Genomic DNA, 230,686 nt, shown 5'->3' on the forward strand with positions numbered 1-230,686 from the left:
ATGAATATAAAAGATTTTTTACTTGAATTTAAAACTGAAATTAGCAATAACGAATATAATACTTATATTTCTCACTTACAATTTAGTGAAAAATTAAGTAAAAATAATATCTTAGTATTTATCGCACCAAATCATTTTTTGGCTAAATTTATACAAACAAAATACGCACAAAAACTAGCTTATTTTTATGAAGTAAAAACAGGAATTAATCCTCAAGTTAAAATCATTACAAATAATCAAAAGGTAGAAAAAAAGCATTTTTCTACAGATATTTCACAGATTAAATTTCAAAGCACTATTTTAAATCCTTCTTTTACTTTTGAAAGCTTTGTTGTAGGAGATTCTAATCAATTTGCCTATGCAACCTGCAAAGCCATTACTGATAAAAGCAAACTTGGAAAATTATATAATCCTATCTTTATCTATGGTCCTACAGGACTTGGAAAAACTCACTTGCTTCAAGCTGTAGGAAATGTGTGTTTAGATAATGGATATAAAGTTATTTATGCTACAAGTGATAATTTTATCAATGATTTTACCATGCATTTAAATAACAAAACTATGAGCAAATTCCATGAAAAATACAAAAATTGTGATGTTTTACTCATCGATGATGTGCAATTTTTAGGTAAAACAGACAAAATTCAAGAAGAATTTTTCTTTACTTTTAATGAAATCAAAGAAAAATTCGGACAAATCATTATGACAAGTGATAATCCTCCAAATATGTTAAAAGGTATAACAGAACGCTTAAAAAGTCGTTTTGCAAATGGAATCATCGCAGATATCACTCCACCTCAACTTGATACAAAAATTGCAATTATTAAGAAAAAATGTGAATTTAATGCCATTTATCTTAAACCTGAAGTCATAAGCTATATTGCTACTTCAATGGGAGATAATATCCGAGAAATAGAAGGAATGATTACAAATTTAAACGCTCAAGCAAGACTTTTTAATCAAGAAATAACTTTAGAAATCGTTAAAAGTTTTATGAAAGATCACATTAAAGAAACAAAAGAAAATATCAGTGTTGAAGACATACTTGCTGATGTTTCAAAAAGCTATAATCTTAAGCCAAATGATATAAAATCAAATAAAAAAACACAAAATATTGTTATGGCAAGAAGGGTTGTGATATTTTTAGCAAGAGAGCTTACTACTATGTCTATGCCTCAACTTGCTAGATTTTTTAATATGAAAGATCACACCGCCATTTCGCATAATATTAAAAAAATTCAAGAACTAATGAGCGAAAATGAAAATTTAAAAGCCATAGTAGAAGAATTAAGAAATAAAATTTTGACAAAAATAAAAAGCACCCTGTGAATAAAAGTGAAAAATAAAAAAATTTTATTCTATGAGTAAAATTTCTATAAAAAAAGACTTTTAAAAAGCATTTCACATTTTCACATTGCTTATTATTATGATAAAATAAATTTAAAAAATAAAGGAAGTAAAAATGAAAATTAGCATTAATAAAAACACTCTAGAATCTGCCATAGTTTTAACTAACTCTTATGTAGATAAAAAAGACTCAAGCAATATCGCTTCTCACTTACTTTTTGAAGTAGTTGAAGATAAATTAATCATAAGAGCAAGTGATTATGAAATAGGTATTAATTATAAAATAAAAAAAATCAAAGTTGAAAGTGCAGGTTTTGCAACTGCTAATGCTAAAAGTATTTTAGATATTATTAAAAGTTTAAATAATGAAGATGTAGTCTTAGAAACTATAGAAAATTTCCTTTTTATTAGACAAAAAGGAACTAAATATAAACTTCCTATGTTTAATTATGAAGATTTCCCAAATTTCCCAAGCACTGAAGGAAAAGATAAATTTGATATTGATTCAAGTGATTTAAGTAGATCTTTGAAAAAAATTCTACCTGCAGTTGATACAAATAATCCAAAGTATTCTTTAAATGGTGCTTTACTTGATATAAAAACTACTCACATTAGTTTCGTAGGAACAGATACTAAACGCTTAGCAGTTTTTACACTAAATAAAACAAATGAAAAAGAATTTAACCTTTGTATCCCTAAAAAAGCTATTTTAGAAATGCAAAAAATCTTTTTTGAAAAAATTGAAATTTATTATGATGAAAATATATTGATTGCAAAAAATGATAATTTTGAGTTTTTCACAAAACTTATTAATGATAAATTCCCTGATTATGAAAGAGTAATTCCAAAAAATATCACAAAAGAATTTATTTTTAAAACTGAAGAATTTATGGACGCATTGAAAAAAATCAATGTGATCACTGAAAAAATGAAATTAAATTTCCATAAAGATAAACTTGTATTTGAAGGTATTAGTTTAGATAATATGGAAGCAAAAACTGAACTCGAAATGGAACTTAATATAGATGAGGAATTTAATCTTTGCATTAAAAATAAATTCATCACTGACTTTTTAAATTCTATTGAAAGTGAAACATTTAAACTTAGCATAAATGAACCTCATATGGCCTTTTTAGTTTCAAGTGAAGAATTACAAACTGTGATTATGCCAGTTATTTTATAAGGAAAATAAATGCAAGAAAATCAAAATTATGGCGCAGGAAATATTAAAGTTTTAAAAGGCTTAGAAGCTGTTAGAAAACGCCCTGGTATGTATATAGGTGATACCAACATAAATGGACTCCATCATATGATTTATGAAGTAGTGGATAATTCTATCGATGAAGCTATGGCAGGTTTTTGTGATACGATCAATATAGAAATCACTACTGAGGGCTCTTGTATAGTGAGTGATAATGGTAGAGGAATTCCAGTTGGAATTCACCCTACTGAAAATATCCCTACTTTAACTGTAGTTTTAACTGTACTTCATGCAGGTGGAAAATTTGATAAAGATACTTATAAAGTTTCTGGTGGTTTGCATGGGGTTGGTGTGAGCGTTGTAAATGCTTTATCAAAAAAGTTAGTTGCTACAGTGCATAGAGATGGAGAAATTTATAGACAAGAATTTTCAGAAGGTAAAGTAACAAGCAATTTTGAAACTATAGGTAAAAGTAAAAAAACAGGAACAATCATAGAATTTTGGCCAGATGATCAAATTTTTGAAGTGACTGATTTTGATTATGAAATTTTAGCAAAAAGATTTCGTGAACTTGCATATTTAAATCCAAAAATTACTATTAATTTTAAAGATAACCGTGTAGGAAAAGCAGAAAGCTTTCATTTTGAAGGTGGTATAAGTCAGTTTGTTACAGATTTAAATAAAAAACAAGCTCTAACTAAGGCGATATTTTTCAATGTAGATGAAGAAGATGTAAATGTTGAAGTAGCATTGCTTTATAATGATAGTTATAGTGAAAATTTACTTTCTTTTGTAAATAATATCAAAACTCCAGATGGTGGTACACACGAAGCAGGTTTTAGAATGGGTTTAACTCGTGTTATAAGTAATTATATTGAAGCAAATGCTAGTGCTAGAGAGAAAGACTCTAAAATCACAGGTGATGATGTAAGAGAAGGTTTAATAGCAGTTGTAAGTGTAAAAGTACCTGAGCCACAATTTGAAGGACAAACTAAAGGAAAATTAGGTTCAAGCTATGTTAGACCTATAGTTTCTAAAGCTTCTTTTGAGTATTTGACAAAATATTTTGAAGAAAATCCTATCGAAGCAAAAGCTATCATGAATAAAGCTTTAATGGCTGCTCGTGGTAGAGAAGCAGCTAAAAAAGCTAGAGAATTAACAAGAAAAAAAGAAAGTTCAAGTGTAGGGACTTTACCAGGAAAATTAGCTGATTGTCAAAGTAAAGATCCAAGTGAAAGTGAAATTTATTTAGTTGAGGGTGATAGTGCTGGAGGTTCTGCAAAACAAGGTAGAGAAAGAACTTTCCAAGCGATTTTACCTTTAAGAGGTAAAATACTCAATGTTGAAAAAGCAAGACTAGATAAAATTTTAAAAAGTGAACAAATTCAAAATATGATTACAGCTTTTGGTTGTGGGATTGGTGATGAGTTTGATATAGAAAAATTAAGATATCATAAAATCATTATCATGACTGATGCTGATGTGGATGGTTCTCACATACAAACTTTGCTTTTAACATTTTTCTTCCGTTTTATGAATGATCTTGTAACAAATGGACATATTTATTTAGCTCAACCACCTTTATATCGCTATAAAAAAGGTCAGAAAAAAGAAATTTATCTAAAAGATGAAAAAGCTTTAAATGACTATTTAATTGAAACAGGTATAGAAAGTTCTACTTATGAAGGTATAGGATTAAATGATTTAAAAGATTTTCTAAAAATCGTTACAGCTTATAGAAGTGTTTTAAAAGAATTAGAAAAAAGATTTAATGTAATTTCAGTGATTAGATACTTGATAGAAAATCCTGATTTGATAAAAGCTTCTAATGAAGAATTATTTAAAGTTATAAAAGAATTTTTAGAAAAACAAAATCACAATATCTTAAATTCATACATCAATGAAAATGAAATTCGTGTTTATGTGCAAACTGAAAATGGTTTAGAAGAGCTTATCATCAATGATGATTTATTTGCTAATCCTTTATATGAAGAGGCAAATTATATTTATCAAAAAATCAAAGATAGAGATTTAAAATTTGATAAAGATATTTTAGAAATTTTAGATGAAGTTGAAAAAAATGCTAAAAAAGGTGCTTATATACAACGCTATAAAGGTCTTGGTGAAATGAATCCTGAGCAACTTTGGGAAACAACTATGGATCCAAGTAATCGTCGTTTGTTAAAGATCACCATAGAAGATGCTCAAAGAGCAAATGATACTTTTAACCTTTTCATGGGTGATGATGTAGAACCACGCCGTGAGTATATACAAGCACATGCTAAAGATGTTAAACATTTGGATGTTTAATCTTTAAATGATTTTTTAATTGGAGGGCAAGGTCATAGTGGAAAGACCTTGCTTGCTCAAAAACTTCTTGAAAAATTTTCTTATCCTTATTTGAGTTTAGATCATCTAAAAATGGGTTTGATTAAGGGTATGAAAGATTTTCCTTTTAAAGTAGATGAGGATGAAAAAATAGCTGAGTTTTTATTTCCTATTGTAGATGGTATAATTCAAACTTGTATAGAAAATAGACAAAATTTAATCATTGAAGGAATTTATCTTACTCCAAAAAAGCTACAAAAATTTCAAAATCATTCTAATATTAAAATACTTTATATCATTTTTTCAAAAGAATATATTTTGCAAAATTATGAATTAATTTATCAAAAAGAAAATGCTATAGAAAAGCGTTTATTTAGTGAAAAAGAAGAAATAGACATTCTTATTTTAAATCATCAAAAACTTAAAACTCAATGTAAAAATTTAAATCTTCCTTTCATAGAAATTCAAAAAGACTACGAAGTTGAATTAAAAAATGCAATAGAATTCTTTGCTTAAAAGCAAGTAAATAGTTATATAATATCTAAAAAATTATAAGGATTAAAATGCATTTTACTCAGCAGCAATTGCAACGATTAATGCTTCATTATGCAGGGAAAATCGCTAAAGATAGAAAAGAGCAAAAAATAAAATTAAATTATAATGAAGCTTTAGCTTATATATGTTATGAATTAATGGAACTTGCAAGAAAAAATTTAAGTGTAAGTGAATTGATGAGTATAGGGAAAACTTTACTTACAAGTGAAGATGTGATTGATGGTGTTGCAAGTATGCTTGATGAAATTCAAATAGAACTTCCTTTTGAAGATGGTACAAAATTAGTTACCATACACGAGCCTATAGCAAATGATGATAAAATAAAAGCTGGAGAGATGTTTTTATCATCAGAATTTATTGTGCTTAATGAAAATAAAACTTCTATAGAAATCAAAGTAAGCAATAAAGGTGATCGTCCTATACAAGTTGGCTCGCATTTTCATTTTTTTGAAGTTAATCGCTTTTTATCTTTTGATAGAGAGAAAGCTTATGGAAAAAGGTTAAATATCGCTTCAGGAACAAGTGTGAGATTTGAACCAGGTGAAGAAAAAACAGTAAGTTTAATAGAATTTGGTGGTTTAAAAAAGGTTTTAGGTTTTAATAATCTTTGTGATGATTTTATCAATGATAAAAATAAAACTAAAGCTTTATCAAAAGCAAAAGAGAAAGGATTTCTTTGATTAAGATTAGCAAAAAAGACTATGTAAATATGTATGGTCCAACAACTAATGATAGAGTAAGATTAGCAGATACAGATTTGATTTTAAGAGTAGAAAAAGATTATACTTTATATGGCGAAGAAGTTAAATTTGGTGGTGGTAAAAATATTAGAGATGGTATGGCTCAAAGTGTGAGTGAGGGAGATTTTCCAGATTTAGTTTTAACTAATGCTTTGATTGTTGATTATACTGGTATTTATAAAGCAGATATTGGTATAAAAAATGGCTATATAATAGGTATAGGAAAAGCAGGTAATCCTGATATACAAGATGGAGTTGATCCTAGCTTAGTTATAGGCACAAGTACAGATATTATCGGTGCAGAAGGTTTAATAGTAACTGCAGGTGGTATTGATACTCATATACATTTTATTTCCCCAACTCAAATTGAATGTGCCTTATATAGTGGTGTTACTACTATGATAGGAGGTGGCATAGGACCAAGTGAGGGAACAAATGCAACAACTTGTACAAGTGGAGCTTATCATATACATTCTATGTTAAAAGCTACGCAAAATTATCCTATGAATTTTGGCTTTTTAGGTAAAGGAAATTCAAGTAATAAAAATGCTTTGAAAGAGCAAATCATAGCCGGTGCATGTGGCTTAAAAATTCATGAAGATTGGGGTGCTACTTCTAGTGTGATTGATGCTAGTTTAAATATAGCTGATGAAATGGATATACAAGTAGCCATTCATACAGATACTTTAAATGAAGCAGGTTTTGTAGAAGATACGATTAAAGCTATTAATGGTAGAGTTATTCATACTTTTCATACTGAAGGTGCAGGTGGTGGCCATGCTCCTGATATTATTAAAATGGCGGGTTTTGAAAATGTTTTACCTGCAAGTACTAATCCTACTATGCCTTTTACTAAAAATACCATTGATGAGCATTTAGATATGCTTATGGTTTGTCATCATTTAGATAATAAAATCAAAGAAGATGTTGAATTTGCAGATAGTAGAATTCGTCCTGAAACTATAGCAGCAGAAGATAAACTTCATGATATGGGTGTTTTTAGCATTATGAGTAGTGATTCTCAAGCTATGGGACGTGTAGGTGAGGTGATTTTAAGAACATGGCAAAGTGCTGATAAATGCAAAAAAGAATTTGGTGCCTTGAAAGAAGATAATGATTTAGATGATAATTTTCGTATTAAACGCTATATAGCAAAATACACTATAAATCCTGCTATTGCACATGGGATTGATAGCTATGTTGGTTCTATTGAAGTAGGAAAATTTGCTGATTTAGTGCTTTGGCAACCTAAATTTTTTGGAGTAAAACCAAAGCTTATTTTAAAAGGTGGCTTGATAGTAGGTGCAAAAATAGGCGATGCTAATGCTTCTATCCCAACGCCTGAACCTATTATCTATGAAAAAATGTTTGGAGTAAATTTAAATGAAAATGCTTTACATTTTGTTTCTAAAGCTTCTTTAGAGGCTAATATGCCTGAAAAATTAAGCTTAAAAAGAAAATGTGTTGCAGTAAAAAATTGCAGAAATATTACTAAAAAAGACTTGAAATTTAATGATAAAGTTCAAGATATAGAAGTAAATCCACAAACTTATGAAGTAAAAATAAATGGTGAGCTTATTAGCTCTAAGAGTGTTGATTCTTTAGCTTTAGCTAGAAAATATTTTATGATTTAATGATTTTACTTCAAAATAAAATAACGCATTATGATTTAAACAAAGAATGCGATTTTTTAGAACTTAGTTGGTTTGATACTTTTAAAAAGATATTAAGAACAACAACTTTAAAAGGACTAGATGTCGCTATAAAAATGCCTGATAATAAAGGTTTAAATCATAATGATTGTTTATATGATGAGGATTTTTTGATTTTAGTGAAGATTAAACCTGAAAAGGTTTTAAAAATTCATATAGAAAATGAATACAACCTTGCTTTAATAAGTTATCAAGTGGGCAATATGCATTTAAATTTATTTTATAAAGATCATAAACTTCTTACTTTAGAACAAAACTCTATTATAAGGTTTTTAGAAAAATTTAATATAAAATACGAAAAATGTGAGGAAATTTTAGAGCCAAAATATATGCTTGATATGCCAAGTTTTATCCAAGTTGATCCAAATTTTAAACTTATTAAAGAATAAAGATGAATAAATTAAATTTTTTACTTTTACAAATTAGTGATTCTTCTTTTCCTATAGGAGCTTTTTCACATTCTTTTGGTTTAGAATCTTATGTGAATTTTGCTTATATAAAAAATATAGAAGATGCTAAAAAAGTTTTAAAAACTCAGCTTTATTCTAATATTTTGTATTTTGAACTTTTAGCTTTGAAAATAGCTTATGAAAATGCAAATGATGTAGAAAATTTACTAATTTATCAAAGAAAATTTTTATCAAGTATAGTTGCAAAAGAACAAAGTCAAGCTTATATTTTTTTAGCTAAACGCTTCGTAAAAAATGTCAGTCTTTATGGATTATCAAATCCTTTATTAAATCAATACATTAAAGAAAATCAAACTCCTATTTATCCTTTTGTGTATGCTTTATTTTGTAAAGATAATGAGCTTGATTTTATGTATGAAAGTTTTTTGTTTGCTTTAATGAGTAATTTTATTAATATTCTTGTGAAAATTGTGCCTTTATCACAAAATGAAGGGCAGATTTTACTTTTTCAACTACAGCAAGATTTTCAAAATGTTCTTTCTAAATTACAAAATTTAAGTTTAAAAGATTGGTGTGAAAATCACAATATCTTAAATGATTATTTGGGTATAAAACACCAAAATTTAGCATTTAAAATTTATATTTCTTAAAAGGGTTATAATGGTTAAAATAGGCATAGGTGGTCCTGTGGGTAGTGGTAAAACAGCTTTGGTATTAAATTTATGTCAGGCTTTAAAAGATAAGTTTTCTTTGGCTGTGATTACGAATGATATTTATACAAATGAAGATGCAAATTTTTTAATCAAACAAGGCGTTCTTGAAAAAGAAAGAATCATAGGAGTGCAAACTGGAGGTTGTCCTCATACAGCTATTAGAGAAGATGCTTCTTGTAATCTTGAAGCTGTTGAACTTTTACAAGAGCGTTTTAGTGATTTAGATCTTATTTTTATAGAAAGTGGTGGAGATAATTTATCGATGACTTTTTCACCTGAACTTGTGGATTTTTTTATTTTTGTTATAGATGTTGCTCAAGGAGAAAAAATTCCACGCAAAGGTGGTCCTGCTATTTGCAGGTCTGATTTAATGATTATCAACAAAATAGACTTAGCTCCTTATGTGAATGCTTCTTTGAAAATCATGCAAGAAGATACTTTAAAAATGCGTGGTAATAGACCTTTTATCATGAGTAATCTTCAAACTAAAGAAGGTTTAAAAGAAATTGTTACTTGGATTAAAAAATACACACTTTTAAAGGATTGATTTGTTTACTCAAAAGAGTGTTTTTAAACTTACATTAGATACTATCAATGAAAAAACTATTATAAAAAATTCTTTTTTTACTCCTCCCTTTAAGCTTATGAGAAATTTTTATGATAAAAAATTAACTAGTATATATGTTTTAAATTCTAGTGCTGGAATTTTCAAAGAAGATCATCTAAGTTTTAAAATTATGTGTAAGAAAAATACAAATACTGCTATACTTACACAAAGTTATGAAAAGGTATATGATACTAAAGATTCTTTTGCGAGTAAAAATATTGATTTTACTCTTGAAGAAAATGCAAGCTTTTTTTATATGCCAAAGCCACTTTTACTTCAAGAAAATGCAAATTTTTTACAAAATACAAAGATTAACCTAGCTTCTTTTTCAAAATTGGTTTATGTTGATTTTGTTATTTTTGGTAGAGTAGCTATGAATGAAAAATTTGCTTTTAAAAATTATGATAGTTTAACTCAAATTTATAGAAATGACACTTTGATTTTAAATGATAAAATTAAAATCAATCCTTCTTATATGAGAGAAAATGAATTAAATTTTTTTGCAAATTATACGCATTATTTGAGTATTTATCTTTTTGGATATGATGAGTTTTATGAAGAATTAAAAGTTTCATTTGATGATATAAATCAACTTTTTTATGAGGGTTTGTGTATAAAAATTCTTAGCAATGAAAGTGAAAAATTACTTTTACTTCAAGATAAGCTTTTTAAATTTTGTCAAAATAAAATATAAAATATTGTGGTATTATAAAATTTTTAAAAACAAACTAAGGATTGTAAATGCGATATGGTGAAAAAGAAATCAAAGAATTTAGCGTAGAAAATATGGAAGTTTGGCCAAATGATGCTAAAAACGATTATGTGATTAAAATTACTTTGCCTGAATTTATGTGTTGTTGTCCGCGTAGTGGATATCCTGATTTTGCTACTATTTATCTTGAATATATACCAAATAAATTAGTAGTTGAACTTAAAGCTATAAAACTTTATATTAATACCTTTATGTATAAAAATATTTCACACGAAGCGAGTATTAATGAAATTTATAACACTTTAAAAGAAAAACTTGATCCAAAATGGATAAAAGTAGTAGGTGATTTTAACCCTCGTGGTAATGTTCATACCGTGATTGAATGCAGATCTGATTTAGTAGTACCACAAAATTAAGTTTTTATTAAAAATAAAAGGATATATTAACTCTTATTTTAAGGAGGAAAATATGAAATTAAAATTATTTAGTTTAGTTGCAAGTGTGGCTTTGGTTTCAAATTTAGCTTTAGCTGATGAAAATTCAGGTTTGCTTTTAGGTATTGATGCAGGATGGTTTCATACTAAAGTAAGATCTGATCTTGATCATAGTAAAACAAAAAATGTTAAATATAATGGTGATTTAGAAGGTAACATCCCTGTTTTTGGTTTAAGAGTTGGTTATCGCTTCAATGAAAACCATAGACTTTATGGTGCTTATAATTATTCAAGTGAATTTAGTGATGTAATCAATACCACAAGATTTAAAATTGATGGAGAATTTACTACACATAAATTTTTACTTGGTTATGATTTTACTCCAAAAATCTTTGAAAAAACAAGAGCAGTTTTAGGTGTATATGGTGGTTATGCAAGAACAGACATTACTTTAAAAACAAACTTTTTATCTTTATCTCAAAACTTTGATGGCTATACTTATGGAGCAAAAATTGGTGCTTTATATGAGTTAAATCAAGCAAATGAAATTGAGTTTGGTTTTAAAGCTGAACAAACTCATTATAATACAAGAAATTTTTACCAAAATGTAGTAGGCTCGAACTTTTATGATCCTAAACAAACAAATTATGGTTTGTATCTAGGATATACTTATAAATTTTAAGGAGAATTTATGCCAAAAGATGCAAATGGAACTGAGCTTAATGCAGGTGATAGTGTAAGTGTTGTGAAAGATTTAAAGGTTAAAGGTGCAAGTACTACTTTAAAACGTGGTACAACTATAAAAAATATTAAACTTACAAATAAAGACACTGAAATTGAAGCTAAGGTGGATAAATTTGGTGTGATTGTTTTAAAAACTGAATTTCTTAAAAAAATATAGTAAAAATTCCCAATCAATCTTGGGAATTTTCTTCTTGATAAACACAATGTTTAAAAATAAATTGATGGTCTTGAGGTAAATTTTCAAATAAAGCATTTGCTAAATTTCTTATCTCCCAAAGGGCTGATTTTGAACTTCTTAGAGTGATAAAATTCTGTAAACTTCTTGCATTGATAGTTAAGGTTAATTCTGTTTTATAGCTTTCTGGTAAGCAGTATTTTGCTATGTCTAAACTAATGCTATTTTGCAAAATCAAACGCAAATTTTCTAAAGCTTTAATACTTGCATTATCCACCACTTCATTTCCGGTTAATACTAGGTACCTTTTAGCATTTTCAAAGTTATTTTCTTTAAATTCACTTTCATTTCTTAGTTCTTTCAAAGTATATCTTGTGCTTTTTACGCTAGGACTAGTGTGGCGGTGTCTTGCAACTTCTTGTAAGCATGCTCTTGAAATACCTTGTATATAAAAAGTATAGTTTAAATGCTCTAAGGTTGAAGCATGTTTGAATTTATTTCCTACTCGATCGATTAATTCTTTATCTTTTTCGCCACCACAATCGCCTTTGTCAAAACTTTGCCAACATGTTCTTGTCGCATGAGAGCATACAGAAAGTGGAGTATGATTTAATAATGTGATTTTCATCAAAAAATTCCTTCAAAAATAATTGAATTTTACACAAATGTTTATAAAAATAAAATTTTTTATTCGTTATAATTTTAAAAAAAGAAATTAAGGTTATTTTATGAAATTAAAACAAACTAAGTATATTTTTGTAACCGGTGGTGTTTTAAGCTCATTAGGAAAAGGTATAGCAGCAGCTTCTATAGCTACGATTTTAAAAAATTCAGGTCTAAAAGTAAGCATTTTAAAAGCTGATCCTTATATCAATGTAGATCCTGGTACGATGAGCCCTTTAGAGCATGGGGAAGTTTTTGTTACAGATGATGGAGCTGAGACAGATTTAGACTTAGGACATTATGAGAGATTTTTAAATGAGAGCTTATCTCAAGATAATAACTTCACTACAGGAAGAGTTTATCAAAGCGTTATAGAAAAAGAAAGAAGAGGAGATTATTTAGGAAAAACTATACAAGTTATCCCTCATATAGTTGATGAGATAAAAGATCGTATTAAAAAGGCCGGAGTTGATAAAGATATTTTAATTGTTGAAATAGGTGGTACAGTAGGAGATATAGAAGGTTTACCATTTTTAGAAGCCATTAGAGCTTTAAAACTTGAAGTGGGTAAATATAATGCTATTAATATTCACTTAACTTTGGTACCATTTATCAAAGCAGCAGGCGAACTTAAAACAAAACCAACTCAACATAGCGTGGGAGAATTACGCCGTATAGGTATAAGTCCTGATATGATTATTTGCAGAAGTGAAAAGTCTTTAGATAGAGAATTAAAAGATAAAATTGCAATTTCATGCGGAATTGAAAAAAATTGTGTTATAGAAAGTGTAGATGCAGCTAGTATTTACCAAATCCCACTAAATTTCTTAAAACAAGATATTTTAAATTCCATTGCAAGTTTATTAGATCTTCAAAATTTAAAACCAAATATGAATGAATGGGATTCTTTGGTAAAAAGAGTTATTGCTCCAAGTAATGAACTTAGTATAGCTTTTGTAGGAAAATATGTTGATTTAAAAGAAAGTTATAAAAGTTTAACAGAGGCTATAATACATGCTGGAGCAGCACTTGATGCAAGAGTAAATTTAAAATGGATTGATAGTGAAAAATTAGAAAATGCAAATGTCGAAGAAAGCTTTAAAGATGTAAGCGGAATCTTAGTAGCAGGCGGTTTTGGCTACCGTGGGGTAGAAGGAAAAATCAAAGCTATACAACATGCAAGAGAAAATAAAATTCCATTTTTAGGAATTTGTTTGGGTATGCAGCTTTCTTTAGTGGAATTTGCACGCAATGTTTTAAAACTTGAAGATGCAAATTCTCATGAATTTAATCCAAATTGTAAAAATCCTATTATCTTTTTGATTGATGAATTTATTGATACAAGTGGAGAAAAGCAAATTAGAACAAGTAAAACTCCACTTGGTGGAACTATGCGTCTTGGGGCTTATGAGTGTCATATCAAGCCAAATACACTTTTAAGTAAGGTTTATGATAATCAAAAAAGCATAAAAGAACGTCACCGTCACCGCTATGAAGCTAATCCAAAATACAAGGAAATGTTTGAGAAAAATGGACTTATTATAAGTGGAGAAAATGAAGGCTTGGTCGAGGCTATAGAGCTAAAAGATCATCCATTTTTCTTAGCAGTACAGTTTCACCCTGAATTTACTTCACGTTTAGTTAGGGTTAATCCTGCTATTTTATCTTTTATCAAGGCATCTTTAACAAATCATGCTAAATAAAGCCAAAATAAAAGAAATCTTACACCAACGTTTTATCAACGATACGCATGTAAAGCTTTGTGATTTACCTATGCCATCTTGTTTAAAAGATGTCTATAAGGGTGCTTTGCGTGTTAAAGAAGCAATTGAAAAAAACCAAAAGCTTGCTATTGTTGGAGATTATGATGTAGATGGAGTGATTTCTTGTGTGATTTTATCTGAATTTTTTGATGATATCGGATATGACTATGTGGTTAAAATTCCAAATCGTTTTAAAGATGGATATGGTCTAAATGAAGAAATCATCAATGAGCTTGATGGGGTAGATTTAATCATCACTGTAGATAATGGTATAGCAGCATTTGATGCAGCAGAGCTTTGTTTGCAAAAAGGAATTGACTTAATCATCACTGATCATCATATGCCCCCAGTTACTTTACCAAAAGCTTATGCTATTATCAATCCCAAACAACAAGATTGCGAATTTCCTGATATTGAAATTTGTGGTGCTCAAGTGGCTTGGTATTTAGTCGCTGCGATAAAAGAAGTATGTAAGATTAATTATAATATGTGTAAATTTATAGAGCTTTTATCTATTGCAATTATTGCAGATATGATGGAACTTAGAGATTTAAATAGGGCTTTAGTTAGAAAAGGTATAGAGTGTATCAATGATTCTAAGCGTGTAGCATTTAAAGCGATTAAGCAGTATTTTGGTAAAGATAAATTTGAACTAGACAATATTAGCTTTTTAATTGCACCTTTGATTAATAGTGCAGGTAGAATGGATGATGCGATTATTTCTTATAAATTTTTACACTCTAAAAATATTAATGAAGTTATGGGATATTTAGAACAAATTATTGCTTATAATAATAGCCGTAAAGATGAAGAACGCGAACTTTTTAGGCAATGTTTAGATCAAGTTGATGAAAATGATCCTGTGATTATTGTTAATGGTCAAAATTGGCATGAAGGTGTTTTAGGAATAGTTGCAAGTCGTTTGGCAAAACATTTTAACAAGCCTGCCTTTGTTTTTTCAGAATGTGAGCAAAAGGCTAAAGCTAGTGTTAGAAGCGTAGGTAGGATAGATATTTTAAATGTTATAGAACAAGCTAAAGAATTTGTTTTAAGTTATGGTGGACATAAAGGTGCTGCTGGGGTTTTAGTAGAGCTTGAAAAATTTAGCATTTTTAAAAATAAACTTTATGAAATTTGTCAAAATATTCCTAAAGATGATTTCTATAATGCTGATGAGATTCTAGGTAGTATTGATCCGAATGAAGTTGATTTTGAACTTTTGGAAATACTAGAATTTTTTGAACCTTTTGGGCATAAAAATCCAAGACCATATTTTAAATTTGATAAGCTTTTTGTAAAAAATAAAAAAAGACTAGGTAAAGAAGAAAATCATATAAAACTTATTTTAACACAAGGAAATAAGACTTTAGAAGCTTTATTTTTTAACTTTGATTATGAACCAGAAATTGGGGAAAATATTGATTTTATAGCTAGTATTTCCAAAAATAATTTTAGAGGTTTAATTACGCCACAACTTACCATCAAAGAAATTCTTAGATAATTTATTAACTTAATTATATATTTTTATTTATAAATTTTCTATAGCATAAGCATTATAAAGGAGTAAAATGTTAAAAAGAATTTTATTACTATTAGTATTTTTTAATTTTACTTTTGCCTTTGATACAAAAATTTTTATAGGCGATACTTATATACCTGAAAATTTCTATAAGTATGATAAAGACTTTAAAGCAGCGGCTAGAAAATATAATATACCTATGGCTTTACTTAAAGCCATAGCTTTAACGGAAAATGCTACATATAAGCATAATATCATCGGTAAAAATAAAAATCAAACAAGAGATTATGGTTTAATGCAAATTAATAGCATTCACTTAAAACGCTATGGAATTGATGAGAAAGAGATTGTAAAATCTAGTGTAAATATAGACACAGCTGCAAGATTGCTTCATGAGATTATACAAAAGTATGGTTTTAGTTGGAATGCTATTGGAAGATATCATTCAGCAAATGATAAATACAAAAACATCTGGCTTGATAAAGTAATGAAGAATTTAGTTGCTATAGTTTTAAAAGATAGTAAAGATCTCTTTGTAATGGAAAAATTTAGAGCCTTTAAACTTGCTTCTCTTTTGATGAATGTAGATAAAGAACAATACAGATTTTTATTAGCAAGTAATAATTAATAAAACAAGAAATTATAAATTTTCTTGTTTTAAGGCTTCTGCTTGATAATAAGCGATTAGCGGTTCAATAATCTCATCAAAAAGACCACTTTCTAAAATTGCATCAAGTCTATATAAAGTAAGATTTATTCTATGATCACTAATTCTATTTTGAGGGAAATTATAAGTGCGTATGCGTTCACTTCTATCGCCACTTCCAACTTGTGATTTTCTTGCTTGGCTTTCTTTTGCTAAGCGTTCTTGTTCTTGCATTTCAAAAAGTCTTGCTTTTAAGACTTTCATGGCACTTTCTTTGTTTTTATGTTGGCTTTTACCATCTTGATTTACTACAACTATACCTGTTGGAATGTGAGTGATTCTTACAGCACTATCTGTGGTATTTACGCTCTGTCCACCATGACCGCTACTACGCATTACATCGATTTTTAAATCATTTGGATTGATTTGAATTTCAACATCATCAACTTCAGGCATAATAGCCACTGTAATAGCTGAAGTATGAACTCTACCTTGAGATTCTGTCTCGGGCACTCTTTGAACTCTATGTGTTCCACCTTCATATTTTAGTCTTGAATAAGCACCATTTCCTTTGATGAGAATGATGATTTCTTTAAATCCCCCTACGCTACCTTCGCTTGAGCTCACGATTTCGTATTTATAGTCGCGATTTTCTGCATAGCGTATATAAGCTTTTACTAAGTCCCCAACAAATAAAGAAGCTTCATCGCCACCTGTGCCTGCACGAATTTCTAAAAAGATATTTTTATCATCATTTGGATCTTTAGGTAGTAAAAGAATTTTTAATTCTTCTTCAAGTTGTGGTTTCAAAATTTCAAGATTTTTAAGCTCTTCTTTTGCAAGTTCCCCTAATTCAGCATCGGATAAAAGAAGTTTATTTTCTTCTATATCATCTAAGGTTTTAATATATTCTTTTGCTTTTTCTACTATAGGTTCTAAATTTTTTTGCTCTTTAGATAGAGCTGTCATTTTAGAAATATCATTAGAGATATTAACATCGCTAAGAAGAGTATTTAACTCATCAAAGCGTGCTAAAAAAGGTTTGAGTTTATCAGCTAACATTAAATTATGCTAATTTATTTACCAATAATGCTAATCTGCTAACACGGCGTGATGCAGTTTGTTTTTTCAAAAATCCGCGACTTACCATAGCGTGAATACTTTTATTAGCTACTTTTAATGCATTTTGTGCAGCTTCTTTATCATTGTTTGCTGCTGCTTCACGAACAGCTTTTGTAATGTTTTTTAATCTTGTTCTATAAAATCTATTTCTTTCAGTTCTTTTGATAGTTTGTCTTGCTCTTTTTTCAGCAGATTTATGGTTTGCCATAATTTTCCTTTTTTATATAAATTAAATTGCTAATTATACAAAATTAAAATTAAATTTTAATTAATTTAAGTATTTTTAAAGTATTAATTTTAATATTTGACATCGTTTGTTTTTAGAAAATCTCGTAGTTTTTCATACTCACTATTTTCTAAGTAACGATACTTTCCAGCTTTTAACATGCCAAGATCTAATGCCCCAAATGCCACTCTTTTAAGATCCATCACTTCTAAATCAAAATACCCAAAAAAACGTCTTAGCTCTCTATTTTTACCTTCATTAATGATTACTTTTAGCTTCGTATAGCCTCCACTAGAACCAAAAATTTCAAAGCCTAAAAATGGAGCAAAACTCATTGAGGTTATTTTGGTTTTAGCGTGAGCTCCTTTTTTTTCATTTTGAATTTCTAAGCCATTTTGCATAGCTTCGATGACATTTTTATCTATGCTGCCTTTTACTTTTAAATAATATTCTCTTTCTAAATCACTATGCATAAGTGCATTTGCTATCACAGGTGAGTCAGTTAGTAAAAGTAAACCTTCACTTGCAAAGTCAAGCCTTCCTATGCTAAGCCAAGTACTAAATTGTTTTGGCAAAGTATGATAGATGGTTTTTCTACCTCTATCATCTTTTTTACTAACTATTTCACCTTTTTGTTTATGATAAATGATGACTGAAAATTGTGTTTTTTTATGGAGTTTTTTACCATTGATAAAAACTTTATCTTCGGAATTTACACTATCACTTAGCAAGGCTGTTTTTTTATTGATTTTTACTAAGCCTTGCTTGATTAGTTCATCAGCCTCACGGCGAGAATATTTGCTATTGTGTGAGATGAATTTATTAATTCTCATTTATTTTGCCTTAGTTTGTTTGAAAAATTAATTCGTGATTTTAACATTTTTATTATTTGCATTTGCTTTTTATAAGAAATTAAAAACATGAAAAGTATCAAAGAAACAATAAAATTGAAATATATTCCATTAGAAAAAATATTGATTATGGTATCGATATTTTTTATAGTATTTTGAGAAAAATAATATGGTAAATATATTAATGCATTTACCATAATGCTTATCAAAAATGTAAATTTAAAAAGTCCTAAAGCATAAAAAATACACTTTATACTATAACTTAAATGAAAAATAATATAAGCAAGATAAAGAGATTTTATAATGTTGGAAATTTGGTTATTTAAATTTAATCCTACTAAATTTGCTATGATATCAATATAAAAATAGCTTGTGATAAATAAAAATACAAAAATGTTATTTGTCAAAAATACAAAAATCAATTTGTTTTTAAAAGAAATTTTATCTTTTCCTGCAATAATTTTTTGAATAATATTGCCAAAACTTAAAATCAAAGCAAGTATAATTCCCCAAAAATAAGCCATAGCTGTAAAGTATTCACTATTTTTGTGCATTAGATTTAAACTTGTTAAAATTACAACTATATAAGATGTGTTGTCTAAGAGTTGTTCTATAGCTGGATACATATGTTCTTTTGAAAAGAATTGTTTTTTAATATACATATAGTAGATTTTGTAATTTTTTATTAAAGACTTATATATAAAAATTTTTGTTTGTACGCAATAATATATACTACTTACTATTAATACTAAATTAGAAAAAATAGAGCTTGTATTTACAGAATATACACCAAAATCTGTATAGTTTAAGAAAATAAGATCTATAAAAAAACTAATGGTAAATTTTAATGAAACAAATAAAACTAGTATGTTTCTTTTTTCTTTTATTAAAAACAAGGTGGTAAAAAACAATACAACAAATTCTAAGCAACCATTAAGCCATTGAAAATATAAAAATAGATAGTGTGAATTTATATCATAATTAACAATTTTTGCAATTAACCAAATACCTCCGCTCCATCCTATGCAAATAAATAAAAAGCAAAAAAGTAAAACAAAGTAAAATATTTTTAGTGGATTTTTTTTATTTTGCTCCAAAAGATAGAATAATGGTGCAATTAAAAAGGCTTGCAATATTTCTAATGTAGCTTGAAGCCAAGTTATTTGAGAAAGAATATCTAATTGGTTTATATCGCTTTGTATAAAATAAATTCTAAAAAATTCATTGATTTTTGGTAAAAAATATAGTAGTAAAAAAATGAAGAAATAGGATATATTATTTTTTAATAATTTTAAACAATCATTTTTTAAATTTCTCATTGTTTTTAACTCTAGAAAATTTAAAATTATCCAAAGTTTTATTGTAAAAAACTTTGGATGGTAATTACATCACAAAAATAGTTGGTACTATGGTTGGATATTTTTTGATTTTTCTAAAAATATGCTTTCTTAGTACTTGTCTAATTTGAGCTTCTAAAACTTTCGGATTATCTAAAATTTCATCTTTTACATTAGGGAAAAATTGACTTAAAACATCACTCATTTCTTTTGAGAATGCTCCATCTTGTTTATCAGCTACCAAGCCATAACTAAATACTCTTGGCTTATTAATAAGAGTTTTACTTGCTTTATCAAGCTGAGCGATGATGACAACTATACCGCTATCTGCTAGTTTTTGTCTATCAATTACCACATCATCTGCGATTTGTTTGTTGATTTGATTATCTACAAAGACTTTTCCTGTTTTAACTGTTTTTACACGTTTGATGTATTTTTGGCAAAGTTCTACTTGATCTCCATCACTCATTAAGTAGATATTTCTTTCAGGTATGCCACATTTTAGTGCGGTTTCTTTGTGCTTGTTGATATGATTGTACTCTCCATGTACTGGTAAGAAAAATTTAGGTTTTACTAAAGTTAGCATGAGCTTTTGTTCTTCTATACTAGCATGTCCACTTACATGAATTTCACTAAATTCTTGATAAGCTACTTTAGCTCCTGCTTTTAAAAGAAAATCAAGCACAGCAGAAACATTTGCTTCATTACCCGGTATTGCTTTAGCTGAAATGATAACTTGATCGCTAGGTTTGATTTTGATAAATTTATGCTCATCAGTTGCCATTCTATATAAAGCACTCATGGTCTCGCCTTGACTTCCTGTTGTGACAATTAGTACTTCATTATCTTTATATTTGCTTACTTCATCTGCGTCAATGAAAATTTTTCTGTCAAGCTTGATATAGCCAAGTTCCATAGTAGTATAGAGATTTCTTTCCATAGAACGCCCTATAACACATACTTTTCTACCATATTTTAAACCATAGCTAATAGCTTGATATACACGGTGGATGTTAGAACTAAAGGTACTCATGATTACCCTGCCTTTAGTTTTGGCAAAAATTTGATCAAAAGTAGGCCCTACGGAGCTTTCACTTTTTGTATAACCTTCTTTATATGAGTTTGTACTATCGCTTAAAAGACAAAGCACACCTTCTTCACCATATTGAGCTAAACGACTTAAATCCGTTGGATAACCATCGATTGGTGTTTGATCTATTTTAAAATCTCCTGTGTGAATGATGGTTCCTGCTTTAGTTTTAATAGCTAAAGCACAAGCATCGATGATAGAGTGGGTTATATGAATCCATTCTAAATTAAACTCACCTATTTCATAAATTTGTCTTTTTGTTATAGGTCTAAACCATTTACGCTCAGCTTTTAAACCATGCTCTTCAAATTTATTTGAAATCATACCTAGTGCTAAAGGTGTTGCATAGATAGGAAATTGAAATTCTTTGAAAAAATATGGCACAGCACCGATGTGATCTTCATGAGCGTGAGTGATGATGATAGCACGAATTTTGTTTTTAATCTTTCTTACATAGTCAAAATCAGGTATGATAATATCTACTCCATGCATGGTTCCATCTGGAAAACTCATACCTATATCAACAATAATTGCATCGTTGTTGGTTTCAAATATAGTAATATTTCCACCAATTTCTCCAAGCCCACCCAAAGGAGTAATACGAATTTTGTGTTCACTTGAGTTATTATATTTTAAAGGGTAAAGTCTTAGCTCATGCATGATTTTATTAGCTTCTATGCTTTTAGCAAGTTCTATTTGCCATTCTTCATTACCATTTAGTTTAGAAGGTAAATTTCTATTTTTTTTCTTTTTCTTTTTCTCTTCATTATTTTCAGCTTGAGTATTTTCTACTTTTGTTTCATTTTTAATTTCACTATTTTGTTCTTGATTTTGTGAGTCTTTTTTTCTTTTATTTCTAAATTTATTAAATTTTTTAGGTTTATTTTGCTCTTGATTTTTGTTTTCTTCGCTCATAGTCATCCTTTAAATAGTTATAAATTTTAAGGTATGAATCAACGCTAATTTCATGAGCTCTTGAGGTAGAAGAGATGTTTAGTGCTTCAAATGCTTTTAAAATTTTTTCTTTTTTATTTTTAAAATTAGATAAGAGTTGTTTTCTAGGATTTTGAAAACAAACTCTAAGAAAATCTTTAAAAGCTTTTATATTTTCACATTTTTGCTGATAATGAGTAGTTTTTATTAGCTTCATTACAGCTGAAGTAATTTTTGGTGGAGGGTTAAAGCTTTGTGGTTGTATATCAAAAAGCATTTGTCTTTGGCATATTAATGCACAAAGTACTCCTAAAGCCGAAAAATTACTCTCTTTTTCATTTGCACAAAATTTTTGTGCTACTTCTTTTTGCACCATTACTATAAGCCCAAGGCAATTTTGATCTTCTAGGGCTTTTAAAATCAAATTTGTAGCAATATAATATGGTAAATTTGCTACTAAAAAGTACTCTTTATCGCTTAAACTTCCTTGATTAAATGCATCACTTGCATCTTGATGGATAAGCTCAAAATTTCCACCTTCAATCTCATTTTGAAATTTTTTATTTAAAATAGGAATCAAATCTTTATCAATCTCATAAGCTCTAATGCGAGCTTGTGGGATTTTCAAAAGTTCTTGCGTTAAATCACCTAAGCCAGGCCCAATCTCAACTATATTTTTAGTATCTTTGGGTATGGCTTGGATGATTTTATCTACCACGCTTTTATCACATAAAAAATTCTGTCCAAAATGTTTTTTTGCTTTTATCATAAATTTATTTTATCTAAAAAATATTAATTATAGCATTATTTTAAGCACTAATTAGATAAAATTTGAATTATTTTTTATAAAGGCTAATTTTTGAAAAATCTTATAGTATGTGCAGGTGGAAATGAGGATTTTAAATTTGCACAAAGTATAGGCATAGGTTTGGTTAATTCTGCTTTTTCTCTAGGTAAAATTTTAAGTCAAGTAAAAGTAGATAGAGTGATATTTATAGGTACATGTGGAATTTATCAAGAAGGAAAAATTTTAGATATTTATGAAAGCTCTAACGCAGCGAATTTAGAATACGCAGATTTATTTGATAGTTTTTATACGCCTATAGCAAGTGAGATTAGATTAAATGTTTCACATGAAACTATGATTAATTCTTCAAATTATATTTGTAAAGATGAAAATATTGCCAAAGAATTTTTTAAAAAAGGTATGCATATAGAAAATATGGAGGCATATGCAGTGCTTTCTTGTGCAAAAATACAAGAGATAGAAGGAATTTGTTATTTATGCGCGACAAATTTTTGTAATAAATTTGCACATGAAGATTTTTTAAAAAACCATCAAAAAGCAAAAGAATTATTAAAAGATTTTTTGTTAGATAAAAAACTTATATAGGAAAAAAATTGAGTGAATTAAAAAATATATTAGATTTTACTAAAGAAGAATTAGAAAATTTAGTCCAACCAAAATTTAGAGCAAAGCAAATTTTTGAATGGGTGTATAAAAAATACGCAGATGATTTTTTACAAATGTCATCTTTACCAAAAGATTTTAGAGTATATTTACAAGAAAATTTTCATTTTTCACCTTTAAAATGTGTGAAAGATGAAAAAAGTAAAGATGGTAGTATAAAATATCTTTTTGAACTTTTAGATGGTAAAAAAATAGAAGCTGTTTTACTTCCTATGAAAGAAGAACTTGTAGATAAAAATGGAAAAATCATCAAACATGCAAGATATACCATTTGTGTTTCCTCTCAAGTGGGTTGTAAAAGTGGATGTAGTTTTTGTTTAACAGCAAAAGATGGTTTGAAAAGAAATTTGACCGCAGGGGAAATAGTAGGACAAATTTTATGGATTAAAAAACATAACAACATACCTTATGAAAGAAGGGTTAATATAGTCTATATGGGCATGGGTGAGCCTTTGGATAATCTTAAAAATGTTTCTAAGGCAGTTAAAATTTTAGCCGATAATGATGCCCTAGCAATAAGCCCTAGAAGACAAACTATAAGCACAAGTGGTTTGGCAAAGCAGATCAAAGAGCTTGGAGAAATGAATTTAGGTGTACTTTTAGCTATTTCGCTTCATGCTGTAAATGATGAGCTTAGAAGTGAATTAATGCCTATTAATAAAGCTTATAACATAGCAAGTATTATGGAAGCGGTGAGAAATTTTCCTATAGATCAGCGTAAAAGAGTTATGTTTGAATATCTTTTAATTGATGAGATAAATGACAAAATAGAACATGCAAAAGAACTAGTCAAACTTTTAAATGGTATAAAAGCTAAAGTGAATTTAATACTTTTTAATCCACACGAAGGAAGTTTATATAAGAGACCAAGTGTTGAAAATGCGGTTAAATTTCAAGATTATTTAAGTGCTAAGGGTGTTACTTGTACGATAAGAGAAAGCAAAGGACTTGATATTTCAGCTGCATGTGGGCAGCTTAAAGAAAGGCAGAGTAAACAATGACTTTTTTAGATATAGCCCAACTTATTTTTATAAGTATAGTGGTGATTATAGGATTTGGTGGGATTATTTATGTATTAAAAAGCGAAGGGAAAAATAATGATAAATAAAAAACAATTATTAGAAAATCAATTATTTCAAAATAGATATATAAAGCCAAATATTTCTTGGTATTTTTCTCATTTAAATGGTAAAAGAGGGATTGCTAGAATTTTTAAAGTTCCTTATGCTGCTTTGATGAAAAAATTTTACTTGAAAAAATACTTTGAAAAGAGAGTTTTGGAGGGTAAGGTGGATATTCCTTATTTAGAATTAGTTTTAACTACAAGATGTACTTTGCGCTGCGAATCTTGTAATAATTTGATGCAGTATTTTTCACCATCAAATCAATACACTTGTACCTTAGAGGGTATTATAGAATCACTAGAATTGTTACTATCTAAGGTAGATTCTATTGCAAGGGTTAGAATTATAGGTGGAGAACCTTTATTATTTAAAGATTTGCCACAATTGATTGACTATTTAGATACTCAGAAGAAAATATTAACTTTTGATATTCTAACTAATGCAACTATTGATTTTAAGGAAGATTTGATTTTGAAATTTAAAAAATCGAGAAAAGCACGAAAAATAAGTATTTCAGACTATAGAAAATCTCCAAATTTAAAAATACCTTTAAAACAAGAAAGTATTTTGAGTAAGCTTAAACAAAACAATATAGCATTTTCTTATAACACAATAGATTATTGGTATGACATAGATAAAATTTACAAGCGTGGTAGAAGTAAAGAAGATATAATCAAAAATTATTATAATTGTCAAATGTCATGTGTGAGCTTGATGACTTCTGAAGGCTTAGAAAATAAACAATTAGCACCTAAAGGAGCTGTTTTCGTTTGTCCTATATCAAGTTCTTTATCACGCTTAAAAGGACTTGAAGAATTTGATGGTGATTTTTTAAATTTAGAAGATTCTAAAGAAAGATTTTTTGAATTTTATTCACAAGATTTTTACAAATCTTGTGATTATTGTAGAGATTTTAGTCAGCCTATTAAAAAAATTCCAATTGCAATTCAAACTGATAAAGTTTTAAAATTAGAAAAATATTAAGGTAGATTTTTTAAAAATTTATCTTTTATATCTTTTTGAGATTGTATCAAAAAATTTTGATTTTTATATGTAAATTCTAAGCTAAAAGAATGCAAAAGCAGTCTTTTAGCACCTGTGATTCGAGCTCTTTCGATATCACTCATTTTTCCATCTAATATTTTCTCTATTTGTGTTTTTTCTAAACCATACAAAGGTTCACCTAAAATTTTATGTTTCACATGAAACAAATGCAGTCTTATTTGGTGTTGTCTTCCTGTTAGAGGTTTAGCTAAAACTAAACTAGCATTTAAATCTTCAAAATATTCTAAAGTGTAAAATTGTGTTAAAGCTTCTTTGCCATTTTCGCAAATATGCATTCTAGTTTTAACTATGTTATAGTCTTTAGCTAAATCCATGCTTTTATCTACTATAAATTCTTCTTTGGTTTTTCCTTTTACTAGTGCAAGATAGCTTTTTTGCACTAATCTTTTTTCAAACATAGTTTTTAACTCAATTTGTGCATTTTTATGTTTTGCTATGAGCAAAAGTCCACTTGTTTCTTTATCTAGTCTATGAGCCACACAAGCTTTTTCGCCCCATAAATGCCAAATTTCATCACAAAGACTATAAGTGCAATTACGTCCATTAGGATGAGTTAGCACTCCACTTGGTTTTTCCACGATGGCAAAATCTTCATTTTCATAAACTATTTCTAGCCCTTTAGGATTATTTTCATATATGATTAGTTCTACTAAACCATTTAAAAATTTATTTTTTTCTTCTACTAAATTTCCATCACAAAATAACCTTTTTTTATCAATGAGTTTTTGTGCTTCACGCATAGAAATTTTTAACTCATCCATAAGCAGTCTAAATGCCTTTTTTCCATTGCTTGATAGTTTCTTTTTAATATATGCCATTTAATAACTTTCTTAGGTAATTTATAATAGAATTTAAGCTATTTTTTCATAAAAAATTATACAAAAAAAGGTCTTGAAAATGGTTGAAAGATATAGTAGAGAAATCATGGCTAAAAAATGGGATATGCAAGCAAAATACGATGCATGGTTAAAAGTAGAATTAGCGGCTGTGAAAGCATGGAATAAACTCGGTCTTATTAAAGATGATGATTGTGAAAAGATTATAAAAAATGCAAAATTTGATATAGCAAGAATAGATGAGATAGAAAAGACTACCAAACACGATGTTATAGCTTTTTTAACTAGTGTTAGCGAGAGTTTGGGTGAAGAAAGTCGTTTTGTGCATTATGCGATGACAAGTTCAGATTGTATTGACACTGCGGTTGCTTTGCAGATTAAAGATAGTTTAGAATTAATCTTGCAAGATTTGGATCAAGTTTTAGCAGCGATTAAAACAAGAGCCTATGAGCATAAAAATACTTTGATGGTAGGAAGAAGTCATGGAATTCATGGAGAACCTATAACTTTTGGCTTGGTTTTGGCTATTTGGTATGATTCGCTAGTTCATGCAAAAGATTTAATCATTCATGCAAAAGAAGTTATTAGTTATGGAAAAATCAGCGGTGCTATGGGGAATTTTGCCCATGCTCCACTTGAATTTGAAGAAGAAGTTTGTAAAAACTTAGATCTTAAACCAGCGCCAGTTTCAAACCAAGTCATACAAAGAGATCGTTATGCACAAGTTATCTCAGCTTTAGCTATTTTAGCTTCAAGTTGTGAGCAAATTGCTGTTGCGATCCGACATTTTCAAAGAACAGAAGTATACGAAGCTGAAGAGTATTTTTCTCAAGGACAAAAAGGAAGTTCAGCTATGCCTCATAAAAGAAATCCTGTTTTAAGTGAGAATATCACAGGACTTTGTAGGATGATAAGAGCTTATGTAACACCTGCTTTAGAAAATGTAGCTTTATGGCATGAAAGAGATATATCGCATTCTAGCGTAGAAAGATTTGTGCTGCCAGATGCTTTTATCACGACTGATTTTATGCTTTCAAGATTATGCGGTGTGATAGAAAAACTTTTGGTATATCCAGAAAATATGATGAAAAATTTAAATTTAACTGGCGGGCTTGTATTTTCTCAAAGGGTATTGCTTGAGCTTCCATTTAAAGGTATAAGCAGAGAAGAAGCTTACAAGATCGTTCAAAGAAATGCTATGAAAGTTTGGGTTGATTTGCAAAATGGCAAGCCTGCTTTAAATGAAAAAGGCGAGAGTTTGTTTTTGCTAGCTTTATTATCAGATGAAGACTTGAAAAAATCTTTAAGTGAAGTAGATATTAGAAAATGCTTTGATTATAATTACTACACTAAAAATGTAGATAAAATTTTTGCAAGAACTTTTAAATAATAAATTATTAGGGGTTATGAGTGAAAGTATTAAAAAGAAATGGTAGAACTGAAGAGTTAGATGTTTCTAAGATTAAAAAATATACCACAGATGCAGTGGCAAATTTAGAAAATGTTAGCCAAAGCGAACTTGAAGTAGATGCAAAAATTCAATTTCGTGATGGTATAACAACAGAAGAAATTCAACAAACTCTTATAAAAACAGCAGTAGATAAAATAGATATTGATAGACCTAATTGGACCTTTGTTGCTGCAAGATTGTTTTTATATGATTTATATAAAAAAGTAAGTGGTTATAATGGATATAAACATTTAAGAGAATACCTTGAAAAAGGCGAAAAAGAAGGTAGGATTTTAATTGGTTTAAAAGAAAAATATGATTTAGATGATCTTAATGCTTATATAAAACCAGAGCGTGATTTACAATTTACTTACCTTGGTATAAAAACTTTATATGATAGATATTTGATCAAAGATTCTAAAGGTATGCCTATAGAATTACCACAGCAAATGTTTATGGCTATCGCAATGTTTTTAGCACAAAATGAATTAGATTCTCAAACTTGGGCTAAGAAATTTTATGATCTTATTTCTACGTTCGAAGTAATGCTTGCAACTCCAACTCTCTCAAATGCAAGAACTACAAGACACCAGCTAAGCTCATGCTATATAGGAAGCACACCTGATAATATAGAGGGGATTTTTGATTCTTATCAAGAAATGGCGCTTTTATCTAAATTTGGTGGTGGTATAGGTTGGGACTGGTCTAAAGTGCGAGCTATGGGTGGAAGCATAGATGGGCATAAAAATGCAGCAGGCGGGATTATACCATTTTTAAAAATCACCAACGACATCGCTGTTGCTGTTGATCAACTTGGTACTAGAAAAGGTGCAATTGCTGTTTATATTGAACCTTGGCATATGGATATCAATGACTTTTTAGATTTGCGTAAAAATTCAGGCGAAGAAAGAAGAAGAGCACATGAGCTTTTCCCTGCTTTATGGATTAATGATTTGTTTATGAAAAGAGTAAGGGCAAATGGCAAATGGACACTTTTTGATCCTGCTGATACAGCAAGTTTATGTGATTTATACGGTGAAGAATTTGAGAAAAAATATGAAGAATTTGAAAAAGATGAAAATATAGCTAAAGAAATTATAGATGCAAAGGAACTTTGGAAAAAGATATTGCTTTCTTATTTTGAAACAGGTATGCCATTTTTATGTTTTAAAGATAGTGCTAATAAGGCAAATCCAAATTCACATGTAGGGATTATAAGAAGTTCAAATTTATGTACAGAAATTTTTCAAAATACAGACCCAAATTATTATCAAGTCAAAATTGTATTTGATGACAAAACAGAGCTTCATTTAGATGAAGATGAAGAGCTTATGATAGATGGTGGTTATAAAAAGCTTGCTAAGAAAGTTTCTACTTTAGATGGTATTAATGGTAAAAAAGTTTATATAGTAGAAAAATATAAAAATGAAGGAAAAACCGCCGTTTGTAATTTAGCAAGTATAAACTTAAGTAAAATCAATACCAAAGAAGATATTCAAAGAGTAGTACCAACAGCAATAAGAATGCTTGATAATGTGATTGATTTAAATTTTTATCCTCATGTAAAAGTAAAAAATACCAACTTAAAATCTCGTGCTATAGGACTTGGTGTAATGGGTGAAGCACAAATGTTAGCCGAGACTCAAATTTATTGGGGTTCTAATGAGCATTTTGAAAAAATTGATCGTATTATGGAGATGATTAGCTATGAAGCTATTTTAGCAAGTTCAAATTTAGCTTTAGAAAAAGGAAGCTATCCTGACTTTGAAGGTTCAAAATGGAGTAAAGGTATAGTACCAATTGATGTGGCAAATGAAAATGCTAAAAAACTTACTGCAAGTGATGGCTTATTTGATCAAAGTGAGTGTGATTGGGAAAAATTAAGAGAAAAACTAAAAAGAGATGGTATAAGAAATGGTTATTTAATGGCTATAGCACCAACTTCTTCTATTTCTATTTTAGTGGGTACTACTCAAACAATTGAGCCTGTATATAAAAGAAAATGGTTTGAGCAAAACTTAAGCGGTATGATACCAACCGTTGTGCCAAATTTAAGTGCTAATACTTGGCAGTATTATACCCCTGCTTATGAGCTTGATCAAAAAATCTTAGTAAAAGCTGCAGCGATTCGTGGTAAATGGATTGATCAAGGTCAATCTTTAAATATCTTTGTTTCTTTAGATAAAGCAAGCGGTGGATATTTAAATGAAATTTATCAACTTGCTTGGGAATTAGGCGTTAAATCAACTTATTATCTTAGAAGTGAAAGTCCTGATAGTCAAAAAGTAAATGATGGTGTGGTTGATAGAACTATAGAGTGTGAAGGTTGTCAATAAAAATGGAGAAACAAAATGCATACAAAAAACTCACTACCGGAGCTCACGCTTAGGGGTATAATATTAGGAAGTATTTTAACGATTATATTTACTGCCTCAAATGTATATTTGGGGCTTAAAGTAGGTCTTACTTTTTCTACTTCTATTCCTGCTGTTGTGATTGCAATGGCTGTTTTAAAAATCTTTAAAGACTCTAATATTTTAGAAAATAATATGGTTCAAACTCAAGTTTCAGCCGCAGGAACTCTTTCGGCTGTGATTTTTGTCATACCTGGTCTTTTTATGTGTGGGTATTGGTTTGAATTTCCACTTTGGCTTACTTTTATGCTTTGTCTTTGTGGAGGCGGTTTAGGTGTGCTTTTTACTATACCTTTGCGTAGAGCTATGGTGGTAGAGAGTAAATTAGCCTATCCTGAAGGAAGAGCTGCTGCTGAAATTTTAAAAGTAGCCAATAAAGATCAAGCCGATAAAAAAGGAAAAGTTGGTTTGAAAGAAATTACACTTGGAGTGACATTTGCTTCTGTGATAAGTCTTTTTTCAAGTGGTTTTAAGTTGCTTTCAAGTGGAAGTAGTTTTGCTTTTATGTGGCAAAAAATGGCTTTTGGATTTTCTATGGGATATTCAGTGGCACTTTTGGGTGCTGGATATTTGGTAGGTATAGCTGGTGGGGTTGCTTTGCTTGTAGGTATGATGCTTGCTTGGATGGTTTTTGTGCCATATTTTTCTGCTAAAGAAAGTTTTGATGTGAGTTTAAGTACTCTTGATATAGTTAATCAAATTTGGGCTCAAAAAGTGCGTTTAATAGGAACGGGTGCCATAGCTATAGCAGCTTTATGGACTTTAATAGAGCTTGCAAATCCTGTGTATGATGGTATGAAAAATATGTTTAAAAAAACTTCGCTAAATCTTTCGCAAGATCCTAAAGATATGGATTTATCTTTAAAAGCTATGCTAGGATTATTTGTGCTTATGTGTATAGGTTTATTTATTTCATTTTACGCTTTTGTAGCTGATTCAAATTTAGCAAGTGGTTATCAAATTCTTTTTGCCTTAGTGGGAACTTTGGTGGCAATCTTTATAGGTTTTTTTGTAGCTTCAGCTTGTGGATATATGGCAGGTTTAGTGGGCTCATCATCTTCTCCTATCTCAGGCATAGGGCTTATAGGGATTATGATTTCTTCTTTGATTATTTTACTTTTGGGTTATCAAGTAGATTTATTTGGCGATCCTTTAATGTCTAAATTTGCCATTGCTTTTGCTATATTTACTACTAGTGTTATTTTGGCAACTGCTGCTATTTCTAATGATAATTTACAAGATCTAAAAACTGGTTATTTAGTTGGTGCAACTCCATGGAAACAACAGGTTTCTTTGATTATAGGTTGTGTATTTGGAGCTTTAGCTATAGCACCTGTTTTAAATTTATTATATCAAGCTTATGGCTTTGTAGGTGCTTTACCAAGAGAAGGAATGGATGAGGCAAATGCACTAGCTGCACCACAAGCAAATTTAATGAGCACTATAGCGCAAGGTATTTTTAATGCTAATATTGATTGGAGTTATATTATAGCAGGTGCTTTTGTAGGTGTTGGTATAATTATCATTGATCGCTTATTAAGAAAGAAAAATATGTCTTTACCACCTTTAGCTGTAGGTATAGGTATATATTTGCCACCTGCTGTAAATATGCCTTTGTTTATAGGTGGATTATTGGCGTATTTGATCAAAAAGCGTTTGGAGCAAAGATATGCCAAAAATGCTCATAAAAAAGAGCTTATTCAAGAACATGAGCAAAAAGGAACCTTGTTTGCCTCTGGTCTAATAGTAGGTGAGAGTATATTTGGAGTATTAATAGCTGGTTTAACCGTGCTTTCTATTAGTAGAGGTGGAGCTGAAGATCCACTTGCTATTGCAACTTCATTTAAAGATGATGGAATTATAGGTTTTGTAGTATTTATAGTGATTATGTTAATTTTTGCAAGAAGAGTGCTTAAAAAATGAATTTAGAATATTATTATGCTTTGATTTTAGGAATTATTGAAGGTTTGACCGAATTTTTACCTATTTCATCTACTGGACATATGATCTTAGGTGCTGAAATTTTGGGTTTAAATATAGATGATTTTTGGAGAAGTTTTTTCATTATCATTCAGCTTGGTTCTATACTAGCAGTGATTTTTATTTTCAAAGATAAACTAACTCAAAAACTTGATATTTGGTTAAAACTCGCTGTGGGCTTTTTGCCTGCAGGTGGGGTAGGATTTGTGGCGTATAAGTTTTTAAAGGAGATATTTAACGGCTATACCGTGGCTACTATGTTGATAATTGGTGGAATTATTTTTATCATCATAGAACTTAAGCATAGAAAAAAAGACTATACAATTCACTCTTTAGATGAGGTAAGTTATAAACAAGCTTTTTTGATAGGTTTAACTCAAGCCCTTGCTATTATACCAGGTACTTCAAGAAGTGGGGCAAGTATTATAGGCGGGTTGTTACTTGGACTTGATCGTAAAGTTGCTTCTGAATTTTCGTTTTTACTTGCTATACCAACTATGATTATCGCAACAGCTTATAGCATTTATAAAGAACCACAGGTTTTAAGTAATATGAATAATTTCATTCCTTTAGCCATAGGTTTTGTAACAGCTTTTATAGTGGCTTTTGTAGTAATAAAAATATTTTTAAAATTAATCAGTAAGATAAACTTCATACCTTTTGGAATTTATAGGATAATTTTAGGTTTTGTATTTTTATATCTTTTTATGAGTGGTGTATTAGATATATCAAGAACAGGTGTTTGAAATATAAAAATATCCTTTATTTAAAAAAAGTTTAAGTTTTTCATAGCTAAAATTAGCCTTATATTTTAATTTAAGCTCACAAGGTTAGTGAGTGTTAAGGGTAGAAATGACAAAAGATATAATTGCATATGCAAATAATGAAACTTTAATAGATACTCAAAGTTTTAACAATGATACAAATTTAACTCCTATTTATTTTGATAACTCTAGAGAAAGTTTAGAAGTTATCCGCCACTCTTGTGCGCATTTAATGGCTCAAGCGATTAAAAGTTTGTATCCAGAGGCTAAATTTTTCGTAGGACCAGTGATAGAAGATGGGTTTTACTATGATTTTAGAGTTGATAGTAAGATTTCAGAAGAAGATTTAAGTAAAATCGAAAAAAAAATGAAAGAACTAGCAGAAGCAAAGTTAGATATCACAAAATACGAACTCTCAAAAGCCGAAGTTAAAGAAAAATTTGCTAATGATGATTTAAAACAAGAAGTTTTACTAAGAATTCCTGATGGGAAAGTAAGTATTTATAAACAAGGTGAATTTGAAGATTTATGTCGTGGACCCCATGTGCCAAATACTAGATATTTAAGATTTTTCAAGCTTACTCGTGTGGCTGGAGCGTATTTGGGTGGTGATGAGAAAAGAGAAATGCTCACAAGAATTTATGGCACTGCTTTTGCAGATAAAGAAAGTTTAAATGAATACCTAAAAATCATAGAGGAAGCTAAAAAAAGAGACCATAGAAAACTTGGTAATGAAATGAAGCTTTTTGCTTTTGATGATGAGATAGGTGGTGGGCTTCCTATATGGCTTAGTAATGGTGCAAAATTAAGAAGTAAATTAGAGCATTTGTTATATAAAGCACATAGATTAAGAGGCTATGAGCCAGTGCGTGGGCCTGAACTTTTAAAAGCTGATGCGTGGAAAATTAGCGGGCATTATGCAAATTATAAAGAAAATATGTATTTTACACAAATTGATGAGCAAGAATATGGTATTAAGCCGATGAATTGTGTAGGGCATATTAAAATTTATCAAAGTGATGTTAGAAGTTATCGTGATTTACCTTTGAAATTTTTTGAATACGGCGTAGTCCACCGCCATGAAAAAAGCGGGGTTTTACATGGGCTTTTTAGGGTAAGAGAATTTACCCAAGATGATGCGCATATTTTTTGTATGCCAAGTCAGATAAAAGAGCAAGTTTTGGAAATTTTAAGCTTTGTTGATACTTTGATGAAGGCTTTTGAGTTTGATTATGAAATGGAAATTTCAACACGCCCAGCAAAAGCAATAGGCGATGATGAAATTTGGGATATAGCTACAAAGGCTTTAAAAGAAGCTTTAGATGAACAAGGTTTAAAATATGGCATTGATGAGGGCGGTGGAGCTTTCTATGGTCCAAAAATCGATATCAAAATCACTGATGCACTAAAAAGAAAATGGCAGTGTGGAACTATACAAGTAGATTTTAACTTACCAAGTCGTTTTAAACTTGAATACACAGATGCAGATAATGAGAAAAAACAACCTGTAATGCTTCACCGCGCTATTTTAGGTTCTTTTGAAAGATTTATAGGAATTTTAGTAGAGCATTGTGCGGGTGAGTTGCCATTTTTTATTGCACCAACTCAAGTAGCTATAGTGCCTATTTCACAAAATCATCACGATTATGCAAAAGAAATAGCAAGAAAACTTTTAGAACTTGGCATTGATAGTGAAGTGTATAATAAAAATGAAAGCTTAAATAAAAAAATTCGCACTGCCGAAAAAGCACATGTGCCTATGATACTTGTTTTAGGTGATGAAGAGGTAACAAATGAAAGTGTGGCTTTAAGAGATAGAAGAGCAAAAGAACAAAAAACAATGACTTTAGATGAATTTATAACCCTAACAAAGGAGAAATTAAGTGAGGTACGCTTTTGAGTAAAGAAAAAGAAGTATTGCTAAATGAAGAAATTCAAGCAGATGAGATCAGATGTATAGGTGATGATGGCAAGGTTTATGGCATTATTAGTAGTGATGAAGCACTAGATATAGCAAATAGACTAGGGCTTGATTTGGTAATGATAGCTCCTGAAGCCAAACCACCTGTATGTAAGATAATGGATTATGGAAAATTCCGTTATCAACAAGAAAAAAAGCAAAAAGAAGCAAAGAAAAAACAAAAAGTTATTGATATAAAAGAAATCAAACTTTCTGTGAAAATTGCTCAAAATGATATTAACTACAAAGTTAAGCATGCAAGTGAGTTTTTAGAGCAAGGTAAGCATGTTAAATTTAGAGTGTTTTTAAAAGGTCGTGAGATGGGCTCTCCTGAAGCAGGGGTAGCTTTGCTTGAAAAAATTTGGCAAATGGTTGAAGATATAGCAGATAGAGACAAAGAGCCTTTACTCGAAGGACGCTATGTGAATATGCTAGTAACTCCTAAAAAGAAAAAATAATTGCAAGCCTTTTTAAGGCTTGTATTTTAAACTTATGCTAGAAGAAAATCCACAATTTTTAAAAGAACAAATCATAACTTATCTTGGCAATAAAAGATCTTTGCTCGAGTTTTTAAATCAAGGCTTTAAATTCGCACAAAATGAGCTAAAAAAAGACAAATTTAGTTTTTGTGATGTATTTAGTGGCTCTGGGGTAGTTTCGCGTTTTGTGAGGCCTTATGCGAGTTTTATCATAGCAAATGATTTGGAAGATTATTCTAAAATCATTAATGAATGTTATTTAAGCAATCAAAATACACAATTTTTACAAGAATTACAAAAACATTATGCTTTTTTAATTTCTGGTTTAAAACTCAAAAAAGGCTTTATAAGCAAGCTTTATGCACCAAATGATGATGAACATATCCAAAAAGATGAAAGAGTTTTTTACACGCTTAAAAACGCTATGTATTTAGACTCTATGCGAGAAAAAATTTCAAGCCTGCCAAGTAATATACAAAAATACTTCATCGCACCGCTTATCTATGAAGCAAGCGTGCATGCAAATACAAGCGGGGTTTTTAAAGGTTTTTATAAAGATAAAAATGGAGTGGGAAAATTTGGAGGAAATGGTGCAAATGCATTAAGTCGTATAAAAGGTGATATAGCTTTGAAAATGCCTGTTTTTTCAAATTTTACTTGTGAGTATGAGGTTTTTCAAAAAGATGCAAATATTTTAGCTAAAGAGCTTGATATCTTTGATGTGGCGTATTTAGACCCACCTTATAATCAACACCCTTATGGATCAAATTATTTTATGTTAAATTTAATTGCTAATTATAAAAAGCCAAAGGAAATTTCAAAGGTTTCTGGCATACCAAAAGACTGGAACCGCAGTGCTTTTAATAAAGAAAAAAAAGCTGAAGATGCTTTATTTGATTTAATAAATGATTTAAAAGCTAAGATTGTATTGCTTTCTTATAATTGCGAAGGTTTTGTAAAAAAAGAAAATTTCATAAAAAGACTTCAAAGTCTTGGAGAATGTTTTGTACTTGAACAAAAATATAATACCTTTAGAGCTAGTAGAAATCTCTCTAAACGCTCTATGCATATACAAGAGCAACTTTATATTTTAAAAAAGAGAGATTGAATTTAATTTTTCTAAAGCATAGTTGTAGTAAAATGATAGCTTTCTTTTATGAAAAAATTTATCCAAAAGGATACACATGCCAAAAATGAAAAGCGTTAAAAGTGCTGTTAAACGCTTCAAAGTAGGTAAAAATAAAATCAAAAGAGGCTCAGCTTTTAGAAGCCACATTTTGACTAAAAAACCTGCTAAAAGAATGCGTGATCTTCGCACTTCTAAGTATGTTCACTCAACCAATGTTAAAGCGGTTGAAAAAATGTTAGGAATTTAAGCTCGCTTAAATTTAGTTTTTGACGAAAGTCATTCAAACTCCCCTTAATTAAAGGGCAAGATTCGTTTAACGAACGCCAATTTGTGAAAGGATAAATATGGCAAGAGTAAAAACAGGTGTTGTAAGACGCCGCAGACATAAAAAAGTTTTAAAACTTGCGCGTGGTTTTTATAGTGGTCGCCGCAAACACTTTAGAAAAGCTAAAGAGCAATTAGAAAGAAGTTTGGTTTATGCGTATCGTGATAGACGCCGCAAAAAACGTGATTTCCGTCGTCTTTGGATAGTACGTATCAATGCAGCTTGTAGACTAAATGATATTAGTTATTCAAGATTTATAAATGGTCTTAAAAAAGCAGGCATTGAGCTTGATAGAAAAATTTTAGCTGATTTAGCAATGAATGACGCAGCTGCTTTTGCTAAAATTGCAGATGCTGCTAAAAAAGCACTTTAATCTTACTGCAAGGCTTTTTATAAGCCTTGTTTTTCTTTCTGTTTTCTTTTTAAATTCTCTTTTTGCTAAAGATATTTTACTTTTTAAAGTTTATGATGAAAAAGTATTCAAAGATGTAAATTTAAGCCATTATCTCATGAGTGAAAAGCTTGATGGCATAAGAGGTCTTTGGGATGGTAAAGCTATGCAAACAAGAGCAGGAAATGCTATAAAACTTCCTTCGTTTTTCATAAAAAATTTTCCAAATTTCAAACTAGACGGAGAACTTTGGATAAAAAGAGCTTCTTTTGAAGAAATTTCATCTTTAATACGCCAAGAAAATCCTGATGAAAAACTTTGGCAAAAAGTAAGTTATAATGTCTTTGATGTACCAAATGCTTGTGAAGAATTTAAGCTTAGTCCTTGCACTTTAGAAGCAAGATTAGAAGTTTTAAAAAAGTATTTAGTTAAAAATTCAAATGATTTTATAAAAATCATCCCGCAAATTCCTATCAAAGATAAAAAGCATTTAGAACAATTTTATCAAGATATTATTTCACATAAAGGTGAAGGTGTGATCATAAGATTAAACAACACACCTTATGAAAAGAAAAGATCAAATAATGCTTATAAACTAAAACCTTTTGATGATACAGAATGCATAGTTAAAAAACATTTTGAAGGTAAGGGAAAATTTGAAGGTAAAATGGGATCTTTACTTTGTGAAGCTAATATCAAAGGTAAAAAAGTAAGTTTTAAGATAGGTTTAGGTTTTAAGGAAAGCGATCGCTTAAACCCTCCTCCAGTTGGTGCTATCATCACTTTTAAATACAATGGCTTAACCAAAAATGGCAAGCCAAAATTTGCTAGCTTTTTAAGAGTGTATGAAAATAGCGCTTTAAGATAAAATCAAATTTCAACTTTTCTTTAATAAAGCACTAAAACAAAGATAAAGCACAAAAGCCACACAAGCACTTGCTATAATGCAAGCTCCACTTGCAAGATTATAATAAAAACTCACAAAAAGCCCTATCACACAAAAACTTACGCTCAAAAGCGCAGATATGATCATCATTTGACCAAGTTTTCTAGAAAAACTCTCAGCGATAAATGCAGGTATACTAAGCAAAGCTATCACAAGTATAAGTCCTACTACTTTGATACTTATAACAATACAAAAAGCCATCATTGCGATTAAAAGATAATGAAAAAGATTAGTTTTAACTCCTCTTAAGCTTGCAAATTCTTTATCAAAGCTTAGAATTTCAAATTGGCGGTAAAAAAGCAATACTAAAGCAATAAAAATTACATCAATTATTGCAAATAAAACTATATCTTGTGTAGGTACAGACAAAATACTACCAAACAAATATCCCATTAAATCACCATTATACCCAGGGGTTAAATCTATAAGTATAATACCAACAGCCATTCCAAAAGCCCATATAACCCCAACTATATTATCACTTCTAAAAGGATATTTTTGCACTAAAAACGCTACAAGCAAGGCTAAAAAAAGCGTAAATAAACTCGTACTAACAAGTACTGGCAAACCAAAATAAAATGCTATGCCTATGCCCCCAAAAGCCCCATGCGTAATGCCTCCTGCCATAGAGCTTAAGCGGTTGATCATGATCAAAGTCCCCATAATCCCACAAGCAATGCTAGTTAAAAATGCAGCCAAAAAAGCATTTTGTATAAAAGAGCTAGATAAAAGTTCAAGCATGGTTTTTTCCTTCACAGCAACACTGCTCCAAGCTAAGCTCCACATCACAAAAATGCGTGTGATTTTGGCTTAAATGCGCTAGTAAATGTGCTTTTTTTTCAGGGGTGTTTTCATGTAAGAATAATTCTTTGTTTAAATATGCGATTTTATTCGCATAAGCTAAGCTTACATTTAAATCATGGCATATCACTATCACACCAACCCCACTTTCGTGTAATTTTTTCAAAAGCTCAAAAATCTGCACAGAGCCTTTGGTATCTATACTTGCAGTAGGCTCATCAAGAATTAAAAGCTTGCATTCACTTGCTAGGGCTCTTGCTATATAAACTCTTTGTCTTTGGCCCCCACTTAGTTCGTTGATTTTTTTATCCCAAAAATTTCTCATACCTACTTTTTCTAAGGCTAGCAAGGCTTGCTCTTGATCTTTTTTGGTATAAAAACCAAAGAATTTTTTATCCACCCTTCCCATCATCACCACTTCTAGCACGCGTACTGGAAAGTTTGGATTAGCTAAAGTATTTTGTGGGACATAACCTATATCTTTTAAACTTAAGTTTTCAAAGTTTATATTTTTATGGCTATTTAGTAAGCCTAGTATGAGTTTTAAAAGTGTAGATTTACCCCCGCCATTTGGCCCTACTATGGCTAAAAAGTCTTTGCTTTCATAGTTTAGGTTGATATTTTTTAAAACCTCATCTTGGTTATATGAAAAATTTAAATTTTTAATATTGATTTTTATCATTGTAAAACGCTTGCTATATTTTTTGCATCTTTTAAAAGCTCATTTTTATAATCACTTGGCAAATGATCAAGTTCTATGATTTTAAGATTATAATTACTCGCCATAGCTTTAATAGTATTGTTACTAGCTCCTTTTGGCACGAAAATAGCTTTGATTTGCTCTTTTTGTATGAGTTTTGTAAGCTTAGCTAAGTCTTTTGGTTTAGGTTCTTTTCCTTCTATTTCTATAGGAATTTGGCTTAGATGATATCTTTTTGCAAAATACCCCCAAGATGGATGATAAACTAAAAAATATTTATTTTTTGTATGTTTAAATAAGGCTTGTATTTGTAGGTTTAATTCATCAAGTTCTTTTAAAAAACTTTCTAAATTTTGCTCGTAAAATGCTTTATTTTGTGGATATTGTTCTATAAGTGCTAGGGTAATATTTTTAGCATGAGTTTTTGCTAAAAGTGGATCAAGCCATGTGTGTGGGTCATCTCCATGGTGATGGTGTTTTGAATGCTCTTGTAAAGATATTAAATCAATGCTATTTTGCGTAGAGATGATTTTGGTGTTTTTGAGATTATCTTTAAGTTTTAAAATCCAAATTTTTTCAAATTCTAAATTCGCTGTGAAGTAAATATCGCTTTTTTCAAGCTTTAAAATACCACTTGGTTTAAATTCGAAAGTATGTTCATTTGCATTAGGTGGTATGACTATGTTGATTTCTAGAGTGTCTTTAGCAATTTGCTTTACAAAATAAGCTTGCGGGGCTATGCTAACGCTTACTAAATTTTTAGCATAAATACTTAAAAATGAAATCAAACACAAAAACAATACACGCATAATTTTCCTTTATAAAAATAAATATTATACTATATTAGAAAAAATAAGGAGTGAAGATGAATTTGTGGAATAAAAAAGCAAAAAGTTATGTAAGGTATAGTCCTAGCTTAAACGAAATTCAAAAAACTACTTTTACAAAACTTGGATCTTTGCAGGGTAAAAGCATAGTAGATATAGGCTGTGGAAGTGGTGTTTGGACTTTGCATTTAGCACAAAAAGTAAAAAGTATTTTGGGTATAGATAGTTCTAGTGCTATGCTTGAAATTTTACAAGAAGATGCAAAAACTCATGCTATATCAAATGTAAAAACTTTAAATTTAGATTTTGAAAACTTTTATAAAAATAATAACGCAAAATTTGACTTAGCCTTTTTGAGTATGTCTCCTGCTTTACAAAATGAAAAAGACTATAAAGCTTTTTTAAGCTTGGCTTCTAAAAAGGTGTATTTAGGCTGGGCAAGTAGGCGTAAAAGTAGCTTTTTAGATCCTATATTTGAACATTTTAACACACATTTTAAAGGTTTTTATGAAAGTGATTTACAAAGCTTTTTAAATGCACAAAATATCCCTTATGAGTATGAAATTTTTAACGAAACTAGAATGGTAAAAAGAGACAAACAAAGTGCGATAGAAAATGCTTTGTGGCATTTAAGTATGAATGGTATTAATATAAATAAACAAGAATTAGAAAGCTTTGTGAAAGATGAAGTAGAAGAGATTATAGAAGCTAAGATAAAACTTTTAATCATTAGCTAGTATATACTAGCTAAGATTGATTTTTGAAATTTCATCTTGTATTTTTAAAGTCTCATTTAAAGTTTGTATGATTAAGGTAAAATGATTATGATCTATGTCTTCTTCTTTGTGGCTTTTTAAGTATTTATCTAGCACAGCATAGCCGCCTATTTTAAACTCATAAATTTCAAGACTTACTTTAGTAAAATACAAGCTTTCGTTTATGAAAAGTTCTTTTGTGTCTTTGTTGTATTTGATTTTTTGTATTTTGAAATTTTTATTTTTAATGTCTTTAAACAAGGCTTCGCCTATATTAAAATCCAACTCATCATTTTTTAATAAATGTAAATTTATAAGTTTTAAGCCTAGTTTGCTTAAATTTTTAAAAGTATTTTTATCTTTTGTAAAAGGAATTTTTGGAAAATCAATTTTTAAAAAATCAAGGTATTTTTCTCTATAAAATTTATGAAAAAGCACAGCATAAACATAGCCTAGTATGTCTTCAGGCGAGAATTTTTCTTTGTAAAGATCATCTATGAAAGTTCTAAAGCTTTCTTTGAAATTTTCTATTTTTGAGGTGAAATTTTCTTCATTGAAATTTGGATTTTCTTTTTTTAGGAATTTTTTACTTCTAGTTGTAGGGTAAAGATAAAGCGGGAAGATCTGTTCACCACCTCTTCGATAAAAATTTAAATCTGTAATTTTATCTGTGCAAAAAACTATATCAAAAATATCACTTCCAATGGCACTAAATTGTCTCCCAATCATTAATCCTATATTTTCATTTTCTAAAAAATGTTCCATTGTTTCAATCCTAGGTCTTTCCACTTTTCCTATATCATAATAAATTTTTTGCGTATCAAAAGGTCTGTATGCTATTTCTTTTATGTATTTCCTGTCAAATTCATTATAATAATCATAAATTTGCTGTTTTAATTTTTCAGTATTGGTTGATATTAATATAGGATCTTTAGCACTAACAATCCCTACGCTTGATAATATAAAAATATCTTTTACGCTTATGCCTTTGTTGTATTCTTCTAATAAATCATTATTTTGTGGCAAGAAAAGATAAAAAGGCTCGTTGTTTTTAATCAAAGTCCATTTTATAGAATTTAAGTCATTTTCATATAAAAATTCGTATTTATCTTTTCTTTTGCCGTATAAATCATGATAATAAATCTTTGTATTTTTGGCTTTTGAATTTTGTTTTATAAAGATATTTATGCTCACACCTTGCATGATATCAAAGACATTATCATCTTTGCTTCCATCTGGAGCTTTTTCTTTTTTTCTAGTATCGCCGTGTAAATTAAGTATATAAATTTTATCAAAGCTTTGCATTAAAGAATATCTCATACCTCTAAAGGTAGGATTATCTAAAAAGCTATTATTTGAAATAAAAGCAAAAATTCCACTCTCTTGAGAGTCGATTTTACTTTGTGCAAAGCGTATGAATTTTACATAATCATCTAAAAGCCATTTTGGATTTTTTTCATTTTCTAGTTTGTGTTTTTCATATATAGCTTTAAAAGTACTTGTGTTTTGTTTGGATTTTTCTTTAAGATACGAGCTTATCCACTTTTTTTGTTCATTGTTAAGATTTGCTTTGCTTGGTTCTAAGCCATAGCTTATTTTGATCTCATCTTCGTATAAGCCTTTGTTACTACTTGCTCCACTATAAGGTGGATTGCCTGTGATGATTAGAATTTGTTCTTCTTTTATCTTTTGTGCTTTTTTAAATTCGTTGGTTAAATCAGCAAGTGTAAAAAGTGTATTTTGTGAATTTTCTTCTTGGGTTGTGCTTTTTGAGTATAGGGTGTTTGTTAGTGCTATTTTAAGACTTTCATTATCATTTAACGGGGAATTAAATTCTTCTTTGAAGCTTTGAGAAAGTTTTAAATGTGCTATAGTGTAAGGTGCTATTAAAAATTCAAAACCACAAAATTTATCTATCAAGGCTTTTGGATTGTAATTAGCACTATTTTTGTTTATAGGCTCTAAAGCTTTTCTAAAGCTTTCAAGTAAAAATGTACCAGTGCCTGTGGCAAAATCAAGCAAGGTTATGTTTTTGTCTAAAGCTTCACTTAGTCCTTTTTTGTGATTGAAATCTTGTTTTAAAACTTCATCAATAGCATTTATGATGAAAATTACTACAGGCGCAGGAGTATAATACACTCCTCTTACTTCTCTAAGCTTTGGATCATAGCTTGCTAAAAATGTTTCATAAAAGTGCAAATAAGGATCTTTGTGAGTAGATAAAATAGCAGGACGATTAAATAAGTCTTTCTCGCCTGTTTTGTTTAATTCTTTGATAATGCTTGTAATGTCTATGTGATTTATAATGCTTATGATTTCTTCTAAAAGCCATTTTATGCTTTCTAAATTTTCAAAACTATCATCTAAAAATCCACTCATAGAACGGATTAATGGAAATGATTTTGGTATGAATTTTTTAGCATTGTTTAGATCTATTTCTTTTGCGGTATCGTTATTTAATTTGGCTAAGAATAAGCTATAAGTTAGAGTTTGCGCAAAAGAATCACAAAATTCTTCATAGCTTAACTCTTTATAAAGTGTTTCTTTGAAAGTATTAAATAAACTTATCAATGCTTCATTTTCATTAGAAAGTAAAAGCTCATCTTTTAAAATTCTTGTTCTTAGGCTTAGATGATTTGCAAAATCTAAAGCTGAATTTATGGGATTTGGGATTTTAGAAAAAAATATACTAAAAAGTTCGTTTAACTCTTGTGTTTTAGTATCTAGTAAAGATTGATTTTTAATAATGCTTTTAATCTCATCAAGAGAGCAAATTTTTACTTCTTTGCAAATGATAATTTCATTTTTCTCATTTAAGCTTAATAATATAAATCTTAAATAATCTGTGAGAATGATATTTGGGCTTAATTTTGTGTATTTTAAAATTTGATCGCTTTTTATGATGTTGTCAAGATTTGCATTTACTCTTTTATTTTCTATGTAGCCTAGTGTTAGAAAATCTTTTGTTATTAAAAAATCAGGTGCGCCTCTACCTTCTTTATCATTGTTTGGTTCTTGTTTGATAGAGATTTTATTTTGCTTGTCTTGACTTTCTTTTATAGCTTGTAATAAATTTTGCAAAGCTGTTCTATGTGTGTGTTCCTTATCATTAATAGAAATATCTTTTATGTTTTCTAGATAAGCTTTTAGCATTAATTTCCTTTTAATTTGCGACTTTGAAATTTAAAGTTTTTCCTGCCATAAATGGCACCACATCGCCGTATTTTTGTGGTACTTGCCATTCTTGTTTTTCTAAAGTGATGATTTTATCTTTTTCAAATTTAAGATTATGGATTTTACAAGCATTATCTGAAATAAATTTTTGTAAATTTGTTTCATTTGAATGTTTTTCAAAAAGTTCAGCTAGCACAGGTAAAATCACCGGTGCACTAAATACTCCAGCTGCGCAACCACAGCATTCTTTAGTATGCAAAGGATGAGGTGCGCTATCGCTTCCAAACATAGCCTTTTCATAGCCACTAAAAGCAAGCTCACATAAAGTATCTTTGTCTTCATAGCGTTTTGCAATAGGTTTGCAAAATAAATGCGGATCCATCTTGCCACCTACTACATCATCTAAGGTTATTATTAAATGGTGCAAAGTGATAGTTGCGTATAAATTTTCATAATCTTTTAATAAATCACACAAAACCTTAGTGGTGATATGCTCCATTATGATTTTTAATTTCGGAAAGTTTTTAGCTAGTTTTTCATAGATTTTAGCAAAATTTGCTTCTCTATCCATTACAAAATCATTTGTTTCTCCATGCACAAGTAAAGGCAGACCAAGCTCACTCATGGCATTTAAAGTAGGTTTTAACTTTTCTATATCAAAGCTTGAAATTCCATTATCTGAGTTGGTAGTTATACCTGCAGGATAAAGCTTGATAGCAAAAAGCTCATCTTTGGCTTTTTCTAAAAATTTCTCATCATAGTTTTTAAAAAATAAGGTCATCAAGGGTATAAAATCTTCATTTTTACAAGCTTTTAAGATGCGTTCTTTATAAGCTTTGAGTGCAGTTGTTTCAGTAAGTGGGGTGATTAAATTTGGCATTATAACACCAGCTTTAAATTCTTTTGCACTAAAAGGAGCTACAAGCTCAAGCATACTTTCATCGCGTAAATGTAAATGCATATCCAAAGGGTTTTTAAGTGTCATTTTATCTCCTATTTGAGTTTATATAAGCCGTTTTTGAGTTTTTCAAGTAAAGCTTTTTCTTCTAAAAATTTAAAAGTAGAAATGATGGTTGGTTTGCTGATGTTTAGTTGTTTAGAAAGCTTTTCGATATTTGCAAAGACAAAGCCATCATCATCAGCATGAAGTGCTAAAAATTCTAAAATTTCAAAGCGTTTTTTACCAAAGATTTTTACACATAGTGTTTTTACTTTATCATCCATTCTCTAACCAAATCAAAAAGAATAAAACTCCAAGTAATTATAGCTAAAACCACGCTAAAAAACACCCCAGCACTCGCACAATCTTTTGCTTTTTTAGCTAAGATGTGAAATTCGCTCGTGCAAAGATCCACACAAGCTTCTATGGCAGAATTTAGTGCTTCTACAATTAAAATTAGCACCAAAACAAATACAAGCACAAAATGTTCTAAAAAACTTACAGGCAAAAATAAGCTTACAAAAATCAAAGGTAAAATAATAGCAAATTCTATCCTAAAAGCCATTTCATCTTTGAGTAAAAATTTAATTCCATTTAATGCATAACTTGCATTTTTAAATAAAGAATACTTTGGTTTCATTGTGGGTTTTCCTTTAAATTTTTGCTAAATAAATCATAATTTTCTTCATATTCTTTGCTATTTACGCCAAAATATCCTAGCAAACTTGAAAAAAGATTATCTTGAGAAAGTTTGTAGTCTTTTTTACCTTGTAAGTCTTGACTTAATTTACTATCCTTGCTCCAAAATATCATTGGTATGTGTTTTTGATCTTTTGGTGCTATTAAATAAGGCATACCGTGTAGATAAATTCCATTTTCACCTAAACTTTCTCCATGATCTGATAAATAAAGCAAAGAAGCTTCTTGATTTGGATTTTCTTTGAGTAAATCTATGAGATTTTTTATAATAAAATCTGTATAAAGCAAAGTATTATCATAAGTGTTTATGATTTGTTCATAAGTGCAAGTATTTAGTTCGTTTGTATCACAAGTTGGTATGAATTTTTTAAACTCACTTGGGTAGCGTTTATAGTAGGTTGGACCGTGCGAGCCTTGCAAATGCACTATGATGATTTTATTTGAGTTAGTGTTTTTAAGTTCTTGTTTTACAAGTTCAAGCAAGCTCTCATCGTAATCTTTTGAAATTAACTTATGTTTTATACGGTCACAATTTCCTTTACAACCTCCTGAGTTATTGCCAAACCAAACACTTTGTACCCCAACTTTTTGCAAGATATCTAAAACATTTTCTTCATATATCCCGTTTTCAAAACTCGCTCTTTTATGTCTTGAAAACATACAAGGTAAGCTTTTTGCTGTGGCAGTTCCACATGAGCTTACATCGTTAAAATACACTAAATTTGGTTCATTTTTAGTATAAAAATTAGTATCATTTGTTTTATAATCACCTAAAGAATAATTACTTGCTCTAGCGGTTTCGCCAACAACTAAAATCATTATTTTAGAAATATTTGTATCTTTTAAGTTTGCATCATTTGATATGATGGTTAATTCTTTTTTACCCGCTAGTTTTTTCTTTGCAAATTCTATACTCGAATATATAGGATAAAAAGGTAGATTATACATTCTAATGATATTATGTGATCTTAGAAAAGGCAATAGTGTTTTGGAAGTAAAGGCAATTAAACCAAAACATATAATTAAAGCACTAAAAAACAATACGCTTTTTTTAAGTACATATCTTTGATAGTCAATCTTAGTAAGGAGTATAAGTATGCTAGGAAAAATTACAAAAGCTAAAATATACAATGCAAAAGAAAAATTAAAATAAGAAAAAAACTCTCTATTATCTGTCTCAACGACGTTTTGTATCATACTATCATCAATTAATACTCCATAATTACTTATAAAATAGCTACAAATAGCACAAGTGCTGAGTAAGAATATACTTAAAATTTTGGTGATATATGGAAAATATATTAAAGACAAAATACCCAATACTAAGAAAAAATAAATTCCAAAAAATACACTAAAAAGCATAAAATTTTGATTTATCTTTTCATATACAAATTCAAATAAGGGAAAGTTAAATGCCATAATAAAAATTGTATTAAGCAAGGTAAATTTAGTCCATGAAAGCTTTAGGCGCATTGATTTCCTTTAGATAAAATTAAAAAGCTTAGTCTATTTGAATATAATTAATAAATTACTTATAAAATAGCAAAAAATAAGATAAAAAAGGTTTTTTATGAGATTACTTTCTTGGAATGTGAATGGCCTAAGGGCAATTTGTGATAAAAATGCACTTGATTGGATTGAAAAAGAAAAAATCGATTTTATAGGTTTTCAAGAAATCAAAGCACACGAGGATAAATTTCCAAAAAGAATTTATGAATATCCTTTTAAACATATGTATTCAAATAGTGCTAAAAGAGCAGGATATTCAGGTGTAATGAGCTTGTGTAATTTTGATAGTGAAGTAAAAAAATGTGAGTTTTTTGATAATGATGAGGGTAGGGTTTTAGAGCATAGATTTAAAAATATAGTTTTGTTTAATATCTATTTTCCAAATGGTCAAAAAGATGAAGATCGCTTGAGCTTTAAAATGAAGTTTTATAATGATTTTTTAGTGTATTTAGATAAGCTTTTAAAAGAAGGTAAAGAAATCATTATCTGTGGTGATGTGAATACTGCACATCGCGAGATAGATTTAACACATCCAAAAGCAAATGAAAAAACTTCAGGTTTTTTACCTATTGAGCGCGCTTGGATAGATGATCTTTTAAAATCAGGTTTTGTAGATACTTTTAGATATATCAATGGTGATATTAAAGAAAAGTATTCGTGGTGGAGTTATAGAATGAAGGCAAGAGAAAGAAATGTGGGCTGGAGGATTGATTATTTCTTTGTTTCTAATGGTTTAAAAGATAAACTCAAAAATGCCTTCATAAGAGATGATATTTTTGGCTCAGATCACGCTCCTGTAGGAATAGAAATAGATATTTAAGATAAATGTTCAAATAAAATTTTAACTGCTAGGAAAATTAAAATAGCACCACCTAAAAATTCGGCTTTACTTTTGAGATAGGTGCCGAATTTACTACCTATTTTTAAAGCTAAAATGCACATTATGAAAGTGATCACACCTATGCATAGTAATGCTATAAACAAATCCACTTTTAGAAAAGCAAAACTCACTCCAACAGCAAGTGCGTCAATGCTAGTTGCAATAGCAAGAGCTATCATGGTTTTAAAATCAAATAAATTTGAATTTTCTTTACAACTATCATTTTTGAAAGATTCTTGTATCATTTTACTACCTATAGCGCCAAGAAGAATAAAAGCAATCCAATGATCGATTTTTTCTACAAAAGAACCAAAGGAGGCACCTAGAGTGTATCCAATAGCAGGCATTAAAGCCTGAAATCCACCAAAATATAATCCAACTATTAAATAATGTTTTAATTTTAATTCTTTAACGCTAAAACCTTTGCATAGTGAAACCGCAAAAGCATCTGCAGCTAAAGCAAAAGATAAAATTATTAGACTTGAAATATCCATTTTTTCCTTCTTATTTTTTAATGATTAAATAGAGTGGAATTATATATTTTTATATAAAATAGTAAATTAATTATTTATTAAGTAAAACATAGATATAATTTAAGTTTTAATACTACCAAAAAAGGCCCATTCGTCTAGCGGTTAGGACATCGCCCTTTCACGGCGGTAACACGAGTTCGAGTCTCGTATGGGTCACCACTTTTATTCTTTCATTTTTATTTGTTTTTAGAAAAAAGTTATATTGCTTTAATTGAATATTTTTTATTTGAGTTATTACTATTAAATTTTTTTGAAATTATCATTAATCATTTTTAAATTTACATTGACTTCACAATTGTTTTTTAAAATGTACAAAAAAAGGAGGGTAAAATGTATAGACCTAAAAATAAAAATGAGTTAATGAATTTGGTGCAAAATGAAAGAATTTCTTTAAGAGATATTGATGTGTCTTTGATTGATGACTTTTCTTATGTGTTTTATTATTCTAAAAGACTAGACTTTTTAGGTATTGAATATTGGGATGTTTCAAATGCTAAAGATATGTCATATATGTTTTATTGTTGTGAAAGCTTTAATGCAAACTTATCTCGTTGGGATGTTTCTAGGGTTGAAAATATGGCAAGTATGTTTTTTAACTGCAAAAATTTCAATCAAGATTTGTCAAAGTGGAATACTCAAAACTTAAAAGATATGTCTTATATGTTTTTTAATTGTATTAATTTTAATCATTCTTTATTGCATTGGAAAACTTCAAATATAATTAGAATGGCACATTGTTTTGAAAATTGTCACGCTTATGAACATAATATTGCAAATTGGGATGTGCAAAATGTAATTACAATGGCATATCTTTTCCATAATTGTAAAAATTTCCATTATGAGTTAGATGAGTGGAATATACAAAGTCATTGTAATACTCAAAAAATGTTTGGAAATCGTGATCTTGATAAAATATACACTGTAAAGGGTATTGAGTTATAATAAAAAATTCACACAAAAAATGTGTGAATTTTTCTTTTTCTTCTTTAAGTTTTTCATCAAGTTTTTGTACTAAACTTATCTTTTCGAAGTACTATTTTATAGTACTTAGAGATTATTTTTTAGGAAAAATTCTATGAAGATAAAATTTATTATAAAAAGAGATAAAAGTCAAGTTGTATTTGATATGTTTAAAATAAAAAATGCTATTTTTAAAGCTAATATAAATTCTACAGATGAAAAATTAAGTAATGATTTTTTAAACAAGCTTTGTGATGAGGTTGTAGCTTTACTTGATGAAAATCATACTCAAGTAGAGCAAATTCAAGATAAGGTTGAAGAAGTTTTAATCAAAAATGCCTTAGTCAATACCGCAAAATCTTATATTTTATATCGCCAAAAAAGATCACAAATTCGTAATAGCAGCTATGATTTGCTTAGTTTGTATGATGATTTAACCTTTAAAGACTCTAAAGAAGCAGATTTAAAAAGAGAAAATGCTAATATTAATTCAGATAGTGCTATGGGTATGATGCTTAAATATGGTTCAGAAGGAGCAAAGTATTATATAGATGAGTGTGTTTTACCAAAACATATTGCAAATGCACACAAAAATGGTGATATACACATACATGATAAAGATTTTTATATGCTAACGCAAACTTGTTGTCAGATTGATTTAGTAAAACTTTTTGAAAAAGGTTTTAGCACAGGACATGGGAGCTTGCGTGAGCCAAATGATATAAGATCTTATGCTTCTTTAGCATGTATTGCTTTGCAAGCTAATCAAAATGAAATGCATGGAGGTCAGTCTATACCCAATTTTGATTTTGCTATGGCAAAAGGTGTGGCAAAGACTTTTCAAAAAGAGTATATTAATGCCATAAAAGCTTTTTTTGAGATAAAGCTAGAACAAAGCTTAGATGAAAATTATTTTAAAAACTCAAAATTTCAAGCTTCAAGTGAAAAAGAATGCTTTAAAGAGCTTTTAAAACTTGGTTTAGATGATGAAAAATTTTTAGAAAAAGCTAATGCTTATGCTTATAAAAGAGCATTAAATCAAGCTCAAAATGCCACTTTTCAAGCTATGGAAGCTTTAGTGCATAATCTTAACACCATGAACTCAAGAGCAGGAGCCCAAGTGCCTTTTAGCACGCTAAATTATGGCACCGATACTTCTTTTGAAGGACAAATGGTAATAGAAAATTTACTAAAAGCCACGATGAGAGGTTTAGGAAATGGTGAAACGCCGATTTTCCCTGTGCAAATTTTTAAAGTAAAAGAAGGTGTTAATTATAATGAAAAAGATCCAAACTACAAGCTTTTTAAACTTGCCATAGAATGTGCTTCTAAAAGACTTTTTCCAAATTTTAGCTTTTTAGATGCAAGCTTTAATGCAAAATATTATAAAAAGGGTGATTACAATAGCGAAGTAGCATACATGGGTTGTAGAACTAGGGTTATGGCAAATATTTATGATGAGAGTAAAGAAATCACAAGCGGTAGGGGAAATTTAAGCTTTACAAGTATAAACCTTGTGCGCTTAGCTATAGAAGCTAAAGGAAATTTGGAGTTTTTTTATTCACTTTTAAAAGAAAAGCTAGAACTTGTGTATGAGCAGTTGCTTCATAGGTATAAAATTCAAAGTCTAAAAAAAGTTAAGAATTTCCCATTTTTAATGGGTGAGAGTGTTTGGATAGATTCTGATACTTTAAAAGAAAATGATAGTGTAGAAAAGGTTATTGCTCATGGGACTTTGGCTATAGGCTATATAGGACTTTGTGAGAGTTTGGTAGCTTTAGTAGGTTCTCATCATGGACAAAGTCAAAAAGCAAGAGATTTAGGTTTGCAAATCGTGCGTTTTATGCGTGAATTTGTTGATGAAAAAGCACTTAAGGATAAGCTTAATTTCTCACTTATAGCTACCCCGGCTGAGGGCTTAAGTGGAAGATTTTTAAAACTAGATCAAAAAAAATATGGAATTTTAAAAGGTATAACTGATAAAGATTTTTATACTAATTCTTTTCATATTCCTGTGGATTTTCCTATTAGCATATATGAAAAAATTCAAATAGAAGCTCCATATCATGAGCTAAATAATGGTGGGCATATTACCTATGTAGAGCTAAATGGCGATGTGAGTAAGAATTTAGAAAGTTTTGAGCGCATTATAAAATGTATGAAAGAAAGCAATATAGGCTATGGTTCGATCAATTTCCCACTAGATAGGGATCCCGTATGTGGTTATAGTGGTGTGATAGATGAGTTTTGTCCAAAATGCCACAGAAAAGAAGATGATATTAAATTCGAACGCATAAGAAGAATCACAGGTTATTTAGTTGGAACGCTTGATCGTTTTAATGATGCTAAAAAAGCTGAAGTCTATGCAAGAATTAAACACGATTTTTCTTAGGTTGGCCGGTGCCATAAAAGAATCCATAGTCGATGGCTATGGTTTGCGTTATGTGATTTTTACTCAAGGTTGTCCTCATCATTGTAAAGGTTGTCATAACCCACAAACACATGATTTTAATAAAGGCTATTTGCAAGATTTGGCAAGTTTGTATGATGAAATTTGTAAAAATCCTTTGCTTCAAGGTGTTACTTTTAGTGGCGGGGAGCCTTTTATGCAAGCAAAAAATTTAAGTATTTTAGCAAAATATATTAAAGAATTAGGACTTGATCTTGCTATATATACAGGTTTTACTTATGAAGAACTATTACAAGAGCAAGCTATGAAAGAATTGCTTTTCTTAACTGATATTTTAATAGATGGTAAGTTTATTTTAGAGCAAAAAGACTTATCTTTAAAATTTAAAGGTAGTAAAAACCAACGCGTTATCGATGTAGTAAAAAGCTTAGAGCAAGGCAAAGTAATACTTTTTGAAAAATAAAGACCCATTTAGTCTTTTTTAATTTAACTATGTTAGAATGTTATAAAATTTAAAAAAGGAGAACAATATGTTTGAATTAAGAAAACTACCTTATGAAGCAGACGCTTTTGGAGACTTTTTAAGCGCAGAAACTTTCGCATTTCATCATGGTAAACACCACCAAACTTATGTAAACAATCTAAACAATCTTATAAAAGATACTGAATTTGCAGGAAAAGATTTAGTTTATATCATACAAAATTCAAATGGTGGAGTTTTTAACAACGCTGCTCAAGTGTATAATCATGACTTTTATTTTGATTGTATTAAGCCAAAAACATGCTGTGGCTGTGGCTGTTCATTGAGTGCTGAGTTTAAAGCAGCAGTTGAAAAAGACTTTGGCTCTATGGAAAATTTAAAAGAAGAATTTATTAAAGGAGCTACAGGGGTATTTGGTTCTGGTTGGTTTTGGTTAGTTTATAACACTCAAAATCAAAAATTAGAACTAGTAGCTACAAGTAATGCTGCTACACCTATCACCGAAGGTAAAGTTCCGCTTTTAGTAGTTGATGTATGGGAGCATGCTTACTATGTAGATCACCGCAATGCACGCCCTGCGTATTTAGAAAAATTCTACGTGCACATTAACTGGGAATTTGTAGCAAAAGCTTATGAATGGGCTATTAAAGAAGGCATGAACTCAGTAAGCTTCTATGCAAACGAACTTCACCCTGTAAAATAATCAAGTTTTTTTAAGAAAAACCCCGTAAAATAGACTAAATACAAAAATTAGGAGGTTTTATGGAGGTTTTTCTTTCTGTCGTGGCTACTTTATTTTGTGTATTTTTAGTAGCCTATTTTATTCTTAAAAAATACAATCCTATCTTTACTTTTTTTCTCTCAGGTATTATTATCTTAATCATCATTTCTTTAGCAACTGGTGAGTCTGTGCTAAAACAAAGCTTGGGAAATCCTGTTTTTGATGTCTTTGGTTTTGTAACTCAAACTTTTAAGACAAATTTAGCTGGTGTGGGGCTTATTATAATGTCTGTTGCAGGTTTTGCAGCTTATATGAAGCACATTAATGCTTCGGCAAAGTTAGCTTTTGTAGCAAATAAACCACTAGGCAAGATTAAAAACAAATACTTAGTTTTAAGTGGAACATTTGTGGTAGGTATGGCTTTAAAAATAGTTATTTCAAGTTACACAGGACTTTTGCTTTTATTGCTTGCTTCGATTTATCCTGTTTTAATCGCTATTGGAATTCGTCCTATCACTGCTGTATCGGTTTTATCATTAATTGCACTTGATTATGGTCCTAAAGATGGAAATTCTATAAATTTAGCAGATATGGTAGGCATTGAAAATGTTGTTGCTATGTTTTTTGAATACCAAATTTATCCTGTTATAGCTTATGTTGTTGTGATAGCTTTGCTTATTCCGTTTTATTATAGTTATATGGATAAAAAAGATTTGGCAAAAGGTGTCGTGGATAATATCGAACAAATGGAAATTAAAAATCCAAGTTGTCCTTTGTTTTATATTTTCTTACCTTGGCTTCCTATAGTGTTTTTATTTGGTGCTTATTTTGCAAATTTATATGGATATAAAGTGAAACTAGATGTGGTGAGCGCCAATTTTTTAAGTATAAGTTTGGTTTTTATTTTAGAGTATGTTAGACATAAAGACGCAAAAAAACTTGCAGATGATTTGATGGTGATACTAAAAGCTATGGCAGAAATTTTTGTAAGTGTTGTTTGTATTATCATTGCAGCTTCTATTTTTGCAGAAGGTATTAAAGCGTTAAAGGGTATAGAACATTTAGCCTTAGCAGTTTCTTCTATGGGGGCTTCTGCTGTGTTGCTTACTATTATAGTTTTAAGCTTTATTGTGTATTTTGCAAGTGTGATTATGGGTAGTGGGATTGCTGCTTTTAATGCTTTTGGGAGACTTGCTCCAGATATTGCTCAAAAACTAGGGATTAATCCTATCTCACTAGCTTTGCCACTTGAGATTGCTTCTTGTTTAGGGCGTGCTGCCTCGCCAATATCGGGTGGAATTTTAGCCTTAGCAGGTTTTGCAAAATTAGATCCTATAGCCATTGTTAAAAGATCTACTCCTATGTTGCTTGTAGGAATGGCTTTAAATATCCTAATAGCTTGGTATTTTGCATAAGTGATAGCTTTTTAAGCTATCACTCTAAAATTTTACCTACATTAGTAAGTGGTGTTAAATTACTCTAAAAGCCATTTAAAATATTATTATATTTTTATTTAAATTTATAATTTAAAATTCCTTTAATACAAGCCATGTCAAAAAACCCTAAGTGTATTTATATATATGGGGGGGGGGATTGGATTTGGTATAGTATTTGCTATCAAATATATAAACCAAAAAAAAGGAAAAACAATGTTTAATAACTCATTCTACGGGGGGGGGGAATTATAATTCTAAACTCAAACTCTCTTTAGTATTAGCAACCCTACTTTTTACCTCAAACCCTTTAACAACAAATGAAATTTTTGCTCAAAATATAAATTTAGAAGCTGGAAAAGCTGGAAGCAATGCCAGTGGTGGTGGTGCTGGTTATCAAGGTCAAGATTATCCACGCTCTGATAGACCTGGTGGCCAAGGTGGCAATGGTAGCGGCGGACAAGGAAATAATTCTAATGGCACTAATGCAAATAACTATAATAACCAAAATTTAGCTATAAGTGATAATACTTTTACCATAAAAGGTGGCAATGGTGGCACAGGTGGCAATGGTGGCAATGGTGGTAATGGTGGCAATGGTGGAGCTGGTGGTGATGAAAAAATGATATGCATTTCCTCTCATTCTTGCTATGGTGGCACTGGTGGAGTAGGTGGTAATGGCTCTAGTGCTAAGGCTGGTGGCACAGGTTCTAGTATAGATTTAAGTGCTAATGTAAATTCTACCTCACTTACTCTAACTTCTACTGGTGGAACTGGTGGTAAAGGTGGCAATGGTGGTCATGGTGGCACTGGTGGAGCTGGTGGAGCTGGTGCTAATGGTTATTATGGTGGTGCATTTGTCAATGGTAAACATGGTAGTGCAGGTGGCACTGGTAATTGGGGTGGTCATGGAGCTAATGGTAGCACTGGTGGCATAGGCGGAGCTTCTAAATTAAATCTAAACTTTAGCCAGGCTAGTCTTAGTGATATTATTATTAATAATACTGGTGGTTCTGGTGGAAGTGGGGGCTGGGGTGGCTCTGGAGGCAATGGTGGAGCTGGTGGCCTTGGAGGTCATGGCGGTGCTGGAGCAGCGGCTTCTCGTCCTGGCAATGGTGCGGTTGGCGGTAATGGCGGTAATGGCGGTAATGGAGCTATTGGAGGCAGTGGAGCTAGCGGAGGCGAAGCTAAAATAAGCCTAAACTTTAGCCAAGCAAATACTACTATAAACACTCTAAATATAAAAAATAATGCAGGTCATGGAGGCTGGGGTTCTCAAGGCGGTAATGGCGGAGCTGGTGGCCAAGCAGGTGGTGCTGGCTGGGGTAATGGCGGTGGTGATAATAATCATGATTGGGGTAATGGTGGCCAAGGTGGCCATGGAGTAAATGGCGGTAATGGAGCTAATGGCGGTAATGGAGCTAATGGAGGAGCTTCTAATATAAGCTTAAATCTAGCCAATGTAAATAAAATCACTACTTTAAACTTAGAAGCTAATGCAGGAAATGGCGGTAATGGTGGCAAAGGCGGAAATGGTGGCCGTGGTGGCAATGGTGGTGCTGGACAAATTGGAGGCGATGGCTCTTTAAATGGAAATGGTGGCAATGGTGGCCGTGGTGGAAATGGTGGCCGTGGTGGCAATGGAGGTAATGGTGGTAGTGCTACTATAGAACTTGCTAATATACAACAAGATATAGATATACAAACACTTACTTTAAAAGCTAATGCAGGTAATGGTGGAGCTGGAGGTGGCGCTGGATCTGCAGGAGGTGGCGGTAGTGCTGGAGCTCCTGGTAGCGGAGGAAATAGTACCGGTGGTAGCTGGGGTAGTGGCGGTGCTGGTGGTAGCAATGGTGCTAATGGAAGTGGTGGTACTGATGGAAATGCTAATGTAAAATACACTCAAATTAATAATCAATCTAATCTAAACATAGGTATAAAAACAGCTAATATTAGTGCAAATGCTAGAAATAACTGGGCTGATGCACAGGGCTTGAAATTTAGTGGTGGTGAAAATAACACCCTAAAACTAGATAGCATGATGACCACAGCAACAAACACAAGTAACAATTTAAAAGCTAATGCTCTCACCTTAGAAAATACTAGCTTAAATTTAAAAAGCTATAGTGATAATGGCACTATAACTATAAACTCTTCTATAAATGGTGGAAATACAAGTGCAGAAAGTCAAGCTTATACTCTAAAAGCTACAAATTCTACTATTAATCTTTTAGATAATTTAGAACTTGCTTCATCTACAAGTGGAGCTAGTGCTAATTTAGATTCTAAGCAAAAAGGTGCACACTTTAGTAATAGTACTTTAAATATAGCAACAGGTAAAAAATTTACTAGTGATACTTTAACCACACAAGATAATAGCGTTATTACAATAAGCACTGATATTGCAAACAACACAGCAGGTTTTATACAAATAACTAAAAATGCAAATACTACTAAAGATGATCTTACTATAAATATAGAAGATCAGTTTGTAAAAGATATAAAAAGTGGAAAAAAATCTTTAGAAGAAGGCCAAACAGAAAAATTTACATACACAGATAAAAAATTATTAACTAATGGCATAAAAGAATACACATTAGGAATTGCTAGTAAAGGCTTTGACTTAGAAGATACTAGATATATGACAGCTTATGAAACTTCTCAAGAAGCAGATAATAATAATCTTAGTCTAGATTCTCTAACCATAAAACGCTCTAAAGAAGGTAAAAAAGGAGATGATGGACTTAGCTTTGATGAAGCAAATATTAATATACTAAGCCATGATAATAAGTCTGTAAGAGCTAGTACTATAGGAAGTGATGCTGGTGAGGGTAAAGATGGAACTAATGCTATCCTTTATGGTAATGGTGGTAATGGAGGTCATGGTGGTAAAGGAGAAAGTCTTTTCCAAGTAGCATATCGCCTTAGTGGTTCTAGTCTTTTAAGTATCTTTGATAAAAATGCTAACATTAATGCTATAGGTGGTAATGGTGGCCATGGAGCTAATGGGGGTATGGCTGATGGAATTGATCATTTTAATGGAGTAAAAGCTGGAGATGGTGGCAATGGCGGAGCCGGTGGTGATGTATATATAGCTGGAATATATGCTAATGGATTAAATGACAATCAAGCTTATAATCTTACCTTAAATGGTACATTAGATTTAAAAGCTACTGGTGGTAAAGGTGGCACAGGTGGTAAAAAAGGCGATAATACCAAAGCAGATACAGAAGATGGCAAATTTACTCTAATAGATGATAAGTTTGAAGGTGGCGTAGCTGGTGAGGGTAAAGATGGAGAAGATGCTAAAGATGGTGATGCTGTTATTTATGGAGTATATTTAGATAATGGCTCTAAATTAAATCTTATATCTAAAGATGGCTTTACAATGAATGCTAGTGCAAATTCAGGTACTGGTAAGGCTGAAGTATATGGAGTATATATAAACAATGGCTCTCATCTTACTTTTAAATCCGACAAAGATTTTATCATTAATGCTAATGCAAGCGGAGCTGATGGATCTAGGGCAAGTGCTTTTTATATTAAAGATTCTTTTTTAACTATAGATGGTAATGTAAATATACAAACTACTACCACTAATAAAGCTAATGATAATACCTCAGGAGCAATTTTTAATAATGCTCATATAGATTTTAATAAAAACTCTAGTGAAACTGATAAATTCCATAAATTCCAAACTAATGATTCTGTAGTATTAGAAAAAGATAATACTATGATTTTTAATATCAATCATACTACAGGCGGTGCAGATATTTTAAATGCAAATGAGTTTAAATCAGATGGTAAGGGTAAATTATATGTTTCTATAAGAGATCCTTATATCAATAAAAAATTAGAAGAAGAAAAACTGCAAAGTGGAAGCTTTGAATTTAATAATGGTGGTATTACCTTAATCGAAGGTAAAAATGGCACTCTTAAAGATGTAGAAATTGCTTCAAGTGGTAGTGGTGGATCTTATGATACTCAAAACAGACGCTATGGGGTAGAATTATTTTTTAATGATTATAAAAACGAAGGTGATTTAAAAGTAACTAAGGTAGAAATCGTTGAAAATCATCATGGCAAAGATGGCAAAGATGGCAAATCATATAATTATAAAACCCTTATGCATATAGGAGATGCTGGAGTATTTACTAAAACTGGCCAAAGTGGCACAAATGGCGCAGCAGGAACTGATGCTTATCTTTATGGTAATGGTGGCGATGGTGGCTTTGGAGGCCATGGAGAAGGCTTTAGAGTATTTGGCTTTAATAATGCTAATAATGCAAGTATAAGCAAAGATATGCAAATAAATATCATAGCAGGTAATGGTGGTAATGGTGCTGATGGTGGTTTAGGTGATGGGGCTGATCATAAATACAATCAAGGCTCTACTAATAAAATTACTTCAGGCGATGGTGGTGCTGGAGGAAGAGGTGGCGATGCTATAGCTATAGCAGCTTTTTCTAATAAAACAACTTCAAATCTTAATCTAGATGCTAATATAAACATAAAAACTAAATCAGGCAAAGGTGGTCAAGCAGGAGAAGTAGGAAATATCCACAATGCTACTATAATCAACAAAGATAGCAAATACACACAATCAGCTTGGGGAACTCAATACTTAGATGGCTTAGATGGAGCATCTTATGCTTTAGGTTTGGTTGCTATAAATGGAGGAGTTTTAAATATCACTAGCTCTAATGATAGTGTTAAAAATATACATGTTGAATCTAGCACTAATGCAGATGATAAAAGTAAGTTAGTAGCTTATAGTCTTTATGCTAGTAATAATTCTTTAATTAGTGTAGGAACTAGTTTAAATTTAAGTGCTAAAGTAGAACAAGGCATTGGAGATAATAATAGCTCTAAGGCTTATGGTGTTTATTTGGAAAATTCTAAATTATACTTTGGTGCCTTAGAAGAAAATAAACTTAAATCTATGCAAGATTATAGAAAAATCAGTACAGATAAATTTACTTTAAAAGGTGATGCTACTTTTGGTTTTTATACAGATTTAAAAAACAATAAAGGAGATAGCGTTGAAATTAATAAAGAATTAGATTTTAGTGATATTAAAAACTTTAAAATAGAAATACTAGATGATGCTGGAATTTTCTTCACTTATGAAAACCCTATTTCTCAAACTATTACAGGTGATCATACCTTAGTAGATCTTAGTCAAATCACTGATAAAAATAAATTTAAACTAGAAGGTTATTTACAAGCTTCTAATACAATGGTAACTAAAGATCAAGGTGCTATAAGATACTATATCACCCCTACTATTACCCAAGATGATAAAACAGGTAATATAGATTTAGAAAAAATAGAAGTTGTTAATAAAAACTATGGTGGCGGAGGTGGAGATAATGGCGTTATCCAAGATCCATCAGAAATCATAAGAGCCATAACAGATAGTGGATTTTTAGTTAATAGAATGCACTTGCTATCAAGAAATGATTTAAGTGAGAGATTTAGAATACTAAAAGACAATAATCAAAACTATGGTATGTGGGTTCAAGGTGCTAATAATCATCTAAATCTTCACAGCAGTGCTTATGGAGATAGAAAAATATCAAGCATTTATACTTCAAGCAAGTATGGATTTGATGAGAAAAAAAGCTTTAAAAACTTTGATATGATGAATGGGGTTTATGCAGGATATGCAAGATTAAGTTCTGACTTAAATAGTTTGGGTAGTTCTAAAATCAATAATTTTTCTACAGGATTTTATTCTGCTTTTATGTTCCATGATGATAGTTATATAGAAACAGGATTTAATCTAGATCATTACAAAGCAAAAACAAATGTTTCTACTGCTTTTATTAATGATCCTAGATACAATGGTGGAGATATAAATTCAAACTATAGTCAACTTGCTTATAGTGCATTTGTGGCTTTAGGTAAAAAACTTCATTTAAACAAAGGAGCTTTTTTAGACAGCTCTATAGGTACTGATTTTACTTACTATGCTAAGAGTAAATTTAAAACAACTAATAAAATTTCAATCTATAATGAAGATTATAGAAATTTAGGTCTTGTTGCTTCTGTGCTTTTAGGACAATATTACAATAATGAAAAAACATTAGTATATTTAAAAACAGACTTTGGTAAGTATTTTTCAGATGCTGAATATGGAAAACTTTCAGATCCTTTAATGGGGACTTGGCGTTATAAAAAAGGAGATTATGATTATAGTTTCTTAAATGCTGCTATAGGATTTAAAGTCCAAGCTAAAGATAATTTAGAATTAAGCTTTGAAACCAATCGTTACTTCTTAGATGATACAGATGCCAACTATGGATTTAAAGCAGAAGTTCGTTATAAGTTTTAACACTAACCCTAGCTTTAAGCTAGGGTTTTTTAAAGGTAAAGAATGAAGCAGAACATAAAAAGATTTATTATTACTATTGTAGTCATGATAATTTTTTTATCTTTGTATGCTAATATAAACTAAAGAAAATAATTTAATTTCCTAGAGTTTGCTTAAGTAAAATATAAGACAACAAAAAAACATTTAGAGTTTAACAAAGACAGCAAAAAACTCCTTTTTAAGCAAACTCGTTAAAGTAAATTCTAGGAAGTTAAATTACTCTAAAATAACTCCTTCATTTAGCACAACTTCGCCTATTACATAGGCATCTGAGCTTTCTAAAACTTTTCCTACATTAGATGGATCTACCACCATAACTAAGCCCACACCCATATTAAAACTTCTATACATTTCAGCCTCTTCTACACTTTGGCCTATTTGGTAAAAAATTTCAGGAGTTTTTAGATGATGTTTTCTAATGATTGCACCTATTCCTCTTGGGAAAACTCTTGGTAAATTTTCTACTAATCCACCACCTGTAATATGAGCTAGTGCGTTGATGAAAGGTTTTAATTTTAAAAAGTCTTTTACGTAAATTCTTGTAGGCTCAAGTAAGATATCGATTAAATTTTTACCATCTATTTTATCATCAAATTTAAGTTTTTGTGCTTCAAACAATACTTTTCTGGCTAAAGAATATCCATTAGAATGAAGTCCACTGCTAGGTAGAGCTAGTAAAATATCTCCATTTTTTACAAAATTTCTTCTATCTATCTCATCTTTTTCAGCCATACCCACTGAAAAACCTGCTAAGTCAAAATCATTGCTATGATACATGCCAGGCATTTCAGCAGTTTCTCCACCTATTAAGGCACAATTTGCTTTTTTACAACCATTAGCAATCCCTGCTACGACTTTTTTAGCTACTTCCACATCTAGCTTTGCAGTTGCATAATAGTCTAAAAAAAACAAAGGTGTAGCAAAATTGCAAATTAAATCATTCACACACATTGCTACCAAGTCCTCGCCTATGGTTTCAAATTTTTGACCATCAATAGCAAGACGCAACTTCGTACCCACCCCATCTGTAGCTGCTAGCATAACTGGGTTTTTAAAACCACTTGGCATAGCAAAAGCGCCAGAAAAAGAGCCTATACCGCCTAAAACATTTTCATTAAAAGTTTCTTTTACTAAAGGTTTTATTGCTTCTACAAAAGCATTACCATTATCTATGCTTACACCTGCATCTTCATAGCTTATACTCATTTATCTTCCTTTAAGAATTTAAAAGGTATTTTAACTAAAAATAATTAAGGCTAAATTATGCAAAATGCTTATTTTGTAACTTCAAGCATAGCAGGTGGAAAGTCAAGTTTTATAAAAATAGTTCAAAATTTGGGTTTTGCCACTTTAAGTGCAGATGTGATAGCTCATGAGCTTTTAAATGAAAATGCAAATTCTATAGTCAAGCTTTTTAACAGCGATGATTTACTCGTAGCAAGAAAAATAGATAGAAAAAAACTTGGCGCTATTGTATTCAATGATTTAAACGCCAAAAAAAAGTTAGAAAATTTTTTACATCCTAAAATCAAAGAAGTGATTTTGCAAAAAGCTCAAATTTTAGATCAAAAAAATAAAGCTTTTTTTATAGAATTGCCTTTATTTTTTGAAAATAATCATTATCAAAATTTAGGAAAAAGTATATTGATTTATACTCCAAAAGAAATTTTACTTCAAAGATTAATGCAAAGAGATAGTTTAGATGAAAGTGAGGCTTTAAAAAGACTCCATTTGCAACTTGATATAGAAGAAAAACTAAAAAAAGCAGATTTTGTGATAAAAAATATTTCAAGCTATAAAAATTTCGAAAAAAATGTGCTAAATTTTTTAAAACATACTTTAAAGGTTTAAAATGAAATTTTATAAATACTGTGCTAGTGGGAATGATTTTGTAGTGTTTGCAGATAATGAAAAAAAAGATCGCAATGAATTAGCTAAAATTCTCTGTAATCGTTATGAGGGCATAGGCGCTGATGGGCTTATAGTAGTTGTGCCTCATGATAGATATGATTTTGAATGGGAATTTTATAATTGTGATGGAAGTAAAGCAAATATGTGCGGTAATGGCTCACGCGCAGCAGCTCATTTTGCTCATCATTATTTAAAAAAATCTCAATATTTAAATTTCTTAACCGGCGCAGGACTTATAAAATCTTTTGTTGATGATGATATAGTTGAAATCAAACTTAGTGGGGTAAAGGATATTAAAGAAGCTTTTGAGTATAAAGGTAGAATTTGGCAAGGCTGTAATACTGGTGTTCCACATATAGTGACTTTTGTCGATGATTTGAATGAATTTGATGTAAATTTATGTAAAGAAATGCGCAAAAAATATAATGCAAATATAAATTTTGCTAAGATAGAAAATGAAGAATTTGTAAGAGTTAGAACTTACGAACGTGGAGTAGAAGATGAAACCTTAGCTTGCGGTACAGGTATGGGAGCTTGTTTTTATCTAGCGTATTTAAATCATAAAATTAAAGATGATATTTTGGTAAAACCAAAAAGTGAAGAAAATTTATATTTTAGATTAGAAGGTGATCAGATATTTTTTAGAGGAAAGGTAAAGTGCTGTTTTGAAGCTGATTATAATTTTACTTAGTAGTGTTTTATTTTTAAAAGCTGAATTTATTGCAGGTTTTGATGAATATTATTATACTTTAAGTATAAAAGAAAAGCGTGAGGTTTTTATCAAAAAGATTAGCGCCTTGTTAGATGTTTCTTTTAAAGAAATTGAAAATGAAAAAGAATTTGTAGAATCTTTTTTTAAAGAAGCTATGAAAAATAATTTTAGAAAATTAAATACTGTTGCTATGCAAAAATTATGGTTTTTAAAAGAAAAATATCGTGTGAAAAATTTATATGATTTACAAGAATACCGAGTTCGCATCCAAAAAGTACCAAAGTCTTTAGCAATAGCTCAAGCCATCATTGAAAGTGCAACTGGTACAAGTCGTTTTGCCAAAGAAGCAAATAATTTATTTGGAGAATGGACTTGGGGTGAAAAAGGTTTAATACCTAAAGAAAGAAGTGAAGGTAAAACTCACAAAATTCGTATTTTTAATACCTTGCAAGAGAGTGTGGATTCGTATTTATTAAATTTAAATCGCCATAATGCTTATAAAGAATTTAGAGCTTGGAGATGGAGTGCTATAAGTCAAAATAAAAAACTAGATGGCAAAGAGGCGGCAAGTCATTTAGAAAAATATTCAGAGATTAAAAGTAACTATACCAAACTTATTGTTTCTATTATAAATCAGCATAAACTTAATGAGCTAGACTAATTTCCTAAAGCCCACTCATCAAATGGCAAAATCATTACGCGAATACCATCTAAAAAAAACTCATCTCTTTGTGAAAGTGTGATAATAAATATGGTTGAAAGTGCTAGTTGGTTTTTACCAAGGATTTTTTTTATTTTCAAAGTAAGTAAATCTTTATCTTTAAAGGGTGAGCATAAAAATGCATTTTTAAGGTTTGGTAAGTAAAAATCAAAATACTTAGTGTAAAAAATTTCTTGCTTAAATTTAAATAGTTCACTTAAAACCAAATTTTCAAATAAAGCACTAAAATCTTTTTGTATGCTTAGAGAATTTTTGAGTGAAAAGTCCCAAAAATATACTTTTTTTAAATTCTTTTCAAGGTTTTTTACAAAATATAAAGTATAGTTTGATTCTAATTTTTCTATGCTTTTATATAAAGTGTCTTTGGAAATTTTTATAGTATTTTTTAAGGTTTTTAATAATTCATTAACACTAAATTCGCTTCCAAGTTCTAGGGCAATTTGCTTGAGTATGGTAAGTTCTAATGAAGTGTAAAAGCTTTTTAGATATGATGAGTTTGTGTTAGAGTTGTGATTTAAAATCACATTGCGCCCCGTGTGTAAAAAATAACTTACCATAGTTTTGGTATCGATGTGTTTTTTGTTTAAGCTTAGAAATTCTTCAAAGTCTAAGTAATCTAAATAAAGTTCTTCAAAATGATCCAAATGAAAACTACTATCATAAACACTTAATATGATTTGTAAATTAAGGTGTTTTAAACTTGTAAAGTCAAAATCATGAGCAAAATTACAAAGTGCTAGAAATTTAATTTGTGGGTTGTAAGTCAAAAACGAATTAAGATTTGTTAAAACACTTGCTTGAAATTTTAAGTCATCACAATCTATAAAAAGTATATTTTCACTTTTATATAAAGATAAAAAATTTAAAATCAAATTTTTTTTACCACTTGCAAAACCACCTTTTATAATAATGTTTTTATGGGTTTGAATTTGAATTTTTCTTTCGTCAAATTTTTGAAATTTTGGGTAATTATCGTAAAAAAAATGTAGTGATTTCATATATTTCTTTATATTAAATGGTGGAGCATAGCGGGTTCGAACCGCTGACCCCAACGCTGCCAGCGTTGTGCTCTCCCAGCTGAGCTAATGCCCCTTTAGATTTTGAAATCATACTATATTTTTTCTTAGATTTTCTTAATGCATAAAAAATCTTGTAAAATTTATAAAATTTAATTTTTATCCTTTTTAAAAGGAAAATAATTAAAAAAAATATATAAATTTCTTGACATAGCAAAGTATGTTTTTATATAATCTCAACATCATTTTATATGGTGGTTAGATTCTTATGGGTCTAACGAGTTCTTTACAAAGGAAAAAATATGGAAAGAATCAGGCTTAAGCTAAAAGCTTATGACCACAGAGTTCTAGATCGCACAGTTGCAGCAATTGTAGAAGCTGTTAAAAGAACAGGTGCTGACATCAGAGGTCCAGTGCCAATGCCTACAAAAATCAAAAGATACACAGTTTTGAAATCTCCACACATCAATAAAGATTCACGCGAACAATTTGAGATGAGAATTCATGCTCGTATGCTTGATATTGTAGCAGCTACTCCAGATACAGTAGATTCACTCACTAAGCTTGACTTGGCTCCTGAAGTCAATGTTGAAGTAAGAGCTATGGGTAAATAAGGATAGAATATGGAATACATTGTAGAAAAAATTGGTATGAGTAGAACAATCAGCACACCAAGCATTCCTGTAACCTTACTTAAACTTGTTCAAACTAAGGTATGTGAAGTAGAAAATGGAAAAGCTTTGGTTGCTTATGTAAAAGGCAAAGCAAATAATAAATGTATTGCAGGTCAGCAAAAAAAATACAATCTTTCAGCTGAATATAATAGATTTGCTTCTTTAGAAGTAGCAAATACAGAAGCAGGTGATATTGATTTTAACCCTTTAAAAGAAGCTTCTATCCTAAAAGTAAGCTTTAATTCTAAAGGTAGAGGTTATAGTGGTGTTGTTAAAAGACATGGCTTTGCTGGAGGTCCTGCAAGTCACGGTTCAAGATTCCACAGACGTCACGGATCAATCGGTAACCGCGAATGGCCAGGACGTGTTCAACCAGGCATGAAAATGGCAGGTCACTATGGCAATGTAAAAGTTACTGTTAAAAATGAAGTAGTTTCATTTGATGAAGAAAATGGCATCTTAGTAGTAAAAGGTGCGGTACCAGGATTTAATGGTGCTATGGGTAAAATAAGGATTGCAAAATGAGTAAAGTAACTGTTTTAAATGATAAATTTGAAAAAGCTAGTGAACTCGATCTTCCAGCAAAATATGCAGAAGTTAATCCTCACAACCTTTATTTATATGTAAAATCTTATCTTGCTAGTCTTAGAGCAAACACAGCTCATACTAAAGGCAGAAGCGATGTAAGTGGCGGTGGTAAAAAACCATGGAGACAGAAAGGTCGTGGTGGTGCAAGAGCAGGTTCAACAAGAACGAATGTTTGGGTTGGTGGTGCTGTGGCATTTGGTCCTACAAACAATCGTAACTATTTTCAAAAAGTTAATAAAAAACAAAAACGCTTAGCGCTTGAAAGAGCATTGGCTGATAAAGCACAAAACAATGCATTATTCTCAGTAGATAGTTTAAGCATTGAAAGCGGTAAAACAAAAGATGCAAATGCAGTTATTAAAAAGCTTGGTTTAAAAGATGCTTTAATTGTAAAAGATTTACTAGATGAAAAAACACTTCTTGCTTTTAGAAACTTAGCAAATTGCTATGTAGTGGATATTAGCGAAGTAAATGCTTATTTAGTATCTGTATTTAATGCTGTTATCATTGAAAAAGCAGCGCTTGAATCTATCGTAAAAGAGGGTTAAAATGGCAGATATTACTGATATAAAAACAATACTTTACACTGAAAAAAGCTTAAACCTTCAAGAGCAAGGTGTTGTAGTTATTCAAACTTCTCCTAAAATGACTAAAAATGGTCTAAAAGAAGTTTTAAGAGAATATTTTGGTGTAACTCCAGTAAGAATTAATTCTTTAAAAATGGATGGAAAAGTAAAGCGTTTTAGAGGTCGTGAAGGTCAAAGAAATAGCTTTAAAAAATTCTATGTTAAGCTACCAGAAGGTGTGAGCTTAGAAAGTTCGGAGGCATAAGATGGCAATTAAAACTTATAAACCATATACTCCAAGTAGAAGATACATCACAGGTGTAAGCTCTGATGATATCACAGCAAAAGCTAGTGTACGTTCATTACTTGTAAAACTTCCAGCTCATGCAGGTCGTAACAATAATGGTAGAATCACAAGTCGTCATAAAGAAGCAGGTGCTAAAAAACTTTACAGAATTATAGATTTTAAAAGAAGAAAATTTGGTATTGAAGGTAAAGTTGAAGCAATTGAGTATGATCCATACAGAAATTGTCGTATTGCATTAATCTCTTATAGAGATGGTGAAAAAAGATACATCTTACAACCAAAAGGTTTAAGCGTTGGTGATGTTATTTGTGCTGCTGAAAGCGGACTTGACATTAAACCAGGTAATGCAATGAAATTAAGAAATATCCCAGTGGGTACTATCGTACACAATATTGAGTTAAAACCAGGCAAAGGTGGTCAAATGATCCGTTCAGCAGGTGCTTATGCTCAATTAATGGGTAAAGAAGAAAAATACGTTATTTTAAGACTTGCAAGTGGTGAAATGAGACAAGTTTTAGCTGAATGTATGGCAAGTATCGGTGAAGTTGGTAACGAAGAATGGTCAAACGTGACTATTGGTAAAGCAGGGAGAAATCGTCACAGAGGTGTTCGTCCTCAAACAAGAGGTTCTGCGATGAACCCAGTTGATCACCCGCACGGTGGGGGTGAAGGTAAGAAAAATTCAGGCCGTCATCCAGTTACTCCATGGGGTAAACCAACTAAAGGTGCTAAAACTCGCCGTAAAAAAGCTAGCGATAAGCTAATAATTTCAAGAAGAAAAGGAAAGTAAGATGGCTAGGTCACTAAAAAAAGGTCCTTTTGTTGATGACCATGTAATGAAAAAAGTCATCGCTGCTAAAAAAGCTAACGATGGTAAGCCAATTAAAACTTGGTCAAGACGCAGCACTATTATACCTGATATGATAGGTTTAACTTTTAATGTTCATAATGGAAAAAGCTTTATCCCAGTATATGTTACTGAAAATCATATCGGTTACAAATTAGGTGAATTTGCACCTACTAGAACATTTAAGGGTCACAAAGGCTCTGTTCAGAAAAAAATAGGTAAGTAAGGGAGATTTATGAGTAGAGCGTTAATTAAATTCATAAGATTATCTCCAACTAAAGCGAGATTGATTGCTAGAGAAGTTCAAGGTATGAATGCAGAGCTTGCATTAGCTAGCTTGAAGTTTATGCCAAATAAAGGTGCTAAATTTATAGCAAATGCTATTTCAAGTGCTGTAGCAAATGGCGGATTTGAAGCAAATGAAGTTGTTGTTTCAAGTTGTCGTGTTGATGCTGGTGCGGTTTTAAAAAGATTTAGACCAAGAGCTAGAGGAAGTGCTAGTCGTATTAGAAAGCCAACTTCACACATTTTGGTAGAAGTTAGTAAAGTAGAAGCAAGTGCTGAAAAAACTACAAAAGCTAAAAAAGCATCAGTGAAAAAGGAAAGCTAATATGGGACAAAAAGTAAATCCGATTGGTTTAAGACTAGGAATTAACAGAAATTGGGAATCAAGATGGTTTCCTACAAAAGCTAATTTAGCAGAAAATATTGGTGAAGATTATAAAATCAGAACTTTCTTAAAAAGAAAGCTTTATTATGCAGGAATTAGCCAAATTCTTGTAGAAAGAACAGCGAAAAAACTAAGAGTAACTGTTGTAGCTGCAAGACCAGGGATTATTATTGGTAAAAAAGGTAGTGATGTTGATATTTTAAGAAAAGAACTTCAAGATTTAATCAAAAAAGAAGTTAATATCAACATTAAAGAAGAAAGAAAAGCAGGTGCTTCAGCTCAGCTTGCAGCTGAAAGTGTTGCTACTCAACTTGAAAAAAGAATTGCTTTTAGAAGAGCAATGAAAAAAGTAATTCAAGGAGCGCAAAAAGCAGGTGCTAAAGGGATTAAAGTTTCAGTTTCAGGCCGTTTAGGTGGTGCTGAAATGGCAAGAACTGAATGGTACTTAGAAGGTCGTGTTCCACTTCACACTTTAAGAGCAAAAATTGATTATGGTTTTGCAGAAGCACACACTACTTATGGAAACATAGGTATTAAAGTATGGATCTTTAAAGGTGAAGTTTTGCAAAAGGGTGTTCAACCTGAAAAAACCGAAGAAAACGCTCCAACTAAAAAAACTAGAAGAGCAAGAAGAGGTAAATAATCATGTTAATGCCAAAAAGAACAAAATATCGTAAAATGATGAAAGGGCGTAACAGGGGTTATGCCAACAGAGGGACTGAATTTACTTTTGGTGATTTTGCCCTAAAAGCAACTGAAGCTGGCCGTATCAATTCACGTCAAATTGAAGCAGCACGTATTGCTTTAACTCGTTTTGTAAAAAGACAAGGTAAAACTTGGATTAGAGTTTTCCCAGATAAACCTCTAACTAAAAAGCCTTTAGAAACTCGTATGGGTAAAGGTAAAGGTGCAGTTGAAGAATGGGTAATGAACATTAAACCAGGTCGTATTATTTATGAAATGGCAGGGGTTAATGAAGAAATGGCAAGACAAGCTTTAACTTTAGCAATGCACAAATTGCCATTTAAAACTAAGTTTGTTACAAGAGAGAGCCAAAATGAAATATACTGAGATTAAAGATAAAACAGCAGGTGAGCTTGCAACAATGCTAAAAGAAAAAAAGGTGCTTTTATTTACTTTAAGACAAAAGCTAAAAACAATGCAGCTAACTAATCCTAAAGAGATTAGCGAAGTTAAAAAAGACATCGCTAGAATCAATACTGCAATTAGCGCTTTAAAATAAGGATAGAAAATGGCATTTAAAAGAGAAATTCAAGGCGTTGTTGTTCAAATTGCTGGAGATAAAACAGCAACAATTTTGGTTGAAAGAAAAGTAGTTCACCCAAAATACAGAAAAATCGTAAAACGCTTTAAAAAATATTTAATTCATGATGAAAGAAATGAGCTTAAAGTGGGAAATACTGTAGTTGCTATTGAATGTAGACCACTTTCTAAGAGAAAATCATTTCGCTTAAAAACTATAGTATCAGCAGGAGTTGAGTAATGATTCAAAGTTTTACTAGGCTTGCAGTTGCTGATAATAGCGGTGCAAAAGAATTGATGTGTATTAAAGTTTTAGGTGGTAGTAAAAGAAGATATGCTACTGTTGGTGATGTAATTGTTGCATCTGTAAAAAAAGCTCTACCAAATGGTAAAGTTAAAAAAGGTCAAGTAGTAAAAGCGGTTATCGTTAGAACTAAAAAAGAAATTCATAGAGATAATGGTTCTTTAATTCGTTTTGATGAAAATGCAGCAGTTATTCTTGATGCTAAAAGAGAGCCTATCGGAACGCGTATTTTTGGACCAGTAGGTCGTGAAGTAAGATATGGTGGCTTTATGAAAATTGTTTCACTAGCACCGGAGGTGTTGTAATGAAATTAAAAATTAAAAAGAATGATATGGTAAAAGTTATCGCAGGTGATGACAAAGGCAAAACAGGTAAAGTTTTAGCAGTATTTCCTAAAACAAATAAAGTAATTGTTGAGGGTTGTAAAATCGCTAAAAAAGCTGTTAAGCCAAGTGATAAAAATCCAAATGGCGGTTTTATTAATAAAGAAATGCCAATGGATATTTCAAATGTAGCAAAGGCAGGAGAGTAAGATGATGAGATTAAAAGAAAAATATGATCAAAGCATCAAACCTGCTTTAGTAAAAGAATTTGATATCAAAAATCCTATGCTTATTCCTTTTATTGAAAAAATTGTAATTAGCGTAGGTGCTGGGGAATTAGCAAAAGATCAAAAAGTATTACAAAATGTTGCAGATACTATTTCATTGATTGCTGGGCAAAAAGCAGTTATTACAAAAGCTAAAAAATCAGTTGCTGGTTTTAAAGTAAGAGAAGGCTTCCCAGTAGGTGTAATGGTAACATTAAGAAAAGACAATATGTATGCTTTCTTAGATAAGCTTATTACTATAGCTCTTCCTCGTGTTAAAGACTTTAGGGGTCTTCCAAGAGATGGTTTTGATGGAAGAGGAAACTATAACTTTGGTTTAGATGAGCAGTTAATGTTCCCAGAAGTTGAATATGATAAAATCATAAGAACTCATGGTATGAACATTTCTATCGTTACAACAGCAAAATCAGATAAAGAGGCACAAAAATTATTAGAATTATTTGGCGTGCCATTTGCAAAAGGAAAGTAATATGGCTAAAAAATCAATGATTGCAAAAGCTGCCCGCAAGCCTAAATTTAGCGTTAGAGGGTATACTAGATGCCAAATTTGTGGAAGACCACATTCAGTTTATAGAGATTTTGGAATTTGCAGAGTTTGCTTAAGAAAAATGGCAAATGAAGGTTTAATTCCTGGTCTTAAAAAAGCAAGTTGGTAAGAGGAAAGAACCATGATAAATGATTTAATTTCAGATTCACTAACAAGAATTAGAAATGCAGGAATGAGAAGACTAGAAACTACTCAACTTTTGCATTCTAAAGTTATCGAAGCTTTACTTGGAATTTTCCAAGCTAAAGGCTATATTGAAAGCTTTAATGTTATTGAAAAGGATAAAAAGAAATTCATCAATGTAGTTTTAAAATATGATGAAAAAGGTAAAAGTGTAATTAACGAAGTTAAGCGTATTTCTAAGCCTGGTCGTCGTGTTTATAAAGGCAAAGATGAGATTAAAAGATTTAAAAACGGTTATGGTACTATCGTAGTAAGCACTTCAAAAGGTGTTTTAGCTAACGACGAAGCTTATAAAGCAGGCGTTGGTGGCGAAGTTTTATGTACTATTTGGTAAGAGTTTCTACTTTTTATGGTATTCGGTATCCATTCTTATAAAGTAGTCATATCGTAGACAAGTAAAAAGGAAAAATGAATGTCTCGTATAGGTAAACAACCAGTTGCTATTCCAAGTGGAGTAGAAGTAAAATTAGAAGGTAACTTGCTAAAATTCAAAAAAGGAAATTTAGCAAAAGAGCTTGATACAAAAGCAAATGTTAATGTTGAGATTAAAGAAGGGCAAATTTTTTTCTCTCCTAAAGGTGAAGATAGACAAAGTAGGGCTTATTGGGGAACTTACAGAGCTTTAGCACAAAACATTATCATCGGTTTAACTGATGGTTTTAGCAAAACTTTAGAAATCAATGGTGTTGGTTATAAAGCTGCACTAAAAGGTAAAGTTCTTGAACTTGCTTTAGGTTTTTCTCATCCTATCAACTATGCTATTCCAGAAGGCATAGAAATTACCGTTGATAAAAACAATGTGATTATCAAAGGTAGTGATAAACAAGTGGTAGGTCAAGTTGCTGCTCAAATTCGTGAATTTAGACCACCTGAGCCTTACAAAGGAAAAGGTGTTAAATATTCAGATGAGCGTATTATCCGCAAAGCTGGTAAAACATCTAAGAAGTAAGGATAGAATATGAGAGCAAATGTATTAAAAAGAAAAATATCTTTAAGAATCAAAAGAAAAAAAAGAATTAGAGCAAAAATTTCGGGAACACAAGCTCTTCCAAGAGTTTCTGTTTTTAAATCAAACAGAACTTTATATATCCAAGCTATCGATGATGTTAAAGCAGTAACTTTAGCAGCAGTAGATGGAAGAAAAATTGGCATTAAAGCAAATAAAGAAGGTGCTAAAAAAATAGCAGCTGAATTTGCAAAAGTTTTAAAAGCTAAAAATATAGAAGAAGCAGTGTTTGATAGAAATGGTTATTTATACCATGGTGTGATTGCGGCATTAGCTGAAGCACTAAGAGAAAACGGAATCAAACTATAACCCAAAAGGAAGATCGATGGAAAAATATAATAGAGAAGAATTTGAAGAAGTAATCGTCGATATCGGCAGGGTTACTAAGGTTGTTAAAGGTGGTAGAAGATTTAGATTTACTGCTTTAGTTATCGTTGGAAATAGAAAAGGCTTAGTTGGTGTAGGATATGGAAAAGCTAAAGAAGTTCCAGATGCTATAAGAAAAGCAGTTGATGATGCTTTTAAAAACATTGTTGAAGTTAAAACAAAAGGTTCAACTATCCCTCATGATGTAGAAGTAAAATACAATGCAAGTAGAATTTTACTTAAACCAGCAAGCGAAGGTACAGGAGTTATTGCAGGTGGTTCAACACGTCCTATCGTAGAACTTGCAGGTATTAAAGACATTTTAACTAAGTCTTTAGGTTCAAATAATTCAGCAAATGTTGTGCGTGCTACTATCAAAGCACTTACAATGCTTAAAGGATAATCAATGAATTTAACAAAAGCACCAGGTTCAACACATAAAACCAAAAGAATAGGCCGTGGTCAAGGTAGTGGTATGGGTAAAACTTCTACTAAAGGTGGAAAAGGCCAAACTGCTAGAAAAGGTTATAATGAAAAAAGAGGTTTTGAAGGGGGTCAACAACCACTTCAAAGACGCTTACCAAAAGTAGGTTTTACTTCTAAATTTGAAAAACCTTATGTGATTAATGTTGAAAAAATCACAGCAATCAAAGAGCTTAGTGAAATTACATTTGAAACAATCAACAGCATTCATAAGCTTTCAAAAAATGTAAATAAAGTCAAGCTTATTGGAGCAAGTGCTAAGGATCTTGCTAGCAAAATTAAAGATGAGAAGATTACTTTTAGCGGACAAAAATAATGAATAAAACATTGACAAATAAAATTCTCATAACATTAGCTTTTTTGTTCGCTTATAGAATACTAGCTTATGTTCCAGTTCCGGGGGTTAATGTCAGTGTTATCAAGGAATTTTTTGATTCTAATGCATCTAACGCATTAGGCTTGTTTAATATGTTTAGTGGAGGTGCTGCTGAAAGACTTAGCATCATCTCTCTAGGCATTATGCCTTATATTACTGCTTCGATTATTATGGAGCTTTTAGCGGCAACTTTTCCTAACATAGGAAAAATGAAAAAAGAACGTGATGGTATGCAAAAATATATGCAAATTATCCGTTATGCTACTATAGCTATCACCTTGATACAAAGTATAGGCGTTTCTATAGGCTTACAAAGTCTTCATGGAAAAGCAGGTCAGTCAGCTATTATGATTGATATGAATACTTTTATCGCACTTTCTGCTATTTCTATGCTCGCAGGCACCATGCTCTTGATGTGGATAGGTGAGCAAATCACTCAACGCGGTATAGGAAATGGTATTTCTTTAATCATCTTTGGTGGTATTGTTTCTACAATTCCAGGTGCAATTAGCGGAACAGTAAATTTGGTAAATACAGGTGAGATGAATTTCTTGACTATCATTGCCATTTTAGTTGTAATCTTACTTACTATTTGGGCTATTATAGTAGTAGAACTTGGAGAAAGAAGAATTCCTATTTCTTACTCAAGAAAAGTAATTATGCAAAATCAAAACAAACGCATTATGAATTATATACCTATTAAAATCAACTTAAGTGGGGTAATTCCTCCTATTTTTGCAAGTGCGATTTTGATGTTTCCAAGTACTATTTTGCAAACAAGTACAAATGAATATGTGTTAAAAATTTATGACTTTTTAAATCCAAACGGATTTTTCTTTCATTTTTTAACATTCTTGCTTGTTATTTTCTTTGCGTATTTTTATGCATCAATTGTGTTTAACGCAAAAGATATAGCTGAAAATCTTAAAAGACAAGGTGGTTTCATACCAGGTATTAGACCAGGTGAAGGAACTGCAAATTATCTTAATGAGGTAGCATCAAGACTTACACTATCAGGTTCTATTTATTTAGGGCTTGTAGCTACATTACCATGGCTTATTGTGAAGTTGTTTGGTGTGCCTTTTTATTTTGGTGGAACTTCTGTTTTGATTGTAGTTCAAGTAGCGCTTGATACAATGAGAAAAATTGAAGCTCAAATTTATATGAATAAATACCAAACTTTAAGTGCAGTAGGCTTATAAGAAAGTAGATTTTCTACTTTCTTCCTTTGTTTAAAGGATTTTGATGAGACTAGGTGTATTTGATAGCGGTGTAGGCGGTCTTAGCGTTTTAAAATCTTTACTTCAAGCAAAACTTTTTAAAGAATACATTTATTATGGGGATACTGCAAGGGTGCCTTATGGGGTTAAAGATAAAGAAACTATTATTAAATTTTCCCTAGAAGCTTTAGAATTTTTCAAAGAAAAAAAAGTCGATATGCTTATTATTGCGTGTAATACAGTTAGTGCACATGCTTTAGAAATTTTAAAGGCAAATGCACCATTTCCAGTTCTTGGAGTGATAGAAGCAGGAGTCTTAGCGGTTAAAAATTCCCTAGAAGATAAAAACTCTAATATATTAGTTATCGCAACTCAAGCTACGGTTAATTCTCATGCCTATAAAAAAGCTTTAATACAAGAAGGTTTTTTAAAAATAGAAGAAAAAGCAACAGGACTTTTTGTGCCTATGGTTGAAGAAGGAATTTTTCAAGGAGAGTTTTTAAAAGCCGCTTTTAAGTATTATTTTGACAAGCTTAAATTTCATCCTGATGCATTAATTTTAGCATGCACACATTTTCCTTTAATAGCTCATTCTTTAGCAGAATATTTTGGTAAAAATACAAGACTTATTCATTCAGGTGAGGCTATAGCTTTGCAATTACAGCACGAATTTGACTTAATATCAATACAAGAAGAAGCTAATATTAAATTTTATGCATCAAGTGATGTGGAAAAACTAAAAAAAATTGCAAATTTATGGCTTTAAATTAATATTTATTTACTAAAGTTATTTATATATTAATAATTTATTTTTATTTAAACATAGTTGCATTATAATCTTTATCATTTCCAACGAAAGGACTAACATGAAAAAAATGTTAATGTGTGCAGCTATGGCGCTAAGTTTAGGAGCAGGAATTTTGGAAGCAAAACCAAAAGTTGCGATCTTGGCTACAGGTGGAACTATTGCTGGTTCGATTGATAGCTCAGTAGCAACTACAGGCTATACAGCTGGAGTTTTAGGAGTTGATGCTTTGATTAAAGCAGTGCCTCAAATTCAAGATCTAGCAGTAATTAGTGGAGATCAGATCGCAAATATTGATAGCAAAGATATGACAAATGAAATTTGGTTAAAACTTGCTAAAGAAGTTAATAGGCTTTTAAAGTCTGATGTAGATGGAGTGGTAATCACCCATGGTACTGACACTATGGAGGAAACCGCATATTTCCTAAATTTAACAGTAAAAAGCGATAAGCCAGTTGTTTTGGTTGGTGCAATGCGTCCATCAACCGCAATTAGTGCAGATGGTCCTAAAAATCTTTACAATGCTGTTGCATTAGCAGCAAATCCGCAAGCGAAAAACAAAGGTGTAATGGTGGCTATGAATGATAGAATTCAAAGTGCTAGAGGTGTAGCAAAAACTCATAGTTTAAATGTAAATGCATTTAGTTCGCCTGATATGGGTGATATGGGTTATATAGTAGATGGAAAAGCATTTTTCTATAATACTAATACAAAATCACACACCAAAAAATCTCCATTTGATGTTAGCAAGCTAAAAGAATTACCGAAAGTAGATATTCTTTATAGTTATGCAAATGATGGTAGTGGTGTTGCAGCAAAAGCTTTATTTGAAAATGGAACTAAAGGTATAGTTGTAGCTGGAACAGGTGCTGGTAGTATTCATGATTATCAAAAAGATGTATTGAAAGAATTGCTTAAAAAAGGTCTTAATGTAGCTGTAAGCTCACGCGTGGTAGCTGGCAGAGTTGCAGTAAGTGATGCTGATGCAAAACTTGGCTTTATCGATACAGGTGATATGAGTCCTCAAAAAGCAAGAGTGTTATTAATGCTTGCTTTAACTAAAACAAGTGATCCTAAGAAAATTCAAGAATATTTCTTAAAATACTAAAATCTTTAACACCCAAATGCTAAAATAACATTTGGGTGGATTTCTTACAAAATCTTACTTACTATAATTACAAGGATATTAAATGAAACAATATGAAAGTTACAAATGCCAAAAATGTGGTAATGAAGTAGAAGTGCAAAATGTGGGTGGTGGAAAGCTTAGTTGTTGTGGTCAAGAAATGGAATGTATTACCAAAGATTTAACAGCTGTAAATTTAATGAAAGCTTTTGCAGGTGAGTCTATGGCAAGAAATAAATATGATTTATTTGCAGATATTGCCCAAGAAGAAGGTTGGCATGCTATTGCAAAACATTTTAGAGAAGCTGCAGAAAATGAAAAATGGCACGCAAGAGCTGAGTTTAAAGCTTATCATGAATTAGTAGATGGCAAAGCTTTGGAAGAAACTGCTAAAAATTTAATTTGTGCAGCAGAGGGTGAAAATTATGAGCATACTACTATGTATCCAAATTTTGCAAAAATTGCAGAAGATGAGGGAAAAAGAAATATAGCAAGGTTATTTACGGCTATAGGTAAAGTAGAAATTGAGCATGAAAGAGAGTATTTAGCACTTAAGAAAATGCTCGAAGAAGAAGATTTCTTTAACTCAGAAGTAGAAGAATTATGGGTTTGTGAAGTTTGTGGGCATATACACCGTGGTAAAAAAGCACCAAATGCTTGTCCTTTATGCAAAGCTCCAAAAGAATACTTCAAACGTGAATTTTTAGGATAATTTTAAAAACCTTGATAAAAATGATAAAATATTTTATTTTTTTCAAGGTTTAATATGCAAATTTTAACACATCCCTTTGAACCCTTTTTTGATGAAAATTCAAAAATTTTGATACTAGGTTCTTTTCCATCTATTAAATCAAGAGAAGAAAATTTTTATTATCAGCATAATAAGAATCGTTTTTGGTGTATTTTTGAAATTTTATTTGAATGTGAGTTGAAAACAGTGCAAGAGCAAAAAGTTTTTCTAAAAGAAAATCATATAGCACTTTGGGATATCATAGCAAGTTGTAAGATAAAAAATTCAGATGATAAAACTATTTCTTATGTCAAGGCAAATGATATAAACATTATTTTGCATAAAGCAAATATAGAAAAAATTTGTGTATTGGGTAAAGTAGCAAGCAAATATTTTGCCAAATTTTATCCAGAGCTAGAATTTTTTGAACTTCCCTCAAGTTCCCCTGCTAATATGAGTTATTCTTTAGAAAAATTAGTAGAAAAATATGCCTTTATAAAGGAATAATAGTGGCTTTGGTTGGAGTAGATGAGGCTGGTCGTGGGGCTTTAGCTGGAGATATGCATATGGGTGCTTGTAAGCTTTTTAAAAATATCGATGGTTTGGCTGATTCTAAAAAATTAAGCGCAAAAAAAAGAGAAGAGTTATACAGACAAATTCTTATGCATTCGGAATTTTTAATTCTCGCTTTTTCACCATTGCAAATTGATACCTTAGGACTTAGTCAATGTTTGCAACTAGGCTTAAAGATTATAAAAAAACATTTTGATCAAGATGAGATTTTATATGATGGAAATTTAAATTATGGTGTTTTGGGTATTAAAACAATGATAAAAGCTGATATGAAGATTCAAGAAGTTTCTGCTGCTAGTATATTAGCTAAGGTTAGTCGTGATCAAAAAATGTGTTATTTTTCTAAATTGTATAAAAATTATGATTTTGATAAACACAAAGGCTATGGGACAAAAATTCATATAGAAAAAATCAAAATTTTTGGCTATTCATCTTTACACCGTAAGAGTTTTATGTTAAAGTGTTTTGAGAAAAGTTTATTTGATTAAATTGCGCGTTTTTTGCACTTTTATTTTAAATTTTACTTTTTGTTGATGATAATAAAAATAATATTTTTAAGATAAAAAAATATAATCAAAAAATGTTTTTTTTAATAATTATTTATTAAAAATTATAATACTAGTTGAAATTACTATATATTTTAAGAAAAATTAATTTTTTTCTATTATAGTAATAGAAAATATTTTAAAAAGAATTATGTCTTACTTTATGAATAAATGTATGATTTGGTTTGTTATGATAGAAAACTACTTCAAAATTTAATGAAGTGGTGGTTGTTTTAAGTGAAAGTTAAAATACTCAATGGCATATTTGTGAAATAATACAAAAAGTTTTTTAGGAAAAAGCTTTTTTTATTATTTTTTCAAGGAGAAAATGTGGATAATCTTAAGTGGAATTCTTTTGATACGCGTTGGATGCTTTCTCTTTTTGGGACTGCAGTTGGTGCTGGAATTTTATTTTTACCTATTAAGGCAGGTGTTGGTGGTTTCTGGCCAGTTGTTGTAATGGCTTTGATTATTTTTCCAATGGTATATTTAAGTCATAGGGCTTTAAGTCGTTTTGTATGCCAAGCAAATGGTAATGATAAAGATATTACTCATGCAGCTGAGGAGTATTTTGGTAGAAAAGTAAGTATTTTTATTTCTATCCTTTATTTCTTTGCAATTTTCCCAATTTGTTTAGCATATTGTGTGGGTATAACTAATACTTTTGAAAGTTTTACTTATAATCAATTCTTACCGCTTTTAGATCCAAACGGTTCTTTTGCAAGTGCAATTAGCGCTATGTATCAAACAAGCGTAAATGAGCAAGGAAAAACTGTAGCTAATTTACTTCCTTTTTATAGAGCACTTTTTGCTTTTGTTTTAGTAAGTATTTTTATGCTTATTATGCTTTTTAGTGAAGAATTGATCACTAAAGTATGCGAATGGCTTGTGTATCCTTTGTGTGCTATTTTATTTTTATTTTCTTTATATCTTATCCCACAATGGTCATTTGAAAGTTTTAGCGCTATTCCTGGAACAAAAGAATTTATCACTATAGTATGGCTAACTTTGCCAGTTTTGGTGTTTTCATTTAATCACTCACCAGCTATTTCTACTTTTTCTTTAAGTGTAAAAAGACAATATCCTGAAAATTCAGTACAAAAAGCAAATCAAGTGTTATTTAGAACTTCAGTAATGTTGCTTGCTTTTGTTATGTTTTTTGTGGTATCTTGCGTGCTTTCTTTAACTCCTGCTGAACTTGCTGAAGCTAGGGCACAAAATATACCTGTACTTTCTTATTTTGCTAATAAACTTGATAATCCATTTATTTCTTATGGCGGTCCATTAATTGCATTTTTAGCAATTTCTAGTTCTTTCTTTGGGCATTATTTTGGTGCTAGAGAGGGTGCTTATGGTATAGTTAGAAAATGTTGCAAATTAGCAGGTAATGAAAATCCTGATTTGAAAAAAATCGCAGTTTATTCAACTTTGGTAATGTATATTATTATGTTAATTACTGCTTATGTAAATCCAAGTATTTTAGGTTTTATTGAAAGTTTAGGTGGCCCAATTATTGCTGCAATCTTATTCTTAATGCCTATGATTGCAATTTACACTGTATCTAAAATGAAAAAATTCCAAAATAAAGCTTTAGATGCTTTTGTGTTTATCACAGGTGTTTTGACAATTATCACTGTAATTTATACCTTTTAAGGTGCTGATGAATGAGTAGTAACTTAAGTATATTTAAAGTTGGTGTTGGTCCCTCATCTTCTCATACTTTAGGACCAATGCTAGCAGGGAATATGTTTTGTGAAAAGATTAAAGATAAAATCACACAGATTACAAAAATTCAAATCAGACTTTATGGCTCTTTATCGCTTACCGGTAAAGGCCATTTAAGTGATAAGGCTATTATATGGGGTTTGAGTGGCTTAAGAGCAAAAGAACTCAACGCTGCTTTGCAAGATCGTGTGTTTAATAAAATTTTACAAGATAAAATTTTGGTTTTAAATGCTCAAAAAGAATTAAATTTTGATTATGATAAAGATTTGATTTTTGAAAAAGACTTTTTACCTTTACATGAAAATGGGTTAAAAGTAAGCGCTTATGATGAAAATGGAGAAATCATTGCTGAAGAAATTTATTATTCAGTGGGTGGTGGTTTTGTTATGAGTGAAGCTGAGCTTCAAAAACACAAAGATGGGGCTTGTGAGCAAAAACATACTAAATTAGAACTTGATGTTAACAATGCAAGTGATGCTTTAAAAATTTGTGAAGAAAGATCATGGGATCTAGCAAAACTTTCTTATGAATATGAGCTTCAATTTCACACCAAAGAAGAAATTAGAGCTTATTGTTTAGAAATTTGGGAAGTAATGCAAGAGGTTTATTATAATGGTATTCATCCAAGTTCAGATTTTCTTCCAAGAAATTTACACTTAAAGCGCCGTGCTAAAGGACTTAATGAGCGTTTGGCTATGACAAGTGATCCTTTGGGGATTATTGATTTTATTTCTTTGTATGCTATTGCCATTGCAGAGGAAAATGCAAGTGGAGCTAGAGTAGTAACTGCTCCAACTAATGGCGCATGTGCTGTTGTGCCTGCTGTAATGCTTTATCTTAAAAATCATACGGTTGGTTTTAATGATGAAAAGGCTATTAATTTTTTACTAACTGCTATGTTAATAGGTTCTTTTTATAAGAAAAATGCAAGTATAAGTGGTGCTGAAGCCGGCTGTCAAGCTGAAATTGGCAGTGCAAGTTCTATGGCAGCAGGAGCTATGGCTACTGTAATGGGTTTTGATGCAAAAATAGCTTGCAATGCTGCAGAAATTGCAATGGAACATCATTTAGGCTTAACTTGTGATCCAGTAAGTGGTTTAGTACAAATTCCTTGCATAGAAAGAAATGCTTTTGGTGCGATTAAAGCAATTTCAGCTGCTAGAATGGCAATGAGTAGAAAATCAACTCCAAAAGTAAGTCTTGATGAGGTTATAAAAACCATGTATGAAACAGGCAAAGATATGAACTCAAAATACAAGGAAACTTCTTTAGGTGGCTTAGCTACTAATCTTACAAGTGTATGTTAAAACCTTAAGTTTTAAAACTTAAGGTTTTATCCTTAAAGCTTTTAAAAGCGCATAAATGCTAAATTTTTAAAAATTTTAAGGAAAATATAAATGATAGAAATCAAAAAACCAGTAGAAATAGAAAAACTACGCAAAGCAAATGAGCTTGTAGCTAGAACGCTTGATTATCTAGAGGGTATTATAGTTCCAGGTATGAGCTTAAAAGAAATTGATATTAAAGCAGAAGAATTTATACTTGATCATGGTGCAAAACCATCTTTTAAAGGTTTGTATGGTTTTCCAGGTAGTATTTGTATCTCACTTAATCAAGCTTGTATTCATGGTGTGGGTGATGAGCGTATTTTAAAAGAAGGTGATATTTTAGGGCTTGATGTAGGTACTTGTATAGATGGATATTATGGAGATGCAGCAAGGACAATTCCTATAGGTAAAATTTCAGCTACCGATGAAGCATTGATCGCTTGTGCTAAAGATGCTTTGTATTATGCTATAGATATTATTAAAGAGGGTATGCGTTTTAAAGAGCTTTCGTATGAGCTTGGTGAATTTATTACCAAAAGAGGTTTTGTGCCTTTGAAAGGTTATTGTGGACATGGTATAGGTAAAAAGCCACATGGTGAGCCTGAAATTCCAAACTATCTAGAACCAGGTGCTAGTGCAAAAAGTGGACCTAAAATCAAAAATGGTATGGTATTTTGCATAGAACCTATGGTATGTCAAAAAGATGGCACCCCGGTACATTTAAAAGGTAATTGGGAAGCAGGAAGCAAAGATGGTTTAAATGCAGCTCATTATGAGCATTGTGTTGCTATTATAAATGGCAAGGTAGATATTTTATCTAAGTAAGAAAGTTTGATCTTTCTTACTCAAATGTTTTTAATTTTTCTGAGAGTTTAGAAGCGTTTTCTAAGACATCTTGTGAAATTTGTGTTAGGTCAAGCGAGTAATTTTTAACACAATTTGCAAGTTCTGTTACTTTTTCTATGTTTTGTTCTAGCTCATTCATTTTAGCTTTTGACTCATCACTTTTTTCTTCCATAATTTTAGTAGAATGAATGCTTGTCTTTAGTTTTTCTATAGAAGTTCCAACTTCACCTTGTAAAATATTAGCTTTATTGGAAGTATCATTCATGGATTGATGAATTCCGTCCATCAGACTTTTATTGTCATTGATTTGTTGCACTATGGTTCTCACAGTAGTTTCTATAGCAACTAAAGATTTTGTAGTTTTATCAGCTAAATTTCTAACCTCATCAGCAACAACAGCAAAGCCACGTCCATGTTCACCTGCACGTGCAGCTTCAATAGCAGCATTTAATGCTAGTAAGTTAGTTTGATCCGCTATATCTTTAATAGTCGTAGTAACCTCTACAATGCTATCAGCACTTTGAACTAGCATATCCATGGCACTTAAAACACTCTGCTCTTTCTCTCCACTTAGTAATATAAGTTCAACTAATTCTTTTAAAGTGGTTTCAACTTCTCCCATAACTTCTTGCATATCATACATATCTTTTATGGTATCTTTGGCTAAATTTTGAGTTAAGTCTATATGGCTTTCTAAAACTGAACTTATTTCATGCACATTAGAAATTTGTTCGTGTTGCAAAAGAGAACTTTGCTGTAAAATTTCAGCATTTTGAGAAAGTTTTTGTGAACTTTTATGGCTTGAATTCGCAGTTTGTATAGCTTCTAAAACAGAATTTTGAACGATTTGTATAAAAGAGTTGATATAACCAGCACTTATAGCTAATTCGCTTTTTTTATCAATATCTAATCTTGCACTTAGATTTGCATGCTCTCCAGCCAAATTCGCACTTAATTTTTCTAGCAAAGATATAGGTATAATCACCTTTTTTAATGTTAGTAGTATAAAAAATACCAATACAGCTAAGATAAATAAGAAAATTCCTATAGCAGTATAAAGATTATATTTGTTATTAAGATTAATTTCTTGTGCAATTAAATTTTTATGAGAAACAATTTCTTTTTGTAATTCTTGCTCTAAAAAAGCTTGAGAATTTTCTTTTAAAATAGCTATTTGATTAATGATCATTTTACAGTGTGTGTTGAAAAGATCTAATAATTCATGTGGTAATTGTGAATCTTTCATATTAAGATTATTCACTAAATTTTGCAGTCTGTTTTGTGCTAATGGTTCTAAAATATCCATAGTTCCTATAATACTTAAAATATCTCCTGTATATTCTATTTGTTTAGCTTCTTGCGTATTTAAAGCTATTTTGTTGGTTTGTTTGATTATTTCTTGCTGAAGTTCATAAAGATAAAGTTTAGAGTTTATAGCAATAGAATTTGCAGATTTAAAATGTTGCAATTGTGTGTTTTTTTTCTGAAAAATCATTTCTATTTTTGATGTGTCAATATCATTGCTTTTTAAAATATTTAAAGTATTTTCAAAATCTTGCACTAAAGCAACACTAATATCATAATTTTGCAGATTAAGTTTATTTTTAAAAATTTCATCTAACTTTGTATCTAGAATTTCAAGTTTTTGAAAAGAACCCATAACAAGAGAATTTCTTTTTGTAGTATTATAAGTATTAAATATAAACAACGTTAAAGTTAAAAGTAATATCAAAACTACTGCAGATAGAGCAATAAATTGTTTTAAAAAAGAAAAAGTTTTTTTATTTGAGCAAGTCATGATATTCCCCTGTTAAAGAATTTAAAAATGCAACTATATCATCTACTACATTTTGTTCTAAAAATTTTCCAAGTTGATAGTAGGCCATAAATTGTACACAAGCATCTAGTGTTGGCATAGAACCATCATGAAAATAAGGAGCAGTTTTAGCTATATTTCTAAGACTTGGAACTTTAACTACAAATTTATCATTAGGATTTTTTGTTATCTCATAACGTCCTTGCCAATTTGTTCCATTGTCATAAGGTACAAAAACTCCCATTTTTTGATACATATTTCCACCTATATTTTGTCCTTGATGGCAAGCTATACAACCATTGGATAAAAAAGCATCATACCCTCTTTTTGCCTGTTCGCTTATGGCGCTTTTATCTCCTTTTAAATAACGATCAAAAGGTGAATTTGGAGTAAGCAGCGTTTTTTGAAATTCAGCTAAAGCATCAGCTATATTATCAAAAGTAACTTCACCATATAACTTTTTGAATTCTTTTTCATAGTTAGGATTATTTTTTATTATTTCAACGGCTTCATCTCCATCTTTTAGTCCCATTTCTTTAGGATTAATTATAGGGTGTTTAGCTTGTTCTTGTAGATCTCTTGCATTACCTCTCCAAAATTGTGAAAGATTAAAAACCGCATTAAAATTTGTAGATGTATGAAATGGTTCATCTAGTATTCCATTGACACCTGTAGAAAAAGTTTTATTGTCTACTCCAAATTTAGTAATATCATGACAAGTGTTACAAGATATTTTTTTATCTTTTGATAAGCTTGTATCCATGTAAAGTTTTTTTCCCAACAAAGCTTTTTCCTTATTGTAAGGTATGTTATCAGGTATAGGAGTAATCATTTCTAATGCTAGAAGAGGAAAAAAAGAACATATTAAAATGATAAAAAATTTCATAATTACTTTCCTTTGAATTATATTTAATTTTTAGTTTAATATTTTTTCTTTATTATAACACTAAAATCTTAATCTCTTATAAGCAACAATAGCTGTTATAAGCGTTGCTATAGATAAAATTAAAATATAAATAAATATTCCATATGTAAAAGGATTTTCAGGTTTTATAGCTAAAGAGTGCAAAATGAACACAAGTTGAGGAGTAAAGCCACCTGCTATAGCATAAGCTATATTATAAGAAAAAGAAATTCCACTAAAGCGAATGCTTGGCTTAAAAATTTTACACATTAGAATAGGTGCTAGAGCATTAATACCACCAAAAAAACTTGCAATAAAATAAAAATATATACTCAAATGCAAAATTTGTGCATAGAAAAAATAAAAATAAAAAAAGCAAGATAAGCTAAACCCTATTGTAAAAATTAAACTAGTGGTTAAAAAACCAAATTTATCTACCCAGATTCCAGCAAGCAATGTTCCACAGGATAAAATTACTATTGCGATCATCTGTATTAAAATAGCATCGGTTTTGTCAAGAGCTAAAACTTCAGGTATAAAATTTGGCATAAGTAAAATAAGTATGATTACACAAGCCGTAAGCATCCATGTTAAAAGCATAGAAGCGATGATATCGAAAAAAATATTTTTTTCTTTAAAAAGTGCTTTTAAAGGAAATTTTTCTAAACTATTTTCTTGATGCATTTTTTGAAAAACAGGTGTTTCTTCTAGAAATTTTCTAAGGTATATAGAAATAATACCAAAAAGACCACCTATAGCAAATGGAATACGCCAAGCATAATCATAAATTGATTCTTGATCAAAGCAATGATTAATTACTAGCGCAACAACACATCCTAAAAGAATTCCAAAAGCCATAGAAGCATTAATAGCACTAACGTAAAAACTATCTTTTCCATTAGGTGCGTGTTCTTTTACAAACACCCAAGCACCAGGTAATTCCCCGCCTATAGCTATACCTTGAGCTATTCTAACAAGTAATAAAAAAATAGGAGCAAAATATCCTATAGTTTCAAAAGTAGGTATAAAAGCCAAAGAAAAAGTTGGGAGTACCATAAGTAATATACTTAGCATAAACATTTTTTTACGGCCTAATTTATCCCCAAAATGTGCCATAATTATACCGCCAAGTGGTCTGGCTAAATATCCTGCTGCAAAAGCTCCATATGTATTTAAAAGTTTCCAAAAATCACTTAAATCACTTGGAAAAAAATTTCTTGAAATATAATTAGCAAAAAAAACAAAAATCACAAAATCATAAAATTCTAAAGCTCCGCCCAAAGAAGATAAAGAGAGAGTTTTATAATCATTTCTTTTTAAAGTTTTTGACATTTAAATACTTTCTTTTTGTAGTAATTTTATAATTATAGTAAAAAATATTAAAAATTTAAAAAGAAAAATTGTGTTAAAATAGTAGTTTTGTATTTTATAGAAAGGAGAAAAAATTGTCAAAAGATGATATTATCGAAATTGATGGTAATGTAATCGAAGCTTTACCTAACGCAACTTTTAAAGTTGAATTAGACAATAAGCACGTGATACTTTGCCATATTGCAGGTAAAATGCGTATGCATTATATTAGAATTATGCCTGGCGATAGAGTTAAAGTAGAACTAACACCTTATAGTCTTGATAAGGGTCGTATCACATTTAGATACAAATAAGTCTAAGTTGTTTAAAAGCAAAAGTAAAGTATAATTAGCACTTTTGCAGAAATTGCAATAAAACTGTATGAAGAAGTATTTTCAAAATCACCACTTATTTTGAAAATAGTTGGTTGCTCTAAAAACCTGGTGCAGTTGTAAAAAAGTGGAATTTACAATAACAGGAGTAAAGCATGAAAGTTAGACCATCTGTTAAAAAGATGTGTGACAAATGCAAAGTAGTTCGTCGTAAAGGCGTAGTTCGCATTATTTGCGAAAATCCAAAACACAAACAAAGACAAGGATAATTTATGGCTCGTATTGCAGGTGTGGATTTACCAAAGAAAAAAAGAATCGAGTATGGCTTGACTTATATTTATGGTATAGGTTTGCATACTTCAAGAAAAATCTTAGATAAAACTGGAATTTCTTATGATAAAAGAGTTCATGAGTTAAGCGAGGATGAAGCAGCAGCTATCCGTAAAGAAATTCAAGAAAACTACATGGTTGAGGGTGATCTTAGAAAACAAGTTGCTATGGATATCAAAGCATTAATGGATCTAGGAAGCTTTAGAGGCTTAAGACATAGAAAAGGCTTACCAGTTCGTGGTCAAAAAACTAAAACAAATGCCAGAACTAGAAAAGGTAAGAGAAAAACCGTTGGTGCAAAATCATAAGGATAAAAAATGGCAAAAAGAAAAGTAGTTAAGAAAAAAGTAGTTAAGAAAAATATAGCTAAAGGTATAGTTTATATCAGTGCAACATTTAATAATACTATGGTTACTGTAACTGATGAAATGGGAAATGCTATTGCGTGGAGTAGTGCAGGTGGCTTGGGATTTAAAGGCTCTAAAAAATCAACTCCTTATGCAGCACAACAAGCAGTAGAAGATGCTTTAAATAAAGCAAAAGAACACGGTATTAAAGAAGTAGGTATCAAAGTACAAGGACCAGGAAGTGGTCGTGAGACAGCGGTTAAGAGTGTAGGTGCTATGGAAGGTATCAAAGTAACTTTCTTAAAAGATATTACCCCATTAGCTCATAATGGTTGTAGACCACCAAAACGTCGTCGTGTCTAAGAATAAGATATAAGATTTAGGAGAATTATAATGGCAAGATATAGAGGACCAGTAGAGAAATTAGAAAGACGACTTGGCGTAAGCTTGGCAATGAAAGGTGAAAGAAGATTAGCAGGTAAAAGTGCTTTAGATAAACGCCCTTACGCACCAGGTCAGCATGGACAAAGAAAAGCAAAAATAAGTGAATATGGACTCCAATTAAGAGAAAAACAAAAAGCTAAATTTATGTATGGAGTTAGTGAAAAACAATTTAGAAGATTATTTAGCGAAGCTGCTAGAAAAGATGGTAATACCGGTGCACTTTTAATCCAACTTTTGGAGCAAAGATTAGATAATGTTGTTTATAGAATGGGTTTTGCTACAACACGTCGTTTTGCTAGACAGCTTGTAACTCATGGACATATTTTAGTAAATGGTAAAAGAGTGGATATTCCTAGTTATAGAGTAGAAGCAGGTCAAAAAATAGAAGTGATTGAAAAAAGTAAAAACAATCCTCAAATTTCAAGAGCGATTGAACTTACTGCTCAAACTGGTATAGTTGCTTGGGTTGATGTAGAAAAAGATAAAAGATTTGGAATTTTTACAAGAAAACCTGAAAGAGAAGAGGTTATCATTCCAGTTGAGGAAAGATATATCGTTGAGTTGTATTCTAAATAATAAAGGTTTTTGATATGAGACATATTACAACTTCTGCTTATACACCAACAGAGTTTAGTATTGAAAATATCAGTGATACAGTGGCAAAAGTAAGTGCATGGCCTTTTGAAATCGGCTATGCTATTACTTTGGCGCACCCTTTGCGTCGTTTGCTTTATTCAAGTACGGTAGGTTTTGCTCCAACTGGAGTTAAAATCAAAGGCGTAGCACACGAATTTGATAGTATGCGTGGTATGCTTGAAGATGTAGCATTGTTTATTATCAATCTAAAAAAATTAAGATTTAAACTAAAAACAGATTCTGAAAAAGAAATTGTGACTTTTAGTTTTAAAGGACCAAAAGAAATTTGCGGAATAGACTTGAACAATGAAGTTGTTGAAGTTGTGAATGCAGATAGTTATCTTGCAACGATTAATGAAGATGCAGATTTAGAATTTACTTTAATCATCGAAAAGGGTATAGGTTATGTACCTTCTGAAGAAATTCAAAATTTCTTAGATTCTGAATTTATAGCACTTGATGCATTTTTTACTCCAGTAAAACATGCAGTTTATGATATAGAAAAGGTACTTTTTGAGGATAATCCAGATTATGAAAAAGTTGTTTTTACAATCACAACAGATGGTCAAATTTCGCCAAGTGATGCTTTTAAAAATGCTTTAGAGGCAATGTATAAACAATTATCGGTGTTTGATAAAATCACTAATGCACAAAGTGCTATAAAAAACCAAGTACCAAGTAATGAAGTAGAGCATGTGAAATTACTTCAAAACATAACTGAGTTAAATTTAAGTGCAAGAAGTTTTAATTGCTTAGAAAAAGCAAATGTAATTTATATAGGTGAGCTTGCTTTAATGAGTGTAAGCGAACTTGCAGATTTGAAAAATCTAGGTAAAAAATCTTTAGATGAAATCAAAAACGTAATGGAAACCATAGGATTCCCTATAGGAAATTCAAAACTTAATGATAGTGCAAAAGAAACGCTAAAGAAAAAAATTACAGAATTAAAAGCACAAAATGAAGGATAATCAATGAGACATAGACATGGATATAGAAAGTTGGGTCGCACTTCTACTCACCGTGCGGCCTTATTAAAAAACCTTACCATTGCTATCATTAAAGCAGGTAAAATAGAAACAACATTACCTAAAGCAAAAGAATTAAGAGGTTATGTTGAAAGATTAATTACTCGTGCAAGAAAAGGTGATTTTAATGCTCATAGAGCGGTATTTGCCAGCTTGCAAGATAAAGAGGCTACAAATAAACTTGTAACTGAAATTGCACCTAAATTTGCAGATAGAAATGGTGGTTATACTAGAATTATCAAAACAAGAATTCGTCGCGGTGACGCTGCAGAAATGGCTTTTATAGAATTTGTAGCTTAATTTATCCTAGCGTTAGCTAGGATTCTTTTTGTTTGAATTTGGTTTATTGTTATTTTTCAAATATCTTTTAGAAAGTATTATAATACTCATCTAGATTGCTTATCGATTTTCATTTTTTAATATTTTTATTACTACATTTTTAACCTTACTTTATAAAAATATAAAAACAAAAACTCAATCAAATTATAAAAAATATGATTTTTAGCTAAAAAATCAACTACTTATGCTAATATAATCTTTTTTATCAATCAAGGATTAAAAATGCAAGAAAATTCAAGATTACGCATAGCTATACAAAAATCAGGTCGTTTAAGTAAAGATTCTATTGCCTTGCTTGAGTCTATAGGCGTAAAACTTCGCATACACGATCAAAGTTTGATTGCTTTTTCTACCAATTTACCTATTGATCTGCTTAGGGTAAGAGATGATGATATACCAGGATTAATTTTTGATGGAGTAGTAGATCTTGGCATAGTTGGAGAAAATGTTTTAGAAGAAAATGAACTAGAAAGAAAATCAAAAAACGAAAATGCAGATTTTATAATGCTTAAAAAGCTTGATTTTGGTGGGTGTCGTTTGTCTTTGGCATTACCAGAAAAGTGTGAATATAAAGGTATAGAAAGTTTTAAAAATTTACGTATAGCAACTTCTTATCCACAGCTTTTAAAACGTTTTATGGAAGAAAATAACATTCCCTATAAAACTTGTATGCTAACAGGTTCGGTTGAAGTGGCACCAAGTGCAAATTTAGCTGATGGAATTTGTGATTTAGTTTCAAGTGGAGCTACTTTAAAAGCAAATGGACTTAAAGAAGTTATGGTAATTTATAAATCTAAAGCTTGTATTATTCAAAGAAAAGAAAGTTTGGTTTTACATAAACAAGAATTAATTGATAAATTGCTCATTAGGATTAATGGAGTTATGCAAGCAAGAGAATCAAAATACATTATGCTACATGCTCCTATTGAAAAACTAGAAAAAATCACAGCTTTATTGCCAGGTGTTGAAAAACCTACGATTTTACCTTTAGAAAATGATAAAGCTAGAGTGGCACTCCATATGGTAAGTCAAGAAAATTTATTTTGGGAAACTATGGAAGCTTTGAAAAAAGAAGGTGCAAGTGCGATTTTAGTTTTGCCTATCGAAAAAATGCTATCTTAAGGATAAAAAATGCAAATACTTGATTTTGAAAAACTAAACAAAAACGAACAAGAACTAACACTAAAACGCCCTGCTATGAGTGCTAATACACAGGTTAAAACTATAGTAGAGCAAATCATTGAAGATGTTAAAATAAATGGCGATGAAGCCTTAAGACAAATGGCTGTAAAATTTGATAAAGTGGAGTTAGATTCTATTAAGCTAAGTGATGAAGAACTTCAAAATTTAGCAGAGCAAATTGATGATGAGTTAAAACAAGCTATCAAGATAGCGTATGAAAATATCTATAGATTTCATAAAGCCCAAGAGAGTGAAATTATAGAAGTACAAACATTTGAAGGAGTAACTTGTAAAGTACTAACAAGAGCTATTGAAAAAGTAGGACTTTATATACCAGGGGGATTGGCACCACTTTTTTCAACTGCACTAATGCTAGCTATCCCAGCTAAAATAGCAAAATGTAAATTTATAGCCTTAGCTTCTCCAGCTCCATTACACCCTGCTATTGCTTTTGTAGCAAAACTTTGTGAAGTCGATGCAGTGTATCAAATAGGTGGAGCAGGAGCCATAGCAGCACTAGCTTATGGAACACAAAGCGTGCAAAAAGTAGATAAAATTTTTGGCCCAGGAAATGCCTTTGTAACAGAAGCTAAAAAGCAAGTTAATAATCACGGGGTAGCTATTGATATGCAAGCAGGACCTTCAGAAGTACTTGTTTTAGCAGATGAGTTTGCTAATGCCAAATTTATAGCTTCAGACTTACTCTCGCAAGCTGAACATGGAGCAGATTCTCAAGCTATTTTAGTTTGTACAAGTGAAAAACTAGCCAAAGAAGTAGATAGAGAAGTTGCTTTACAGCTTGAAAAACTCTCGCGTAAAGAAATCGCTTCAAAATCCTTAGTGCATTCTAAAATTATTCTTGCAAAAGATATAAAACATGCTATAAGTATTTCAAATGACTATGCGCCAGAGCATTTGATCATTCATACACAAAATCCATCTAACTTGCTTGATGATATTATGCACGCAGGTTCAGTATTTTTAGGCGAGTATTCTCCAGAATCTATGGGAGATTATGCAAGCGGAACAAATCATGTATTGCCAACTTATGGTTTTACTAAGTCTTATTCTTCTTTGGGACTTGCTGATTTTATGAAAAGAATGACCGTACAAGAACTTAGTAAAGAAGGCTTTAAAAAACTCGGACCTGTGGTGGAAATTTTAGCAGCAGCTGAAGGGCTTGATGGACATAAAAATGCTGTAAGTTTGAGATTAGAAAGTCTAAAATGAGTACAAAAATTTTATTTATCGATAGAGATGGTACGCTTATTGATGAGCCAAAAGATGATTTTCAAATTGATTCTTTAGAAAAGCTCGAGTTTGAAAAAGGTGCTATCAATGCACTTTTAAAGTTAAAAAATTTTGGTTTTAAATTCGTTATGGTGAGTAATCAAGATGGTCTAGGTACAAATTCTTTCCCTAAGGAAAATTTTGACAAGGCTCATGAAAAAATGCTAAGTATTTTTCAAAGTTGTGGCATAGAATTTGAAGATATTTTTATTTGCCCACATTTTGAGTATGAAAATTGTGCTTGTAGAAAACCAAAAACCGCTATGCTTGAAAACTATATTAATAACAAACTTTATGATAAAAATAAAAGCTTTGTTATAGGCGATAGAGATAGTGATATGCTTTTGGCACAAAATCTTGAAATTCAAGGTTTAAAATATGATAAAAATGACTTTAACTGGGAGCAAATCGCTGATTTTATTTTGCAAAATTACCGCTGTGCTTTTATTGAACGCAATACCAAAGAAACTCAAATTCAAGTTAAAATAGCTTTTAATGAAAAAGCAAAAGCTGATATAAAAACAAATATTGCCTTTTTTGATCATATGTTAGAGCAAATTGCTACGCATGCAAATATATCTTTAGAAATTAAATGCAAAGGGGATTTAGAAGTCGATGAACATCACAGCGTAGAAGATGTAGCACTTGCTTTAGGCGAAGCTATCAAAACAGCACTAGATCAAAAAATAGGCATTGCAAGATATGGCTTTGTTTTGCCTATGGATGAGTGTTTGGCAAGCTGTGCGATTGACTTTTGCAATAGACCGCATTTAGTTTATAAGGCTAAATTTAAAAAAGAAAAGCTTGGAGAATTAAGCACAGAAATGATAGAGCATTTTTTTTACTCACTAAGCTATGCTATGGGGGCAAGTTTGCATTTAAAAGTTAAAGGTAAAAACGATCATCACAAAGCCGAAGGACTTTTTAAAGCCTTTGCAAGAGCTTTAAAGATGGCTATAAAAATAGAAAATGAAAACCTAGCAAGCTCTAAAGGAGTGATATGAAAAATGAACTTAGTTTTGAAAAATTTATAAATAGTTTGCAAGCCACAAATAGACATTTAGATTTTTATGTAGATTGGGAAAAATGCTTAAGAAATAAAAATAAAATTAGCATCTATCTTAATCATTTAAATTTTCTACTAGGAAAAAGCGAAAATGAATTAAGGCAATCTATAGAAGAACTTTTTGAAGAATATCCAAAAGCTTTTAATGTTTTAAATGTATTAATTGCGGTTAGAGATAAAGATAAAAAGGACATTGTTATAAATCAATTTTCAAATTTTGTATCTTTGGAAGGGTATTTTAAAAATTCAGATAGTGTTTATAATTTTATTTGCGAAACAGGCTTGTTAGAAATTTTTTCTACTCATGAGATTAAAAATTTAAATGATTATGTATTCGGAATAGAAGTGGGGCTTGATACTAATGCGAGAAAAAATCGTAGTGGTAAAATAATGGAAATGCAATTAAAAGAAATTTTTACTCCACATTGTTTAAAATTTGAAGAGCAGGTAAATATTAAAAAATTTCCTGAACTTCATAAAGCTTTTGGTGAAGATATAAAAAAATTTGATTTTGTAATTTTTGCTTCTAAAAAAACTTATTTTATAGAATGTAATTTTTATGCAGGTGCGGGAAGTAAATTAAATGAAGTTGCCAGAGCTTATCAAGAACTAGCTCCTAAATTTGATCGGTTTTCTCAATATGAATTTATATGGATAACAGATGGTCAAGGTTGGTTAAAAGCTAAAAATAAACTTGAAGAAGCTTATAAAAAAGTAGAAATTTATAATCTTTCTAATATTAATGATTTTATCTTAAAGGTAAAAAATGTCTAAGTCTATTTTTACAAGTAAAGATAAACTTTTTCAGCTTTATCAAGATGATTGTAATAAATTATTACCTCAATTTGAAAATCAAATTGATCTAATTTTTGCAGATCCCCCTTATTTTTTGTCTAATGATGGCTTGAGTATCCAAAGTGGTAAAATAGTAAGTGTAAATAAGGGGCAATGGGATAAAGGTGATGATATTGAAAAAATAGATGAATTTAACTTAAAATGGCTTTCAAATGCAAAAATAGCACTTAAAGATACTGGAAGTATTTTAATAAGCGGAACTTATCATAATATTTTTTCTCTTGGCAGAATTTTACAAAAACTTGATTTTAAAATTTTAAATATTATTACTTGGCAAAAAACTAATCCACCGCCTAATTTTTCCTGTAGATACTTAACTCATTCTACAGAACAAATTATATGGGCTAGAAAAAGTCTTAAACATAAACATATATTTAATTATGAGTTGATGAAAAAATTAAATGAAAATAAGCAAATGCGAGATGTGTGGCAATTTAGCGCTATAGCTCCGTGGGAAAAAAATAATGGCAAACACCCCACCCAAAAGCCACTACCTTTACTTGTTAGATTAATTTTAATGGCAAGTAATGAAAATTCGTTAATTTGCGATCCATTTAGTGGAAGTTCGACTACAGGGATTGCAGCTAATTTATTAAATAGAAAATTTATAGGTTTTGAAAAAGAAGATGATTTTATTAAAATTTCTGTAAATCGTAAAATAGAGTTAGAGAAAAATTTTCAAATGATTAAAAACAAGATTAACGACTTGAAAGTTTTAACAAAAGCAAATTTATTTCAAGAGAGAATGATATGAAACTAGCCATTATAGATACAGGTTGTGCAAATTTAGCTTCTTTGAAATTTGCCCTTGATCGTTTAGGACAAAAAAGCATTATCACGCACGATTTAAAAGAACTCTCACAAGCAGATAAGCTTTTACTCCCTGGAGTTGGTACAGCAGCTAAGGCAATGAGTAATTTAAGAGTGTTAAATTTAGAAAATTTTATCCAAACTACCACAAAACCACTTTTGGGTATTTGTCTTGGTATGCAAATTCTAGGTGAATTTTCAGAAGAATTACACCAAAAAACACTCGGTATTGTGTCTTTTGAAACTCAAAAATTTCAAGAAAAAGTAAATTTTACTTTCCCGCATATGGGGTGGAATCAAGTCTTTAGCTCACATGAACTTTTTAAGGGTTTAAACGGAGCTTATTTTTATTTTGTGCATAGTTATTGTGTGAGTTTAAATGAATACACTATCGCAGAGTGTGAATACTCTATTAAATTTAGTGCAAGCGTAAATAAAGACAATTTTTATGGCGTGCAGTTTCACCCTGAAAGAAGTGGCGAAGCAGGCGAAGTATTATTAAAAAATTTCATAAATATGTAGGTAAAAATGCAAACTCAAATCATTCCAGCATTAGACTTAATCGATGGCAAGGTGGTAAGACTTTTTAAAGGTGATTATGCTAAAAAGCAAGAATACAGCTTCGATCCTTTAGCTAAATTTCAAGAGTATGGGGCTCAAGGTGTAGCTTGGCTTCACTTGGTAGATTTAAGTGGTGCAAAAGATCCTAGTAAAAGACAACTTAAACTCATAGAAAAATTAGCTTCTAAAATCAAAGTAAATTTACAAGTAGGTGGAGGAATTCGAACTAAAGATGAGATTAAAGCTTTATTTGATAGTGGTGTTAAACGCGTAGTTATAGGCTCTTTAGCGGTTAAAAATAAAGCCTTTACACAAGAAATTTTAGATGATTTTGGTGTAGAAAATATAGTCTTAGCACTTGATAGTGTTTGCATTAAAGGCGAGTTTTTTGTAGCTATTGATGCATGGAGTAAAACAAGTGATGAAAGTTTGTTTGAACTTTTAAATTTTTATAAAGATATAAAGCATATTTTATGCACAGATATTTCTAAAGATGGTACGATGAGTGGAGCAAATATCACTTTATATAAAGTTTTACATGAAAAATTCCCACATTTGCAAACTCAAGCAAGTGGAGGCGTTGCAAGTTTAGAAGATTTTAAAAAGTTAAATGGCATAGTAAGTGGTATCATCGTGGGTAAAGCCTTGCTTGATGGAGAATTTAGCATAAAGGAAGCAGTAAAGTGTCTAGTAAAATAACTTATAAAGAATTGATTTTAGAAGTTTTAAAACATACTAAAAAACCTTTAGGAGTGAGTGAAATTTGGCAAGAAGCTTGCAAAAAGGGTTTAGATAAAAAACTCACTAGTATAGGACAAACACCCATAGCTACTTTAGGTGCTATAGTTTATATAGACATAAAAGAATTGCAAGATAGTTCTTTGTTTGTTAAAGTTTCTCAAAAACCTACTACATTTTGGCTAAGAGAAAGACAAAATGAGCTTTTAAATATTGATTTTTCAAATCAAACTGAAAAAGAGCTAGAAAAACAAGAAAAAAACAAATTTCATGAAAGGGATTTACATCCTTTACTTGTAAAATATTTATATGAAAATTCTGATTTTAGATTAAATTGCAAAACAATCTACCATGAAAAAAGCAAAAAAAGTGAAAGTGGCAAAGATAAATGGAATTATCCTGATGTAGTAGGGGTGTATTTTCCATATGATGATTATCAAAAAGAAACCTTAGGACTTTTGGAAAATCTTAAACAAAATAGCTATAAGATTTTTTCTTTTGAGCTTAAAATAGGTATTAATTTTTCAAATTTAAAAGAATATTATTTTCAAGCTGTTAGTAATTCTAGCTGGGCAAATGAAGGTTATTTGGTAGTATTAAAAGAAATCGATAGCGAGGTTTTAAGTGAACTTAGAAGGCTTAATCAAAGTTTTGGTATAGGCGTGATCAAGCTTGATAGCAAAGATATTTTAAACTCAAAAATTCTTCTTAGTGCAAGAGAAAGAGAGTTAGATATACAAACCATAGATATGCTTATAGATAAAAATGAAAATTTTAAAGAATTTATAGATGATATAAATAAACAAATAAAAGTAGGCGTAGAGGCTAAAATTCATGCAAAATTTGATGAGGTTAAGAGTGATGAACAAATGCAAAAACACCTTAAAGAAAAATGTATTTTGGAGAAATAAATGCTCGCAAAACGTATAATCGCATGTTTGGATGTAAAAGATGGTAGAGTAGTTAAAGGTGTGCAGTTTAAAAATCATGAAGATATGGGCGATATCGTAGAACTTGCTAAGTTTTACTCACAAAATGGCATTGACGAACTTGTATTTTATGATATATCAGCTTCAGCTAAAAATGAACGCATTGATAGAGCTTGGGTAAGTAAAGTAGCACAAAATATCTCTATACCATTTTGCGTTGCAGGGGGTATAAAAAGCGAAGATGATGCAAAAGAGCTTTTAGCAAATGGTGCTGATAAAATTTCTATTAATTCTCCTGCTTTAAATGACCCTGATTTAATCTCACGCCTTGCAAAAAGCTTTGGAGTGCAGTGTGTGGTAGTAGGCATAGATACTTTTAAAGATGAAAATAACGAGCTTTTAGTATATAAATACACTGGAGATGAGAGTAAATCTCATCATAGTGGCAAAAAAACGCTTGAGTGGGTAAAGCAAGTATGTGAACTAGGAGCTGGGGAAATAGTGCTAAATATGATGAATCAAGATGGCATGAGAAAGGGTTATGATCTTGATCAACTCGCTAAGGTTAGAAAGATTTGCCCAGTGCCTTTGGTAGCAAGTGGTGGAGCAGGGGCTAAAGAGCATTTTTTAGATGCTTTTAAACTCGGAGTTGATGGGGCTTTAGCAGCTTCAATTTTTCATAAAAAACTTATAGATATTAAAGAATTAAAACTATTTTTAAAAGATCAAGGCATACAAATTCGCATTTAAAAGGAAAGTTATGAATATAAATGAAGAAGAATTTATAAAAAGCATAAACTGGCAAAAGGTTAATAATCTTATTCCTGTTATCATTCAAGATTATCAAACCTGTGAAGTCTTAATGCAAGGTTTTATGAATGAAGAGGCATTAAGAGAAAGTTTTAAGCACCAAAAGGTTGTATTTTACTCACGCACAAAAGAGCGTTTATGGATGAAGGGTGAAGAAAGTAAGAATTTTTTACATATTATAGATATGGGGCTTGATTGTGATAAAGATTGTATTTTGATTTTAGTTAAACCAAGCGGAGCTACTTGTCATAGTGGTGATATTTCTTGTTTTGAACAAACTTCTAAAAGGGCTGATTTTGTGTTTTTATCAAGACTTGAAAAACTCATCTACTCAAGAAAAAATTCTACTCCAAATTCTTCTTATACAGCCGAACTTTTTTCAAAAGGCACTAAACGCATAGCACAAAAAGTAGGTGAAGAAGGTGTAGAAACTGCTTTAGCTGCTACGGTAAAAGACAAAGATGAACTAATTTGCGAAGCAGCTGATTTGCTTTATCATTTAGATGTTTTACTTGCTGATGCGAATTTGAGTTTAAACGATGTGATTGCAAAATTAAAAGAAAGAAATAAAAGTTAAGTGCAAGAAACCCTGCACTTAATTAAGCAATATTTTGAAAAGATTCACTAGCTATATCGAGTAATTTTAAAAAAACTTTACACTTTAAAGACTTAGTATGCATTTTAATAACAAATTGTTATGAAAATTACATACATTAATATTTGACTAAAAGATTGATTTTTCCATTATTTTACTTAAAAACTTACTTGTAATTGTGTATTCAAAAAGTTATATATTTTGTTATATTTTTGGAACACTTATTGCTTTGCTTTTGCTAAGCAATAGAAGATTGTGAAGTATTCACAAAGCAATATTTTTTAAAGGATTTAATTATGATGAGATCTCTTTGGGCTGGAGTTTCAGGACTTCAAGCACATCAATACGCAATGGATGTAGAAGGTAACAACATAGCCAATGTTAATACATTTGGTTTTAAGTATTCTCGTGCGGATTTCTCAACACTTATGAGCCAAACTTCTAAAATAGCTACTGCACCAGATGGTGATTTAGGTGGTAAAAACCCTATGCAAGTTGGGCTTGGTGCAGGTGTAAATTCTACCACAAGAATTCACTCACAAGGTAATATCCAAACCACAGATAAAAACACAGACTTAGCGATCAATGGTGATGGATTTTTCATCGTATCAAATGATGGTGGTGTAACACAATTTTACACTCGTGCAGGAGATTTTAAAACAGACGCGGTAGGAAATTTCGTAGATAATAATGGCTATACCGTTCAAGGTTGGAACTACAACCAAGAAACAGGTCAGATTGACTCATCTAAATCAGTAGAAGATATAGTTATACCACCAGGTATGAGTATGCCAGCTAGACCAAGCTCTATAGTAAAACTTACAGCAAATCTTGATAGTGGTAATACTCTAGGTTCAAATGCTTCAGCTAAAAGACCTATCTATGCTCTTGATTCTACTCATGGTAGAAGAGATGATACAGGAACAGCTATAGATGAAAATGATACAGGTCACACTGAATTTTACACTACTTCTAAAACCGGAGCTCAAGTAACCGAAAAAGGTGTAGATATGGGCGTAGTGTTTAACGCTAAGGGCGAAGGTTTAAATTTAAGAGAAGGTCAAGGTATATGGGTGAGTTATGCTGATGCAAAACATACTTCAAATATCGCTATGAGCCCAGATTTACCTACAGAACAGGCACAAATGCAAGATAATACTCAATATACTTTTTGGGGTTTCAAAGATGCAAATGGAGATTCACATCCAGCAAAATTAAATATTACTATCAATGGGGTGAATATACAAGCTGAAGGTGTAGGAAGGGATACTTTTTTAAATGCTATCAATGCAAAAACAGCTGAAACGGGTGTGGTAGCTTCTATAGTAGATGGTAAAATCACTTTTACTAATGATAATAGCACAGGAACAACTTCTAAATCAAAAAATTTAAATATACAAATTCATGCAGATACCACAGCAGGTGCTCAAGTTGAAACAAGAGCTAATGCAAGTACAGGTGATGTAGCCACTCCGCCTCTTTTAACAGCAAATGGAACAGCTGATAGGGCATGGCTTGGGACAGATGATGGGCAACCAAATGGTGCAGCTAAGATGAATGTTCAGGTTGTAACGGCCCATGAGTATATTTATAGTAAAAATGGTGTAGATATAGGGGCTAATCCAAATCCAACTAATAATCCACCTCAAAATATGCCAACTATGAATGGACAAAGAGTTTTTCATACTACTGAAGACTTAAGAGAGCTTTTGCAAAGAGATGCGAGATGGGGTGTAGATTATGATGGAGATGGAACTTTAGAAGGTGCACAAAATAATGGTGGTTTTGGTGATGATGCTAATCCTTTAGTAGAAGTAGTGGTTGAAAGTGATGGTAGATTTAAAATTACTAATCCTAAAGGAGATAATTCTAAAGATATGACCTTTAAAGTTACAGGTTATTCTAATGAAACTAATAAAATCGCCACTAATGATAAATTCACAGCGATGTTTAGTGCTTTAGATGGAAATTTCAATGCAGGAAATAATGAGAAGTATTCTCAAGATATGTATTTATCAGCTCATACTGCAAGTATAGAAATTTTTGACTCATTAGGAAGCAGACATGAGCTAACAGTGCAATTTACCAAACAAACTAAAACAGCAGATGGTGGTGCTGAATGGTCTATCATCATCTCAGTACCTGAGCCTGCAGAGATTAATTTTAGCGGAGATGGTGCACCAGGAAATATAGTAGTAGGAAATTTAAGATTTGGTAATGATGGTTCGCTTCAAAGTTATACGCCAAATGTATTAAATTTTACAGGAAATAATGGTTCAAAACCTGATCAAGTAGTAAAACTTGACTTTGGAACAACTGGAGCTTTTGATGGTTTAACAAGCTATGATAAAGATTCAGCTACTACTAAACAAGAAACAGATGGTTACACAGGGGGTAACTTAAAGCCAGATGCATTAAGAACTGATGAGAATGGTTATATTTATGGAGAATTTACTAATGGTAAAACTCTAGCTTTAGCTAAAGTTGCCCTAGCATCTTTCCCAAATAACATGGGTCTTGAAGAAATAGGAAATAATCTTTTCAAAGCCACTGCAAATTCAGGAAATGCAACCATAGGCCATGCTGGTGAAGGTGGTAGAGGGGGCTTGAAATCTTCGGCAATAGAAATGTCGAACGTGGATTTAAGTCGTGCTTTAACTGAACTTATCGTAATACAAAGGGGTTATCAAGCTAACTCAAAAACAATTACAACAAGCGATCAGCTTTTAAATACTTTACTTCAATTAAAACAATAATTCTAACCCAAGGCTTAAGCCTTGGGATCAAGCTTTACAAGGTTATCGAGGTAGCCTTGTAATACTTGATAGCCTTGAAGCCTTCAATCTATTGCTAACTCACTTCTTTTTTGCCTAAGGAGTGAGTAGCATGATTTGCATATCGACAAGTTAAAATAAAAATTTATAAACTCACTTTAAAATCATTACTAATTAGTTTTAATCTTTAAAATATTTAAGAAAAAATAACAAATGTCATCAAAGTATAAAGTTTTTCAAAAAAGGTGCGATATAGCCAGTGAATCTTTTCAAAAATATTGCTTAATTAAGTGCGAGAAATCGCACTTAACTTTCTTTTTATTTTTCCAAATTTTCTTTTATTGATTAAACTTAGATAAAAAACAGCTCCTAAAAAAGTACAAATACCTAAAATACTTGCTAAAAGTATAGGAGTGTTTGCATTTAAAAGACTAACTAAAAATGCCATGAAACCAGCCATTGCAAACTGAGCTGCACCTAAAAGTGCTGAAGCGCTACCTGCGTTTTGTTTTGATCTTGCCATAGCCAAAGTAGTGGTGTTTGGCAGAATAAAACCTAAACTTGCAATGATAAAAAACAAAGGAAGCTCAAAAGCTAAAAATCCAAGCTCAAAAGTTGCTCCAAGTATCAATAAACAAGCTAAAAAAGCCACGCTAATAAAAGCTCTAGGTAAAATATAATAAGGCGAATACCTAAGAGCTAATCTTGCATTAATATTTGCAAAAACTACAAAACCTAAAGCATTAATGCCAAAAAGCATAGCATATTGTTGTTCACTAAGCTCAAAAACGCGTGTAAAAACAAAAGATGAGCCTGTTAAATAAGCAAAAAACCCTGCAAATATTAAATTCCCACAAAATAAATACACTACAAAACGGCGATCTTTTAAAATCTTTTTGTAACTTTTTGCAACTTCTTTGTGATTAAATTTTTTACCTTCTGTGTTATGGTTACTTTCTTTTAAAGCAAAAATAACAAGTAAAAATAAAATAAAACCTAAGATAAATAATGTCAAAAATATACTACGCCACGAAAAAAATTCAAGTAAAATCCCTCCAAAGGTAGGCGAGAGCATAGGAGCTAAGGAGGTAAAAACCATCATTAATGCATAAATTCCTGCTGCTTCTTTAAGTTCAAAGACATCATTTACTATAGCTCTTGCTACTACAACACCCACACAACCTCCTAAGGCTTCAAAAAAACGCAAAGCTATAAAAGCATGTATAGAATCAACTAAAACACAAGCTATACTTGAAGAAACAAAAATAAAAATCCCAATATATAAAGGTTTTTTTCTACCATATACATCACTTAGTGGTCCATAAAAAAGCTGCCCTAAAGAAAAAGCTATAAAAAAGCTTGCAAGGGAAAGTTGAGTATAGAAAGAATTTGTTTGAAAACTTTTTTCTACTTCATTTAAAGCAGGTAAATACATATCAGTTGAAAGTGGTGCAATAGATGATAAAAATGCCAGTATGATAATGAGTTTTAATTTTTCAAAACCTTTAATTTGTGTGCGTTTTTGCATGAAAATTCCTAAAGTATTTTTGCTATTGTATAGCAAAATGTCTAAAATAAATAATAATTTACATTTTTTAAAGGCAAATAAGATAAAATTAAACTAAAAAATATTTAAGGAAAAAAGTTATGAATATGCCTTTTAGTGATGATGAGCTAATTGAACCCGTAAAGGCAAGTTTGGCTAAAACTATGCATATTTTAGAAAATGATGGCGGTGGGCTTGACTTTTTAGGAGTCAAAAATGGTGTTGTTTATGTAAAATTAACTGGAGCTTGTCATGGCTGTCCAGCAAGCGGAACAACTTTAAAATATGGTTTAGAAAAACAACTTAAAATTGATATACATCCAGATATTACCATAGTAAATTTAGCAGGTGGAGAAAGCGAATTTGCAAAATTATAAAAAAATAGCCATAGAGTGTTTTTATAACAAAGATTTTAAAAACGCTAAAATGTATTTTTCATTAGCGTATCAAAAGCGTAAAAATAAAAGATTATTAACTTTTATAAATATTTGTGATTTGGCATTAAAAAGCCCTGAAGAAGCTTTTGTATTTTTTGAATTTTTTCTTCAAAATTATAAAAATTCAAAAGTAGATGTAGATATCGAAAAACTCATCAATTTAAGTCAAAGCGTGCAGTTTGAAGAAGATAGTGAAGATTTTGATGGTTTGAGCTATCAAGATTTTTTACTAAGTGAAGCAAAAGTTGGTTTTAAACAAGCTTTAGAAAATGTTATAATATCTAATAAACTTATAATAAATGACAAAGAAGATTTTGTGGATTTTTTAGAAAAGCTTTTAGAGTATGGTTATAAAGATATGCTTGTAGCTTATATGGAAGATGTTTCAGCACATTTTTATTCTAATTATAGATTTATCAAGCTTAGTGAAAAAATCAAGGAATTAAAATATGATAGTAAAGATTAAAAATACTTTCATTAGTGATAATTCTAACGAATGCGAAAAAGGATGTTTTTTTCTAAAAACTACTCAAAATGAAAAATTTCTCAATCAAGCTTTAGAAAAAGAAGCAAAAGTCATAAGTGTAGATGAGTGTAAAAAGCTTTTAAATATAGATGAAAATATTAAAATCATAGGTATTACAGGTACAAATGGCAAGACAACTACTGCTGGGGCTATTTATTCTATCTTGCTTGATTTGGGTTATAAATGTGCCTTGATGGGAACTAGAGGTAGTTTTATAAATGATAAAAATATCACTCCAAAAGGTCTAACTACTGCACCTATTTTACAAACTTTAGAGTTTTTATCTTTGGCAAGCAAGGAAAAATGTGAATTTTTAATCATGGAAGTAAGTTCACATGCGTTGGTGCAAAATCGTATAGAAGGACTTGAATTTAAGGCCAAAATTTTTACCAATATTACTCAAGATCATTTAGATTTTCATCAAAATTTCCAAAATTATCAAGTTGCAAAAGAAAGCTTTTTTACTGATGAGTGTATGAAATTTATCAACAAAGATGCAAAAACTATAAATTTTAATGTCAAAGGTGCTTTTACTTATGGAGTAGAAAATCCAAGCTATTATCACACAAAGGCTTATGCTTTAAAAAATGGTATAGAAGCTGTGGTAAATTTTGGTAAAGAAACTTTTATGATTGATTCTTCTTTGGTAGGACTTTTTAATCTTTATAATCTTTTAGCAGCAAGTGCTTGTGTGAATGAGCTTGTTAAACCAAATTTAAAAGAACTCGAAAAAGCCATTAGTAATTTTGGTGGTATAGAGGGTAGAATGCAAGTAGTTGCAAAAGATGTGATTGTAGATTTTGCTCATACGCCAGATGGTATAGAAAAAGTTTTAGATGCTTTAAAATATCGTGATTTGATTGTGGTTTTTGGAGCAGGGGGAGATAGAGATAAAACTAAGCGTCCATTAATGGCTAAAATTGCCAAGCATTATGCTAAAAAACTTATCATAACAAGCGATAATCCTCGTTTTGAAGAGCCTATGGATATTATAGAAGATATTTTAAATGGTATAGAAAAAGATGAAAATGTTTTGGTAGAATGCGATAGAAAAGAAGCGATTAAAAAAGCATTAGAGCTTAAAACGAAAAATGATTTTGTGGTAATTTTAGGTAAAGGTGATGAAACTTATCAAGAGATTAAGGGTGTAAAATATCCTTTTAATGATAAAGAAGTAGTGTTAGAGATATTAAAAGAAGGAAAATAAATGTTTGAAAATATGGACTTTTCTAAAATGGGCGAGCTTTTAACCAAGGCTCAAGAAAAAGCAAATGAATTAGAGCAAGAAGCTTTAAAAAAAGAATTTAGTGCAAAAAGTGGTGGTGGTTTAGTAAAAGTTAGCGCTAATGGAAAAGGTGAAATTATCGATATAAACATTGATGATTCTTTGCTAGAAGATAAAGAATCTATGCAAATTTTATTAATAGCAGCAATGAATGATGTGATGAAAATGGTAGAACAAAATAAAAAATCAATGGCTAGTAATTTATTTAGCGGAATGGGAATGCTATGAGAATTTTACTTTGTATTTTGGGTATAGCTTGTGTGCTTTTTGCTGTGCCAAGACCGACTTTTAATGATTTTTTGGGTTGTTATGAAAAAAACAAAGCTAGTATGCTAATTTATGAGGGTTTGCCTGCTTTTGCTTTAAATGAAAATACTTTAGCGGTGGTAAAAACAAAAAACGCAAAATTAAATAGTTATACAAAATATGATCCGTTTTTAAATTTGTATTTAGTTAAGACAGATTTTAGTTTGATTCCTGCACCTATGGGTGATGAAGAAGAATTAACACGCAATAGTTGGGTAGGAATTTTAGATAATAATAAAAGCTATATAGGACATTTAAAGTATTTTGGACAAAGTTTAACAGAGCGTGATCAGCTTGATTTTACTTCTAAAATCGGAGAGCTTAACTCGCCATGTTGTAAAATGCTTGGTATAACCTTAGAAGATGGCAAGTTAATAGGAAATCGTTATTTAAAACACTTTGCAAAATATCCTGATGCATACTGGGGTGATATAGGTGTAGATTTTGATATGCGTGATGGTAAAATTTATGTAAAAAATGTGCGTAAAAATGGGCAGTTTTTGATAAATGATGAACTTGTAAGTGTAGATGGTCAAGTTTATGATGATATAAGAAAGCTAAATGAGAAAATTTTATTTGCCGATCGTGGAGCAACTTTATATTTTAATATGCTAAGAGATAATAAAGATGTAAATATTTCTACGGCAGTTTTTGATAAAGATTTAGGAGTGTTTGCTAAGCCAAAAAAAGTTACTCCGGTTAAACCGACATCTTTTTATAGTAATTTAGGTTTACGTGTAGATGCGAAAATGAATGTTACAGAAGTCACTCCAAATTCAAAAGCACAAATGGCAGGATTTTTAAAAGGAGATAAAATTTTAAGAATCAATAATCAAATAATCAATAATTTCAATGAACTTCAAGCCATATTGGCTCAAGCTAATACTTTTGATGTTTTAGTTTCAAGACAAGCAAGTAATATACCTTCGGCTAAAAATAATGATTTTGAGCGTTTTAATAAAGGATATTTTGACTTTTTCATAAGGCTTAATAAGTGATTTTAGAAAAATTTAAACAACATTTAGAGCAAAATTTCCCCAAAGTACAAAGTTTTCATCCATTTTTTAACGAGGCTTTAAAGTGGATGCTAGAAGCTGGTGGGAAACATTTTAGAGCACAACTTCTTTTGGGCATAGTTAATGCTAAGAACCCTGCTTTATTTGATAAAGCTTTAAATGTTGCTTTGGCTTTGGAATTTATCCATACTTATTCTTTAATACATGATGATTTACCTGCTATGGATAATGCTTCTTTACGTAGAGGAAAGCAAACATTGCATAAAAAATACGATGAGACTACGGCTATTTTGGTAGGAGATGCCCTAAATACACAAGCTTTCTTGTTACTTTCAAAACTTGATTTAAAAGACAATGTTAAATTAAAACTCATAGAAACTTTAGCTTTTAATGCTGGACTTAATGGTATGATTATTGGACAAGCTATTGATTGTTATTTTGAAGGAAAAACTTTAAATTTAGAACAAGTAGAGTTTTTGCATATTCACAAAACCGCAAGATTAATTGCAGCTAGTTTGAAAATGGGTTGTGAAATTTGTGAGTTAGACGAAAAAGAATGTGAACAAATTTATGAAATAGGGCTTTTAATGGGATTAATTTTTCAAATCAAAGATGATATTATCGATGCGACTTTAGACGCAAAAGAAGCAGGTAAGCCAACTCATAATGATACACATAAAAACTCTTTTGTAAAACTTTTGAGTTTAGAAGGTGCTAAAAAGGCAAAAAATGATAAAATTTCCCTGTGTGAGGAAAAAATGAAAAATTTAGATTCTAAGCTTGCTAATGAGCTTCAAATTTTGATTGATAAATATTTAAAAGGTTAAACAATGTTACAAAAACAAGCCAATACTATAAGATTTTTATGTGCTGATATGATACAAAAAGCAAATAGTGGTCATCCAGGTGCTCCTATGGGTTTAGCAGATATTATGAGTGTTTTAAGTACTCATTTAGTGCATAATCCAAAAGACCCTACATGGTTAAATCGTGATAGATTAGTTTTTTCAGGGGGTCATGCTAGTACTTTGCTTTATAGTTTTTTGCATTTGAGTGGTTATGATATAAGCTTAGAAGATCTAAAAAATTTCCGTCAATTACACTCTAAAACACCAGGTCACCCTGAAATTTTTACTCCAGGTGTTGAAATCGCTACAGGACCTTTAGGACAAGGCATTGCAAATGCAGTTGGTTTTGCTATGGCAGCTAAAAAAGCAAGTTTGCTTTTGGGTGAGGATATTATCAATCATAAAGTGTATTGTTTATGTGGTGATGGAGATTTGCAAGAAGGAATTTCTTATGAGGCTTGTTCTTTAGCAGGGCTTCATAAGCTTGATAATTTAATCATCATTTATGATAGCAATAATATTTCAATCGAAGGCGATGTGGCTATTGCTTTTAATGAAAATGTAAAAGAACGTTTTAGAGCACAAAATTTTGAAGTACTTGAGATAGATGGACATGATTTTGAACAAATTGACTTAGCATTAAAAACTGCAAAAGAAAGTAAAAAGCCTTGCTTGATTATAGCTCATACTACCATAGCTAAGGGAGCTTTGGAGCTTGAAGGAAGTCATCATTCTCACGGAGCACCTTTGGGTGAAGAGCTTATTAAGAAAGCAAAAGAAGCTTTGGGTTTTGATCCGCAAAAAACTTTTGAAATTCCAGAAGAAGTTAAAATTCGCTTTAGTGCCGCAATAGAACTTGGTGATTTAGCACAAGCCAAATGGCAAGATAAGGTTAATAAGCTAGATTTAGAAAAACAAGCTTTGTTAAAAGAGCTTTTAGAGCCTGATTTTTCAAAAATACAATTTCCTGATTTTAAAGGAAAAGATTTGGCTACTAGAGATAGTAATGGTATAATTTTAAATGCTATAGCTAAAGCTTTGCCAGGATTTTTAGGTGGTAGTGCAGATTTAGGTCCATCAAATAAAACAGAGCTTAAAGATATGGGTGATTTTCCAAATGGTAAAAATATCCACTATGGTATAAGAGAACATGCAATGGCTGCTATATCGAATGCTTTTGCAAGATATGGTTTATTTATGCCTTTTTGTGCTACATTTTTTATATTTAGCGAATATTTAAAACCTGCTGCAAGAATAGCAGCTTTGATGAAAATCAAACACTTTTTTATCTTTACTCATGATAGTATAGGCGTAGGTGAAGATGGTCCAACTCATCAACCTATAGAGCAACTTAGCACCTTTAGAGCTATGCCAAATTCATTAACATTTAGGCCTGCTGATGGGGTTGAAAATGTAAAAGCATGGCAAATAGCACTTAAAACTAATATGCCAAGTGTTTTTGTTTTATCGCGTCAAAAATTAAGTGCTTTAAATGAATCTGTTTTTGGAGATGTAGAAAATGGAGCTTATTTATTAGAAGAAAATGCTAATGCACAAATTACTCTTTTGGCAAGTGGTAGTGAAGTATCATTATGTTTAAAAGTAGCTAAAATTTTAAAAGAAAAAGGCGTAGTTGTTAATGTAGTTTCTATGCCTTGTTATGAATTATTTATCGCTCAAGAAAAGTCTTACAAAGAAAGAATTTTACAAGGTAAAGTTATAGGTGTGGAAGCTGCAAACTCAAACGAACTGTATAGAATTTGCGATGAGCTTTATGGTATAGAAAGTTTTGGTGAAAGTGGCAAAGATAAAGAAGTATTTGAGCATTTTGGATTTAGCGAGGAGAAATTAAGCTCATATGTTTTAAGTTTATGTAATGAAAAATAAAATCATCAAAGATATTAAAAACCAAGAATGTGTTTTTAGTGTCTTTGGTATATGGGATAAAACTAGTGTGGGAAAATTTGAAAAATTAGATTTTCCTACTCAAAAAAACATTATTTTTGATTTTGCAAATTTAGATTTCATAGATACTGCAGGAGTTAGATATTTTCTAGCTTTAGAAAATGAACTTAAACAAAAAGATTATAAATTTAGTAGGATAAATCTTAAAAGCGAGCATGCTAAGCTTTTTGAACTTTGTCAAAAACACTATAAAAGTTTTCATAATACTCAAGAAGATAAAAAAACAATTAAAGATTTTTTTGAAAATTTAGGCAAGAAAGTTGTAGTTTCTTTTACACTTTTAGTGCAGTTTTTAAATTTCATAGGGCTTATTATTTATACTTGTTTTAAAACACTTTTAAATCCTAAAAAACTTCGTTTTAAAGCATTTTTATACCATGTAGAAAATAGTGCTATTAATGCTTTGCCTATTATTATGCTAACTTCATTGCTTGTGGGTGTAGTTCTTGCTTATCAAGCTGCTTATCAACTTGCACAATTTGGAGCTAATATTTATATAGTAGATTTGATGGGGATTTCTGCTACTAGAGAACTTGCACCATTAATTAGTGCTATTGTTATTGCAGGTAGAAGTGCAAGTTCTTACACGGCTCAAATTGGAGTGATGAAGCTTACTGATGAAATAGATGCTATGAAAACAATGGGGTTTAAAGAAAGTGAATTTATCATTTTACCTAGAGTTTTGGCCTTGACTTTTGCTATGCCTTTAGTGGTTATAGTAGCTGATATTTTGAGTGTTTTGGGTGGAATTATAGTTGCTTGGTTTAGTTTAGAAATTAGTGCAAGTGAGTTTATGAGTCGTTTTAAAGAGGCAGTGGAGTTAAAGCACATCATCATAGGGCTTATAAAAGCACCTATTTTTGGATTTTTGATTGCTTCTATTGCTTGTTTTAGAGGGTTTTTTGTGCAAAAAACAACAGAAAGTATAGGTATTTACACAACAAAAAGTGTGGTAAATGCTATCTTTTGGGTGATAGCTTTTGATGCAATTTTTTCTGTATTTTTAACAAAGGCTGGATTTTGATTATAAAAGCTAAAAATATCAGTACTTATTTTGGAAGCAAATGTGTTCATGAAGATATTAGTTTTGAAGTACAGGATAATGAAATTTTTGGTATTTTAGGTGGTAGTGGTAGTGGTAAATCTGTGCTTTTAAGACAAATGTTAATGCTTGAGCATTTTGATAATGGTGAGTATGAAATTCTAGGAAAGAAATTAAAAAATATCAGTGATGAAAATGCTTTGTTCTTACAAAAACAATGGGGTGTTGTTTTTCAATATGGAGCGTTATTTAGTTTTTTTAATATACTTGAAAACATTAGTATACCTTTAGTTGAATACACAAAGCTTAGTAAAAATGACATTAAAGAAATAGCTATAATGAAGCTTAAAATGGTAGGGCTTGATGAAAGTGTGGCAAAGCTTTATCCAAGTGAGTTAAGCGGAGGTATGAAAAAAAGAGTTGCTATAGCTAGAGCTTTGGCGCTTGATAGTAAATTACTTTTTTTGGATGAGCCAACTTCAGGGCTTGATCCTTATAGTTCAAGAGAATTTGATGAGTTGCTTTTAAGTTTAAAACAAAGTTTTAGATTGTGTGTGATTTTAATTACTCATGATAAAGAAAGTATGAAAAATATACTAGATAGATTTTTAATTATAGAAGATAAAAAAGTAGGTTTTTTGGGAAATATTCAAACCTTACAAGAACAAAATTCAAGACTTTATGAGAGGTTTATGCAATAATGGAAAATAAAGCAAATTATATTTTAATAGGAATTTTTGTTAGTGTGTTGTTTTTTATCAGCTTGTTTTTTATAGTTTGGTACGGAAATTTAAAAGATGAAAAATCTTTCAAGTATTATGAAATTTATATAGAAGAATCTGTAGCAGGTCTTAGTGTAAAAGCACCAGTTAAATTTTTAGGCGTTGATGTAGGAAGTGTTGAAAATATCAGTATAGATAGCTCAAGCAAGCAACTAAGAGTAAAAATTTTAGTTAAGCTTGATTCGAATTTAGTGGTTAAGACAGATACTTATGCGAGCTTGCAAATTCAAGGTATAACAGGATTTAAATTTATTCAGTTGGCAGGTGGTAGCGAGGAAGCTAGTGTTTTAAAGGCAGATGGTGATATGTATCCTATTATAAAATCAAAAGAAAGTTTTTTTACAAGTATAGATAAGCAAGCAAATAATCTTTTAGAACTTATTAATATTTCAAAAGTAAAACTAGAAAGTCTTTTAAGTGATAAAAATTTAAAAAATATAGAACAAATTTTACAAAACTCATCAGATTTTTTTATGTATTTAAACGCTCAAACACCAGTATTTTTAACAAATTTAAATAAAACTAGTTCTAAGCTTGGTAAAAGCTCAGATGATTTTTCAAATTTTTTAAACAACGCTAATGAGCAGCTTAATGAGTTCAACAAAAGTAGAATGCTCTTAAATGAGAATTTAGACATTTTACGAATTTTATTTTTAGATTTTACTCAATTGTTGAAAAACTTGAAGCAAAATCCTTCAGATGTAATTTATAAAGATAAAACCATTCAATATGCTCCAGGAGAATAAAATGAAAATTTTATATATTAGTTTAATAGCTATTTTTTTTAGTGCCTGCTCTTTGATTAGTCCGAATCAAACTTTACCTGCAAATAAGTATTTTAGTATCAATTTAGAAAAATTAGAGCAAACTCAAAACAAGATAAAAAATTCTACCATCATGGTTTCTTTGCCTAAAGGTTTGGCTTATACTAATGAAATTTTTTATAAAAAAGATCATGTTGTTAATGCATATGCATATCATTTTTGGAAAGAAAATCCTGCTTTGATGATTAAAACTTTTTTAGAATTTCATCTTCAAGATTTAGGAGTATTTAAAGCGGTTTTAAATCAAGATAGCTTAGCTAGTGCTGATTATATCTTAGAAAGTAAAGTAGATATACTAGAGCAAGATTTTAGTGATGAGATACATTCTAAAATAAAATTGGGCATTAGTTTAAATTTAGTGCAAATAAATACAAGAAAACTTTTAGCAAGTAGGTATTTTTACTACGAAAAAAGACTAAATGACAATGATCCTGAGGTTTTAATCCAAAATTATAATGAACTTTTTTTGTTTCTTGCTAAAGATTTTAGAGCTTGGATAGATCAAAATTTGGAATAAAAAATGCTTTTCCTAGTTATAGCAATAACAAGGAAGGTGTATTATGAGAGATGAGTTAGAAATCTTACAAAAACATTTAGGACAAGTAAGTTCTAAAATAGATGGTGTAAATTTAAAACATCAAACACAAAAATTTAGTGAAGATATTACTGATGCAAATGATTTTGTTGGAGCTTTGCAAATTTTAGATTCTTCGTTGAAAAAAATCTTAAAACTTTTAGAAGATAAAAATTATGAAGATGTGCAAGATAAAGTATTAATTGCTAGCGAGAGTTTAAAAATAGTAGATAATTGCTCATTTTTAGGCAATGCTTTATTTGATAATAATTACAATGTAAATGTAGGTTCGAAAGCTTTTGCTTTTGAAATTTGCAATCCTTTAAAAATTTTAGAAACTAGTGATTATGAAGGTATGAAAGCTTATATAGAAGATAAAAGAGAAGAAATAGCTTCCATGCTTTCAGAGCTTGCAGTGGCTATTGCTACTTATACTCCTAGTCAAAGCTTTGGTGGATCAAATTTTGACTCTATGAATGACTTTGATTTTACTAAGCTTTTTAAATAATACTAAAGGCAAAAAGCCCTTAGTATTGGTTATTTAATCACTCCGCAAGCCATTCTAGCACCACCTCCGCCAAGCGCTGCAGGATGATCGCTGTGATTATCTCCTCCAAAATGTATCATTAATGAGTGGCTTTTAAGCTCATCAAGAGTTTTGATTTTTGGTGCAAGCACAGGATTGATTGCTTTACCATCTTTTTCTACATAAAGTGGTGGTAAATCACCTTTATGACCTTTATCATCCCATGGACTTGAATGTGCACCGGTTTTTTCAGGATCCCAATGTCCACCTGCTTTCATACCTAAACCTTTATCGGTTGCACCACAATCAGCATTTTCATGAACATGAAAACCATGAATTCCACTTTCTAAACCTTGTAGATTTGGATAAAATGCTACTCCATAAGGAGTTTGTACTGCCACTACTTCACCTGCCTCTTTATTGTTTTTTTTATCAAGAATTTCCATTTTGATAACTAAATGATCTTTTTGTGCTTTTGGATCAAAATTTTCCAAATTTGCTCCGATTAAAAAACTTGATACTAATAAAGAACCTAGTATAATTTTTTTCATTTTATCTCCTTATTATTAAAAATTATTCTATTGTAACATATATTATTAATAAAAAATTATTTTTTTAAAATATAATAATCAAAAAACTTATAAAAAGGTTCAAATGTTGGTTTTTCCAAAAGACTTTGAAAAAGTCAGTAAAAATTTCTTAAATAATTCTTTGTTGTCTATATGTCATTATCAAAAGAATTCTTTAAATGATAAAAATCAAGAAGTTGTATTCAAAGATTATGCCATGGTTTTTATATTAAAAGGCTCTAAAAGTATTTATACTATTGATAATCATTTTAGTATAAAAAAAGATGAACTTGCTTTTTTTACAAAAAATTCTTTTTCTATCAGAGATTATTTAAATAGCGAAAACATATATGAGTCTATTATTTTATGTTTTAAAGAGAGTATTTTGATAGAGTTTGTATTTAAATATCAAGAATTAATTTGTAAGTTAAATTCATTAAAATGCGCCAAAAGTTTATTTAGTTTAAAAATAGATTCTGTAACTAAAAGTATTTTTCAATCTTTTTTGCTTTATATAAATGCTTCTAGAAATAATGAATATTTGCTTAGATTAAAATTTGAAGAATTATTTTTATCTTTATTGTATAGTGAAGATAATGCAGAATTTTTGGCTTTTTTAAAAACTATTTTAAATAGTTTTAAATTAGATCTTTACAAGATGTTTTTATATTGCCAGAATGATTTTGAAAATGTGGCTTCTATGGCTAGATTTAGCAAAATGGATATGGCAAGTTTTAGTCGTAATTTTAAGCAAAGTTTTGGAATAAGTCCTAAAGAATGGCTTGATAATAAACGCTTTGAAAAAGCCAAATTTTTACTAGAATTTTCTACAAAAAATATTACTCAAATTTGTAGTGAACTTGGATTTAATTCTCCTGCTTGGTTTATAGCAAGATATAAAAAAAGATATGGTGTTACTCCAAAACAAGAGCAAAAATCAAAAAACTTATATTTTTTATCTTAAAAGTGATAGATTTTATTTTGAAATTGTATTAGAATTTATTGATAAAAATTAAGAAAGGTAACAATATGAAAAAAAGTATTTTGACTTTGGCTTTATTTGCATTTTGCAGTGCGAGTGCTTTAGAGGTTCAAGAATTTAAAGGTTTTGCTCATCCTGAGAGTATATATGTTGATGAAAGTGTAGTTTATGTGTCTAATGTAGGAAAAGAATTAACTCCACTAAACAAAGACAACGATGGTTTTATCTCAAAATTAGACAGTGATGGAAAAATTGTAGAATTAGAATTTATCAAAAATCTTAATGCACCAAAGGGTATGTCTAAAATAGGCGATATTTTATATGTAGTAGATATTGATATTGTTTATGGTTTTAATGTAAAAAACAAAAAAGAAATTTTTAAACTCCCTATAAAAAATGCAGTATTTTTAAATGATATAGTAGTGTTAAATAATAACACATTGCTAGTTAGTGATACAGGAACAGGATATATCCATAAGGTGTTTTTAAAAGATAAAAAATATGAAAACTTTATCCATTTAGATTCAAAATATGGTGGTCCAAATGGATTATTGATAGATAAGAATACTTTATTTGTAGCAGGTTATGATCCAAGTGATAAAACAGGTGGAAAAATCATTAGTATTGATTTAAATACAAAGAAAATTCAAGAATTAAGCAACAAAATAGAACAATTTGATGGTATAGTATTTGATCAAAGTAAAAATCTTTTAGTATCAAGCTGGGGTAAAGATCTGCAAGGATATATTTATTCTTTAAAAGATAATAAAGAGATAAAACTAGATTTAGATTCTATAAAAGGTCCTGCAGATATGTTTTTTGATGGCAAATATTTATGGGTGCCGAAAATGGCAGAAAACACTTTAATTAAAGTAAAATTATAAAAACTTTTAAGCCTTTTAGGGCTTAAAAGTCAAATAATTCTCCAAGCCAACTTTCTTTCTTTTTATACTTATAACCATTGTTGTGATGATAATTTGCTTGTTGGTTGTAGTTTTGATGACTATAATTTTGCTGAGTACTTTGAATGTTTTGAGTAGCATTTCTTTCTATAATTTTATCAAGTTCACCACGATCAAGCCAAACTCCACGACATTTTGGGCAATAATCAATTTCAACACCATTCCTTTCACTCATCATTAAAGCTGTGTTTTCACAAACTGGACAATTCATTTTTTTCCTTTTATTCAAAATTTTACAAAGTATATAGTTTTAAGGTAAATTATGAGTTTAAATTCCAATCAATAGATGTTTTGCCGAGTTTTAGTAAAATTTCATTACTTTTTGAAAAATGCTTACAGCCTAAAAAAGCATTTCTAGCTAAAGGAGAAGGATGTGCTGCTTCTAAAATGTAATGTTTTTGAGCATCGATTAAATTTTTTTTATTTCTAGCATAAGTTCCCCAAAGTAAAAATATCAAACCTTCTTTTTCTTGACTTAGTTTTGCAATAACTGCATCTGTGAAATTTTGCCATCCAAAATTTGCATGAGAAGTGGGTTTATTAGCTTCTACACTCAAAATAGAATTTAAGAGTAAAATTCCCTGTTTAGCCCATTTGCTAAGATCTCCATGCTTTGCTATAGGAATATTTAAATCATCTTGTATTTCTTTGTAGATATTAAGCAAAGATGGGGGGATTTTAATTCCTATTGGCACACTAAAGCTTAATCCCATAGCTTGATTTGGATTGTGATAGGGATCTTGACCTAAAATTATAATTTTTAAATCTTTTAAAGGAGTGAGATTAAAAGCATTAAATATTAGATTTGCTGGTGGATATATGGTTTTACCTTCATGTAGGGTTTTAATATATTTGACTTTTATGTCTAAAAAATATGATTTTAAAAATTCATCTTTTAAAAATTCTTTCCAATCTTCATTCATTTTTATTTTTTCTAAATTAATTTCCATATTTTATCCTTGCCAAGAAAGTATAAATTCGCTTCCTTTATTTTCTTCACTTAATATTTTAATGTCAATATTGTTTTTATCTGCTATTTGTTTGACTAAATTTAAACCTATGCCAAAACCACCTTGATCTTGATTAAATCGCTTATAGCGAGTAAAAATTTGTGCCATTTCTTTTTGGCTCATTCCTTGTCCTTCATCTTTAATGATTAACGTGTTTTGGCTTAGTAAAATATATATTTTTTTAAAAGAGTTGGTGTATTTTATAGCATTGCTTAAAAGATTGTCAAATAAAATTTGTATTTCTTCTTTATTTGCATAAAAAAATTGCTCTGAAAGATTTGTTTCTAAAATAAGATTTTTTTGTGTGATTAAAATTTCAAAATATTCTATTCTTTGTTCGATTAACTCTTTTAAATTGATGTTTTCTTTTGTATTATTTTTTTGTATAAAAAAATTTAAAGCTATAAGATTTTGGTAGATGTGATTTAGATTTTTACTAGCTAATTTAATGTGATTTAGTTTTTTTATGTTATTTTGATTTAAATTTGTATCATCAAATTTTTTTACACTAGCTAAAATTACACTTAATGGTGTATTAATTTCGTGAGTAGTATCTTTGATAAAATCATTTAAAGCGTTAAATTGTTCTTTTATATTTTTAAACACAAACAATATTAACACATAAGCAATAATTGCAAGCAATGTAATACAAATAAGTGTATAAAAAATAGTTTTTAATTTTAATTTCCATAACTCTTTGGAGAAATCATTGATATTGATATTATTATAATTATCTTTTCTATATTGTTCTTTTTGAAAACCAAGATCATTTGCTTCTATTATAATGTGAATATTTTTATGTCTTAAAAATTTAAAATAATGTCTAGGTTTTTTTGTATTATCGCTATCTATATAGGCATCAAGATTTCGAACTCTTAGAAAATCTATAAATAATTTTTGATTTTTAGTATAAATAAAATCATTTTTTTTAAGTTGGTTTAAAATTCCAAAAGCATCAAAAGAAAGATTGCTAAATATAATCTGATTATCTACGATAATAGCAAATGAAGTATTAAGTTTATTAGAAATATCAGTAAAGTTGATTTTTTCTAGCGGAATTTGATTATGTCTTGATTCTATGATATTTTGTAAAATATAATTATGATGAGTGTATATATGCGTGAGTTGATTTAAGCGAATATAACTTGCTTCTTTTTGATAAAAAGTAATGAAAAATATAGTGAGAAAAAATCCACTAGTGATGATATAAAGTGCTAGAATTTTAAAGATGGTATTATTGAAATTTTCACTTTTCATTTTCTAGCCTAACAGCATAACCTATGTTTCTTTGATTGATAATAATATCTTTTCCTAAAATTTTTCTTAGATTTTTTATATAAACTCTAAGGCTCATGATAGTTGGTTCTTCATCAAAAGTCCAAATTTCATCAAAAATTTTTTCAATACTTACAAAATGCGGACGTTTTTTTAAAAGTAATGCCAGAAGTTCTTTTTCTTTGTTTGTTAAATTGATAATTTCTTCATTTTGATAAAGAGTTTTATTGATAGGATCAAAAGAGATGTTTTTTGAAGAATTTAGTGAAATTAAATCTTCTTTTTGGTGATTAAAATTTCTTTTAATAATATTTTTTACACGAATAACTAGCTCATCTATATCAAATGGCTTTTTAATATAATCATCGCAACCTGCTAAAAATCCTTGTTTAACATCATCAAGCATCGAGAGGGAAGTTAAAAATATAGCTGGAGTGTTTTTAGAGCTCTCTCTAAGTTCTTTTAAAATTTCAAATCCATTGCCCTTTGGAACTTTTACATCAAAAATCCAAAGATCAAAATTTTTTTCATATGCTTTTTCTAGGGCTTCTTGTGCGTCATATGCACAAGAAACCGTAAAACCCTCATCTTCTAAAGCATCGGCGATAATTTCATTTAAACTTAAATCATCCTCTAAAAGTAAAATTTTAGCAGACATTTTATCTCATTGGGCAATCATATGGCTGTGCTTGGAAATGATAACCCCTATGATGCATACCTTTAGAATAACCTCTATGGTGTAGATTAAGTTCTCTTATTTCTTTGCCATTCATTTTGTCAGTTATATCTTGCATGTTTTGTTGTACAATAGCTCTTCTTTGAATTCTTTCTTCTGGATTTAACTTAGAAATATTTTGCCTTAAATTGTTTCTAAATTGATAGTGATATTCTTGCGCATCGTTATATTTCATTTCACTCATTCTTTTTCGCATTTCTATCATTAAATCTGCTTGATCTTGTGCTGTAACACTTTTTGCAAGATTTAAGATTTCATCATTGCTTTTTTTTGAAAAATCAGCACTTAAAGCTAAAGTAGCAACTAAAGAACTCACAATAAACAAACTTATAGTTTTTTTCATTTTTTTCTCCTTTAAATAAATGATAAGGAATTATAAAACCTCAAAATAAAGTAAAAATGAAATTTATTGACATTCAAAAACTACAACAGCACTGAGAGTTTGTTTTTCGTTTTTAATAATAGGTAAAACTATGCTATCAGCAGTTTTAGCTAGGCTTGAGCTAAAATTTCTTATATTATTTCCATCAAAATAAATATTTTTTATTTTACAAGATTTTGCTAAAGTTTTAGAATAATACTGAGTCTTTTCAAATGCTTTTGTTAGCGCAAGATCGTATAATTTTTCTTTATTTGTTTCTAAAATCGTTTTATCAAAACTAGCTTGTAAGGCTTTGGTGTTAAAAGAAATAAAGGTATTAGTAGTGCTAATATTTTCTATGTCTTTAACAAGTTGCTCGTATTCTTTATTTTTGTCTTGTGGAATTTGGCAGATAAAATCAGAGTATAATTTATATCCATTAAATGTCTTTTGTCCTTGATAGTAGTTATAACTTGGTTCTAGCGTGTAACTACCACCTTTACAAAAATTTTCTTTTGCTATGCGCTCTGAAAGTTCTTTGAAAGTTTTAGCTATATGATTTTTTTCTTCTTGTGAGATTGTGGTTTTATTACTAAGCTCCTCGCTAGCACTAAAATTTAACACAGCATTGTAGATATTTGGTGTAATTTCATTGGATACTTCTATATTTCTTGAAAATTCCAATCCTTGTTTTTGATTTTTTAAACCTAGAAATTCGGTATTAAAAACAACACCCAAGATAAATAATAACAAACATAACAATCCTAAACCTAATCCTTTAAAAAAACTTTTCATTAAGCACTTCCTTTTTTAAAATATTTTTTTAATTTTAGCACAAAGCTTTTAAGAATTGATTGTATAATTTTTTAAAAACAAAGAAAGTTTTATGGAAAAAATTCATCAAAGTATTTTACATTGGTATCATCAAAATGGTAGAAAGAATTTACCTTGGCGTGTTTTACATGATGAGTATAAAAAATACGCTAATAAAAATGATTTAAAAAAGTTACAAAATATTGACATTGCTTATGCAGTTTATATTAGTGAAATTATGTTGCAACAAACTCAGGTTAAGAGTGTTTTGCAAAATTATTATTTTCAATTTTTAGTTAAATTTCCTTCTTTAAAAATTCTTGCAAAAGCAAGTGAAGATGAGGTTTTAAAAGCTTGGCAAGGATTGGGATATTATACTAGAGCTAGAAATTTACACAAAAGTGCAAAAATTTGTGTGCAAAAATTTAATGCACAATTACCTTACGATAGGAGAGAGCTTCAAAAACTTCCTGGCATTGGAGAATATACAGCTGGTGCCATAGCTTGTTTTGGTTTTTTGCAAACTATGGCTTTTGTTGATGCAAATATTAAAAGAGTTTTAAGTAGGTTTTATAGTTTGCAAAATCCTAGTTTAAAGCTTTTGACACAAAAAGCAGAAGAATTTTTAAACTATGATAATGCATTTGATCATAATCAAGCTTTATTGGATATAGGGGCTTTGGTTTGTTTGCCTAAAAATGCAAAATGTGAATTTTGTCCTTTAGAAAGCTTTTGTAGTGGAAAAAACGAATATAAAAAATTTAATATCACCAAAAAAATTCGATATGAAAATATTATTTTAAAAATACTTATAGTTCAAAAAAATAATAAATTTTTGCTTATTAAAAGTAAAGAAAAATTATATTTTAATTTATATAATTTTTTAGAATATAAAAATCAAAAAAACGCAAAATTTATAGGTGAATTTAAACATTTTTATACTAAATATAAAATCAATGTCAAGGTGTATTTTTTAAAAGATGACAATTTCGAAGATATTAAAGCAAAAGCATTCACCTATAAAGATTTGGAGTATATTGCAATTTCAAAACTTGCTGTAAAAGCATTTGATGTTTTAAAAAAGAGTGCTTATGCGATTTGAAAAAATATATATAGAATTAAGTGATATTTGTGGTTTAAAGTGTGATTTTTGCCCCGCTCAAAAAGCTCAAAGAAAGCAAATGAGTCTTGTGAATTTTGAAAAAATTTGCAAAAGTGTATATAGGCAAGCTAGACTTTTTACTTTTCATGTTCTTGGGGATCCTTTAAAAATTACAAATTTGAAAGATTATTTAGATATTGCTATGAAATATAATATGCCAATAGAGCTTACTACAAGTGGATTTTATTTTGATGATGAAAAAATAAACTTGATTTTAAATTCTAAAAATATCCATCAAATTAATATTTCTTTAGGGGCTTTTTTATCACAAAGTAAAATAAAGTTGGAAGAATATTTTGACCCTATTTTAAAGTTAATTTCTTTACATTTACAAAGAGAAAAAAAATCTTTTGTTAATCTAAGACTTTGGAATTTAGATAAAAATTTTATACCACCTTTAGAAAATGATAAAATTTATGATTTTTTAGAGCAAATTTTTAAAGTAAAAATTCAAAAACAAAAAACAAAAAATCGTTTAGAAAGGCATATTATTTTACATCAAGCTAAACTTTTTAAATGGCCTTCTTTGAAAGATGAGGTTATTAGAGAGAAAGGATATTGTTATGCTTTAAATGGTCAAATTGCTATTTTAAGTGATGGAATTTTAGTGCCTTGTTGTCTAGATGTTAAAGCAGATATAAAACTTGGAAATTGTTTTGAGAAAGATTTTAGTGAGCTTTTAAAATCTCCTTTATATATAGAATTAAGGAAATGTTTTAAGCAAGGAATTTTAAAAGCTGAACTTTGTAAAAGGTGTGAATTTTTGAAAGTTAAAAACCTAAATTAATTCCACCTTCATTGTTGATTTGATAGTTCATATCAAGTCCCTGTTCCACTTCTTCTTTTTCTTCGCTATCCTTGGAGTGCTTAAAAATATCATCGGTGATTTTTGTGGCTATACCTCTAAGGGCTTTTTGTCTACTTGAGTTGCTTGTAGAACTCATTTTAAATTCCAAGGCATTAGAAGCTTTGATTTGGGTTGTTGCAAATTCTATTAAACGATAATCGATGTTAATATTATAAGCTTGAGTATTGATTTCATTTTGTATTTGTTCTATTTTAGGATTTAAAATGAGTAAAAAATCAGCCCCTAAAACATTATAAAGTTTAACAAGTTCATCATCACTTGCATTTTTAATAAGTAAGGATTTTTCTTGATTATAAAGATCAAGATTAACTCTATCTAAAATTCTAAATTTTTTACTTTGAAGTAAAACACTTAAAAGTTCTTGTTCAAATTTGGCGGAAAGTTCATCTTCAACTTTGTTAATGATGATTAAAGAGCTTTTGTCTTCAAGATTTTTTTCACTATAAATTTTTTTGTAAATTACAACTTTTGCATGAAATTCATTTTGATTTGTTTGAGTTAAAGATTTGATATCGTAACTATTAAAAACTCCATTGCTGACTAAATCAATTTCTTCATCATAGCCTATATTAAAATTTCCATTGAAACTAAATTTAAATTTTTCAAGTTTGACTTGTTTTAAACCTTCCATTTTTCCTAGAGCTTCATTAATAGCATTTTTTATTGCTTCATTCCTTGTGCTTCCAAAACCTTCGCCATAGCTTTCTTTATTTAAGACACTTTGTGCTTGACAAAGACAAATAAGAGTGAAAAAAAGTATTAGTAGTTTTTTTACCATGTTACGCTTTTACCTTTGCCTGTTTTATTAATAGTTTTTTCATCTTCCCAAAAAGCTAAGCCACTATTTAAATCAGTGAGAATTAAATGAAAAAAATACTCAGTTTGAATTTTACCATTGTATAGTTTTACTGTATCTTGTCTAATTTTACCTGAAAGTGAGAAATTAGGAGCTAAAAGTGTACCTTTTTTAGCTATGGAGTTTTGATTAAATTCTTCATTGTCTCTTAAATCTCTTACATCATGAGATAGGTTATCTTTTGCTCCACCTGCTGCTATGGCAGTTGTAAGTATAAATTTACCAGATTTTCTTAAAGCTATGGTTATTTTTGCAGTAAGTTTATCTGTATCTATTCTTTGCGGGGTATCATTAATGATTTTTCCTATAGCAACAACTTTTCTATTGGAGTTGTTTAAATTCGCAAAAGCAGGGTCATTAAGTAAGCTTTGTATCATATCTTCAGCGGTTTTTTCAAAGTCTTCTCTATCAAGCCCCAAAGTAAGTGCATCACCTTGAACTTTTTGCGAAGCTTTGCCATCGGTGTATTTTGGTTGTGAAGAACAAGCACTAAAAATCAAAAGTGCAAAAAACATAAAAAACAAACTTTTTTTCATTTTACCTCCTTATTGCTCTTTAATTTTATAAACAATATTTGAATTTGGCATGAAAGATCTTATCATTAAAATGTAATTTTTATCTTTTTCTAATTCATCTTCAAAGATTATTTTTTCTTTATTATCATAAATTTTAACTAGACCTTCATTTTTTAACATTAAAATACTAGCACTTTTTGGTAAAGCTTGCCACATTCTAAGATCTGCTTTGTTGATTAATATAGTGCTAACGGTGCTTATAAAAGATAAAAAACCAGTAGAATCGTTATTTGCTATAGCTAAATTGATAGAAGTTTTAAGAGCACTTGAAGCTAGGGTTTTCATCACCATAGAAGGCAAAAGAGTTTTAAATTCACTTGCTATAATATCATCAAAATAAATTAAATTTTGTGTTTTTTCACCTTGGCTTTGTAAGAATTTATAAGAAGCGTTTCTTGATTTTAAATAAGCAAAAGCTACACTAATGTTTGCAAGATTATCATTAAAAATAAATGGCAAAGTAAGATGAAATTCTTCTTTTGTAACACTAAAGCCATCTTCATAGACAATAAAAATATATTTTTGTTGAGGGAAATTTGTTTTTAAATGAGTAAATTTTTCAAACACTTGAAATTGTTTTTGAAGCTGTGTATTTTTTATATCACTTAAGGCTACTTCTTTTAAAAGATCATAGGCTTTAATATAGTCTTTATCGAAAAAGAAAAATAAGGCACTAAGATAAGTAGCATAGATATTAGTATAGTTTTTGTTTGCATTAAATGCGTCAAGAAGATTATCATATTGTTTATAGATAGGGGTTAAATTTTGTTGAAAGCTAGCATATATTTTTTTGTCTTTTTTAAGTTCTTTTTGATATTCTTCTTGTGCTTTTTGTATGTAATCGTAAAAATATTCTTTCATTCTATCTTGTCTATATAAAGCTCGGTTGAATTCCACTCTTGCATTTTTAAAATCTCCTAAGCTCATATAGTTTAAACCTTTATAGGTGTTTAACATGATCCGTTCATAAAAATAACCTTGATAGTTATTAATGGTATCATTGAGCAAAATTTCACTAAAATTTTTAGTGGTTTTTTGAATATCACTTTGCAAATCTACATCATATTTATAAGCTTCTTCTGCTTTATCAAAAAATGTATTGCTTTTTTCATAATCTTTACAAACTCTTGCTAAGGAAGCTAGATTTAATCCTGTGTATATTGTATCTTTTTCTGCTTTGTTTAAAGCTAGCATGCCTTCATTGCACTGCTTGTTTATAAAAGCTTTTTCATAAAAAAAATTAACATTGGCATGATTTGAACAAGCACTTAAAAAAAATAAAACAAAAAGGTAAAAACAAGAATAAAAAAGCTTCATAAAATCCCTTTTTTAGTGTAAATTTAAAAAAATAAGTTATAATTTTCATTTTTAGAGAGGTGTCCGAGTGGTCGAAGGAGCACGCCTGGAACGCGTGTGTGGGGCAACTCACCGAGGGTTCGAATCCCTTCCTCTCTGCCACTATGCACTTTTGTTGTATTGACTTCCTATATAATCTTGTGATGAGTTTTGAGTGTATGATTTTATGGCCTTGGAATTTGAATTTTCTTTCTCTTCATTTTCATTTTTACTTTTTTCGTTTTGTACTTTTAACTCTTCTGCTTTTAATTTAGCTTGTTCTGTGCGAGCATCATTTTGCATTTGCATGGCATTAGCTGCTACTTTGTAATCTTGAGGACTAGGATCAGCTGGTGCCATAGCTGCAGCAATTACTTGCATAGCATTGGCTATGGTTTCTTCAGGGGTGTTGCCTTTTTGCATTCTTATAGGAACTTCCCCTTCAACCGCATACATTTTATTATCAGGACCTCTTGTGTAGCCAAAACTTGCACCTCCTGCTAGGGCTCCGCCAGCGGCTTGGTGTGCTGCCTCATGAGCTCTTACTTCTCTATCAATTTTTTCAAGCTCTCTTACTTGTTTTATTTCTTCATTACTTAGATCTTTACCATTTACTTTTTGGGTTTTTTCATCTTTTTCTTGTTCTTTTTTGTTTTCTGTTGTTTGTTGCAGGTTTTCTTTTTCAGAAATATTTTCTTTAACTTCTTCTCTATTTTGATAAGGATTTTGTATATAAAAGGCATTGTTATAACTTGAGCTAATTTGCATTATAAAATCCTTTTTTAATATAGTTTTATATTTGTAGCACAAAAAAGTTAAAAAATATATAAAAATTTATAAAATAAGCATTTTATGAAATGTTAAGCAAAATAAAGTATAATTTTAACTTCTTTTAATTTATGTCAGGGTAGCTCAGCTGGCTAGAGCGCTGGTCTCATAAGCCGGAGGTCGGGAGTTCAAGTCTCCCCCTTGACACCATCAGTATTCATATTGATTTAATTCTTCTTGAGTTCCAAGTAGCATTAATATATCATTTAAATAAGCAGTGTTATCTAAATTTGGCATAATACTCCAAACATCATTTTGTTTATGTGCAATGACTTTTAAATTTTGTCCAATAGATTGCAAAGTTTTTCCTGCTAAATTTTCATCTATTAAAAGTTTTGCCACCTTAATAGTGTTAGCTGAAAGATCAATGATTTCAAAATTTGGATTAGTAATAAGAATTTTAGCCAAACGTTTTGCAGATTCTTTTTCAGGGTAGATGACTTTATTCACTCCAAGTTTTGAAAGAATTTGTCCGTGTGTAGAAGAATTTGCTTTAGCAATGATATTTTTTACCCCTATTTCTTTTAAAGCCATAAAAGTAAGAATACTTGATTCTAAATTTTCACCTATACTGAGTATTACAACATCAGCATTTGCATAGCCTGCTTCTTTTAAAGCTGTAGTGTGAGTAGAATCTAAAATATAGGCAAAATCTGCATAATCTTGAAGCTCTTTTACTGCTTCTTCATCAATATCTGAAATAATAACTCTCTTGCCCTGATCAATAAGTTCTTTTGCCAAAACTGAACCAAACCTCCCAAGTCCTATAACACCATAAGTTTCTTTTTTCATAGTATAATTTTTCCTTTTGGATAATTTAAATATTTTTCTTTTTCTTTAAAAAATATGCTGAATAAAAATGCAAGTACACCCACTCTACCACTAAGCATAAGCAAAATGATGATTAGCTTACTTTCAGAATTAAAAAGTGCACTAAGTGATAAAGTTCCACCATCTCCTACTGAAACTCCTACAGTGGCAAATGCTGAGCTTGTTTCAAAAAGTAAAGGTAAAAAGCTTTTATTGTCTTCTATCAAAGATAAAAGCAATACACAAGTGATGATATATACAATAGAGCTTACTGCTATAACAAAAGCTTTATTGATAGTTTCTGCAGGAATTTCAAAGTTGAAAATTCTTGTGCTAGCATCCTTGATGCTCCAATAAGCATAGATTAACAATACAGCAATAGTAGTTACTTTAATACCTCCAGCAGTTCCCCCAGGTGCTCCCCCTATAATCATAAATAAAGATCCAAAAAACAAACTTGCATCTTTAAAGGTGCTAAGATCAAGAGTGTTAAATCCTGCAGTTCGATAGTTTACAGCTGTAAAATATGCACTCATGATTTTATCAAATACTGAAAATTCTCCTATGCTTTTTGGATTGTGATATTCAAATAAAAAAACCACCAAGCTTGCAAAAATGATCAATATAACAGTAGAAATCAAGACAAGTTTTGTATGTAAACTTAAAGTTGCAAAACGCTTTTTGGAAAAAAAGTATAATTCTAATAATACAAAATAACCCAAGCCTCCAATGATGATCAAAGAGGTAATAATGAAATTAATCCAAAAGTCGCTTCTATAAGACATTAAACCGCTTTCAAATATACTAAAACCAGCATTATTAAAAGCAGAAATAGAATGAAAAACACTAGCCCATAAAGCCTCGCTTAAATTCATATCAAGTTTAAATCTTAAAAATAATAAAACAGCACCTATAAGCTCAATAGCAAATACAAAAAATAAAACCTTTTTTAAAAATCCTACAAGCCCATCAGCACTAGGATAAATCAAGGATTCTCTTAAGAGATTTTTTTCTCCAAAACTCATTTTTTTACGCACTAAAATATATAAAGCCATAGCTATGCTCATATAGCCTAAGCCGCCTATTTGGATAAGTAGTAAAACAACAAGTTGTCCATAAAAGCTAAAATCCAATGAAGTATTTAATACAATAAGTCCTGTCATGCTTACAGCTGAAGCACTGGTAAAAAATGCATCTAAAAAAGATATAGGTTTAGTGTGCATAATAGGAAGCATAAGGATAAAAGTACCAAAAAGCGCTATAAGTATATAGCCTATAAATAAAATTCTTATATTTTTTCTATCTAAAGATAATTTTGTCATGTTAATTCTTTTGAAATTAAAAATATTTTACTTAAGATTGGTTAATAAATAAAAGAAAGAAACTTTCCACTATAAAAGTGGAAAGTTAGAGTATTAAAGCATTCCTACTGCTAAGAAACCTAGAGCAACAGCTATAGCTATAGCTAATACACCAGGTATAAAGAATGCATGGTTAAATATAAATTTTCCAATTCTTGTTGTGCCTGTATCATCCATTTGAACCGCACCTAATAAAGTAGGATAAGTTGGAAGTACAAAAAGTGCTGAAACGGCAGCAAAACAAGCAACTAGCATATAAGAATCAGCTGGATTTGTAGCCGAAATTCCTAATGCAGCAATGATAACTGGAACGATAGCTTTTGCAGTAGCTGCTTGAGAATATAAAAGCATACTAGCAAAGAAGAAAGCAACTGCAAGCATTGCTGGAGTTTGTTTTACCCATTCACCTGCTACTTCTTTAATGCCGGCTTCGTGACCTGCAACGAAAGTATTTCCAAGCCAAGCAACACCAAATACACATACACAAGCTGTCATACCTGATTTAAATACACTTGTATCTAAAATTTTTGCAGGTTCAACTTTACATAAGAATGTAATTAAAGTCGCAGCAGTTAATAAGAAACTCATAATCGCAGCATCTCTTGGGATAACTACTGGATCAATCCATTTGATATTGTTAGAAATTGCTGTAGCATAAAGAACAACTGCTAATACTGTGAATAAGAAAATAGCAACTGAAAGTTTTGCGCCTGGTTTATCTTCACTTTGTAAAACATCAGAAGCACTTTTTACAAGACCAGCTTTTAAGCGTTCTTGATATACAGGGTCTTTACTAAGATCCATAGGAGTGATTAAGCTTACAATGAAAGCTGTAATCATACAAGCAGCAAAAGTAGTTACAATCCAAATACCAATTAATGCAGGATAGTTCCAACCAAGTGGTTCTAATACACCTGTCATATAAACAACAGCAGCACTAACAGGAGAAGCTGTAATACCAATTTGAGAAGCAACAACCATTAATGAAAGTGGAACTGATGGTTTGATGTTTTGTGATTTTGCAACATCAATAACAACAGGCATTAATGAAAATACAGCATTACCAGTACCTGCTAAAATAGTAAGTAACCAACCGCAAGCTGGTGCAAGGTAGTTAATAAATCTTGGATGTTTACGTAAAATTCTTTCGGTAACTTTTACCATATAATCCAAACCACCCGCTTGTTGCATTGCTGAAATTGCAGCAATTGCTGCAGCAATGATTAAGATAACATCCCAAGGAATATTACCTGGCTTCATACCTAAAACAAGACCTAAAATAACAACACCCAAACCTCCAGCATAGCCTATCGCTATGCCACCAAGGCGGATACCTATAAATATTGCCCCAAGGAAGACAACAAGTTGTAAAATAATCATAATATCCATGATTAAACTCCTAAGTTATTAAGCTTTTCTTTTTTCTGTCATATGAGGATTTAACATATTTTCTGGTGTTAAAATCTCATCAATTTTTTCTTTTGGTAAGTAACCTCTTTCAAGACAAATATCACCAACTGCTTTACCAGTTTCTAAAGCTTCTTTGGCAATGCTTGCAGATTTTTCATAACCTAAAACAGGGTTGAATGCAGTTACTATACCGATTGAATTTAGCACTAATTTTTTGCAATTTTCAGGATTTGCCTTTAATCCTTTAACAGCTTTTTCGGCTAAAGTTTTCATAGCATTTTCTAGTAATACTATAGAGTTGAACAATCCATAAGCAATACCTGGTTCAAATGCATTAAGTTCAAATTCTCCTCTTTCAGAGCAAAGCATGATGGTAACATCATTACCTATAACTTCATAGCAAGCTTCACCTACAGCTTCGCAAATTACAGGATTTACTTTACCTGGCATAATAGAACTACCTGGCTGCATAGCAGGCAAGCTAATTTCGGCCAAACCACATCTTGGACCTGAATTCATTAATCTTAGGTCATTTGCAATTTTAGAAAGTCTAACTGCTGCAGTTTTTAAAGCACCACTTACATGAACAAAATCAGCTGTATCTTGAGTAGCTGCAATAAAATCTTCAGCCGGTTTAAATTCAACACCAGTAATTTCTTTTAATTTTTTCTCAACCACAAATTTGTAATCAGGGTGACAGTTAATTCCTGTACCAATAGCTGTTGCACCAAGATTTAAATAAGTCATAGAATCACGAGCTGCTGTGATTTTTTCAATATCGCTTTTAATATAGCTAGCAAAAGCATTGAAGGTATTTCCTAAAGTTGTAGGAACCGCATCTTCAAGTTCTGTTCTACCCATTTTAATGATATCTTTATATTCTTTAGCTTTAACTTCTAATTCAGCTTTTAAATTTTCCATAGCTTTTAAAAGATCGCTAAGTTTTGCATAGGTTGCTACTTTGATTGAGCTTGGATAAGTATCATTTGTAGATTGACCTAAGTTTGTATGATCATTTGGATGAAGGTATTGATATTCACCTTTTTTATGTCCCATACTTTCAAGAGCAATGTTAGTGATAACTTCGTTGGTATTCATATTTGTACTAGTACCAGCACCACCTTGGATCATATCTACTACAAATTGATCTAAAAATTCACCAGCGATTAATCTATCACAAGCTTTAGCAATGGCATCAGCTTTGTCAGCATCAAGAACTCCAACTTCTTTGTTAGCAAGAGCAGCTGCTTTTTTAACTTGAGCAAAAGCTTTTACAAAATAAGGGTAATCTTGTAATTTTCTACCACTCATATGAAAATTCTCTAGTGCTCTAAAAGTTTGCACTCCATAATAAACTTCATCAGAAATCTCTAGTTCACCAATAAAGTCGTGTTCTTTTCTTGTTCCCATGATGTACTCCTTGTGGGTTTTATTTAAGTTTTATTTATAAACTTATCGGTATTATATAACAATTTCTTACAAAAGTATCAAAAAATTTCTAAATTTTATTAATTTTAATAAAAATATATAAAATAATATAGGGTAATTAATATCCATTTTATAAAATTCAAAAGTCTTAAAAAATTATTTACAATTATTTTTTATTTTATATTTATCTTTAAAAGCGGATTATTTTAATAAGTATTCTTTTTGATGTTGATAAAAATTGTAGCTATTGTGAAAATATTTTTATTAAAGTAAACATAAATTGTTATGCATAAAAATTAGACTAAATAAAATGCAGATCTTCCAACTAACTAAACTAAACCCTTAATGGGTTTAGTTAATTATTTAAAACTTCTTCTTCCTAGCATCTTCTAAGATATCATTAGCTATTTTATTTACATTATCAGATATTACTGCACTATCATTAGCTATTTTTAAGTTCTCTTGGGTTACATGATCAATTTGAGCTACAGCATCATTTATTTGAGTAATACCTGTAGTTTGTTCTTTGATACTTTCACCCATTTCATTAATAGATTGAACTAAGATATTAGTATTAGCTTCAATCTCACCTAAAGACTTTTGAGTTCTTTCTGCTAGATTTCTAACTTCATCAGCAACAACAGCAAAGCCACGTCCATGTTCACCTGCACGTGCTGCTTCAATAGCAGCATTTAATGCAAGCAAGTTAATTTGATCAGCAATATCTCCTATAATAGAAGTAACATTTTTAATCTCTTCACTTTGAGCAATTACTTCACTAGTTTTATGAGATACATTTTGCATAGAAGAAGTAATCTCTTCTAATGCTGCTGCTGTTTCTTCTAAAGAAGAAGCTTGAGAAGATGATGAATCTGTTAAGTTCTTAACAGCACTTTGTAATTTTCCACTTTCAGTAGCAAGTAAAGAAGCAAATTCAGATGATTGTCTTAACATTGCTACTATTTCTTTACCTAATACATTAGTAGTTACTTCAACTCCACCTTTAGCATTTTTAACTTCAGTAGTAAAGTCCAATGCTTTATAGCTATCAAATACTCTATTGATTTCACTCATATTAGAACCTACTTTTTGTTCTAATACATTAAGCATTTCATTTAATACATTTTTTAATTCTATTAATTGAGGATTAGCAGGAATAGCTGTTATTCTTGCTGTTAAATTACCAGCTTCTATTTCTTTAGCTGTTTCAACTGATTGTTCTACTGCTTTAGCATCTTGTTCTAAAGCATTTTTAGTTTTAGTGATGTTTTCATTGATAGCTTTAGCCATAGCACCTAGTTCATCATTTGTATTAACATTAATCATAGCTGAGTCTTTGGTTTTATGATTGATAAAATCAAAGAATGAGTTAAGGCCTGTTTGGATTTTTTCTAAAGGTGAAAGATAGCGTGAAACTATGAAATATAATACTGCTATACTTAAAACAATCATTATAATCACAACGATAGTTTGTGTAAAGGCAATTTGCATAATAGGCCTGTTGATTATTTCAGCACTTTCTGTGCTACAAACACGATAATCATAAATATTTGCACAAATTCCAAGTCTTTCTTGACCCTTTAAGCCATATTCAAAAAATTTATAATCTCCATTTTGTTTATGGGCATTGATTACAGGAGAGTGATCTACGGATGGATCTAAGAGTTGTTTGTTTTTAGCTACAAAAACTTTTTCATTTTGATTAAACAAAAAGCTGTTTCCTGGTTTATTTTCAAAGTCTTTTTGAAGATCGGCTATAGGTATATCAACACCGATTACACCTATAAATTTACCATCTTTTGAGATTGATTTTGTGTAAGTAATTACATATTGGTTGGTTGCTTTATCGATGTATGGAAATGTGATAAATACTTTGTTTGTTTTTCTTGCTTCTATATACCATTCTCTTGTTCTTGTGTCATAATTTATGGCTTTACCATATATTACTACATTAGTGTTTTTACTATCGCTACTGTTATCGCTAACTATATTTTCCCCATTGTCTAAACCTATAAATGTTGCCAAAACTCCAGAGGCTTTTCTGTAAGATTTTAGCATTTGGCCAAGATTTTCTATAAGATTTTCTTGAGAATTTAATTTTTCATAAGGAAGCTCTAAAACACTTTCCTCTAGGTGATTAATTAATTTAATATTATTTTCTCTGAAAGTTTCTAAAGAAATTCTTGATACTTGTAAAATATCATTTTGTCTTTTTAGTTCATTTTCATAAAGAAAATTTTTTGTAAAGATAAAACTTATAATTCCTAAAACAATAAGTGACAAAGCTGCAAAAATATTTGCTAGCAAAGATAATTTAATTTTCAAACTAGAAAACATAATACACTCCTACGATTTTTCTTAGATTATAGTGAGTGTATATAAATTATTTATCAATAGTTTTTATTGTTTATTAAATTCTTTGCCTTTTCCCATAGTCTCAGGCCGAGTTTTTTAGCATAGCTTGTATCTATATTTTTATACTTTTTACTAGTTATTTTTTCTAATTCTCCAAGCTCTTTGGCTAAAGAGTTTAACTTAGTTTGAGCTAGTCTAGTAAAGTCGTCGATTTTTGGATTTTGTTTAATTTCATTTATTTTAATAAGAATTTGTTCTCTATTTTCTTGTATAAGGCGTTTAAATTTGGCAAATAAAGTGTCAAATTTATTTTCTAATAAATCTTTGAGTATGTCTTTTGCGGGATTGTCAAGTTCTGATGATATTTTTTTAAGCATTTGAATAAATTCTTGTTCTATATCTATAAGCTCTTTTTCTTTATTTTTTAAATCATATTCTAAAGCACTATATGCAAAGCTTGCTTTAAATTTTTCAATTGCTAAAGAAATCCCTTCTTGCGCTCCATAAATACTTCCAATACATAAATCATAAGCAAAGGCTTGTGATTCATTAGCAAGTTCAAAAGCTGTATTTAAAACTACTTGGGAGATTTTTAAAATTCTTTCTTTTTCAAAACTTCCTTCGCAAATTGCATTAAAGACTAAATTTTTAGCAATCTCACAAGAAGTAAGTTCTATATTTTCTCCTTTTTCTAGGGTTGTTATAAAAGCACTTTCAGCGGTTTCTTTTAAAAGTCCTAATATTTCTATATCATAAAGCATGGCATCATTAATACTTATATTAAATTCATTTAAATTCAAATCTTTTAAGGTTTTTTCTAAGTCAAAAAAATTATCACAAATTTTATGCTTAATGGTGTTTTTTTGATCCTCGATTTTTACTTTTAATTTGCCATATTCATTAATATAGGCAAAAAACATTTTTTTATCTTCTTCTACCCTAGCTTTAACAATACTTTGGATTATTTTAGAAATATTTTCTTCATTTATAAGTTCAAGTTTTTCTAATACCTTAGAAAATATAGCAAAAAGCTCTTCATTGCTAGTGTTTTCAAAACTAATTTTTTTATAACTTAGATTAAAAACAAGCTCACCAATTAAGCTAGGAATTTCATTTTTTTCGCAAGCTAAGAGAGAATTTTCAAAAATAATGGCTAAATTTTTCATAGTTTTTCCTTTTTATAGTACAAATTTGGCTTTGTTTTTTAATTGGTTAAAAATATTCAAACGATCGTTTTTGCTATCAACATAAACACTTAAAAGATAGCTTTTATATGTACCTTGTTTGCTAGTATTTGAAATTTTGTATTTAAATTCTCTTTCATTGAGTATTTGGGTAAAAACTTCTAAAGCATCAACTCTAGCTTCAAAAACGACTTTATAATCCCAAAAAGTAGGATAATTTATAATAGGTTCTTTTTTAAGATCGCAGATATTTACCACTTTTTCCTCCTTCTTTGCTTTCTAAAACTATATCAGTAATTTGCATACTTTTATCAATGGCTTTAACCATATCATAAATAGTTAAAAGTCCAACGCTAACAGCTGTTAGACTTTCCATTTCTACTCCGGTTTTTCCTTCGCATTTAACATTAACAAAAAGCTTAAAAGAGTATTCTTCTTTGTTTTCTTCAATTTGAGTTTGCACTTTTGAAATCATTAAAGGATGACACATTGGAATGAGATTTGAGGTTTGTTTGGCTCCCATGATAGCTGCTATGATAGCAGTTTGTAGAACAGGTCCTTTTTTTGCTTTATTTTCGATAATAGCTTCAAAAGCTTTTTTGCTCATATATATTTTGCCACTAGCACAAGCTTCTCTTTGAGTGATGTCTTTTTGACTTACATCCACCATTTTAGGATGATTTTTTTCATCTAAATGCGTTAAATTCATATTTTTCCTTAAGTAAAGTTTGAAAAATTATACCAAAATGTATATTTTTATATTAAAATACTACTAAAAAATTTTAAAGGATATATAATGGCTTACAATGATGAAGAATTTGAAAATTACAATGATGAAGCGTATGATGATGTAGATGATGATACTTATACAAATAATCAAAGATCATATAATTATGATGATGATGATTATGAATACGATGATGATTATAATGATGATGATACTTATGAGATGGATTAAGAGTGAGTAAAAATCTTAGTAAAAAAGATATAAAAGTTTTAGGTCTTTCTTCGTTGGGAGGGACCTTGGAATTTTATGATTTTATCATTTTTGTATTTTTTGCAAGTTATATTTCTAAAAATTTCTTTCCTGAAAATTTAAGTCCATTTTGGCAAATGTTTAATACTTATGGAATTTTTGCTGCAGGATATTTAGCTAGACCGCTTGGTGGCATAGTAATGGCACATTTTGGCGATAAATTTGGCCGTAAGAAAATGTTTATGCTTAGTATTTTGCTGATGGTTATACCAACTTTTTTACTTGCTTTTATACCTACTTATGAAAGTATAGGATATTTATGTATAGTACTTTTGGTGTTTGTAAGAATTTGTCAAGGCATAGCTATAGGCGGGGAATTGCCTGGTGCTTGGGTTTTTGTATTTGAACATGCTCCAAAGGGTCAAAAACGCACTTATCTTGGAATTTTAACAGCTTCTGTGGTAGGTGGAATTTTACTTGGTAGTTTTGTATTTTTGATGATGAATAAATTTTTTACACAAGAAGAGCTTTATGAGTGGGCTTGGAGAATTCCATTTTTCTTGGGTGGAATTTTTGGGATTATTTCTGCTTATTTGCGTAAATTTTTAAGAGAAACTCCTGTTTTTGAGCAAATGAAAAAAGATAAAGCCTTAGAAAAATTCCCTTTAAAAGAAGTGTTTAAAAAAGCCAAGTTGGGCGTTGTGCTTTCAATGTTGATAACTTGGGTTTTAACTGCTTGTATTGTTGTGATGATTTTAATCATACCTTCTTTTATGGCAAAAATGCTAAATATCAATGCAAGTGTGCAAACTTACATACAAATGCTTGGTATAGTTGTACTTGTAATTGGTTGTATATTAAGTGGAATTTTGGCTGATAAAATAGGCATAGTGAAAGCTTGTGTGATTTTTTCATTAGGATTTTTCTTAACTTGCTTGTTTTATTTTAATGCTCTTTATACTAAAACACCTGATTTTAATACAGTGAGTGTGTATTATTTGAGTGCTTGTTTTTTTGCTGGAGTGATGAATTTTTGTCCTTTAATGATGAGTGAAGTATTTGACGCTAAGATTAAATTTTCAGGACTCAGTTTTTCATATAATATAGCTTATGCATTGGCTGGTGGCTTTACCCCACAACTTGCTTTATTTTTACATACTATCGCTTTAGAAAATTTAGGAAATATTGTGCGTTTTTCTTTGGGATTTTATATGCTTGCTATGGCTATAATCTCACTTTTAGCTGCTTTGATGTTTAAATATCTTAGTAATACCCAACGCACATACTCTCAGTGATTTTAATGCGTTTTTCTAAAGGAGTAGGGCTAAAAAAATGGCATTTTTCGATGTAAATATTATAATTATAATCTAGTTTTAAAAGATCGTAAAATGCCTTTAAATTTACAAATTTAACCCCACACACTTCTTTTATATCTAAGATTTTATAAATTTGAGAATTATTTTTTTCTACTAAATGAGATGGAGCTAAAGCGGTAAAGGAGCAAAAAGCACTTGCTAGTACAAAGCCATTTAAGCTTTCACATTTTTGTATAAGGTGTTGGTGTTTTTTTAAAATACTTTTTTTGTGTAAAAATACCACTCTTGTACCTTGATAACGTGCTACTTGAACGTCTTTCCAAAATTTATAAGCATTTTTGGAGATATTTGCTAATTGATGCAATTGGATATTTAAAACATAATCATCTAAGAATTGATTAGGCGGTAAAATAGTATAAGTCATAGTTTTTCTTTAGTTTTATTTTTAAAATTATACTAAAAATTGACTTTTGTTTATATTTTTAATCTGTAAATTTAATACAATAGATTAAAATTATTTTTTAAGGAAAAGTATGAAATTTGAAACTATTAATCATGATGGCATTAGAAAGCTTATGGATGTTTTTTATGCAAAAGTTAGAGTTGATAAGGATTTGGGGCCTATTTTTAATGAAAAAATCGGCACAGATGATGAGAGCTGGAAAAAACATAAAGAAAAAATAGCAAGTTTTTGGGCGGGGATGTTTTTAGGTGATCCAAGCTATAGTGGCTCGCCTTTAAGAGCTCATCACGAATTACCTCCATTTCCTAGAGAATTTTTTGATGTTTGGCTTAACTTATTTGATGAAAGTTTGCAAGAAGTTTTTGAAGATGAACCAAGGAGTATTATCATAGAAAGAGCTAGAATGATAGCTCAAAGATTTCAAATGATTATTTATGATCATAGATTTGCTTAAGAGTTTAAAAACTCTTAGCGATAGTTAAATGTATGCAAATTTTCACTATGTGAATATTTATAGCTGTATTTTCCATCAAGATATATTACTAAACGATAATACCCTTTATGCGACCCAAAGACAACTTTTCTAACTTTTGCTGTGTTTACTTGTAATGTTTTAGTATTGAAATTTTGTTTTTTAGCAAAATCTATAATAATTTTAGTTGGATCTCCTATAGATAAATGTCTTAACATTCTATCTTCAGTTTTAATATTGATTTTGTTATTATAAAAACCTATAGAAATAAAATTGTAGATATTTCCACTAAAAAGAGGTGTTTCTATATTTAAGGTTGTATTATTTTCTTCTATTTTTGTATTTTTAGTTGCTTGATTTTGTGGTACTGTTACAGATACATCAAGTATAGGTGTAGCATTTGGGCTTTTGGTTTTTATAAATGAGTAGGTATCGTGCCAATTGATCCCTTTGTATATATCTAATGTAGTTTGTTCTTCAGAACCATCAAGATTGATATAAGTAATAGTGATGTTTTTTAAAATTCTTGCATTAGAATTAAAATTAAAATCTTGTCTTTGAAAAGGACTAAGTTTTGCAAATTCAGTATTTTGCTGCTCTAAACTATTGTCAAAAGGATTATCTTTTGCATTTAAAAAAACACAAGATAATAAAAATAATATCAAAAAATTAATTCTCATGTGAATTTTCTCCTTTAAGTCTTAAAAGCTGTAAATATTCTTTTTGTGCCTGAGCATTCTTAGCTTTTAAAGTCATTATGTTTTTTTCTAGTTTTTTTTGCTCTTCTTTGAGTGTTAGTAAAACATCTAATGAAGATTTTCCAAAAAACATATTACCAAAATACATAGCAACGATAATGGCTACAAATGATAAAACAATAGTTTTTATTAGATGATGATGAGCTTCCTTTTTTTTAGAATGCTCATCATATTCTTTTAATAAATCACTCAGAGCTTATCTCCTAAATACTCATCATTATCAAGTTCAATTTCTAATAAACGATTGTATTTAGCTGTTCTTTCGCCTCTTGCTAGAGCGCCTGTTTTAATTTGACCTGTATTTAGTGCTACAGCAAAATCAGCTATAAAAGTATCCTCGCTCTCGCCACTTCTGTGACTCATAATACATCTATAATTGTTTCTGTGAGCTAGCCTGACTGTTCTCATGGTTTGTGTGATGGTTCCAATTTGATTAGGCTTAATCAATACAGCATTTGCCATATTTTTCATGATACCTTCTCTTAAAATATCTTCATTGGTTACAAATAAATCATCACCTACAAGTTGAACTTTATTGCCAAGTTTTTGGGTAAGTTTAACCCAGCCTTCATAATCATCTTCGGCTAAACCATCTTCGATACTAAAAATTGGATATTTAGTACATAATTCTTCATAACGGGCAATTAAATCTTCGCTTGAGAAAACTTTACCTTCTAAGTGGTATTTACCATCTTTGTAAAGCTCACTACTTGCTACATCTAATGCTAGTTTGATTTTATTTTCATAACCTGCTTTTTTTATGCAAGTCATTAAAAGATCAAGAGGTTCAGTGTTGTTTGCTAAATTTGGAGCAAAACCACCCTCATCGCCTAAAGCAGTAGAATGACCTAAGCTAGCTAATTCTTTTTTCAATGTAGCATAAATTTCACAAACTGATCTTAAACCTTCTTTGAAGCTTGAAAAACCAAAAGGCATAATCATAAATTCTTGAAAATCTACGCTATTGTTTGCATGTGCACCACCATTGATGATATTACACATTGGTACGGGTAATACGCTTGCATTTGCTCCACCTAAGTAGCGATATAAAGGCACGCCTAGTGCATTAGCAGCTGCACGTGCTGTGGCCATAGAAATTCCTAAAGTCGCATTTGCTCCTAAGTTGGAGTAGTTTTTTGTCCCATCAAGCTCTAAAAGAGTATTATCTAGCTGAGTTTGATTAAATGCATCAAGTCCTATGATATTTTCAGCTATGGTGCCATTGATGTTTTCAATGGCTTTTAAAACACCTTTTCCACCAAATCTTTCATCATTATCTCTTAATTCTAAAGCTTCTTTTTTTCCTGTGCTTGCTCCACTTGGAACGATAGCACTACCCACACTACCATCGCTTAGCATGATTTCAGCTTTAATGGTAGGATTTCCTCTACTATCTAAAACTTCAAAAGCTCTTAAATCTTCAATAATTAACATTATTCTTCTCCTTCATCGTCTTCTTTTGCACCTAAAATCATACTATCTATACCGATTGAGTTTTGTATGGCTTGTGTGATCTCATCTGCAATAGTTGGGTTTTCTTTTAAAAAGGCTTTCGCATTTTCTCTGCCTTGTCCGAGTTTAGAAGCTTTATAAGAAAACCATGCACCACTCTTATCGATAATATCAAGTTTTACACCATAGTCTATTAACTCACCCTCACGGCTTACACCTTCTCCAAACATTACATCAAATTCAGCCTGTTTAAAAGGTGGTGCAACTTTGTTTTTAGCTACTTTTACTTTAACACGGTTTCCAATAGGCTCATCATTTTGTTTTAAAGTAGCTGTTTTTCTTACATCTAAACGTACTGAAGCATAAAATTTTAAAGCATTTCCACCAGTAGTCGTTTCAGGAGTACCATAGCCCATCATACCTATTTTCATACGAATTTGGTTGATGAAAATTACAGTAGTATTCATTTTATGAACAATACCGGTTAATTTTCTTAAAGCTTGACTCATTAATCTTGCTTGAAGACCTACATGTTGATCTCCCATATCACCTTCAATCTCTGCTTTTGGAGTAAGTGCAGCAACACTATCTACTACTATTAGATCAATAGCTCCACTTCTCGCTATAGTTTCAACGATTTCTAAGGCTTGCTCGCCAAAGTCTGGCTGAGAGATGTAAAGATTTTCTGTATCAACACCTAAATTTTTTGCATATCTTACATCAAGAGCATGTTCAGCGTCGATAAATGCACAAACCCCGCCTTTTTTTTGACATTCTGCTATGATGTGTAGAGTGAGTGTGGTTTTACCTGAGCTTTCAGGCCCATAAATTTCTATAATTCTTCCTTTTGGAACTCCACCTATACCCAAAGCTAGATCAAGTCCAACTGAACCTGTAGGAATAGAATCAATTTTTTCAACTTCTTTATCACCAAGTCTTAAGATAGTACCTTTTCCAAAGGTTTTATCAAGACTTTTTAAAGCTGCATCAAGTGATTTTCTTTTGTTATCATCCATACTTGTTAATCCTTTTATAATATGTCTAAAATTGTATCAAAAAGAATTTTAATATAAGTTTTTATTTTGAATTTTGCTAAAATACTTTTTAAATTTTTCAAGGAAAAAAATGAATAAAAAAATTAGCGTAGCACACTCTCCTGATGCTGATGATATTTTTATGTATATGGCGATTAAATTTGGTTGGGTTGGAAATACTTATGAGTATGAAAATACAGCCTTAGATATACAAACTTTAAATGAACTTGCACTACAAAATATATATGATGTTAGTGCGATATCTTTTGCGCTTTATCCTTTGATAGCTAGTGAATATGCTTTGTTAAAAACTGCTGTAAGTTTTGGTGAGGGTTATGGGCCAAAGCTTATTAAGAAAAAAGATAAAAAATTAAAACCAAATTTTAAAGTTGCTTTGAGTGGAGCACACACTACTAATGCTTTGATTTTTCGTATAAAATATCCACAGGCTAGAATAATTTATAAGAATTTTTTAGAGATTGAAAAAGCTGTTTTAGAAGATGAGGTAGACGCAGGAGTGCTTATACATGAGAGTATTTTAGAATTTGACCCTAGCTTATGTGTAGAGACTGAACTTTGGGATATTTGGCAAGAATTAGCCAAAGATGATTTGCCTTTGCCTTTGGGTGGTATGGCACTTAGAAGATCTTTACCGCTTAATGATGCTATAGCAGTCGAAAAAGATTTGATTAAAGCGGTAGAAGTGGCTGATCATAATAGAAAAATCTTAGCTTCCATGCTTTTAGAGCGTGATTTAATACGCGTTGATGCACAAAAACTTGATGTGTATTTGAATTTATATGCGAATAAAAATTCTATTAATATGAATGATAAACAATACAATGCCGTAGATAAGCTTTTTGAACTTGGATTTAATTATGGATTTTATGATAAATTAATAAAGAGCAAAGATTATCTTATACCTAGTGAATATGAAGAATTTAGAAATTCTTGATAGAATTTAAATTTTTAAGGAGAAAATATGGAAAGTACTTTAGTAGCCTTGGGTGTACAAACTTTTAAAATCACACTTATGCTTTCTTTGCCTATGCTTTTAGCAGGGCTTATTGCAGGGCTTATAATAAGTATTTTTCAAGCTGTAACGCAAATTAATGAAGCTACACTTTCTTTTGTACCAAAAATTTTGCTTGTTGTTGTAGTGATAGTATTTTTAATGCCTTGGATGGTAAGCTCTATGATAGATTTTACAACTAATATATTAAATCAAATTCCAAGCTTTATTCGATGATTATTAATTTTTCTAAGTATTCTTCTGTGCGTATAGGTGAGAGCTTTGAAGTGCAAATACTTGAAGAATTTTGTGAATTTGATGGTTTTTTAATAGGTGGAGCAAATAATCTCTTAATCTCTCCAAAACCCAAAAAACTTGGAATTTTAGGGAAAAATTTTGATTATATTAAAATTTTAGAGCAAAATAAAAAAGGTGTGTATTTAGAGATAGGTTCTAGTGTAAAATCTTATAAATTGCATCATTTTGCCAAAGAAAATAATCTAAAAGGTTTTGAATTTTTAAGAAATATTCCAGGAACTTTGGGTGGAATTTTAAAAATGAATGCAGGATTAAAAGATGAAGATATTAGTAAAAACTTAATTAGTATTTGTACCTTTAATCAAGAAATTTTAAGACAAAATATCGCTTTTGCTTACAGGTTTAATCCTATTAAAGAAGTAATGTTTAGTGCGAAGTTTTTTTTGGAATATGGATTTGACTCAGCCAAAGATGAGCTTTTAAAAAATGCAAGAAAAAATCAACCCAAAGGCGCTAGCTTTGGCTCTATTTTTAAAAATCCCAAAAATGATCATGCAGGAAGATTGATAGAGGCGGTTGGACTTAAAGGTTTTAGTAAAAATGATGCGATGTTTAGTAACGAGCATGCAAATTTTTTGATCAATAAAAAACATGCTAGTTTTGATGATGCTTTGTTTTTGATAGAACTTGCTAAAAAAAGAGTTTTTGGAGAATTTGGAATTGTTTTAGAAGAAGAAGTAGTAATTATATAGTATTTTTAATATCTTCATAAAGAATTTTAGCTATTTCTTGAACTAGTTCTTGGTAAGATTTGTTTTTATCATTTGTGCTAAATTGAGTGTTGATAGTAAGAATTTTATAATCCTTTAGTTTTTTTGTTTTGGCATTAAAAAGTTTGTATTCTATATCAGCTTTGACTTCAAAATTTGAAAAAAATAAGAAATTTTGTTGGCTTGCTTGAATACTTTTTAAATCTAATAAAACAATAAAATCAGCCTTTTTAAAACGATTAAATTCCAAAAACTCACTTGCATTGATAAATTTCTTATCCACTTGTAAAATGTTTTGGCTATTGATATAGGTTTGATTCTCTTTTTGACTAAGCAAGGCAAAATTATTTTGCTCGTTTAAAATAATACTTAGTGCTTTTAGTGTGTCTTTTGCCATTGTTTTGGCATCAATTTTTAAATTTGAAAAATAAAAATTATATTCTTTTTCGTAGCTTGGTACTAAAGCTAAAGTACTAATATGTGAGAGTCTGTCATAATCTATACTTTGATCAAGATTTATGATATTAAAATCATCATTATTTTGTAGCTTGATGATTTTTTTATTTGCAAAAGAATTTGCATAAATAGTACTTAAAAAACATAAGAATATTAAAAAAAATTTCACTAAAAACCTTTTAATTTAAATTCGCTCTTAGCAAAAGCTATAAAACTTGGAAGTTTAAAATCAGGACTATTATAATCTAAAGCCTTTTTATTAAAATCATATAAAATTCCACCATTTTGTTTGATTAAAAAATCCCCTGCAGCTATATCCCAAGCTTTTGGACCACCAAAACGAGGATAAACTCCTGCTTTTGCTTCGAGCAAATATACAAATTTCAAAGCAGATGAAACTTTAACGCCTTCAAGATAATTTTGAATAAAAAAATCTTCATTATTATCATGGTTTTTAGAGTATAAAGCAATATTTCTAACTTTTTCATATTGCTCTAAACTAAGATTTAAAATTTCATTATTTTTATAAACTTTAGTATAAGTGTGTGCATAATAAAAAACATTATTTTCTACATCACCTATAAGTGAAAGCACTGGAGTATTTTTATGAATTAATGCGATTAAAACACAATATTCTTTATCTTTTTTAGCATAAGATTTGGTGCCATCAAGTGGGTCTATAAGCCAAAAATACTCTAAATTTTTTCTTTCTTCATAAGAAAGTATATTTTCCTCAGAGCATATAGCTATATCACTTGAAGCTAAAATTTCACTAATAGCTTCATTAGATTTTATATCGGCTAAACCTACCGGAGAATCATCATCTTTAAGCCATAAGGTGTTTTTGTCTTTATATTCAAGTAATACTTTAGAGGCTTCCTTGCCTGCTTTTAAGGCTAATTCTAAAAGTGTGTCTAAATTTTTCATAAAAAAAGTATAGCAATTTTATATAAATACTTAGTAGAATTATTTTCTACTAAGATTATTGATAAATTTAATCAAACTAATAGCCAAAATTGCCTCAAGTAAAGCAGTAAGCACTAGTCCTGAGTATATGTCTTGAGTGATAATATTAGTTTGATAAGAAAGAGTAGCTACTGCGATGAGTAAGGTAAGTGGCATAGAATGGCTTAGGCCAAATAAAAAGGTATTTTTTAAACCAAGTATTTTTACAAAAGTCATAGCACAAAGTATCCTTAGTCCTATCATAAAGGTAGTTAGTGAAAAAGCTATGATTAAAACTTGAGGATTTAAAAGCATTTGAAGCTTAAAACTTGATCCTATATAGATAAAAAATATAGGAATTAAAAAGCCATAGCCAAAACTAGAAAGCTTATGTTCTAAATCTTTCTTGTGATCAAAAAAAGTTGCTATAAATGAACCTGCTATAAAAGCTCCGAGTGCAACTTCAAGTTTAAAATAAATCATAATCGCAACAATAGCAATAAATATAGCCATGCAAAATCTTATATCTTTTTCATTTTGATCTTGCCACGGCATGAGTATAGTTTTAAGTTGTGGATACCACCAAAAAAGTACCTCTAAAAATTTAAAACCAAAGATACAAAGTGCTAAAAATCCTACTAAATATAATAAATTTTGAGTGAGTGAAAAAATATCAGCACCTTTTCCTAAAAATGCTGCGGTTATGGTAAGTAAAACTATGCTTACAACTTCAGCTAAAGTAGCCACTACCATGGATACATTAAGCCACTCGCAATTTTTACCAAAATCCCTATAAAGTGTTGAGAGTAAGCCTACACTCATTACAGGTATGATGATGACAAAAATATAAGAAATATCAATACTTTTAACCGCTAAAATACTAAAAGCATATAAAAGTATGATGTAAATAAAAGCTTTATTAAGCAAGCTTCTTTCAGTGTTTAAAAAGGTTTTAAGATTAATTTCCATACCTGCAATAAACATAAGATAATAAAACCCCGCATTAGCTAAAAGTTTAAAATTCTCACTCTCTCCTATAAAACCTAAAAATCCTATGAAAGAGCCAAGCATGATTTCAGTGGCTGAAAGTGGGAGTTTTAAAAATTTAGCAATATAAGGTGAAGTGAGCAAACACCCTGCTACTACAAATAAAATTTTTAAATCCGTAGCAACTTGAGCATCAATGGCATGAGTTAGCAAAGCTAAATCCCATTTGTTTTAGTTTTTGTATATCTTTGTTAGGTTCTTCGCCTTTGGTTGTAAGATAATCACCCACTACTATAGCACTAGCACCTGCATCAAAAATTTCATATTGTCTTTCTTTTAGCACTACCTCTCTACCACCTGCTACCATGATATGTGCATTTGGCAAGTCTTTTTTAGTGTCTTTAATGATGTTTAACGCCTCATCAGGATCAAGCAAAGCTTGTTTTAGTTTTAAATTTTCATTTGGTATGAAAAAGTTAATAGGCGAAGAAAAAGGTTCAAGCTCTTTTAAACTTGCCCTAAAACTTTTTCTATCAACTTCGCTTTCTCCAAGACCATAAATTCCACCACAACAAAGCATTAACCCCGCTTCTTTGGCATAAAGATTTGTTTGAAATCTTTGCTCCCAAGTATGTGTAGAGCATATGTTTGGGAAAAATTCTTTAGAAGTTTCTAAGTTGTGGTTATAAGAAAAAATCCCTGCTTTTTTTAATTCTTTGAGTTGTTCTAAATTTGCTATACCATTGCAAGCTATAAGCAAAAGTCCTTCTACTTCTTTTTGCACTGCATGAGCTACTTTACACACATATTCAAGTTTTTCATCATCAAGTCCAGCACCTGCTGTAACTAAGCAAAAACCTAAAGCTTCATTTTTTTTAGCCATTTTAGCTTCTAAAACAATTTGGTCTATATCTTTTCTTTTGTATTTATTGATATTAGTTTTTACATGAGCACTTTGGGTGCAGTATTTACAATCTTCCCCACATCCTCCACTTGCTATATTAGATATAGCACAAAGCATGATTTGCATTAAATTTCCTTTTTGATTTTGCATTTTAAGCACTCTAAAAATATGCCTTTTTTAAGTTCTTTGATGATTAAAGTTTCACCACATTCGCTACATTTTTCTTCACTTGGTTTATATTTACTTATATAATTGCATTTTGGATAAGTGCTACACCCATAAAATTTACCGCGTTTTGAAAAACGTTCTACAATCTCGCCTTCTTGGCAGTTTGGACATTTTACGCCTATGGTATTGAGTTTTTTTTCGTTCTTTTCCTTATTTTGTATTTCTTGTTTTAAATTTCTTGAGTATTTGCACTTTGGAAAATTTAAACAAGCTATAAATTCTCCATATCTTCCTTTTCTTATAGCAAGCTCACCTCCACAATCAGGGCAAGTTTCATCTAATTTTGTGAAAGTCTTTTGGCTTTTTATGTTTTTTTTGCCCTCATCAATTTTACGCATAAAAGGAAAATAAAATTCTCTTAAAACTTCTTGCCAGTCCATCTTACCTTCTGCAATGATGTCAAGTTTATCTTCCATTTTAGAAGTAAAATCACTATCTACTATATCGCTAAAATTTTGCTCTAAAACTTCTGTTACGACAAAGGCTATTTCATTGGGTATGATTTGCTTTTTATCTATATGTACATATTCTCTTGTGCTAAGTAAAGAGATGGTTGGTGCATAAGTAGAAGGGCGTCCTATGCCAAGATTTTCTAGCTTTTTTACAAGCCCAGCTTCTGAGTATCTTGAAGGTGGTTCAGTAAAATGCGAGTTTAATTCTATATTTTGGATATTTAGTGAATCTTCTAATTTTAGATTAGGCAAGATTTTGTCTTTATCCATATCGCCATATACTTTATAATGCCCATCAAATAAAATTTTTCTACCGCTTATTTTAAAACTTGCTTCGTTTGATTTTGCATATACATTTTGAGTTTGAGAGATGGCAGGATTCATCTGTGAAGCTAGGAAGCGATTGTATATTAAAGTATATAATCTTGCTTCATCTTTTTCTAAAAACTCACTTGCAAGCTTTGGAGTAAAGCTTAGATTAGTTGGTCTTATGGCTTCATGTGCTTCTTGAGCACCTTTGCTTTTGGTAGTATAAATGTTTGCCTTACTTGGTAAATATTCTTTACCAAATTCGCTTTTGATGAGCTTTCTTACTTCTTCTAAGGCTTCTTTTGCTATGTTTAAGCTATCTGTTCTCATGTAGGTAATTACGCCCATTACGCCTTGATGAGTTTTTACACCCTCATAAAGTTTTTGAGCTATCATCATGGTTTTTTTAGGGTTGAAACCTAGGCGATTGCTCGCACTTTGTTGCAAGGTTGAGGTCATAAAAGGTGCTTGTGGAGCTATTTTTCTGTCTTTACTTTCTATATCTTTGATTTTAAAGTTAGCATTTTTACAAGCTTCAAAGATGAGTTTAGCTCTATCTTCATTAGTTAAACTTAGTTTTTCTATCTTTTGATTTTGAAATTCGACTAATTCAGCTTGCAAGTCTTTTTCAAAAACCATATCTATGCTAAAGTATTTTAAAGGAACAAAAGCTTTGATTTCTCTTTCTCTATCGACGATGATTTTTAATGCAGCACTTTGCACGCGTCCTGCACTTAAACCTTTTTGAATTTTTTGATTTAGTAAAGGACTTAGTTTATAACCTACTATGCGATCAAGTAAGCGTCTAGTTTGTTGAGCGTTGACGCTATTTACATTTAAAGATCTTGGATTTTTTAAAGCATTTTCTATAGCACTTTTAGTAATTTCATGAAAAACTATACGTGGTAAGGAATTTTCATCTTTGTTAATAGCTTTAGCTATATGATAAGCTATGGCTTCTCCTTCGCGGTCCTCATCGGTTGCAAGATAGATAGTTTTAGCTTTTTTAGCTTTTTCTTTGAGTTCTTTTACTAAGCTTGAATGATCGTTTGAAATTCTATATTCAGGTTTAAAATTTTCATCTTCTATTTTTATACCAAAGCTAGTTTTAGGTAGATCTCTAATGTGACCTTTAGAGGCTATTACTTCATAGTCTTTACCTAGAAAATTACCTATGGTTTTAGCTTTAGCAGGTGATTCTACTATGATTAAATTTTTCATTATTTTCCTTGTGAGGATTAAAATTAATAAAAGTGTATAAAAAAAAGTTAAATTTTTTGCTTAGAAAAGAAGAAAAGCCCACCAAAAGGTGAGCTTAGGAAATCGTAAATTGACTACTGAAGTAATCTTAATACATTTTGAGAAGCTGCATTTGCTTGAGCCATAGCGTAAGATCCACTTTGAGCTAAGATATTAGCTTTAGAGTAGTTTGCACTTTCACTTGCAAAGTCAACATCTCTAATTTGTGATTCAGCAGCTTTAACATTAACTTGAGTTACGCTAATGTTGTTAATAGTTGATGTGATTTGATTTTGTGTAGCACCGATGTTTGCTCTAATGGTGTCAAGGTTTGCTATAGCAGTATCAGCTATATCCATAACAGCCATTGCACCTTGTAAGGTAGTAACACCTGCTGATTGTTTTTTACCTACTAAATCAGCTGTACTCATAGCATTAAAGCCCATAGCACAAGCAATACTTGCAGCAATTTGACCTTTAACTGATTCTAGATTTACAGTTGCTTCAGCTGTAGCTGTTCCAAGACCAACTGTAGATCCTCCAGAGATGATGATGTCACTACCATCATTTTTAACTAAAGACAATCTTCCATAATTTACAGAAGCTATATTTCCACTTAAAGAAGAACCTAATCCACTTAGTTCTATACCTCTACCATCAGCTGAGTTTAGAACTAACTGACCATTTACCACAGAAGCTTCAACTCCTGTTGTATCTTTTTTAGCATTGATAGCTGAAACTAAAGCACCATCTTTATCACCAGCTTGTACTGCAACTTTACCAATAACAACTCCATTAATTGTGAAAGTATCTCCAGTATTTCCAGCTTGAATAGTACCACTTGAGATGGTTTGAACTGTTGCAGTAGCTCTAACACCTGTTTTATCTGAAGATTTATTAATCTCAGCTGCTAAAGCACCAAGTCCTGTTCCAGCACTTGTAGAAAGAATTACTGGTTGAACTTTAAAATCATTTACACCATCATAATTTTTAATAGTAAAACCTAAAGTGCCACCAGCTGTAATTCTACTTCCTGTTTCAAAACGAGTTTGACCGATTTTAGCTGATTGAGTTGCACCTATGGTTGCATTTACTGTTTGATTTGCTTTATCACCAATTTGAAATTGTTGATTAGAAAAAGCACCACTTAAAAGTTGTTTACCATTATAGGTAGTAGTATTTGCAATGTTATCAAGTTCTTCCATAAGTTTACCGATCTCACCTTGAATCATCGCTCTAGTTTTTGCTGTTTGACCATCTTGAGCTGCTTGAGTAGCTTTTACCTTAATGGTATCTAGTATTTTCAACTGCTCATCCATAGCTTTATCAGCGATTTGAAGCATGCTGTTTGCATCATTTGCATTTGATATAGCTTGACCTAAAGTATTTGCCTGAGTTTTCAAGCTATCTGCAATAGCTAGACCAGAAGCATCATCTGCGGCTGAATTTATTCTCAAACCTGAACTAAGTCTTGCTAAAGAGCTATCTAACGATCTTGAGTTCAATCCTGCATTTACTTGAGCATTTAAAGATGCTACATTTGTGTTAATACGAAATCCCATTTTAAATCCTTTTAAATATATTCGACACCGTCATGCTGTCGTTAAAAACCATATCGGAAGCAATATAAAAAGTTTTATATTTTTATACAAAAAATTTTTTACATTTTTGGAACACTTATTGCTTCAACAAAGCTAAGCAATATTTTGAAAGGATTTAAAATGGGTTTTAGAATAAACACCAATATAGGTGCAATGAATGCACACGCAAATTCGGTAATCACCGCTAGAGAATTAGATAAATCTCTAGGAAGACTTAGTTCAGGTTTGAGAATAAATTCAGCCGCAGATGATGCTTCTGGTATGGCGATAGCTGATTCATTAAGAAACCAAGCAGCATCTTTAGGTCAAGCTATTAATAATGGTAATGATGCTATAGGTATTTTGCAAACTGCTGATAAAGCTATGGATGAGCAGTTGAAAATACTAGATACCATTAAGGTAAAAGCTACTCAAGCAGCTCAAGATGGTCAAACAGCAAAAACTAGAACAATGATTCAAAATGAAATCAATCGTTTAATGGAAGAACTTGATAACATTGCAAATACTACTTCATTTAATGGCAAACAACTTTTAAGTGGAAATTTTGTTAATCAAGAATTTCAAATAGGTGCACAGTCAAATCAAACAGTGCATGCAACCATAGGACCAACTCAATCAGGAAAGATTGGTCATACTCGTTTTGAAACAGGTCTTAGGGTTACAGGAAGTGGAGTATCTAATATAGTTTTAAAATCATATGATGGTGTAAATGATTATAAGTTTCAATCAGTGGTTATTTCTACTTCTGTTGGAACAGGACTTGGTGCTTTGGCTGATGAGATCAATAAAGTAGCTGATAAAACAGGCGTTAGAGCAACAGCTGTGGTTCAAACCATATCAAGCGGTGCTTTACCTGCTGGAACAACAGGTCTTGATTTTGCTATTAATGGTGTGGTTATAGGTCAAGTTGATGTAAAACCTGGGGATAAAGATGGCGCTTTGGCAGCGGCTATCAATGCTAAAAAAGATACAACAGGGGTTGAAGCTTCTGTAGTAGATGGAAAACTCATTTTAAATTCAGCCGATGGTAGAGGTATAGAATTGACAGGTTCTCTTGGAACAGCCTTAAGTGGTGTTGTAGCTTCTGTAAATTATGGAAGATTGTCTTTAGTTAAAAACGATGGTAGAGATATCATAGTTTCTGGAGGATCTACAATAGGATTTGGTCAAAATGGTTCATCTGCTGCTCAAGCAACAGTAAATTTAGAAGCTGTAAAGGGTCAAATTTCAGCTGATATAGCTTGTGCGATGGGATTTAATGCCATGAGCACAGCAGATAATATCGCTACTCCAAAAAGTGCAGGTGTTACTACCTTACAAGGTGCAATGGCTGTTATGGATTTAGCTGATAGTGCCATTACTACACTTGATAATATTAGAGCAGATATTGGTGCGGTACAAAATCAAATCACATCAACTATTAACAACATTAGCGTAACTCAAGTAAATATCAAATCAGCAGAATCAACCATAAGAGATGTTGACTTTGCTGCTGAGAGTGCGAACTTTTCTAAATACAATATCTTAGCCCAAAGTGGTTCTTATGCTATGAGTCAAGCAAATGCTGTTCAGCAAAATGTATTAAAACTTTTACAATAATAAAAAGCCCTTTTTTAAAGGGCTTTAAAATCGACTTTTTTTACAATTTCATTTTGGATTTTTAGAGTTTGAATGTAATCTTGTAGCCATGTTTTATTAGCATTAAGATAGCTTATAATCTTTCTAGTTTTTTCCAGCTCATCTTTATAAACTAATACAAATAGTTCATTTATTTTGCTTTCATAATGGTAAAATAAAGGTTTTTGAAGCTCATTAAAAATATAATGGTTTTTGTTTTTTAATATTTGATTTTTTAATTTATCTATATGAGTTAAAAGTTTAGTTAAATGCATATTTTCTTTTTTTAAATTTTGAAAATCGCATTGATTGATATTTTTTTCAATAAGAGATAAAATTTTTTGACAGCTTATAATAAATCTATTAGCAAGATTGATATTTACCTGGATTCTTTTTTGCAAGTTATATTTTTTGTTGCTTTTTTGCAATTTCCCAAACAAAACCTTATCTTCCCTCAACAACTCTTCACAAAGCTCTTTAAAAGGTTTTTCTATACTTCCTTCTATTCTAGCTCCACCTTCAGTGGCATTGTAAGTTTTTATATCTAGTGGATTCATTAAGGCTATATCTTTTTCAAATGTTTCTTTAAATATTTTCCACCATCTATTTGTTTCTACTTCTTTATTACCACCATAAGCTGTTACAAATAGACCTTGTTTTCTACTTCCTTCAAAGTCTTCTTTAAAATAATGATAATCTTTAGGATGAGAATTCCCATCTTCACCATAAGCTAAATCTTGTCCTATTAAGATAATATTTTTATGACCTAATTTTACAGCTAATTCATAAGCCATATTAGCCACACTCATACCTGAGCCTAAATAACCATAATCATTCATATTTAAACTTTGTGCAAAAGGTAATGGTCTATGTACTAGCATAAAATTTCTACCATTTTTCTTTAAGTATTCTATGGTTTTTGGAAAAACCATACTAACTAAAACAAACAATATATCTTTATCAAAATCACCAAAATCATTATTAAAAAATTCAGAAGTTCTTTCTATTCTTTCTAAAGACAACACATAATCAGGCTTAATATTATGCTTTGCTAATATAGGATAAGCACTATCAGCACATATAATACTAGCCTTACTAGCATATTCTTTTAATAAAGGTAATTGTTTAATCAAAGATGGACCAGTAGAAACTATAATAGCATTTTCTATTTTATCTTTTCTTTGTTTGAGTAAGTCTTTTAGGCTAGGGTTAGCTAATTGATAAGGTAGATTATGTAAAAGTTGGGTTATGCCTTGGAGGGAGTCTTTAGGGTCGTTGCCCATAGTAGTAGATATGTATCGGATGGATTTTAAATTAATAGAGTTTATTGTCTGGATAGACTTTAAATAATAGTTGCTGTAAAATTCGTTCAGCGGATGAAAATCGTAAATTTTTACTAAAGTATTGATATTTTTTTGTGCAAAAAAATTACTGATTTTATGAAAAGAAAAATCTTGAAACAAAATCACCTTTTCATTTCTGATTTCTTCACTTAAATCTAAATAATGAAAAACTAAATAAATAATCTCTAATTCTTCTTCAAAAATAACCAAATGATTTCTAATAGGATTAGAGAGTAAAGCTTTATATAAAATTCCATTCCCTAAACCATAAAAAAATAAAATAGGATATCTTAAAAATTCTTCATTAAATAGCTTTAAACTTTCATTTAATTCTTTTAAAGGATCTTTATATACAAATTCTTTTCTTTTTTTATCTAATATATTAATATCTAAATTATCACTACTTCCTTGAAAAAGTTCAAATTGCTTACATTCTTTAAGCTCTCTTAATTTTAAGGCTAGGGGCTGATCTTTTTCAAATAAAGCTTGAGTATTTTTTAAAAAGAGTTCGTTCATGTGTTTTACCTTGTGAGTTGAAAAAGTTCTATAGTGTTGTCTTTTATTGTAGTGTCAAATACATACAAAAGATGTAAAAGAGTTTTAAAAGTTTCCTCGTATTCTTTTAAAAGTTCTAAAATCATAGTATTTTGTTCTTGTAAATTGTTTGGGTTTTTACATAAAATAGCATTTACTTTTAGCTCGTGATGATATAAAATATGTGGATAAAGCTCATATGCACCATTAGATCTTTTATGAAGTTGTACTTTAAAAGTATCAATTTGTGAAAAAAGTTTTTTTACTTTTAAAGTTTTTTTACTTTTTGAAATTTGCTCTAAGATATTTTGTATTTTTTTGATATTATTTTGGTTTATGATAATCATTTTTTCTATATTTTTTGCTGCTTTTTCTAGATTTTTACTTAATTTTGCTTGGGTTATTTTAAAGTGTTTTAGGTAAGGTTTATCTTCCCTCAACAACTCTTCACAAAGCTCTTTAAAAGGTTTTTCTATACTTCCTTCTATTCTAGCTCCACCTTCAGTGGCATTGTAAGTTTTTATATCTAGTGGATTCATTAAGGCTATATCTTTTTCAAATGTTTCTTTAAATATTTTCCACCATCTATTTGTTTCTACTTCTTTATTACCACCATAAGCTGTTACAAATAGACCTTGTTTTCTATAGTTTTCACTTTCTTCCCCATGAACATAATCTTTAGGATGAGAATTCCCATCTTCACCATAAGCTAAATCTTGTCCTATTAAGATAATATTTTTATGACCTAATTTTACAGCTAATTCATAAGCCATATTAGCCACACTCATACCTGAGCCTAAATAACCATAATCATTCATATTTAAACTTTGTGCAAAAGGTAGTGGTCTATGTACTAGCATAAAATTTCTATTGTTTTTCTTTAAGTATTCTATAGTTTTTTGATGTACTAAACTTGCAACAACAAATAATATATCTTTATCAAATTCACCAAAATTATTATTAAAACATTCGCTGACAACTTCATCTCTTTCAAGCATTAAAACATAATCAGGCTTAATATTATGCTTTGCTAATATAGGATAAGCACTATCAGCACATATAATACTAGCCTTACTAGCATATTCTTTTAATAAAGGTAATTGTTTAATCAAAGATGGACCAGTAGAAACTATAATAGCATTTTCTATTTTGTCTTTTCTTTGTTTGAGTAAATCTTTTAAGCTAGGGTTAGAGATAAGAAAAATTAAATTTTTAACAAATTGAGTAATACCTTTTAAAGAATCACTTGGTGCATTACCAACTTTTGTATGGTTAAGTTTTATTGCTTGTATAAGATAGTCATTGATTTTTTTAATATTATAAGTATTATAAAAAGCACTATGTGTAAAAAGATTGTAAATTTTATAATAATTTCTTATAGTAGTATAACTCATTAAAATATCAAGTTGAGCAAAAGTTGTTAATGGTGTATAAAACAAAATCACCTTTTCATTTCTGATTTCTTCACTTAAATCTAAATAATGAAAAACTAAATAAATAATCTCTAATTCTTCTTCAAAAATAACCAAATGATTTCTAATAGGATTAGAGAGTAAAGCTTTATATAAAATTCCATTCCCTAAACCATAAAAAAATAAAATAGGATATCTTAAAAATTCTTCATTAAATAGCTTTAAACTTTCATTTAATTCTTTTAAAGGATCTTTATATACAAATTCTTTTCTTTTTTTATCTAATATATTAATATCTAAATTATCACTACTTCCTTGAAAAAGTTCAAATTGCTTACATTCTTTAAGCTCTCTTAATTTTAAGGCTAGGGGCCGATCTTTTTCAAATAAAGCTTGAGTATTTTTTAAAAAGAGTTCGTTCATAAAAAATCCTTAGAAATTAAAATTTGTATATCGGCTATGGTTTGATTTATTATAGAATATTGTGTTTGGATAAGATTTGTTATTTCTTTGATATGTCTTTCATGGTTAATTATATAACTGAGTTGATTTATTTTTTCTTTTATTGTATCGTTTGTATCAATGCATTCTAATTTTATAAAATTACATTCATTAGTATACATATAGCTTAGCAAAATTGTAGAAAAATATTTACTAGATAAAATCTCTTCTTTGTATGATTTTAATTCTTGTTTTAAGTTTGTGATTTGATTGAAATTGATCGCATTTAAACTTTCTTCTAAGCTTAAATGAGTTGGTAGGTTGTTGAGCATCGAAGAGATGTTTTGAACTTTTACTAAAAGATCTTGGGCTTGATTTAAAAAATCTATAGCTTTTTGATTGATTGTATTAAAATGTTTTAAAGCTTTTGTGAGATTTTTACGAATATCTTTTTTATCTGGCAATGAAAGTTTTTGAAAATTTTTAACACTTTCTTTGCTAATAACATTTTCACAAAGCTCTTTAAAAGGCTTTTCTATACTTCCTTCTATCCTAGCTCCACCTTCAGTGGCATTGTAGGTTTTGATAAAATTTTTATTTTGAGCTATATCGTATTCGTATTTTTCTTTATATAACATCCATGCTGCATGAGTATAAACTTCATTTTCTCCGCCATAAGCTGTTGTTTTAATGTGCTCATAGCGAGTGGAATCTAAATTTGTTCCATGCAAAAATTCATTAGGATGAGAATTGCCTTTTTCGTCAAAAGCTAAATCTTGTCCTATTAATATGATGTTTTCATATCCTAAAGATACTGCAAAATTATAAGCTAAATTTGCAACAGAATTAAAACTTAAATCACAATATCCATAATCATCAAAACCAAAACTAACGCAAAATGAATTTGTTGAAAGATTAATTATGTAGTTTCTATTGTTTCTATCCATCATTTCTATTGTTTTTGGAAAAACACTATCGCTAAATATGAACAATATATCTTTATCAAAATTTTTAAAATTGTTATCAAAAAATTTCCAAGAGGCTTCTATTTCTTCTATTTCTTCATTTGCTATACTTCTTTCTATGCAAAATACATAGTCAGGTTTTATTCCGTATTTATGTAAAATAGGATAAGAACCATCTGCACAAAATATGCTTACTTTTTGTTGGACTTCTTTTAGCAGGGGAAGTTGTTTGATTAAGCTTGGACCACTTGCAACGACGATAGCGGTTTTGTTTGTAGCTTTATGTTTTTCTAAAAATTCTTTTGTACTTGTATGGGTTAGTGTTTTTGAGAGATTTTTGCAAAAATATTTGATAATTATTTTACAATCATCACTTGATTGTAAAGCATTTAATATACTTAAAATGGCTTTTTGGATAAACTCTTGTATATTTTGGATAAAACAAGATTTTTTAAAAGGTATGATTGTTGATATATCTTTATAAAACATAAAATTTTGTTGCAAAAACAATTCTTTTGCCTTATTAAAATCAAAATCTTTTGTATAAAATATAAATAATTGTTGATTATTTAAAAATGAAGATATATCGTTGTTTTTTAAAAATGCATAAAGTTGATTTAAATCATCTTCAAAAATCACTAAATGTTTTAAATTTTGATTTTTAAAAGCTTCATATATATATATACCTATACCATAAACAAATAAAACAGGATGATTTTTATAGTAAGTCTTTAGAGAATTGATGAAATTTTTATCTTGCATTTGAACGGCTTTTGTAGGGTTTAATTGCAAAAGTTTAATTTTTAAATTTTCATCTAAGGCATTTAAATTTTTTATAAAAATATTCATTTTTGTTCTTTTTGTAGAATTTCAAGTAAAATATCAAGATATTTAATGAGTTGTTCTATCCATAACTCATGCTTTAAAAGCCAAGTTATCATACGAATTTTTTTATCTTCTTGAGTATGAGCGCTCATAAGCGAAATTTTGGCTAGTTCTAATTCTATATTTTTTAAAGCAGGGTTTAATACTTCCCCTAATTCTAACATTTTCTCTATGTCGGCTTTGAGCAAATGTAAGCTATCGTTGGTGTTTAAAATTTTTTTAAAATCTAACTCATGGATATTATTAGAATGACTAGTATAGTTTAAAGTATCTTTTAGTTCTTCTTTGAGATTTTTACCGTTAATAAGAATTTGAGAGATTTTTTGTATCTTATAATCTAATCTTTTGCTAATCTCATCTTTTTTATCTTTAAATTCTTTTTCATTTAGACCTTGCAATTTCCCAAACAAAACCTTATCTTCCCTCAACAACTCTTCACAAAGCTCTTTAAAAGGTTTTTCTATACTTCCTTCTATTCTAGCTCCACCTTCAGTGGCATTGTAAGTTTTTATATCTAGTGGATTCATTAAGGCTATATCTTTTTCAAATGTTTCTTTAAATATTTTCCACCATCTATTTGTTTCTACTTCTTTATTACCACCATAAGCTGTTACAAATAGACCTTGTTTTCTACTTCCTTCAAAGTCTTCTTTAAAATAATGATAATCTTTAGGATGAGAATTCCCATCTTCACCATAAGCTAAATCTTGTCCTATTAAGATAATATTTTTATGACCTAATTTTACAGCTAATTCATAAGCCATATTAGCCACACTCATACCTGAGCCTAAATAACCATAATCATTCATATTTAAACTTTGTGCAAAAGGTAATGGTCTATGTACTAGCATAAAATTTCTACCATTTTTCTTTAAGTATTCTATGGTTTTTGGAAAAACCATACTAACTAAAACAAACAATATATCTTTATCAAAATCACCAAAATCATTATTAAAAAATTCAGAAGTTCTTTCTATTCTTTCTAAAGACAACACATAATCAGGCTTAATATTATGCTTTGCTAATATAGGATAAGCACTATCAGCACATATAATACTAGCCTTACTAGCATATTCTTTTAATAAAGGTAATTGTTTAATCAAAGATGGACCAGTAGAAACTATAATAGCATTTTCTATTTTATCTTTTCTTTGTTTGAGTAAGTCTTTTAGGCTAGGGTTAGCTAATTGATAAGGTAGATTATGTAAAAGTTGGGTTATGCCTTGGAGGGAGTCTTTAGGGTCGTTGCCAAGTTCTGTGATAAGATTTAAACAAAGTTCTTGAGTATTTTTTTCAAAAACACAAACATCTTTATAGTTATTATAATAAGGAGAATGCGTAAATAATTTGATATTTTGTAAGTAATTTCTCACATGTAATTCTTTCCCTAAGAATATATTTAAATGCGTTTTATCAAAATTTTCCACCACATACAATCTTTTATCTTTTAATTCTTGGCTAAAATCTATTAGATGAAAAACTATATAAAGTATTTCAATATTAGGTTCAAAAACTATTATGCTTTTATGATTTTCATTTTTTAATAAAGCTTTGTATAATAAACCATTACCTAAACCATAAAAAAATAAAACAGGATATCTTTCATACTTAGAATAAATTTCATTGTATTTTTCATCAAAGAATTTTTCAGGATTATCATATAAATTTTGTTTTAACTCATGATCGTATATGTTTATATCAAAAGTATTTTCCCCTGCAAATACTTCAAAACGCTTATTTGTTTTTACATCTTCTATTTTATCAGCTAAGATGGTATTGTATTCTTCTAAAGCTCCTAGGTTTTTATTGAAGTTGGTTTCATAGGTGTTCATTGTTTTCCTCTATAAAGTCTTTTAAACTTTGTATCGATTTTTCCATAATTTTTGTTTGGGATTCTAAGGTTTCTATGACTAATTTAAGCCATTCTTCGTGCTTTATAAGCCAAATAATCATACGAATTTTTTTATCTTCTTGGCTATGAGCGCTCATAAGTGAAATTTTAGCTAGTTCAAGTTCTGTTAAAGTTAAGGCAGCGGCTAGTTGGTCGGAAAATACAGCCATTTTTTCATCTTCTAAAAATTCTTTAACTTTGTGAATTTCATCATTAGTTTTTAAAATTTTAACAAAATCAATAGTATTTAAATCAATATGATATCTAGTTTGTTCAATGACCTTTAAAATAGGTTTTAAAAGCTTTTGACATTGATAAATTTTACTTTTTGCAAATTTAATAAGTTCTAAAAAATAATCATAGTTTTGTTTTGCTAATAAAATTTGTTCTTTTTTTGGCAAACTTTGTAAAAAAGGAAAAATAATCTTATCTTCTTTTAATAACTCATCACAAAGTTCTTTAAAAGGTTTTTCTATGGTGCCTTCTATTCTAGCTCCACCTTCAGTGGCATTGTAGGTTGTAATGTTGTTTTTAGCAGTTTCTTTTATATAAAGTTCATAACTTTGTATGTAGTATTTCCATCCTTGATGGGTAATCACTTCACCCTTGCCACCATAAGCTGTAGTTTTTATACGCTTTTCTAGAACAGGAATATTATTATCAAAGTCTTTTCCGTATAGAAATTCCATAGGATGAGAATTACCTTTTTCATCAAAAGCTAAATCTTGCCCTATAAGTATAATATTTTTATGTTCTAATTTTACAGCTAACTCATATCCCATATAGGCTACATTTAAACCACCTAAAGTCCCAAAATCATTTATTAGTATTTTGTGAGTAAATTTTGATGATGGTCTTAAAACTAACAAATAATTTCTGTGGTTTTTTTCTAAATACTTTATGGTATCTGGATGTGTTGGTGCTGTGATAATAAAGTTGATATCTTTATCAAATTCTTTAAAATCATTATCAAAGAATTTGCTAGTAAGTTCACTTGGGTCTAAAGACATCACAATATCTGGTTTTATATTATATTTTGCAAGCATAGAATAGCTTCCATCAGCACTTATAATGGTAGCTTTATTTTGAATTTCTTTTAGCAAAGGGAGTTGCTTGATTAAGCTTGGACCACTTGCAACAATAATGGCAGTTTTATTTTTCCCTTTTCTTTGATTGATAAAATCTTTAAATAAAGCTTTTGTAAGCATTTTTGGTGTATTTTCTATAGAAAATCTTAAATCTTGCGACAAGGTTGTTATTCTATTGCTTCCTTGGGCATTAAAAACATACATAATTTTTTCATTTAGTTTTTTTTCTAATTCCTCTATATGTGTTTTGTGTTGATTGTAATAGGAATTTAAAGATAAAATTTTACTATCATAAAGATAGTTTCGAACAAAAAGCTCTCCCATTAAAAAATTTATAACATCATCCATATCAAAATCATTTGTTTCCACCACATACAATCTTTTATCTTTTAATTCTTGGCTAAAATCTATTAGATGAAAAACTATATAAAGTATTTCAATATTAGGTTCAAAAACTATTATGCTTTTATGATTTTCATTTTTTAATAAAGCTTTGTATAATAAACCATTACCTAAACCATAAAAAAATAAAACAGGATATCTTTCATACTTAGAATAAATTTCATTGTATTTTTCATCAAAGAATTTTTCAGGATTATCATATAAATTTTGTTTTAACTCATGATCGTATATGTTTATATCAAAAGTATTTTCCCCTGCAAATACTTCAAAACGCTTATTTGTTTTTACATCTTCTATTTTATCAGCTAAGATAGTATTGTATTCTTCTAAAGCTCCTAGATTTTTATTGAAGTTGGTTTCATAGGTGTTCATGAAAGCCCTTCTTCTATAGTTGTTGCTTGTAGCTTTATATGAGGTATGATAAAATCAATCCAGTTTTTATGTATTTCTAAATACTCTTTTCTTTTAATGTATTCTTCATCTAAATTACTAGGATTTTTTATATAATTTTGTGCAATTTTGTATTCAAAATGAAAAAATATCGAGCGAATTAAATCTAAAAAATAATTTTTAAATTCTTCCTCTTCAAATCTAGCTTTCATTTGATAAATTCTTTGACTTAGTGGATTAAATGTTTCATCTTTAAAATCAAATTCTTCTATGCATTTTGTAAGATCTGATTTTAAAAGCTCACACTCATTAATATAGCTTTTTGCTAAAATGATGATTTTTCTTAACTTTTTATCAATCTCATCTTTTTTATCTTTAAATTCTTTTTCATTGAGACCTTGCAACTTTCCAAACAAAACCTTATCTTCCTTCAACAACTCTTCACAAAGTTCTTTAAAAGGTTTTTCTATACTTCCTTCTATTCTAGCTCCACCTTCAGTGGCATTGTAAGTTTTTATATCTAGTGGTATTGTTGATTCTATATCTTTTTCAAAACTTTCTTTGAAAATATTCCAAAATTGATTTGTTTCTACTTTACCTTTACCCCCATAGGCTGTTATGAAGAAATTTTCTTTTCTATAGTTTTCACTTTCTTCCCCATGAACATAATCTTTAGGATGAGAATTCCCATCTTCACCATAAGCTAAATCTTGTCCTATTAAGATAATATTTTTATGACCTAATTTTACAGCTAATTCATAAGCCATATTAGCCACACTCATACCTGAGCCTAAATAACCATAATCATTCATATTTAAACTTTGTGCAAAAGGTAGTGGTCTATGTACTAGCATAAAATTTCTATTGTTTTTCTTTAAGTATTCTATAGTTTTTTGATGTACTAAACTTGCAACAACAAATAATATATCTTTATCAAATTCACCAAAATTATTATTAAAACATTCGCTGACAACTTCATCTCTTTCAAGCATTAAAACATAATCAGGCTTAATATTATGCTTTGCTAATATAGGATAAGCACTATCTGCACATATAATACTAGCCTTACTAGCATATTCTTTTAATAAAGGTAATTGTTTAATCAAAGATGGACCAGTAGAAACTATAATAGCATTTTCTATTTTATCTTTTCTTTGTTTGAGTAAATCTTTTAAGCTAGGGTTAGCTAATTGATAAGGTAGATTATGTAAAAGTTGGGTTATGCCTTGGAGGGAGTCTTCTGATGAATTGCCTTGTCTAATAACCAAAGATTTTATACTTTCGATACATAAGGAATTGATTGTTTTTATAGCATCTTCATAATTTTCGTAAAAATTTGACATTATAAGCAAATCATAAGTTTTTACAAAAAAGTGAATTTTTTCTTGTTCAAAAAAACGATAAAAAGTTAAAAAGTTAATATCCTCATATAAATAAATATGAAGTCTTTTATCTTGTAAATCTTGGCTAAAATCGTTTAAATGTAAAGCAATATATAAAAGTTCTATTTCAGGTTCTATAATACAAATACAATCTTTTAATGGATTTTTTAAAAGTTCAAAAACTAATGCTCCATTGCCGATTCCAAAAAAAACTAAAAAAGGGTGTCTTTTGTAATTTTCTTCGTAAAAAGATAGATTGTTCAAAGCATTTTGTATGCAAAATTGTTTTGTCTTGTGATCGTAAATATCGTAGTTTTTTTCAAAAAGTTCAAATCTTTCATTAGATTTTACTTGTAAGATTTTATCTGCTAAATTTGTATTGATTTCCTTTAAAACTTGTAAATTCCTAGAAAAATTAAGTTCAAGTAGCATTATAGTTCCTTATTTATGTTTTTTTAAGCAAAAGCATTAATCATTCCAAAAAATGTTGTTCTTTCAATGCTGTGCCAAATTCTATATCGCAAGTTGCTTTTTTGCCAAGTATGGTAGGCAAAAACTTAGGATGTAAACCTAAGTTTGGTCTTACACTTTTTACATTTTCTTGTGTAAAATTTTCTCCTTTTTTGATGTCTTTACTAGCATATAAACTTCTTGCAAAATGGCGGTTTTTTAAAGTTTTTTCATCTATTGTTAAGCTAGCTTTGCCTAGTGCTTGTTCGCTTAAACGCACCATATTGCACATTTGTTTAAACTCATCAAAGTCAAGACTAAATTTAGCATCAGCACTATCGAGAGTTTTATTCAATATAAAATGTTTTTCTATAACTCTTGCCCCAAGAGCTACAGCTAAGGCTGGTGCTAAAAATCCTTCACTGTGATCGCTTAAACCAATTATAGTGCTAAATTTTTCTTGTAAAGTTTTTATAGTATTTAGGTTTAGATCGCAAATTTGCGAAGGATAAGCTGAGGTGCATTTAAGCAAAATTAGATTTTGGTTATTTTCTTCTTGAAAAATTTTAACAATCATTTCAAGTTCTTCTTCGTAGGCTATGCCTGTAGAAACCAAAGTAGGTTTGTTTTCTTTAGCTACATAGCGTACAAAATTATAATCATTTGCTTCAAAAGAAGCGATTTTATAAGCTGAAGGGTTAAATTTTCTTAAAAAATTTACATCTTCTTTAGAAAAAGGACTAGAAAAACAGATTAATCCTTCATTTTTAGCACATTCAAAAAGCTTTTCATGCCACTCATAAGGTGTTTTAGCTTCTTTGTATAGTTCATATAAATTACGCCCATGCCACAAACCACCCTCGATGATAAAATCTTTTTTATTAGAATTTAGCGTCAAACTATCTGGGGTATAGGTTTGAATTTTTATAGCATCAGCTCCCGCTTTTTTAGCTGCCTGTATGGTTTTTAAAGCTACTTCAAGGCTGTTTGCATGGTTAGCTGAAAGCTCAGCGATGATGAAAACTTTCTCGTTCAAATTAAAATTTTCTATAAACATTAAAAGCCTTTTTTTGATTTGAATAAAAATTTACTATATTTTATATTTTAATTATTAATTATGATTAAAGGTTTATTTAGTAAAATAAATTTATTAATAAGTTATCTAAGGAAAAGCTATGACTAAAACACTAGAATACTCAATTTATCATTTTTGTGAGCACATTTTAAAACTAAAAATTTCACCAACAAGTGTGATTAGAGGTGAGCTTTATGGGGCTTCTATACCTTTGTATTTTAAAGATGAGGAATATAGTTTTTATTTATTTTTTCAAAAAAAAGCTTTAAATGAAATTGCATTATTTTTACTACACGAAGAACTAAAAGAAGATGGATTAGCAGATTTGGTAAAAGAAGTGGCAAATCAAATCATAGGTTATGCTAAAAAATTACTTAATGATACTAATGGTAAAGATGAATATCGTTTAGGTGTTCCTGAGTATTTAGGACGTATTGATGGGTTTTCAAAAATTAAACTGAAAGAAAAATTTACCTATGAAATGAAAAATGCTCGTTTTAGAATAGGTTATAAAAAACTATGATAGAAGATCATTTAGGATTATTGCAATCTTATGAAGATATTTTAGATATTAGCGTAGATTTTGTCAGCGAACTTGGCACAACTAATATGAGCGTAAAAGAGCTTTTGAAGCTAGAGGTAGGTTCTGTGATAGATCTTGAAAAGCCAGCAGGTGAAAGTGTGGAGCTTTATTTAAATAAAAGAATCTTTGGTAAAGGTGAGGTAATGGTATATGAAAAAAACCTTGCTATAAGGATTAATGAAATTTTAGATTCTAAATCAGTGTTGCAGTATTTCAAAAAAGAACTGCAATGAAATTTATTTGGATTTTACTATTTGCTTTACCTCTTTTTGGAGCTAAAATTCTTGATTATAATATTTATCCAAGAGAAGATAGGGTAGATATCACTTTTTCGTTTGATGTTCCTTATAAGGAAGGTATTAGTCAAAAGAAAAAAGATGGTATTATTATTTTTACTTTAAATGCTCAAAGTGCCAAAGAAGAAGATAAAACATTAAATTCTAGCATCATTAAAAAAGTTAAAATTTTCTCAGAAAGTAAAAAAACATTTATAGCTTTAAGCGTCGGTGATAAAATACAAATCAATGCAGATACAATTGGTGAGTATGGTTTAAGACTGCGTGCACAAAAAGAAGGTGTGAATTTAACAACTAAAAAAAGCTTAGATGAAAAAAGCAAGGAAGTAAGTATGCAAGAGTATGATTTTACAAATTATATTTTAGTTGTAAGTATTTTAATACTTTTATTCATTGCGCTTTGGTTTTTAAAGATATATTTAAAACAAAAACATCCTTTAGATAGAAATTTTAACTTGATTTTTCAAAGACCACTTGATAGATATAATCAGCTTGTAGTTTTTGAATATGGCTTGAAGCGTTATACTATGGTTATAGGAAAATCAAATATAATATTAGAAACAACGGAGGCTGTGATAAAAAACGAAGAGCAAAATAAAACATCACAAAAGCCAAAAGAAAAGGATTTTGACTCTTATTTTGAAGAAAATAAGCAAAGATTGCAAAATTTGCTTTTAAAACAAAATAATTAATTTTTTTGATTAAAAGCTAAAATTATGAGTTTTGGCTTTAAAATCTTTTTAATCTCTTCTTTTGAAAAATAAATTTGTTTCTTATCTGAATAAATATATAAAGTATGATTTTTTAATGTAAAATCAAGATTTATATCAGTGTCTTTTGCAAGTTTTTTTGCTAATGCTAAAATAAAATTAAGCCAAGTTAACACATGATTGTTTGGTAATAATTCTTTGATATGTTCGATAGCAAAAGGATTTATTTTTTTACCATTAGCTTTTAAAAGAATAGAAATGAGTAAAATTTCCTTATGTGAAAAACCAAAATGTAAGCCATTTAATGCCATATAAGCGCTATGCTCATTAGCAAAATAAAAATTAATTCTTTCGCCCACATGAGCTAATTTGGCGGCATTTAAAAGATCTTTTTTAAAACTAATATCAATTTTATGAAGAGGCAAAAGGGTGTCAAATAATTTATTTGCAAAATATGTACTTTTGTCATTGTAATCTATGTTAAAACGATCTTGTAAAGATTTTAGACTTGGGTTGAAATTAGATGGAAATTTAGCAGTAAATTTTGAAAAATCTGTTGTATCGTTTTTTATTTTTGTATATTTTTGAAAAAGATTAGATAAAAACACTCCCTCTCTTACACCCACCGCAGAAGTGATGATATTTTTGGCCTTTAAATTTTTTGCTAAGGCTAAAAATATCACACAGCCTTCTTTTATGGTGTCAAAACGATCTTTTTTGATATTAAAATCAACTAAATTTTTAGCATTTTGAATTTTTTCTATATGATTTTTTTCCTTTTCAAAACTATAACTAAAATTATGAATCATTTTCAATGGATAAGAGTTTTTTTTCATTATAGAATTCGATAATGCTCTTAAGCTTCCACCTATGGCAATGATGTTATCATTTTGAAAGCGTTTTGGGACTTGTGCTAGTGCTTCTTGTATGAATTGATCTAGGGCATTAAATCTTTTAGTGTCATAAAAAATTTCTTTTAATCTTACTGTGCCAAGATCAAGTGAAATACAATCTATGATAGCACCTTCTTTAATTAAGCAAAGTTCTGTTGATCCTCCACCTATGTCTATTGTTGTTGCATTTTTAATATTTGATAATAAATTTAAAGCAGCAAGTCCACCTAAAAATGACTCAGTTTTTCCGTTAATACATTTTATATTTAGACCTACATTTTTTGCTATCCTAGCAATAAAATCTTTTGCATTAGGAGCATCTCTTAGTGCAGAAGTTCCAACAGCGATAATTTTTCTACATTTTTCTTTTAAAGCTTTTTCTTTAAAATAAGCTAGAGCTTTCTCAGCTTTAAGCATAGCTTCTTCTTGAAGAATTTTATTGTTATTGTAGGCGTTTTCTCCAAGTCTTATTTTCTTTTTATGTTCGCTACAAATAAAAAAACCATACCTTGAGGTTCTTTCAAAGATTACCATACGAACAGAGTTAGAGCCAAGGTCAATTACTGCTGTTTTTTTAGCCATTAAATATCTTTGTTTTTGTGTTTTAAACGAAGTTCATCAATACTTTCTACATTGTCAGGGTCAGGTATGATACAATCTACTGGACAGGCTACAATACAGGCTGGCTCTGAAAATTCATTCACACACTCAGTACAAAGATCAGGATCTATAACATAGATTGGTTCGTTATCATAAATAGCCTCATCTGGGCATTCTTCCCTACATGCATCGCAGGATATACATTCTCTAGTAATTAAAAGTGACATACTTTTCCTTTTTATGAGTAATAAAAAAGACTTATACTATATAAAAACTTATAGGTAATTTAAAATAAAAGAAAAAATAAATCTAATTTTTTAGAATGATTCAATCATTCTAAAAAATTTTTAGTTAGTTTTTTTAGGAAAACAAAAACGATATCCTCTGCGACGTACAGTTTCTATGGTAGAAATATTAAGTGGTTTATCCATTTTTTGTCTTATTTGGTTGATTGCAACTTCTATAACATTTGGAGTTACAAGTTCAGGTTCTTCCCAAATAGCATCTAAAAGCTGCTCTTTTGATACGATCTGATCAGAGTGTCTAGCTAAATGAGTTAAAACTTCAAAAGGCTTACCTTTTAACTCTATATCTTTTCCTTGGTAAGTGATTTTTTCTTCGTCAGGGTCAATCACTAAATCATCAATTTTAATTACATTAGTTCCACCAAATCTAAGTCTAGCTTCGATTCTTGCCAATAAAATTTCAAAATCTAAAGGTTTTTTTATATAATCATCTGCTCCGGCTTTTAAAGCTTTAATTTCGTTTTCTTTATCTGCTTTTGTGCATATTGTTACTATGGCAGTTCTTGGAGATTTTTGTTTAATGGCATTGATTAAATCACTTGCGTCGTTATTGCCAATAACCCAATTTGATAATACTAAATCATAGTGTCTAATACCTATAAAATACTCAGCGTCTTTAAAATTTTCCGAAGTATCACTTTGGTAACCGAACTCATTCAAAGTGTTTGATAAGGTTTTATTAAGTGACGCTTCATCTTCTACAACCAAAATACGCATTTTATTCCTTTGAAGATAGTTTTAGTGCAAAAGTATAACACAAATTAAGCAAATATTCAAAATTCTTTAAAAAAATTTTAATATTTTTTACTTAGACTAGCTCCAACACGTGCGTTTTTAATAATATCAGGTTTATAACAAGTGATATTTATAAATTGAAGCTTTTTATGGTGTTTTTTAGTATCTTTACATATGTATTTTAAAGACTTTTCTATGGTTTTAAATTTTTTCTTTTTGTAAATTTTTTCTATTCTAGCACATAATTTTGCATAATCTAAAAATTGTTTACTTTTAGCTTCTAATTCTATTAAGACTTTTTGTTCTTGAATTCTTTCAAAATCTAAAAGGCCTATAATACATTTAAATTCTAAGCTAATTTTTATATGACTTTGCATTCTTGTTTTCCAACAAGTCTTAAAATATTTGGTATGTGTTTATAAAGCACTATAAATGCTATGATAAAAATTGGTGCATGAGTATTAACAACAGGCATGTCATAGTGAAATATAAAAGAACTAATTATAAGAGTAAATAAGGCTCCAAGTGAAGCTAAACTTGAAATTTTAAACACTTTTCCTATGATAAGCCAAACTAAAATCGCACATATAATTTCAAAAGGTAAAAATACCGCTAAAACTCCAGCTCCAGTAGCTACTCCTTTGCCACCTTCAAATTTCAAATAAGGAGAAAAGCAGTGACCAAATACCGCTAAAACAGCCATAGTCCATAAGATATTTTCATCATAACCTAAGATTTTTGCTATTAATATAGGTATCACTCCTTTAAACGCATCTAAAACAATAGTCGCAACAGCAAGTGTTTTAGCAAGTTTAGGATCACTTTCTTTTACTACTCTTAAAACATTAGTGGCACCTATGCTTTTACTGCCTGCATTTTTAATATTTGTTTTGGCAAAAATTTGAGCTAATAAAAGCCCAAATGGTATAGCACCTATAAGATAAGCTAAAAGATAGATTATTAAATTTTCCATTTACTTTGTATCCTAAAATTTTAAAAACTTCATAATGAATGATAACAAAAAACCCTGAAATTAATATTTAAGAGATAATTTATCCTATAATAATTTTTATTGTTAAATAGAAATTTTTTATTTTGTTTAAAGAAAATTATAGATATATTTCTAATAAGTTTATTTTAAATAGGCTTTATTTTATCTTAATTTAGGAGTAAATAATGAAAAAAATTTCATTATTAGTTGCATCATCATTATTAGTTGCTTCAGCTGTTTTTGCTAATGATAGAGCTTTGTTAGATGAAGCAAAAGCTGCAGGTTTAGCACCTTTGCCAAAGGATCAAGCAGGTGTTGAAAAACTATTAAAAGAAATGGGCGTTGAGGCTAGTAAATTTTCTAAAGAAAAAGCTAATCTAGGTAAAAAGTTATATTTTGAACCAAGACTTTCTAAAAGTGGTTTGATTTCTTGTAATACCTGTCATAACTTAGGTATGGGTGGTGCTGATGGTATCGCAGCTGCTGTAGGGCATAAATGGACAACCAATCCTCATCATTTAAATTCGCCAACAGTATATAATTCAGTTTTAAATTCAACCCAATTTTGGGATGGTAGAGCAGGTACTTTAGCAGATCAAGCAAAAGGTCCGATTGAAGCAGAACCTGAAATGGCAACTCCTGCTAAATTAGCAGTAGAAAAAATAGCTTCTATGCCAGAATATGTGAAAGAATTTAAAAAAGTTTATGGTAGTAGTGGAGTAACTTTTGATAATATTGCAGATGCCATTGCTACATTTGAAAGAACACTTTTGACTCCATCTAAATTCGATAAATTCCTAGAAGGTGACACAAAAGCTTTAAGTAAAAAAGAAAAAGAAGGTTTAAAAACCTTTATTGATAAAGGTTGTACAGCTTGCCATACTGGAGTAAATTTAGGTGGTAGTATGCAAGCTTTCCAAGTAGCGGCACAATATAAATTTGCAAATGTGGGAGATTTTAAAGGCGATGCAAATGGTTTGGTTAAAACTCCAACTTTAAGAAATATTGCTGAAACAGCTCCATATTTCCACAATGGTGCTATTTGGTCTTTACAAGAAGCAATCAAAGAAATGGGTAGTGTTCAACTTGGCATAGAAATTTCTGACAAAGAAGCAGCTTCTATAGAAACCTTCTTAAATGCTTTAACAGGTAAAAAACCAAACATTACTTATCCTCAACTTCCAAAAGCAACTGAAAAAACTCCAAAACCAGAGCTTTAATTTAAATCTTAAGACGCTTTTTTGCGTCTTAAGCTTATTTTATATAAAATCAAGATATAATTACAGCTTTTAACCACTAAAGCTTTCTAAATTTATGTTTTTACATAATGCTTTATGGTACTACCAAAATATTTTAAGAAAGGATAGCTGTATGTATGCTATTATAAAACACAGTGGAAAGCAATACAGAGTAAGCCAAGGTGATGAGCTTAAACTAGATCGTTTTGAAGCTGAAGTAAAATCAAGCGTAGAAGTAAGTGAAGTTCTTGCAGTATGTGATAAAGAATTAAAGGTAGGTGCGCCATTTGTTACGGGTGCAAAAGTTGTTTTAGAAGTGATTGCTCATGGAAAAGACAAAAAAGTTGTGATTTACAAAAAAAGACGTAGAAAAGACTCAAAATTAAAACGTGGTTTTAGAAGACAATTTACTCGCGTTAGAGTAGTAGATATTAAAGCTTAAGGAGTAAAGTATGGCACACAAGAAAGGTCAAGGTTCAACTCAGAATAATCGTGATTCTATAGGTCGTCGTCTAGGTGTTAAAAAATTTGGTGGAGAATTTGTTCGTGCTGGTAATATTATCATTCGCCAAAGGGGAACAGCAACTCATGCAGGTAACAATGTAGGTATGGGAAAAGATCATACAATTTTTGCTTTAATTGATGGTTTTGTAAAATTCGAAAGAAAAGATAAAAATAGAAAAAAAGTTTCTGTTTATCCTGCATAATTTTAAGGCTACTTTGTAGCCTTTTTCTTCTTTTTAATCTTAATATATTAAAAAAAATATAATATCATTTTAAAAATTTATACTTTGGTGATTGTATGTTTATAGATAATGTAAAATTAGTTTTAAGTTCAGGTAATGGTGGTAAAGGTGCTGTGAGTTTTCGCCGTGAAAAACATGTTCCACTTGGTGGACCTGATGGTGGCGATGGTGGAAATGGTGGCGATGTATATTTTATATGTGATAACAACACTCACACTCTAGCACACTTTAAAGGTAAAAAAGAACTTAAAGCACAAAATGGCCAACCGGGTTTGGGTCGTAATAAAAATGGCAAAAGAGGGGAAAGTTTAGAGTTGATTGTCCCTCAAGGCACTCAGGTAATTGATGCGCAAAGTGGGGAAGTTTTGCTTGATATGCTAGTAGAAGGTCAAAAAGAACTCTTTTTAAAAGGTGGTAAAGGCGGTCTTGGTAATACTCACTTTAAAAACTCTACTAATCAACGTCCAGATTATGCCCAACCAGGTGTAGCAGGAAAAACCTTAAGTGTGCGCTTAGAGTTAAAACTCATAGCAGATGTTGGACTTGTGGGTTTTCCAAATGTAGGAAAATCAACCCTTATAAGCGTAGTATCTAATGCAAGACCTGAAATAGCTAATTATGAATTTACCACTCTAACTCCAAAACTTGGTATGGTTGAAGTAGATGATTATAATTCTTTTGTAATGGCAGATATCCCAGGCATTATAGAAGGTGCAAGTGATGGTAGGGGTTTGGGGCTTGAGTTTTTAAGACATATAGAAAGGACTTCTTTTTTGCTTTTTGTACTTGATCCATTAAGAGAAATGAGCCTAAAAGAGCAATTTTGTGTTTTAAGAAAAGAGTTGGAAAAATTTTCAAGCAAACTCTATGCAAGAAATTTTGGCTTAATGCTTTCAAAAAGCGATAGTGTAAATTTAGGTGAGGAATTTGCTCAAAAAATGCAAGATGAATTTAATGAGTTAAAAGCTTATTTACAAAGCCAAAATAATCCACAAAGTTTTTTTATCAAAGTGTCAAGTCTTGAAAAAACAGGTTTAAAAGAGCTTAAATTTATGCTTTTAGAAGAAGTTAAAAAAATTAGAAACCAAAATAGTCTTTGATGAGTGAAAATTTAACTATAGACTTTATCCAAAAATATATCGAGTCTAATTTTAAAGGCTTGGTATATAAATTTACCTATAAAGAACATAGTTTTTTTTATAATCCCGATAGGGTTTTAAAAAATGGAGTTTATTTTTGTACTGTTAAAGAAAATGATGGGGTAAATGATAAAGCTTCGAATTTAAATAGAAAAGGTGTGTTTCGTTTAAGTTGCTCTCTTTGTGATCAAGATTACCAAAAGCTTTTTGGTCAAAAACCTAAAAAAGCTTTAAAGGGTGAGGTTGTTAATTTAAATTATGATTTTTCTATGCTTGATTTTATCATGCCTCATCCAATTTATGCCTATATGGGGTATATTTGTATTAATAGTCCTTCTAGAAAAAATTTTGAAATTTTTAAAAATTATCTTGGACTTTCATATCAAAAAGCTATAAAAACTTACCAAAAAAGGATAGTGGTGTTATGAAAAATATCATTTTTATGGGAACTCCTTCTTATGCAACATGTATTTTAAAAGAGCTTGTTGATAAAGGGTTTAATGTTCAAGCTTTATTTACTCAGCCTGATAAACCTGTGGGTAGAAAACAAATTTTAACTCCAAGTGATACTAAAAAATTTGTTTTAGAAAATAATTTAAATATAGAAATTTTCACTCCAAAAATTTTAAAAGATGAAAATATAATCAACGAAATAAAAAGTTTAAAACCTGATTTTATAGTTGTTGCTGCTTATGGGAAAATTTTACCAAAAGAAATTTTAAATATTGCTCCTTGTGTAAATTTGCATGCTTCTTTACTACCTAAGTATCGTGGTGCTTCTCCTATACAAAGTGCTATTTTAAACGCAGATAAAATAAGTGGAGTTTGTACTATGCTTATGGAAGAAGGGCTTGATAGTGGTGCAATCTTAGAAAACATAGAATGTGATATAGAAGGTAAAAATTCAGCTGAAGTTTTTATCATGCTTTCAAATTTAGCAGCTAAGCTTACTATTTCTACGCTTTTAAATTTTGAAAAAATTATCCCAAAAAAGCAAGATGAAAGTTTAGTTACACATTGTAAAAAAATCAAAAAAGAAGATGGGTTGATTGATTTAGATAATGCAAGTGAAATTTATCAAAAATTTTTAGCTTTTACACCTTGGCCTGGAATTTTTTTAGAAAATGGTATGAAATTTTTAGATATAGAATTAGTTGATAGTGAAAAAAATCAAGAAGCAGGTTTGATTTTACAAATAGAAAAGGAAAGCTTTTTGCTTTCATGCAAAAAAGGCATTTTAAGAGTTAAAATTTTACAAGAAAGTGGAAAAAAAGCTTTGGATGCTAAGACTTATTTAAATGGAAAAAGGTTAAAACTTGGAGATAGTTTATTTTGACGAGCTTGGATCAACTCAAGTTTATTTAAGTGATAAAATTCGTGGCGGAGAAATTATAGAAAATACTGCTATTTGCGCTTTTATTCAAAGTGCGGGAATAGGTAGCAGAGATAATGCTTGGCAAAGTAAGCAAGGAAATTTACACATATCTTTTTGTATAAAAACACAAGAATTAGTACAAGATCTTCCTTTGGCTTCTGCTAGTATATATTTTGCATTTTTAATGAAAGAAGTATTGCAAAGAAAAAATTCAAAAGTATGGATTAAATGGCCTAATGATTTTTATATAGATGATAAAAAAATAGGTGGATTGATGAGCTCTAAAATTAATGATTTTTTGGTTGTGGGAATGGGGATTAATCTTAAATATGCTCCATTTAATGCTGAAATTTTAGATATAGAGGTAGATATACAAAAACTTTTAGATGAATATTTTTCTTATATAGATGAGAAAATTTTATGGAAGAATATTTTTAGCAAGTATATGTTAGAATTTGAAAAATCGAGAAATTTTTTTATACACAATGAAGGCAATATTTTACCATTAAAAGATGCTTTGTTGTATAAAGATGGTTCTATATTGTTAGACAATAAAAGGATATATAGTTTAAGATGAGTGAGATAATAACTATTGCAAATCAAAAAGGTGGAGTAGGTAAGACTACTACAGCTATTAATCTAGCAGCTTCTTTAGCAGTAGCTGAAAAAAAAGTTCTTTTGATAGATATTGATCCGCAGGCTAATGCTACGACAGGACTTGGTTTTAATAGAAATAATTATGAATATAATATATATCATGTTTTTATAGGCAGAAAAAAACTTTCCGAGATTATTTTAAAAACTGAACTTCCACAATTATACTTAGCTCCTTCAAATATTTCTTTAGTTGGAATTGAGCAAGAAGTGGTAAAAGAAAGTGGAGAATATAGAACGATTTTAAGAGAAAAAATCAAAGAAGTTGCCAAAGACTATGATTTTATTATCATTGATTCACCGCCTGCACTTGGAAGTATTACAGTAAATGCTTTTGCAGCAAGTGATAGTGTTATCATTCCTATACAATGTGAGTTTTACGCACTTGAAGGTGTGGCAATGGTTTTAAACACCATAAAATTTGTGAAAAAAACTATCAATCCAAAGCTAAAAATTAAAGGTTTTTTACCAACTATGTATAGTTCTCAAAACAATCTTTCAAAAGATACTGTAGAAGATTTAAAGCAAAATTTTAAGCAAAAGCTATTTAGAACAGGTGATAACGAAGATGATTTTATCATTATACCAAGGAATGTAAAATTAGCTGAAAGTCCAAGTTATGGGAAGCCTATTATACTTTATGATATAAAATCTCCAGGCTCTTTGGCATATCAAAATTTAGCACATTCTATACTAGGATAAAAAATGGCAAAAAAAAGTGCATTAGGAAGAGGTTTAAGTAGTATTTTAGCTGATATTGATGAGGTTTATGAAAAAGAGTTGGGTTCAAATGAAGGCAGAATAGAAGAAATTGATATAGATCTAATTAGTCCAAACCCTTATCAACCAAGAAAAAAATTTGATACACAAGCTTTAGAAGAGCTTGCAGGCTCTATCAAAGAATATGGTTTGATTCAACCTATTGTTGTTTTTAAAAAAGATGAATTTGATTATATTTTAATAGCAGGTGAGAGAAGATTTAGGGCATGTAAGCTTTTGAAAAAAGAGCAGATTAAAGCTGTAGTTTTAAATGTTGATGATATAAAATTAAGAGAGCTTGCTTTAATAGAAAATATCCAAAGAGAAAATTTAAATCCTATAGAATTGGCACATTCTTACAAAGAGCTATTAGAAATTCATGATATTACTCAAGAAAAGTTAGCAGATCTTATTCATAAATCAAGATCGCAAATTGCTAACACTTTAAGACTTTTAAATTTAAATGAACAAACGCAAAATTTTATTATAGAAGGTAAAATTTCTCAAGGACATGCAAAAGTTCTAGTAGGATTTGAAAAAGAAGAAGAAAAAATGATAGTTGATACTATCATTGGCCAAAAACTTAATGTAAGAGATACGGAAAAACTAATTAAAAATTTTAAAAATACAAACTATTTAGAAAAAAATACAATTTCAAATAAACAATATCAATCTATGGTAAATTTGAAAGACAAAATCGAGTCTTTAGGTTTAAAAGCAGGTATAAGAGATTTAAAAATTACTATTAATTTTACAAATGAAAATGAAGTTAAGGAATTTTTAAAGACATTGAATTAAATATGTTTTTAGGTATATTTTGTTATAATTTCGCATTTTATTTAGATTTATTTAGGAGTATTAATGTTTAATGATGTACATTTTTCTATAATGATAGCCACTGGTATCATTTTTTTGCTTATGATAGTAATTTTAAATTCTATACTCTATAAACCTTTGATTAAATTTATGGATTCTAGAGATTTAACTATTAAAAATGATGAAGAAAAAATGAAAAAGAATTCTGATGATATTTCAAATGTAGAAAGTGAATTGGAAAAAATTCATATTCAAACAAGAGATGAAATTAATCAAATAAAAGCAAAAGCAATAGAAGAAGCTAAAATAAAACAAGAAAAAGAATTGTCAACAAGAAAAAGAGAATTAGAAGATCAAATGCTTGTTTTTCTTAAAAGTTTAAGGGAAAAAGAAAAAGAATTAAAAGAAGAGATGCGTTTGAAAATGCCAGAATTTAAACAAAGCTTTAAAGATAGCTTGAGTAAAATTTAAGGAAAATAAATGTTAAAAAAAATTGTATTATTATCAACACTTCCTTTTTATGTTTTTGCAGCAGGCAATGGAAGTGGTGAGTATGATATTATTCCAAGAGCGGTTAATTTTGTTTTATTTGCTGCTATTTTGTATTATTTCATAGCAACACCTTTAAAAAATTTTTATAATGAAAGAATTGAAAAAATTGCTTCTAAAATGAATGAAATTCAGGAAAAACTCATTGCAAGTAAGAATTATAAACTAGAAATGATGAAAAAGCTAGATCTTGCTAAACAAGAAGCCGCTAATGCAGTTGCATTTGCAAGAAAAGAAGCAGAGATTATTACAGATAAAATAGAAGCTGAAACAAAAATGGAGATTAAAGCTCTAGAAAAAACTTACGAAGAACATAAAGAATATGAAATAAGAAGAATGGAAAAAGAAGTTGTCCAGGCAGTTTTAGAGGAAATTTTCGAAGATCAAAATTTACAACTTCAGCAAAAAGAAATTTTAAATATTATGATGAAAAAGGTGTCTTGATGGAAAGTATCATTGCAAAAACTTATGCAAAAGCAATACTCGAAAGAAGTGATTTTGAATATTTTTATTCTAATTTATTACAACTAAGTTCTGCTTTTACATCTAGTAAGTTTTTAGATATTTTAAATTCTTATGAGGTAAAGCAAGAGAAAAAACTAGAATTTATACTTTCTTTATTGGATAATCCAAGTGGTAGTTTTAAAAATTTTATGAATTTGATTGTGATTAATAATAGGGAGATGTTGATTCCAGAAATCACTAAAGAATTAAGCGAACAAAAAGCATTAAAAGAAAATACATTTTTAGGACAAGTTTATTCAAAAGAACAACTAAACGAAGAAGAAATTAGAAATTTAGAAGAAAAACTTAGTGCTAAGTTTAATGCAAAAATTAAATTGAATAGTAAAATAAGTGATAATGATAGTGTAAAGATTAGCTTAGATGCTCTTGGTTATGAAATTTCATTTTCAATGCAAAGCTTAAAAGCTAAAATGAACGAATATATATTAAAAGCAATTTAAGGAGATTTGATGAAATTTAAAGCAGATGAAATTAGTTCTATTATAAAAGAAAGGATTGAAAAATTTGACTTTAATCTTGAAATAGAAGAAACCGGTAAAATTATTTCAGTTGCTGATGGTGTTGCTAAGGTTTATGGTCTTAAGAATGCTATGGCTGGAGAGATGGTTGAATTTGAAAACGGTGAAAAAGGAATGGTGCTTAACCTTGAAGAATCAAGCGTAGGTATTGTTATCTTAGGAAAAGGTCTCGGACTTAAAGAAGGAAGTTCAGTTAAGAGACTAAAAAAACTTTTAAAAGTTCCAGTTGGTGATGCATTAATAGGTCGTGTTGTGAATGCTTTGGGTGAGCCAATTGATGCTAAAGGTGTAATTGAGGCAAGCGAATATCGTTTTGTAGAAGAAAAAGCAAAAGGTATTATGGCTAGAAAAAGTGTTCATGAACCACTACATACAGGTATTAAAGCAATTGATGCTTTAGTTCCAATCGGTAGAGGACAAAGAGAGTTAATCATCGGAGATAGACAAACAGGTAAAACAACTGTTGCAATTGATACAATTATTAGTCAAAAAGGTAAAGATGTTATTTGTATTTATGTTGCAATTGGCCAAAAACAAAGCACAGTTGCTCAAGTAGTTAAAAAGCTTGAAGAATATGGCGCAATGGATTATAGCATAGTAGTAAATGCAGGTGCTTCTGATCCTGCTGCACTGCAATACCTTGCTCCATATACTGGTGTGACTATGGGCGAGTATTTTAGAGATAACTCAAGACATGCATTGATTGTTTATGATGATTTAAGTAAACATGCTGTTGCGTATCGTGAAATGTCTTTGATTTTGCGTCGTCCTCCGGGTCGTGAAGCTTATCCAGGAGATGTATTTTATTTACATTCAAGATTACTTGAAAGGGCAAGTAAATTAAGTGATGAGCTTGGCGCAGGAAGCTTAACAGCATTACCTATTATTGAAACTCAAGCAGGTGATGTGTCAGCTTATATCCCAACCAATGTTATTTCAATTACCGATGGTCAAATTTTCTTAGAAACAGATTTATTTAACTCAGGTATTCGTCCTGCGATTAATGTTGGTTTATCTGTATCTCGTGTTGGTGGTGCTGCCCAAATTAAAGCTACTAAACAAGTTTCGGGTACATTAAGACTTGATTTAGCTCAATATAGAGAGTTACAAGCTTTTGCACAATTTGCAAGTGACTTAGATGAAGCAAGTAGAAAACAACTTGAGCGTGGACAAAGAATGGTTGAAGTTTTAAAACAACCGCCATATTCTCCACTTTCAGCTGAAAATCAAGTTGTAATGATTTATGCGGGTACTAAAGGATACTTAGATGATATAGCAGTTTCAAAAATTGGAGAATTTGAAGCAGCTTTATACCCATTTATTGAAGCTAAATACCCAGAAATTTTTGAGCAAATTAGAACCAAAAAGGCTTTAGATAAAGATTTAGAAGAAAAATTAGCTAAAGCATTGAGTGAGTTTAAAGCAAACCATATATAAGGTTTTTAAATGTCTAATTTAAAAGAAATTAAAAGAAAAATAAAAAGTGTTCATAATACACAAAAAACAACCAATGCTATGAAGCTTGTTTCTACTGCCAAATTAAGAAAGGCAGAAGAGGCGGCTAAAAAATCAAAAGTTTTTGCTCAAAAAATTGATGAAGTTTTGTCAGAAATTGCTTTTAAAATTAACCAATATGAAGGACTTGATGATAAACTTCCGTTTTTTAGAAAAAAAGACAATATTGAAAAAATGGATATTATTTTCATTACTGCCGATAAAGGTTTATGTGGTGGTTTTAACATCAAAACTATTAAAACAGTAAATGAAATGCTCGAAGATTGTAAAGTAAAAAAAATCAAAGTAAGGCTAAGAGCTATTGGTAAAACAGGTATAGAGTATTTTAATTTCCAAAATATTGAAATTTTAGAAAAGTATTTAGATACAAGTTCTAGTCCTGACTATGAAAAAGCGTGTGCTATTATCCAAAGTGCAGTAGATGACTTTATAAATGAAGTAACAGATAAGGTTGTAATTATACATAATGGCTATAAAAATATGATTTCTCAAGAAATTCGTATTAATGATTTATTGCCTGTGGAGGCTATTGCAAGCAGGGAAGAACAAGAATCTCAATCTTTAATGGACTTAGAGCCAGAAGATGAAGAGATCTTAAACGACTTGTTAAAAACTTATTTTGAATATAACATGTATTTTTCTTTGGTTGATTCTTTGGCGGCTGAACATAGTGCAAGAATGCAAGCTATGGATAATGCAACCAATAATGCAAAAGCAAGAGTTAAACAACTTAATTTAGCTTATAACAAAGCAAGACAAGAATCTATTACCACCGAATTGATAGAGATTATCAGCGGTGTTGAGTCAATGAAATAAATTTAGGAGTGATGATGCAAGGTTTTATTTCTCAAGTTTTAGGACCAGTGGTTGATGTTGAATTTAAAGAATATCTTCCACAAATTAATGAAGCTATTATTGTTAATTATGAATTAGAAGGAAAAGAGTGTAAGCTAGTTCTTGAAGTAGCTGCACATTTGGGTGATAATAAGGTAAGAACTATTGCTATGGATATGACTGATGGTCTTGTTAGAGGTTTAGTAGTAGAAGCAACTGGTAACCCAATTAGTGTTCCAGTGGGTGAAAAAGTTCTTGGAAGAATTTTTAATGTAACGGGTGATTTAATTGATGAGGGTGAAGAGATTAATTTTGATAAACATTGGTCAATTCATAGAGATCCTCCTCCATTCGAAGAGCAAAGTACAAAAAGTGAAATTTTTGAAACAGGTATTAAGGTAGTTGACTTGTTGGCTCCTTATGCTAAGGGTGGTAAAGTTGGTCTTTTTGGTGGTGCAGGTGTTGGTAAAACCGTTATTATTATGGAGTTAATTCACAATGTTGCATTTAAACATAGTGGGTATTCGGTTTTTGCAGGTGTTGGTGAAAGAACACGTGAAGGTAATGATCTTTATAATGAAATGAAAGAAAGTAATGTTTTAGATAAAGTTGCATTATGTTATGGTCAAATGAATGAGCCACCAGGGGCAAGAAATCGTATTGCTTTAACAGGTCTTACTATGGCTGAGTATTTTAGAGATGAAATGGGACTTGATGTATTGATGTTTATTGATAATATCTTTAGATTCTCTCAATCAGGTTCAGAAATGTCAGCACTTTTAGGAAGAATTCCTTCAGCTGTTGGTTATCAGCCAACTTTAGCTAGTGAAATGGGTAAATTCCAAGAAAGAATTACTTCAACTAAAAAAGGTTCTATTACTTCAGTTCAAGCAGTTTATGTGCCAGCAGATGATTTAACAGACCCTGCTCCAGCAACTGTTTTTGCACACTTAGATGCAACTACAGTTTTAAATAGATCAATTGCTGAAAAAGGTATTTATCCAGCTGTTGATCCACTTGATTCTACTTCAAGAATGCTTGATCCACAAATTATAGGTGAAGAGCATTATAAAGTAGCACGTGGAGTGCAGTCAGTGCTTCAAAAATATAAAGATTTGCAAGATATTATTGCTATTTTAGGTATGGACGAGCTAAGTGAAGAGGATAAATTAATTGTTGAAAGAGCAAGAAAAATTGAAAAATTCCTATCTCAACCATTCTTCGTTGCTGAAGTATTTACAGGAAGTCCTGGTAAATATATTAGCCTAGAAGATACAATAGCAGGTTTTAAAGGTATTTTGGAAGGAAAATACGATCACCTACCAGAAAATGCTTTCTATATGGTAGGTGGAATTGATGAAGTGATTGAAAAAGCAGAAAAACTTAAGGCTTAATAATGGATAACTTAATACATATAGAGGTGGTAACACCTCTTGGTATGATTTATAATGATAATGTAAAATCTATTGTTCTTCCTGGAAGTGAAGGTGAATTTGGTGTTTTAAAAGGACATGCATCTTTAATCTCTTCTTTAAAAGCGGGAATTATAGATATAGAAAAATCAGATTCAACTCATGAATTGGTTGCTATTGATTCAGGTCATGCAAAAGTATCTGAAACTAAAGTAAGTGTTTTAGCAAAAGGTGCTGTATGGGTTGGTGGAAATAGTGATAGTGAAATAGCTAAAAGATTGGATGAAGCAAAAGATTTAATCAAATCTATGAGTAGTGATAGTGTAGCTCTAGCTTCTACTTTTGCTAAGATGGATAATAATGTAAGGCAAAAATAGTGGATTTTCAAGCAATTTTTCATTTCTTTGAAAATACAAGCTTAATCACTTATATTGTATTGGCTTGGCTTTCGGTGTATTTTATATTTAGTTTTAGTATTTTATTCTCAAGATTAATACTTATTAATAAATGGACTCAAAATGAAGGTCAAGCCCTAGAAGCTTTAATGAGAGGGGAAAAAGATTTAAGTCAAAGTGCATCAATTTTGAAAAAATGTGTAGAAATTGATGAAACTAAAATGAATGTTTATAAAAATTCTGTAGAAAAAAAAGCTACAATAGGATTAACTTGGCTTAGTATTATAGCCTCAACTTCTCCTTTTATAGGGCTTTTTGGTACGGTAATTTCTATACTTGAAACCTTTGGTGGTTTAGAAATGCAAAATTCTTTAAGTATTATTGCTCCTAAAATCAGTGAAGCTTTGGTAGCTACTGGTTGTGGAATTTTGGTTGCAATTCCTGCATATAGCTTTCATTTGATTATCAAGCGTAAGGCTTATGAGTTGATTAATATCTTAGATAGCGAAATTAAGGTACTAGTAAGTTCTACAAAGGCATAATTAATGTTTTTAGAAGAAAAACCTGAACTAAATATTACACCTTTGGTTGATATTATGCTCGTTTTGCTTGCTATTTTAATGGTGACTGCGCCAAGTATCACATATGAAGAAAAGGTTCAGCTTCCTCAAGGCTCGCAAAAAACCTCAAGTGCTCCAAATATTAAAAGCTTAATTGTAACAATTAATGCAAAGAAAGAAATTTTTATAGGAAAAGATAAATTCAATTTTGTAAGTTTCGCAGACAATATGAATGCTTTAAAAGTCCAATATAATACTCAAGAAACAGTTTTTATCAGGGCAGATAAGAACTTAAAGTATGATGATGTAATGAGTGTTTTAAAAACAATGAAACATTTAGGTTTCCAAAAAGTTGCTTTGCAAACTGAGTAGAAAATGGAAGAGAATTCTGTACATAATTTTAAATCCTTTATTTATGCAGTTTTAGTTTATTTTTTTGTTGTTTTCTTGATTTTTTTTAAATTAATTGAATATAAGCCAAAAGCTATTGAGTATACCGATGATCCTAATAGTTTTATTAATATAGAGCTTGGAGATAGTATAAATCAAAATCAAATTAATATGATGCAAGAATTGCAAAAAGAAAATTTACAAAGTTTGTTCGAGGAAAATCTTTTACAAAAATACACTACAAATAAAAGCGTCAATACGCAAAATATAGAACAACGGGCAAGTGTTTTTAATGAGTTATTTGGAAAAATAGAAGATTATCAAGAAGAAAAAACTACAAAAGTACAATCTTCTATGCCATCAAAAAAACCAACTTTTACTCAAAGAGAAAAAATCAATGATTTTTCTAAACAACTTAATGAAAATTTGCAAATTAATCAAGAATTAGGACAATCTATTATAGAGCAAAAAATAGGTGTTTATGATCAATTTTTGGGTGCTGTTAGAAAATATCTTGAAGATAGATGGAGAATTTATAACCCTAGCGGGAATTTAAGTATAGAAGTAGAGTTTGTGATCGATAGCAGTGGATATTTTTATCTGCTAAGCACCACTAGTGCTTATAGTGATAATTTTGATAAAAAGGCAAAAGAATTTTTACAAAATTTAGAAGGAAGATACATAACTTTACCTCCAAATGGTAAAATAAGAAAAATCAAAATGCAACTTAGTGATATAATTGAGTTTAAAACGGAGAAACAATGAAAAAACTATTAGTATTTTTATTTTTTTGTTCAGTATTATTTGGACAAGATGCAACAATATCTGTTGTTAATAAAGGTATGCAATTGCCTAAAATTTATATTAAAGATCAATCTAATTTAAATGATTTAGATCTTAAAAAAAGTTTTTACAACATGCTTGTTAATGATATAAAAGTGAGTTCAAATTTTGAGATAACTCAAGATGAAAAACAAGGTGATTATATTTTTTCTTATATATTAAATAAAAATGGCAAGCTTTTAGATATTGATGTTGAAATTTTAGCCACAAATGAAACTAAAACAAGATTTTATGAGCAAATTCTTTCTATTGAAGAGTATCCATTTTTAGCACATAGAAGTGTTGCTCAAATGAATAGAAAATTAGGCTTTGCACCGGTTGATTGGATGGATCATAAAATTTTAATAGCTAGAACTCAAGGTAATAAGCAAAGTGATATTTTATTAGCAGATTATACTTTAACTTATCAAAAAGTATTGATTTCAAAAGGTTTAAATTTGTTTCCTAAATGGGCAAATAAAGAGCAAAATGTATTTTATTTTACTGCCTATGAAGATGAAATTCCAACACTTTATAAGTATAATATGAAAAATAAAAATATCACAAAAATCATTGCTAGTAAAGGTATGATGGTTGCTTCTGATGTGAGTGATGATGGTAAAAAAATTTTACTAACCATGGCACCAAAAGACCAACCTGATGTATATTTATATGATGTGGATTCAAAAAATCTGACACAAATTACAAACTATATGGGTATTGATGTAAATGGTAATTTTGTGGATGACGATAAGAAAATTGTATTTGTATCTGATCGTTTGGGTTATCCAAATATTTTTATGCAAAATTTAGAGTCCAATTTAACAGAACAAGTTGTTTTTCATGGTAAGAATAATTCTTCTGTTTCTACCTATAAACATTATATGGTTTATTCTAGTAGGGAAATAAACCAAAGTGGAGTTTTTAATCTTTATTTAATGTCAACTCAAAGTGATTATATAAGGCAACTTACTGCAAATGGTAAAAATCTTTTTCCAAGATTTTCTAGTGATGGAGAAAGCGTTGTGTTTATTAAATATTTGGGTTCTCAAAGTGCATTAGGAGTTATTAGAATTAATGCAAATAAAGCCTTTCATTATGGTTTAAAAGTAGGTAAAATTCAATCAATTGATTGGTAAAATATCAAAATAGCATTTTTTTTGTTATAATTAAGTATGATTTTTTAATAAATAAAAAAGGGGAAAGCAATGAAAAAAATCATTTTTGCTTCAATTACTGCATTTGCTGTTATTGTAAGTGGATGTGCTACAAAAAATACTAGTGTAAGTAGCTCAAGTAGTGTAGACGGTTCAAAAGGTAGTGGTGGTTCAGATAGATTTGAAAATCTTGAATCTTTAAATTCTATTGCAAATGTATATTTTGATTTTGATAAATTTAATATTAGAAAAGATATGCAAAAAGTTGTTGCAAATAATGCTGAAATCTTCAATAAAGAAACTACAAATACTGCAATCGTAGTTGAAGGAAACTGCGATGAGTGGGGAACTGATGAATATAACCAAGCTTTAGGTTTAAAAAGAGCTAAGGCAGTTAAAGAATCTTTAATAGCTCAAGGTGTTAGTGCAGAAAGAATTAGCGTTAAGAGCTATGGAGAAACTAATCCTGTATGTACTGAAAGAACAAAAGCATGCGATGCTCAAAATCGTCGTGCAGAATTTAAAATTGCAAAATAAGTTTAAATAAATGAAATTAAACTTATTATCAGTAGCTCTTTTAGGAGCTACTTTTTTACACGCTGAAATTTCAGCATTTGATGCAGGAAAAGTAGATACAAAAACACCTTACGGTTTAACCCAAAATGAAAAATTACAATATGAAAATCAAGAACGCTTAAAAGCTTTAAATGAATATTATACAAATTTAACAAGTAAAATAAATACAGCAGTAGAAAACATAGAAGGTTTGCAAAGCGTTACTGAGGGATTAAATGCTCAGTATTCAAAAGCTAATACAAAATTGCTTTCATTGGAAGAAAACTATCAAAATTTTGATGCAAATATTACTCAAGAAATTCAAAACTTAAGAGCTTATATTGAAGAAAATAGACAAATTCAAGAAAAAAATTACCAAGAAATTCAAAAGGTTTTAGGTGAAATTACAACTTTAATCAATAAGATTAATGATGATTATATTTCCAAAGAAGATATGAATCAAACCATAACTTTTTTTCAATCTGAAATAACTAGAGTACAAAATCAGGCTAAAGTTACTCCTATTGCTCCTATTGTAAAGGATGATAACAAAACCCAAGAAGTTATTCAAGACATAAATGAAACTCAAGAAGAAGTGATTGAAAAAAAAGATGATAGTTGGAAAAAATTACAATCTAGTGAAATTTTGAAAAAAGCAATTGATGAAACTAATAAAAATCAATTTGAAGATGCAAAAGAAAAATTTGAATATCTAATCAGTATTCACTATAAACCTGCTAGATCTACTTTTTGGCTTGGAGAGATAAGATATAAACAGCAAGATTATGCAGGTGCTTTGGGATTTTATAAAAAAAGTTCTGCTATAAGCACTAAGGGTGATTATGTACCAAAACTGCTTTATCATACAGCTATTAGTTTAGATAAGGTTGGAGATCCTAAAAGTGCTAATAAATTTTACAAGGCTTTAAAGACAGCTTATCCTGATAGTCCTGAAGCAAAAGTTTCACCAGATAGAAAATAAAAAAGGAGAAAAAATGGCTATAGAAAAAAATAGTGTAGTTTCAATGTTTTATGAGTTAAAAGATGCAAATACTAATGAAGTTTTAGAGTCAAATATTTATGCTGAACCTATTTCTTTTATTTTAGGCAAGGGTCAAATTTTAGAAGGATTGGAAGAGGAAATTCAAAAACTTAATGCACCATGCAATGTTGATATTGTGATAAAAAAAGAAAATGCCTTAGGTGAGTATGATGTAAATGCTTTGCAAACTTTACCAAAAGAGCAATTTGCAGGGATTGATTTGCAAGTTGGTATGGAGCTTTTTGGTGAAGGTGAAGATGGTAATACAGTAAGAGTGATTGTTAGAGAAATTACTGATAATGAAGTTACCATTGATTATAATCATGCTTACGCGGGAAAAGATTTGTTGTTTTCATTAAATATTGTAGATGTTAGAGCTGCGAGTGAAGATGAAATTTTAACAGGTATAATCGCAGGAAGTAAAAGTTGTGGATGTGGTGGAGGACATCATCATGATCACCATCACGGACATGGCGGTGGCGGATGTTGTGGTGGCCACGGACATGGTGGCGGCGGTTGCTGCGGTGGTCATTAATGAATAGTGCATTTATTTTCCCAGGCCAAGGCTCTCAAAGTGTTGGTATGGGACTTAGTTTTTATAAAAATTCATCCAAAGCAAAAGATTTATTAGATCATGCAAGTGAATATTGTAAACTTGATTTTAAGTATTTACTTTTTGAAGAAAATGAAAATTTAAATAAAAGCGAATTCACACAAATGGCCATAGTGTTAAATTCACTTATGGCTTATGAAGCTTTAAAAGAACAAGTGAATATAGAGGCTAAGTATAGTTTAGGTCATTCGCTAGGAGAATTTAGTGCTTTAGCAACTCAAGGTGCATTTAACTTTTTAGATGTAATAGCGCTTGTCAATAAACGTGGTCAATTTATGCAAGAAGATTGTTCTAAAATTGAGGCTGGTATGATGGTAGTTTTAGGACTTGAAGATAGAGTAGTAGAGAATCTTTGTCAAAAGGCATTAAGTGAGGGAAAAAATATTTTTGCAGCTAACTATAATTGCGATGGACAGATTGTAGTAGCAGGTTTAAAGGCTGACTTAGCTTTTTATGAGAGTGAATTTAAAAATGCTGGTGCAAAAAGAGCTATGCTTTTAAATATGAGTGTTGCTAGTCATTGTCCATTATTGAAAAATGCATCTTTAAAGCTTATAAAAGAATTAGAGCCTATTTTGAAAGAGAATTTTGAAAATGTAGTATCAAATGTCAACGCTAAAGCATATAATGATAAAAACCAAGCTTTAGCACTTTTAAGTGATCAGCTTGTCAAACCTGTTCTTTATAAACAAAGTATTAAAGCAATAGATAGTGAAGTAGATTTTTATATTGAATTTGGTGCAAATGTATTAAAAGGTCTAAATAAAAAAATCACTCAAAAAGAAACTTATGCTTTAAGTAAAATAGAAGATATTGATGAAATTTTAAAGGTAATTAAATGAAAATAGCTATTTTAGGAGCTATGCCTGAAGAGGTTACTCCTTTATTAGAAGTATTAAAAGAATATCAAACAATTGAATATGCGAATAATACTTATTATCTTGCAAAATATAAAAACCATGAATTGATTATTGCTTATTCTAAGATAGGAAAGGTAAATTCTACTCTTAGTGCGACCATTATGATAGAAAAATTTAAAGCCGAGTTTTTGCTTTTTACAGGAGTGGCTGGTGCTTTTAATCCTAGTTTAGAAATAGGAGATTTAATTTATGCTACAAAATTAGCTCAATATGATTTAGATATCACTGCTTTTGGGCACCCACTTGGTTATGTTCCTGGTAATGAAATTTTTATAAAGACAGATGATAAGTTAAACAATCTTGCCATAGAAGTTGCTAAAGAACTTAATATTAAATTGCAATCGGGTATTATTGCCACAGGCGATGAGTTTATTTGTGATGAGAATAAAAAGACAAAAATTAGAGAGATTTTTAATGCAGATGCTTGTGAGATGGAAGGAGCTAGCGTAGCTTTGGTGTGTGATGCTTTAAAAATTCCATGTCTAATTTTAAGGTCAATGAGTGATAAAGCAGGTGAAAAAGCGGAATTTGATTTTGATGAATTTGTAGAAAAATCAGCAAAAATATCAGCTAATTTTGTCTTAAAAATTTGTGAGAAATTATGATAAATCTTAGTAAAAAATTAATTAGAGAAGTAGCAAAGGCTAATGCTAAGTTTTCTTTAATAGGAGATAACGATAAAGTCTTATTGGGGCTTAGTGGTGGGAAAGATTCGTTAGCTCTAGCGCATCTTTTAAAACGTATGCAAGCACATGCTCCTTTTAAATTCGAATTTAAAGCAGTAACTTTAAGTTATGGCATGGGTGAAGATTATACCAAACTTCATAATCACTGCAAAGAACATGATATTGAACATGAAATAATTAACTCTAATATTTATGAAATTTCAGGTGATACTATTAGAAAAAATTCGAGTTTTTGTAGCTATTTTTCAAGAATGAGGCGTGGTGCTTTATATACTTATGCTTTGGAAAATGGCTATAATAAATTGGCTATAGCTCATCATTTAGATGATGCGGTAGAGAGTTTTTTTATGAATTTTATTTATAATGGTGCTCTTAGGAGTTTAGCTCCAAAATATAAAAGTAAAAGAGGTGTAGAAGTTATCCGCCCTTTGATTTTTGTAAGGGAAAGACAGCTAAGAGAAAATGCTATTAATAATGAATTAGAAGTTATTGGTAATGAATTTTGTCCTGGTATGAAATTAAGTGAAAAAAATGTCAAATTTCCTCATGCTAGAGAAGAAGCAAAGCAGCTTTTGGCAAATCTAGAAAAAGAAAATCCAAAATTATTTACAAGCTTAAAAACTGCATTTGAAAATATCCATACGGATAGTTTTTTCATGGTTAAGGATAATGACTAAACTTTTAGTGGTTGTTGATTATCAAAATGATTTTATCAGTGGTAGCTTAGGTTTTGAAAAAGCTACCAAGATAAAAGATAATATTCTTACTCTTTTAAAAAATCATCAAGATGATATTGTTTTTACTTTTGATACGCATGATGAGAATTATTTAAAAACCCAAGAAGGAAAAAATTTACCTATTTGTCATTGTATTAAGGATACTTTAGGATGGCAAATGCCAAATGATTTTGACATATATTTAAAAAATGCAAAAAAAATATTTTACAAAAATACTTTTGGGAGTTTAGAATTAGCTAATTTTTTAAAACAAAATTATTATAGTAGTATAGAGTTTTGCGGTTTGGTTTCACATATTTGTGTGTTTAGTAATATTATTTTAGCACAAAGTGCTACTCCTAATTCTAAAATTATTTTGCATAAAAATGCTACTACAAGTTTTAGCGAATCTTTAGAAAAAAACGCTTATGAAATTTTACAAGCTTATGGTATAGAGCTTCTATAAATGCAAGGGTATATTTTACACACTCAGAGTGTAAAAGATGAGGATTTGATTGTCTATCTTTTGAGTTCTAAAAGGGTTATTAAAAGTTATAGATTTTATGGAATGAGGCATTCTAATATTCTAAGTGGATATAAGATTGATTTTGAGCTTGAGGAAAGTTCAAGGTTTTTACCACGTTTAAAAGATGTTTTACACATTGGTTTTTCTTGGATTTTAGATAGAGAGAGAATGTTTTTTTGGCAAGAATTTATTAGACTTTTTTATTGGCATTTAAAAGATGTTGAAGAAATTGATAATTTTTATTTTGAGCTTTTAGAAGATTGTGCTAAACGTTTTGAAAAACAAGACTGTAAACGTGTAATAGTAGATGCATATTTGAAAATTTTAAGCTTTGAAGGACGATTGCATAAGAGTTTTATATGCTTTTTATGTGATGAGTATATAAAAGAAGATGTGGTGTTAGTGAGAGCTTTTTTGCCTGCACATAGAAAATGTGCTTTTGGTTACGAGTTTAAAACTAAAGACCTTATAAAGTTTTATGAAAAATTTAATTCATCGCATTTTAGCGATGAATATATTGATAATTTATACAAAATCATAAAAGAGGGTTTTTAAGAGTAATATCATACATCATAATAGCCTCTTGTCTTAATTTTGCGATGATATTTGCACTATCAATATGTGTATTTTTTATAATAGCTTCCTTGCTATTTTTAATATCTTCAAGCAAATTTCCAAGTTGTTTTTGAGAACTTTGTAGGCAAGTGCTTATACATTTTGGTTGTGTTTGTTGTAAAACTTGCTCGAAATTTAAACTTTGATTATTAAGCTTTGAAGCATGTGCTGCTAAATTATTTGCACTTGTTCTAATGCCACCTAATGCTTTGTAAATCCCCTTTGAATTGATATGAGCTGCCATGAACCTTCCTTGTTTTATGGTATCTCTTCATTCATATTGCTTGGTAGCTTATAAGCAAAAATCATTCCCTGTTGAAAAATTCTTGAATATATTTTCGCATAACTTCTACATCATTAATACGATTAACACAATCTCTAAAATTAGAAGCATCTTCATAGCCTTTAGAGTATTCATGTAAGTGCTTTCTAAATATACTTATACCTTGCTCTTTGTAGTGTTTTAGCATTTCTTCAAAATGCGTGAAAATGATTTTATTTTTCATGACCTTATCGATTTTTTTGCCAGTTTTTATCTCATGAAATATCCAAGGTTTTCCTATGCTTGCACGCCCTATCATCAAGGCATCACAATTTGTTATTTTAAATACCTCTTTAGCATTTTCTGCACTAATGTCACCATTTGCAACTAAAGGAATTTTGATATTTTCTTTGGCTAAAGCTATGGCTTCATAATCAGCATTTCCGCTATACATTTGTTTTCTAGTGCGACCATGCATACTGATAAAATCTATTCCAGTGTTTTCGCATGCCTTAGCAATAGCAATAGGATCTTTTTTATCAAATCCCAATCTTACTTTAACACTAGTTAGTTTTTTATTGCTTGTTTTTTTGATAAGTTCTAAAATTCTTTGTAGTTTATCAAGATCTTGCAAAAGAGCACTACCTGCACATTGTTTTATAACCTTATTTACAGGGCAACCACAATTAAAATCAATCCCATCTATAAAATCAAAGCGATTTAGAATTTCTACCGCCTTTTGAATCACGCTTTCATTTGAACCTGCGATTTGAACTATATAAGGATTTTCAAGTTCAGCTTTTTCTAGCATTTTAAGAGTTTTTGAACTCTCATATACTAAAGCATTAGAGCTTATCATTTCACTAATGGTTATATCTGCACCAAATTGCTTAACTAAATTTCTCAAAGGCAAGTCTGAAAAACCTGCCATAGGAGCTAAAAATAAAGGCTTTTTGCTAAAATCTATCATTGTATAAATTTATCAAGTTCTATTTTTTTATTATGTTCTCTTAAAAAGAGCAAGAGTCTAAAGTCTCTATACTCATTTTGATTATTTCCTAATTCATTAAGCAATTCATCATACATACCAAATTCTGCTAAAGTATAAAAATAAGCCCTTAAGGCTTGAGTTTGATTGTCTTTTAGTTTTTTAAATAAAGCGATTAATACTTGAGGTTCTACTTTTTTATAAAGTATTTTGGTACTTTGCAAATAAGCAGCTTCATCTAGTGAATTTATGCTTAATAAAACTTCGATTTCAGCATGATTTAATTCTAAGCTTTCTTTTTCGAATCTATGCAAAAGTAATAAAATATCATCTTGATTTTTTTGTATTTTTAGTGTTTTGATTTGGCTATATGGCGCATTTTCCAACACTTTTTTATATGCAAAAATTTCTAACTCATTTGTTAAAGTATCTTTATTTTTTATAAAAGAAAAAGCATAATCACTATCTTTTTGGAAATGATTTTTTTCATTTAGAATGAAAATTTCATTATTTGGATCTAGTTTGTATTTTTTTAATTCTACAAATTCTTTTTTATCTAACTGTTCTAAAATATCTACAATATCATCTATTTTTGGATTTTGAATTTTTTCTTTAAAATAAAGAGCTTGAGTGTTTTTTGCTATGTTTTGAAATTCTTGAGTTTTAAATTTAATTTTACTTACTTTTTTTAAAAAAATATCAACAATAAAATTTTCATAATTTTTACTATCTTTAATAAGATTTTTATATTGCAAATGCTTTAAAAAACCATAAAAACTCATATGAGTTAAAGCTAGTATCATTAAAAATAATGCAGGTAAAATTACCCATAAGCTAATGGGTAAATTTAATTCAAAAGTAGAAATTGTAAAAGTGTAATTTCCTAAATTTAGATTATAAACTAAAGCTACAATGATTAAAAGATAAACTAAGCTTGCAAAGAAAAATAATCTTATTTTCATAGTTCTTTCCTTTTTTCTAGATTTTCACGGCAATTTATACAGTATTTTGCGTGAGGTTTTACTTTAAGTCTTTCAGGATGAATATTATCTTCACAGTACTCACAAATACCATAAGTATTGTTATCTATTTTGCTTAATGAATGTTTAATTTCTTCTAACTCAGCTTTTAAATTTTCATTAATTTTAAAATCAATATGAGAGCTATTATCAATTTGTTGTAAGTCAACTTCATCTCTAGGTTCGCTATCTTGTAGATTGTGGATATTATCTATATTACCTTGAAGCTCTTGTAAAATTTCTTTTTGTCTTTGAAGTAATATGTTTTTGAAATTCTCAAGATTTAATTCTTGCATAAACGCTCCTATTTGTGATATGGATGATTTGTGTTAATGCAAAATGCACGATAAATTTGTTCTAAAAGCATGGTTTTAGCAAATTTATGTATTAAAGTCATTTTGCTAAGAGCTATACTTGTGTGCATTTGTGCAATAAATTCTTGCTCAAAGCCATAAGCACCACCTATAAAGAAAGAAATTCCATTTTTATCTTGTAATAATTTTGCAAATTCTACGCTTGTAAACTCTTTGCCTCTTTCATCTAAAGCTATGCAAAAACCTTTTATATAAGGAGTTAATGCATTTGTGTAGGACTTTTTTGCTTCTGTGGCATTGATGTTTTGTGCTTGATTAATTTTATTATTAAAAATGCATATATCATTAAAGTCGCAAAATTTTTTAATGAGTTTAGTATAATACTCATCTATTTTGCTAAATTCATTATTATTGTTTTTTTGAATACTAAAAATATTGATTTGCATTTTTAGTTTTTAGAAAAAAATCTTAAAAAATCTGCTATGAATTTTTTATGTTCATTTCTTTCTACGATAGCATCAATCAATCCGTGTTCAAGCAAAAATTCAGCTTTTTGAAAACCTTCAGGTAAATCAGCTCCTATAGTTTGCTTGATTACTCTAGCCCCTGCAAAACCTACTAAAGCACCAGGTTCAGCTATGATGATATCGCCAAGCCAAGCAAAAGAAGCACTTACTCCACCCATGGTTGGATCAGTTAGAACTGAAATGTAAGGAAGTTTTTCTTCTGCTAAGAGTTTTAATGCCGCACTTGTTTTACTCATTTGCATTAAAGAATAAGTACTTTCTTGCATTCTAGCTCCACCACTTGCACTTGCTATAACAACAGGTGTTTTTTTCTCAATAGCTCTTTCAATAGCCCTAAGAATTTTTTCGCCTTCAACTGAACCTAAACTACCACCCATAAAAGAAAAATCAAAAACAACAAGTTGGGTTTTTATTCCATCTATGGTGCATTCACCGCTTATTACAGCACTTTTTCTACCCGTTTTTTCTTCATTTTCCGCTAATCTTTTTTTGTATGATTTGCTATCTACAAATTTGAGTGGATCAACTGGATATAAGTCTTTATCTATTTCTATAAAAGTACTTTCATCGCTAAGCAATTCAATGCGTTTTAAAGGATCTAATCTCATATGAAAATTACATTTAGGGCAAACATTATAACAAGCTTCTATTTCTTTATAATACATTAACGCATGACAAGAATTACATTTAACCCAATGATTTGGAGCTTCATTTGGAGCAGCTTGTTTGCGTCTTATGCTAGAAAAAATATCTAAAAAATTCATTATCTCTACCTAAAATAAAATTTCAAAATTATAGCAAGATTTTATTACTTTTAAAATCTTGCACCTAACATAAACTCAAATTTGCTTACATCATCTTTGGAGTTGGTGTTAAATGGTTTAGCAAAAACTAGATTTAAAGCACCTAGTGGAGTTAGCCATTCAAAACCAATCCCAGTGCTCCATCTTTGAATTTGAGTTAAAGAATTCTCTCCTATAGTGCCATAGTCAAAAAATACACTTCCTCTAAGTTTGATTCTATCAAAAATTGGAAAACTTAATTCTACAGAGTTTGCAAAAGCTACTGTACCACCTGTTTCATCACCCCATTCATTTTTAGGGCTCACACTTCTTCTATCAAAACCTCTAATAGTTCCTATGCCACCAAGATATAGTTTTTCATTAATTGGCAAATAACCTTGATCCCATACTTTATAAAAACTTGCTTTATAGCGATAAATTAAATCCCATCCTATAAAATCTTCTAGACCTTGATAGTAGTTAAATTTAGTAATAGAGCTTATAAATTGCTGATCTCCACCTAAACCTGCATACTCAAGTGAAGTTGAAGCAATAAAGCCTGACCTTGGTAGATAATAATCATCTGTATTATTAAATATAATTGAAGGGATGATAGAGCTTTTGTAAGTTTTACCAAGTTTATATCCTTGAGCAATTAAACGATCACTTAAATAATAAATATCACTTTGCTCAAGATTATAGGTTAAATCTACACTTGTGTATCTCCCTAAAGATTTTCCTACGCTTATATCAAAACCATAATTTCTCTCATCGTAACTATCCCATTCTAAACGATTAGAATATAATGACCCTCCAAGAGAATAATCACTATCATTTACTCTAGGATTTCTCAAAGACACTCTACCTGAAAGTGTATCATCGCCTTTATCTATACTTACACTTCCTTTCATACCAGATCCTAGAATATTTGCATCAGATAACGAGGCGCTTAGTAAAACCCCATCGCTAGTCCCATAGCCAATACCGCCAGAAATAGCTCCAGTTGAAGCTTCTTTAACTTCTACTATTAAATCAATATGGGTATCATCTACTCTTTGTTCTTTAATATCTACATTTTCAAAGTATGCAGTTCTTCTTAGAGCATTTCTTGAATCTATTAAGTCGGTTCTATTATAAAGATTACCTTCAGTTAGATAAAGCTCTCTGCGAATAACTCTATCAACTGTTTTGGTGTTACCTGAAATTTCAACATTTCTAATATATACTTTTTCATTTGGTATGACTTTAAAAATAACCATAGCTTCATGGTTTTCCTTATCTTTTTGTATATCAGGTATAACTTGTACAAAAGCATAACCTAAATCTGCTGTTTTGGTTTCTATAGTTTTAATATCTTCTCTTAGTTTTTCTATGTTAACTATTTTTCCAATACTTAATTTTAGATCATTCACTAAGACTTCGTTTTCTTCATCACTAAAAATAGGATTAAAAATTTTAATCCCCTTTACTTTGTAAACTTCACCCTCATTAATAAAATAAGTTAAATCAGCTTGATAAGTATCAGTATAAGTATTTAAAAAAGCAGGAGAAACACTCACATCAAGGTAACCTTCTTTTAAATATACATCTGAAATTCTTGAGCTATCATTTGCTAAATCAAAGATTTTAAGCTTGCCATCATTAAAACCCCACATCCAGCCTAGAGCTTCTCTTTGTTTATTTGCTATTGCAGGCTCGACATCTGAATAGCTTAAATTTTTTGCACCGCTTAAATGTACTTTTTCTATGATAATATTTTCTCCACGATTTACAATAAAAGTAAGTTTTAGAGAACTTGAGTTGCTTAATTTTTCATCTTTGATTTCCACAACAGTATCATAAAAACCTTTAGCTTGATAAAAAAGCTTAATTTTTTCAGCAGCTTCTTTGGCTGAATTTTCATCATATAAAATTCCAGGTTTTAAACCGACAAGGGTTTCTATTTGTTTTCTATCATTACTTGCTATACCTTGAATATCTATTTTTCCTATAGATGGTTTTTCTACTACTTTAAAAATTAGTATCCCATTTTTTTCTTCTACGACTATATCTTTAAAATAGTTTCTATCAAAAAGATTTTTGATTGCCGCATCTATATTAGCAGGACTAGCTTTTTGTCCTATTTTTAATTTAGAAATCGCAATAGCGCTTTCTTTGGAAAGTTGCGATAAGCCTTCAAACTTTATATCTTTAATTGTAGTTGCACATAAAGAACTTGAGAGTGCAAAGAAAACAAACCATTTTTTCATTATTTTACCTAAATTTTTATATACAAAATCGTTATAATACCAAAATATTTTTAACTAATGCTTTTTAAGGAAAATTTATGAAAATAGGTATAGTTGGACTTGGCTTGATAGGTGGATCTTTGGGTCTTAGCTTAAGAGAAAATAAATTAATAGATTTAGTTTGCGGATATGATATAAATAAAGAATTTGAGCAAATTGCTTTAGAGAGAAAACTAGTAGATAAGATTATTTCATTTGAAGAATTGGAAAAGTGTGATGTGATTTTTTTAGCTATTCCTGTAAGAGCTATTGTAAAAATTTTAAAAAAATTTCAAGGTCTTTCTAAAGATTGCACTATCATTGAGCTTGGAAGTACCAAAGAAGAAATTATTAAAAATTTACCTTCCTATTTGCAAAGTCAATTTATTGCAGCTCATCCTATGGCAGGAACTGAAAACAGTGGCCCAAGTGCAGCTGTAAAAGATTTATATAAAAATGCAGTTTGTGTTTTATGTGATGTGCAAAATGCTGATCATGTTCATCAAAAAAGAGCTATAGAAATTTTTTCAGATTTAGGAATGAAACTTGTATTTATGGATAGTATTTCGCATGATCATCATGCTTCTATTATTTCACATTTACCGCATGTGATTAGCTTTTCTTTGGCAAATTTTGTGATGAAAGAAGAAAATAAAAAAAATATAGCCCATCTAGGTGGTCCTTCTTTTAAAGATATGTGTAGGATTGCCAAGTCAAACCCTCAAATGTGGAGTGGTATTTTTGAACAAAATAAGCAAAATGTATTAAATTCTATTGATTTGTTTCAAAAAGAATTACAAGAATGTAAAAAAATGATAGAAAAATGTGATATAAACGAGCTTGAAGTTTGGATTAAAAGTGCAAATAAGCTAAGAGAAATTTTGTAATTTTTTTATAGTTTACTCTTAATTTGCTAAAGCATAATATATTTTTAAAAAATATAGCATTGAAAGTGAAAGATATGGTTTTTGCACGTAAAAGATCAAGTAAGAAATGGATTTTTATAATTTTTTTAATACTTTTGGCTTTTTTAGTATTTATTTTAAATACTAACTTGTTTGAAAAAAACCCTCCATTAATTCAAACAAAATCAGATGTTATTTATAGTAATTTAAACGATCCTATTTCGATAGAAGTAAATGATGAGAGTGTTTTAAAAGATATTAAAGTTACCTTGTTTAAAGCAAATGAATTAAATGGAGAAATACTTGTAAATGAGCATGTTAAAGGTGCAAAGAAAAATGTTCATTTTGATTTAAAATTACCAAAACTAGCTTATAAAGAAAAAGTTGATTCGTATAAACTTGTTATTGAAGCAAGCGATGGTAGTTTTTGGAATTTTTTTTTAGGAAATCAAGCATTTAAAGAAGTAAAAATTATTGTAGATACGAAAAGACCACTTGTAGAAGTTTTAAATAATTCTTATCAAATCGAACAAGGTGGAGTAGGCAGTGTGGTATTTAAAGCAAGTGATGAAAATTTACAAGAAGTTTATATCACAACCGATAAAGATAAAATTTTTAAAGCAACTCCTTATGTAAAAGAAGGGTATTACGCTGCTTTGATTCCTTGGCAGGCAACTGATGAGCATTTTAGGGCTTATGTGGTAGCTATAGATAAGGCAGGTAATATAAATAAACAAAGAATCAGATATTATTTTGCCAACAAAAAATATCGTGTGTCTAATATAAAAGTAAGTGATAGATTTTTAGATGGTAAGATTGAATTTTTAGCACAAAAATATGCTCCAAAAGATAGAGAATTAAGTAGGCTTGAAAAATTCAAATTTGTAAATGAAGATTTAAGAGCTTCTAATGAAGTTATTATCCATGATATTACAAGTAAAGTTCCTGATACTATGATTAATAATTTTAAAGTCAATCTTTTTAAACCTTTAAAAAATGGTCAAAAAGTAGCCGATTATGCTGATCATAGATTTTATTCTTATAATAGTCAAGCATTTAGTAGTTCTTACCACATGGGGCTTGATTTAGCAAGTGTAAAAGAAGCACCTATTATTAGCAACAATGATGGTGAAGTAGTTTTTGTGCAAGAAAATGGAATTTATGGATTAAATATTATCATTTATCATGGTTTTGGAATTTACACTCTGTATGGACATTGTACCAATACAGAAGTGAATGTAGGAGATAAAATTAAAGCTGGAGATGTTGTAGGCACGACAGGTACTACGGGATTAGCACTTGGGGATCATGTGCATTTTGGTGTTTTGATACAAGGTGTTGAGGTGCGTCCTGAGCAATGGCAAGATGCAAAATGGATCAAAGAAAATATTTATAATGTATTAGAATCAAGTAAAAAAAGAATATTGAGTGAATAAAAATGAATCAAACAACAATAGCAAGAGAAGTTAAAGGTGTTGGTATAGGTTTGCATAAGGGTGAGCCTATTAGTATAAAATTAGAGCCACTAGAAGCTGGTGTTGGTATAGTTTTTTATAGAAGCGACTTAGGAATTTCTTATGAAGCAAAACCTGAAAATGTCATCGATACGCAAATGGCTACTGTAATAGGTGATCATAGGGGTTATGTTTCTACTATAGAGCATTTAATGAGTGCCATTAATGCTTATGGTATTGATAATGTGCGTATAGTTTTGGATGCCAACGAAGCTCCTGTAATGGATGGTAGTAGTATAGGTTTTTGTATGATGCTTGAAGAAGCAGGTATAAAAGAGCTTGATATGGCTAAAAAAATTCTAGTGATAAAAAAACCTGTAGAAGTAAAAGAAGGTAATAAATTTGTACGTTTAAGCCCTACTGATATGCCTATTATAAACTATACAATCGAATTTGATAATCCTATCATAGGTAAGCAAAATTATTGTTTTGAATTTAGTAAAGAAAATTATATCAATGAAATCGCAAGAGCAAGAACCTTTGGGTTTTTAAAAGATGTTCAAGCTTTAAGAGCTATGAATTTAGGTCTTGGTGGAAGTTTAGAAAACGCAGTTGTGATTGATGATAACCGTATCTTAAATTCTGAAGGTTTGCGTTTTAAAGATGAATTTGTGCGCCATAAAATTTTAGATGCTATCGGAGATTTAACCTTGCTTGGATGCAGAGTTTTTGGAGATTATACTTCTTATGCGGGTTCACACAAGCTTAATCATCTTTTAACCAAAGAACTTTTAAAAGATTCTAGTGCTTATGAAGTGGTAAGTTTGGAAAAAAGTGCGTATAAAGTTTATGAAAAGGTTTTTGCATAAAAAAGGTTACTTTGCTTTTAAATGCCATAGCAAAGCCTTTGATGCTTGGTATTTATGAAAATGACGTATTAATAAAAACTATCGAGAGTGATTTAAAAGTTAGCGAAGTTTTGGCAAAAATATTGCAAGATTTACTTTCACAATATGAGTTTGAAAAGCTTATTTACGTGCATGGACCAGGCTCTTACATGGGTATAAAGATTTCTTATGTTTCTTTTAAAACACTAGCTGTAGTTAAAAACATTCCTTTAAAGGCAATTAGTGCTTTTGAGTTAAACAATAACACTCCTATAACAGCTAATAAACATTTATGTTTTGTGAAAAAAGATAACGATGAAATTATTTTAGAAAAGACACAAGCGGGAAGTTTTTTTATGCCCCAAAGTTTAAAAGGTTTAAATTTCAGCAAAGAAAATACACCTTTTTATGTTTTAGATGCGATTAATTAAGGTAAAAAATGAAGATTTTAGTTCCTGCAACAAGTGCAAATTTGGGTCCTGGTTTTGATTGTTTGGGTTTGAGTTTAAAATATTTTAATCAAACTATAGTCGAAAAATCTAAATTTTTTAGTATTAGCATACACGGGGAAGGTGAAAATAATATCTATCTTAAAAAAAACAATACCTTTGTTAATATTTTTTATGAAATTTATCAAAGACTTAGTGGTAAAAAAGATAATTTTCGCTTTGTTTTTCAAAACAATATCCCTTTAGCTAGAGGTATGGGAAGCTCTTCTGCTGTGATAGTTGGAGCTATTGCTTGTGCTTATGAATTAAGTGGGTTTAAAGCGGATAAAAATACCATTTTAAATGAAGCTTTAAAATATGAAAACCATCCAGATAACATAGCTCCAGCAGCACTTGGGGGTTTTATATGTGCATTAACTCATAATGAAAAAGTTTTAGCTATAAAAAAAGAAGTGGATAAAGACTTACAAGCTGTTATAACCATACCAAATGTAGCGATGAATACTCAAAAATCAAGAGCAGTTTTAGCTAAAAAAATCAACCTAGAAGATAGTGTTTTTAATCTTTGTCATGCTTCATTTTTAACCGCTTGCTTTTTAGAGAAAAAATATGATTTATTAAAATATGCAAGTTTAGATAAACTTCATCAAAACCAAAGAATGAAACTTTTGCCCGAGCTTTTTGAGGTGCAAAAATTAGCTTTAGATAATAATGCTCTCATGAGCACGCTCTCGGGTTCAGGCTCAAGTTTTTTCACTCTAGCTTATAAAGATGATGCTAAAAAAATCAAAGAAAAAATCAAAAATAAATTTGCTAAATTTAGAGTTGAGCTTTTAGAATTTGATGATGAGGGTTTTAAAATTTGCTAAAAATTCCAAAAAAAAGATATAATTTTGAAAAATCATATACCCATTAGAATGTGCATTGTTTGCAAAGGCCGTTATGAAAAGCAAAGTTTGCGTCAATTCCAAATAAAAAATTCTCAAATTATCACTAAAGTGGAATTTGGCAGGAGTTTGTATATTTGTAATTCATGTTTTAATAAAGATGATAAAACATTGCAAAGGGCTTTTATGAGAGCTTGCAAAGGCAATTTTCATGGTAATATAAATCAGCAGGATTTAAAGGAGATATTTTTTAATGGCAGATGTAAAGATTAGCGAGATCGCTCAAGAGTTAGGATATACAAGCAAAGAAATTATAGAAAAAGCCAATGAAATGGGCTTGGAAGATATCAAATCCCCTAACAAAAAAGTATCTTCTGAAATTGCAGAAGCGATTTATCAATATGTTCAATCAGGCGAAATACTAGATGTGGTAAAAAAAGTAGCCAAACCTAAAAAAGAAAGCACAGCAAAAAAAACTACTAAAAAAGAAGAAAGTAAAAAAGAAGAGAAAAAAACCACTATTAAAAAAGAAGGTAAAAGCTCTGTTAAAGCAGTAAGTGAAAAAAAAGATGAAATAAAAAAAGAAGAAAAACAACCTGAAAATCCTATAAAAAATGAAGTATTAGAAGAGAAAAAAGAAGAAATTAAACTCGATGAAAAGCTAGGTTCTAATTTAAATTTAGCCAAAAGAAGAGGCTTAGTCATCGTTAAAAAGAAAAAAGAAGAAAGTAAAGAAGCTCAAATAAACAAAGAAGAAAAAGCTAGCACACAAGCTACTCAAGGTCTAAGTCTTAGTATGATTTTTTCAAATTCAGATGAGAGTTTAAAAAGAAAGAAAAAAGAAAAGAAAAATCATCCTGTAGTAAGCAAAAAAGAAAGCACTACTAAAATGGATCTTTTAGGAGATAAAGATTTTGCTGATATTTCTTTAGAAGATGATGATATGGTAGTTTTACCTGATTTTAGTGTAAAAGAAAACAAACCAGCACAACCAGCAAATAAAAAACAACCAAATATCTTAAAACAATCTTTAAATAATTCTATCAATCCATTTGGCGAGGGTGGCATACAAAGAAGAAGTCGTAAAAAACCACCTAAAAAAGTAGAGAAAAAAGAAAGTGAAGCGATCACAAGTGTAAGCATACCTAAAGAAATTCGTGTGTATGAATTTGCTGAAAAACTTGGTAAAAATACCGGAGAAGTTATCTCTAAACTTTTCATGCTTGGTATGATGACGACTAAAAATGACTTTTTAGATGAGGATGCTATAGAAATTCTTGCAGCTGAATTTGGAGTGGAGATTAATATCATTGATGAGGCTGATGAGTTTGATTATGTAAAAGATTATGATGAAAATCAAACAGAAGAAAATTTAAGCCAAAGAGCTCCGGTTATCACTATCATGGGGCATGTGGATCATGGTAAAACTTCTTTGCTTGATTATATTAGAAAATCACGCATTGCAAGTGGTGAAGCAGGTGGGATCACTCAGCATGTTGGTGCTTATATGGTGGAAAAAAATGGTAGAAAAATCACTTTTATCGATACTCCAGGCCATGAGGCATTTACTGCTATGCGTGCAAGGGGAGCTAGTATAACGGATATTGTTATTATCGTAGTAGCTGCAGATGATGGGGTAAAACCACAAACTAAAGAAGCGATTAATCATGCAAAAGCAGCTAATGTGCCTATTATCATCGCTATTAATAAAATGGATAAAGAAAACGCAAATCCTGACATGGTAAAAACCCAGCTAGCAGAAATGGATATCATGCCAGTAGAATGGGGTGGAAGTCATGAGTTTGTGCCAGTTTCAGCTAAAAAGGGTGATGGTATAGAGGATTTACTTGAAATTGTATTGTTACAAGCTGATATTTTAGAGCTTAAAGCAAATCCAAAAGCCCATGCTAAAGCAAGTATTATAGAATCTTCAGTGCAAAAAGGTAGAGGTCCTGTGGCTACTATCATCGTACAAAATGGTACTTTAAGAGTGGGAAATACAGTCGTAGCAGGGGAAGCTTATGGTAAAGTGCGTGCTATGAGCGATGATCAAGGTAAAGCTTTAAAAGAAATAGGCCCAGGTGAGTGCGGAGTGATCATAGGTCTTAGTGAAGTAGCTGATGCAGGAGAAACGCTAATAGCTGTAGATAGCGATAAACAAGCAAGAGAATACGCTAATAAACGCCATGAATACAACCGCCAAAAAGAACTAAGCAAATCCACTAAAGTAAGCATAGATGAGCTTGGTGCAAAAATCAAAGAAGGCAATTTAAAAGCCCTTCCTGTGATCTTAAAAGCAGATGTGCAAGGTTCACTTGAAGCGATTAAAGCTAGTTTAGAAAAACTCAAAAACGATGAGATTAAGGTTAATATCATCCATAGTGGGGTAGGTGGGATTACTCAAAGTGATATAGAGCTTGCAAGTGCTAGTGAAAACTCTATCGTTTTAGGCTTTAATATACGCCCAACTGGTGAGATCAAAGAACGCGCTAAAGATAAAGGCGTAGAGATAAAAACTTATAATGTTATTTACAATTTGCTTGATGATGTAAAAGCCTTACTAGGCGGTATGATGAGTCCTATCATCTCTGAAGAACAACTTGGTCAAGCTGAAATTCGCCAAGTGATCAATGTACCAAAACTAGGACAAATTGCAGGTTGTATGGTAACAGAAGGCACGATCAATCGTGGTGCGAAAATCAGGCTCATTAGAGATGGGGTTGTGGTATTTGAAGGTAATGTAAGCTCGCTCAAACGCTTTAAAGATGATGTAAGAGAAGTTGCAAAAGGCTATGAATGCGGTGTAGGTATAGAAGGTTGTAATGATATGAGAGTGGGGGATTATATAGAAAGTTACAAAGAAGTTGAGGAACAAGTAAGCCTATGAATCCAGCTGAAATCAAAAAGCTACGCACAGAAAGCATTTTAAAAGAACTTATACCAGAAGCTTTAGCAAATTTAGACAACGAAGCTTTAAAAAATTTGTGCGTAGTGGATGTAGAGTGTAAAAAAGGCAGATATGATGCTTTTGTGTATTTAGATAAAATGTTTTTTAATACCCAAGAGCAAGAAATCATACTCAACCAACTCAAAAAAGCCGCCCGTGCTTTGCAAAATTACTGCATGAGTGAGCAAGGGTGGTATAGATGTCCGAATTTTCACTTTAAATTTGATGATAGATTAGAGTATCAAAACCATATGGATGCTTTATTTGAAAAAATCAAAAAGGAACAAAATGAATCTTGAAGCACTTTGTAAAGAAGCAGGACTTAGCTTTTATGATGATGAGCTAGTAAGTGAAAATGGTAGAAAGATTTATAGAATTTATGTGCAAAAAGAAGGCGGGGTAAATCTTGATGATTGTGCTAGACTTAGTGAGATTTTATCGCCTATTTTTGATGTAGAGCCACCTGTGAGCGGGGAGTATTTTTTAGAAGTATCAAGCTGTGGGCTTGAGAGAAAACTTAGCAAAATCGAGCATTTTGCAAAAAGCATTAATGAGCTTGTAAAAATCACAACTAGTGAAAAAGAAAAAATCGAAGCAAAAATCATCGCTGTAGATGATGAAAATATCACTTTAGAAAATTTAGAAACTCAAGAAAAAACTACTATAAATTTTAGCGACATAAGAAAAGCTAAAACCTTCATACAATGGTAAAAATTTAGAAATCTAAATTTTTACTTATCTTTTGTATAATTGAATTTAAACATAAGAATAAAAAGGCGTATAATGCTTGAAAATAAATATGATTATAAAATCAGTAAAGCAGATAAAAATGGCAATGTGTATTATCATTTTCCAAAAGATGAAGATGAATTTAAAGAAGCAGTTGTAAAAAATGGTGGCATGAGTGTGTATGTTTATCAAGATGATAAGTTAATAGATGAATTTCATACAAAAAGTCAAGGCTATAAATGGACTTCGCCTGTTTTTAATTATTTAAAAACTATGAATAAAAATGGGGAAAGATTTTATAGATATTATAAAAATTGTAAATTTTTTGCGGTTGTGGATTAGGAAGGTTTTATCATGATTGAATTTTCTAATGAGGAAAGAGAAAAATTTAAAGATTATTTGATTAATTTTTTTAACAATGCATATGGTGGTAATAAATTCTCTCGAAAAGATGAAGAGGATAATTTTAATTTTTTAAAAAAATATGGCTATTTTGTTAAATTGAGTTATGGAAGAGGAATCGTATCTAAAATTCCTTGGATTATATTTGTAAGAATGGATACACAAGAATATAAAGCATCTTATGGTGTTTATGTATATTGTGGCATAAAGCGAGAAAATGGAGAAATTGTAGTTTATATCGGAGAGAGCGAGGATATAATAATTAATTATATTGCAAAAGATAAAGTTGATGAATATAATACAAAATTTAATAATGTGGTTTTTCACTATTCAAATTTAAATAATGATATTGATGTGATTGTTGATAAAATTATAGAAAATATGCACTGGTTTAAAAGGCTACCATTAAATGAAATTCAAGATAGAAATGCTTTATCTATAAGTAATAATAAAGAAATAAGAAATAATGAAAATGAAATATCAAATAAAAAAGAAAATCAAAATCTACCTTTAAATCAAATTCTTTATGGACCTCCAGGCACGGGAAAAACTTATCATACTATAGATAAGGCTTTGGAAATCTTGGGTGAAAATTTAGCAAATAAAGATAGAGATAGGAAAAAAGAAAAATTTGATGAGTATGTAAAAAATAGGCAAATAGTTTTTACTACTTTTCATCAAAGCTATGGATATGAAGAATTTGTAGAAGGTATAAAGCCTCGTATAGATAGCAAAGAAAATTCTAAGGAAGTAGAATACGAAATAAAAGACGGAATTTTTAAAGAACTTTGTAAAAAAGCTTTGGATAATTACAAAGTATCTTTATTAACACAAGAAGAATTTGTAAAGAGTGAAGATTTAGAAAACAAAATAGAAATTTTTTTAGATGAATTGGTAGATCAACAAAAATTTATAGAAAAAACTCAAAGTGGTGGATTTAAATTAGAAGAATATAATGAAAAATATAGAATTATCACAGATGATACTAATGCAAATTTGTATTTAAATTTAGAAATTTTTAAAACGCTTTTGGAAAATAAAGATAAGATTATAAACGGAAGAAGCATTAAGCAAATTTTAAATAATAAACATAGAAGACAAATCGATAGTTACTATTTTCAGCTAGTTAAATTGTTTAAAGAACGAGAACAGGATTATAAAGTAGATAATAATCCTGGTGAGAAGCCAGAATTAAAACCTTATATAATCATCATAGATGAGATTAATCGTGGAAATGTAAGTAAGATTTTTGGTGAGCTTATAACCTTGATAGAACCTAGCAAAAGAATAGGTAAAGAAGAAGAGTTAAAGGTAACTTTGCCTTATAGTAAAGATGAATTTGGAGTGCCTAAAAATGTTTATATCATAGGCACTATGAATACAGCTGATAGAAGTATAACTTCACTTGATACAGCTTTGCGAAGACGTTTTGAATTTGTCGAGATGATGCCTGATGTGAGCAAATTATCTATGGATTGTGAAGGTATTAATTTACAAGAATTATTAAAAGCTATCAATACGCGTATAGAATACTTGCTAGATAGAGAAAAGACTATAGGCCATGCATTTTTTATAGGCGTTGATAGTTTAGAGAAATTAAAAAAAGTTTTTCAAAATAAAATCATCCCACTATTACAAGAGTACTTTTATAATGATTATGCATTGATTGACGCGGTTTTAAATAAAAATGGTATGCTAAAAAAACAAGATAAAAAAAATATGACAGATTTTATAGAAAGTGATAGGGTTATTTATAAATTTAGTGACAGTGAAGATTGGGATGAAAATACTTTTAAAAAAATATATGAACAATGAAAACAATCAACACCTTTTCTATCATCGAATACCAAGATTTTTCTAAAGAAGATTTAAAAGAAATTTTCAAAGAAAAAGCTGAAATATTTTATAAAGAGCTAGAAGACTTTGCAAAAAATAATGAAAGTCTTCTAGGCTTTAAAAGTAAAAACGCCTTAAAAGCTAAAAATTATGTCGGCATTATACAGACTAAAAGCGGTGTTTTAGAAATCTTGCCAAAATGCACAAATTTAAAAAAATATACAGCTAACAATAAGAGCAAATCAAAACTATTTTTAAAAGAAAATTTTAAAAAGACTTATACAATAGACAATAATAATGAATTATCTACAAAATTTAGTTATTTTCAAGATTGTAAAATTTTTACGAATACTAAAATCAAAGATTTTAAAAATCTTAAAATAAAAAAATTTTATAGTCTAGCAAAAACAAATTTTTGCCCTAAAAATCTTTTAATTAATATGCTAAAAACCTTAAAAAATTCTCCCTTTAAAAAGTCTCAAATTTCATCTTTACAAATTGCTAAAATGCCTTTGTTTGAAGTATTTATCACGATGTTTTTAGATGAATTTGATAGTGTGTATAAAAAAGGTTTGATGAGATCTTATGTAAGTAGCGAAGAAAACAGAACTTTTTTAAAAGGAAAATTACTTTTTAATGAGCATATAAAATCAAATTTAATACACAAAGAAAGATTTTTCACAAGTAGTGATGAATTTGTTTTAGACATAGCGCCAAATCGTTTGATAAAATCAACGCTAAATTTTTTAAAATCCAAAACAAGCTTGAATAAATTTAAAATCATCAAAGCTATGCAAATGCTTGATGAGGTAGAATTTTCTAAAAATTATGAAAAAGATTTTAGTTTTAAAATTTCAAGACATTTTGATTATTATGAAAATATACTTTCTTGGTGTAAGATATTTTTGCAAAATAAAACTTTTACTCTATATAAAGGCAAAAACGAAGCCTTTGCTTTACTTTTTCCTATGGAAAAACTTTTTGAAAACTATGTAGCTTATATGTTTAAACTTGCTAATCCAAATAAAAATATAAAAACCCAAAGTAGTGGAAAGTATCTAATCTCAAAAAATGATGAAAAATGTTTTATGTTAAAGCCTGATTTATATATAGAAAATAAAATGATTTTAGATGCCAAATGGAAAATTCCAGATGATAGTGAAGATGAGGAAAAACATGGTATATCGCAAAGTGATTTATATCAAATGTTTGCTTATGCAAATAAATACGAGATAAAAGAAATTTATCTTATTTATCCTCTATGTGAGAGAACTTTTGACTTAAGAGAGAAATTAAAAACCAAAGATATTAAGTTTTTAGCGCAAGGTTTTTTAAAAGCTTGCGATGAACATGTAAAGCTTAAGGTATTTTTCGCACCTTTACCTTTTTAGGAAGTAATATGAATCACGAATTTTATATGAATTTAGCCATAGATGAAGCTTGGAGATATCAGCTTTTAACCTACCCAAATCCAGCCGTAGGCTGTGTGATCTTAGACAAAAATGGCAAAATTTTAAGCATAGAAGCACACAAAGAAGCAGGCAAGGCTCATGCAGAACTTAAAGCAGTGAGTAAAGCCTTAAAAGTGCTTAATCCAAATTTAGATTTACCACAAAATGCAAATGATTTGCATGAGTTTATTTGTCAAAATCATCAAGGTTTGCTAAAAGGCGCTAGTGCTTATGTGAGTTTAGAACCTTGCAATCACCAGGGTAAAACTCCACCTTGTGCAAAGCTTTTTAGCACGCTTGGTTTTAGCGAAGTTTTTATCGCTACTAAAGATGAACACAAGCTCGCAAGCGGTGGAGTAGAGTTTTTAAAAGATCAAGGCATAAAAGTTCACATGGGAATTTGCGAGCAAAGAGCCAAAGAGCTTTTAAAGCCTTTTTTAAAATGGCAAAAATCAAGTTTTAAATTTTTTAAACTAGCCCTTTCTTTAAATGGTTCTGCTTATGGTAAAATCGTAAGTTCTAAAGCAAGTAGAACTTACGCTCATGCATTGCGCTCAAAGCTTGATTTGCTTGTAGTAGGTGGAGAAACTATAAGACATGATAGGCCTATTTTAGATGCAAGGCTAGCTCAAGCTAAAGCACCAAATTTATGTATACTAAGCCATCAAAATTTAGAAAGTTTTGATCCAAACATTCCTTTATTTAGCGTGCCTGAGAGAGAAATTTTTACAAGCATTCCTAGCAAAGCAAAGTTTATTATGTATGAGGGTGGGGAGAATTTTTTAAAAGCCTTTAAAGATGAGCTAGATATGCTTTTGATTTTTTCAAACTCGAATTTAAACACCCTTGAAAATGTTAAGTTAGATTTAAAGCTAAAGCCTTTATACAAAGGCTTTTTAGAAAATGATACTTATGGATTTTATGAGATTATTAAATCTTAATAAATTTTTTGTGAGCTTACTTGTGTGAAAAATTGTGTCAAAGTGTTAGCAAAAAAGCTAGCACTTTGCTCTTCTAAACGTTTTAAAAACTTATCTATAGCATCTTCTTTTTGCCAGATAGGGTTTTGCACTTTGGCTAGTTTTTCTACTTCTTTTTTGGCTTGCTCGTAATTGCCTATTTTATCAATGAGTTTTAATTTTAAAGCCTCATTAGCTAAAAATACTTTCGCATCAGCCCATGAGCTTGTTTGGTTTAAGTCTAGCTTACGATTTTTAGCGACAAATTGCGTGAAAAGCTCATAGCTTTGATTGGCTAAATTTTGCAAAAAGTCTTTTTCATCTTCGCTCCATTTGCGCATGAAAGTTCCCGCTTCTTTGTAATTTCCTGCTTTGATAGTTTGCTCATTTATACCAAGTTTTTGTGCAAGCTCACTTACTTCAAAGCCTTGCATGATTACCCCGATAGATCCTACAAAGCTAGCAGGATTAGCGATGATCATATCAGATCCTACTGCACTTAAGTAACTCCCACTTGCTATAGTTCCACCTGCATAGACTACCACAGGTTTTTTAGCTTTAAGATCTTGTATAGCAAGAGCTATTTCCATACTTGGAGCAAAAGCTCCACCAGGGCTATCTATAAAAAGTAAAACCCCTTTTATAGCTTTATCGTCTTTGACTTTGTAAATTTGCTCTAAAAGATTACTCGCATCGCTAATTTCGCCTTTAAGATTAATTTGTGCTAAGTTTGCATTAGAAAGTTTGACATTATCCCCACTTGGAGCAAGGATTAAAAACACAATAAATAAAAACACAAAGGTTTTAAAATAAGTGTTGATATAAGAAATGATTTTTCCAATTCCTTTAAAAAATGACTTTATAATTTGCATTCTTTCCCTTCTATAAAAAGTTTTAACACTTCTTTGCTTTGCAAGATAAATTGCAAAGGAAGTTGTTTTAAATTTGTGCTATTTGGTAAAACAAAAAGACTAAAATCAGCGATTTTGCCTTTTTGAATTTGACCTAGGTTTAAATTTAAAGCTTTTGCGGCTTTGTTAGTCGCCATTAAAAGCAATATTTTAGCAAAATTTTCTAACTCAAAATCATCATGTATAAGTAAATTTGCTCTCATTTCATCAAGCATACTTAAAGAGGTGTTTGAACTTAAACCATCAGTTCCTAGATGGATATTAACACCATTTTTTAAAGCAGGTTTTAATTTAAAAGTATTTTTACTCAAAAGTCTGTTTGAAAAAGCACAATGCGTGATCGAGTGTAAATTTTTATCTAATAAATCCCATTCTTTAAAATACACACAATGTGTAAATAAAGTCCTTTGGCCTTTAAAAAGTTCTAAAAAGCTTTGTGGAGTGTAAAATGGCATAGGATTTTTATTAAATTTAGCCAAGCTTTTTTTAAAACCACCTTTTTTAAACCTTAGCCAGTTGTTTTCATGATTGCTTTCAAGAAAATGTGTGCTTAGCAAATGATCATTTTCTCTAGCAAGTTTTATAGCAAATTTGGCAAGTTCTGGGTGGGTTGAATAGGGTGCATGTAATGAAATAGCAGGGATAAATTTAGAAGCTTTAAAACTCATGCTTTTTTCATAGCGAGTTAAAAATTCCTCTTTTTTAGCTTGGACAAAATTTTCATTTGAACCTAAAATTTCATTGAAAAATATCACTCTAGCTTGTGAATTTACACAAGGATTTAAATCATTCCCAAAACTTGAAATTTCTCCTATGGTAGCAGTGCCACTTTTTAGCATTTTATGGATATTTTGTGAGATTAATTTTTCTTTGGCTTTTTCGTTTAATTGTTCGCGGTTATTAAAAATGCTATCAAGCCATTTTAAAAAGTCTCCAAAGACTAAATTTCCATTATTTGCACTAAATTCTAAATGTGTGTGCGGGTTGATAAAAGCAGGTAAAAGTAAGGTATCTTTTGGAGTTGGTATAAGCTTAGCTTGTGGGTAGGATTTTTGTAAATTTTCTAAGCTATCAATTTCTAAAATATTATCATCAAAAAGAACTGCTTTGTTTTCTAAAATATTAAAATCATCATCGCAAGTTAAGATGATTTTGGGTGCTATTATAAACATTTTCTATCCTTTAAAAAGGGAAATTGTAGCTAAAATTTAGCTTTAAAATGCTATAATATAGTAAATTTTACTAAATAAAGGTTAGATTATGAAAGTTATGGTAATACAAGGACCAAACATCAATATGCTTGGTGTAAGAGAAACTCATATTTATGGCAATATGAAAATGGAAGATATCCATGAGCAAATGAAACAAGCTGCAAAACAAGCTAATGTAGAGATTGAGTTTTTTCAAAGCAATTTTGAAGGTGAGCTAGTTGATAAAATTCAAGAATGCTTAGGTAGTGTAGATGGAGTGATTATTAACGCAGCTGCTTATGCACACACTTCTATAGCAATCCGCGATGCGATTGCAGCGATTAATATGCCTGTGATTGAAGTGCATATTAGCAATACTTATAGAAGAGAAGAATTCAGACAAAAAAGCATGATAGCACCAGTTTGCGCAGGTAGCGTGGTAGGTTTTGGCCCTTTTGGTTATCACATGGCTTTAATGGGACTTTTCCAAATTTTTGATCAAATCAATGCATATAAAGCAGCTCAAGCAAAAGCACAACAAGCAAATCAATGAATTTTATCTTAAAAAACGAAAATGCACTTTTTTATGAGTGTGGCTATTCTTGCGATAATGCTTTGTTTTTAAAACTTGAAGATGAAGCATTTTTTATCACTGATGCAAGATATAGCTTTGAAGCTAGTGAAATGATAAAAAATGCTAAGGTGGTTTTAGCACAAGATCTTTTTGCTAGTGCTAGAGAGCTTTTAGAAAAAGCAGGAATTGATAGGGTGTGTTTTGACCCAAAAGACTTTAGCTATTTTGAATTTAAAGAACTTAGTAAAAGTGCAAATATCGTTTTTGAAGAAAAATTAGACTTGAGTAAAAACAAACGCATTATAAAAAATACTAAGGAATTACAACTTTTGCAAAATGCTGTAAATTTTGGTAAAGAATGCTTTGAAGAATTTGCTAAATTTATCAGCCAAGAAGGCCATGGAAAAAGTGAAAAAGAATTGCATTTTAAAGCATGTGAAATTTTTCAAAAAAAAGGCGCTTTAGGACTTTCTTTTTCACCTATTGTAGCTATTAATGAAAATGCGGCTAAAGCACACGCTTTACCTAGTGATAAATGTTTAGAATATGGAGATTTGTTATTAGTTGATGCGGGTGTGGTTTATCAAAGGTATTGTTCTGATCGTACAAGAACGGCTTGTTTTGATGAGAGTGGTATAGTATTTGATAAAAATAAGCCAAATTTTAAAGATAAAGAAATTATGCAAATTTATGAAGTGGTCAAGCAAGCTCAGCTTCAAGCTATAGAAAAAGCACGCGTTGGTATGATGGCAAGGGAGCTTGATTTTATCGCAAGAGAAGTGATTAAAAACGCAGGTTTTGAAAAAGAATTTATTCATAGTTTAGGGCATGGAGTAGGACTTGATATACATGAGTTACCAAACATTAGTCCAAGAAGTGATTATGAACTAAAAGAAGGTATGGTATTTACCATTGAACCTGGAATTTATATCAAAGATAAACTTGGTATCAGGATAGAAGATATGATCTATCTTGATAAAGAAAAGGCAGTGGTGTTATAATTTGCTGATTAAAGGAGCTAGAAGGTTAGAAAAAATTCGTTTTTTTCCTTTTTATTCAAAGGCAGATAAAAAAGGAAAATATATAGCCATTATAGGACTTGGGAGTAATATAGAAGATGAGAAAAAACGCTTTCGGAGTTTATTTAGGCTTTTAATGCAAGATAAACGCTTGCAAGTATTGCAAACATCGCCATTTTTGATTAATAAAGCTTTTAGCTTTGAAGAGCAAAAAGATTTTACTAATGCAGTGATGATTGTTAGCACAAGTTTGCACGCAAGAGCACTTCTAAAAGTTTTGTTTTTTTATGAGTTTAAATTCAAAAGAAAAAGAACTTTTAAAAATGCTCCTAGAACGCTTGATTTGGATTTGTTGTATTTTTCAAAAAAAGCGCGTAAAGATGAGTATTGCACAGTACCTCATGTGGGGGTAAATGATAGAATTAGCGTAACTTTGCCTTTGGGCTTGTTAAGATAAGGAAAAATATGGGACAATTGATTCATACTTTTACAGTTGAAAGCACAGATGAGATTATACCTAAGGTTAAGCAAGATTATGGCGATAAAGCTTTGATAGTAACTAATAAGCAAATTCGTCCAAAAACTATCAATCAAAAACCTTTATATGAGGTTATAGTGGCGATTGAAGAGGCTGATTATGAAGAGCATTTAAAACAAAACAATTTACCTATGCCACCAAAGAAAAAACCAAACACAGCAAGTTTTCCTGAGGCTAAAATTCAAGCTCCAAAATTTGAAGATGAAAAAAAAGAAGAAGATGTAGTGCTTGATTTTTCTTCAAAAGCTAAGCAAAAACCTATTAATCCTTATTTAAACACAAGCAAAAAAGATGATAATTTTTTAAATTTAAAAAATAAACTTTCTCAGGTTAGTTCAGAAATTAGCAAAGTTTCAAACTATCAAGATTTTTCTATGCCAAATCCAAATTATGATAAAAAAATTGAAGCCTTTGAAAAGCAAATGAATAAGCTTAATGATAAAATGAATTTGCTTGTGGATATGATGTGGGATGATAAGGCAGATTTACGCAAAGAACTAGCTATACCACCTGAGTTTGCAAGTATTTATAAGCAAGCTAAGGCAAGTGGCATGCAAGAAGCGCATTTAGAAGCGATTATGAAAGCGACTATTGAAAATATGCCAAGTACTATGAAAGCAAATCAAGAAGCAGTGCAAAGGTATTTTTACTCACTTTTGCGTAATATGCTTCCATGTCGTTTAGAAAGTGAAATTAAAAAGCAAAAAATCATGATGTTAGTAGGCCCAACAGGAGTGGGTAAAACTACCACTTTAGCTAAACTTGCTTTTCGCTATGCTTATGGAGATAGACGCTATAAAACTGGTATTATCACGCTTGATACTTATAGAATAGGTGCAGTAGAGCAACTTTTTCAATATGCTAAGATGATGAAACTTCCTATTATTGATAGTATAGAGCCAAATGACTTAGATGATGCGATTAGAAGTTTAAATACTTGTGAGGTTATTTTAGTAGATACAACCGGAAATTCACAATATGATAAAGCAAAACTTGAAAAAACAAAAGAATTTTTATCGCATTCTAATGCGCAAATTGATGTAAATTTGGTACTTTCAGCAAATACAAAATATGAAGATTTATTAGAAACTTATAATAATTTTTCATTTTTAAATATAGACACTTTAATCATTACCAAATTTGATGAAACAAAAGTATTTGGAAATGTATTTTCTTTGCTTTATGAAACTAGCACTCCGATGAGCTTTTTTTCCATAGGTCAAGAAGTGCCTGATGATATAGAAGTGGCTAATAGTGACTTTTTAGTGCGTTGTGTGTTAGAAGGTTTTAGAAGGGATGAAAATGAGTAATCAAGCAGAAAAATTAAAAGATCTAGTAAAAAATGACAACTCAAATACAAAACATACTCATTTTATCGCAGTTACTAGCGGTAAAGGTGGGGTTGGAAAAAGTACTTTTAGTGCAAATTTAGGCAACATCCTAGCTAAAAATGGTTATAAAGTAGGGCTTTTTGATGCAGATATTGGGCTTGCAAATTTAGATGTGATTTTAAATGTGCGTGTGGAAAAAAACCTTTTGCATGTTTTAAAGGGCGAATGCTCATTAGAAGATATTTTAATAGAAGTAAAGCCAAATTTATGGCTTATCCCAGGTGAAAGTGGCGATGAAATTTTAAAATACAATGATAAAAATATTTATGAGAGATTTTTAAATCAAACAAGTATTTTAGATGATTTAGATTTTTTGATCATTGACACAGGAGCAGGCATAGGCGGCAATATAGGAAATTTCTTAGAAATGTCTGATGAGGTTATTGTTATTACTGTGCCTGATCCTGCCGCGATTACCGATGCTTATGCTACTATAAAAACCACTTCAAAAACTAAAGAGAATTTATTAATGGTGTTTAATGTAGTTAAAAATGAAAATGAAGCTTTGAGAATTTTTGATAACATTAAAAAAGTAGCAGATATTAACATTAAGCATAATTTAAATTTAGAATTTTTAGGATTTTTAGGTCAAAGTAAAGATATTAGTTCTAGTATTAAAAAAAGAACTTTATTTAGTGATGATGACACTAATGCAAGTGATGAGCTAAAAACCATAGCCTCTAAGCTTTTGTATAGGTTGGAACAAAAAGTGCTTAATAATGTGGGAGATAAAAGCATTATGAGTTTTTTCAAAAAGCTTTTGGATCGTTTTTAGATTGAGGGAAAAAGATGAGACCAGAGAATTTTGTTGCTTTTTTTACTGTTTGTGGTTTTTTTATAGGATTAATGTTTACCATAGTTAATATAGAAGATGCAGTAGAGATAGTTGTATATACTTGTTTGATTACTTTTGTATTTTATGTGTTAATCCATATAGTAATTATGATTTTTGTAGATGTTAATAAAATTAGCGGTAGAAGCTTTAATAAAGAAAAATATGAAAATGAAAATAATAGTTTTATAGCAGAATTAGCTGCAAGAGAAAAGAAAATGGATTACTTGCTTGAAAAACTTCAAGAAGAGCGTGAAGACCTTAAAAAACTTGAAAGCTCTTCAAAAAGAAAAGTAAAACATGCAGCCGCATAATGCCTATGCTTCTACGCTAAAAAAAGAACAAGATGACTTAGTCATCTCTTATATGCCAGCATTAAGAGCTATGGCTTTTAGACTTAAAGAGCGTTTGCCTGCTAGTATTGATGTAAATGATTTAATTAGTATTGGTGTAGAAGAAATGATCAAACTCTCACGCCGTTATGATAAAGAACAAAATGATAATTTTTGGGGTTTTGCAAGAAAAAGAGTCAATGGAGCTATGCTTGATTATCTAAGAAGCCTTGATGTAATGAGTAGAAGCAATAGAAAAATCATCAAAGATATTGACGCTATTATAGATGAGTTTTATCAAGAAAATGAAAAAGAGCCTGATGATGAATATTTAGCACAAAGACTAAATTTAGAAGTAGAAAAAGTAAAAGAAGCAAGAGCAGCTCATGCTATATCGCTTGTTATGCCTTTGGATGAACAGCTAAATTGCTTTAACGATAGTAATATCATAGAACAAATAGAAAAAGAAGAATTAATAGAAAAAATCAATGCAGTTTTGGAAGAATTTAAAGAAAGAGAAAAGCTTGTAATACAGCTTTATTATTATGAAGAATTAAATTTAAAAGAAATCGCAGAGATTTTAGAGATTAGCGAGTCAAGAATTTCACAAATTCATAAGCGTTTGCTTAAGAAGATTAGAGAAAGGCTAGTTTAATGGCTGAGATACTTTCCCAAGAAGAAATTGATGCTCTTTTAGAAGTTGTTGATGATGATAGCGATGAGAGTACAGCTACATCAAAACTAGAAGAAATAGAAGATAAAAGAGATATAGTAGTATATGATTTTAAGCGTCCAAATAGGGTTTCTAAAGAACAGCTTCGTTCTATTAAAGGGATTCATGATAAATTAGCAAGAAATCTTGCTTCTCAAATTTCATCTATGATGAGAAGTATAGTTGAGATTAAACTTCACTCAGTGGATCAAATGACTTATGGTGAGTTTTTGATGTCTTTACCTTCGCCAACAAGCTTTAACGTTTTTTCAATTAAGCCTTTAGATGGAAACTGTGTTTTAGAGATTAATCCAAGTATTGCTTTCCCTATGATAGATAGACTTTTGGGTGGTCAAGGGGAAAGTTTTGACACCTTAAGAGAGCTTACAGAAATCGAGCTTAATTTGCTTGATTCTATTTTGCGTATTATTATGCAAAGACTTAAAGAAAGTTGGATGAATGTTACTGAAATTTATCCAAGCGTAGAAGCAAAAGAATCAAGCCCAAATGTTGTGCAAATTGTTTCTCAAAATGAGATTGTTATCATGGTGGTAATGGAGATTATCATCGGAAATTCAAGCGGTATGGTAAATATTTGTTATCCGGTAGTGCATTTGGAAAGTATTTTGAGCCGTTTGGCAAATCGTGATATTATGATGGGTGAAACTTCGGCTAAAAAGTCAAGAAATAAAGAACTTAAAACCTTGATCGGTCGTGCTGAGGTAATTTATGAAGCTATGCTTGGTAAAACTTTTATCAATGTGAATGAATTTTTAGATTTAAAACAAGGAGATATTTTAAAACTTGATAGAAGTGCAGATGATAAAGCTATAGTTTCTATAGATAAAAAAGAAGTATTTTTAGCTCAAGTTGGACTTCATAGATTTAGAAAGTCGATTAAAATCTTAGAACTTATCAAAACTGATAAAGATGAGATTAAAGAAATGCTTGAAAAATATGAAGATGAAAGAAGAGCAAAAGCAAATTCGTATGATGATAATGAAGAACTAGAAGAGGAAGACGATGATCAATGATTTTTTAGGCATATTCGTCAATGAATGTGTAAGTACAATAGAGGGTTTAACAGGAAAAAGTGCTGAATTTAGTGAGTATTATGAGTATGATGTAAATTCTCAAGATTCTATGACTCCACCGCTAGTTAGTGCTACTTTTAGTGTTAATAGTGAAATGAAAATTAAAATCTTAGCAAGTGCGGTTTTGATGAGTGCAATTGGCGAGTGGATGATGGGAGAAGAAGAAATCTCTAAAAATAGCGAGCTAAATGAAGACGAAATGGACGCAGCTAAAGAAGCTATACAAAATATCATCTCAGCATTTTCTACAACATTGGGTGCACAAAAAGAAATTCCAAAAATGGAATTTAGTTTAGAAAGTTGTGAATTTGTCGCAGGTTCTTTAGAACTTGGCAGTTTTCATAAATTATACTTGTATAATGTCAAAATAGCTGACTTAGAAGAAAAAATTTCTTTAGTTTTTGATGAAAAAATTTATAAAATTTTAACCAAAACTGATTTAGAAGAAATTGTCGCAACAAGCGAAGATCATGTGCAAGATCACAAATCTTTAGCAAATGTTGAAGAATTAAGAAATATTGGTTTGATTATGGATGTACGCCTGCCTATAAGGGTGCGTATAGGTAGTAAAAAAATGCTTTTAAAAGATGTTTTGACTATGGATATAGGCTCAGTAATTGAGCTTGATCAACTAGCAAATGATCCTTTAGAAATTTTAATAGGCGATAAAAAAATTGCTTATGGAGAAGTGGTTATTGTAGATGGAAACTTTGGGGTTCAAATTACTGAGATTGGCTCTAAAAAAGAAAGATTAGAACAACTAAGATGAAAGAATGTATCATTGAAGATATTGTTTATCTTAAAGAATTAGAAAAAATTCAAAAAGGCATAACTTTTTTTGGTTCTGCTCGGTTAAAAGAAGATAATGAGTATTATATTTTAGCTTCAAAACTAGCTCAAAAGTTAGCCGATGAGGGTTATAGTATTATTAGTGGTGGAGGTGGTGGCATTATGCAAGCTGCTAATTATGGAGCTATACAAAGTAAGGCCTCGCATTTAAAATCTTTTGGATTTAACATACATTTACCATTTGAGCAAAAAGCAAATGACTTTTTAGAGTATAATATTACTTTTAAGAGCTTAGCCATTCGCAAAATGGCTCTTATTCAAAAGAGTCTAGCTTTTGTGATTTTCCCAGGCGGCTTTGGGACATTAGATGAATTTTTTGAAATTCTTACTCTTAAACAACTTAGTTTTAAAAAAGATGTTCCTATTATTTTAGTTGGGCAAAAATTTTGGCATACTCTTGATGAATTTATCAAAACTTCTTTACTAGAACTTGGAACTATATCTAAAAATGATGAGTTGAAGTATAGTATAAATGATGATTTAGATGAAATTATAAGAACGATAAAGGAAAAAGATGAAAATTCTTGTTGCAATGAGTGGGGGTGTGGATAGTACTGTAACTGCTTATAAGTTAAAACAAGCAGGACATGAGATCATAGGCTGTTATATGAAGCTTCATGGAAAGCCTAATTATCATGAAGAAAATATACAAAAAGTAGAAAAAGTTGCTAAATTTTTAGACATCAAATATCATATTTTAGACTTACAAGAAGACTTTAAAAATCAAGTTTATATGCCTTTTGTTAATACCTACAAAGAAGGAAAAACACCAAATCCTTGTGCTTTGTGTAATCGCTTTATCAAGCTTGGCAAGCTTTTGGAATTTGCTAAGAGTTTGGGTTGTGAAAAATTAGCCACAGGTCATTATGCAAGGATAGAAAATGGTTTGATTAAAACTGCAGTTGATGAGAGTAAGGATCAAAGCTATTTTTTAGCAAATGCAGATAAAGAGGCTTTGGAGTATTTGATTTTCCCTCTTGGAGAGATGAAAAAAGAAGATGTGAAAAAATTTGCTTTAACCATTGATGTTTTAAAGTCTTTTGCAATACAAAAGGAAAGTTCTGAAATTTGCTTTGTAGAAGACACTTATGTACAAGTTTTAGATCAGTTTATGGATACTAAAATTCCAGGCGTTGTTAGAGATAGTAGCGGTAAAGAAGTAGGAAAACACGAAGGTTATATGCACTATACCATAGGTAAAAGAAGAGGTTTTGAAGTGCGTGGGGCTCATGAGCCACATTTTGTATTAAAAATTGATCCTAAAAAAAATGAAATCATAGTAGGTAAAAAAGAAGAGCTTAAGATAAGTGAATTTAAGCTTGATAATATTAATTTATTTATCGATGCTAAAGAGTTAGATTGTGAAGTAAAAATACGCTATAGGTCAAGATCAACCCCGTGTAAAGTTTTGATTAATGAAGATAAGAGTGCAAAAATCATCTTACAAGAGCCTGTTTATGGGCTTGCTAGCGGGCAAATGGCAGTATTTTATGATAAAGATTTGGTTCTTGCTAGTGGATTTATAAATTAACACCAAAGAGATTACTCTAAATCTCTGTCAAAAGAAGAGAGTTTTTTTAATATTAATATAAGCCTATTTTATTGTATTTGTTTAATAAAAAAAAGAAAATAAGTAGTTTTAGCTACTTATTTTCTGAAGCAACTATTATTTGATTTATTTTTTCCAAAACTTCTGGTATTTTTAAAAGCTCTTCAATGAAATAATTGAAATTTTCTTCCATGTCATTTTTTCGAATATTTATAATTTCTTGATAATCAATATTTAGCAATTGACAGAGCTCTCTGCCGGTCATAATATGTTCTAAATCAAATTCATTTTTCATTCCTTCTCGAATAATTTCTTTGTTGTTTTGATTAAAACAACAAACATAATAATCTGTAGAAAATGGTATTTTTGCTCCAAATTTTTCAGAAAATGTTACAAGATTAGTTTTTTCACCTTTCACTTTTTTTGTATCAAATGTATCCCCATCTTTTAATTCTATTATCTTGCACAATCTATAATCACTAACGATAAAAATTATCATATCTGGCTCAATACCTTTTATTACATGTTTATAATCTTGTGTTTTTTTTAAAATTTTTTTAGTACAAAGAAAGGTTCCTTGATTTATCTCGCTTCTTGTAACTTTTTCAATAAATATGTCTATATTATCAATTGTAGAACATCTATTAATCAATAATTTTTCTAACTCATTACCATTAGAGATTACACAAGCTTGAACTCTTGAAAGAAGTTGTCCTAGCGCATCATTTCCGACAGTTCTTGTGTATCCAGATACTCCACTTTTTTGAACATTTCGTCCTTGTTGATTTGATATTTTACTCATATAAGTCTCCAAATTTTAAATCACATCCTAGAAATTTTCGATTGGTTTCTTCGCAAGCTCTTAAAACAGAGTAGCCTCCGCTAGCAGGATCAACAACAATATCTTCTTCTTGTGTCGTTGCTAAGATTAGTTGTTTTTGAAGCTCTACCGGCTTTGAGTGTGTATGAATTTTGTTATTTATCTTTTCACCCCAAACATCTGGAATATTATGAATATTCCAAGTGGTTTTAGCTTTTCTTGGACTTTTTTGAATTATAATTAGATATTCACATCTTCTTCTAGAGCGGTATCCCATACCAATTTTTTGTTTGTCCCAAGTTATCATATCTACTATTTCAATAGATTTAAAATTACCTATCCAATCTTTACATTCGAACAAATGAAATTTATCTACCCATAGAAATAAATATCCATTAGGTTTTAAAATTTTTTCTATTTGGTTAATAAAAGTTAATATAATTTCTTTTGTCATTTGAGGTAGTTCGGAACGTTCCCTACCTCTACTTTTTCCTTCATTGCCATAAGAAAGTTTGTCTAAAACACCTCTATATTGTGGGTCAAAAAAAACCACTTTTATACTTTCTTTGTCAATTAATTTTAATAATTTTAAGCCATTCATTTTATTTTTTTTATTCATAATAGCTTTGTATGACATTAATGATTTTCCTTTAATTTTTTAAATAAATACAATAGCATTTGTGGAGTTAAAATATCTCCATAATACTTATATCAAACCATAATAGATCAAATTTAAGTAAAATTCCATAAATCACAGCACTAAATAATCCTGCGAAAATTCCTGCTAAAACATCATCTAGCATTACACCTAAACCGCCTTTGGTTTTTTTGTCAATTTTGCCTATAATAGAAGGTTTTGTGATATCAAAAAATCTAAATAAAACAAAAGAAAGTAAAAAAGTAAAAACACTTTGTCCACAAATTGCCAAAGCTAAAAATACTCCTACAACCTCGTCTATTACAATATGCTTGTCATCGTGTTTGCCTGTTTGTTTTTCATATTGGTCGATGATTTTTATAGAAACTAAGAAAAGTAAAATTGCAAGTAAAATTAAAGTTCCTATACCCAAATACCTTAAAATAAAAAAAGCAGGGACTAGTGCTGCTATTGTGCCAAAAGTTCCTGGAGCTTTATTAACACTACCTGAATAAAAAAAAGTTAAAAATAATTTTTGCATAATCACACCATATAAGACATTTGATGAAGTTTTATAAGTTGTTCGTAAAATTCTTTATCGCTTCGATACTCTAAAATACCATGCGTAGGGAAAAGATTGCTATAGATATTTTGTTTATTATGAAAGCGATTAGGGAAAAGCTCAGATAAAATCAAAGCTGAAATTTCTCTTCTTATAAAAACTGCTGGTGGAATGATACCAAGTCTAAGTAAATTTTTTAAAGAATCTCCATGGTATTTCATGTGATGATGGGCACCATGTGGGCATGATTTGGTGCTTACTATCATTTTGCATTTATCACAAAATACGAACTCAGGAAGTATGGTTACTTCTATATTGTAATCTTTTGCAAAGTCATCAAGCACAGTAAAGGCTCTGTTTTGATTAAAAAACATTCCAAGTCCTGCGTGATTTTGTCCTACGAAAAGTTTATTACAATCAAAACTTTTAGCCAAAGCACATTCAAGTACCGGATTTAAATGTGAGGCAAAAATTTTGATATTATGTAAAGGTATGAGTAAAACCCTAGAAGATGGTAGATAATTTTGCGCAAAAATATCAAAGCAACGCTTTTTAAGTTTTAAGCTTAAGCCATTGTTTTCATAAGATTCTATGAGGAAGATAATCACTAGATCAGATTGTTCTATAGCCCATCTTAAAATTCTCTCATGGGCTCTATGAAAAGGATCAAAACTTGAGACAATAGCTGTGATATTAGAAGGATTGAGTCTTTTTTTAATTTTTTCAAAATCTTCTTTAATAGCTTTGATATGATTATGATAAATTTCAAATTCTCCACTAATGCAAGTTTCCCCAAAGTCTTGAATCAAACAAGCATTAGGCCTAAAAATATCATTACTATTTTTATCATTTTCAAATTTACTTTCTAAAATGATATGTCCTATGGTTTTATCATTGCAGATAAAGTCTATTTTGTCGCCCACTTTTGCACTTTCTAAAATTGTGTTATTTTCTTTTGTGCTAGCGGGTGCAAAGGTTAGAGTATAAGGAATTTTTTGATTATGAATCATTCCTGTAGCTAGGACTTCATCTCTTTCTTTTTGATTCATTAACTTAGTAAAAAAACCAAAAATTCCTTCTTTGATAAAGCATAAAACTTCGTATTCTTCTTCTGAGATTACAATACTATTTTTTCTTTGTAATGCCATATTTTTTCCTTTTTTCCCACAAAGACTTTCTTGAAATTCCTAACTTTTTAGATAAATCCGTATCAGGAAAGATATTTTGATAACTAATGATAATATGTTTAACATAATCATCAATGGTTAAAATCCCATTGCTTTCAAAGCTTTTTTCATCTTCGCCTAGCTCTAAAATTTGGAAATCACTATGCTCAATATTCGCATTTGTATGTATAATAACAGCTTTTTTTAAAGCAAGATTTAACACCTTTTCTTTTTCTAAAGGTTTTAAGGTTTGAAAATTGACTAAATAATATAAAGAATTATCCTTAAAAATCTTATCTAAATTTTGTTGGTGCGAAAGATCTATGTAGATATTTGCGATATTGTGTTCATTAGTATAATTAAATACAAAATGATCTGCAAAAATTTGATTGTTGGTTTTTAAAATCAAAGGCAGTTTGAATTTTTTATAATCAAAATTTGGTAATTTTGCTGTTTCAAATTTATGTTTTAAGTAAGATCGATAAGTATGATTTAAAATATTTATTTTTTTAAATTCTTGAAAATGCTTGATTTTGCGCATTAATTCTTCTATCATGAAAGGCTTTTGTATGTAGTCACTTGCACCAGCTTTTAATGGTGCTAAAACAGTATCTGAGCTTATGTAAGATATAAGCAAAATAATGATTTTATGCTTAAAAATTTCTATAATATGTTCAAAATTAGCCATACTAGTAGAAAGTAAAATAATCTCATAATCATGATGAGCAAGTTCATTAACATTTGCGATAATATCACAATCATAACCTATAGAATTAAGCTTTGAACCTATACTTTGGGCTAAATAAAATTCATTTTCTACTATTAAAACTTTCATAATTTCATCCAATCAAAATATTTTAAATTTACACTTGCTAAAACCGCAATCCCTTCTTTTCTTCCTACAAATCCTAGGTGTTCTGTGGTGGTAGCTTTGATATTGATTTTATTAGGCGTAGTTTTTAATGTTTTAGCGATATTAAAAGTAATAGCTTCTTTAAAATCTTTCATCTTAGGTGTTTGAGCTATGATGGTAATATCAGCATTTACAAGCTCAAAACCATAATTTTGCACTAAAGTATAAGCGCTTTGTAATAAAAGCATAGAATCAGCATTTTTATACTGCATATCATTATCTGGGAAAAGTTCGCCAATATCTCCAAGTCCTGCTGCACCCAAAAGTGCATCAATTAGCGCATGAGCTAATACATCTCCATCAGAATGAGCTTTTAAGCCCATACTTTCATGCACTTTTACTCCACCTAAAAGTAAAGCTCTTTGTTCTCCAAATTCATGTACATCAAAGCCATTTCCATTAAAAATATCCAAAGATGGTTTTGGTAAATTTAAGCTTTTCAAATCTTCTTTAAAGGTAATTTTTTTAGCTAGCTCATCACCTTGTACGTACCAAATTTTACCACCAATAGCTTGTATAGCTGTGCTATCATCAGTGAAATTTGAGCTTTGCTCTAAAGCTTTTTTTAGCATACTTGTATGCGAAAGTTGAGGGGTTTGTATGAGTTTGATTCTATCTCTATCGATAGCTTCTTGAGCATAAATTGTAGTATCACTTACTTTTAAAATAGGTGTAATGCAATCAGCTTTGTCATGATTTTCTATGATATTGTTAAAAAGATTTTTAGAAATCAAAACTCTTGCAACATCACTAACTAAAACATATTCACTCTCAACCATGCTTAAAGCATTGAGTAAAGATTGTGCTCTAGTTGCACCACCTTGAACAAATTTGTATTCAGGGGCAAATTTTTTCATATAAGAAATATTACCAGAAGTAACAACTATTTGTTTAAAAGGATAAAAAGAACTTAAATTTTTAGTAGCATAAAGCCATAAAGGTTGTTCGCCTAGTCGTAAAAACTGCTTTTTTACCGGAGCATTAAATCTTGATGATTCTCCCGCAGATAGCATTATCAAGGAAATATCTAACATTTGTTACACCTTAATTTCTTATTAATGTTACGATATTATACACCATAAAAGCCAAAATTTATATTTATGTTAGTAGAATTAATCATTTTAAATAACAAGGAGAAAAATTGAAGGAAAAAATTGAAGAAAGATTAAAACAAGTTATATATCCAGGATTTAAAAAAGATATAGTTAGTTTTGGTTTTGTAAAAAAAATTGAATCAAATGAAAATCAAGCTCATATTGTAGTTGAAATTGTTTCAGCTAATGCTCAAATTGCACAAGAGCTTAGACTAAATATTGCAAATGCTTTAAAAGATTTAAATTTAGAGCTTAATTTAGAAATCATACAGCCAAAAATTCCTGAAGAAAAAAGCAATTCAAGAAGTGGCAAAAATATCGCTCCGCAAATTAAAAATTTCCTTATGATTTCAAGTGGTAAAGGCGGGGTAGGTAAAAGTACTACAACTTTAAATTTGGCTATTTCTTTAGCTAAAATGGGTAAAAGAGTGGGACTTTTAGACGCAGATATTTATGGACCAAATATACCAAGAATGCTTGGCGAGAGTAAAAGCAAACCTGAAATTGTAGGTCAAAAAATTCGTCCTATTTTATCTCATGGTGTTTATATGATGAGTATGGGTGTGTTAATAGAAGAAGGAAAAGGTTTGATGTGGCGTGGTTCTATGATCATGAAGGCAATTGAGCAACTTTTAGCTGATGTGCTTTGGCCTGAACTTGATGTATTATTACTTGATATGCCTCCTGGAACCGGTGATGCGCAAATTACCTTAGCTCAAAGCGTGCCAGTGAGTGCAGGTGTGTGTGTAAGTACTCCTCAAGTAGTATCTTTAGATGATAGCAAAAGAGCGCTAGATATGTTTGAAAAATTACACATTCCTGTTGCAGGTATTATAGAAAATATGAGTGGCTTTTTATGTCCTGATAATGGTAAAGAATATAATATCTTTGGTAAAGGTACCACAGAAGAAATGGCAAAAGCTTATAAGTGTGATGTTTTAGCTCAAATTCCTATCGAAATGAGTGTAAGAGAAGGTGGAGATAGTGGTAAGCCTGTAAGTTTTTATATGCCCGAGAGTGTAAGTTCAAAAAGATATTTGCAAGCTGCTGAAAAAATTTGGGAATTTATAGAAAAGGTTAATCAAGAAGGTAAAGTAGATAATTCAGCTATTCAACCTGTAATGAATGGCAAAAGTGCGTGCTCGCAATAAGGAGGAAAATATGCCAATAGAAAGTAAAGAAGAATTTTTAAATTTAATCAAGCAAATCGAACAAAGGATTAATTATAAAAAGCCTAAAGCTTTTGCTATAGCAAGACTTGATCTAAGTCAAGTTGATCCTAGTAAAAAACTTCAAGCTAATTTTGGTGTGATTAATTTTGAGCAAAATTATGCTGCTGCAGCTGTTATGTTTGAAGCTTTTTTTAGAAGAGGGGTTGATGTTGATTTTAATGAAAGTGAGTTTGTGGCTACTTTGATTAAAGAAGATTTGGATTTTGCACTTGAATGCTTTGCGCCATTTTTGCAAGAGCAAGGTCATAAAAATATAGAAGCAATCAAAGCAGCCAAGGAAAATTTTAGAGAAAATGCTTTTTCTTTTGTTTGTATTTTTGAAGATGAGGCACCAAAAAGTTTAGAAAGTGTGTATTTAAAACTTTACTTGCTTTCAAATAAAAAAGTACCTTTAAGAAGCTTAAATTTAACAGGTGCTTTTGGGATTTTACCAAATGTTGCATGGAGTGATAATAAGCCTATTGATTTAGACTTTTTAAGAGAAAATGAGATTGATTTAAAAATGAGTGGAAGATATCCAAGCATTGATTATGTAGATAAATTTCCAAGATTTTTAGCCCATATCATTCCTGAGGATAATACTAGAATTTTAGAAAGTTCTAAAGTAAGAATGGGTGCGGTTTTAGCTGCAGGCACTACTATAATGCCAGGGGCTGCTTATGTGAATTTTAATGCAGGTACAACCGGTGCTTGTATGGTAGAAGGGCGTATTAGTTCTTCGGCTGTAGTAGGTGAGGGAAGTGATGTAGGAGGTGGTGCCTCTATACTTGGTGTTTTAAGTGGTACAAGTGGAAATGCTATTAGTGTAGGTAAAGCTTGTCTTTTGGGTGCAAATTCAGTTACAGGAATTCCTTTAGGGGATAACTGTATCGTTGATGCAGGTATTGCTGTTTTAGAAGGGACTAAATTTGCTTTAAAAAATAAAGAAGAACTTCAAAAAATCAATCCTGATTTTAACTTTGATAAAGATATATATAAAGGTTTAGAATTAGCAGGGCTAAATGGCTTGCATTTTAGACAAGATTCACAAAGTGGAGTAATGATAGTAGCTTTTAATAAAAAGGCTGTAAAACTTAATGAAGATTTACATTAATTCTTAGCCCTTATGGGTTAAGAATTTTAAATAATTCGTGTAGTTTATAAATGCACACACTAGGGTGATGTTTAATGCTTCCTGTGTGTAGTAAAATCTCTTTACTATCTTTTTTATAAAGTTTTTGTACAAAATTAAAATTCCACCATTTGTAAGTTTTGAAATTTAAATTATGGGTAGTATTTATATGAAAATTTATATAAGAGTGGTTTTGAAAATTTTGTTTTAAACCAGGTGCTTGAAAGGCATAGACTTCTTTTACTGCTTTAGGAAAAGTTCTTGCAAAAGTTTGAGCTAAATATCCTCCTAAAGAATGCCCTATGATGATAAGATTTTTATCAATGGTGTATTTTTGCTTGAGTTGATTGTAAAAATAATGCATAGATTGAATTTGGTCTTTTGGAGTTTTATTAAGTAAAATCAAAAAATCACTATAAAAATCTTTAAAATCAAAACATAAAGGATTTAAATCACTCCCTGCAAAAGCTAAAATATAGTTTTTTATTTTTTTATCATAAATAAAACTAGCTCTAAAACCCATTTTAGATTGAGGGTGTGCTTCGTTGATGTGTTCAAGTATTTCATAATTTTTTACAAATTTTAAGGCTAAAAATGCATTATTTAAGCCACCTACAGGTATTTTTTCCTTTTTATAAAAAGGATTAGTTAAGGCTTTTATAATGGCTTTGTGTTTTTGTAAATCTTCTTTTTGCAAGCTTTGGTTTAAATATACATTAGCACAATAAGCTACTAGGCTATAATCATATAATTTTTGTAATAAATTGATATTTTTTTCAAAATGAGTATGGAGTTTTAATAAGAGTAGTTTTTCTTGAGAGGTTAAATTTGTTTTTTGACTTAAAGCAATAAAGCTTTGCAAGTCAAAAAACATTATAAATTCTTACATAGAGCAAGTATTTTGGATAGTTGAATTAAGCATCCAAAGAGCTTTTTCATATTTTGCAATATTTTCTTGAGCAAATGCTGCTGTTGTAGTATCGCTTGCTTTTTCAGCTTCTTCATTTAGTTTTTTAAATTCAGCTAAAAGATATTTATAATCTTCTTTAATAAGCTCTAAAACTTCTATTGGAGTAAAGCAGTCTTTTTGAACCTTAGGTGCTTTTGCATTTTCTAGTAATATTTTTGGGCAAACGATAGCTTTTTCTCCTAGTTGTAAAGATCTCTCAGCACAATCATCAAAAAGCTCTGCCATTTCTTCGTAAGCTTTTTCTGTATATTCATGAATTGAGAAAAATTGTAAACCTTTTACATTCCAGTGGTAATTATGAAATTTAATCCATAAACTATGAGCATCCGCTTGTAATTGTAATAATTGTTTTGTTACTGACATGTTATCTCCTTTTTTTATTTTTAAAAATTATAACATAAAATTCTTAAATAATAATTATTATTATATAATAAATTTTAATATTAATAATTATTATATTTTCATTATACTCTTTTTTTACAATAAAGCAAATTTATTTACTTAACATATTTTTGAGTATTAATTTTCCTACTTCAACACCAGGTTGATCATAAGTATTAATTCCAAGCATAATGCCACAAGCTGAGGTAAATAGTTCATAATAATACATCAAATACCCACAATGATAAGCATCTAATCTTTCCAGCTCTATCACATCAACACTTAAATTTTCAGCAATTAATGCATGCATGGTTGCATCACATTGAGCGTTTAAAAGATCATGTAAATTGACTTCATTGGTAAAATCACAATTTCGCAAATGATTAAAGCTTATATTTGGAATACTAGGGGATTTTTGACTATCTTTGATTTTTAAAAAAGTAACAGTTTTGTCTTTTGGTCCATCCATGATAAGTTGTAAAAAGCTATGCTGATCTCTAGCACCAATTAAAGCAATAGGAGTTAAACCTATGCGTTTAAAGCCTTGTTTTTTGCCTAGACTTTCAGCAATTAGTTGAATATACCATTCATTAAAGCCCCTAAAAGCATCTCCATAAGAAAAAAGCACATTAATATGTGCACTTTTATGCGTGCAGTAATGATAAGCTTTTTGCAAAATTTGATCACATTTTTTCTCAAAAAAATCCACATAACAAGCTTTTGCACCTTCTAATAAGGCTTTAGTATCATAACCACAAAAGCTCAAAGGAACAATACCAATAGCAGATAAAACACTAAATCTACCCCCTACATTTTTAGGTATAAAAAAACATTTTATATTCAATTCTTCACCTAGTTTGTGAAGTTTTGATTCAAAATCAGTAATAAACACAAAATTTTCATGTAAATTTTCATTTTTAAAATTAAAATGAGCAATGATGAGTTTAA

General features: G+C 30.0%; 251 protein-coding genes, 4 tRNA genes and 2 pseudogenes (1 of these 257 cut by a window edge). 171 read left to right on the top strand and 86 right to left on the bottom strand.

Annotated features, from left to right (window positions below; translation table 11 throughout):
• The 13 genes from dnaA to CORN_RS00065 all read left to right on the top strand — a co-directional run bounded on the left by dnaA (position 1) and on the right by CORN_RS00065 (position 11,660).
• On the top strand, positions 1–1,329 hold the full coding sequence (gene dnaA / locus CORN_RS00005) for a chromosomal replication initiator protein DnaA (RefSeq protein WP_066007632.1): 1,329 nt from the start codon (positions 1–3) through the stop codon (positions 1,327–1,329).
• A gap of 133 nt (positions 1,330–1,462) precedes the next feature.
• On the top strand, positions 1,463–2,530 hold the full coding sequence (gene dnaN / locus CORN_RS00010) for a DNA polymerase III subunit beta (RefSeq protein ID WP_039617031.1): 1,068 nt from the start codon (positions 1,463–1,465) through the stop codon (positions 2,528–2,530).
• A gap of 9 nt (positions 2,531–2,539) precedes the next feature.
• The gene (gene gyrB / locus CORN_RS00015; protein ID WP_066007639.1) at positions 2,540–4,858 is read left to right on the top strand and encodes a DNA topoisomerase (ATP-hydrolyzing) subunit B; all 2,319 of its coding nucleotides are present in this window, start codon (positions 2,540–2,542) and stop codon (positions 4,856–4,858) included.
• A gap of 18 nt (positions 4,859–4,876) precedes the next feature.
• Entirely contained in the window at positions 4,877–5,392 is a 516-nt protein-coding gene (locus CORN_RS08410) for a zeta toxin family protein (RefSeq protein ID WP_066007641.1), read from the top strand.
• Between the two features lie 47 nt (positions 5,393–5,439).
• A complete protein-coding gene (gene ureB / locus CORN_RS00025; RefSeq protein WP_066007642.1) occupies positions 5,440–6,111 on the top strand; it encodes an urease subunit beta in 672 nt (223 codons plus the stop codon).
• Positions 6,108–7,805 (top strand): urease subunit alpha, encoded by a 1,698-nt coding sequence (gene ureC, locus CORN_RS00030; RefSeq protein ID WP_066007644.1) that lies wholly within the window; start codon positions 6,108–6,110, stop codon positions 7,803–7,805. The genes ureB and ureC overlap by 4 nt, the downstream gene beginning before the upstream one ends.
• Positions 7,805–8,272, top strand: a complete 468-nt coding sequence (locus CORN_RS00035; RefSeq protein ID WP_052243344.1) for an urease accessory protein UreE — start codon at positions 7,805–7,807, stop codon at positions 8,270–8,272. Before ureC ends, CORN_RS00035 begins: the two co-directional genes overlap by 1 nt.
• A gap of 2 nt (positions 8,273–8,274) precedes the next feature.
• The gene (locus tag CORN_RS00040) at positions 8,275–8,943 is read left to right on the top strand and encodes an urease accessory protein UreF (protein ID WP_066007646.1); all 669 of its coding nucleotides are present in this window, start codon (positions 8,275–8,277) and stop codon (positions 8,941–8,943) included.
• A gap of 10 nt (positions 8,944–8,953) precedes the next feature.
• Entirely contained in the window at positions 8,954–9,553 is a 600-nt protein-coding gene (ureG, locus tag CORN_RS00045; RefSeq protein WP_066007647.1) for an urease accessory protein UreG, read from the top strand.
• 1 nt (position 9,554) lies between these two features.
• Positions 9,555–10,307 carry an urease accessory protein UreD gene (locus tag CORN_RS00050; RefSeq protein WP_066007648.1) on the top strand — a complete coding sequence of 251 codons (753 nt, stop codon included), beginning with the start codon at positions 9,555–9,557 and terminating at the stop codon, positions 10,305–10,307.
• A 47-nt stretch (positions 10,308–10,354) separates the two neighbouring features.
• Positions 10,355–10,741: a preQ(1) synthase gene (gene queF / locus CORN_RS00055; RefSeq protein WP_039666335.1), complete on the top strand. Its 387-nt coding sequence runs from the start codon at positions 10,355–10,357 to the stop codon at positions 10,739–10,741.
• A gap of 52 nt (positions 10,742–10,793) precedes the next feature.
• Complete coding sequence (locus tag CORN_RS00060; RefSeq protein ID WP_066007649.1) at positions 10,794–11,441, top strand: outer membrane beta-barrel protein; 648 nt, start codon at positions 10,794–10,796, stop codon at positions 11,439–11,441.
• Between the two features lie 9 nt (positions 11,442–11,450).
• Complete coding sequence (locus CORN_RS00065; RefSeq protein WP_039617052.1) at positions 11,451–11,660, top strand: alkylphosphonate utilization protein; 210 nt, start codon at positions 11,451–11,453, stop codon at positions 11,658–11,660.
• Positions 11,661–11,673: 13 nt separating this feature from the next.
• Here the strand turns inward: CORN_RS00065 and thyX are convergent, their stop codons facing one another.
• On the bottom strand, positions 11,674–12,306 hold the full coding sequence (gene thyX, locus CORN_RS00070) for an FAD-dependent thymidylate synthase (RefSeq protein ID WP_066007650.1): 633 nt from the start codon (positions 12,304–12,306) through the stop codon (positions 11,674–11,676).
• A gap of 100 nt (positions 12,307–12,406) precedes the next feature.
• On the opposite strand from thyX, the gene pyrG reads away from it, so the two are divergent.
• The 3 genes from pyrG to CORN_RS00085 all read left to right on the top strand — a co-directional run bounded on the left by pyrG (position 12,407) and on the right by CORN_RS00085 (position 16,251).
• On the top strand, positions 12,407–14,044 hold the full coding sequence (gene pyrG, locus CORN_RS00075) for a CTP synthase (RefSeq protein ID WP_066007655.1): 1,638 nt from the start codon (positions 12,407–12,409) through the stop codon (positions 14,042–14,044).
• On the top strand, positions 14,034–15,605 hold the full coding sequence (recJ, locus tag CORN_RS00080) for a single-stranded-DNA-specific exonuclease RecJ (RefSeq protein ID WP_066007657.1): 1,572 nt from the start codon (positions 14,034–14,036) through the stop codon (positions 15,603–15,605). The genes pyrG and recJ overlap by 11 nt, the downstream gene beginning before the upstream one ends.
• 67 nt (positions 15,606–15,672) lie before the next feature.
• A complete protein-coding gene (locus CORN_RS00085) occupies positions 15,673–16,251 on the top strand; it encodes a lytic transglycosylase domain-containing protein (protein WP_066007659.1) in 579 nt (192 codons plus the stop codon).
• A gap of 12 nt (positions 16,252–16,263) precedes the next feature.
• On the opposite strand, the gene prfA is transcribed toward CORN_RS00085, so the two are convergent.
• The 6 genes from prfA to rsmA all read right to left on the bottom strand — a co-directional run bounded on the left by prfA (position 16,264) and on the right by rsmA (position 22,597).
• Positions 16,264–17,331 carry a peptide chain release factor 1 gene (gene prfA, locus CORN_RS00090; protein ID WP_066007661.1) on the bottom strand — a complete coding sequence of 356 codons (1,068 nt, stop codon included), beginning with the start codon at positions 17,329–17,331 and terminating at the stop codon, positions 16,264–16,266.
• Positions 17,332–17,335: 4 nt separating this feature from the next.
• On the bottom strand, positions 17,336–17,599 hold the full coding sequence (gene rpsT / locus CORN_RS00095) for a 30S ribosomal protein S20 (protein ID WP_039617063.1): 264 nt from the start codon (positions 17,597–17,599) through the stop codon (positions 17,336–17,338).
• An 89-nt stretch (positions 17,600–17,688) separates the two neighbouring features.
• Entirely contained in the window at positions 17,689–18,450 is a 762-nt protein-coding gene (locus CORN_RS00100) for a pseudouridine synthase (protein WP_066007663.1), read from the bottom strand.
• Entirely contained in the window at positions 18,447–19,787 is a 1,341-nt protein-coding gene (locus tag CORN_RS00105; protein ID WP_066007665.1) for a hypothetical protein, read from the bottom strand. The genes CORN_RS00100 and CORN_RS00105 overlap by 4 nt, the downstream gene beginning before the upstream one ends.
• 64 nt (positions 19,788–19,851) lie before the next feature.
• Positions 19,852–21,810: a ribonuclease J gene (locus CORN_RS00110; RefSeq protein WP_066007667.1), complete on the bottom strand. Its 1,959-nt coding sequence runs from the start codon at positions 21,808–21,810 to the stop codon at positions 19,852–19,854.
• Entirely contained in the window at positions 21,776–22,597 is an 822-nt protein-coding gene (gene rsmA / locus CORN_RS00115; RefSeq protein ID WP_066007669.1) for a 16S rRNA (adenine(1518)-N(6)/adenine(1519)-N(6))-dimethyltransferase RsmA, read from the bottom strand. The genes CORN_RS00110 and rsmA overlap by 35 nt, the downstream gene beginning before the upstream one ends.
• A gap of 90 nt (positions 22,598–22,687) precedes the next feature.
• Between rsmA and CORN_RS00120 the strand changes: the two genes are divergently transcribed.
• Genes CORN_RS00120 through CORN_RS00130 form a run of 4 tightly spaced genes read left to right on the top strand, consistent with a single transcriptional unit; the run spans position 22,688 to position 25,407 of the window.
• The gene (locus tag CORN_RS00120; RefSeq protein WP_066007671.1) at positions 22,688–23,221 is read left to right on the top strand and encodes a nucleoside phosphorylase-I family protein; all 534 of its coding nucleotides are present in this window, start codon (positions 22,688–22,690) and stop codon (positions 23,219–23,221) included.
• A gap of 8 nt (positions 23,222–23,229) precedes the next feature.
• Positions 23,230–24,300, top strand: coding sequence for a dual-specificity RNA methyltransferase RlmN (gene rlmN, locus CORN_RS00125; RefSeq protein ID WP_066007673.1), 1,071 nt, complete (start codon positions 23,230–23,232; stop codon positions 24,298–24,300).
• Positions 24,297–24,407 (top strand): hypothetical protein, encoded by a 111-nt coding sequence (locus CORN_RS08415; RefSeq protein ID WP_094750293.1) that lies wholly within the window; start codon positions 24,297–24,299, stop codon positions 24,405–24,407. Before rlmN ends, CORN_RS08415 begins: the two co-directional genes overlap by 4 nt.
• Positions 24,397–25,407 (top strand): radical SAM family protein, encoded by a 1,011-nt coding sequence (locus CORN_RS00130; RefSeq protein ID WP_066007678.1) that lies wholly within the window; start codon positions 24,397–24,399, stop codon positions 25,405–25,407. Before CORN_RS08415 ends, CORN_RS00130 begins: the two co-directional genes overlap by 11 nt.
• On the opposite strand, the gene CORN_RS00135 is transcribed toward CORN_RS00130, so the two are convergent.
• The gene (locus tag CORN_RS00135; RefSeq protein ID WP_066007679.1) at positions 25,404–26,306 is read right to left on the bottom strand and encodes an RluA family pseudouridine synthase; all 903 of its coding nucleotides are present in this window, start codon (positions 26,304–26,306) and stop codon (positions 25,404–25,406) included. The two genes, CORN_RS00130 and CORN_RS00135, sit on opposite strands and share 4 nt — an antisense overlap.
• Positions 26,307–26,385: 79 nt before the next feature.
• On the opposite strand from CORN_RS00135, the gene purB reads away from it, so the two are divergent.
• From purB to CORN_RS00185, 10 genes are all read left to right on the top strand, one after another.
• A complete protein-coding gene (gene purB, locus CORN_RS00140; RefSeq protein ID WP_066007681.1) occupies positions 26,386–27,714 on the top strand; it encodes an adenylosuccinate lyase in 1,329 nt (442 codons plus the stop codon).
• A 20-nt stretch (positions 27,715–27,734) separates the two neighbouring features.
• Positions 27,735–30,110, top strand: coding sequence for a ribonucleoside-diphosphate reductase subunit alpha (locus CORN_RS00145; protein WP_066007682.1), 2,376 nt, complete (start codon positions 27,735–27,737; stop codon positions 30,108–30,110).
• Positions 30,111–30,125: 15 nt separating this feature from the next.
• Positions 30,126–32,111 carry an OPT family oligopeptide transporter gene (locus tag CORN_RS00150; protein ID WP_066007683.1) on the top strand — a complete coding sequence of 662 codons (1,986 nt, stop codon included), beginning with the start codon at positions 30,126–30,128 and terminating at the stop codon, positions 32,109–32,111.
• The gene (locus CORN_RS00155) at positions 32,108–32,914 is read left to right on the top strand and encodes an undecaprenyl-diphosphate phosphatase (RefSeq protein WP_066007684.1); all 807 of its coding nucleotides are present in this window, start codon (positions 32,108–32,110) and stop codon (positions 32,912–32,914) included. The genes CORN_RS00150 and CORN_RS00155 overlap by 4 nt, the downstream gene beginning before the upstream one ends.
• Positions 32,915–33,020: 106 nt before the next feature.
• Positions 33,021–34,832: a threonine--tRNA ligase gene (gene thrS, locus CORN_RS00160; RefSeq protein ID WP_066007838.1), complete on the top strand. Its 1,812-nt coding sequence runs from the start codon at positions 33,021–33,023 to the stop codon at positions 34,830–34,832.
• Positions 34,829–35,350, top strand: coding sequence for a translation initiation factor IF-3 (gene infC, locus CORN_RS00165; protein WP_039617082.1), 522 nt, complete (start codon positions 34,829–34,831; stop codon positions 35,348–35,350). The genes thrS and infC overlap by 4 nt, the downstream gene beginning before the upstream one ends.
• Before the next feature lie 34 nt (positions 35,351–35,384).
• Complete coding sequence (locus tag CORN_RS00170) at positions 35,385–36,479, top strand: DNA adenine methylase (RefSeq protein ID WP_066007686.1); 1,095 nt, start codon at positions 35,385–35,387, stop codon at positions 36,477–36,479.
• Positions 36,480–36,555: 76 nt separating this feature from the next.
• Positions 36,556–36,747 (top strand): 50S ribosomal protein L35, encoded by a 192-nt coding sequence (gene rpmI / locus CORN_RS00175; RefSeq protein ID WP_012660788.1) that lies wholly within the window; start codon positions 36,556–36,558, stop codon positions 36,745–36,747.
• Positions 36,748–36,844: 97 nt separating this feature from the next.
• Positions 36,845–37,198 carry a 50S ribosomal protein L20 gene (rplT, locus tag CORN_RS00180; protein ID WP_039617097.1) on the top strand — a complete coding sequence of 118 codons (354 nt, stop codon included), beginning with the start codon at positions 36,845–36,847 and terminating at the stop codon, positions 37,196–37,198.
• Positions 37,176–38,084: a DNA ligase gene (locus CORN_RS00185; RefSeq protein WP_066007687.1), complete on the top strand. Its 909-nt coding sequence runs from the start codon at positions 37,176–37,178 to the stop codon at positions 38,082–38,084. Before rplT ends, CORN_RS00185 begins: the two co-directional genes overlap by 23 nt.
• Before the next feature lie 9 nt (positions 38,085–38,093).
• Here the strand turns inward: CORN_RS00185 and CORN_RS00190 are convergent, their stop codons facing one another.
• The 3 genes from CORN_RS00190 to CORN_RS00200 are packed head-to-tail and all read right to left on the bottom strand — an operon-like array spanning position 38,094 to position 40,472.
• Positions 38,094–38,903, bottom strand: a complete 810-nt coding sequence (locus CORN_RS00190) for a metal ABC transporter permease (protein ID WP_066007688.1) — start codon at positions 38,901–38,903, stop codon at positions 38,094–38,096.
• Positions 38,896–39,645 (bottom strand): metal ABC transporter ATP-binding protein, encoded by a 750-nt coding sequence (locus CORN_RS00195; protein ID WP_039627659.1) that lies wholly within the window; start codon positions 39,643–39,645, stop codon positions 38,896–38,898. The genes CORN_RS00190 and CORN_RS00195 overlap by 8 nt, the downstream gene beginning before the upstream one ends.
• Positions 39,642–40,472 (bottom strand): metal ABC transporter solute-binding protein, Zn/Mn family, encoded by an 831-nt coding sequence (locus CORN_RS00200; protein WP_066007689.1) that lies wholly within the window; start codon positions 40,470–40,472, stop codon positions 39,642–39,644. Before CORN_RS00200 ends, CORN_RS00195 begins: the two co-directional genes overlap by 4 nt.
• Positions 40,473–40,528: 56 nt before the next feature.
• Between CORN_RS00200 and CORN_RS00205 the strand changes: the two genes are divergently transcribed.
• Complete coding sequence (locus CORN_RS00205) at positions 40,529–41,227, top strand: class I SAM-dependent methyltransferase (protein ID WP_066007690.1); 699 nt, start codon at positions 40,529–40,531, stop codon at positions 41,225–41,227.
• A 6-nt stretch (positions 41,228–41,233) separates the two neighbouring features.
• Here CORN_RS00205 and CORN_RS00210 read toward each other — a convergent pair whose 3' ends face one another.
• From CORN_RS00210 to CORN_RS00230, 5 genes are read right to left on the bottom strand one after another with little or no spacing between them, the layout of a single operon-like run.
• Positions 41,234–44,398, bottom strand: a complete 3,165-nt coding sequence (locus tag CORN_RS00210) for a type ISP restriction/modification enzyme (protein WP_066007692.1) — start codon at positions 44,396–44,398, stop codon at positions 41,234–41,236.
• A 10-nt stretch (positions 44,399–44,408) separates the two neighbouring features.
• The gene (gene pyrC / locus CORN_RS00215) at positions 44,409–45,404 is read right to left on the bottom strand and encodes a dihydroorotase (protein WP_066007694.1); all 996 of its coding nucleotides are present in this window, start codon (positions 45,402–45,404) and stop codon (positions 44,409–44,411) included.
• Between the two features lie 8 nt (positions 45,405–45,412).
• Positions 45,413–45,643, bottom strand: coding sequence for a helix-turn-helix domain-containing protein (locus tag CORN_RS00220; protein ID WP_066007696.1), 231 nt, complete (start codon positions 45,641–45,643; stop codon positions 45,413–45,415).
• Positions 45,628–45,999 carry a diacylglycerol kinase gene (locus tag CORN_RS00225; protein WP_066007698.1) on the bottom strand — a complete coding sequence of 124 codons (372 nt, stop codon included), beginning with the start codon at positions 45,997–45,999 and terminating at the stop codon, positions 45,628–45,630. Before CORN_RS00225 ends, CORN_RS00220 begins: the two co-directional genes overlap by 16 nt.
• On the bottom strand, positions 45,996–47,531 hold the full coding sequence (locus CORN_RS00230; protein WP_066007701.1) for a phosphoethanolamine transferase: 1,536 nt from the start codon (positions 47,529–47,531) through the stop codon (positions 45,996–45,998). Before CORN_RS00230 ends, CORN_RS00225 begins: the two co-directional genes overlap by 4 nt.
• 97 nt (positions 47,532–47,628) lie before the next feature.
• On the opposite strand from CORN_RS00230, the gene CORN_RS00235 reads away from it, so the two are divergent.
• Entirely contained in the window at positions 47,629–48,387 is a 759-nt protein-coding gene (locus tag CORN_RS00235) for an exodeoxyribonuclease III (protein ID WP_066007702.1), read from the top strand.
• Here CORN_RS00235 and CORN_RS00240 read toward each other — a convergent pair.
• Positions 48,384–48,941 (bottom strand): manganese efflux pump MntP, encoded by a 558-nt coding sequence (locus CORN_RS00240; protein WP_066007703.1) that lies wholly within the window; start codon positions 48,939–48,941, stop codon positions 48,384–48,386. The genes CORN_RS00235 and CORN_RS00240 overlap by 4 nt on opposite strands.
• 123 nt (positions 48,942–49,064) lie before the next feature.
• On the opposite strand from CORN_RS00240, the gene CORN_RS00245 reads away from it, so the two are divergent.
• The 7 genes from CORN_RS00245 to CORN_RS08525 all read left to right on the top strand — a co-directional run bounded on the left by CORN_RS00245 (position 49,065) and on the right by CORN_RS08525 (position 61,322).
• Positions 49,065–49,139 (top strand) — tRNA-Glu (locus CORN_RS00245).
• A gap of 171 nt (positions 49,140–49,310) precedes the next feature.
• A complete protein-coding gene (locus CORN_RS00250) occupies positions 49,311–49,922 on the top strand; it encodes a BspA family leucine-rich repeat surface protein (RefSeq protein WP_066007706.1) in 612 nt (203 codons plus the stop codon).
• Positions 49,923–50,055: 133 nt separating this feature from the next.
• A complete protein-coding gene (locus tag CORN_RS00255; protein WP_066007708.1) occupies positions 50,056–52,332 on the top strand; it encodes an anaerobic ribonucleoside triphosphate reductase in 2,277 nt (758 codons plus the stop codon).
• Positions 52,304–52,813 carry an anaerobic ribonucleoside-triphosphate reductase activating protein gene (nrdG, locus tag CORN_RS00260; protein ID WP_245162282.1) on the top strand — a complete coding sequence of 170 codons (510 nt, stop codon included), beginning with the start codon at positions 52,304–52,306 and terminating at the stop codon, positions 52,811–52,813. The genes CORN_RS00255 and nrdG overlap by 29 nt, the downstream gene beginning before the upstream one ends.
• Positions 52,814–52,880: 67 nt before the next feature.
• Positions 52,881–53,534 carry a superoxide dismutase [Fe] gene (gene sodB, locus CORN_RS00265; RefSeq protein WP_066007710.1) on the top strand — a complete coding sequence of 218 codons (654 nt, stop codon included), beginning with the start codon at positions 52,881–52,883 and terminating at the stop codon, positions 53,532–53,534.
• A 59-nt stretch (positions 53,535–53,593) separates the two neighbouring features.
• Complete coding sequence (gene dcuC / locus CORN_RS00270; protein ID WP_066007712.1) at positions 53,594–54,967, top strand: C4-dicarboxylate transporter DcuC; 1,374 nt, start codon at positions 53,594–53,596, stop codon at positions 54,965–54,967.
• Between the two features lie 640 nt (positions 54,968–55,607).
• Positions 55,608–61,322, top strand: coding sequence for an autotransporter outer membrane beta-barrel domain-containing protein (locus CORN_RS08525; RefSeq protein WP_066007714.1), 5,715 nt, complete (start codon positions 55,608–55,610; stop codon positions 61,320–61,322).
• 255 nt (positions 61,323–61,577) lie between these two features.
• On the opposite strand, the gene purM is transcribed toward CORN_RS08525, so the two are convergent.
• Positions 61,578–62,567 carry a phosphoribosylformylglycinamidine cyclo-ligase gene (gene purM, locus CORN_RS00280; protein WP_066007716.1) on the bottom strand — a complete coding sequence of 330 codons (990 nt, stop codon included), beginning with the start codon at positions 62,565–62,567 and terminating at the stop codon, positions 61,578–61,580.
• 57 nt (positions 62,568–62,624) lie between these two features.
• Between purM and coaE the strand changes: the two genes are divergently transcribed.
• The 3 genes from coaE to CORN_RS00295 are packed head-to-tail and all read left to right on the top strand — an operon-like array spanning position 62,625 to position 64,645.
• Positions 62,625–63,212 carry a dephospho-CoA kinase gene (gene coaE, locus CORN_RS00285; RefSeq protein WP_066007718.1) on the top strand — a complete coding sequence of 196 codons (588 nt, stop codon included), beginning with the start codon at positions 62,625–62,627 and terminating at the stop codon, positions 63,210–63,212.
• A gap of 1 nt (position 63,213) precedes the next feature.
• Positions 63,214–63,963 carry a diaminopimelate epimerase gene (dapF, locus tag CORN_RS00290; protein ID WP_066007720.1) on the top strand — a complete coding sequence of 250 codons (750 nt, stop codon included), beginning with the start codon at positions 63,214–63,216 and terminating at the stop codon, positions 63,961–63,963.
• Positions 63,938–64,645, top strand: coding sequence for a glucosaminidase domain-containing protein (locus tag CORN_RS00295; RefSeq protein ID WP_066007722.1), 708 nt, complete (start codon positions 63,938–63,940; stop codon positions 64,643–64,645). Before dapF ends, CORN_RS00295 begins: the two co-directional genes overlap by 26 nt.
• Here the strand turns inward: CORN_RS00295 and CORN_RS00300 are convergent.
• Together CORN_RS00300 and CORN_RS00305 are read right to left on the bottom strand one after the other, a co-directional pair.
• The gene (locus CORN_RS00300) at positions 64,642–65,703 is read right to left on the bottom strand and encodes an ATP-binding protein (RefSeq protein WP_066007726.1); all 1,062 of its coding nucleotides are present in this window, start codon (positions 65,701–65,703) and stop codon (positions 64,642–64,644) included. The two genes, CORN_RS00295 and CORN_RS00300, sit on opposite strands and share 4 nt — an antisense overlap.
• Positions 65,704–65,721: 18 nt before the next feature.
• A tRNA-Ala gene (locus CORN_RS00305) sits at positions 65,722–65,797 on the bottom strand.
• Positions 65,798–66,023: 226 nt separating this feature from the next.
• Between CORN_RS00305 and rpsJ the strand changes: the two genes are divergently transcribed.
• The 29 genes from rpsJ to map all read left to right on the top strand — a co-directional run bounded on the left by rpsJ (position 66,024) and on the right by map (position 83,388).
• Complete coding sequence (gene rpsJ, locus CORN_RS00310) at positions 66,024–66,335, top strand: 30S ribosomal protein S10 (RefSeq protein WP_012660810.1); 312 nt, start codon at positions 66,024–66,026, stop codon at positions 66,333–66,335.
• Positions 66,336–66,344: 9 nt separating this feature from the next.
• Positions 66,345–66,920 (top strand): 50S ribosomal protein L3, encoded by a 576-nt coding sequence (gene rplC, locus CORN_RS00315; RefSeq protein WP_066007727.1) that lies wholly within the window; start codon positions 66,345–66,347, stop codon positions 66,918–66,920.
• Positions 66,917–67,531, top strand: coding sequence for a 50S ribosomal protein L4 (gene rplD / locus CORN_RS00320; protein ID WP_039617137.1), 615 nt, complete (start codon positions 66,917–66,919; stop codon positions 67,529–67,531). Before rplC ends, rplD begins: the two co-directional genes overlap by 4 nt.
• A gap of 1 nt (position 67,532) precedes the next feature.
• Positions 67,533–67,814, top strand: a complete 282-nt coding sequence (locus CORN_RS00325) for a 50S ribosomal protein L23 (RefSeq protein ID WP_039617139.1) — start codon at positions 67,533–67,535, stop codon at positions 67,812–67,814.
• Between the two features lies 1 nt (position 67,815).
• The gene (gene rplB, locus CORN_RS00330; RefSeq protein ID WP_066007729.1) at positions 67,816–68,646 is read left to right on the top strand and encodes a 50S ribosomal protein L2; all 831 of its coding nucleotides are present in this window, start codon (positions 67,816–67,818) and stop codon (positions 68,644–68,646) included.
• Between the two features lies 1 nt (position 68,647).
• On the top strand, positions 68,648–68,929 hold the full coding sequence (gene rpsS / locus CORN_RS00335; protein ID WP_039617142.1) for a 30S ribosomal protein S19: 282 nt from the start codon (positions 68,648–68,650) through the stop codon (positions 68,927–68,929).
• Positions 68,930–68,938: 9 nt separating this feature from the next.
• The gene (rplV, locus tag CORN_RS00340; RefSeq protein WP_039617143.1) at positions 68,939–69,313 is read left to right on the top strand and encodes a 50S ribosomal protein L22; all 375 of its coding nucleotides are present in this window, start codon (positions 68,939–68,941) and stop codon (positions 69,311–69,313) included.
• A 1-nt stretch (position 69,314) separates the two neighbouring features.
• Positions 69,315–70,016, top strand: a complete 702-nt coding sequence (gene rpsC / locus CORN_RS00345) for a 30S ribosomal protein S3 (protein ID WP_066007731.1) — start codon at positions 69,315–69,317, stop codon at positions 70,014–70,016.
• A 2-nt stretch (positions 70,017–70,018) separates the two neighbouring features.
• A complete protein-coding gene (rplP, locus tag CORN_RS00350; RefSeq protein WP_012660818.1) occupies positions 70,019–70,444 on the top strand; it encodes a 50S ribosomal protein L16 in 426 nt (141 codons plus the stop codon).
• Positions 70,431–70,616, top strand: a complete 186-nt coding sequence (gene rpmC / locus CORN_RS00355) for a 50S ribosomal protein L29 (RefSeq protein ID WP_012660819.1) — start codon at positions 70,431–70,433, stop codon at positions 70,614–70,616. Before rplP ends, rpmC begins: the two co-directional genes overlap by 14 nt.
• Positions 70,617–70,625: 9 nt before the next feature.
• The gene (gene rpsQ, locus CORN_RS00360; RefSeq protein ID WP_039617148.1) at positions 70,626–70,877 is read left to right on the top strand and encodes a 30S ribosomal protein S17; all 252 of its coding nucleotides are present in this window, start codon (positions 70,626–70,628) and stop codon (positions 70,875–70,877) included.
• On the top strand, positions 70,877–71,245 hold the full coding sequence (gene rplN / locus CORN_RS00365; RefSeq protein ID WP_012660821.1) for a 50S ribosomal protein L14: 369 nt from the start codon (positions 70,877–70,879) through the stop codon (positions 71,243–71,245). The genes rpsQ and rplN overlap by 1 nt, the downstream gene beginning before the upstream one ends.
• On the top strand, positions 71,245–71,472 hold the full coding sequence (gene rplX, locus CORN_RS00370; protein ID WP_012660822.1) for a 50S ribosomal protein L24: 228 nt from the start codon (positions 71,245–71,247) through the stop codon (positions 71,470–71,472). Before rplN ends, rplX begins: the two co-directional genes overlap by 1 nt.
• Position 71,473: 1 nt before the next feature.
• Positions 71,474–72,019 (top strand): 50S ribosomal protein L5, encoded by a 546-nt coding sequence (rplE, locus tag CORN_RS00375; protein ID WP_066007732.1) that lies wholly within the window; start codon positions 71,474–71,476, stop codon positions 72,017–72,019.
• A 1-nt stretch (position 72,020) separates the two neighbouring features.
• Positions 72,021–72,206, top strand: coding sequence for a type Z 30S ribosomal protein S14 (locus CORN_RS00380; protein WP_012660824.1), 186 nt, complete (start codon positions 72,021–72,023; stop codon positions 72,204–72,206).
• 12 nt (positions 72,207–72,218) lie between these two features.
• Positions 72,219–72,614, top strand: coding sequence for a 30S ribosomal protein S8 (rpsH, locus tag CORN_RS00385; RefSeq protein ID WP_066007733.1), 396 nt, complete (start codon positions 72,219–72,221; stop codon positions 72,612–72,614).
• Positions 72,615–72,692: 78 nt separating this feature from the next.
• Entirely contained in the window at positions 72,693–73,229 is a 537-nt protein-coding gene (rplF, locus tag CORN_RS00390) for a 50S ribosomal protein L6 (RefSeq protein WP_066007734.1), read from the top strand.
• A gap of 9 nt (positions 73,230–73,238) precedes the next feature.
• Positions 73,239–73,595 (top strand): 50S ribosomal protein L18, encoded by a 357-nt coding sequence (gene rplR, locus CORN_RS00395; protein ID WP_066007735.1) that lies wholly within the window; start codon positions 73,239–73,241, stop codon positions 73,593–73,595.
• 16 nt (positions 73,596–73,611) lie between these two features.
• On the top strand, positions 73,612–74,055 hold the full coding sequence (gene rpsE, locus CORN_RS00400; protein ID WP_039617161.1) for a 30S ribosomal protein S5: 444 nt from the start codon (positions 73,612–73,614) through the stop codon (positions 74,053–74,055).
• Positions 74,056–74,058: 3 nt separating this feature from the next.
• The gene (rplO, locus tag CORN_RS00405) at positions 74,059–74,451 is read left to right on the top strand and encodes a 50S ribosomal protein L15 (protein ID WP_039617163.1); all 393 of its coding nucleotides are present in this window, start codon (positions 74,059–74,061) and stop codon (positions 74,449–74,451) included.
• On the top strand, positions 74,451–75,713 hold the full coding sequence (gene secY / locus CORN_RS00410; RefSeq protein ID WP_039617165.1) for a preprotein translocase subunit SecY: 1,263 nt from the start codon (positions 74,451–74,453) through the stop codon (positions 75,711–75,713). Before rplO ends, secY begins: the two co-directional genes overlap by 1 nt.
• Positions 75,714–75,756: 43 nt before the next feature.
• Positions 75,757–76,497 (top strand): glutamate racemase, encoded by a 741-nt coding sequence (gene murI, locus CORN_RS00415; RefSeq protein WP_066007738.1) that lies wholly within the window; start codon positions 75,757–75,759, stop codon positions 76,495–76,497.
• A 115-nt stretch (positions 76,498–76,612) separates the two neighbouring features.
• On the top strand, positions 76,613–77,644 hold the full coding sequence (locus CORN_RS00420; RefSeq protein ID WP_280642207.1) for a type II asparaginase: 1,032 nt from the start codon (positions 76,613–76,615) through the stop codon (positions 77,642–77,644).
• Positions 77,645–77,726: 82 nt separating this feature from the next.
• Positions 77,727–78,374, top strand: coding sequence for a ferritin family protein (locus CORN_RS00425; protein ID WP_012660833.1), 648 nt, complete (start codon positions 77,727–77,729; stop codon positions 78,372–78,374).
• Between the two features lie 54 nt (positions 78,375–78,428).
• A complete protein-coding gene (locus CORN_RS00430) occupies positions 78,429–78,899 on the top strand; it encodes a DNA-deoxyinosine glycosylase (RefSeq protein WP_066007740.1) in 471 nt (156 codons plus the stop codon).
• Positions 78,900–78,901: 2 nt separating this feature from the next.
• Positions 78,902–79,453, top strand: a complete 552-nt coding sequence (locus tag CORN_RS00435) for a ribonuclease HII (protein ID WP_066007742.1) — start codon at positions 78,902–78,904, stop codon at positions 79,451–79,453.
• Between the two features lie 426 nt (positions 79,454–79,879).
• Positions 79,880–81,163 (top strand): aromatic amino acid transport family protein, encoded by a 1,284-nt coding sequence (locus CORN_RS00440; RefSeq protein ID WP_066007850.1) that lies wholly within the window; start codon positions 79,880–79,882, stop codon positions 81,161–81,163.
• An 11-nt stretch (positions 81,164–81,174) separates the two neighbouring features.
• A complete protein-coding gene (locus CORN_RS00445; RefSeq protein ID WP_172663959.1) occupies positions 81,175–82,542 on the top strand; it encodes an L-serine ammonia-lyase in 1,368 nt (455 codons plus the stop codon).
• Positions 82,543–82,632: 90 nt separating this feature from the next.
• On the top strand, positions 82,633–83,388 hold the full coding sequence (map, locus tag CORN_RS00450) for a type I methionyl aminopeptidase (RefSeq protein ID WP_066007749.1): 756 nt from the start codon (positions 82,633–82,635) through the stop codon (positions 83,386–83,388).
• A gap of 16 nt (positions 83,389–83,404) precedes the next feature.
• Here the strand turns inward: map and CORN_RS08735 are convergent, their stop codons facing one another.
• From CORN_RS08735 to CORN_RS00465, 4 genes and pseudogenes are all read right to left on the bottom strand, one after another.
• Positions 83,405–84,052: a methyl-accepting chemotaxis protein gene (locus CORN_RS08735; RefSeq protein WP_410689932.1), complete on the bottom strand. Its 648-nt coding sequence runs from the start codon at positions 84,050–84,052 to the stop codon at positions 83,405–83,407.
• A 483-nt stretch (positions 84,053–84,535) separates the two neighbouring features.
• A pseudogene (locus CORN_RS08740) lies at positions 84,536–85,207 on the bottom strand (DAHL domain-containing protein); the annotation flags it as partial.
• A complete protein-coding gene (locus tag CORN_RS00460) occupies positions 85,191–86,111 on the bottom strand; it encodes a cytochrome-c peroxidase (RefSeq protein ID WP_066007753.1) in 921 nt (306 codons plus the stop codon). The gene CORN_RS00460 and the pseudogene CORN_RS08740, both read right to left, overlap by 17 nt.
• A gap of 60 nt (positions 86,112–86,171) precedes the next feature.
• Positions 86,172–87,461, bottom strand: a complete 1,290-nt coding sequence (locus CORN_RS00465) for an MFS transporter (protein WP_066007755.1) — start codon at positions 87,459–87,461, stop codon at positions 86,172–86,174.
• Positions 87,462–87,574: 113 nt separating this feature from the next.
• Here CORN_RS00465 and infA point away from each other — a divergent pair, with 113 nt between their 5' ends.
• The 18 genes from infA (at position 87,575) to flgE (ending at position 102,524) form a co-directional block, all read left to right on the top strand.
• A complete protein-coding gene (gene infA, locus CORN_RS00470; RefSeq protein WP_039625099.1) occupies positions 87,575–87,793 on the top strand; it encodes a translation initiation factor IF-1 in 219 nt (72 codons plus the stop codon).
• A 173-nt stretch (positions 87,794–87,966) separates the two neighbouring features.
• On the top strand, positions 87,967–88,080 hold the full coding sequence (rpmJ, locus tag CORN_RS00475; RefSeq protein WP_002781429.1) for a 50S ribosomal protein L36: 114 nt from the start codon (positions 87,967–87,969) through the stop codon (positions 88,078–88,080).
• Between the two features lie 3 nt (positions 88,081–88,083).
• Positions 88,084–88,449, top strand: a complete 366-nt coding sequence (gene rpsM / locus CORN_RS00480) for a 30S ribosomal protein S13 (protein ID WP_012660843.1) — start codon at positions 88,084–88,086, stop codon at positions 88,447–88,449.
• Positions 88,450–88,458: 9 nt separating this feature from the next.
• Positions 88,459–88,851 (top strand): 30S ribosomal protein S11, encoded by a 393-nt coding sequence (gene rpsK / locus CORN_RS00485; protein ID WP_012660844.1) that lies wholly within the window; start codon positions 88,459–88,461, stop codon positions 88,849–88,851.
• 30 nt (positions 88,852–88,881) lie between these two features.
• On the top strand, positions 88,882–89,508 hold the full coding sequence (gene rpsD / locus CORN_RS00490; protein WP_039617184.1) for a 30S ribosomal protein S4: 627 nt from the start codon (positions 88,882–88,884) through the stop codon (positions 89,506–89,508).
• Positions 89,509–89,522: 14 nt separating this feature from the next.
• Positions 89,523–90,536: a DNA-directed RNA polymerase subunit alpha gene (locus tag CORN_RS00495; protein ID WP_066007757.1), complete on the top strand. Its 1,014-nt coding sequence runs from the start codon at positions 89,523–89,525 to the stop codon at positions 90,534–90,536.
• Between the two features lie 3 nt (positions 90,537–90,539).
• Positions 90,540–90,893: a 50S ribosomal protein L17 gene (gene rplQ / locus CORN_RS00500; protein ID WP_012660847.1), complete on the top strand. Its 354-nt coding sequence runs from the start codon at positions 90,540–90,542 to the stop codon at positions 90,891–90,893.
• 261 nt (positions 90,894–91,154) lie between these two features.
• Positions 91,155–92,054: an ATP phosphoribosyltransferase gene (gene hisG, locus CORN_RS00505; protein WP_066007759.1), complete on the top strand. Its 900-nt coding sequence runs from the start codon at positions 91,155–91,157 to the stop codon at positions 92,052–92,054.
• Between the two features lie 9 nt (positions 92,055–92,063).
• Positions 92,064–93,344 carry a histidinol dehydrogenase gene (gene hisD / locus CORN_RS00510; RefSeq protein WP_066007764.1) on the top strand — a complete coding sequence of 427 codons (1,281 nt, stop codon included), beginning with the start codon at positions 92,064–92,066 and terminating at the stop codon, positions 93,342–93,344.
• On the top strand, positions 93,341–94,408 hold the full coding sequence (gene hisB / locus CORN_RS00515; protein ID WP_066007766.1) for a bifunctional histidinol-phosphatase/imidazoleglycerol-phosphate dehydratase HisB: 1,068 nt from the start codon (positions 93,341–93,343) through the stop codon (positions 94,406–94,408). Before hisD ends, hisB begins: the two co-directional genes overlap by 4 nt.
• Positions 94,405–95,244, top strand: coding sequence for a type II restriction endonuclease (locus CORN_RS00520; RefSeq protein ID WP_066007768.1), 840 nt, complete (start codon positions 94,405–94,407; stop codon positions 95,242–95,244). The genes hisB and CORN_RS00520 overlap by 4 nt, the downstream gene beginning before the upstream one ends.
• On the top strand, positions 95,237–96,079 hold the full coding sequence (locus CORN_RS00525) for a DNA-methyltransferase (protein ID WP_066007770.1): 843 nt from the start codon (positions 95,237–95,239) through the stop codon (positions 96,077–96,079). Before CORN_RS00520 ends, CORN_RS00525 begins: the two co-directional genes overlap by 8 nt.
• Positions 96,076–96,657, top strand: coding sequence for an imidazole glycerol phosphate synthase subunit HisH (hisH, locus tag CORN_RS00530; RefSeq protein ID WP_066007772.1), 582 nt, complete (start codon positions 96,076–96,078; stop codon positions 96,655–96,657). Before CORN_RS00525 ends, hisH begins: the two co-directional genes overlap by 4 nt.
• Before the next feature lie 6 nt (positions 96,658–96,663).
• A complete protein-coding gene (locus CORN_RS00535) occupies positions 96,664–97,395 on the top strand; it encodes a 1-(5-phosphoribosyl)-5-[(5-phosphoribosylamino)methylideneamino] imidazole-4-carboxamide isomerase (protein WP_066007774.1) in 732 nt (243 codons plus the stop codon).
• Positions 97,380–98,345 (top strand): HTH domain-containing protein, encoded by a 966-nt coding sequence (locus CORN_RS00540; RefSeq protein ID WP_066007776.1) that lies wholly within the window; start codon positions 97,380–97,382, stop codon positions 98,343–98,345. Before CORN_RS00535 ends, CORN_RS00540 begins: the two co-directional genes overlap by 16 nt.
• Entirely contained in the window at positions 98,346–99,113 is a 768-nt protein-coding gene (hisF, locus tag CORN_RS00545) for an imidazole glycerol phosphate synthase subunit HisF (protein WP_066007778.1), read from the top strand.
• A 10-nt stretch (positions 99,114–99,123) separates the two neighbouring features.
• Positions 99,124–99,750, top strand: a complete 627-nt coding sequence (gene hisIE, locus CORN_RS00550; RefSeq protein ID WP_066007780.1) for a bifunctional phosphoribosyl-AMP cyclohydrolase/phosphoribosyl-ATP diphosphatase HisIE — start codon at positions 99,124–99,126, stop codon at positions 99,748–99,750.
• A gap of 314 nt (positions 99,751–100,064) precedes the next feature.
• Positions 100,065–102,524, top strand: a complete 2,460-nt coding sequence (flgE, locus tag CORN_RS00555; protein ID WP_066007781.1) for a flagellar hook protein FlgE — start codon at positions 100,065–100,067, stop codon at positions 102,522–102,524.
• Between the two features lie 304 nt (positions 102,525–102,828).
• Here the strand turns inward: flgE and CORN_RS00560 are convergent, their stop codons facing one another.
• On the bottom strand, positions 102,829–104,070 hold the full coding sequence (locus tag CORN_RS00560; RefSeq protein WP_066007782.1) for a multidrug effflux MFS transporter: 1,242 nt from the start codon (positions 104,068–104,070) through the stop codon (positions 102,829–102,831).
• Between the two features lie 125 nt (positions 104,071–104,195).
• Here CORN_RS00560 and CORN_RS00565 point away from each other — a divergent pair, with 125 nt between their 5' ends.
• From CORN_RS00565 to CORN_RS00620, 12 genes are read left to right on the top strand one after another with little or no spacing between them, the layout of a single operon-like run.
• Positions 104,196–104,465: a NifU family protein gene (locus CORN_RS00565; RefSeq protein WP_066007852.1), complete on the top strand. Its 270-nt coding sequence runs from the start codon at positions 104,196–104,198 to the stop codon at positions 104,463–104,465.
• Positions 104,452–104,991 (top strand): histidine kinase, encoded by a 540-nt coding sequence (locus CORN_RS00570; RefSeq protein WP_066007783.1) that lies wholly within the window; start codon positions 104,452–104,454, stop codon positions 104,989–104,991. Before CORN_RS00565 ends, CORN_RS00570 begins: the two co-directional genes overlap by 14 nt.
• Positions 104,975–106,258, top strand: coding sequence for a UDP-N-acetylmuramoyl-L-alanyl-D-glutamate--2,6-diaminopimelate ligase (locus CORN_RS00575; RefSeq protein WP_066007784.1), 1,284 nt, complete (start codon positions 104,975–104,977; stop codon positions 106,256–106,258). Before CORN_RS00570 ends, CORN_RS00575 begins: the two co-directional genes overlap by 17 nt.
• Positions 106,259–106,564 (top strand): YbaB/EbfC family nucleoid-associated protein, encoded by a 306-nt coding sequence (locus tag CORN_RS00580; protein ID WP_039617208.1) that lies wholly within the window; start codon positions 106,259–106,261, stop codon positions 106,562–106,564.
• Positions 106,561–107,640: a DUF7488 domain-containing protein gene (locus CORN_RS00585; RefSeq protein WP_066007786.1), complete on the top strand. Its 1,080-nt coding sequence runs from the start codon at positions 106,561–106,563 to the stop codon at positions 107,638–107,640. The genes CORN_RS00580 and CORN_RS00585 overlap by 4 nt, the downstream gene beginning before the upstream one ends.
• Positions 107,640–108,485 (top strand): polyprenyl synthetase family protein, encoded by an 846-nt coding sequence (locus CORN_RS00590; protein ID WP_066007854.1) that lies wholly within the window; start codon positions 107,640–107,642, stop codon positions 108,483–108,485. Before CORN_RS00585 ends, CORN_RS00590 begins: the two co-directional genes overlap by 1 nt.
• 3 nt (positions 108,486–108,488) lie before the next feature.
• Positions 108,489–110,393 (top strand): transketolase, encoded by a 1,905-nt coding sequence (gene tkt / locus CORN_RS00595; RefSeq protein ID WP_066007788.1) that lies wholly within the window; start codon positions 108,489–108,491, stop codon positions 110,391–110,393.
• Positions 110,383–111,495, top strand: coding sequence for an MlaE family lipid ABC transporter permease subunit (locus tag CORN_RS00600; RefSeq protein WP_066007792.1), 1,113 nt, complete (start codon positions 110,383–110,385; stop codon positions 111,493–111,495). The genes tkt and CORN_RS00600 overlap by 11 nt, the downstream gene beginning before the upstream one ends.
• A complete protein-coding gene (locus CORN_RS00605) occupies positions 111,492–112,214 on the top strand; it encodes an ABC transporter ATP-binding protein (RefSeq protein ID WP_066007796.1) in 723 nt (240 codons plus the stop codon). The genes CORN_RS00600 and CORN_RS00605 overlap by 4 nt, the downstream gene beginning before the upstream one ends.
• Positions 112,214–113,041 carry an MlaD family protein gene (locus tag CORN_RS00610; RefSeq protein WP_066007797.1) on the top strand — a complete coding sequence of 276 codons (828 nt, stop codon included), beginning with the start codon at positions 112,214–112,216 and terminating at the stop codon, positions 113,039–113,041. The genes CORN_RS00605 and CORN_RS00610 overlap by 1 nt, the downstream gene beginning before the upstream one ends.
• A 1-nt stretch (position 113,042) precedes the next feature.
• On the top strand, positions 113,043–113,636 hold the full coding sequence (locus CORN_RS00615) for an ABC-type transport auxiliary lipoprotein family protein (RefSeq protein WP_066007798.1): 594 nt from the start codon (positions 113,043–113,045) through the stop codon (positions 113,634–113,636).
• A 43-nt stretch (positions 113,637–113,679) separates the two neighbouring features.
• The gene (locus CORN_RS00620) at positions 113,680–114,201 is read left to right on the top strand and encodes a flagellar FLiS export co-chaperone (RefSeq protein WP_066007800.1); all 522 of its coding nucleotides are present in this window, start codon (positions 113,680–113,682) and stop codon (positions 114,199–114,201) included.
• A 29-nt stretch (positions 114,202–114,230) separates the two neighbouring features.
• Here CORN_RS00620 and CORN_RS00625 read toward each other — a convergent pair whose 3' ends face one another.
• Positions 114,231–114,770 carry a superoxide dismutase family protein gene (locus CORN_RS00625; RefSeq protein WP_066007802.1) on the bottom strand — a complete coding sequence of 180 codons (540 nt, stop codon included), beginning with the start codon at positions 114,768–114,770 and terminating at the stop codon, positions 114,231–114,233.
• Between the two features lie 103 nt (positions 114,771–114,873).
• Between CORN_RS00625 and CORN_RS00630 the strand changes: the two genes are divergently transcribed.
• Positions 114,874–115,752 carry a helix-turn-helix domain-containing protein gene (locus CORN_RS00630; protein ID WP_094750296.1) on the top strand — a complete coding sequence of 293 codons (879 nt, stop codon included), beginning with the start codon at positions 114,874–114,876 and terminating at the stop codon, positions 115,750–115,752.
• Between the two features lie 65 nt (positions 115,753–115,817).
• Entirely contained in the window at positions 115,818–116,654 is an 837-nt protein-coding gene (locus CORN_RS00635) for an NHL repeat-containing protein (RefSeq protein WP_066007803.1), read from the top strand.
• Positions 116,655–116,676: 22 nt separating this feature from the next.
• Here the strand turns inward: CORN_RS00635 and CORN_RS00640 are convergent, their stop codons facing one another.
• From CORN_RS00640 to CORN_RS00665, 6 genes are all read right to left on the bottom strand, one after another.
• Entirely contained in the window at positions 116,677–116,943 is a 267-nt protein-coding gene (locus CORN_RS00640; RefSeq protein WP_066007804.1) for a TFIIB-type zinc ribbon-containing protein, read from the bottom strand.
• Positions 116,944–116,992: 49 nt separating this feature from the next.
• Positions 116,993–117,682: a uracil-DNA glycosylase gene (ung, locus tag CORN_RS00645; RefSeq protein ID WP_066007806.1), complete on the bottom strand. Its 690-nt coding sequence runs from the start codon at positions 117,680–117,682 to the stop codon at positions 116,993–116,995.
• A gap of 3 nt (positions 117,683–117,685) precedes the next feature.
• The gene (locus CORN_RS00650; RefSeq protein ID WP_066007808.1) at positions 117,686–118,999 is read right to left on the bottom strand and encodes a sensor histidine kinase; all 1,314 of its coding nucleotides are present in this window, start codon (positions 118,997–118,999) and stop codon (positions 117,686–117,688) included.
• Positions 118,989–119,675, bottom strand: a complete 687-nt coding sequence (locus CORN_RS00655; RefSeq protein WP_066007812.1) for a response regulator transcription factor — start codon at positions 119,673–119,675, stop codon at positions 118,989–118,991. The genes CORN_RS00650 and CORN_RS00655 overlap by 11 nt, the downstream gene beginning before the upstream one ends.
• A gap of 1 nt (position 119,676) precedes the next feature.
• Complete coding sequence (locus CORN_RS00660) at positions 119,677–120,096, bottom strand: DUF1104 domain-containing protein (protein ID WP_066007813.1); 420 nt, start codon at positions 120,094–120,096, stop codon at positions 119,677–119,679.
• Positions 120,097–120,159: 63 nt separating this feature from the next.
• Positions 120,160–120,909 carry an SIMPL domain-containing protein gene (locus CORN_RS00665; protein WP_066007815.1) on the bottom strand — a complete coding sequence of 250 codons (750 nt, stop codon included), beginning with the start codon at positions 120,907–120,909 and terminating at the stop codon, positions 120,160–120,162.
• 91 nt (positions 120,910–121,000) lie between these two features.
• Between CORN_RS00665 and mutY the strand changes: the two genes are divergently transcribed.
• Both mutY and CORN_RS00675 read left to right on the top strand, forming a co-directional pair.
• A complete protein-coding gene (gene mutY, locus CORN_RS00670; protein WP_066007816.1) occupies positions 121,001–122,029 on the top strand; it encodes an A/G-specific adenine glycosylase in 1,029 nt (342 codons plus the stop codon).
• Complete coding sequence (locus tag CORN_RS00675; RefSeq protein ID WP_066007818.1) at positions 122,019–122,876, top strand: radical SAM/SPASM domain-containing protein; 858 nt, start codon at positions 122,019–122,021, stop codon at positions 122,874–122,876. Before mutY ends, CORN_RS00675 begins: the two co-directional genes overlap by 11 nt.
• Here the strand turns inward: CORN_RS00675 and CORN_RS00680 are convergent.
• Genes CORN_RS00680 through CORN_RS00690 form a run of 3 tightly spaced genes read right to left on the bottom strand, consistent with a single transcriptional unit; the run spans position 122,860 to position 125,705 of the window.
• The gene (locus CORN_RS00680) at positions 122,860–123,735 is read right to left on the bottom strand and encodes a hypothetical protein (protein ID WP_066007820.1); all 876 of its coding nucleotides are present in this window, start codon (positions 123,733–123,735) and stop codon (positions 122,860–122,862) included. The two genes, CORN_RS00675 and CORN_RS00680, sit on opposite strands and share 17 nt — an antisense overlap.
• The gene (lpoB, locus tag CORN_RS00685) at positions 123,729–124,349 is read right to left on the bottom strand and encodes a penicillin-binding protein activator LpoB (RefSeq protein ID WP_066007822.1); all 621 of its coding nucleotides are present in this window, start codon (positions 124,347–124,349) and stop codon (positions 123,729–123,731) included. The genes CORN_RS00680 and lpoB overlap by 7 nt, the downstream gene beginning before the upstream one ends.
• A gap of 9 nt (positions 124,350–124,358) precedes the next feature.
• Complete coding sequence (locus CORN_RS00690) at positions 124,359–125,705, bottom strand: COG3014 family protein (protein WP_066007824.1); 1,347 nt, start codon at positions 125,703–125,705, stop codon at positions 124,359–124,361.
• Positions 125,706–125,758: 53 nt separating this feature from the next.
• Here CORN_RS00690 and CORN_RS00695 point away from each other — a divergent pair.
• Positions 125,759–125,846: transfer RNA gene (locus tag CORN_RS00695), tRNA-Ser, on the top strand.
• On the opposite strand, the gene CORN_RS00700 is transcribed toward CORN_RS00695, so the two are convergent.
• Positions 125,847–126,491, bottom strand: a complete 645-nt coding sequence (locus CORN_RS00700) for a putative metalloprotease CJM1_0395 family protein (RefSeq protein WP_066007826.1) — start codon at positions 126,489–126,491, stop codon at positions 125,847–125,849. It abuts the tRNA gene before it with no gap.
• Positions 126,492–126,624: 133 nt separating this feature from the next.
• On the opposite strand from CORN_RS00700, the gene CORN_RS00705 reads away from it, so the two are divergent.
• Positions 126,625–126,701, top strand: a tRNA-Met gene (locus tag CORN_RS00705).
• Here CORN_RS00705 and CORN_RS00710 read toward each other — a convergent pair.
• The 9 genes and pseudogenes from CORN_RS00710 to moaC all read right to left on the bottom strand — a co-directional run bounded on the left by CORN_RS00710 (position 126,702) and on the right by moaC (position 135,808).
• A complete protein-coding gene (locus tag CORN_RS00710) occupies positions 126,702–127,343 on the bottom strand; it encodes a potassium channel family protein (protein WP_066007828.1) in 642 nt (213 codons plus the stop codon).
• The gene (locus CORN_RS00715) at positions 127,340–128,683 is read right to left on the bottom strand and encodes a TrkH family potassium uptake protein (protein WP_066007830.1); all 1,344 of its coding nucleotides are present in this window, start codon (positions 128,681–128,683) and stop codon (positions 127,340–127,342) included. The genes CORN_RS00710 and CORN_RS00715 overlap by 4 nt, the downstream gene beginning before the upstream one ends.
• Before the next feature lie 93 nt (positions 128,684–128,776).
• Positions 128,777–130,111 (bottom strand): anaerobic C4-dicarboxylate transporter, encoded by a 1,335-nt coding sequence (locus CORN_RS00720; RefSeq protein ID WP_066007832.1) that lies wholly within the window; start codon positions 130,109–130,111, stop codon positions 128,777–128,779.
• Between the two features lie 18 nt (positions 130,112–130,129).
• Entirely contained in the window at positions 130,130–131,542 is a 1,413-nt protein-coding gene (locus tag CORN_RS00725) for an aspartate ammonia-lyase (protein WP_039625142.1), read from the bottom strand.
• Positions 131,543–131,923: 381 nt separating this feature from the next.
• Positions 131,924–133,051 carry a methyl-accepting chemotaxis protein gene (locus CORN_RS08595; RefSeq protein ID WP_425484002.1) on the bottom strand — a complete coding sequence of 376 codons (1,128 nt, stop codon included), beginning with the start codon at positions 133,049–133,051 and terminating at the stop codon, positions 131,924–131,926.
• Between the two features lie 84 nt (positions 133,052–133,135).
• Positions 133,136–133,897, bottom strand: a pseudogene (locus CORN_RS08600) (cache domain-containing protein); the annotation flags it as partial.
• Between the two features lie 53 nt (positions 133,898–133,950).
• Positions 133,951–135,081: a hypothetical protein gene (locus CORN_RS00735; protein WP_066006973.1), complete on the bottom strand. Its 1,131-nt coding sequence runs from the start codon at positions 135,079–135,081 to the stop codon at positions 133,951–133,953.
• A gap of 12 nt (positions 135,082–135,093) precedes the next feature.
• Complete coding sequence (locus CORN_RS00740) at positions 135,094–135,357, bottom strand: HP0495 family protein (protein WP_066006971.1); 264 nt, start codon at positions 135,355–135,357, stop codon at positions 135,094–135,096.
• On the bottom strand, positions 135,335–135,808 hold the full coding sequence (gene moaC / locus CORN_RS00745) for a cyclic pyranopterin monophosphate synthase MoaC (RefSeq protein WP_066006969.1): 474 nt from the start codon (positions 135,806–135,808) through the stop codon (positions 135,335–135,337). The genes CORN_RS00740 and moaC overlap by 23 nt, the downstream gene beginning before the upstream one ends.
• 87 nt (positions 135,809–135,895) lie before the next feature.
• Between moaC and CORN_RS00750 the strand changes: the two genes are divergently transcribed.
• Together CORN_RS00750 and CORN_RS00755 are read left to right on the top strand one after the other, a co-directional pair.
• Positions 135,896–136,057 carry a highly acidic protein gene (locus CORN_RS00750; protein ID WP_066006967.1) on the top strand — a complete coding sequence of 54 codons (162 nt, stop codon included), beginning with the start codon at positions 135,896–135,898 and terminating at the stop codon, positions 136,055–136,057.
• Between the two features lie 2 nt (positions 136,058–136,059).
• The gene (locus CORN_RS00755; RefSeq protein ID WP_066006965.1) at positions 136,060–137,370 is read left to right on the top strand and encodes an MFS transporter; all 1,311 of its coding nucleotides are present in this window, start codon (positions 136,060–136,062) and stop codon (positions 137,368–137,370) included.
• On the opposite strand, the gene cheQ is transcribed toward CORN_RS00755, so the two are convergent.
• Positions 137,339–137,815: a cheVAW transcriptional regulator CheQ gene (gene cheQ, locus CORN_RS00760; protein ID WP_066006964.1), complete on the bottom strand. Its 477-nt coding sequence runs from the start codon at positions 137,813–137,815 to the stop codon at positions 137,339–137,341. The two genes, CORN_RS00755 and cheQ, sit on opposite strands and share 32 nt — an antisense overlap.
• Before the next feature lie 109 nt (positions 137,816–137,924).
• Between cheQ and CORN_RS00765 the strand changes: the two genes are divergently transcribed.
• Positions 137,925–138,308, top strand: a complete 384-nt coding sequence (locus tag CORN_RS00765; protein WP_066006962.1) for a group III truncated hemoglobin — start codon at positions 137,925–137,927, stop codon at positions 138,306–138,308.
• Between the two features lie 14 nt (positions 138,309–138,322).
• Here CORN_RS00765 and CORN_RS00770 read toward each other — a convergent pair whose 3' ends face one another.
• The 4 genes from CORN_RS00770 to recA all read right to left on the bottom strand — a co-directional run bounded on the left by CORN_RS00770 (position 138,323) and on the right by recA (position 141,552).
• Positions 138,323–139,006 (bottom strand): AMIN domain-containing protein, encoded by a 684-nt coding sequence (locus CORN_RS00770; protein ID WP_066006960.1) that lies wholly within the window; start codon positions 139,004–139,006, stop codon positions 138,323–138,325.
• Positions 138,996–139,157, bottom strand: a complete 162-nt coding sequence (locus CORN_RS08425; RefSeq protein WP_246260878.1) for a hypothetical protein — start codon at positions 139,155–139,157, stop codon at positions 138,996–138,998. The genes CORN_RS00770 and CORN_RS08425 overlap by 11 nt, the downstream gene beginning before the upstream one ends.
• 116 nt (positions 139,158–139,273) lie before the next feature.
• On the bottom strand, positions 139,274–140,518 hold the full coding sequence (gene eno, locus CORN_RS00780) for a phosphopyruvate hydratase (RefSeq protein ID WP_066006958.1): 1,245 nt from the start codon (positions 140,516–140,518) through the stop codon (positions 139,274–139,276).
• Complete coding sequence (gene recA / locus CORN_RS00785) at positions 140,518–141,552, bottom strand: recombinase RecA (protein WP_039640601.1); 1,035 nt, start codon at positions 141,550–141,552, stop codon at positions 140,518–140,520. The genes eno and recA overlap by 1 nt, the downstream gene beginning before the upstream one ends.
• Positions 141,553–141,661: 109 nt before the next feature.
• Here recA and CORN_RS00790 point away from each other — a divergent pair, with 109 nt between their 5' ends.
• The 3 genes from CORN_RS00790 to CORN_RS00800 are packed head-to-tail and all read left to right on the top strand — an operon-like array spanning position 141,662 to position 143,592.
• Positions 141,662–142,525 carry a menaquinone biosynthesis family protein gene (locus CORN_RS00790; RefSeq protein ID WP_066006957.1) on the top strand — a complete coding sequence of 288 codons (864 nt, stop codon included), beginning with the start codon at positions 141,662–141,664 and terminating at the stop codon, positions 142,523–142,525.
• Positions 142,526–142,552: 27 nt separating this feature from the next.
• The gene (gene fliQ / locus CORN_RS00795; RefSeq protein WP_044598187.1) at positions 142,553–142,819 is read left to right on the top strand and encodes a flagellar biosynthesis protein FliQ; all 267 of its coding nucleotides are present in this window, start codon (positions 142,553–142,555) and stop codon (positions 142,817–142,819) included.
• The gene (locus tag CORN_RS00800) at positions 142,816–143,592 is read left to right on the top strand and encodes a UDP-N-acetylmuramate dehydrogenase (RefSeq protein ID WP_066006956.1); all 777 of its coding nucleotides are present in this window, start codon (positions 142,816–142,818) and stop codon (positions 143,590–143,592) included. The genes fliQ and CORN_RS00800 overlap by 4 nt, the downstream gene beginning before the upstream one ends.
• Here the strand turns inward: CORN_RS00800 and CORN_RS00805 are convergent.
• From CORN_RS00805 to CORN_RS00830, 6 genes are all read right to left on the bottom strand, one after another.
• Complete coding sequence (locus tag CORN_RS00805; protein ID WP_066006954.1) at positions 143,585–144,235, bottom strand: hypothetical protein; 651 nt, start codon at positions 144,233–144,235, stop codon at positions 143,585–143,587. The genes CORN_RS00800 and CORN_RS00805 overlap by 8 nt on opposite strands.
• The gene (locus tag CORN_RS00810) at positions 144,235–144,993 is read right to left on the bottom strand and encodes a 3'(2'),5'-bisphosphate nucleotidase CysQ family protein (protein ID WP_066006952.1); all 759 of its coding nucleotides are present in this window, start codon (positions 144,991–144,993) and stop codon (positions 144,235–144,237) included. Before CORN_RS00810 ends, CORN_RS00805 begins: the two co-directional genes overlap by 1 nt.
• Positions 144,994–145,032: 39 nt before the next feature.
• A complete protein-coding gene (locus CORN_RS00815) occupies positions 145,033–146,211 on the bottom strand; it encodes a cation:proton antiporter (protein ID WP_066006950.1) in 1,179 nt (392 codons plus the stop codon).
• The gene (locus tag CORN_RS00820) at positions 146,192–147,028 is read right to left on the bottom strand and encodes a biotin synthase (protein WP_066006975.1); all 837 of its coding nucleotides are present in this window, start codon (positions 147,026–147,028) and stop codon (positions 146,192–146,194) included. Before CORN_RS00820 ends, CORN_RS00815 begins: the two co-directional genes overlap by 20 nt.
• Positions 147,028–149,115 (bottom strand): type I DNA topoisomerase, encoded by a 2,088-nt coding sequence (gene topA, locus CORN_RS00825; protein WP_066006949.1) that lies wholly within the window; start codon positions 149,113–149,115, stop codon positions 147,028–147,030. Before topA ends, CORN_RS00820 begins: the two co-directional genes overlap by 1 nt.
• A gap of 110 nt (positions 149,116–149,225) precedes the next feature.
• Positions 149,226–150,692, bottom strand: a complete 1,467-nt coding sequence (locus CORN_RS00830) for a flagellin B (RefSeq protein ID WP_172663961.1) — start codon at positions 150,690–150,692, stop codon at positions 149,226–149,228.
• A gap of 159 nt (positions 150,693–150,851) precedes the next feature.
• On the opposite strand from CORN_RS00830, the gene CORN_RS00835 reads away from it, so the two are divergent.
• On the top strand, positions 150,852–152,330 hold the full coding sequence (locus tag CORN_RS00835; protein WP_172663962.1) for a flagellin B: 1,479 nt from the start codon (positions 150,852–150,854) through the stop codon (positions 152,328–152,330).
• 14 nt (positions 152,331–152,344) lie between these two features.
• Here CORN_RS00835 and CORN_RS00840 read toward each other — a convergent pair whose 3' ends face one another.
• Genes CORN_RS00840 through pseI form a run of 7 tightly spaced genes read right to left on the bottom strand, consistent with a single transcriptional unit; the run spans position 152,345 to position 164,588 of the window.
• On the bottom strand, positions 152,345–154,207 hold the full coding sequence (locus tag CORN_RS00840) for a motility associated factor glycosyltransferase family protein (RefSeq protein ID WP_172663963.1): 1,863 nt from the start codon (positions 154,205–154,207) through the stop codon (positions 152,345–152,347).
• 5 nt (positions 154,208–154,212) lie between these two features.
• A complete protein-coding gene (locus CORN_RS00845) occupies positions 154,213–156,060 on the bottom strand; it encodes a motility associated factor glycosyltransferase family protein (protein ID WP_172663964.1) in 1,848 nt (615 codons plus the stop codon).
• Positions 156,057–157,892 (bottom strand): motility associated factor glycosyltransferase family protein, encoded by a 1,836-nt coding sequence (locus CORN_RS00850; protein ID WP_066007585.1) that lies wholly within the window; start codon positions 157,890–157,892, stop codon positions 156,057–156,059. Before CORN_RS00850 ends, CORN_RS00845 begins: the two co-directional genes overlap by 4 nt.
• Positions 157,889–159,760 (bottom strand): motility associated factor glycosyltransferase family protein, encoded by a 1,872-nt coding sequence (locus tag CORN_RS00855; protein ID WP_172663965.1) that lies wholly within the window; start codon positions 159,758–159,760, stop codon positions 157,889–157,891. Before CORN_RS00855 ends, CORN_RS00850 begins: the two co-directional genes overlap by 4 nt.
• Positions 159,747–161,681, bottom strand: a complete 1,935-nt coding sequence (locus CORN_RS00860; protein WP_066007581.1) for a motility associated factor glycosyltransferase family protein — start codon at positions 161,679–161,681, stop codon at positions 159,747–159,749. Before CORN_RS00860 ends, CORN_RS00855 begins: the two co-directional genes overlap by 14 nt.
• Positions 161,678–163,513, bottom strand: coding sequence for a motility associated factor glycosyltransferase family protein (locus tag CORN_RS00865; RefSeq protein ID WP_172663966.1), 1,836 nt, complete (start codon positions 163,511–163,513; stop codon positions 161,678–161,680). The genes CORN_RS00860 and CORN_RS00865 overlap by 4 nt, the downstream gene beginning before the upstream one ends.
• A 40-nt stretch (positions 163,514–163,553) precedes the next feature.
• Positions 163,554–164,588, bottom strand: a complete 1,035-nt coding sequence (gene pseI, locus CORN_RS00870; protein WP_066007520.1) for a pseudaminic acid synthase — start codon at positions 164,586–164,588, stop codon at positions 163,554–163,556.
• A 118-nt stretch (positions 164,589–164,706) separates the two neighbouring features.
• Between pseI and CORN_RS00875 the strand changes: the two genes are divergently transcribed.
• The 3 genes from CORN_RS00875 to CORN_RS00885 are packed head-to-tail and all read left to right on the top strand — an operon-like array spanning position 164,707 to position 166,177.
• Positions 164,707–165,129: a hypothetical protein gene (locus tag CORN_RS00875; RefSeq protein WP_066007518.1), complete on the top strand. Its 423-nt coding sequence runs from the start codon at positions 164,707–164,709 to the stop codon at positions 165,127–165,129.
• Positions 165,126–165,422: a flagellar motor switch protein FliN gene (fliN, locus tag CORN_RS00880; protein WP_039662535.1), complete on the top strand. Its 297-nt coding sequence runs from the start codon at positions 165,126–165,128 to the stop codon at positions 165,420–165,422. Before CORN_RS00875 ends, fliN begins: the two co-directional genes overlap by 4 nt.
• Complete coding sequence (locus CORN_RS00885) at positions 165,419–166,177, top strand: hypothetical protein (protein WP_066007517.1); 759 nt, start codon at positions 165,419–165,421, stop codon at positions 166,175–166,177. The genes fliN and CORN_RS00885 overlap by 4 nt, the downstream gene beginning before the upstream one ends.
• On the opposite strand, the gene CORN_RS00890 is transcribed toward CORN_RS00885, so the two are convergent.
• The 5 genes from CORN_RS00890 to plsY form a co-directional block, all read right to left on the bottom strand.
• A complete protein-coding gene (locus tag CORN_RS00890; protein WP_066007515.1) occupies positions 166,174–167,670 on the bottom strand; it encodes a Ppx/GppA phosphatase family protein in 1,497 nt (498 codons plus the stop codon). The genes CORN_RS00885 and CORN_RS00890 overlap by 4 nt on opposite strands.
• Complete coding sequence (locus CORN_RS00895; protein WP_066007512.1) at positions 167,670–167,915, bottom strand: YfhL family 4Fe-4S dicluster ferredoxin; 246 nt, start codon at positions 167,913–167,915, stop codon at positions 167,670–167,672. Before CORN_RS00895 ends, CORN_RS00890 begins: the two co-directional genes overlap by 1 nt.
• Before the next feature lie 120 nt (positions 167,916–168,035).
• Complete coding sequence (gene hsrA, locus CORN_RS00900) at positions 168,036–168,710, bottom strand: homeostatic response regulator transcription factor HsrA (protein ID WP_066007511.1); 675 nt, start codon at positions 168,708–168,710, stop codon at positions 168,036–168,038.
• Between the two features lie 77 nt (positions 168,711–168,787).
• On the bottom strand, positions 168,788–169,105 hold the full coding sequence (locus CORN_RS00905; protein ID WP_066007509.1) for a dihydroneopterin aldolase: 318 nt from the start codon (positions 169,103–169,105) through the stop codon (positions 168,788–168,790).
• Positions 169,090–169,701 carry a glycerol-3-phosphate 1-O-acyltransferase PlsY gene (gene plsY / locus CORN_RS00910; protein ID WP_066007507.1) on the bottom strand — a complete coding sequence of 204 codons (612 nt, stop codon included), beginning with the start codon at positions 169,699–169,701 and terminating at the stop codon, positions 169,090–169,092. The genes CORN_RS00905 and plsY overlap by 16 nt, the downstream gene beginning before the upstream one ends.
• A 203-nt stretch (positions 169,702–169,904) precedes the next feature.
• Between plsY and CORN_RS00915 the strand changes: the two genes are divergently transcribed.
• The 28 genes from CORN_RS00915 (at position 169,905) to recO (ending at position 190,736) form a co-directional block, all read left to right on the top strand.
• On the top strand, positions 169,905–170,939 hold the full coding sequence (locus CORN_RS00915; protein WP_066007505.1) for a cytochrome-c peroxidase: 1,035 nt from the start codon (positions 169,905–169,907) through the stop codon (positions 170,937–170,939).
• A gap of 151 nt (positions 170,940–171,090) precedes the next feature.
• Complete coding sequence (rplU, locus tag CORN_RS00920; RefSeq protein WP_066007504.1) at positions 171,091–171,399, top strand: 50S ribosomal protein L21; 309 nt, start codon at positions 171,091–171,093, stop codon at positions 171,397–171,399.
• A 10-nt stretch (positions 171,400–171,409) separates the two neighbouring features.
• Positions 171,410–171,664, top strand: a complete 255-nt coding sequence (gene rpmA, locus CORN_RS00925; RefSeq protein ID WP_002862355.1) for a 50S ribosomal protein L27 — start codon at positions 171,410–171,412, stop codon at positions 171,662–171,664.
• Between the two features lie 95 nt (positions 171,665–171,759).
• Positions 171,760–172,803, top strand: a complete 1,044-nt coding sequence (obgE, locus tag CORN_RS00930) for a GTPase ObgE (protein WP_066007503.1) — start codon at positions 171,760–171,762, stop codon at positions 172,801–172,803.
• A complete protein-coding gene (locus CORN_RS00935) occupies positions 172,803–173,270 on the top strand; it encodes a DUF6194 family protein (protein WP_066007502.1) in 468 nt (155 codons plus the stop codon). Before obgE ends, CORN_RS00935 begins: the two co-directional genes overlap by 1 nt.
• A complete protein-coding gene (fmt, locus tag CORN_RS00940; RefSeq protein WP_066007501.1) occupies positions 173,267–174,178 on the top strand; it encodes a methionyl-tRNA formyltransferase in 912 nt (303 codons plus the stop codon). Before CORN_RS00935 ends, fmt begins: the two co-directional genes overlap by 4 nt.
• On the top strand, positions 174,159–174,794 hold the full coding sequence (locus CORN_RS00945; protein WP_066007500.1) for a biotin--[acetyl-CoA-carboxylase] ligase: 636 nt from the start codon (positions 174,159–174,161) through the stop codon (positions 174,792–174,794). The genes fmt and CORN_RS00945 overlap by 20 nt, the downstream gene beginning before the upstream one ends.
• Complete coding sequence (locus tag CORN_RS00950; RefSeq protein WP_066007499.1) at positions 174,791–175,573, top strand: ParA family protein; 783 nt, start codon at positions 174,791–174,793, stop codon at positions 175,571–175,573. Before CORN_RS00945 ends, CORN_RS00950 begins: the two co-directional genes overlap by 4 nt.
• Before the next feature lie 3 nt (positions 175,574–175,576).
• Positions 175,577–176,428: a ParB/RepB/Spo0J family partition protein gene (locus tag CORN_RS00955; protein WP_066007498.1), complete on the top strand. Its 852-nt coding sequence runs from the start codon at positions 175,577–175,579 to the stop codon at positions 176,426–176,428.
• A gap of 63 nt (positions 176,429–176,491) precedes the next feature.
• Positions 176,492–176,917 (top strand): FoF1 ATP synthase subunit B', encoded by a 426-nt coding sequence (locus tag CORN_RS00960; RefSeq protein ID WP_066007497.1) that lies wholly within the window; start codon positions 176,492–176,494, stop codon positions 176,915–176,917.
• A gap of 9 nt (positions 176,918–176,926) precedes the next feature.
• Entirely contained in the window at positions 176,927–177,439 is a 513-nt protein-coding gene (locus tag CORN_RS00965) for a F0F1 ATP synthase subunit B (RefSeq protein ID WP_066007496.1), read from the top strand.
• Positions 177,439–177,960 carry a F0F1 ATP synthase subunit delta gene (locus tag CORN_RS00970; protein ID WP_066007488.1) on the top strand — a complete coding sequence of 174 codons (522 nt, stop codon included), beginning with the start codon at positions 177,439–177,441 and terminating at the stop codon, positions 177,958–177,960. Before CORN_RS00965 ends, CORN_RS00970 begins: the two co-directional genes overlap by 1 nt.
• A gap of 9 nt (positions 177,961–177,969) precedes the next feature.
• Positions 177,970–179,475: a F0F1 ATP synthase subunit alpha gene (atpA, locus tag CORN_RS00975; protein WP_039617356.1), complete on the top strand. Its 1,506-nt coding sequence runs from the start codon at positions 177,970–177,972 to the stop codon at positions 179,473–179,475.
• A 9-nt stretch (positions 179,476–179,484) separates the two neighbouring features.
• Positions 179,485–180,369 (top strand): ATP synthase F1 subunit gamma, encoded by an 885-nt coding sequence (gene atpG / locus CORN_RS00980; RefSeq protein ID WP_066007486.1) that lies wholly within the window; start codon positions 179,485–179,487, stop codon positions 180,367–180,369.
• 14 nt (positions 180,370–180,383) lie between these two features.
• Positions 180,384–181,781, top strand: a complete 1,398-nt coding sequence (gene atpD / locus CORN_RS00985; protein WP_066007484.1) for a F0F1 ATP synthase subunit beta — start codon at positions 180,384–180,386, stop codon at positions 181,779–181,781.
• A gap of 2 nt (positions 181,782–181,783) precedes the next feature.
• Entirely contained in the window at positions 181,784–182,176 is a 393-nt protein-coding gene (atpC, locus tag CORN_RS00990; protein ID WP_066007473.1) for an ATP synthase F1 subunit epsilon, read from the top strand.
• Complete coding sequence (locus CORN_RS00995) at positions 182,176–182,736, top strand: MotA/TolQ/ExbB proton channel family protein (protein ID WP_066007466.1); 561 nt, start codon at positions 182,176–182,178, stop codon at positions 182,734–182,736. The genes atpC and CORN_RS00995 overlap by 1 nt, the downstream gene beginning before the upstream one ends.
• Positions 182,737–182,739: 3 nt before the next feature.
• Positions 182,740–183,126 (top strand): ExbD/TolR family protein, encoded by a 387-nt coding sequence (locus tag CORN_RS01000; RefSeq protein WP_066007465.1) that lies wholly within the window; start codon positions 182,740–182,742, stop codon positions 183,124–183,126.
• Positions 183,127–183,129: 3 nt separating this feature from the next.
• Positions 183,130–183,909 (top strand): TonB C-terminal domain-containing protein, encoded by a 780-nt coding sequence (locus tag CORN_RS01005; RefSeq protein WP_066007463.1) that lies wholly within the window; start codon positions 183,130–183,132, stop codon positions 183,907–183,909.
• Complete coding sequence (gene tolB / locus CORN_RS01010; protein ID WP_066007461.1) at positions 183,906–185,105, top strand: Tol-Pal system protein TolB; 1,200 nt, start codon at positions 183,906–183,908, stop codon at positions 185,103–185,105. Before CORN_RS01005 ends, tolB begins: the two co-directional genes overlap by 4 nt.
• Positions 185,106–185,174: 69 nt before the next feature.
• Positions 185,175–185,660 carry a peptidoglycan-associated lipoprotein Pal gene (gene pal / locus CORN_RS01015; protein WP_066007459.1) on the top strand — a complete coding sequence of 162 codons (486 nt, stop codon included), beginning with the start codon at positions 185,175–185,177 and terminating at the stop codon, positions 185,658–185,660.
• 10 nt (positions 185,661–185,670) lie between these two features.
• Positions 185,671–186,660, top strand: a complete 990-nt coding sequence (locus CORN_RS01020; protein ID WP_066007451.1) for a tetratricopeptide repeat protein — start codon at positions 185,671–185,673, stop codon at positions 186,658–186,660.
• Positions 186,661–186,673: 13 nt separating this feature from the next.
• Entirely contained in the window at positions 186,674–187,255 is a 582-nt protein-coding gene (locus CORN_RS01025; RefSeq protein WP_066007443.1) for an FKBP-type peptidyl-prolyl cis-trans isomerase, read from the top strand.
• Positions 187,255–188,175 carry an ACP S-malonyltransferase gene (gene fabD, locus CORN_RS01030; protein ID WP_066007441.1) on the top strand — a complete coding sequence of 307 codons (921 nt, stop codon included), beginning with the start codon at positions 187,255–187,257 and terminating at the stop codon, positions 188,173–188,175. The genes CORN_RS01025 and fabD overlap by 1 nt, the downstream gene beginning before the upstream one ends.
• The gene (locus tag CORN_RS01035) at positions 188,172–188,858 is read left to right on the top strand and encodes a 5'-methylthioadenosine/adenosylhomocysteine nucleosidase (protein WP_066007439.1); all 687 of its coding nucleotides are present in this window, start codon (positions 188,172–188,174) and stop codon (positions 188,856–188,858) included. Before fabD ends, CORN_RS01035 begins: the two co-directional genes overlap by 4 nt.
• Complete coding sequence (locus CORN_RS01040) at positions 188,855–189,616, top strand: PP-loop family protein (RefSeq protein ID WP_066007438.1); 762 nt, start codon at positions 188,855–188,857, stop codon at positions 189,614–189,616. The genes CORN_RS01035 and CORN_RS01040 overlap by 4 nt, the downstream gene beginning before the upstream one ends.
• Positions 189,609–190,121 (top strand): cysteine hydrolase family protein, encoded by a 513-nt coding sequence (locus CORN_RS01045; protein WP_066007436.1) that lies wholly within the window; start codon positions 189,609–189,611, stop codon positions 190,119–190,121. The genes CORN_RS01040 and CORN_RS01045 overlap by 8 nt, the downstream gene beginning before the upstream one ends.
• The gene (recO, locus tag CORN_RS01050; RefSeq protein WP_066007432.1) at positions 190,122–190,736 is read left to right on the top strand and encodes a recombination protein RecO; all 615 of its coding nucleotides are present in this window, start codon (positions 190,122–190,124) and stop codon (positions 190,734–190,736) included.
• Here recO and CORN_RS01055 read toward each other — a convergent pair.
• The 7 genes from CORN_RS01055 to bamA form a co-directional block, all read right to left on the bottom strand.
• Entirely contained in the window at positions 190,717–191,040 is a 324-nt protein-coding gene (locus CORN_RS01055; RefSeq protein ID WP_066007427.1) for a hypothetical protein, read from the bottom strand. The genes recO and CORN_RS01055 overlap by 20 nt on opposite strands.
• A 61-nt stretch (positions 191,041–191,101) precedes the next feature.
• Positions 191,102–192,028 carry a tRNA dihydrouridine synthase gene (locus CORN_RS01060; protein ID WP_066007425.1) on the bottom strand — a complete coding sequence of 309 codons (927 nt, stop codon included), beginning with the start codon at positions 192,026–192,028 and terminating at the stop codon, positions 191,102–191,104.
• Complete coding sequence (locus CORN_RS01065; RefSeq protein WP_066007424.1) at positions 192,025–193,008, bottom strand: hypothetical protein; 984 nt, start codon at positions 193,006–193,008, stop codon at positions 192,025–192,027. Before CORN_RS01065 ends, CORN_RS01060 begins: the two co-directional genes overlap by 4 nt.
• Positions 193,005–193,361, bottom strand: a complete 357-nt coding sequence (gene dksA, locus CORN_RS01070; protein ID WP_066007423.1) for an RNA polymerase-binding protein DksA — start codon at positions 193,359–193,361, stop codon at positions 193,005–193,007. The genes CORN_RS01065 and dksA overlap by 4 nt, the downstream gene beginning before the upstream one ends.
• An 8-nt stretch (positions 193,362–193,369) precedes the next feature.
• Entirely contained in the window at positions 193,370–193,825 is a 456-nt protein-coding gene (locus CORN_RS01075; protein WP_066007422.1) for a 23S rRNA (pseudouridine(1915)-N(3))-methyltransferase RlmH, read from the bottom strand.
• A gap of 2 nt (positions 193,826–193,827) precedes the next feature.
• Positions 193,828–194,670, bottom strand: a complete 843-nt coding sequence (accD, locus tag CORN_RS01080) for an acetyl-CoA carboxylase, carboxyltransferase subunit beta (protein ID WP_066007420.1) — start codon at positions 194,668–194,670, stop codon at positions 193,828–193,830.
• Positions 194,671–194,720: 50 nt separating this feature from the next.
• Positions 194,721–196,937, bottom strand: a complete 2,217-nt coding sequence (gene bamA / locus CORN_RS01085) for an outer membrane protein assembly factor BamA (RefSeq protein WP_066007418.1) — start codon at positions 196,935–196,937, stop codon at positions 194,721–194,723.
• A 77-nt stretch (positions 196,938–197,014) separates the two neighbouring features.
• Between bamA and CORN_RS01090 the strand changes: the two genes are divergently transcribed.
• From CORN_RS01090 to ribD, 13 genes are all read left to right on the top strand, one after another.
• Positions 197,015–197,842, top strand: a complete 828-nt coding sequence (locus tag CORN_RS01090) for a prephenate dehydrogenase (RefSeq protein WP_066007416.1) — start codon at positions 197,015–197,017, stop codon at positions 197,840–197,842.
• A gap of 74 nt (positions 197,843–197,916) precedes the next feature.
• Positions 197,917–199,296 (top strand): peptidoglycan metallopeptidase Pgp6, encoded by a 1,380-nt coding sequence (pgp6, locus tag CORN_RS01095; RefSeq protein ID WP_066007414.1) that lies wholly within the window; start codon positions 197,917–197,919, stop codon positions 199,294–199,296.
• A 2-nt stretch (positions 199,297–199,298) separates the two neighbouring features.
• Positions 199,299–200,183: a UDP-3-O-acyl-N-acetylglucosamine deacetylase gene (gene lpxC / locus CORN_RS01100; protein ID WP_066007413.1), complete on the top strand. Its 885-nt coding sequence runs from the start codon at positions 199,299–199,301 to the stop codon at positions 200,181–200,183.
• Between the two features lie 41 nt (positions 200,184–200,224).
• Positions 200,225–200,632, top strand: coding sequence for a glycoprotease (locus tag CORN_RS01105; protein WP_066007544.1), 408 nt, complete (start codon positions 200,225–200,227; stop codon positions 200,630–200,632).
• An 8-nt stretch (positions 200,633–200,640) separates the two neighbouring features.
• Complete coding sequence (gene thrB, locus CORN_RS01110; RefSeq protein WP_066007412.1) at positions 200,641–201,519, top strand: homoserine kinase; 879 nt, start codon at positions 200,641–200,643, stop codon at positions 201,517–201,519.
• Between the two features lie 24 nt (positions 201,520–201,543).
• Entirely contained in the window at positions 201,544–201,810 is a 267-nt protein-coding gene (locus CORN_RS01115; RefSeq protein ID WP_094750284.1) for a DUF448 domain-containing protein, read from the top strand.
• Entirely contained in the window at positions 201,791–204,424 is a 2,634-nt protein-coding gene (gene infB, locus CORN_RS01120; RefSeq protein ID WP_066007410.1) for a translation initiation factor IF-2, read from the top strand. Before CORN_RS01115 ends, infB begins: the two co-directional genes overlap by 20 nt.
• Positions 204,421–204,783, top strand: coding sequence for a 30S ribosome-binding factor RbfA (rbfA, locus tag CORN_RS01125; protein ID WP_039617407.1), 363 nt, complete (start codon positions 204,421–204,423; stop codon positions 204,781–204,783). Before infB ends, rbfA begins: the two co-directional genes overlap by 4 nt.
• Positions 204,773–205,195: a ribosome maturation factor RimP gene (gene rimP, locus CORN_RS01130; RefSeq protein ID WP_047207940.1), complete on the top strand. Its 423-nt coding sequence runs from the start codon at positions 204,773–204,775 to the stop codon at positions 205,193–205,195. Before rbfA ends, rimP begins: the two co-directional genes overlap by 11 nt.
• 72 nt (positions 205,196–205,267) lie before the next feature.
• Positions 205,268–205,555, top strand: a complete 288-nt coding sequence (locus CORN_RS01135; protein ID WP_066007409.1) for a hypothetical protein — start codon at positions 205,268–205,270, stop codon at positions 205,553–205,555.
• 12 nt (positions 205,556–205,567) lie between these two features.
• Positions 205,568–207,430: an McrB family protein gene (locus CORN_RS01140; protein WP_066007408.1), complete on the top strand. Its 1,863-nt coding sequence runs from the start codon at positions 205,568–205,570 to the stop codon at positions 207,428–207,430.
• A 5-nt stretch (positions 207,431–207,435) separates the two neighbouring features.
• Positions 207,436–208,842, top strand: a complete 1,407-nt coding sequence (locus CORN_RS01145; protein WP_425337385.1) for an McrC family protein — start codon at positions 207,436–207,438, stop codon at positions 208,840–208,842.
• An 8-nt stretch (positions 208,843–208,850) separates the two neighbouring features.
• A complete protein-coding gene (gene ribD, locus CORN_RS01150; RefSeq protein ID WP_066007404.1) occupies positions 208,851–209,843 on the top strand; it encodes a bifunctional diaminohydroxyphosphoribosylaminopyrimidine deaminase/5-amino-6-(5-phosphoribosylamino)uracil reductase RibD in 993 nt (330 codons plus the stop codon).
• Here the strand turns inward: ribD and sppA are convergent.
• Both sppA and mqnF read right to left on the bottom strand, forming a co-directional pair.
• Positions 209,840–210,733 (bottom strand): signal peptide peptidase SppA, encoded by an 894-nt coding sequence (sppA, locus tag CORN_RS01155; RefSeq protein WP_066007402.1) that lies wholly within the window; start codon positions 210,731–210,733, stop codon positions 209,840–209,842. The two genes, ribD and sppA, sit on opposite strands and share 4 nt — an antisense overlap.
• The gene (mqnF, locus tag CORN_RS01160; protein ID WP_066007400.1) at positions 210,721–211,944 is read right to left on the bottom strand and encodes an aminofutalosine deaminase family hydrolase; all 1,224 of its coding nucleotides are present in this window, start codon (positions 211,942–211,944) and stop codon (positions 210,721–210,723) included. The genes sppA and mqnF overlap by 13 nt, the downstream gene beginning before the upstream one ends.
• An 88-nt stretch (positions 211,945–212,032) precedes the next feature.
• Here mqnF and aroQ point away from each other — a divergent pair, with 88 nt between their 5' ends.
• The 11 genes from aroQ to mnmA are packed head-to-tail and all read left to right on the top strand — an operon-like array spanning position 212,033 to position 220,834.
• Positions 212,033–212,515, top strand: a complete 483-nt coding sequence (gene aroQ / locus CORN_RS01165; protein WP_039625266.1) for a type II 3-dehydroquinate dehydratase — start codon at positions 212,033–212,035, stop codon at positions 212,513–212,515.
• Positions 212,512–213,537: a M24 family metallopeptidase gene (locus tag CORN_RS01170; RefSeq protein WP_066007398.1), complete on the top strand. Its 1,026-nt coding sequence runs from the start codon at positions 212,512–212,514 to the stop codon at positions 213,535–213,537. The genes aroQ and CORN_RS01170 overlap by 4 nt, the downstream gene beginning before the upstream one ends.
• Position 213,538: 1 nt before the next feature.
• Positions 213,539–214,012, top strand: a complete 474-nt coding sequence (gene folK / locus CORN_RS01175) for a 2-amino-4-hydroxy-6-hydroxymethyldihydropteridine diphosphokinase (protein ID WP_066007397.1) — start codon at positions 213,539–213,541, stop codon at positions 214,010–214,012.
• Between the two features lie 8 nt (positions 214,013–214,020).
• Complete coding sequence (flhF, locus tag CORN_RS01180) at positions 214,021–215,403, top strand: flagellar biosynthesis GTPase FlhF (protein ID WP_039617425.1); 1,383 nt, start codon at positions 214,021–214,023, stop codon at positions 215,401–215,403.
• Entirely contained in the window at positions 215,396–216,259 is an 864-nt protein-coding gene (gene flhG / locus CORN_RS01185) for a flagella biosynthesis ATPase FlhG (RefSeq protein ID WP_066007392.1), read from the top strand. Before flhF ends, flhG begins: the two co-directional genes overlap by 8 nt.
• A 14-nt stretch (positions 216,260–216,273) precedes the next feature.
• Positions 216,274–216,630 (top strand): hypothetical protein, encoded by a 357-nt coding sequence (locus CORN_RS01190; protein WP_039617428.1) that lies wholly within the window; start codon positions 216,274–216,276, stop codon positions 216,628–216,630.
• Positions 216,617–217,303 carry an RNA polymerase sigma factor FliA gene (locus CORN_RS01195; protein ID WP_039627867.1) on the top strand — a complete coding sequence of 229 codons (687 nt, stop codon included), beginning with the start codon at positions 216,617–216,619 and terminating at the stop codon, positions 217,301–217,303. Before CORN_RS01190 ends, CORN_RS01195 begins: the two co-directional genes overlap by 14 nt.
• Positions 217,303–218,394, top strand: coding sequence for a flagellar motor switch protein FliM (gene fliM / locus CORN_RS01200; protein ID WP_066007390.1), 1,092 nt, complete (start codon positions 217,303–217,305; stop codon positions 218,392–218,394). The genes CORN_RS01195 and fliM overlap by 1 nt, the downstream gene beginning before the upstream one ends.
• On the top strand, positions 218,384–219,223 hold the full coding sequence (fliY, locus tag CORN_RS01205) for a flagellar motor switch protein FliY (protein ID WP_066007385.1): 840 nt from the start codon (positions 218,384–218,386) through the stop codon (positions 219,221–219,223). The genes fliM and fliY overlap by 11 nt, the downstream gene beginning before the upstream one ends.
• On the top strand, positions 219,220–219,855 hold the full coding sequence (locus CORN_RS01210; RefSeq protein WP_066007383.1) for an LOG family protein: 636 nt from the start codon (positions 219,220–219,222) through the stop codon (positions 219,853–219,855). The genes fliY and CORN_RS01210 overlap by 4 nt, the downstream gene beginning before the upstream one ends.
• On the top strand, positions 219,818–220,834 hold the full coding sequence (gene mnmA / locus CORN_RS01215) for a tRNA 2-thiouridine(34) synthase MnmA (RefSeq protein WP_066007381.1): 1,017 nt from the start codon (positions 219,818–219,820) through the stop codon (positions 220,832–220,834). Before CORN_RS01210 ends, mnmA begins: the two co-directional genes overlap by 38 nt.
• Before the next feature lie 112 nt (positions 220,835–220,946).
• On the opposite strand, the gene CORN_RS01220 is transcribed toward mnmA, so the two are convergent.
• The 6 genes from CORN_RS01220 to CORN_RS01245 are packed head-to-tail and all read right to left on the bottom strand — an operon-like array spanning position 220,947 to position 225,984.
• A complete protein-coding gene (locus CORN_RS01220; protein ID WP_066007379.1) occupies positions 220,947–221,654 on the bottom strand; it encodes a restriction endonuclease in 708 nt (235 codons plus the stop codon).
• Positions 221,647–222,309 carry a DNA methyltransferase gene (locus CORN_RS01225; RefSeq protein ID WP_066007378.1) on the bottom strand — a complete coding sequence of 221 codons (663 nt, stop codon included), beginning with the start codon at positions 222,307–222,309 and terminating at the stop codon, positions 221,647–221,649. The genes CORN_RS01220 and CORN_RS01225 overlap by 8 nt, the downstream gene beginning before the upstream one ends.
• A 49-nt stretch (positions 222,310–222,358) precedes the next feature.
• Positions 222,359–222,850 (bottom strand): phosphatidylglycerophosphatase A family protein, encoded by a 492-nt coding sequence (locus tag CORN_RS01230; RefSeq protein ID WP_066007376.1) that lies wholly within the window; start codon positions 222,848–222,850, stop codon positions 222,359–222,361.
• Positions 222,851–222,852: 2 nt separating this feature from the next.
• Complete coding sequence (locus CORN_RS01235) at positions 222,853–224,019, bottom strand: sulfate adenylyltransferase (RefSeq protein ID WP_066007374.1); 1,167 nt, start codon at positions 224,017–224,019, stop codon at positions 222,853–222,855.
• A complete protein-coding gene (locus CORN_RS01240) occupies positions 223,997–224,872 on the bottom strand; it encodes a DNA-binding transcriptional response regulator (RefSeq protein WP_066007373.1) in 876 nt (291 codons plus the stop codon). The genes CORN_RS01235 and CORN_RS01240 overlap by 23 nt, the downstream gene beginning before the upstream one ends.
• Positions 224,869–225,984 (bottom strand): bifunctional 2-C-methyl-D-erythritol 4-phosphate cytidylyltransferase/2-C-methyl-D-erythritol 2,4-cyclodiphosphate synthase, encoded by a 1,116-nt coding sequence (locus tag CORN_RS01245; RefSeq protein WP_066007371.1) that lies wholly within the window; start codon positions 225,982–225,984, stop codon positions 224,869–224,871. Before CORN_RS01245 ends, CORN_RS01240 begins: the two co-directional genes overlap by 4 nt.
• A gap of 107 nt (positions 225,985–226,091) precedes the next feature.
• On the opposite strand from CORN_RS01245, the gene CORN_RS01250 reads away from it, so the two are divergent.
• Both CORN_RS01250 and CORN_RS01255 read left to right on the top strand, forming a co-directional pair.
• Positions 226,092–227,195 (top strand): Mrp/NBP35 family ATP-binding protein, encoded by a 1,104-nt coding sequence (locus CORN_RS01250; RefSeq protein ID WP_066007369.1) that lies wholly within the window; start codon positions 226,092–226,094, stop codon positions 227,193–227,195.
• A 10-nt stretch (positions 227,196–227,205) separates the two neighbouring features.
• Positions 227,206–228,369, top strand: coding sequence for a tetrahydrodipicolinate N-succinyltransferase N-terminal domain-containing protein (locus tag CORN_RS01255; protein WP_066007367.1), 1,164 nt, complete (start codon positions 227,206–227,208; stop codon positions 228,367–228,369).
• A gap of 10 nt (positions 228,370–228,379) precedes the next feature.
• On the opposite strand, the gene CORN_RS01260 is transcribed toward CORN_RS01255, so the two are convergent.
• The 3 genes from CORN_RS01260 to CORN_RS01270 form a co-directional block, all read right to left on the bottom strand.
• Complete coding sequence (locus CORN_RS01260; RefSeq protein WP_094750283.1) at positions 228,380–229,261, bottom strand: Tle-like phospholipase domain-containing protein; 882 nt, start codon at positions 229,259–229,261, stop codon at positions 228,380–228,382.
• A 9-nt stretch (positions 229,262–229,270) separates the two neighbouring features.
• The gene (locus tag CORN_RS01265; RefSeq protein WP_066007365.1) at positions 229,271–229,720 is read right to left on the bottom strand and encodes a Dps family protein; all 450 of its coding nucleotides are present in this window, start codon (positions 229,718–229,720) and stop codon (positions 229,271–229,273) included.
• A gap of 130 nt (positions 229,721–229,850) precedes the next feature.
• Positions 229,851–230,686, bottom strand: the 3' portion of a protein-coding gene (locus tag CORN_RS01270) for a glucose-6-phosphate isomerase (protein ID WP_066007533.1). 388 nt of this gene lie beyond the right edge of the window; 836 of the gene's 1,224 nt are visible here — the last part of the coding sequence; its start codon lies beyond the right edge, outside the window; the stop codon is at positions 229,851–229,853.

The sequence above is a fragment of the Campylobacter ornithocola genome (assembly GCF_013201605.1).
Lineage (GTDB): Bacteria > Campylobacterota > Campylobacteria > Campylobacterales > Campylobacteraceae > Campylobacter_D > Campylobacter_D ornithocola.

Bases quoted from the DNA above. Each gene is read 5' to 3' on its own strand.
- dnaA (WP_066007632.1), top strand. From the start codon at position 1: ATGAATATAAAAGATTTTTTACTTGAATTTAAAACTGAAATTAGCAAT.
- dnaN (WP_039617031.1), top strand. From the start codon at position 1,463: ATGAAAATTAGCATTAATAAAAACACTCTAGAATCTGCCATAGTTTTA.
- gyrB (WP_066007639.1), top strand. From the start codon at position 2,540: ATGCAAGAAAATCAAAATTATGGCGCAGGAAATATTAAAGTTTTAAAA.
- ureB (WP_066007642.1), top strand. From the start codon at position 5,440: ATGCATTTTACTCAGCAGCAATTGCAACGATTAATGCTTCATTATGCA.
- CORN_RS00035 (WP_052243344.1), top strand. From the start codon at position 7,805: ATGATTTTACTTCAAAATAAAATAACGCATTATGATTTAAACAAAGAA.
- CORN_RS00040 (WP_066007646.1), top strand. From the start codon at position 8,275: ATGAATAAATTAAATTTTTTACTTTTACAAATTAGTGATTCTTCTTTT.
- ureG (WP_066007647.1), top strand. From the start codon at position 8,954: ATGGTTAAAATAGGCATAGGTGGTCCTGTGGGTAGTGGTAAAACAGCT.
- queF (WP_039666335.1), top strand. From the start codon at position 10,355: ATGCGATATGGTGAAAAAGAAATCAAAGAATTTAGCGTAGAAAATATG.
- CORN_RS00060 (WP_066007649.1), top strand. From the start codon at position 10,794: ATGAAATTAAAATTATTTAGTTTAGTTGCAAGTGTGGCTTTGGTTTCA.
- CORN_RS00065 (WP_039617052.1), top strand. From the start codon at position 11,451: ATGCCAAAAGATGCAAATGGAACTGAGCTTAATGCAGGTGATAGTGTA.
- thyX (WP_066007650.1), bottom strand. From the start codon at position 12,306: ATGAAAATCACATTATTAAATCATACTCCACTTTCTGTATGCTCTCAT.
- pyrG (WP_066007655.1), top strand. From the start codon at position 12,407: ATGAAATTAAAACAAACTAAGTATATTTTTGTAACCGGTGGTGTTTTA.
- recJ (WP_066007657.1), top strand. From the start codon at position 14,034: ATGCTAAATAAAGCCAAAATAAAAGAAATCTTACACCAACGTTTTATC.
- CORN_RS00085 (WP_066007659.1), top strand. From the start codon at position 15,673: ATGTTAAAAAGAATTTTATTACTATTAGTATTTTTTAATTTTACTTTT.
- prfA (WP_066007661.1), bottom strand. From the start codon at position 17,331: ATGTTAGCTGATAAACTCAAACCTTTTTTAGCACGCTTTGATGAGTTA.
- rpsT (WP_039617063.1), bottom strand. From the start codon at position 17,599: ATGGCAAACCATAAATCTGCTGAAAAAAGAGCAAGACAAACTATCAAA.
- CORN_RS00100 (WP_066007663.1), bottom strand. From the start codon at position 18,450: ATGAGAATTAATAAATTCATCTCACACAATAGCAAATATTCTCGCCGT.
- CORN_RS00105 (WP_066007665.1), bottom strand. From the start codon at position 19,787: ATGAGAAATTTAAAAAATGATTGTTTAAAATTATTAAAAAATAATATA.
- CORN_RS00110 (WP_066007667.1), bottom strand. From the start codon at position 21,810: ATGAGCGAAGAAAACAAAAATCAAGAGCAAAATAAACCTAAAAAATTT.
- rsmA (WP_066007669.1), bottom strand. From the start codon at position 22,597: ATGATAAAAGCAAAAAAACATTTTGGACAGAATTTTTTATGTGATAAA.
- CORN_RS08415 (WP_094750293.1), top strand. From the start codon at position 24,297: ATGACTTTTTTAGATATAGCCCAACTTATTTTTATAAGTATAGTGGTG.
- CORN_RS00130 (WP_066007678.1), top strand. From the start codon at position 24,397: ATGATAAATAAAAAACAATTATTAGAAAATCAATTATTTCAAAATAGA.
- CORN_RS00135 (WP_066007679.1), bottom strand. From the start codon at position 26,306: ATGGCATATATTAAAAAGAAACTATCAAGCAATGGAAAAAAGGCATTT.
- purB (WP_066007681.1), top strand. From the start codon at position 26,386: ATGGTTGAAAGATATAGTAGAGAAATCATGGCTAAAAAATGGGATATG.
- CORN_RS00150 (WP_066007683.1), top strand. From the start codon at position 30,126: ATGCATACAAAAAACTCACTACCGGAGCTCACGCTTAGGGGTATAATA.
- CORN_RS00155 (WP_066007684.1), top strand. From the start codon at position 32,108: ATGAATTTAGAATATTATTATGCTTTGATTTTAGGAATTATTGAAGGT.
- thrS (WP_066007838.1), top strand. From the start codon at position 33,021: ATGACAAAAGATATAATTGCATATGCAAATAATGAAACTTTAATAGAT.
- CORN_RS00170 (WP_066007686.1), top strand. From the start codon at position 35,385: ATGCTAGAAGAAAATCCACAATTTTTAAAAGAACAAATCATAACTTAT.
- rpmI (WP_012660788.1), top strand. From the start codon at position 36,556: ATGCCAAAAATGAAAAGCGTTAAAAGTGCTGTTAAACGCTTCAAAGTA.
- rplT (WP_039617097.1), top strand. From the start codon at position 36,845: ATGGCAAGAGTAAAAACAGGTGTTGTAAGACGCCGCAGACATAAAAAA.
- CORN_RS00185 (WP_066007687.1), top strand. From the start codon at position 37,176: ATGCTGCTAAAAAAGCACTTTAATCTTACTGCAAGGCTTTTTATAAGC.
- CORN_RS00190 (WP_066007688.1), bottom strand. From the start codon at position 38,903: ATGCTTGAACTTTTATCTAGCTCTTTTATACAAAATGCTTTTTTGGCT.
- CORN_RS00195 (WP_039627659.1), bottom strand. From the start codon at position 39,645: ATGATAAAAATCAATATTAAAAATTTAAATTTTTCATATAACCAAGAT.
- CORN_RS00200 (WP_066007689.1), bottom strand. From the start codon at position 40,472: ATGCGTGTATTGTTTTTGTGTTTGATTTCATTTTTAAGTATTTATGCT.
- CORN_RS00205 (WP_066007690.1), top strand. From the start codon at position 40,529: ATGAATTTGTGGAATAAAAAAGCAAAAAGTTATGTAAGGTATAGTCCT.
- CORN_RS00210 (WP_066007692.1), bottom strand. From the start codon at position 44,398: ATGCTAAAAGCTTATCTAGAAAACATAAAAGATATTTCTATTAATGAT.
- pyrC (WP_066007694.1), bottom strand. From the start codon at position 45,404: ATGACACTTAAAAACCCTTTGGATATGCATTTACATTTACGCGATGAA.
- CORN_RS00220 (WP_066007696.1), bottom strand. From the start codon at position 45,643: ATGGATGATAAAGTAAAAACACTATGTGTAAAAATCTTTGGTAAAAAA.
- CORN_RS00225 (WP_066007698.1), bottom strand. From the start codon at position 45,999: ATGAAACCAAAGTATTCTTTATTTAAAAATGCAAGTTATGCATTAAAT.
- CORN_RS00230 (WP_066007701.1), bottom strand. From the start codon at position 47,531: ATGCGCCTAAAGCTTTCATGGACTAAATTTACCTTGCTTAATACAATT.
- CORN_RS00235 (WP_066007702.1), top strand. From the start codon at position 47,629: ATGAGATTACTTTCTTGGAATGTGAATGGCCTAAGGGCAATTTGTGAT.
- CORN_RS00240 (WP_066007703.1), bottom strand. From the start codon at position 48,941: ATGGATATTTCAAGTCTAATAATTTTATCTTTTGCTTTAGCTGCAGAT.
- CORN_RS00250 (WP_066007706.1), top strand. From the start codon at position 49,311: ATGTATAGACCTAAAAATAAAAATGAGTTAATGAATTTGGTGCAAAAT.
- CORN_RS00255 (WP_066007708.1), top strand. From the start codon at position 50,056: ATGAAGATAAAATTTATTATAAAAAGAGATAAAAGTCAAGTTGTATTT.
- nrdG (WP_245162282.1), top strand. From the start codon at position 52,304: ATGCAAGAATTAAACACGATTTTTCTTAGGTTGGCCGGTGCCATAAAA.
- sodB (WP_066007710.1), top strand. From the start codon at position 52,881: ATGTTTGAATTAAGAAAACTACCTTATGAAGCAGACGCTTTTGGAGAC.
- dcuC (WP_066007712.1), top strand. From the start codon at position 53,594: ATGGAGGTTTTTCTTTCTGTCGTGGCTACTTTATTTTGTGTATTTTTA.
- CORN_RS08525 (WP_066007714.1), top strand. From the start codon at position 55,608: ATGATATGCATTTCCTCTCATTCTTGCTATGGTGGCACTGGTGGAGTA.
- purM (WP_066007716.1), bottom strand. From the start codon at position 62,567: ATGAGTATAAGCTATGAAGATGCAGGTGTAAGCATAGATAATGGTAAT.
- coaE (WP_066007718.1), top strand. From the start codon at position 62,625: ATGCAAAATGCTTATTTTGTAACTTCAAGCATAGCAGGTGGAAAGTCA.
- dapF (WP_066007720.1), top strand. From the start codon at position 63,214: ATGAAATTTTATAAATACTGTGCTAGTGGGAATGATTTTGTAGTGTTT.
- CORN_RS00300 (WP_066007726.1), bottom strand. From the start codon at position 65,703: ATGAAATCACTACATTTTTTTTACGATAATTACCCAAAATTTCAAAAA.
- rpsJ (WP_012660810.1), top strand. From the start codon at position 66,024: ATGGAAAGAATCAGGCTTAAGCTAAAAGCTTATGACCACAGAGTTCTA.
- rplC (WP_066007727.1), top strand. From the start codon at position 66,345: ATGGAATACATTGTAGAAAAAATTGGTATGAGTAGAACAATCAGCACA.
- rplD (WP_039617137.1), top strand. From the start codon at position 66,917: ATGAGTAAAGTAACTGTTTTAAATGATAAATTTGAAAAAGCTAGTGAA.
- CORN_RS00325 (WP_039617139.1), top strand. From the start codon at position 67,533: ATGGCAGATATTACTGATATAAAAACAATACTTTACACTGAAAAAAGC.
- rplB (WP_066007729.1), top strand. From the start codon at position 67,816: ATGGCAATTAAAACTTATAAACCATATACTCCAAGTAGAAGATACATC.
- rpsS (WP_039617142.1), top strand. From the start codon at position 68,648: ATGGCTAGGTCACTAAAAAAAGGTCCTTTTGTTGATGACCATGTAATG.
- rplV (WP_039617143.1), top strand. From the start codon at position 68,939: ATGAGTAGAGCGTTAATTAAATTCATAAGATTATCTCCAACTAAAGCG.
- rpsC (WP_066007731.1), top strand. From the start codon at position 69,315: ATGGGACAAAAAGTAAATCCGATTGGTTTAAGACTAGGAATTAACAGA.
- rplP (WP_012660818.1), top strand. From the start codon at position 70,019: ATGTTAATGCCAAAAAGAACAAAATATCGTAAAATGATGAAAGGGCGT.
- rpmC (WP_012660819.1), top strand. From the start codon at position 70,431: ATGAAATATACTGAGATTAAAGATAAAACAGCAGGTGAGCTTGCAACA.
- rpsQ (WP_039617148.1), top strand. From the start codon at position 70,626: ATGGCATTTAAAAGAGAAATTCAAGGCGTTGTTGTTCAAATTGCTGGA.
- rplN (WP_012660821.1), top strand. From the start codon at position 70,877: ATGATTCAAAGTTTTACTAGGCTTGCAGTTGCTGATAATAGCGGTGCA.
- rplX (WP_012660822.1), top strand. From the start codon at position 71,245: ATGAAATTAAAAATTAAAAAGAATGATATGGTAAAAGTTATCGCAGGT.
- rplE (WP_066007732.1), top strand. From the start codon at position 71,474: ATGATGAGATTAAAAGAAAAATATGATCAAAGCATCAAACCTGCTTTA.
- CORN_RS00380 (WP_012660824.1), top strand. From the start codon at position 72,021: ATGGCTAAAAAATCAATGATTGCAAAAGCTGCCCGCAAGCCTAAATTT.
- rpsH (WP_066007733.1), top strand. From the start codon at position 72,219: ATGATAAATGATTTAATTTCAGATTCACTAACAAGAATTAGAAATGCA.
- rplF (WP_066007734.1), top strand. From the start codon at position 72,693: ATGTCTCGTATAGGTAAACAACCAGTTGCTATTCCAAGTGGAGTAGAA.
- rplR (WP_066007735.1), top strand. From the start codon at position 73,239: ATGAGAGCAAATGTATTAAAAAGAAAAATATCTTTAAGAATCAAAAGA.
- rpsE (WP_039617161.1), top strand. From the start codon at position 73,612: ATGGAAAAATATAATAGAGAAGAATTTGAAGAAGTAATCGTCGATATC.
- rplO (WP_039617163.1), top strand. From the start codon at position 74,059: ATGAATTTAACAAAAGCACCAGGTTCAACACATAAAACCAAAAGAATA.
- secY (WP_039617165.1), top strand. From the start codon at position 74,451: ATGAATAAAACATTGACAAATAAAATTCTCATAACATTAGCTTTTTTG.
- murI (WP_066007738.1), top strand. From the start codon at position 75,757: ATGAGACTAGGTGTATTTGATAGCGGTGTAGGCGGTCTTAGCGTTTTA.
- CORN_RS00420 (WP_280642207.1), top strand. From the start codon at position 76,613: ATGTGTGCAGCTATGGCGCTAAGTTTAGGAGCAGGAATTTTGGAAGCA.
- CORN_RS00425 (WP_012660833.1), top strand. From the start codon at position 77,727: ATGAAACAATATGAAAGTTACAAATGCCAAAAATGTGGTAATGAAGTA.
- CORN_RS00430 (WP_066007740.1), top strand. From the start codon at position 78,429: ATGCAAATTTTAACACATCCCTTTGAACCCTTTTTTGATGAAAATTCA.
- CORN_RS00440 (WP_066007850.1), top strand. From the start codon at position 79,880: ATGCTTTCTCTTTTTGGGACTGCAGTTGGTGCTGGAATTTTATTTTTA.
- CORN_RS00445 (WP_172663959.1), top strand. From the start codon at position 81,175: ATGAGTAGTAACTTAAGTATATTTAAAGTTGGTGTTGGTCCCTCATCT.
- map (WP_066007749.1), top strand. From the start codon at position 82,633: ATGATAGAAATCAAAAAACCAGTAGAAATAGAAAAACTACGCAAAGCA.
- CORN_RS08735 (WP_410689932.1), bottom strand. From the start codon at position 84,052: ATGTATGATATGCAAGAAGTTATGGGAGAAGTTGAAACCACTTTAAAA.
- CORN_RS00460 (WP_066007753.1), bottom strand. From the start codon at position 86,111: ATGAAATTTTTTATCATTTTAATATGTTCTTTTTTTCCTCTTCTAGCA.
- CORN_RS00465 (WP_066007755.1), bottom strand. From the start codon at position 87,461: ATGTCAAAAACTTTAAAAAGAAATGATTATAAAACTCTCTCTTTATCT.
- rpmJ (WP_002781429.1), top strand. From the start codon at position 87,967: ATGAAAGTTAGACCATCTGTTAAAAAGATGTGTGACAAATGCAAAGTA.
- rpsM (WP_012660843.1), top strand. From the start codon at position 88,084: ATGGCTCGTATTGCAGGTGTGGATTTACCAAAGAAAAAAAGAATCGAG.
- rpsK (WP_012660844.1), top strand. From the start codon at position 88,459: ATGGCAAAAAGAAAAGTAGTTAAGAAAAAAGTAGTTAAGAAAAATATA.
- rpsD (WP_039617184.1), top strand. From the start codon at position 88,882: ATGGCAAGATATAGAGGACCAGTAGAGAAATTAGAAAGACGACTTGGC.
- CORN_RS00495 (WP_066007757.1), top strand. From the start codon at position 89,523: ATGAGACATATTACAACTTCTGCTTATACACCAACAGAGTTTAGTATT.
- rplQ (WP_012660847.1), top strand. From the start codon at position 90,540: ATGAGACATAGACATGGATATAGAAAGTTGGGTCGCACTTCTACTCAC.
- hisG (WP_066007759.1), top strand. From the start codon at position 91,155: ATGCAAGAAAATTCAAGATTACGCATAGCTATACAAAAATCAGGTCGT.
- hisD (WP_066007764.1), top strand. From the start codon at position 92,064: ATGCAAATACTTGATTTTGAAAAACTAAACAAAAACGAACAAGAACTA.
- hisB (WP_066007766.1), top strand. From the start codon at position 93,341: ATGAGTACAAAAATTTTATTTATCGATAGAGATGGTACGCTTATTGAT.
- CORN_RS00520 (WP_066007768.1), top strand. From the start codon at position 94,405: ATGAAAAATGAACTTAGTTTTGAAAAATTTATAAATAGTTTGCAAGCC.
- CORN_RS00525 (WP_066007770.1), top strand. From the start codon at position 95,237: ATGTCTAAGTCTATTTTTACAAGTAAAGATAAACTTTTTCAGCTTTAT.
- hisH (WP_066007772.1), top strand. From the start codon at position 96,076: ATGAAACTAGCCATTATAGATACAGGTTGTGCAAATTTAGCTTCTTTG.
- CORN_RS00535 (WP_066007774.1), top strand. From the start codon at position 96,664: ATGCAAACTCAAATCATTCCAGCATTAGACTTAATCGATGGCAAGGTG.
- hisF (WP_066007778.1), top strand. From the start codon at position 98,346: ATGCTCGCAAAACGTATAATCGCATGTTTGGATGTAAAAGATGGTAGA.
- hisIE (WP_066007780.1), top strand. From the start codon at position 99,124: ATGAATATAAATGAAGAAGAATTTATAAAAAGCATAAACTGGCAAAAG.
- flgE (WP_066007781.1), top strand. From the start codon at position 100,065: ATGATGAGATCTCTTTGGGCTGGAGTTTCAGGACTTCAAGCACATCAA.
- CORN_RS00560 (WP_066007782.1), bottom strand. From the start codon at position 104,070: ATGCAAAAACGCACACAAATTAAAGGTTTTGAAAAATTAAAACTCATT.
- CORN_RS00565 (WP_066007852.1), top strand. From the start codon at position 104,196: ATGCCTTTTAGTGATGATGAGCTAATTGAACCCGTAAAGGCAAGTTTG.
- CORN_RS00575 (WP_066007784.1), top strand. From the start codon at position 104,975: ATGATAGTAAAGATTAAAAATACTTTCATTAGTGATAATTCTAACGAA.
- CORN_RS00580 (WP_039617208.1), top strand. From the start codon at position 106,259: ATGTTTGAAAATATGGACTTTTCTAAAATGGGCGAGCTTTTAACCAAG.
- CORN_RS00585 (WP_066007786.1), top strand. From the start codon at position 106,561: ATGAGAATTTTACTTTGTATTTTGGGTATAGCTTGTGTGCTTTTTGCT.
- tkt (WP_066007788.1), top strand. From the start codon at position 108,489: ATGTTACAAAAACAAGCCAATACTATAAGATTTTTATGTGCTGATATG.
- CORN_RS00600 (WP_066007792.1), top strand. From the start codon at position 110,383: ATGAAAAATAAAATCATCAAAGATATTAAAAACCAAGAATGTGTTTTT.
- CORN_RS00610 (WP_066007797.1), top strand. From the start codon at position 112,214: ATGGAAAATAAAGCAAATTATATTTTAATAGGAATTTTTGTTAGTGTG.
- CORN_RS00615 (WP_066007798.1), top strand. From the start codon at position 113,043: ATGAAAATTTTATATATTAGTTTAATAGCTATTTTTTTTAGTGCCTGC.
- CORN_RS00620 (WP_066007800.1), top strand. From the start codon at position 113,680: ATGAGAGATGAGTTAGAAATCTTACAAAAACATTTAGGACAAGTAAGT.
- CORN_RS00625 (WP_066007802.1), bottom strand. From the start codon at position 114,770: ATGAAAAAAATTATACTAGGTTCTTTATTAGTATCAAGTTTTTTAATC.
- CORN_RS00630 (WP_094750296.1), top strand. From the start codon at position 114,874: ATGTTGGTTTTTCCAAAAGACTTTGAAAAAGTCAGTAAAAATTTCTTA.
- CORN_RS00635 (WP_066007803.1), top strand. From the start codon at position 115,818: ATGAAAAAAAGTATTTTGACTTTGGCTTTATTTGCATTTTGCAGTGCG.
- CORN_RS00640 (WP_066007804.1), bottom strand. From the start codon at position 116,943: ATGAATTGTCCAGTTTGTGAAAACACAGCTTTAATGATGAGTGAAAGG.
- ung (WP_066007806.1), bottom strand. From the start codon at position 117,682: ATGGAAATTAATTTAGAAAAAATAAAAATGAATGAAGATTGGAAAGAA.
- CORN_RS00650 (WP_066007808.1), bottom strand. From the start codon at position 118,999: ATGAAAAGTGAAAATTTCAATAATACCATCTTTAAAATTCTAGCACTT.
- CORN_RS00655 (WP_066007812.1), bottom strand. From the start codon at position 119,675: ATGTCTGCTAAAATTTTACTTTTAGAGGATGATTTAAGTTTAAATGAA.
- CORN_RS00660 (WP_066007813.1), bottom strand. From the start codon at position 120,096: ATGAAAAAAACTATAAGTTTGTTTATTGTGAGTTCTTTAGTTGCTACT.
- CORN_RS00665 (WP_066007815.1), bottom strand. From the start codon at position 120,909: ATGAAAAGTTTTTTTAAAGGATTAGGTTTAGGATTGTTATGTTTGTTA.
- mutY (WP_066007816.1), top strand. From the start codon at position 121,001: ATGGAAAAAATTCATCAAAGTATTTTACATTGGTATCATCAAAATGGT.
- CORN_RS00675 (WP_066007818.1), top strand. From the start codon at position 122,019: ATGCGATTTGAAAAAATATATATAGAATTAAGTGATATTTGTGGTTTA.
- CORN_RS00680 (WP_066007820.1), bottom strand. From the start codon at position 123,735: ATGGTAAAAAAACTACTAATACTTTTTTTCACTCTTATTTGTCTTTGT.
- lpoB (WP_066007822.1), bottom strand. From the start codon at position 124,349: ATGAAAAAAAGTTTGTTTTTTATGTTTTTTGCACTTTTGATTTTTAGT.
- CORN_RS00690 (WP_066007824.1), bottom strand. From the start codon at position 125,705: ATGAAGCTTTTTTATTCTTGTTTTTACCTTTTTGTTTTATTTTTTTTA.
- CORN_RS00700 (WP_066007826.1), bottom strand. From the start codon at position 126,491: ATGCAAATTAGCTCAAGTTATAACAATGCCTTTTATATACAAAATCCT.
- CORN_RS00710 (WP_066007828.1), bottom strand. From the start codon at position 127,343: ATGAAAAAAGAAACTTATGGTGTTATAGGACTTGGGAGGTTTGGTTCA.
- CORN_RS00715 (WP_066007830.1), bottom strand. From the start codon at position 128,683: ATGACAAAATTATCTTTAGATAGAAAAAATATAAGAATTTTATTTATA.
- CORN_RS00720 (WP_066007832.1), bottom strand. From the start codon at position 130,111: ATGGATATTATGATTATTTTACAACTTGTTGTCTTCCTTGGGGCAATA.
- CORN_RS00725 (WP_039625142.1), bottom strand. From the start codon at position 131,542: ATGGGAACAAGAAAAGAACACGACTTTATTGGTGAACTAGAGATTTCT.
- CORN_RS08595 (WP_425484002.1), bottom strand. From the start codon at position 133,051: ATGCAAATTGCCTTTACACAAACTATCGTTGTGATTATAATGATTGTT.
- CORN_RS00735 (WP_066006973.1), bottom strand. From the start codon at position 135,081: ATGAAAAATTTAGCCATTATTTTTGAAAATTCTCTCTTAGCTTGCGAA.
- moaC (WP_066006969.1), bottom strand. From the start codon at position 135,808: ATGAATTTAACGCATTTAGATGAAAAAAATCATCCTAAAATGGTGGAT.
- CORN_RS00750 (WP_066006967.1), top strand. From the start codon at position 135,896: ATGGCTTACAATGATGAAGAATTTGAAAATTACAATGATGAAGCGTAT.
- cheQ (WP_066006964.1), bottom strand. From the start codon at position 137,815: ATGACTTATACTATTTTACCGCCTAATCAATTCTTAGATGATTATGTT.
- CORN_RS00765 (WP_066006962.1), top strand. From the start codon at position 137,925: ATGAAATTTGAAACTATTAATCATGATGGCATTAGAAAGCTTATGGAT.
- CORN_RS00770 (WP_066006960.1), bottom strand. From the start codon at position 139,006: ATGAGAATTAATTTTTTGATATTATTTTTATTATCTTGTGTTTTTTTA.
- CORN_RS08425 (WP_246260878.1), bottom strand. From the start codon at position 139,157: ATGTTTTTTGGAAAATCTTCATTAGATGTTTTACTAACACTCAAAGAA.
- eno (WP_066006958.1), bottom strand. From the start codon at position 140,518: ATGTTAATTATTGAAGATTTAAGAGCTTTTGAAGTTTTAGATAGTAGA.
- recA (WP_039640601.1), bottom strand. From the start codon at position 141,552: ATGGATGATAACAAAAGAAAATCACTTGATGCAGCTTTAAAAAGTCTT.
- CORN_RS00790 (WP_066006957.1), top strand. From the start codon at position 141,662: ATGAATAAAAAAATTAGCGTAGCACACTCTCCTGATGCTGATGATATT.
- fliQ (WP_044598187.1), top strand. From the start codon at position 142,553: ATGGAAAGTACTTTAGTAGCCTTGGGTGTACAAACTTTTAAAATCACA.
- CORN_RS00800 (WP_066006956.1), top strand. From the start codon at position 142,816: ATGATTATTAATTTTTCTAAGTATTCTTCTGTGCGTATAGGTGAGAGC.
- CORN_RS00810 (WP_066006952.1), bottom strand. From the start codon at position 144,993: ATGAAAAATTTAGACACACTTTTAGAATTAGCCTTAAAAGCAGGCAAG.
- CORN_RS00820 (WP_066006975.1), bottom strand. From the start codon at position 147,028: ATGCAAATCATGCTTTGTGCTATATCTAATATAGCAAGTGGAGGATGT.
- CORN_RS00830 (WP_172663961.1), bottom strand. From the start codon at position 150,692: ATGGGATTTCGTATTAACACAAATGTAGCATCTTTAAATGCTCAAGTA.
- CORN_RS00835 (WP_172663962.1), top strand. From the start codon at position 150,852: ATGGGTTTTAGAATAAACACCAATATAGGTGCAATGAATGCACACGCA.
- CORN_RS00840 (WP_172663963.1), bottom strand. From the start codon at position 154,207: ATGAACGAACTCTTTTTAAAAAATACTCAAGCTTTATTTGAAAAAGAT.
- CORN_RS00845 (WP_172663964.1), bottom strand. From the start codon at position 156,060: ATGAACGAACTCTTTTTAAAAAATACTCAAGCTTTATTTGAAAAAGAT.
- CORN_RS00850 (WP_066007585.1), bottom strand. From the start codon at position 157,892: ATGAATATTTTTATAAAAAATTTAAATGCCTTAGATGAAAATTTAAAA.
- CORN_RS00855 (WP_172663965.1), bottom strand. From the start codon at position 159,760: ATGAACACCTATGAAACCAACTTCAATAAAAACCTAGGAGCTTTAGAA.
- CORN_RS00860 (WP_066007581.1), bottom strand. From the start codon at position 161,681: ATGAACACCTATGAAACCAACTTCAATAAAAATCTAGGAGCTTTAGAA.
- CORN_RS00865 (WP_172663966.1), bottom strand. From the start codon at position 163,513: ATGCTACTTGAACTTAATTTTTCTAGGAATTTACAAGTTTTAAAGGAA.
- pseI (WP_066007520.1), bottom strand. From the start codon at position 164,588: ATGTTTATAGAAAATTTTAATTTGAACGAGAAAGTTTTCATCATCGCT.
- CORN_RS00875 (WP_066007518.1), top strand. From the start codon at position 164,707: ATGACTAAAACACTAGAATACTCAATTTATCATTTTTGTGAGCACATT.
- fliN (WP_039662535.1), top strand. From the start codon at position 165,126: ATGATAGAAGATCATTTAGGATTATTGCAATCTTATGAAGATATTTTA.
- CORN_RS00885 (WP_066007517.1), top strand. From the start codon at position 165,419: ATGAAATTTATTTGGATTTTACTATTTGCTTTACCTCTTTTTGGAGCT.
- CORN_RS00890 (WP_066007515.1), bottom strand. From the start codon at position 167,670: ATGGCTAAAAAAACAGCAGTAATTGACCTTGGCTCTAACTCTGTTCGT.
- CORN_RS00895 (WP_066007512.1), bottom strand. From the start codon at position 167,915: ATGTCACTTTTAATTACTAGAGAATGTATATCCTGCGATGCATGTAGG.
- hsrA (WP_066007511.1), bottom strand. From the start codon at position 168,710: ATGCGTATTTTGGTTGTAGAAGATGAAGCGTCACTTAATAAAACCTTA.
- CORN_RS00905 (WP_066007509.1), bottom strand. From the start codon at position 169,105: ATGCAAAGTCATATAAAAATTAGCTTAGAATTTAAATGTATTATAGGC.
- plsY (WP_066007507.1), bottom strand. From the start codon at position 169,701: ATGGAAAATTTAATAATCTATCTTTTAGCTTATCTTATAGGTGCTATA.
- CORN_RS00915 (WP_066007505.1), top strand. From the start codon at position 169,905: ATGAAAAAAATTTCATTATTAGTTGCATCATCATTATTAGTTGCTTCA.
- rplU (WP_066007504.1), top strand. From the start codon at position 171,091: ATGTATGCTATTATAAAACACAGTGGAAAGCAATACAGAGTAAGCCAA.
- rpmA (WP_002862355.1), top strand. From the start codon at position 171,410: ATGGCACACAAGAAAGGTCAAGGTTCAACTCAGAATAATCGTGATTCT.
- obgE (WP_066007503.1), top strand. From the start codon at position 171,760: ATGTTTATAGATAATGTAAAATTAGTTTTAAGTTCAGGTAATGGTGGT.
- CORN_RS00935 (WP_066007502.1), top strand. From the start codon at position 172,803: ATGAGTGAAAATTTAACTATAGACTTTATCCAAAAATATATCGAGTCT.
- fmt (WP_066007501.1), top strand. From the start codon at position 173,267: ATGAAAAATATCATTTTTATGGGAACTCCTTCTTATGCAACATGTATT.
- CORN_RS00950 (WP_066007499.1), top strand. From the start codon at position 174,791: ATGAGTGAGATAATAACTATTGCAAATCAAAAAGGTGGAGTAGGTAAG.
- CORN_RS00955 (WP_066007498.1), top strand. From the start codon at position 175,577: ATGGCAAAAAAAAGTGCATTAGGAAGAGGTTTAAGTAGTATTTTAGCT.
- CORN_RS00960 (WP_066007497.1), top strand. From the start codon at position 176,492: ATGTTTAATGATGTACATTTTTCTATAATGATAGCCACTGGTATCATT.
- CORN_RS00965 (WP_066007496.1), top strand. From the start codon at position 176,927: ATGTTAAAAAAAATTGTATTATTATCAACACTTCCTTTTTATGTTTTT.
- CORN_RS00970 (WP_066007488.1), top strand. From the start codon at position 177,439: ATGGAAAGTATCATTGCAAAAACTTATGCAAAAGCAATACTCGAAAGA.
- atpA (WP_039617356.1), top strand. From the start codon at position 177,970: ATGAAATTTAAAGCAGATGAAATTAGTTCTATTATAAAAGAAAGGATT.
- atpG (WP_066007486.1), top strand. From the start codon at position 179,485: ATGTCTAATTTAAAAGAAATTAAAAGAAAAATAAAAAGTGTTCATAAT.
- atpD (WP_066007484.1), top strand. From the start codon at position 180,384: ATGCAAGGTTTTATTTCTCAAGTTTTAGGACCAGTGGTTGATGTTGAA.
- atpC (WP_066007473.1), top strand. From the start codon at position 181,784: ATGGATAACTTAATACATATAGAGGTGGTAACACCTCTTGGTATGATT.
- CORN_RS01000 (WP_066007465.1), top strand. From the start codon at position 182,740: ATGTTTTTAGAAGAAAAACCTGAACTAAATATTACACCTTTGGTTGAT.
- CORN_RS01005 (WP_066007463.1), top strand. From the start codon at position 183,130: ATGGAAGAGAATTCTGTACATAATTTTAAATCCTTTATTTATGCAGTT.
- tolB (WP_066007461.1), top strand. From the start codon at position 183,906: ATGAAAAAACTATTAGTATTTTTATTTTTTTGTTCAGTATTATTTGGA.
- pal (WP_066007459.1), top strand. From the start codon at position 185,175: ATGAAAAAAATCATTTTTGCTTCAATTACTGCATTTGCTGTTATTGTA.
- CORN_RS01020 (WP_066007451.1), top strand. From the start codon at position 185,671: ATGAAATTAAACTTATTATCAGTAGCTCTTTTAGGAGCTACTTTTTTA.
- CORN_RS01025 (WP_066007443.1), top strand. From the start codon at position 186,674: ATGGCTATAGAAAAAAATAGTGTAGTTTCAATGTTTTATGAGTTAAAA.
- fabD (WP_066007441.1), top strand. From the start codon at position 187,255: ATGAATAGTGCATTTATTTTCCCAGGCCAAGGCTCTCAAAGTGTTGGT.
- CORN_RS01035 (WP_066007439.1), top strand. From the start codon at position 188,172: ATGAAAATAGCTATTTTAGGAGCTATGCCTGAAGAGGTTACTCCTTTA.
- CORN_RS01040 (WP_066007438.1), top strand. From the start codon at position 188,855: ATGATAAATCTTAGTAAAAAATTAATTAGAGAAGTAGCAAAGGCTAAT.
- CORN_RS01045 (WP_066007436.1), top strand. From the start codon at position 189,609: ATGACTAAACTTTTAGTGGTTGTTGATTATCAAAATGATTTTATCAGT.
- recO (WP_066007432.1), top strand. From the start codon at position 190,122: ATGCAAGGGTATATTTTACACACTCAGAGTGTAAAAGATGAGGATTTG.
- CORN_RS01055 (WP_066007427.1), bottom strand. From the start codon at position 191,040: ATGGCAGCTCATATCAATTCAAAGGGGATTTACAAAGCATTAGGTGGC.
- CORN_RS01060 (WP_066007425.1), bottom strand. From the start codon at position 192,028: ATGATAGATTTTAGCAAAAAGCCTTTATTTTTAGCTCCTATGGCAGGT.
- CORN_RS01065 (WP_066007424.1), bottom strand. From the start codon at position 193,008: ATGAAAATAAGATTATTTTTCTTTGCAAGCTTAGTTTATCTTTTAATC.
- dksA (WP_066007423.1), bottom strand. From the start codon at position 193,361: ATGCAAGAATTAAATCTTGAGAATTTCAAAAACATATTACTTCAAAGA.
- CORN_RS01075 (WP_066007422.1), bottom strand. From the start codon at position 193,825: ATGCAAATCAATATTTTTAGTATTCAAAAAAACAATAATAATGAATTT.
- accD (WP_066007420.1), bottom strand. From the start codon at position 194,670: ATGAATTTTTTAGATATTTTTTCTAGCATAAGACGCAAACAAGCTGCT.
- bamA (WP_066007418.1), bottom strand. From the start codon at position 196,937: ATGAAAAAATGGTTTGTTTTCTTTGCACTCTCAAGTTCTTTATGTGCA.
- CORN_RS01090 (WP_066007416.1), top strand. From the start codon at position 197,015: ATGAAAATAGGTATAGTTGGACTTGGCTTGATAGGTGGATCTTTGGGT.
- pgp6 (WP_066007414.1), top strand. From the start codon at position 197,917: ATGGTTTTTGCACGTAAAAGATCAAGTAAGAAATGGATTTTTATAATT.
- lpxC (WP_066007413.1), top strand. From the start codon at position 199,299: ATGAATCAAACAACAATAGCAAGAGAAGTTAAAGGTGTTGGTATAGGT.
- CORN_RS01105 (WP_066007544.1), top strand. From the start codon at position 200,225: ATGCTTGGTATTTATGAAAATGACGTATTAATAAAAACTATCGAGAGT.
- thrB (WP_066007412.1), top strand. From the start codon at position 200,641: ATGAAGATTTTAGTTCCTGCAACAAGTGCAAATTTGGGTCCTGGTTTT.
- infB (WP_066007410.1), top strand. From the start codon at position 201,791: ATGGCAGATGTAAAGATTAGCGAGATCGCTCAAGAGTTAGGATATACA.
- rbfA (WP_039617407.1), top strand. From the start codon at position 204,421: ATGAATCCAGCTGAAATCAAAAAGCTACGCACAGAAAGCATTTTAAAA.
- rimP (WP_047207940.1), top strand. From the start codon at position 204,773: ATGAATCTTGAAGCACTTTGTAAAGAAGCAGGACTTAGCTTTTATGAT.
- CORN_RS01135 (WP_066007409.1), top strand. From the start codon at position 205,268: ATGCTTGAAAATAAATATGATTATAAAATCAGTAAAGCAGATAAAAAT.
- CORN_RS01140 (WP_066007408.1), top strand. From the start codon at position 205,568: ATGATTGAATTTTCTAATGAGGAAAGAGAAAAATTTAAAGATTATTTG.
- ribD (WP_066007404.1), top strand. From the start codon at position 208,851: ATGAATCACGAATTTTATATGAATTTAGCCATAGATGAAGCTTGGAGA.
- sppA (WP_066007402.1), bottom strand. From the start codon at position 210,733: ATGCAAATTATAAAGTCATTTTTTAAAGGAATTGGAAAAATCATTTCT.
- mqnF (WP_066007400.1), bottom strand. From the start codon at position 211,944: ATGTTTATAATAGCACCCAAAATCATCTTAACTTGCGATGATGATTTT.
- aroQ (WP_039625266.1), top strand. From the start codon at position 212,033: ATGAAAGTTATGGTAATACAAGGACCAAACATCAATATGCTTGGTGTA.
- CORN_RS01170 (WP_066007398.1), top strand. From the start codon at position 212,512: ATGAATTTTATCTTAAAAAACGAAAATGCACTTTTTTATGAGTGTGGC.
- flhF (WP_039617425.1), top strand. From the start codon at position 214,021: ATGGGACAATTGATTCATACTTTTACAGTTGAAAGCACAGATGAGATT.
- flhG (WP_066007392.1), top strand. From the start codon at position 215,396: ATGAGTAATCAAGCAGAAAAATTAAAAGATCTAGTAAAAAATGACAAC.
- CORN_RS01190 (WP_039617428.1), top strand. From the start codon at position 216,274: ATGAGACCAGAGAATTTTGTTGCTTTTTTTACTGTTTGTGGTTTTTTT.
- CORN_RS01195 (WP_039627867.1), top strand. From the start codon at position 216,617: ATGCAGCCGCATAATGCCTATGCTTCTACGCTAAAAAAAGAACAAGAT.
- fliM (WP_066007390.1), top strand. From the start codon at position 217,303: ATGGCTGAGATACTTTCCCAAGAAGAAATTGATGCTCTTTTAGAAGTT.
- fliY (WP_066007385.1), top strand. From the start codon at position 218,384: ATGATCAATGATTTTTTAGGCATATTCGTCAATGAATGTGTAAGTACA.
- CORN_RS01210 (WP_066007383.1), top strand. From the start codon at position 219,220: ATGAAAGAATGTATCATTGAAGATATTGTTTATCTTAAAGAATTAGAA.
- mnmA (WP_066007381.1), top strand. From the start codon at position 219,818: ATGAAAATTCTTGTTGCAATGAGTGGGGGTGTGGATAGTACTGTAACT.
- CORN_RS01220 (WP_066007379.1), bottom strand. From the start codon at position 221,654: ATGAGTAAAATATCAAATCAACAAGGACGAAATGTTCAAAAAAGTGGA.
- CORN_RS01225 (WP_066007378.1), bottom strand. From the start codon at position 222,309: ATGTCATACAAAGCTATTATGAATAAAAAAAATAAAATGAATGGCTTA.
- CORN_RS01230 (WP_066007376.1), bottom strand. From the start codon at position 222,850: ATGCAAAAATTATTTTTAACTTTTTTTTATTCAGGTAGTGTTAATAAA.
- CORN_RS01235 (WP_066007374.1), bottom strand. From the start codon at position 224,019: ATGGCATTACAAAGAAAAAATAGTATTGTAATCTCAGAAGAAGAATAC.
- CORN_RS01240 (WP_066007373.1), bottom strand. From the start codon at position 224,872: ATGAAAGTTTTAATAGTAGAAAATGAATTTTATTTAGCCCAAAGTATA.
- CORN_RS01245 (WP_066007371.1), bottom strand. From the start codon at position 225,984: ATGTTAGATATTTCCTTGATAATGCTATCTGCGGGAGAATCATCAAGA.
- CORN_RS01255 (WP_066007367.1), top strand. From the start codon at position 227,206: ATGCCAATAGAAAGTAAAGAAGAATTTTTAAATTTAATCAAGCAAATC.
- CORN_RS01260 (WP_094750283.1), bottom strand. From the start codon at position 229,261: ATGTTTTTTGACTTGCAAAGCTTTATTGCTTTAAGTCAAAAAACAAAT.
- CORN_RS01265 (WP_066007365.1), bottom strand. From the start codon at position 229,720: ATGTCAGTAACAAAACAATTATTACAATTACAAGCGGATGCTCATAGT.